Raw genomic sequence first — 176,473 nt, forward strand, 5'->3', positions numbered from 1 at the left:
ATCCGGGCGGTTGGTTTTTAATGGCGATTTAATTTACAGGGAACCCCCCCCGGGGGCGGTCGGGGGGCGGGGGGCGGCTAGCCACCCCCCCCCCCCCCCCGAGGCGAGGACTAACTCAGTCGCGAACCGGATACAGGCCCGACAGACAGATATTGGTCCTGAGCGCCAGGTAAGGCGGCAAGGTCTCGATCGGAACGTTACTTCCGGTGTTGCCGATCTGAACCGTCCCGCCAGTGATCCCGCCGCCGCCGCTCACACCGCCGAGATTGACGGGCGTGCCTGCCGTCCCGGCGGGTGCGTAGATCTTGGGCTGACCTCCTCCGGTCGGGCCGGTATTGGCCAGTAGCGATCCGGCAGCCGGGGAGCCCGACAGCGAACCAACGGTGACACCCGTCAGCGCCTGGACCGCCGCCGAACCACCGCCGCCGCCCGTCGGCGTGAACGTCGCCACGTGTGAATGCGCAGGCAGGTTTGCCTGGGTCAGCGTGACGCGCTCGACGCCGGCATGCGCACCCCACGCATAGTTACTGAGACCCGGCCCCTGCCCGGCACCGATGATCACCCGCGACTGAAGATTGGGGAGCTGAAACGTCGTCCGTCCGTCGCCACCGAAGGTCCCGCCGATCAAAGAGAACAGCGCCTGGTTCTGTGTGACGTTGAATGTCTGCCCGGCCGCGACTGCCCAATCCACCGGTGCGTAGTTGAAACTGACCTGCATGATCTGACCAATAAAAGAGTCTGCCATTTGACCAATTCCTTTCGTGGAGAACGATGGGGCGCGAGGCCAGCGGCGTCATGCCCCTCCAATGTCAAGACCGGTCCGCGCGAATCCGGACCGAGCTCATTCTCAGGATCCCCCCTTTCTTGTTGGAAGCCATGAAGCGAACCGCCGCAATGAATGACGATCAACCTACCGACGACCGAAAATTCGATCACTCGATAACTTAGCCCAACGACCTAATTTCACCTATGCACAGCCGACCAACTGAATTCGCTTTGCACGATACTCATCATCACTTCGACAACAATCCACCGTCGACGAACAAATCCCGCGCGTCACTCACACGATCAGATTTCTGCACCAGCAACCAAATCGCCAAAACATTCACTCGACGCAAATTCATCAAACCGTGCATTCAAGCGCGCAGGAAAGATAAACTCTAAGTAACACTACGTGGATTTCGCACCACCTCTACACGGCTACCACGCAGCAATGCGAACTTGTGACTTATCTACAACGATAAGCCGAATTAGCAATGCTAAATCGCGAGACGTCTTGATACCACAACCAGACAGATGCAACGCTCGATCGTTCACCTCGCGCATATTTCCTAAAAGCCGCGTGAACTATCAGTTATTTCGTCCTTCTCTCTGATTTCGACGAGACTCATGAGCCTGAATGATTCCGGCGGGTTCTCGCAGAAATCCCGCGCCGCGCCGGATGGCGCCGCGGCAGAGCGCCTATGGGCCGTTTCTCGCCCACCAAAGCCGCCCTCAGCGGAGAGCCGCGCGCGATTATTGCGGCTTGTTGGCAGCACCTGCGCGCCACCGGCCGGACTTAAGAACAGGCTTCTAATCCTCGCGTCCGCGGCACTGGTGGCCGCAGCAATCGCGCTGACTCCGACCGCAAGCTGGGCATCGGCAAGTTGTACGGCCGTGAACGGCGGCGCTTTGAACTACAACGTGACGTTCACGTCGCCAGGCGCTCCCGACGACGGCAAAGGCTTCAACGAGGCCTATTTGAAGGCATTCGCTGCTGGCGACACGCTCCATTATTCGGTGACCATCTCGACGACGGCGGGAACCATCGATGCCGGATTTACCGCGGACTATTCGTTCGGTATTCCTGCAACCTTCAGTAACAATGGCGGCGCTGGCTTCCATATCAGCACGTCCGGCAGCTACACGCTGTCCGCCGGCGACATAGTGAAGATCAACAACAATCCAGATGGAGCCACGACGCCGGGCCTATCTTCGGAGGCGATCGACCAGACTGGCAGCGGGTTTCGCGGCAGCGTGGCGTTCTCGGCCACCTGCACCGCGGCCGGCAGTCCGACGGTCACGTCGGTATCGCCGTCATCCGGCCCGACCGCCGGCGGCACCTCGGTGACGATCAACGGCACGAACTTCACCGGGGCGACGTCAGTGAGCTTCGGCTCGAACTCGGTACCGAGCAGCAGCTTCACCAGCAGTTCGTCAACCCAGATCGTCGTGCCGTCGCCGAGCGGCAGCGCCGGCACGGTGCATATCACGGTGACAAACGGAGTCGGGACCTCGGCGACGAGTTCGAGCGACCAATTTACCTATGTGGCGCCTCCGACGATCAGCTCGATCTCGCCGAGTTCAGGCTCGACCGCGGGCGGCACCGCGGTGACGATCGGCGGGACGAACTTGTCCGGCGTTACCTCGGTGACCGTCGGCGGCGCCTCGGCGACGCTCGGCACCAATACGTCGACCTCGATTAGTATCACGACCCCGGCCGGCACCGCGGGCGCACGCGACGTCGTCGTGACGACTGCGGGTGGCTCCGCCACGTCGACCGGCGGTTTCACCTATGTGTCCCCCCCTGCCGTTACCGGTGTCTCGCCGACGTCCGGTCCAGCCACAGGCGGCACCTCGGTCACCATCACAGGTACGAATTTCAGCGGCGCAACCTCGGTCAGCTTCGGCTCGAATTCGGTGGCGAGCGGCAGCTTCACCAGCAGTTCGTCGACCCAGATCGTCGTGCCCTCGCCGAGCGGCAGCGCCGGGACCGTGCACGTCACCGTGACCACGCCAATCGGGACATCGGCGACCGGCTCGAGCGACCAGTTCACCTACATCGCCGCCCCGACCATCACAGGCATTTCGCCGAGTTCCGGTTCGACCGGCGGCGCTACGTCGGTGACGATCAGTGGTACCAATCTGTCAGGCGTCACCAGCGTCACAGTCGGCGGTGCATCGGCAACGCTCGGAACCAACACATCGACGTCGATCGTCATCACGACGCCATCCGGGACAGCGGGCGCACGCGACGTCGTTGTTACCACCGCAGGCGGATCGGCGACCGCGACCGGCGGCTTCACCTATGTGGCGCCACCGAGCATCGGTTCGATTTCGCCGGGTTCGGGCCCGGCCACCGGCGGCACGTCGGTAACCATCAGCGGCACCAACCTGTCCGGCGTCACCAGCGTGACGGTGGGCGGGGCGTCGGCGACGCTCGGCACCAACACATCGACTTCGATCATCATTACCACGCCGTCCGGGACGGCTGGCGCGCGCGACGTGGTGGTGACAACGGCCGGCGGCTCAACCACCTCGACCGGCGGCTTCACCTACATCGCCGGCCCGACCATCGGTTCGATTTCACCCAGTGCGGGCCCGACCGCTGGCGGCACCAGCGTCACCATCTCGGGCAGCAATCTGTCCGGGGTCACGAGCGTGACGGTCGGCGGCGCTGCGGCGATCCTGGGCACCAATACGGCGACGTCGATCGTCATCACCACGCCGTCCGGAACGGCCGGGGCACGAGACGTCGTCGTCACCACGCCCGGTGGCGCGGCGACATCGACCGGCGGCTTCACCTACGCGGCGGCGCCGACGATCAGCACGATCTCCCCGAATTCCGGTTCCACCGGAGGCGGCAGCTCGGTGACGATCAGCGGCACCAACCTGTCCGGAGTGACCGCCGTCACCATCGGCGGCGCATCCGCGACCCTCGGCACCAATACATCGACGTCGATCGTTGTGACGACGCCGTCCGGGACGGCCGGAGCACGTGATGTTGTCCTGACCACCCCGGGCGGTTCGGTCACAGCGACCGGCGGGTTCACCTACATCCTGTCACCGTCGATCAGCTCAATCTCGCCGAACGCCGGCCCGACGGCGGGCGGCACGTCGGTGACGATCACCGGCACCAATCTGGCCGGGGTCACCGGGGTGACGATCGGCGGCTCACCCGCCACAGTCGGCACCAATACGTCCACCTCGGTCGTCGTGACCACGCCGGCCGGCACAGCCGGGGCGCGCGACGTCGTTGTCACGACCGGTGGCGGCTCGGCCACGGCCACCGGCGGCTTCACCTACGCGGGCCCGCCAACGATCAGCACGGTCTCTCCCAACTCCGGCTCGACCAGCGGCGGCACCTCCATCACCATCTCCGGCAGCAATCTCGCCAACGTCATTTCGGTCAGCATTGGCGGCACTGCGGCCTCGCTCGGCACGAACACATCCACATCGATCGTGGTGACGACACCGAGCGGAACGGCCGGCGCACGCGACGTCGTCGTGACGACCGCCGGGGGATCGGTGACATCTACCGGCGGCTTCACCTATGTGGCGCCCCCGACCATCAGCTCGATCTCGCCGAGCTCAGGCCCGGCTGCCGGCGGCACATCGGTGACCATCACCGGCACCAACCTGTCCGGCGTCACCTCGGTGACGGTCGGCGGAGCGGCCGCGACCCTTGGGACGAACACGGCGACCTCGATCGCGATCACGACACCTGCCGGTACCTCGGGCGCTCGGGATGTCGTCGTCACCACCGCCGGCGGCCCGGTCACGTCGACTGGCGGTTTCACCTATATCGCGGCCGCCACGGTGACGGCGATCGCTCCCGCCGCGGGCCCGATCGGCGGCGGCACGTCGGTCACCATCACCGGGACGAACCTCACCGGGGCGACGGCCGTAACGATCGGCGGGGTTGCGGCCACGAGCGTCACGATCGTGAATGCCACCACGATCACGGCGACCACGCCCGCTCACGCTGCGGGCAGCGTCGACATCGTGGTGACGACGCCCGGCGGCACCGCAACGGGCACCGGGCTCTACAGCTACGTCGCCGGTCCCAGCGTCACGTCGATCAATCCGGCGAGCGGCCCCGGCGCGGGCGGCACCTCGGTGACGATCACCGGCAGCAACCTCGCTGGCGCAACCGCCGTCAGCTTCGGCGGCACCGCGGCCACCGCCGTGAGCGTGACCAGCGCCACCACCATCACCGCAACGACGCCTGCTCATGCCGCGGGCGTGGTCGACGTCACCGTGACGACACCGGGCGGCAGCAGCACCGGGGCCGGCTTATTCAGCTATATCGTCACCACGACAACCACTACCCTCACCTCGTCGCGCAACCCCAGCGAAGCGGGACAGCCGGTGAGCTTCACCGCGACGGTGACGGCGAGCGGCTCCGTCCCGACCGGCACCGTGACCTTCACCGACAGCGGCGTCACGATCGGCTCGGTCGCTTTGTCCGGCGGCACCGCGACGCTCACCACCAGCAGCCTGACGGTCGGCTCACATACCATTCTGGCCGCGTTCATTGGCAACGCCAGCTACTCTGCCAGTAGCTCGTCGCCGCTGCTGCAAGCCGTCAACACACCCCAGGACAGTCTCAAGCTGCGCGCCATGCAGATCATCGCGAGCAAGACAATCGCGCAGACCTCCGGCGCCGTGATCTCTGGGGCGATCGACTCTGCGATTTCCGAGGGGTTCAACGACGGCGGCGAGTTGGTCGCACCATCCGGCACGGGCCTCCGCTTCAACTTCACCGACGATCTGTCGCAGAGCCGAACCGGGGCGGCCGACAGCGCCGTCGAGAGCAGCTGGCCTCGGTCATACGTCCGCGACAACGGGCCCGGCCGTGGCATCGGATTCGGCATCGGCGATCCGACCGGGCCGGGACGAAGCCGATCCCGCTTTGACGACACCTTCGCGGCGATTGATCGCAAGGCCGACATCACAAAGGCACCCGCGAAGGCACAGGTCGAGCCGAAGGATTGGCTGATGTGGGCTGAGGTGAAAGCGACCGGCATCGGGGAATGGAACGCCAGCAGCACCAGCTCGGTGCTCAGCGGAAACCATGTCAATGCATTGATCGGACTGACCCGGAAGCCGTCTCCGGACTTCCTGATCGGCCTCGTCGGTGGTTACGAGACCTTCGACTACAAGTCCGGTACGCTCGACGGCAGGCTCAAAGGCGATGGCTGGACGATCGGCTCCTACGCGGCGTGGCGGTCCGCCGCCGGGCTGCGCTTCGACATCGCCGGCGCCTATTCGGGGATCGGTTACGACGGCTCGGCCGGCAGCGCCTTCGGCAGCTTCGATGGCCGGCGGTGGCTGGTGTCTGGCGGCATTACCGGCACCACGGAGGCGTTGGGTTTTGCGATCGAGCCCTCGGCGAAGGTCTATGCGCTGTGGGAGCGCCAAAATGCCTACATCGATTCACTTGGCACTCCGCAGGCACAGCGCGAGTTCTTCACCGGGCGGGCATCGGCCGGCCTCAAGGTCAGTTACCCCTGGATCTACAGCGCGACGCTGACGCTCGCGCCCTACACCGGCGTGTTTGCCGACTACTACTTCCTCGGCGACAACGCGGAGACAATCACGCTCGCGAGCGGAGCGCCGCTGGCTTCGGTGCCGCTGATGGACGGCTGGTCGGCACGGTTGACCGGAGGCATCGCAGCGCGGTTCGGCAACGGCGCGGCGGTCGCGGTCGGCGGCGAACTCGGCGGCCTGGGCGGCACAGTCCAGATCTGGACGCTCCGCGGCCGGGCATCCGTGCCGTTCTGAGAGAGCCGGCCGCGCAGCAAACCGGCCTCAGCTAACTAACCGGCGGAAACCCGCTGCCGCGCATCACCGGCCGTCGCCGCGACCAGCACCGAGACGATCAGTAGCACGCCGGCGAGCAGGAACGGCGCGCCTGGCAATGCGAACGGTGCATTTGCCCCGATGAAATACGCAAAGATCAGCGTGAACAGGAAAGGCCCGATCAATTCCGCGATGCTCTTGACGCTGGTCATCGCGCCCTGCAGCTGGCCCTGCTGGTCGGCCGCCACCAGCCGGGTCATCATCCCCGAGGTTGCCGGCCCGGCAATGCCCCATAGCGTCATCACCGGAATGCCGATCCAGAACAGCGTCCCGCTCGGCGCCAGCGCGTAGATCAGAAAGCCGAGCGCCCCGCCGCCATAGCCGATAATCTGCGCGTTGCGTTCGCCGAGCCGCTTCAGCGCGGGACCAACCAGGCCGCCCTGCACGATTGCAGTGCAGACGCCGACGAAAGCGAGCGCCAGACCGATCTTGGTCTCGCTCCAGCCATATCGATAGCTCGTATACAACACGAAGGTCGCCGGAAGCGCGACATGGGCGACCTCGGCACAGAACTCCACCACTGCCATCGCGGCGAGCCGGCTGTTGGAGGCGAGCAGCCGCACCGCTCCGACCGGGTTGGCGGACTTCCAGCGGAACGGCGAGCGCCGCTCCGGCGGCAGCGACTCCGGCAGGACCAACAGACCATACAGCGCGTTGCACAGGCTCAGCCCAGCCGCGACCCAGAATGGTAGTCGCGGATCGACGCCCCCGAGCAGCCCGCCGATCGCCGGACCGATGATGAAGCCGAGCCCGAACGCGGCGCCGACCTTGCCGAACACCGCCGCGCGCTTTTCCGCCGGCGTGACGTCGGCGATGTAGGCGAAAGCCGTCGAAATACTCGCCGAGGTGATACCGGAAATCACCCGGCCGAGAAACAGCCAGCCGAGCGACGGCGCCAGCGCCATCAGGATGTAGTCGAGCCCGAGGCCGAGATTGGACAGCAGGATCACCGGCCGGCGGCCGAAGCGATCGGACAACCCGCCGAGCACCGGCGACGCGACGAACTGCATCAGTGCCCAGGCAGTACCGAAGAGTCCGTAGATCCGCGCCGCGTCCGCGGTGTTGTCGTTGGAGAAGCTCTCGATCAGCTTCGGCAGGATCGGCAGGATCATGCCGATGCTCAGCATATCGAGCAGGATGGTGACGAAGATGAAGCCGACGGCGGCGCGGCGCGGCCCGGTCATGCCGGGCACCGGCGGCTGCTGCGCTGTGGCTTCCTCGGTCATGACTTGCGTTTACGCTTGTGCGCGAACGGATTGGCCTTCTCGCGCAGCGTGATCCGCACCGGCGTGCCGGGCAGCTCGAACGCGCCGCGCAGGCTGTTCACGAGATAGCGCAAGTACGATTCCGGCACCGCATCGGCGCGCGAACAGAACACCACGAAGCTCGGCGGCCGCGCCTTGGTCTGGGTGACGTAGTTCAGCTTGAGGCGGCGGCCCGAGACCGCCGGCGGCGGGTTCTGCGAAGTCGCCTGCTCGAACCAGCGGTTCAGCGCCGCGGTCGGCACACGCCTATTCCACACCGCATAGGCATCCTGGATCGCCTGCATCAGGCGGTCGACGCCCTCGCCCAGCATGCCGGAGGTCGCGACGATCGGCACGCCCTTGATCTGCGGCAGCCAGTGGTCGGCATCGGCGCGAAGCTGCGCGATCTGGCCGCCCTGGCGCTCGATCAGGTCCCACTTGTTGACGGCGATCACCAGGGCCCGGCCCTCGCGCTCGACAAGGTCGGCGATCCGCAGATCCTGCTCCTCGAAGCGGTGCTGCGCATCCATCATCAGCACCACGACTTCGGCAAAGCGCACCGCACGCAGCGCATCCGCAACCGACAGCTTCTCCAGCTTCTCTTCGATCCGCGAACGGCGACGCAGCCCGGCAGTATCGAACACGCGGAAGTCGCGGCCCTTCCATTCGACCTCGACGGCGATGGAGTCGCGGGTGGTGCCGGCTTCGGGGCTGGTCAGCAGCCGCTCCTCGCCGAGCAGCCGGTTGATGAAGGTCGACTTGCCGGCGTTGGGACGGCCGACGATCGCCACCCGGATCGGCCGCGTCGCGATCGCTTCTTCGCTCTGGTCGGCGGGCTCGTCGTCTTCCTCGTCCTCGACCGGCTCCGGCAGCAGCGGACGCAGGGCGTCGTAGAGTTCGCCCATGCCCTCGCCGTGCTCGGCGGAGATCTGCACCGGGTCGCCAAGGCCGAGCGCGTAGGACTCCATCGCGCCGACCTCGCCGTGCTTGCCTTCGCTCTTGTTGGCCACCAGCACCACCGGCTTATTGGCGCGGCGGGCAAAGTCGGCAAAGGCGCGGTCGTTCGGGGTCAGGCCGGCGCGGGCGTCGATCACGAACAGCAGCGCATCGGCAAGCGCGATCGCGGTCTCGGTCTGCTCCTGCATCCGGGCGGTGAGCGAGCCCTTCGGCCCCTCGTCGAGGCCGGCGGTGTCGATCAGCGTAAAGCTGAGATCGCCGAGCCGGCCTTCGCCTTCACGGCGGTCACGGGTCACGCCGGGCGCGTCGTCGACCAGCGCCAGCTTTTGGCCGACGAGGCGATTGAACAGCGTCGATTTGCCGACGTTGGGCCGGCCGATAATTGCGAGGATGAAAGACATGGCTGATCCGTCGCCGAGAAGCGGCGGCCTGTCAATGTCGCTCGGGTCAGACCTTCGAGGCCGAAGCCTGAATTAGCGCTGGAAGCTGCCGCTCGGCAGCGGCGCCGGGAAGGAAGGAGCCGTTCCGGACGATTGCGACTGCGCCGGCGCCGGCGCGGAGGACTGATCGTCGGCCGGCGGGGTGGTGACGCGGCGGCGCGACTGCTTGGCCGGCTTCGGCGCCGGCGGCACGGCGGCGGCGCTGCCCTCTTCCTCGGCGGCCGGTTCGGCAGCGGGCTCAGCGGCCGGCGCAGCCGGGCGACGCGCCGCGGAATTGTGCCGGCTCTTGGAGCGCGCGGCGGGCTTCGGCTTCTCTTCAACCGGCGCAGGCGCGGCCTCGGCGGCGGCCTGCTGGCGCTGCTGCTGCTCGACCTCGTCTTTGTACAGGCTCTTCGGCACGCCCTGCTCGAGGCCCGGCACGCCTTCCGGAAACACCGGCTTCCGATCGCCGGCGAGTTTCTTCTTCTGATCCAGGAAGTCGAACATGTCGGTCGGATCGAAGCTGCTCATGCTGCCACAGCCGGCCAGAGCGCTGGACAGCGCGACCAGCACGGCGAGTGGAATCAGGCGGTGCGACAGGCGCATGGATTATCTCTCACAATCTTTGGTGTCGCGGTCGCTCGAACGACGTCAGCTCTTGGTCGCGGTGGGCGGCAGCAGCGCCTGCAGCACATCGGCCCGGCTGCGCAGGCTGCCGGGGGTTTCGGCGTCGGTGGTGATCTTGTCGATCCACTGCCGGGTCGCCGCCACGTTGTTGGCCCGCCACGCGGCCAGCGCCAGCAGTTCGCGCGCGGTATGACGGAAGGCGCCGTTGCCGGATGCCACCGGCTCGAGGCGCTGCACCAGATCGTTGTAGCTCGCGGTCTCCAGCACCAGGTTGGCGGCACGGATGCTGGCGAGTTCACGGAACGGCGCCGCGAGGCTGCGATCGGCCGCGATCTCGTCGTAGCGCTTTACCGCGGCTTGCGGATCGCGCGCGCCGATCTCGGCGGCGGCCCGCAGCCGCGCCAGCGTGCGATAGCCGGCAGGCGCCGACGCCGCGATCTTGTCGAACGCAGCCTCCGCCTCGGTGTGCTTGTTCTGCTCGGCAAGGTCGGCAGCGGCGACGAAGGCCGCGCCGGCTTCGGCCGCCTTCTTGGCCTCGTAATATTCATAGCCGCGCCAGGCGCCGACCCCGACCACGATCAGGAGCGCCCCGCCGACGATAACGATCGAGTACTTGTCCCACAGCCTCTTGAGCCGTTCGCGACGCAGCTCCTCGTCGACTTCGTTAAATAATTCAGACACTTGGAGATTCTTCCTGTCCCGACAGCGCAACAGCCCAACAGGGCCGCCGCTAGCCCATCCCTCGCCGCCGCGCGGGCGATACCCTAGCGTTATGGCGCTGGCAAGGCAAAGCGAGCCGGATCAAGGGGATACCTTGACCGGCACGCACGCCCTGGCGATCGCCTCACGCCTTCGACTTCATCCCATAAACATGCTCAGGCCCGGGGAACGCCCGCGAGCGGACCTCCTCGGCATAGCCCTTGATCGCCGCCTCGATGCCGGGGCCAAGGTCGCCATAGCGCTTGACGAATTTCGGCGGCTTCGGCGACAGGCCGAGCATGTCTTCGAGCACCAAGACTTGACCATCGCAGGCGGCGCTGGCGCCGATGCCGATGGTCGGGATCGAAATCATCTCGGTGATCTTGCGGCCGAGCGGCTCGGCGACGGCTTCCACCACCACCGAGAACGCGCCGGCCTCGGCGACCGCCTTTGCGTCGGCCTCGATCGGCGCCCAGCTGCCCTCCTCGCGGCCCTGCGCGCGGAACGAGCCCAGCGTGTTGATCGACTGCGGCGTCAGACCAATGTGGCCCATCACCGGAATGCCGCGTTCGGTGAGGAACCTGATCGTCTCCGCCATCCGCACGCCGCCTTCGAGCTTCACGGCGCCGCAGTGCGTCTCCTTGAGGATCCGCGCAGCAGAGTGGAAGGCCTGCTCCTTCGACGCTTCATACGAACCGAACGGCATGTCGACCACGACCAGCGCGTGCTGCGAACCGCGCATCACCGCATGGCCCTGCAGGATCATCATCTCGAGCGTCACCGGCACGGTGGTCTCGAAGCCGTGCATCACGTTGCCGAGCGAGTCGCCAACCAGAATGGCGTCGCAGTAACGATCGACCAGCGAGGCGGTGTGCGCGTGATACGAGGTCAGCATCACGATCGGATCACCGCCTTTGCGCGCGCGGATGTCGGGAGCGGTCTTCCGCCGGATCGTCGATTGAACAGACATGCTTAGGCTCCGAACACGGACACGCCGATAACGTAGGGATGGAAGACGAAGGCGAGCGCCAGATACAGCACCACGCCGGCCACGATGGCGATGACGTCGTTCTTGACGCCGCCGACCGGGATCGGCGGACCGCCGGCGTCGCTGCGCCGCTTCAGCGAAATACGGTCAAACACCGCCCAGGCCAGCAGCGAGCCGAACAGAATGATCGAGCCGAGATCGCCGTTCGCGATCAGGTGGCCGACCGCCCACAGCTTCACCGCAGTGAGCATCGGATGCTTGACCGCCGCGTAGATGCGGCCGCGCGAATACGCCGCAGCCAGCAGGATCGCCATCGGCAGCATCAAGAGCGCGGTGAGATGCTTGGTCCAATGCGGCGGATACCAGACGTCGATCCAGCCGTGCGCCCGATAGGATCCGAAACCGTAAGCGATCAGGGCGAGGCCGCTGAGCGCCACCACCGCATAGGCAAGCTTGTAGACCGCCTCGCCGCCGATCCCGATCAGGCGACTGCGCAGGTCGCGCTGGGTGGTGACGACATGAGTGCCGATGAACAGCACCAGGCCGACGATCATCAACGCAAGTCCCATCGCGTCACTCCTGTCTCGGCCCGCGCATGCGGCGGTTTGCGCACCGGCCAATTCCACCTATGGTCCGCGCCGTCGCACGGCCTGCCGCAGCGCGGCGCCATGCGGGCGAAATCCGGGTATCATTGTTTACGGGACCGATGCAAATGCTGGGACACCTCCTCCGCCGGACCCTGACGCCGACGCTCGCGATGCTTGGCATCGCGGCGTGCGCAGTCAGCAGCGCGGCCGCGGCGCAGCCGACCGCGTGGCCGCCGAAGACGGTGCGGATTGTGGTGCCGTTCGCCGCGGGATCGACGCCGGATCTGGTCGGCCGGGTGCTTGCCGACCAGCTTCATACGCAGCACCCAGGCTCCACCTTCGTGATCGAAAACAAGCCCGGCGCCTCGGGCAATATCGGCACCGATGCGGTGGCCAAGGCGTCCCCGGATGGCGCCACGCTCGGCATCTCGATCCCCGGCCCGCTCGCCATCAACACGCTGCTGTTTCCGAAGCTGCCCTACGATCCGGAGCGCGACCTTGCACCGGTGACGCTGCTGACACGGATGCCGAGCGTGCTCGCCGTGCCGGCAACCGCAGGCATCGGCAGCGTCGGCGAGTTTCTTGCCAAGGTGAAAAGCGACAAAGGCGGCTTCGCCTACGCGTCGATCGGCGCCGGCTCGCTGTCGCAGCTGTGCATGGAAGCGATCGCGCAGAAGGCCGGCGCCGCGATGGTGCACATCCCCTACGCCGGCTCGCCGAACGCAATGACTGCGCTGATGCGCGGTGACGTCCAGGCTGCATGCCTGCCGGCGATCTCGGTCGCGCCGCAGCAGGCGGCGGGGACGGTGAAGATCCTGGCGGTGACCACGCCGGAGCGCTCGCCGTTCCTGCCCGACGTGCCGACACTGAAGGAGAGCGGCATCGACGTGCAGTCAGACGCGTGGAACGCGCTGATCGCGCCGGCCGGCACCTCACCCGAACTGATCGCGGCGATCCACCGCGCGGTCGAGGTGGCGCTCGCCGATCCGGCTGTCATCACGAAGCTGAAAACGCAGATGATGATGCCCGAGGCCTCGACGCCCGAGGCGCTGCGCCAGAAGATCGCCGACGAGAAGCGGAGCTGGGCTGACGTGATCCGCGCCGCAGGCATCAAGGTGCAATAAGATCCGGCGGCGGCTGAGCACCGCCGCCGTCTCGCTGCCTAAGGGGTTACTTGTAGTAGCCGACCGCGCAAGTCTGGTCGCCGATCTTGGTGACGAAGCTGACCTTCTGCACCGGATCGGTCTGGCCCGGGCGCGGCCACATATAGGCGACTTCCTTGACCTCGCCTTCCTTGGCGGTGGCGTAGATCTCTTCGCCCAGCGGCTTGCCGGTCTTGTCCTTGAGATCCTTGAGGCTCTTGCCGGTCAGGGTCGGATGCGCGGTGAACAGACCGTCCGGCCCGCCGCAGAACGGATACAGGTCGCGATCCTTGAAACCGCCCTCGCCCTTGGCAAACTCGGCGAGCGCCTTGGCCTTATCGGCCTTCACCGCAGCAGCGGCCTTGGTGAGCATCGCCTTGGCTTCGTCGGCCGTGCCGAACTCGCCGGCGAAAGCGGCCGAGGCAGCAAACACGCTGGCGCCGGCGACGAGACATAATACTGATTTGAGTTTCATGGGCATCTCCTCCTTTGAAAGCTCCCTTTGTGGAGCATGAGGAGAAGATATCCGCGGTCAGTTGCGGCGGTCAGCGCGACTTAGGACGAACCATAAGGCGATACCAAGCGCCGCATTCCGTCAGCGGAAGCAAGCGATCCATCAGTGCGAGCAGATCCAGGCGCGGGCTTCGCGCTGGGCAACCGCGATCTCGTCGGCCGACATCAGCTCGGCCAGCTCGCGGCGATACGCGATCGCGTCGGCCCGGCCCTTCAGCGCGGCGAGGTTGAACCACTTGTGCGCGGCGATCAGGTCGACCGGCGCGCCGCGGCCCGAGGCGAACAGCAGGCCGAGGTCGAACAGCGCATCGGGGTTCTCCCCGGCTTCGATCGGCATCGCGGTTTCGATATTCAGATGTCCCTGCAGCATCTTTGATCTCCATCTTTCGCCGCCGAACCGAGGCGGCTCCTGTCCTCTGTTTGTCGTCCCCACCGCCGTGACCCGGCGTGTTATGGGGCAATCATGGCCGATCAAATTTGAAGAGCAGTTTAAGTGTTGCGCTGAACAATTTCTGAACGCGCCGCGGCGCTCTTCGCGAGACGATTTAAGAAACGCCTGTGCCGCAATGGTTTTTCGAACTCGGTGAGAGACGGTTTACCCTCCGGTTTGGCGAACCGATAACCATCGCCGCAACCGCCTGGGGAAACGACATGTCCGGCCGCGGGCGCAGATGGCTGCCGCGGGCTGATCGAACTCGGTGGATGTGGAGGGATGGAACTGGATAAGCCGGCCCCTGCCGGCGCGGGGCGATGGGCCCCACAAACAACGAGGGCGTCGGCGAACACGTCAGGTTCAGATCTCACACGCGGCTCGCCGCCCATGAAACTGCGGACCTTGCGTCCGCACCGTTCGAAGAAAAACCGTTTCTTCTACCGGGCTCTTCGGCGGCTGGTGATCCCTGCCGCTATCGGATCCGGTCGTCTGACCTGATGTCTCGCCGACACCCTCTCGTCGACTAGGACCTCGCTCGTGTCGCGGTGCGAAGAGCCTGTCCAGTGACGCGGCCGGCAGTGATGCTGCCGGCACCCGCTCGAAAGCGAGCTTACTTCTTCTTGGCGGCCTTCTTGGCGACCTTCTTGGTGGTCTTCTTCGCGGTCTTCTTCACCGCGCTCTTCGCGGTCTTCGCCTTCTTCGGCGCCGCTTTCTTGGTCGCCGCCTTCTTCGCTGCTTTCTTGGCCATGTTGCCCTCCGATAAGTGAGATGGCTTGATTGCTGCTGCGTGCACTCGGGAATCGAGATGCACTAATTCCCGAATACACCAACGCTTTGAAAAAAACAGTGTCCCGCTTAAGGAAGAGTTGATGGGAGTTGTCCCTCGCGCACAGGCGGTCTTAGCGAACGAGGCGTCGGAAGATCGATCGCGCGAACCGAGTTATGTGCGAAAAACCTGCATCGGCACTTGTCAAGATCGCAGGAAACGCCTGTGCCGCAGCGATTTCATCAACTCACAAATCGAGCCAACTAACTACTTTGCAAAACCGGACCGAGCGCCGAGTCGGTCGCGCGAGGCCGTCTTCGGACTCTGAGTCGCAATCTTTGGCAACGAAAAAATTTTCAGGCGCGATGCCGCACCGGAGCGTCCAAACGCTCCGGCACAGGGGTTTTCTGCACGAGAAGATGCGGCTGATTCGCGAGCGCCACCGCCGTCGCGGGCGCACGAAACGTCGTCGCGGCGGTTCGCGCGCGACGACGAAGGTCGTTCGTCAGAGGCCGAGCTTGCGCTTCAGCAGGTCGTTGACCGCCTGCGGATTGGCCTTGCCGCCGGAAGATTTCATCACCTGGCCGACGAACCAGCCGAGCATCGCGGGCTTGGCGACGACTTGTGCCACCTTATCTGGATTGGCGGCGACGATATCGTCGACCACCTTCTCGATCGCCGACAGATCGGTGACTTGCTTCATGCCGCGCTGTTCCACCAGCGTGCGCGGATCACCGCCTTCGGTCCAGACGATCTCGAACAGCTCCTTGGCAATCTTGCCCGAGATGGTGCCCTCGCCGATCAGCTCGACGATCGCAGCGAGCTGTGCCGCCGACACCGGCGATGCATCGATCGACTGGCCGTCCTTGTTGAGACGGCCGAACAGCTCGTTGATCACCCAGTTGGCGGCAAGCTTGCCGTCGCGGTCCTGATCCTTCAACTGCGCCAGCACCGCCTCGTAGAACTCGGCGCTCTCGCGCTCGCTGACCAGCACGCCTGCGTCTTCGACCGAAAGGCCGAAGTCGCGGACGAACCGCTCCTTCTTGGCGTCCGGCAATTCCGGCAGGCCGGCCTTCAGATCGTCGACATAGGCCTGGGTGAATTCCAGCGGCAGCAAATCCGGATCGGGGAAGTAGCGATAGTCGTGCGCCTCTTCCTTCGACCGCATCGACCGGGTCTCGCCCTTGTTGGCGTCGAACAGACGGGTCTCCTGGTCGATCGTTCCGCCGTCTTCCAGAATGCCGATCTGGCGGCGCGCTTCGTATTCGATCGCCTGACCGATGAAGCGGATCGAGTTGACGTTCTTGATCTCGCAGCGGGTGCCGTAAGGCTCGCCGGGACGGCGCACCGAAACATTGACGTCGGCGCGCAGGCTGCCCTTCTCCATGTCGCCGTCGCAGGTGCCGAGATAGCGCAGGATCGTGCGCAGCTTCGACACGTAAGCCTTGGCCTGCTCGGACGAGCGGATGTCCGGCTTGGAGACGATCTCCATCAGCGCGACGCCGGAGCGGTTGAGATCGACGAATGTCGAAGTCGGATGCTGGTCGTGCAGCAGCTTGCCGGCGTCCTGTTCGAGATGCAGCCGCTCGATGCCGACGGTGATGCTGTCGCCGTCCGGCAGGTCGACCACCACCTCCCCCTCACCGACGATCGGCGATTTGTATTGGCTGATCTGGTAGCCCTGCGGCAGGTCCGGATAGAAATAGTTCTTCCGGTCGAACACCGAGCGCAGATGGATCTTGGCGTTCAGCCCGAGCCCGGAGCGGATCGCCTGGCGCACGCACTCCTCGTTGATCACCGGCAGCATGCCGGGCATCGCGGCGTCGACCAGCGACACGTGGGTGTTCTGATCGCCGCCGAACGCGGTGGCCGCGCCGGAGAACAGCTTGGCGTTGGAAGAGACCTGGGCGTGGATCTCCAGCCCGATCACGACTTCCCAATCGCCGGTGGCGCCCTTGATGAGCTTCGAAGGTTTGACAGGTGCGTTCATAAGCCGGTTTCTACTCCGCTCCGAGCGCGGAGAAAACCCCTGCAACCGGCGCAAGGCGCGCGCCAGCGCAGCCGAACGCCCGGCCGGCGAGGGTCTTTACAGGCTGGCCGCGAAGGCGCGGAAGACCGGGCTCTGCCGCAGCACGTCGCGCCCGGCGGAGATCAGCTCGTCGACCTGCTGCGGCGGCAGCACGAAGCGCGTGGCGATCCGCTCCAGCGCCGCAGCCCGCTGTGTCTCGAGTTGATCGAACGCCAGACGGCCGACGAAGAACCGCAGGTCGCGGCAGTCCCAGCCGGGGCCGGCACCGTAGCGCGCGCGGTCCGCTGCCGACAGGCTGCAGCGCCAGCGCACCAGTTTGTCGCGCCAATCTGAAATCGTGCGATCGAACGCCGTGTAGCTGGCGCCGACGCTGGCATCCATCGTGGTGTCGACCGCGGCCTTGATCAGCTCGACGCCGCTCGGACCTTCGACGGTGTCGACCCAGTTACCCGAGATGCCGGTCTTGGCGTCGACCACCAGCATCATCAGCCGGCGCAGCTTGACCGCCTGCTGCGGGGTCAGCGGACCGTACGGCGTCTCAGAGGACTCCCGCGCGATCGTCAGCGCCGAGACGCCGTAATTGTCGACCAACCCGCCGTCGAGCAGCTTGATGAAGGGTACCGCGCCCTCGCGATAACGCTGCACCGCCTTGGCGTAGGAGCTCAGCATCGGCGAGGAGTTACCCTCGGTCGCGGCGCGCCGGACCCAGCGCGGCAGCGGCGTGTTGCAGGCGCCCGGGAACGCCTGGACCACCGCCGGGGCAAATGCGAGCGGCACCGCCGCCGAGGCCGCGACCGCGTTCGACAGCGGATAGGCGTCGAGGTCGCTGCAAATGGCAGAGAACGACGTGCTGTTGAACACGAACGGCACGCGATTATAGATGTCGGAGGCGTTGATCCACACTGTCGGCCGGTCGCCGCCGCGCAGCTGCGCGAAGGTCGCGCCCTCGAACAGATGCGCGTCGAGCCAACGGGTGAAGCCGACGGAGTCGTTGATGCCGCCCGTGAACGCCTTGCCGATGGTGTTGAGCGACAGCGTGGTCTGGAGCTCCTCCTCCGCATTGCGCAGCAGGAAACGCTCGCGGAAGTCGCTGAGCGCGGTGCGCCCCTTCAGTCCGAAATAGGCGGCAGTCACCGATCCGCCGGAAACTCCTGAGACGAAGCCGACACGGTCGAGCATCGCCGAACGCGCACCATGCAGCGGCAGGCGCTCCATCTCCGACAACACGCCGAACGAGAATGCCGCCGCCCGGGTGCCGCCGCCCGAGAACGAAAGGCCGATGATGGCGTCTTCGCTGCGCGTACCGACGTCCGACGCAACCTTGTCGGAGACCACTCCTTCGAGCGGCACGTTGACCGGCGTGTTGTAAACCGAGGCGCAGCCGGCGAGCACGAGGCAGGCGGCGGCTGCGGATAGGAGACGATCTCTCCACGGCTTCATCGAGAGGACACCGGTTGAAGGGGCGGCAATGTTGCTGCCGCGGACCATCGGCTGCAAAGGTTCAGGTCCACTTAACGCTGCGGAACCGGGGGAAGCTGGCAGTCGGCTTGTGGCATAAGCAAGGCGGCGCGCTGTGCGATCAATTCGCGGCGGGCGACGACGGCGCATCGAAGCCGATGGTGAAGAACGCGCCCTGACCGCGAATGCTGCGCGCTTCAAAGCTGACGTTGCGGGCGTTCTCCTTCAGCGTCTGTAGGATCAGCGCACCAAGCTTACGCGGCGATGGCCAGCTCTGCCCCTCGGGAAGGCCGACGCCATCGTCCGACACGATGATCCTGACGCGACCCTGGTCTGTCTCGCAGATCACCTTGATCCGTCCGCCGTCGCGACCGACGAAGGCGTACTTCAATGCGTTGGTCAGCATCTCGTTGACCAGCAACCCGGCCGGCATCGCGATGTTCACCGACAGCGGGCAATAGCCAGCATTGACCTCGCAGTTGACGTCCGAGCTGGCGTTTGCGCGGATCACCGCGTTGGCGATGTCCGACAGATACTGGCCGAGGTCGATCTGCCCGCCATCGGCATGCGGGCTTTCGTCCGACAGCACCCGGTAGAGCGCGGTCAGCGCTTCGATCCGGCTGGCGAGCCGCGCCAGCGCCACGGTCTCGCCTTCCGCAGCCGACCGCGCTTCGAGGCGGACCAGCGCGGTGATCAGTTGCAGATTGTTCTTCACCCGATGCTGCAGCTCGCGCATCAGGGTATCGCGTTCACGGATCTGGACTTCGAACCGCTCGATCTGCGCCCGCTCGCGGCTGCCGACGTCGACCAGCGCAACGATCCGATAGCTCTCGACGCCGTCGTCGCTCTCGATCACCGCCGCATAGGCCTGAACGATCAGCAGCCGATCGGACGGCGCAACTTTCCGGAACACGCCGAGGAAATCTTCGCCATCGCGGATCGCGGCACCGAGCAGGCGGCCGCTGTCATCCTGGTCGGCGAAGCCATCGAGGGACGACCAGCCCTGGCCACAGGCATCCGGCTTTGACAGCGAGGTCAGCGCCTCGAACGCCTGGTTGATATAGACCACCTGCTGGTCCGCGCCGCAGCCGCGCGACACGGCGATCGCCACCGGGACATTGTCCAGCAGATGCTTGTAGCGGTCGCTCTCGATCGCCGCGGCCAGCTTTGGCGATCCGAGGATCTGATCGACACCTTGCGGTGGACCTTGGACGTCGTCAGCGCTCATGCAACACCCTGCCCCGGCCAAGAATGGCCAACGGCGCCAGCAAACGCAACGTCAAACCCGCGCGGACGATCGGACTCAAGCCCACCACTTGGCCGGCGTGAACCGGCCGGCGGACTGCTCGATCACCTCGCCGAGCGAGAACAAGGTGTCCTCGTCGAACGGCCGGCCGATCAGCTGCAGCCCGAGCGGCAGACCTTGCGAGTCGCTGCCCGCCGGAACGGCAATGCCCGGCAGGCCGGCCATGTTCACCGTCACGGTGAAGATGTCGTTCAGATACATCTCGACCGGATCAGCGCCGCCCTTCTCGCCGATGCCGAAGGCAGCCGACGGCGTCGCCGGAGTCAGGATCGCTGAGACGCCCTGATCGAAGCACTGTTCGAAGTCGCGCTTGATCAGCGTGCGCACCTTCTGGGCGCGCAGATAGTACGCGTCGTAATAGCCGGCCGACAGCACGTAGGTGCCGATCATGATGCGGCGCTTGACCTCGGCGCCGAAGCCGGCAGCGCGGGTGTTCTCGTACATCTCGATGATGTTGCGGCCATTGACGCGCGCGCCGTAGCGGACGCCGTCATAGCGCGCGAGGTTCGACGAGGCCTCCGCCGGCGCCACGATATAATAGGCCGGTAGCGCGTATTTGGTGTGCGGCAGCGACACTTCGACCAGCTCGGCGCCCGCGGCCTTCAGCCACTCGGCACCCTGGCTCCACAGTTTCTCGATCTCGGCCGGCATGCCGTCGAGCCGATACTCCTTCGGGATGCCGATCTTCATGCCCTTCACCGAGCCGCCGACCGCGGCCTCGTAATTGGGCACCGGCCGATCGACCGAGGTGGTGTCCTTCGGATCATGGCCGGCCATCGAACGCAGCAGGATCGCGCTGTCGCGCACCGTGCGGGCGATCGGGCCGGCCTGGTCCAGCGAGGACGCGAACGCGACGATACCCCAGCGCGAGCAGCGGCCATAGGTCGGCTTGATGCCGACCGTGCCGGTGAACGCCGCCGGCTGCCGGATCGAGCCGCCGGTGTCGGTCGCGGTGGCGCCGAGGCACAGGCCCGCCGCAACAGCGGCCGCCGAGCCGCCGGACGAACCACCCGGCACCAGTTTGGCATCGGAGCCGGCACGGCGCCACGGATTGATCACGGGGCCGAAGCACGAGGTCTCGTTCGAGGAGCCCATCGCGAACTCGTCGTTGTTGAGCTTGCCGAGCAGCACCGCGCCGTCACGCCACAGCTGCGTCGTCACCGTCGACTCGTAGGTCGGCTTGAAGTCGTCGAGGATCTTGGAACACGCGGTGGTGCGTTCGCCCTTGGTGGCGAACAGATCCTTGATGCCAAGCGGGAGGCCCGCCAGCGGCCCGCCCTCGCCCTTGGCGATCTGCGCGTCCGCGGCCTTCGCCATCTGCCGCGCCTGGTCCGGCGTCTCCAGCACATAGGCATTGAGCACGCGCGCGGCTTCGATCGCCGCGAGGTGGGCATCGGTCAGCTCGACCGCGGTGAAGGACTTGTTTGCGAGGCCATCGCGGGCCTCGGCCAGCGTCAGCGAAGTCAGGTCGGTCATGGTTCAGGGCACGCCTGGATAAAAGCCGGCGACAGGCCGGTCACGGGCGCCGCGGATCGTGCGGCTCTGTTGCTGCGCTGGCTAGCACAGCGCCTCCGGGAAATGAAGCGATTGCACCGATTTGCCCGCCAGTTACAGTCGGACCATTGACGGCAAGATTATTGTAGTTACATAATTCAATGGCGATCACGTTTGATCCGGCAAAGCGGGATTGGACCCGGCGGCATCGCGGTCTCGATTTCGCCGCGGACGCTGCAACGGCTTTTGCCGGGCGTATCGTGACGAAGCTCGACGACCGATTTGACTATGGCGAGAGCCGTTACATCACGGCCGGATATGTCGGTTCGCGCATGGTCGTATTGTCTGGACGCCTCGCAACGGCGGTCGTCATGTGATTTCGATGAGGTACTGTCATGCCAAGGAAGAAGTCCGCTGGGCCGCGCTCTTTCGGCGAACCTCTGACTGACGATCCAGACGATGCCCCGAAACTGCTCGACGAGTTTTTCCGGACCGGTGAGATCCGCGTCGACGGCAAGGTCGTCCGCCGCGGACGTCCACCGCTCGGGACACAACCGAAAAGCTCTGTGACGCTGCGGCTGGACGCCGACGTCCTGGACGCTTATCGCGCCCTGGGCCGCGGCTGGCAGTCGCAGATCAACGCTGACCTGCGCCGGGTGCGGAAGCTGAAGAAGGCCTGAGGCCTACTTATTGACCGGGCTGCAGAAGAACGGCGACAGCGTCTTGTCGTTTTCGGGCGCGCCGCGGCGGGCCTTGTCGGCGGCCTGCAACTGGTCGAGCACCGCATCCATCGCCTTATCGGCGTCGACGACCTTGCCCTGCCGGCCCATCGCGTCGAGGTAGTCCAGATAGGCCTGGTAGGCCTTCTCGTCGTCGCACAGCAGGCACATCGGCGCGTCCTTTATTCGACCACCTTCGGCACCAGGAAGAAGTGATCCTCAGTCGACGGTGCATTCGCCACCACCTGATCGGCGATTTCGCCGTCGTTGACCACGTCGGCGCGCTTCTTCATCTGCATCGGCGTCACCGAGGTCATCGGCTCGACGCCATCGACGTCGACCTCGGAGAGCTGCTCGACAAAGGCCAGCATCGCATTGAGCTCGCCCTGCAGATGCGGCACCTCGTCGTCGGTCACGGCGATCCGCGCCAGATGCGCGATGCGGCGGACAGTGGAGGCGTCAACCGACATAATATAGGGCCTTTTTGCGAGATATCGACCTGCGCCGTATAGCAGAGCCGGGTTTCGCGTCGCAACCTCGGTGCGCCGACCGTCCTGCCTCAGCCGGCGAGCTGGCTGAGCCGCGCCAGCGCCGCGCCGGCCAGCGCGCGGGTGAGTTCGGCCGCCGGCATGTCGCGGCCGAGCCGAACCGCCTGCCCCGCCCACAGATTGGTGAAGTCGGTTTGCCCCTGCTTCTCCGCCGCCGCCTTCAGCGGGCCGAGGGCAGAGGCCGCGTGCGGGAACGCCGGCGCGTCCGGCGACACCGGCCCGACCTCGCGCATCAGGCGATTGGCGACGCCGCGGGCCGGCCGCCCGGTCATCACATTGGTGATCACGGTCGCTTCGTCGGTGCCCTGCGCGAGCTGGGCCCGCACCAGCGCGCTGGTCCGGGATTCCGGGCAGCGCAGATACGCGGTGCCGATCTGCACGCCGGCCGCGCCGAGCGCGAACGCCGCCGCGATGCCGCGACCGTCGGCGATACCGCCCGCCGCGATCACCGGCACCCGCACCGCATCGACCACCTGCGGCAGCAGCGCGAACAATCCCGGCTGCTGCGCAATGTCGTCGGTCATGAACATGCCGCGATGGCCGCCGGCCTCAGCGCCCTGCACGATGACCGCGTCGACGCCGTGCTCTTCCAGCCAGATCGCCTCGCGCACGATCGTCGCCGATGCGATCACCTTGGCACCGGTCGCCTTGACGCGGTCGAGTAGTGCAGCCTCAGGCAGACCGAAATGGAAGCTGACGACTTCGGGCTTCAGCTCCTCGACCAGCGCACACATCGCCGCATCGAACGGCGCCCGGCTCGCCGCCGGCGCCGGCATCGCCGGATCGAGCCCGAGCTCGTTGAAGTACGGCGTCAATCGCTTGCGCCAGACTTGCTCGCGCGCCGCATCCGGCGTCACCGCCTGATGGCAGAAGAAGTTCAGATTGATCGGCGCCGAAATCTGTTGCCGAAAAATCCCGACCTGCTCGCGCGCTTTATCCGGCGACAGCATCGCGCACGGCAGCGAGGCCAGCGCACCGCTGCGGGCCGCGGCGATAGCGAGTTCCGCATCCATCGCGCCCGCCATCGGGGCGAGCAGAATCGGACATTCGATAGCGAACAGGTCGAGGAGACGGCGATCCGGCCACATGATCAGGCTCTCGCGATTGTAGGGGGAAGCGGCGCAGCCTCGTTGCCCGCCGAGGCCCCTTTTACACGCCGCCTCGTGGCTCCGCTATGGCGCCTCAAGCCCCGCACGACGGACCAATGGATGTTTTGGCAAGTCGACCGCGCGTGCTATGCGGGCGTCATGCCTGCCCTGATCCTTCCTCTGATCGAAGCCGCCGCGCATTGGCCGGCCCGCGGTGGCCTGCTCGGCCTCGACCTCGGCACCAAGACAATCGGCGTCGCCGCGTCCGATCCGGACCGCAAGCTCGCCACCGGCGTCGAGACCATCGCCCGCAAGGCGTTCACCGCGGATGCCGCCCGGCTGCTGGCGCTGGCGGCCGAACGCACCGCCTGCGGCTTCGTGCTCGGCCTGCCGCTCAACATGGACGGCAGCGAGGGCCCGCGCGCCCAGTCGACCCGTGCCTTCGCCCGCAATCTCGCCCGGCTCACCGAACTGCCGATCGGGCTCTGGGACGAGCGGCTGTCGACCGCCGCGGTCGAGCGCGAGCTGATCGCCAACGATGTCAGCCGGGCGAAACGGGCCAAGGTCATTGACGAGCACGCGGCGATCTTCATCCTGCAGGGTGCGCTCGACCGGCTCGCGGCGCTGCGCCGTGCCGAGTGAGCCGGCAACAGGATCGATGCGATGAATTGCGTGTGCGGCTCGGGAAAGACCTACGGCGACTGCTGCGGCCCCCTGCTCGCCCGCACCCGGCCCGCGACCTCGCCGGAAGCGCTGATGCGGTCGCGCTACGCGGCCTACGCGCTGAAGGATTTCGACTACATCGTCGAGACCACCGATCCGGAACGACGCGATCTGTTCGATCACGACGTCAACCGCGCCTGGATGGAAGAGTCCGACTTTCTCGAACTGCGGGTGCTCGGCAGCAGCGAGAAAGGCAGCCGCGGCACCGTCGAGTTCGTCGCCCGCTTCCGCCGCGGCGGCGGCCCCGAGCAGAGCCATCACGAACGCTCGCAATTCCGTAAAGCCCGCGGCCGCTGGTACTTCTCGGAAGGCGAAGCGGTCGGCTGAATGAGCGTCTAACTCCCGTCATCGCGAGGAGCGAAGCGACGAAGCGATCCAGCAACTCAGTGTACGAAGCCTCTGGATTGCTTCGCTTCGCTCGCAATGACGGAGTTGATGTCCCCGCCTCACATCTCCGGCAGCACGCGTCCCAACAGTCCCTTGGCAATCTCGGTCGGAATGTCGGCGGCGCCGTACAGCGTTGCCGGCTCCGGCACCAAACGAGTCCGCGCGAACAGTTCAGCATGCGGCGGGTGGATTTCGTTGAGCGCGGCAGCCGCAGCAAGCTTCGCCAGCATCTCGACCGCGAGCCGCGCGGTGCGCTCGTTGTCGACCTGCAGCAGCGCGCGGGCGATCAGGCCGGCGGCGGCCGGTCCGCCGGTGAGCGCCGACGTATCTTGGATCAGCGCCTGCAACACCTCGGTGCCGGCATCGCTCTCACGCGACATCGCCCGCAGCACGTCGAGGCACATCACGTTGCCCGAGCCTTCCCAGATCGCATTGACCGGCGCCTCGCGATAGTGCCGCGCCAAGATGCCGTCCTCGACATAGCCATTGCCGCCCAGGCATTCCATCGCTTCATACACGAACGGCGGCGCCGACTTGCAGATCCAGTATTTCACCGCCGGTGTCAGCAGCCGCATATAGGCGGCTTCGAGCGGATCGTTCGGTGCCTCGTCGAACGCGCGGCACAGCCGCATCACCAGCGCCACCGAGGCCTCGACCTGCAGCGCCATGTCGGCGAGCACCGATACCATCAGCGAGTGGTCGGCAAGACGCTTCTGAAACACGGTGCGATGCCGGGTGTGATGCAGCGCATGAGCGAGCGACGACCGCATCAGGCCGGCGGACGCAATCGCGCAATCCTGCCGCGTCAGCTGCACCATCTGGATGATGGTGCGGATACCACGGCCGAGCTCGCCCACCGGCAGCGCGTAGGCGCCGGTGAACTCGACCTCGGACGATGCGTTGGAGCGGTTGCCGAGCTTGTCCTTCAGCCGCTGAAAACGGATCTCGTTGACCGACCCGTCGGGCTGAAACCGCGGCATGAAGAAGCAGCTCAGTCCCTCGTCGGCCTGCGCCAGCACCAGGAAAGCATCGCACATCGGCGCCGACATGAACCATTTGTGGCCGACGATGCGGTAGGCGTCGCCATCCCGGAACGCGCGCGTCGCATTGGTGCGCACATCCGTGCCGCCCTGCTTCTCGGTCATGCCCATGCCGATGCTCATGCCGCCTTTGGCAGTCCATGGTGCAAAGCTGGAATCGTACTGACGGGTGCCGAGCACCGGCATCACCTGAGCCAGCAGGTCCGGCTGCGAACCGAGCGCCGCGACCGACGCCCGTGTCATCGTCACAGGACAGAGGTGGCCGGTCTCGACCTGAGCGGCCATGTAGAACTTCGCGGCACGCACCACTTCCGACGCATTACCGGCGGGCTTGCCGTGTGCGTCCCAGGTCGAGTTGTGCAGGCCGGCTTTGAAGCTCTCCGCCATCAGCTCGTGATAGGACGGATGAAATTCGACCTGATCGCGGCGCACGCCCTTGGCGTCGAAGGTCTTCAGCTTCGGGGTGTATTCGTTGGCGAGACGGCCGCGTTCGGCCATCTCGGTGGTGCCCCAGGTCTTGCCGAAGGCTTCGAGCTCGATATGAGCGTTAGCCCCCTGATTGAAAGTGACCGCCTCGAGCAGCGGCCGGTCGGCGCCCAACAGGTCGAGGTCCGGAAGCGGCGGCGACTGGTTGAACACCTCGTGGGTGGCGAAGGAAGGCTGCGTCATGGCGGTCCTGGAACGATGCGGATTCGCGCGCATGTTACGCAGAAAACCGCCCCGAGGACACGGCGGATCGCCGTGCCCTCACTTCATTCGTTCACGCGCCGCCTTGAAGCCGGTGACGAACCGCGCCAGCGTATGGGAGGTCGCGCCGCGCGGCAGCATCACTTCGATCAGTGAGAACACCCCGCGCCGCTCGACCGCGCGCTGCAGCGCCGCGGCAAGTTCGGCGCGGGTCATGACCCGCTCGCCGAAGCCGCCGATCGAATGGGCGATATCGGCAAAGTGCCAGTCGTCGAGGTCGTTGAACTTCGATTCCGGTTGGAACACCCGCAGCATTTCCCAGCTGCAATTGTTGAACAGCACCACGATGGGATCGAGGCCGTAGCGCTTGCAATTGCCAAGCTCCCAGCCCGTCATCTGGAACGCACCGTCGCCGACCAGCACCAGCGGCCGCAGGCCGGTCGCGGCAACGCCGATACCAGCCGGCACGCCGAACCCCATGCCCGCGTAGTATCCCGGGGCCGCCAGCGCGGTGTTGTCGATCTCCATCGCGGTGAACAGGCAATCGCCGATATCGGCGGTCATCGGCATCTTGCCGTGGCGGTCGAACAGATCGTTGATCGCGGTGGCGATGTCCGACGGCGCGATCGGCGATGCGTCGAGGGTCAGCCCGCGCGGATAGGACATCCCCTTCCCGACATTGCGCGGCCGCGGCGGATGCTGCGAGGCGTGGGCGTCAAGACCGGCGATCAGGTCAGCTAGCGGCAGATCGCGATAGACGTGGTGGCCGATCTGCACCTCGCGTCCGGTCGCCAGCACGGTGCGGCGCGGATCGGTCATATTCGAGGACAACGCGAAATTGGTGTCCGACAGGATGACGCCGAACATCAGCACCAGGTCGGCGCTCTCGACCAGGGTCGACAAGTCCGGATCGCCGGCGGCGCCGAGATAGGTGCCGGCCACGACGTCGTCGGCCCCCTCCAGCAGGCCGCGGCCCATGAATGTCGTCACCACCGGGAGGCCGAGCTTGCGTGCCAGCGCGGCGACTTGCAGCTCGACGCCGTAGCGGCGGATTTCGACGTCCACCACCATCACCGGCGAGTTCGCCTTGGCGATCCGATCCAGGATTTCTTGCGCGCACTCGTCCCGCGCTCCGGCGTCAGCCTCGCGCCGCGGCAGCTTCGGCACCGGGTCGACCTTGGCGTCGACCATGTCGCGCGGAAATTCGATGTACACCGGCAGCGACAATTCGAGTGCGCTCCGCAGTACCCGCGCGATCTCGGCCGGTGCGGTCGCCGGATCGCTCAGTACGGCCTGATCGCAGGTGACTTCCTTGAATACCGCAAGTTGGGAATCGACGGTGCGGACCTGATGATGCAACAGATAGCCGCTGGTGCGTTCGCGCGCGCCGGGCGCACCGGCGATCACCACCACCGGCGAGCGCTCCGCATAGGCGCCCGCGATCGAATTGACGAGATTGAACGCGCCAGCCCCATAGGTCACCACCGCGACGCCGATGCTGCCGCGATAGCGCGACGCCGCATCGGCCGCGAAGCCGACCGCCGGCTCGTGGCTCATGGTGAAATACGGCAGCGTGCCGCTTTCCTCGATCACCTTGAAAAACGGCAGCACGAAATCGCCGGGGATGCCGAAGATGTCCCGGGCACCGTGATCCTTGAGGGCGTCGAGCAGCGCGGTCGCAAGCGTCGGCATGGGAGCTCCTGACTGGGCACGGAAAGCGCCGGACCGCTTTACCAGAGCTCCCGACTTTCGACCAACCGCACGCTCGTGTGACACGCTGCAAGGCCGAAATGCCGGCTGTTGCACAACGCCGGGGGATTATTCCGCGCCGCGCCCCGTTGGCGCTTGCCCGGCTTTCCAACTCTCCCTATAGCTCTTGCTTTAATGACCCCCGCCCCAAAATCGACTTTCGTCCTCGGTCACCGGCATCTGCTGGGAATCGAAGGGCTTTCCGCCGCCGACATTTCCGGCCTGCTCGACCTCTCCGAGGAATATGTCGAGCTCAACCGGCAGGTCGACAAAAAGCGCACCAGTTTGCGCGGCCGCACCCAGGTCAATCTGTTCTTCGAGGCCTCGACCCGGACGCAGTCGTCGTTCGAAATCGCCGGCAAGCGCCTCGGCGCCGACGTGATGAACATGAGCGTGTCATCATCGTCGATGCGCAAGGGCGAGACCCTGATGGACACCGCGGTGACGCTGAACGCGATGCACCCGGACATCCTGGTGGTCCGGCATCACGCCTCCGGCGCCGTGGAACTGCTGGCCCGCAAGGTCGACGGCTCGGTGATCAACGCCGGCGACGGCGCCCATGAGCATCCGACCCAGGCGCTGCTCGACGCGCTGACGATCCGCCGCAACAAGGGCAGGCTCGAAGGGCTGGTGGTGGCGATCTGCGGTGACGTGATGCATTCGCGCGTCGCGCGCTCCAACATTCTGCTGCTGAACACGATGGGCGCCCGCGTCCGCGTCGTTGCGCCTTCCACGCTGCTGCCGGCCGGCATCGAACGGATGGGCGTCGAGGTCGCGCGCGACATGCGCGAAGGGCTCGACGGCGCCGATATCGTGATGATGCTGCGGCTACAGCGCGAGCGCATGAACGGCTCGTTCGTGCCCTCCTCGGCCGAGTACTTCAACTATTTCGGGCTCGACCAGAAGAAGCTGTCCTACGCCAAGCCGGACGCGCTGGTGATGCACCCGGGCCCGATGAACCGCGGCGTCGAGATCGACTCGATCGTCGCCGACGGCGCCCAGTCGGTGATCCGCGAACAAGTTGAAATGGGCGTGGCGGTGCGTATGGCGGTGCTCGAAGCACTCGCCCGCAACCTGCCGAACGCCTGATGCCGGAACGGGAAACAACATGCTGACCGATCGCCGCCCGATCCTGCTCGCCAACGCACGCCTGATCGACCCCTCACGCGACTTCGACGGCATCGGCGACGTGCTGATCGCCGACGGCGTGATCCGCGATGCCCGCCGCGGCATCGGTGCTGCCGGCGTCCCTGAAGGCACCGACATCATCAATTGCGCCGGCATGGTGGTCGCGCCCGGTCTGGTCGACATGCGCGCCTTCGTCGGCGAACCCGGCGCCAGCCACCGCGAGACCTTCGCATCCGCCAGCCAGGCCGCGGCCGCCGGCGGCATCACCACCATCGTCTGCCAGCCGAACACCAACCCGGTGATCGACAATTCGGCGACGGTCGACTTCGTGATGCGCCGCGCCCGCGACACCGCGATCGTCAACATCCATCCGATGGCGGCGGTCACCAAGGGTCTCGCCGGCGCGGAGATGACCGAGATCGGTCTGTTGAAGGCCGCCGGCGCGGTGGCGTTCAGCGACGGCGATCTCAGCATCACCAACGCGCAGGTGATGCGCCGCGCGCTGACCTACGCGCGCGATTTCGATGCGCTGATCGTGCATCACACCGAGGACCCCGACCTGGTCGGCGAAGGCGTGATGAACGAGGGTGAGTTTGCCACCCGGCTCGGCCTCGCCGGCATCCCCAACGCCGCCGAGACGGTGATGCTCGAGCGCGACATTCGCCTGGTGATGCTGACCGGCGGCCGCTACCACGCTGCGTCGCTGAGCTGCATCGAGTCCCTGGAGATCCTGCAGCGCGCCCGCGACCTTGGCCTGCCGGTGTCGGCATCGGTTTCGATCAACCACGTCGCGCTGAACGAGAACGACATCGGGCCGTATCGCACCTTCCTCAAGCTGGCGCCGCCGCTGCGCACCGAAGCCGACCGCAAGGCGCTGATCGCGGCGATCGCCTCCGGGCTGATCGACGTGGTGATGTCGGACCACAATCCGCAGGACGTCGAGGTCAAGCGGCTGCCGTTCGCCGAGGCCGCCGCCGGCGCGATCGGGCTGGAGACGATGCTGCCGGCCGGGTTGCGGCTGGTGCATGCCGGCGAACTGGACTTCCTGAGCCTGATCCGCGCGATGTCGACCCGCCCGGCCGAACTGCTCGGCCTGCCCGGCGGCACGCTGCGCTCCGGTGCGCCCGCAGACCTGATCGTGATCGATCCCGACGTGCCGTGGCTGGTCGATCCGGACGAACTGAAATCGAAGTGCAAGAATACGCCGTTCGACGAAGCGCGGTTCTCCGGCCGGGTGACCCGCACCATCGTCGGCGGCCGCACCGTCTATGAGCATGTCGGCGCGCATTGATGTGCCGCGGATTGAATGAAATCATTTCTCTTCGTCATTGCGAGCGAAGCGAAGCAATCCAGAGTCACACATACGGACTGGATTGCTTCGTCGGCTTCGCCTCCTCGCAATGACGAACGCGACTGATTGAGGAGACGACCACGATGATGATCGGGATCTACATCGCCGCGCTGGTGATTGGTTATCTGTTCGGCTCGATCCCGTTCGGCCTGATCCTCACCAAGATCGCCGGTACCCAGGATCTGCGCTCGATCGGCTCCGGCAATATCGGCGCCACTAACGTGCTGAGAACCGGCCGCAAGGGCCTCGCCGCCGCGACCCTGCTGCTCGATGCGTTGAAGGGCACCGCCGCCGTCATCCTGGCCGCCTATCTCGCCTCCGGCACCGATGCGATCGCCGCCAACGCCGCGATGCTGGCGGCGCTCGGCGCCTTCCTCGGCCATCTGTTTCCGGTGTGGCTGAAGTTCAAAGGCGGCAAGGGCGTCGCCGTCTATATCGGCGTGCTGATCGGACTGTTCTGGCCTGCCGCGATCGTGTTCTGCCTGATGTGGCTGGCGACGGCCTTCACCTCGCGCTACTCATCGCTGTCCGCGCTGGTGGCGAGCTTCGTCACCCCGATCTTCCTGTGGTGGTTCGGCCACGACGCCCTCGCCTCGCTGTTCGCCGTGCTGACGCTGCTGCTGTTCTGGATGCACCGCGAAAACATCATGCGGCTGCAGGCCGGCACCGAGAGCAAGATCGGGCAGAAGAAGTAAGCGTCGCTGTTGTTCCGAAGGCGCCCGATCGCGCTGAGCGGGCGCGATCAGATAATACCTCCAGCCGCTCCGTCGTCGACCTTGCCCACACGCTAAAGTTGCGCAACACTTCCGCTCGCGGGGGCGAATGTGGGTGAGCGTAGCAGCGATCAGGGGACGACCGTCCTCAGCGAAGCGCAGCGGGTGGATTGGCTGCGGCTGATCCGGGCCGACAACGTGGGCCCTCGCACCTTCCGCTCGCTGATCAATCACTTCGGCTCCGCCCGCGCGGCGCTGGAGCGACTTCCTGAGCTCGCAAGGCGCGGTGGCGCCGCCCGCGCGGGCCGGATTCCATCCGAGGACGAGGCACGGCGCGAGATTGAGGCAGGAAGACGGATCGGCGTCGAGCTGGTCGCGCCGGGCGAGCCCGGCTATCCGCCCCGCCTCACCACGATCGACGACGCCCCGCCCCTGCTCGGCGTTCATGCCCTACCCGAAGCACACGCCGTGATGGTGCAGCCGATGATCGCGATCGTCGGCTCGCGCAATGCCTCCGGCGCCGGCCTGAAATTCGCGAGCCAGCTTGCCGCCGATCTCGGCGCGGCCGGCTTCGTGGTGATCTCCGGGCTGGCGCGCGGCATCGATCAGGCGGCACATCGGGCGAGCCTGGCCAGCGGCACTGTTGCGGTGCTGGCTGGCGGCCACGATAAGATCTATCCGGCCGAGCACGAGGATCTGCTCCTGGACATCATCCAGGCACGCGGCGCGGCGATCTCCGAGATGCCGCTCGGCCACGTCCCGCGCGGCAAGGATTTTCCCCGCCGCAACCGGCTGATTTCCGGCGCGGCCGTCGGCGTCGCGGTGATCGAAGCGGCCTATCGCTCCGGCTCGCTGATCACCGCGCGGCGCGCCGCCGATCAGGGCCGCGAGGTGTTTGCCGTGCCGGGCTCGCCGCTCGATCCGCGCGCCGCCGGCACCAACGACCTGATCAAGCAAGGCGCGACGCTGATCACCTCGGCCGCCGACATCGTCGCGGCCGTCGCATCGATCCTGGAGCGGCCGCTGGAGACGCCCGGCCGCGAGCCGGAGCACGCTCCGCCCACCGGCGAGCCCGACGCCGGCGACCGCGCCCGCATCCTGTCGCTGCTCGGCCCGAGCCCGGTCGGGATCGACGACCTGATCCGATTGAGCGGCATCCCGCCCGCGGTGGTGCGGACGGTGCTGCTCGAACTCGAACTCGCCGGAAGGCTCGAACGCCACGGCGGCTCACTGGTGTCGCTGAGCTGAGGGAAGCACCTTCCAAAAAAGCCAACGGCCCGAAGCGTGAGCCTCGAGCCATTGTCCAGGAGCGGACGTACATCCGGCCCGCCCCGACAGTTCGAATCGTGAACTGGTTCGGTTAATTAGACGTAAACTGCAACCGCCTCGTGACAGCGTCTGCGCTAGCCGATGCTGTGCTGCGAAACGGCTCCACAGAACCTCACCTAAGAAATGAACCAGACTGAAGACCCCCGCTTGATCAGTATGATCGGGGAACTTGTTCATTCGGCGCTGGAATTGCGCCGCCGGCGAACGATCTCCCGGGCCTCCATCCGCGCCATGTCGAGCAGGTAACAGAGAGTGTCGAGGCGATGCGCCTGGGCGACCTGAATCAGTTGACCTGTCGCTTCCGACAGGTATTGGGCTGCTTCCACGGGGCCGCCGTCGCCGGGACGGGTGTAACGGGAGCTCTTCTTGCTGTCGGACGGCGGTGACATCGGGGCACCATTCCTGGCGGAATCGATCCACCCCAAATTGGATGGATGAAGAGCGATATACACGTATAGGTTGTGCATCTCTAGGTTTATGTTTTGTGAATTTCAGGCCCAGGTAGCCGGAATATGTGGCCGCCTGCCCGAGCGGCGATTTGACAGCGCCCCTGTCACCACCCATGTTCCGGGCAATCCGGCCGGCGCGAGTCTCGCAGACCGGCCTTTTTCTCTTCATCTGATGCTTGGAATGCGATGAACCTCGTCATTGTCGAGTCGCCCGCGAAGGCCAAGACGATCAACAAATATCTCGGCTCGTCCTACGAGGTTCTGGCCTCGTTCGGGCACGTGCGCGACTTGCCGGCGAAGAACGGATCGGTCGATCCGGACGCCGACTTCCAGATGATCTGGGAAGTCGACCCGAAAGCTGCGAGCCGGCTCAACGACATCGCCAAAGCTCTGAAGAGTGCGGACAAGCTGATCCTCGCCACCGACCCTGATCGCGAGGGTGAGGCGATCTCCTGGCACGTGCTGGAGGTGATGAAGCAGAAGCGTGCGCTGAAGGACCAACAGGTCGAGCGCGTCGTGTTCAACGCCATCACCAAGCAGTCGGTCACCGACGCGATGAAGCATCCGCGCCAGATCGACGGTGCGCTGGTCGACGCCTATATGGCGCGCCGAGCGCTCGACTATCTGGTCGGCTTTACTCTTTCTCCGGTGCTGTGGCGCAAGCTGCCCGGCGCGCGGTCCGCCGGCCGCGTGCAGTCGGTGGCGCTGCGCCTGGTGTGCGACCGCGAGACGGAAATCGAGAAGTTCGTTCCCCGCGAGTACTGGTCGCTGATCGCCACCCTGGCGACGCCGCGTGGCGATACCTTCGAGGCTCGTCTGGTCGGAGCCGACGGCAAGAAGATCCAGCGGCTCGACATCGGCACCGGCGCCGAGGCCGAGGATTTCAAAAAGGCGATCGAGGCAGCGAATTTCCGCGTCGCCACCGTCGAAGCCAAGCCGGCGCGCCGCAACCCCTACGCGCCGTTCACCACCTCGACGCTGCAGCAGGAAGCCAGCCGCAAGCTCGGCTTCGCGCCGGCCCACACCATGCGGGTGGCGCAGCGGCTGTACGAAGGCGTCGATATCGGCGGCGAGACCGTCGGACTCATTACTTATATGCGTACCGACGGTGTGCAGATCGATCCGTCCGCCATCACCCAGGCGCGCAAGGTGATCGCCGAGGATTTCGGCAGCGCCTATGTGCCGGAAGCGCCCCGCCAATACACCGCCAAGGCCAAGAACGCACAGGAAGCCCACGAAGCGATCCGCCCGACCGACCTGTCGCGCCGACCGTCCGACGTCAGCCGCAACCTCGATTCCGACCAGGCCCGGCTGTACGAGCTGATCTGGATCCGCACCGTCGCCAGCCAGATGGAATCCGCCGAGCTGGAGCGCACCACCGTCGATATCGAGGCGAAAGCCGGGGCGCGCGTGCTGGAGCTGCGCGCCACCGGTCAGGTGGTGAAGTTCGACGGCTTCCTCGCCGCCTACCAGGAAGGCCGCGACGACGATTCCGAGGACGAGGATTCCCGCCGCCTCCCCGCGATGACCGAGAACGAGGCGCTGAAGCGCGAGGCCCTCGCCGTCACGCAGCATTTCACCGAGCCGCCGCCGCGGTTTTCCGAAGCCTCGCTGGTGAAGCGGATGGAAGAGCTCGGCATCGGCCGGCCTTCGACCTACGCCTCCATTCTGCAGGTGCTGAAGGATCGCGGCTACGTCCGGCTGGAAAAGAAGCGGCTGCACGGCGAGGACAAGGGCCGCGTCGTGGTCGCGTTCCTGGAGAGCTTCTTCACCCGCTACGTCGAATACGACTTCACCGCCGGGCTCGAAGAAGACCTCGATCGCATCTCCAATAACGAAGTGTCCTGGAAACAGGTGCTGAGCGACTTCTGGCGCGACTTCATCGGCGCGGTCGACGAGATCAAGGACCTGCGCGTCGCCCAGGTGCTCGACGTGCTCGACGAGATGCTCGGCCCGCACATCTATCCGGCGCGCGAGGACGGCGGAGACCCGCGGCAGTGCCCGAGCTGCGGTACCGGCAAGCTCAATCTGAAAGCCGGCAAGTTTGGCGCCTTCGTCGGCTGCTCGAACTATCCGGAATGCCGCTACACCCGGCCGCTGGCTTCCGACAGCGCGGGCGATGCCGATCGCGTGCTCGGCACCGATCCCGACAGCGGCCTCGAGGTCGCGGTGAAGTCCGGCCGGTTCGGCCCCTACATCCAGCTCGGCGAGGCCAAGGATTACGGCGAAGGCGAAAAGCCGAAGCGGGCCGGCATTCCGAAGGGCACCTCGCCGTCCGATGTCGATCTCGAAATGGCACTCAGGCTGCTGGCGCTGCCGCGCGAAGTCGGCAAGCATCCGGAGACCGGGCAGCCGATCAAGGCCGGCATCGGCCGGTTCGGCCCCTATGTCCAGCACGAGAAGACCTATGCCAGCCTCGAAGCCGGCGACGACGTGCACACCATCGGTCTCAACCGCGCGGTGACGCTGATTGCCGAGAAGGTCGCCAAGGGCCCGAGCAAGGGCCGCTTCGGTTCTGATCCCGGCAAGGCGCTGGGCGACCATCCGAGCCTCGGCGCGGTCGCGGTGAAGAAGGGCCGCTACGGTGCTTACGTCACCGCCGGCGGCGTCAACGCCACGATTCCGAACGACAAGACCGAAGACACCATCACCCTGCCCGAAGCGATCGCGCTGCTCGACGAGCGCGCCGCCAAGGGCGGCGGCAAGGCCAAGAAGGCGCCGGCCAAGAAAGCCGCTGCCAAGAAGGCGGATGCCGACGGTGAAGCCAAGCCGGCGAAAAAGGCGGCTGCCAAAAAGGCCAAGCCGAAAGCTGAAGGCGCCGCCGCCAGCAAGGCGCGCGCACCGGTCGCCGCAAAGACAGCAGCGAAGAAGGCCGCCAAGCCTAAAGACGCGGCGAAGAGCAGCGCCGCCAAGAACGGATAGATGTGAGCAAGCCGCGCGACGCGAAGTTTCCGGACAAGGCCACTCTCCTCGCCTTCATCCGTGCCCACCCCGGCAAGGTCGGGACCCGGGAGATCGCGCGCGAATACGGCCTGAAGAATGCCGATCGCGCCGAGCTGAAGCGGATGCTGCGCGAGCTTGCCGACGGCGGGAGCATCCGCAAGAGCGGCCGCCGCAAGGTGTCGGAGCCCGCCACGCTGCCGCCGACCCTGCTCGCCGATATCGTCTCGCGCGACGCCGACGGCGAACTGATCGCCACGCCGTCCGAATGGGACGAGCAGGACGGCGACGCGCCAAAGATCCGCATCCACACGCCGCGCCGGATCAAGCCCGGCACCGCAGCGGGCGTTGGTGATCGCGCTCTGTTGCATGTCGAGACCGCCGATCCGCGCGAGGCCGGCCCCGCTTATGTCGGCCGTGTCATCCGTGTCCTCGAGCGCGGCAAGGCCCGTATCCTCGGTATCTTCCGCGCGCTGCCGCAGGGCGGCGGCCGGATGGTGCCCGTCGACAAGAAGCAGGCCGGGCGCGAACTCAACATCGCGGCGCACGATGCCGGCGGCGCGCAGGATGGCGATCTCGTCAGCGTCGACCTGATCCGCACCCGCGGTTATGGCCTCGCCTCCGGCCGGGTCAAGGAACGGCTCGGCTCGCTCGCCAGCGAAAAGGCGATCAGCCTGATCGCGATCCACACCCACGATATCCCGCAGGAATTCTCAACCTCCGCGATCCGCGAGTCCGAAGCCGCAGAGCCGGCGACGCTAAAGGGCCGCGAAGACTGGCGCGACCTCCCTCTGGTGACGATTGATCCGCCGGACGCCAAGGATCACGACGACGCCGTCCACGCCGCGCCTGATCCGGATCCGAACAATAAAGGCGGCGTCATCCTGCATGTCGCGATCGCCGACGTCGCTTACTACGTGCGCCCCGGCTCGGCACTCGACCGCGACGCTCTGCGCCGCGGCAATTCGGTGTACTTTCCCGACCGCGTCGTGCCGATGCTGCCGGAGCGGATCTCCAACGACCTGTGTTCGCTCAAGCCGGGCGAAGCGCGCGGCGCCCTCGCCGTCCGCATGGTGATCGACGCGCAGGGGCGCAAGCGCTCGCATTCGTTCCACCGCGTGCTGATGCGCTCGGCGGCGAAGCTGAGCTACGCGCAGGCCCAGGCCGCGATCGACGGCAAGCCCGACGACATCACCGGCCCGCTGCTCGAGACCATCCTGAAGCCGTTGTACGAAGCCTATGCGGTGGTGAAGCGCGGTCGCGACGAGCGCGATCCGCTCGACCTCGATCTGCCCGAGCGCAAGATCATCCTGAAGCCGGACGGCACCGTCGACCGCGTCATCGTGCCGGAGCGGCTCGATGCGCACCGGCTGATCGAAGAGTTCATGATCCTCGCCAACGTCGCAGCCGCCGAGATGCTGGAGAAGAAGGCGCTGCCGCTGATCTACCGGGTTCACGATGAGCCCAGCGTCGAGAAGGTCCACAACCTCGTCGACTTCCTGAAGACGCTCGATCTGTCGTTCGCCAAAGGCGGCACGCTGCGGCCGGCGCAATTCAACCGCATCCTGGCGATGGTCAAAGGCGAGGACTCCGAGCCGCTGGTCAATGAAGTCGTGCTGCGATCCCAGGCGCAAGCCGAATACAGCTCCGAGAACTACGGCCATTTCGGCCTGAACCTGCGGCGCTACGCGCATTTCACCTCGCCGATCCGACGCTACGCCGACCTCGTGGTGCATCGCGCTCTGATCCGCGCGCTCGATCTCGGCGACGGCGCGCTGCCGCCGAGCGAGACGGTCGAGACGCTGGCGGAAGTCGCCGCGCAGATCTCGCTCACCGAGCGGCGCGCGATGAAGGCCGAGCGTGAGACCGTCGACCGCCTGATCGCGCATCATCTCGCTGACCGGATCGGGGCGACGTTCCAGGGCCGCGTCTCCGGCGTCACCAAGGCCGGCCTGTTCGTCAAGCTGAGCGACACCGGCGCTGACGGTCTGATCCCGATCCGCTCGCTCGGCGACGAGTATTACAACTACGACGAAACCCGCCACGCGCTCATCGGCTCGCGCAGCGGGGCCATGCACCGGCTGGGGGATGTGGTCGACGTCAAGCTGGTGGAAGCTGCACCGGTGGCCGGCGCGCTGCGGTTCGAACTGGTGAGCAACGCCAGCGTCGAATTCACGCACCGCAAGACTGCACGCAAGACCAAGGGGAAGAGCAAGGCCAAGCTGAAAACCGAGAGCGGCAAGACGGCGCGCGCCAAGCCCGGACGGGTGAAGCCCCGAAAAGCCGCCAAGCCGAAACAAAAAACCAAGTCCGGGAGAGGAAAACGCTGATGAGCACGCTGACCCGCGAGCCGATCGTCTGGCCTCCGCAATCCGCCCCGTCGCAGCAGCGCAACGTCTGGCAGGCGATGTGGCGTGGCTTCCGCGGCCGCTGCCCGAACTGCGGCGAAGGCCGGATGTTTCGAGCGTTCCTCAAGACCGCTGACAGCTGCACTCAGTGCGGCCAGGACTTCACCGGCCACCGCGCCGACGACCTTCCCGCCTATCTTGTAATCGTCATCGTCGGCCACATCGTGGTGCCGATCGCGCTATCGATCGAGACGCATTACGCACCGCCGGTGGAATTGCAGCTGGCGATCTACCTGCCTTTCACCCTGCTGGCTTCGCTGCTATTGCTGCAGCCGGTCAAAGGCGCCGTGGTCGGATTGCAATGGGCATTCCGGATGCACGGATTCGACGAGACCAACCCGGACCACTGACGACGCGTTTCCCACGCGGCGGCACAACGACGAACAACAACACCAACAAGAAACGACAACGGGAGCGATATGACCGAATCCGCGACACAGACCGAGCCGAAGGTCGAGCAGGATCATCAGGAAGCCAGCCACCACCCCTATTTTCGCCCCAAGGACGCCGCGACGCTGATCCTGGTGGACCGCAGCGGCTCGACGCCGAAGGTGCTGGTCGGCAAGCGCCATGACAACGTCGTGTTCATGCCCGGCAAGTTCGTGTTTCCCGGCGGCCGCGTCGACAAGAGCGACGTCCGCGTCCCGGTCGCGGCGCCGATCCCGCCGGAGCTGGAAGCCAATCTGCTGAAGGGCAGCCCGAAAACCACGCCGTCCCGCGCCCGCGCGCTGGCGATCGCGGCGATCCGCGAGGCCTGCGAAGAGACCGGGCTGTGCCTCGGCTGCAAGACCGACACCAAGGCGAAGCTCGACGGTCCGTGGCAGCCGTTCGCCGAAGCCGGCCTGCTGCCGGATCCGTCCGGCCTATTCCTGATCGCGCGCGCGATTACTCCGCCCGGCCGCATCAAGAGGTTCGACACCCGTTTCTTCACTGCGGATGCTTCGGCGATCGCGCACCGCGTCGAGGGCGTGGTGCACGCGGACGCCGAGCTGGTCGAGTTGGTGTGGGTCGAGCTCGGCTCCAAGCCACTCGCCGATCTGCATCCGATGACCAAGAACGTGCTCGGCGAACTCGATCGCCGGCTGGCCACCGGTCCGCTGCGCCACGACGCCGCGCTGCCGTTCTTCCACTTCTACGGCGGCAAGATGCAGAAGGACATGCTGCCGGGCGGTTGAGCGCCCGGCCTGCGTCTGCACCAGTAAACTCGAACTAACGGCGCGACCACCGTGCCGTTAGTTCCAGCAGCAAGGCGATCGCCGCCAGCGCGCCGCCATAGAGGCTCACTACCGTCCAGCCCCCGTGCGCCCAGGCGAAGGCGGCACCGGCCGAGCCGATCGATCCGCCGATGAACATCCCGGTCATGAACACAGTGTTGAGCCGGTTTCGCGCCTCCGGCACCAGCGCGTAGACAATGTGCTGGTTGGAAATCAGCGCGCCCTGCAGGCCGAAATCCAGCACCACCACGCCGATCAGCAGTCCGGCGATGCTGCCCCACAGCCCGAACAACATCCACGCCACCAAAACCAGCGCCGCCCCGATCGCAATCACCGGTCCCGGCCCGCTTCTGTCCGCGATCCGTCCGGCGATCGGCGCCGCAAGCACGCCGACCACGCCGACGAGGCCGAACAGGCCCGCCACCTCGGCCCCGAGCCCGAACTTCGGCTCCTGCAGATGCAGCGCCAGCACCGTCCAGAACACGCTGAAGGACGCGAACAGCGCCGCCTGCACGGCCGTCCCGCGCCGAAGATCCGGCTGCTGGCGCCACAGCGTGGCCAGCGACTTCAGCGCGGCACCGTAGCTGATATCGAGGTGGCCGTGATGGCGCGGCAGCAGCCACGCCATCAGCGCCGCGGCGGCGAGCGCCGCCGGCACCGCCAGCCAGAACATCTCCCGCCAGCCGAGGTGACCGGCGACGAACCCGGCCACCGTCCGGCTGAGCAGGATGCCGCACAACAGTCCGGCCATCACCAGGCCGATGGTCTTGCCGCGCCGCTCCGGCGCCGCCAGCGCGGCGGCAAACGGCACAACCTGCTGCGCCACCGACGCGCAGGCGCCGAGCGCCAGCGACGCGGCGATGATCAGCCAGGCTGACGGCGCGAGCGCCACCAACGCGGCCGCGACCGCCAGGAGCACGAACTGCCCGGTGATCAGCCGCCGCCGGTCGGTCAGATCGCCGAGCGGCACCAGCAGGAACAGCCCGACCGCATAGCCGAGCTGGGTGGCGGTCGGAATCATGCCGGTGAGCGCGGGGTTGCCGAGGTCGCGCTCGATCACCCCCAGCATCGGCTGGTTGTAATAGATGTTGGAAACACTGATGCCCGCGGCAGCGGCCATCGCCAGCGTCAGCCCCGCGCTCATCGCCGGACCCGGCACCGCTGTCCCGCCCGATCCCGGCTTCGGCGGAGGTTCGGGTTGAGAATTCTCCGCAATGCGCAGGGCCGGCTCACTGACGCTCATCTGGGGCCTTTCGTGACAGAATCGGGATCGAGGTTCCGAAGATGGGTCGCAGCGCTCCGAAATCGAGGGCGGCCGCAGGAAGATCTGCGATGCGCGGAACGCTGTCTTGTCGGATTTGCCCAGCTTTTGGCCGCTTTGGGTGCGAATTTCAGGTCTTAGAGGCGATTTCGTCGATCCTGCTCGCCTATCCCTGCAGAGAACCTTGACTTTCGGGCAGCCGTGGCTAGTTTGCCGGCCAAACGCGGGTCCTGACGTTCGACCTCGCCTGTTTATTCCCAAATTCGAGGTTTGAGATCATGGCCAAGGCGGTCACCATCAAGATCAAGCTCGTGTCGACGGCCGACACCGGGTTCTATTACGTGACGAAGAAGAACTCGCGCACCATGACCGACAAGATGGTCAAGAAGAAGTACGACCCGGTCGCGCGCAAGCACGTCGAGTTCAAGGAAGCCAAGATCAAGTAAGCCGCTTCGGCCTACTGACGGCATTCCTTCCGCGGGGCCTTCGGGCCCCGTTTCTATTTTCGACGATGATCGGCAGCCTTCGCGCAGCCAGCAGACGTCATCGCCCGCGCAGGCGGGCGATCAAGTATCCCAGAGCGCAAAGATCAACCGCTGAGCTGCGGCATACTGGATCCCCGCATCCGCGGGGATGACAGCTGTCCAGTAACGTGACGTCGTGCGGGTACTTTGGCTTACGCCGCCGCGGCGACCACGCGATTGCGGCCGTCGTGCTTGGCCCGGTACAGCGCGGTGTCGGCGCGTTTCAGCAGGTCGGGGATCGGCTCGCCCTTGCGCTCCAGCGTCGACAGCCCGATCGAAATCGTGACCTCGATCCGGCGCGCGCCCTTCTCGACTGCAAACGGCTCGCCGGCGATGGCGCGGCGCAGCCGCTCGGCCACCATCTGGGCGACGTGCAGATCGGTTTCCGGCATCACGATCACGAACTCCTCGCCGCCGTAGCGGCAAGCGAGATCGATGCCGCGGATCGACTTCTTGATCCGCAGCGCGAACTCGCGCAGCACGTCGTCGCCGGCATCGTGGCCATAGCTGTCGTTGATCGACTTGAAGAAGTCGATGTCGAGGATCATCAGCGCCAGCGGCTTGCCGCGCGCGCCCGCCTGCTCGGCGAGCGTCGCCAGATGGCTCTCCATGTAGCGCCGATTGTGCAGCCCGGTGAGACCGTCGGTGATCGCCATTTCAATCGAATGCTGCACATTGTCGCGCAGATGATCGGTGTAGCGGCGGCGGCGGATCTGGGTCCGCGCCCGCGCCATCAATTCGTTCTTGTCGACCGGCCGCAGCAGATAGTCGTTCACGCCGATCTCGAGCCCGCGCAGCAGCCGCGCATTGTTCTCGGCATCGGCGATCGCGAGGATCGGCACATGCCGGGTGCGCTCCAGCGAGCGCGCTTGGCTGCACAGCCGCAGCCCGTCGAAATTCTCCAGCCCCAGCGACACGATCAGCAGGTCGTAATTGCCGTCGGCGGCGTGGAACAGCGCTTCGGAAGGATTGGTCTCGACGTCGACGTCGTGCTCGGCGCTGAGCAGCGGCGCCAGCCGTTCGTAGGACGACGGCCGATCGTCGACCAGCAAAATGCGGCCGCCCTTGCCCTGATCGGCGACCGCTTCGCGCTCCGGTGCCTGCATGCCGATCTCGAGCGAGGTGATCGCCCGCATCCGCAGCTCATCGGTCATCATCTTCAGCCGGGTCAGCGACCGCACCCGTGCGATCAGCACGACATCCGACACCGGCTTGGTGAGGAAATCATCGGCGCCGGCCTCGAGGCCGCGCACGCGATCGGCCGGGCTGTCGAGCGCCGTCACCATCACCACCGGGATGAAATGCGTCTTCGGATTCGACTTCAGCCGGCGACAGACTTCGAAGCCGTCCATGTCCGGCATCATCACGTCGAGCAGCACGATGTCGCATTCGGCGCGCTGGCAGATCTCCAGCGCCTGAATGCCGTTCGATGCGGTGATGACGTCGAAATACTCGGCCGACAACCGGTCTTCGAGCAGCTTGACGTTCGCCGGGATGTCGTCGACCACCAAGATACGCGCTGACACGATACCACTCCTAGCCGATGAACCGCCGGACCGTCTCGATGAACTTGCCGACCGAGATCGGCTTGGACAAATAGGCTTCGCAGCCGCCTTCGCGGATTCGCTCCTCGTCGCCCTTCATCGCGAATGCGGTGACGGCTACCACCGGAATGTGACGGAGTTCGGCATCGTCCTTGATCCAGCGCGTGACTTCGAGCCCGGACACCTGCGGCAGCTGGATGTCCATCAGGATCAGATCGGGGCGCAGCTTGCGAACCAGGTCGAGCGCTTCGTAACCGTTGCTCGTTCCCGCCGTCTGGTAGCCATGGGCCTCCAGCAAGTCGCGAAAGAGCTTCATATTGAGCTCGTTGTCTTCGACGATCAGGACGGTTTTCGCCATCCCGCCCCTCCACTACTCGCACTAAAATGCCCGGGCCGGCGGCCCGCGATCGTTCGACAAGCCGCAAGACTCGGGCATGATTGAATAAAATAGAGACGAGAAGTTACGGAAAGGCAAACACAACCGATGCGAAAGCGGCTTCAAGATCCTCGCCAAGCGGCTGAAATCGTGGCGATTCAGGCGCTCTCCTTCATCGCGGGAGAACCCGAGCGGCTCGGCCTGTTTCTGGCTGAAACCGGGATCGGCCCGGAGACTCTGCGCAGTTCCGCCGCCGATCCGCAGTTCCTGATCAGCGTGCTGAACTTCGTGCTGCGCGACGACGCCACCGCCAAAGCCTTCGCCGACTCGGTCCAGCTCCACCCCACCAACGTCGCTGCGGCCCTGCAGGTGCTGGAGGACAAGCCATGGGAGCGTGACACGCCGTGAGCGGCGACGACCCAGGCGCACGGACTGCACCCGGCTTCTGCCGGGATTGCCTCGCCGACCAGCGCGCCGAGGCGCGGCGCTGCACGGCCTGCGGTTCGCCGCGCCTGCTGCGGCACCGGTCGCTCGGAACTCTGTCGCTCGCTCATATCGACTGCGACGCGTTCTATGCGACGGTGGAGAAGCGCGACAATCCGGAGCTTGCCGACAAGCCGGTGATCGTCGGTGGCGGCAAGCGCGGGGTGGTGTCGGCGGCCTGCTACATCGCTCGCACCTACGGGGTGCGCTCGGCGATGCCGATGTTCAAGGCGCTGGCGCTGTGCCCCTCGGCGTCGGTGGTGCGGCCCGACATGGCGAAGTATGTCCGGGTCGGCCGTGAGGTGCGGCAAGCGATGCGGGCGCTGACGCCGCTGGTCGAGCCGCTGTCGATCGATGAGGCGTTCCTCGACCTGGCCGGCACCGAACGGATGCACGGCATGATCCCCGCCAAGGTGCTGGCGAAGTTCGCCCGCGAGGTCGAGCGCGACATCGGCGTCACCGTCTCGGTCGGGCTGTCGTGCAACAAGTTCCTCGCCAAGATCGCGTCCGATCTCGACAAGCCGCGTGGCTTCGCCGCGCTGGATCAGGACGAAGCCCGCGAGATGTTGGCGCCGCGGCCGGTCGGCTTCATCTTCGGCGTCGGCCCGGCCACCGCGTCGCGGCTGGCGAGCCGCGGTTTCCGCACCATCGCGGATCTGCAGCGCGCCGATGAGATCGAGCTGATGCGGCAGTTCGGCGACGAAGGCCGGCGGCTGTGGCGGCTGGCGCGCGGCATCGACGACCGCAAGGTGGTGCCCGATCGCGGCGCCAAATCGATTTCCAACGAGACTACCTTCGAGGACGACATTCGCGACCTCGCGACGCTGGAGAAGATCCTATGGCGCCTGTCGGAGAAGGTGTCGTCGCGGCTGAAAAGCGCCGCTCTCTCCGGCTCGACAATTACTCTGAAACTGAAGACCGCCGACTTTCGCCAGCGCACCCGCGCCCAGACCATCCACGCGCCGACCCAGATGGCCAACCGGATCTTCTCGGTGTCACGCGAGATGCTGAGCAAGGAAGTCGACGGCACCGCGTTCCGGCTGATCGGTACCGGCGTCAGCGCGCTGACCGAGCAGACCGGCCCGGCGGAGGACGACATGCTCGACCGCCGCTCCGCCCACGCGGAACGCGCGATCGACGACCTGCGCAAGAAGTTCGGCGACGCCGCGGTGATCCGCGGCATCGCGTTCGATCGGGTGCAGAAGCCGCAGGGATGACGGCGATCAGCCCGAACGGACAAGTCATTATGAGCGCAGCGAAGCCATCCAGGAGCGTTACGCACTCACAGATCGACTGCTTCGTCGCGATACTCCTCGCAATAACGGATCGCGAGGGCCTTGTTACTTACACGGCTTGTCGGACTTGACCTCGAGCTTGCCCATCGCGCCGGCGAGGACGAAGTCGTTGTAGTCGAGCACCAGCGAACGCGACACGCCGTTCTCGTAGAGTTCGAACGACATCGCATAGACCGGCGTCTGTTCGCCGGTGGCGGACTTGGCGTCGCGATCGTAGTAGCTCACCGTCACCGGCCAGCGCGTCAGCGCCTTCATCGCATCGTCGTTGGTGGACGGATCGGGCGACGCCACCGCGCCGCTCCCCTTGATCGGCTGCCCGATCACCGTCAGCGTGTTGTACACCTTCTCGCCATTGTCCGAGCCGTCATATACCGACAGGTTCAGCAGCGACTTGCCGGCGCGCGCGGCTTCGATGATGCGTTCGATCTGCTCGGTCGGGAACACGGTCGAGCCGTCGAGTTCGAACGTCTTCTGCACCGGCTGTTTCAGCTTCACCGTGATATGATCGCCGGTGCGCTCGGCCATGCCGTCGACGTCGCTCTCCTTGGAGTCGTCCATCCGGGTGCCGATCTTGAACCGATAGCTCTTGCCTGCTGCGTCCTCCCAGCTCGACGAACGCAGATCGCTGAGCGTGTTCTTGCCCTCGCCGCTCTGGATCTCCGAGACCTGACGGAAATCGGAGGTGTAGCCTTCGCAGGCGTTGCCGGAGAAATTGTACAGGATGCGGCCGCGCACCGTGCTGATCGAGGCGTTGTTGCGGGTCTTCACCAGGCTGAGGTCGTACAGCGCCTGGTGCGGCAGGAAGTTGATCGCGGGGCCGGCGATGGCTGCCGATCCGCTCGACATGGCGAAGGCCGCCACGATTGCCAGCAGTCCCCGGCTCGGTCGCGTCGTCTGTCGTGACACGGGCATGTCGTCTCCCTGATAACGGTCGGATTAAAATAAGCAGCGGCCGGAGTCGCCGCAACGGCCGGGATTCGTGGACCACCGGATTGCGGTGAAATCACGGAGCAATTTGGTTCAAACCCAATTTGATCGGAACCTGCCGGCCGACACGGTTGCAAGCGGAGCAGGCTTTGCCAGTTGCAGCGGCTTGCTTGCCACAGCCTGCGCAATCGGCCAAACAAGACCGCCCGGCCGAACGGAGCGCCGGGAGACGCGACGAGCAATGGGGATCGGCATGACCGGGGTGATCGAGCAGAAACTGACCGCGCAGGGCATCGTGTTGCACGAGCCGGCAAGCCCGGTCGCCAACTATGTGGGCTTCGTCCGCACCGGCAATCTGCTGGTGGTATCCGGGCAGGTTTGTTTTGACGGCGAAGGCAAGCTGGTCGCCCAGGGCAAGCTCGGCGCCGACGTCTCGATCGAACAGGGCAACGCCGCAGCGCGCGCTTGCGCGATCAACCTGCTGGCGCAGCTCAAGGCGGCGCTGGGCGATCTCGACAAGGTGGTGCGTGTGGTGCGGCTGGGCGGTTTCATCAACTCAACGCCGGACTTCGCCGACGGGCCGAAGGTGATGAACGGCGCCTCCGACCTGATGGTCGCGGTGTTCGGCGACAAGGGCCGCCACGCCCGCACCACCGTCGGCGTCGCCTCGCTGCCGGCCAATGCCGCGGTCGAGGTCGAAGGCCTGTTTGAAGTCGCGTAACCTCGCGGGAGACAGAGCGATGCGCGCGCCCGACTGGCTGACCGCCCGACCGGTCGCGCATCGCGGCCTGCACGACCGTGCCCGCGGCATCGTCGAAAATATGCCCGGCGCGATCAACGCAGCGATCGCTGGCAATTTCAGCATCGAAGTGGACATCCAGCTCACCGCCGACGGTGAAGCGATGGTCCACCATGACGACAATCTCGGCCGACTGACCGACGGTGACGGGGCCTTGCTCGGCATGACGGCCGCGCAGCTCCGCCAGGTGCCGTTCAAGGATACGCCCGAGCGGATGATGTCGGTCGGCGAGCTGTGCGACCTCGTCGCCGGCCGCGCGGCGTTGGTGATCGAACTGAAGAGCCATTTCGACGGCGACCGCAAGCTCGCCCGCCGGCTGCTCCAGGTGCTGGACAGCTACAAGGGGCCGGTCGCGGCGATGTCGTTCGATCCCGACCAGGTGCTGGCGCTGCGCCAGCTCGCGCCGAAGCTGCCGCGTGGCATCACCGCGGAGCGTCGCTATGACGACGCCTATTGGGCGAAGCTCAACGAGGCGCAGCGCGACCCGATGGTGGCGCTGAAGCACGGTCTCAGAACCCAGCCGCATTTCGTCGCCTACCGGGTCGACGACCTCCCTGCCCCGGCGCCGTGGATCGCGCGCAATTTGTTCGGCTGCGCACTGCTGAGCTGGACGGTGCGTACCCCCGAACAGCGCGCCCGCGCCGCCCGCTATGCCGACCAGATGATCTTCGAGGGCTTTGTTCCGTAATCGTGACCGCAACCGGTCTTGAACGAAGCGCGGCAAATGCCCAATCTCTGCGAAATGACAGTCAGCAGCGCTCTTTCCCCCGGTTCGGCGGTTTGACGACAACATCCGACATCACGCTGGAAGCAGTGTCATCGGTGGATGCGATCTCCGCCGCCGATTGGGATGCCTGCGCGCACTCCGGAACGATCGTCCCTCATCCGGATGGGGCCGGCAGCGCCTGCACCGCCGCGACAACCGCCTACAATCCGTTTCTCAGCCACGCGTTCTTCGCCGCGCTCGAACAGTCGCGGTCGGCAAGTGCCCGCACCGGCTGGGGGCCGCGGCACCTGATCGCCCGCGAGGACGGCCGCATCGTCGGGCTCGTGCCGTGTTATCTGAAATCGCATTCGCAGGGCGAGTACGTGTTCGACCGCGGCTGGGCCGATGCGTATGAGCGCGCCGGCGGCAGCTACTATCCCAAGCTTCAGGTGTCGGTGCCGTTCACCCCTGCAACCGGGCCGCGCCTGCTGATCCGCGATGGCGTCGATCCGGCGCGTGTCGGCGGCGCGCTGGTGAACGGTTTGATGGCGCTGTGCGATCTCAGCAAGGCCTCGTCGGTGCACGTCACCTTCGCACGCGAGAGCGAGTGGCGGTTCCTCGCCGAGCGCGGTTTCCTGCAGCGCACCGACCAGCAGTTTCACTGGCACAATGCCGGCTATTCAAGCTTCGACGATTTTCTCGCGACGCTGAACTCGCGCCATCGCAAGGGCATCAAGCGCGAGCGGCGCGACGCGGTTGCGAACGGCATCACCATCCATCACCTCACCGGCGCAGATATCACTGAGGACGCGTGGGACGCGTTCTTCGAGTTCTACATCGAGACCGGCTCACGCAAATGGGGACGGCCCTACCTGAACAGGGAATTCTATTCCCTGATCGGCCAGAGCATGAGCGAGGACGTGCTGCTGGTGATGGCGAAGCGCAACGGCCGCTGGATCGCCGGCGCGATCAACTTCATCGGCGGCGACACGCTGTTCGGCCGACATTGGGGCGCGATCGAGCATCATCCATTTCTGCATTTCGAGGTGTGCTACTATCAGGCGATCGACTTTGCGATCACGCGCGGCCTCAAGGTCGTCGAAGCCGGCGCACAGGGCGAGCACAAGATCGCGCGTGGCTATCTGCCGCAGACCACCTACTCGGCGCACTTCATCGCAGACCCGGCGCTGCGCCGCGCGATCGCCGATTATCTCAAGCGCGAACGAATGTATGTTGACGAGATGGGCCGCGAGCTGACTGAAGCCGGTCCATTTAAAAAAGGTAACATCGCCGATCCGGCTTGACCCGCCTATGCACGGTGACGACAATCGCGCCGCCAAGCCCGGAGCAACCATGACCGCTTACGATCCCGAGAATATTTTCGCCAAGATCCTGCGCGGCGAAATCCCGTGTCACAAAATCTATGAAGACGATCACGTCTTCGCCTTCCTCGACATCATGCCGCGGTCGACCGGCCACACGCTGGTGATCCCGAAAGCACCGGCGCGCAACATCCTCGACATCACGCCCGAGGATTTCGCCCATGTGGCGCGCGGCGCGCATAAGATCGCACACGCGGCGATGAAGGCGTTCAAAGCCGACGGCATCGTGGTGCAGCAGTTCAGCGAACCGGCCGCCGGCCAGGTCGTCTATCATCTGCACATGCACGTGATGCCGCGCCACGAAGGCGTGCCGCTGCTGCCGCCGGCCTCGCGCAAGGAAGAGCCCGCGGTGCTTGAACAACACGCCGCACAACTGAAGGCGGCACTGTCACAGAGCTGAGACGGCTACTTCACCATCGAGTGCACGCAGCGATCCGGCTTCAAGTCGATCAGCGGCGTGCCGTCGAGGCAATCGAGGCCGCGCACCAACACGGTCGCGCCCTCGATCCCGACCACCGCCACCGACGAAATTCCGATTGGGTTCGGTCGCAGCGGCGAGCGCAGAGCGAAGGTGCCGCGCGGTCCGTCGATACCGTGGCCACGCTGGATCACCAGATCGCGCCGCGACAGATGCAGCCAGTACACCACCTGGGCATGGGCAAATTTGTCGAGTCCTTGGAGCGCCTGAATCCACGGCTCGAAGATCTCGAGCCGGCACACCGGCCCGTCGTGACTGCCCTGCCGCGGCGTCTCGCCGCGCGACGTCCAGGGCGTGTGAATGCGGCCGATGAACACCAGACCGGCATCGGTCGGCGGCGGCACCTCGACCACGACCTCGCCTTCGCGGATCTCACCTCTGTCCATCATCATGCGCCTTCTCAATGACAGCCCGGTGTAGCGTGAAACCGCATAGGTTTCACCGCCACCAAAGTTGGCCGATCAGCAGCACCGCCTCGCCCGCCACCACGCCGGCGAAGATCGAGCGGCGCGCGGCCAGAAACACCGCAAGGCCGGCTGCCACCGCACCATAGCGCAGCATCGGCGACACGCTCGCCAATGCGCCCGGCGGCAGGAACAGGATCTGCGCAATCACGCCCGCCAGGATCGCGGTGGCAACCGCGCGCACCCAGATCAAAAGCTCCGAGCCTTCGTCGATGCCACCACCGAGCCACAGTCCGAGCATCCGCCAGGCCTCGTTCGGCAGCACGCCGGCGAGCACCAGCACCATCAGCGCCTGCCAATTGCCGATGAAGTCGCTCACGCCCGCCTCCGTCGCCGCATCCAGTGCACGCCGTAGGCGATCGTCCCGGCCGAGACGCCGCTGATCAGCACGTCGACGCCGGTATGCAGCAGCGCGACCAGCGGAAACAACGCCAGCCCGAGCAGCAGCGCGACGACGTCGGCGAGTTCGCGGCAGTTGCGCGCCGTCGATAGCAGAAACGCCAGCGGCGTCAGCAGCAGGATCGCAGCGCCGAACGACTGCGGCAGGTTCGCCGCGAGCAGAAAGCCGATCACATTGGCAACGAGACACACCGAGACCAGGCCGGTGCCGAGACCATTGGCGAAGGCAACGCGCCGCTCGCGCGGCACCTGCGGCAGCAGACGGAAGCACTCCACCCACATCGTCACCGCGACGAAGTGCGCCGGCAGCACGAGATGCCGCAACTTTGTAGTCGGCGTTCTCAGCATCGGCAGCACCGACACCACCATGGGAAACAGCCGGATCGCCGACACGGTGACGGCGATCGCCGCCTGCACCGGCGTCGCACCGGAGCCGAGCGACGAGATCAGGATGATCTGTGCCGGGCCGGCCCACACCAGCACCGTGCTCAGCAGCACCCAGCCGAGGCTGAAATGGCTGTCATGGGCAAGCGCACCGATGCCGATGAAGGTCGCGAACAGCACCAGGGTCAGCACACTGCCGCTGGCGGCAATCAGGCCGCGGAGAAAGGCACGGCCGGGGCTGTGCCAGTGCGGCGAAGTCGAGGAGGAAACGGGCATGCGGTCTCTGCGAGTTACGCCCCATACGCGCTGCCCAGGGCGCTGCGGTCAAGGCGCTGCGTTTACCTTAACCATTGGTTTCTCTTCAGTCGAATTCGGGAATCGCCACCACCTGTGATAGCAAAACACAACCATTGCGACAGGAGACGGGGATGTTCGATCGACGGTGCACAGCTCGCCAGCGCGTTTACTATGGCGGCCGCCTGGTGTTTCAGGCTCGCGCATCCACGTTCGACTGCATCGTCCGCAACTTTTCGGGGAACGGCGCGCAGGTCGAGGTCGACAATCCTGCAGCCGTGCCGGACACCGTCGAGTTGATGATCCCCCGTCAGGGCATCTCCTATTTCGGCCGGATCGTCTGGCGCCGCGAGAACATGGCCGGCCTCGTCCTGGAGACGCCGCGGCGCCACGTGGATTCGCTGCCACTCGACATCGCGCTCCGGCTGCGCGCAACCGAGCGCGTCAACCAGCAGCTCCGCACGCAGCTCAGCGACCTGCGCTCCCAATTCTGATCCGCCTCAGGCCGTCAGCCTCGATTGCGCAGCACCAGGCACGCCTGCCCGGCTCGGCGGATCTGCTTGCACAGATCGTCCGCTTCGCCGCGCGTGTCGGCGCCAATCCGCACCTGATAGAACGGCCGGGTCCCGCGGCTGCGGAACAGGCCGCTCAGCAATGTCGGGTCACGCTCGCCGATCACACCGCTCAGCCGCGACATCGCTCGCGCGTAGCTCGCCAGCGCGCGGTTGCGATTGAACCCGGCGGCGAGTTGCACACCCCAGGGCCGATCGGCGCCGAGCTTCACACGTTGTTCGAGCTCGGCGACGAACGGATTCGGCGCCCGCTTCAACAGCGCCATCAGCGTGCGGCAATCGGTGTCTGCCTTGGTCTCCGGCAGCTTTGCGGCACGTCCCGCCTTGGCCCAGTCGTCGACCGAACTGCCGGTGATCGCGAACACGTAGTCCCGCGTCTGCAGCGGCATGCCGCCAGTCCCGGCGAGCCATTCCTGCACCCGGCGCGGCCCGGCGTTATAGGCGGCGGCTGCAAGCCCGAGATTGCCGAACTGATCGCGCAGCTCCTTGAGGAATTCGGCCGACTTCGGCAGCGCCTGCACGGGATCGAACGGATCGAGCAGCCGCCGCTCGCTGGCCGTGCCGGGCATGAACTGGGCGATGCCTTGCGCACGCTTGCCGCTGCGCGTGACCGGGCCAATGGCATCCGGCTGAAACCGGCTCTCCTGCCAGATCACCCGGGCGAAAAATTCCAGCGGCAAATCGTGCGCCTTGGCGGCGGATTCGATCATCAGGCAGATCGACTCCCGCGTACCGGAGTCTCCGCCCTTGTCGGTGGCATCGGCCGGCTTGTCGCCGGGTGTGGCTTGATTGGGCTCTGCAGCAGGCTTGGCATGGTCCGCGGCAGGTGCGGGCTTGCTCGGCTCGGCCGCAGCCGGCGGCGCGGCGGCGTCCGTCTTTGGCTGTGGGGTATCCTTAGCATGCACGGTCGCGCAGGCGAGCAAGGTCAGCGCGGCCGCAACGGGCGCAAGCCAAGGCGGCCGGATCATGCGCGGTTTCCCTTCAACGGCCGCATTCCTTGACTCACCCAGGCAACGGACTAGCAATTCACGACGCAGTTTCGGGAACGCATGATGGCCGAAACTGATCCGAATGCCAGCGCTGCGGCCGATGCCAAAAGCTGTGCGAGAGTCTGGGTCGAAACGGCGCAGCGATACCGCAAGCCTCGTTGTCGCCTCGTCTTTCCGGCAATTGCCTGGTCGACCCGTTGGACTAAAACGTCGATTCGAAACGCCACGCGCGAACCGCGGCATCGATACCGCAGGTTCGGACTCGCCAGGGGACGACGACCATCAAGCGCAAACAACCAAAACAGCGCCGGCCGAAGAAGAAGCATCACGGCGGTCAGCCGCGACCGGCCGCCGCTGCACGAGCGTTGCCGCCGGACGATGAAGCCGCGGCTGCGTCGAGCGACGACGCGCATCAGGTCACCGCTGAGCCTACGGCCGCGAAGCCGGCACCGGCCACCGCCGAGCCGCGCCTTGTGCCGCCGCCTGTCAAACCGCAGAGCGCGCCGAAACCAACCGCTGGTCCGAAGCCGAAGCAACCGCAGATCAAACCGGCCAAGCCCGCGCGCGGGACCGGACAGATTGCGCCAGCGCCCGCCGCGGCTCCTGCGGCGACCGCGCGGCCCGCCGCTGCGCGCGCCAGCTTCCTGCCGCTGACGCTGCTGCTCGGCGCCTGCGACAGTCTTTTCGACATGCTGCGCAACCGTCCGCAGCGGCTGCTGCTATGGGTGCTCGGCCTGTACGGCACGCTGTGGTTCATCAGCGCCATCAGCTTCCCCGGACTGCCCGCCGTCGGCTACGAAATGGCGCTGTTCGGCAGCGAGCTGCAGGGCGGCTATTGGAAGTATCCGCCGCTGGCGCCGTGGCTGACCGAACTCGCTTCACTCGCCACCGGACGCTGGAACGGCGCACAGCTTCTGCTCGCGCTGGGCTCCGCGCTGATGACGCTGGCGCTGCTGTGGCGCCTTGGCGCCTCGATCTTTGGCCCCAGCGGTGCGACGCTCGCTGTGGCGCTCACCATCCTGATCGGCTGCTTCGGCCCGCAGGTCACCGCCTACGATCCGGCGATCGCCAGCCTGCCCTTTGCGGTCGCTGTGGTGTTACTTTATCGCCGCGCCGTACTCGGCGGCGCGCGGTCGAGCTGGATCGGGCTCGGCATTGCCGCTGCGCTGCTGATCTCGACTAACCATGCCGGTGCTGCACTCGTCCTCGTGCTGATCGGACATCTGGTGCTGACCGCAGATGGTCGCCGCCGGCTGGCGACCAGTGGCGTGGCGGTCGCCGCGGGCGCCTGTTTCGTGGTGCTGCTGCCGCACCTGATGTGGCTGGCGCAGGCCCAGATCGCCTCGCCTGTCGCGGACGACGGAGCGACAGGGTTGTGGCCGCGGATCAGTGCGGCGTTCGCTTTCGTGTTCGGCCAGGTCGGGCTCAACCTCGGACTGATCGTCATCGCCGGCCTCGCTTTCGTCCCGCGGCTGCCGCTGCAGGGGGAGCCGGCGGACCTCAAACTCACTGCTCCGAGCGCGTTCGATCGCTCGCTGCTGGCCGCAGCGGCAGTGCTGCCGTCGATGCTGGTCGGGCTCGGCAGCGTGTTCGGCTGGTTCACGATCGGCGCCTACACCGGCAGCGCACTGGTGGCGTTCTCAGGTCTGGCTCTGGTGGCGTTGCTGCCGGCCCGGCTGACGATCCGCGCGCCGCGCCTCGCGATCGCCGCCTGGATGCTGGTGCTGTTCGGCGTCCCGATCGGCTATGCGACCTCGACCTACTCCCGCGCCTACGGCAGCGGGCCGGTGCCGACCGAGCTGTATCCGGCCAAGGCGCTGTCGAAAGCGATGCAGTCGGTGTGGAAGAGCCGGACCACCCACCCGCTTGAAATCGTCACCGGCAGCACGCGCGAGGCCGGCTTCGTCGCAGCCTATGCCTCGCCGCGGCCATCGGTGTTCATCGACGCCGATTTTGCCAAGAGCCCCTGGATCACCGCGGACAGGCTGAAGCGCTCCGGCACCCTGGTGGTGTGGAGCACGGACGAATTCAAACGCACCGACGAGCTGCCGGCGCCGTATCGGACGGCACTCGGCAATGCGCCCCCGGTATTCGGCACCATGGTGCTGCCGCTCGGCGGCGGCAAGCTGAAGGCCTACGGTTGGGCCATGATCCCGCCGGACGGCGTGGTGCTACCGCCTCCGGCCTCCGCTGCGCCGCCGGCGCCCAGCGTGGCACCTGCGCCGACACCGCCTTCGCCTGCACCAGCGCCAGCCCCACCTAGCCCGCCTGTTGCCGCTCCAGAGGCAACTCAGCCTGCTCCGCCCGAGGCCGCAGAGCCTGCCGCACCGGCCGCAACGGCGCCTGCGCAGCCATCTGCTCCGCCTGCTGTGGCCGAACCCGAGAAGCCGGAGGCGCCCGCCGCGCCGCCGCCGGACGAGCAGCCGTCGCCGGCCGGACCGTCACCGACGCGGTCACCGGAGTAGCGCCTGTTAGCTCCACAAACGACGAGGCCGGCGATCGCTCGCCGGCCTCGCTGATTGAGATCGTTGGTTTCAGATCAGGCCTTCTCGACCTGATCCTTCACCTTGGCCTTGCGGGCCGAGCCGCCACGCTTCTTGCCGGGCAGATTTTCCGGCTTCGGCGTCACGGGGCCGTCGAGGAATTCGAAGCCGATCTTCTCCAGCTCGACACCGGCGACGGCGTCGTCCTTGACCAGCACGACCTTGACGTGGCCGCCACCCTTCAGCCGGCCGAACAGCACTTCGTCGGCCAGCGGCTTCTTGATGTGCTCCTGGATCACCCGGGCCATCGGCCGGGCACCCATCTGCTCGTCGTAGCCATGCTGCACCAGCCACGCCTTGGCGGGCTCGGACAGCTCGATGGTGACGTCGCGGTCCGCAAGCTGAGCTTCGAGCTGCAGCACGAACTTCTCCACCACCATGCCGATGACGTCGGCATTGAGATGCGCGAACGACACGATCGCATCGAGACGGTTGCGGAATTCCGGCGCGAACTGCCGGTTGATCGCCTCGTGGTCGTCGCCTTCCCGCTTGTTGCGCGTGAAGCCGAACGCCTGCCGAGCCAGATCCGCCGCACCCGCGTTCGTGGTCATGATCAGGATGACGTTGCGGAAGTTGACCTGCTTGCCGTTGTGGTCGGTGAGCCGGCCGTGATCCATGATCTGCAGCAACACATTGTACAGATCCGGATGCGCCTTCTCGATTTCGTCGAGCAGCACCACGCAGTGCGGATGCTGATCGACGCCGTCGGTCAACAGGCCGCCCTGGTCGAAGCCGACATAGCCGGGAGGCGCGCCGATCAGACGCGACACGGTATGCCGCTCCATGTACTCCGACATATCGAAGCGCAGCAGTTCGACGCCGAGCGTCGACGCGAGCTGCTTGGCGACTTCGGTCTTGCCGACGCCGGTCGGGCCCGAGAACAGGTAGCAGCCAATCGGCTTCTCCGGTTCACGCAGGCCGGCACGCGCCAGCTTGATCGACGCCGACAGCGCCTCGATCGCCTTGTCCTGACCGAACACTACGCGCTTCAGAGTCTGCTCGAGATGCTTGAGCACCTCGGCGTCGTCCTTCGACACGCTCTTCGGCGGGATCCGCGCCATCGTCGCGACGGTGGCTTCGATTTCCTTGATACCAATCGTCTTCTTGCGCTTGTTCTCGGACAGCAGCATCTGCGCCGCGCCCGACTCGTCGATGACGTCGATCGCCTTGTCCGGCAGCTTCCGGTCATGGATGTAGCGCGACGACAGCTGCACCGCGGATTCGATCGCCTCGTTGGTGTACTTCAGCTTGTGGTAGTCCTCGAAGTAAGGCTTCAGCCCCTTCAGGATCGCGATCGCGTCTTCGACCGTCGGCTCGTTGACGTCGATCTTCTGGAAACGCCGCACCAGAGCGCGGTCCTTCTCGAAGTGCTGACGGTATTCCTTATAGGTGGTCGAGCCCATGCATCGAATGGTGCCCGAAGCCAAGGCAGGCTTGAGCAAATTCGAGGCATCCATCGCGCCACCGGACGTGGCACCGGCACCGATCACGGTGTGGATCTCGTCGATGAACAGGATCGCGTTCGGATGCGCTTCGAGCTCCTTCAACACCTGCTTGAGGCGTTCCTCGAAGTCACCGCGATAGCGCGTACCTGCCAGCAGCGTGCCCATGTCCAGCGAGAACACGGTGGCGGCGGACAGCACCTCCGGCACCTCGCCGTCGACGATGCGCTTGGCGAGACCTTCGGCGATGGCCGTTTTGCCGACGCCGGCTTCGCCGACGAACAGCGGGTTGTTCTTCTGCCGGCGGCACAGCACCTGGATCGCGCGGCTGATCTCGGCATTGCGCCCGATCACCGGATCGATCTTACCGTCGCGGGCCTTCTTGTTGAGGTTGACGCAATAGGTCTCGAGCGCGTCGCCCTTCTTCTTGGAGTCGTCGCCGCCCTTGGTCTCGGTCTCTTCGTCAACACCGCGCACCGGGCGAGCTTCGGACACGCCGGGACGCTTGGCGATGCCGTGGCTGATGTAGTTGACTGCATCGTAGCGCGTCATGTCCTGCTCCTGCAGGAAGTACGCGGCATGGCTTTCACGCTCGGCGAAGATCGCGACCAGCACGTTGGCGCCGGTCACTTCCTCACGACCCGAGGATTGCACATGGATCACGGCGCGCTGAATCACGCGCTGGAAGCCGGCGGTCGGCTTGGCGTCCTCAGATCCGTCGGTCACCAAATTCTCGAACTCGGTTTCGAGATAGTTGACCAAGCTGGTGCGCAGCTTGTCGAGATCGACGCTGCAGGCGCGCATCACCGCGGCCGCGTCGGAATCGTCGACCAGAGACAACAGCAGATGTTCGAGGGTTGCGTACTGGTGGTGACGCTCGTTGGCGATGGCGAGCGCACGATGGAGGGATTGCTCAAGGCTTTGGGAAAATGTCGGCATCTCGTCCTCTGTGTCCCCCGCTGATCATGATCGCCGCTGCACCGTGACGCAACAACAACCTTTCCAGATATAGTGTCCAAACCTGATCGCGAAAGACTGGTTCCGTATCAGTCCGTCCACCCAGCAAGTCCGGGAAAACCCGCCAGCTTGGACCAATGCAAAACCTGTTCCGAGTTTGGCGACACGCCCGCTGCTATTTTTTCTCCATGACGCACTGAAGAGGATGTTGATGCTTGCGGGCAAAATCCATCACCTGCGTCACTTTGGTCTCGGCGATCTCGTAGGTGAAAACGCCGCACTCCCCGATGCCGTGATGATGGACGTGCAGCATCACCTTGGTGGCGGCCTCGACGTCCATCTGGAAGAACTTCTCCAGCACGTGGACCACGAACTCCATCGGCGTGTAGTCGTCGTTCAGGATCAGCACGCGATAGAGATTGGGGCGCTTGGTGCGCGGCTTGGTCTTGGTGATGACCGAGGTCGACGGCGTGCTCGGGCCGGAACGGCCCCCGTCGCCTGCCATCGCGCGCGGCCGGTTCATTCGGTCGCCGGCAGGGCCGGCAGCGGGGTGGCTTAGAGAAGGTTGCAGCATGGCTTTCGGTATTTAAATCCCCAGGGAACTTCCCAGACGCCGGAACCGCGACCTGCGGTCAGCGCGCAAATGCCGACCACGCCCACAGCGCAGCGGCTCCCGGCACGACGCAGCGGCGGAATACGGTAAATATGGGTCGAGTGCGGTTTTGCTGCAAGCGCGGAAATCCCGGAGGCACACCTAGCCTGGGCGCAGGCCAAGCCTCGCCGTTGGAGGCCGCAGAGTTAACCGGGCGTTAGAAGAAACGGGCAAATCCGGCCCACCGCGGTGACGGACCAGCAAGCAAAACGCCCGGCTTCGCGGCATTTATGGCGCAGTTTAGCGAGTTTCTGAGATTCATTTTACGCGGCGTTTATCCATACCGCCCGATCTTGCCCCGCGAAGAGCCAGGATCGGTGCCGATATGTCTATGATCTCCCTTGCCGCCCAACTGACGCGCGCGGCGCGCCGCTTCCCGCAGGCGAACGGGGGCAATATCGCAGTGATCTTCGCCCTGGCGCTGGTGCCGTTGCTCGGCTTCATCGGCATGGCTGTGGACTATTCGCGCGCCAACAACGCCCGCACCTCCCTGCAAAACGCGCTCGATTCGGCCGCCCTGATGCTGTCGCGCGATCTCGGCGTCGGCGCCATCACCCCCGACCAGGTGTCGAGCAAGGCGCAGACTTACTTCAACAGCCTCTACACCAATAAAGAGTCCGGCGCAGTGACCGTGACCGCGACCTATACGGCGAAGGACAGCTCCGGCTCCTCCACCATTGCGATGAGCGGCCAAGGCTCGGTCCCAACTCAGTTCATGAAAATCCTCGGCTTCCAAACGATGGCGATCGGATCATCGACCACGACGACCTGGGGCGGGACCCGCCTCCGTGTCGCGATGGCGCTCGACGTCACCGGGTCGATGGCCGATGACGGCAAACTCGACGCCATGAAGACGGCCGCTAAGAGCCTCATCGACACACTCCGCGCCAGTACTCAGTCGGCAGACGACGTCTACGTTTCGATCGTGCCGTTCGCGCACATGGTCAACGTCGGCCTCAGCAACAAGAACGCCACCTGGCTGAAATGGGACGACTGGCCGGAATACGAGGGCAGCTGCAGCACCGTCTGGTGGTCGAACGTCACTTACTACAGCAAAACGGATTGCCGGAATAACGGCCGGACATGGACCCCCTATACCAGCACCAACATCTGGAAGGGCTGCGTGGCCGACCGCGATCAACCCGCGGACACCACTAAGGACGCGCCGACGACCGATCCGAAGCGCTTTCCCGCACGTTACCAGTTGCTCAATTCATCGGTCTGCCCTCCGGAGATCACGCCGATGACGTCGATCTACTCATCGGGAAATGCGACGACGCTGAAGAACAAGATCGACGCGTTCACTGCAGGCGGCGGCACCAATCAGCCGATCGGCATGCACTGGGCCTGGCTCTCGCTGCAGTCGGGAGTTCCGCTGAACACCCCGGCGAAGGACTCCAACTATAAGTACACCGATGCGATCATTCTGCTGTCGGATGGCCTGAACACGATGGACCGCTGGCCCAGCTACGGAAACGGGCAAGTCCAGTACAACGGCCAGATCGACGCGCGTCAGCGGATTCTGTGCGACAACATCCGGGCGTCGGCGACCAACACCAACCCGGTCCTAATTTACACGATCCAGGTGAACACCGATGGCGACCCGGAGTCGTCGGTACTGAAATACTGCGCAGACAGCGGCAGTTTCTTTTCGACCACGACGTCTAGCGGCATCGGGACGGCTTTCGCCCAGATCGGCTCCTCGCTGTCCAAGCTCCGCGTCGCCAAGTAGGCTGCGGCCGATCCGGCCCGCCTGCTCATCCCGAGTCCGGCGTCCAGCCACTACCCCGAGCTCAGCCCGGGGTAGCGGAACATGCTGCACTGCGATACCAATCCGGCGAATCCTCGGCATCAACGCAACAGATGCTTAACCTTTTCGAAACCGCCCGCTCCTAACCTGAATCCCTAAACATTTGCGCTCGCCACGAAAAGCCGCGTCAATTCAGCCGCTTACCCGATCGATCGGGAGCTGCCGCTGGTGCCGGGCAAGCGAGTGATTCCAACGCTGGATTCCAACGTCACCGGACCGCACGGGCTTAATTTTGCCTCACGGCCCGGTGAATGATGAAAGATCGGACGGGGACGTTCATGCACCGCAATATTTCCTTCAGCTCGCGCGCGCTGCGAGTTTGCGTGCTCGGCTTGGCGACGATCTCAGCCGCGGTGATCTTTACAACCGACACAGCCGACGCCCGGAAGCGGCATCGTCATCATCACGCCCGCCATCACGTCGAGCGCAACAGCTACAACCCCGCCTTCGCCTCGATCATCGTCGACGGCAACACCGGTGCGGTTCTCACCGCCACCAACCCCGACAGCCTCCGTCATCCGGCGTCGCTGACCAAGATCATGACGCTGTACCTGCTGTTCGAGAAGCTCGAACAGGGCAAACTCAGCCTCGACAGCGAGATGGAAGTTTCCGAGCACGCCTCCGAGCAGGCACCGACCAAGCTCGGCTTGCGCCCCGGCTCGACGCTGCGGGTCGAAGACGCCATCAAGGGCCTGGTGACGCGCTCGGCCAACGACGCCGCCGTGGTGATCGCCGAGACCGTCGGCGGCAGCGAGTCCGACTTCGCCAAGCTGATGACCCGCAAGGCGCGGGCGCTCGGCATGTCGCGCACCGTGTACCGTAACGCCTCCGGCCTGCCGAACGACGAGCAGGTCACCACCGCGCGGGACCAGTCGATCCTCGGCCGCGCGATCCAGGACCGCTTCCCGCGCTACTACCGCTACTTCGCGACCTCCGTATTCAATTATCGCGGCCACGCCATTCGCAACCACAATCGCCTGCTCGGCAATGTGGAAGGCGTCGACGGCATCAAGACCGGTTACACCCGCGCCTCCGGCTTCAACCTCGTCACCTCGATGCACCGCGGCAACCGCTTCCTGGTCGGCGTCGTGCTCGGCGGCCGCAGCGGCGGCTCGCGTGACGCCATCATGCGCAACCTGCTGGCCGAGAATCTGGAAAAGGGCGCGACGCGCCGCACCGTTGCCGCCATCAGCGAGCGCTCGCCCGGCTCGGACGAGACCGAGGTCGCCGAGGATACCCGTCCGGCGCCGGCGGTTCAGGTGCAGGGCGCCGTTCAGGTCGCCTCCGCCGCCCCGGAAGCCGCCGTTGTCCCGGTCCCCCGCCCCGCCGCGCCGATGACCCGCTCCGTCGCTGCGCCTGAGCCGAAAGCGGAAGCCAAGCCGGAGCCCGGCCCGTTCAACAGCGGCAGCCTGGAATCCAAGCCGCTGCAGATCATTCCCGGCTCGGCCGAGCCGATGAAGCCGGTCCGGGTCAAGACCGTCCAGGTCAAATCCGCCCCGATCAAGCTCGCTTCTGCCGTCGCCGCCCCTCCCGTCACCAACGCCATCCCGTCGCCCCGCCAGGATCCGGCCGAAACTTCCAACGCCGCGGTCGCCGGTGTCGAAGCCCGCCCCGAAGCGATCCAGCAGCCGGCCGGCCACGGCACCGGCCAGGGCATCCTCGGCGTGCTGCCCGGCAACATGGCGCCGAAGCACTCGCAGGCGATGGCCTATGCCGACCCCGCCCCGGCGGCTCCGCCCCCAGCGGCTCCGGCGGTTCAGCAGAACGGCGCGATCAAGACCGTCGCCCACAGCGGCTGGATCATTCAGGTCGGCGCGCTGGAAAGCGAACCGGAGGCCCGCAAGCGCCTCGATGCCGCCCGCGAACGCGCCAGCGGCTTGCTCGGCAAGGCTGATCCGTTCACCGAGACCGTGACCACCCGGGGCGACCGCAAGCTGTATCGCGCCCGCTTTGCCGGACTGGAACGTGATGAAGCCGAAGCGGTGTGCCGCAAGCTGAAGCGCTCCGACATCTCCTGCTTCACCATCAAGAACTGATCTTTCCAATATCGAAGAAGACGAACGCGGCCGGGCCCTCCCGGCCGCGTTTTTCGTTTGGCGTCACAGCGCCGCTGGGGACTTGGCGGAAGATGCGGAGCTCATGCTCTCCAACGCCGCGCCGGCATCGAACCGAACGATCTCGCACGACGGGAACACGGCGAAACCACTCGTCAAGGATTGATCGATAAAAGTTGAATCAACAGCCACGCCGAAGCGGCGGGCAACCCGGGCGTCAATTCGGGATCAGGGCACTCGCAGTCTGTAGCGTAAAGTTGCGTTGCTGGAGTTAGCTGCGATGCGTTCGAAGCAAGGTATCCTTGGCCGCGTTTACCCGGGCGGCAAGGTACGTCGACCCCCCTTGGTCGGGATGCAATTTCTTCATGAGGGTGCGGTGGGCGCGTCCGATCTCGTCCGGCCCCGCTCCCGGCTGCAGGCCAAGGATCTCATAGGCTTCCTCGGTCGTCATTTTGCTGCCCGACGCCTGGCTACGCTGCCCCCCTGCCGCATCTCCATGCGCGTTCTGACGCCAAGCGGGAAACCGGCGGTCCAGATAGCTTTCAAGTAGCGCACAGCTCTCGGCATCGAAGCCGGCCAGCATCGCCGCGAGCTGGCCGAGGTCGAATTCGTCGAGCGAGCGGCCGGCATTGGGGCCGGCCAGGATCCGCCCGGTCATCGCACCGCTGTCGTGGTCCAGCACCATTTCCAGATACTGCGACCGCACCGTCGAGGCTTGGCCTCGCGAGCGCCCGCCGAGGCCTCCGAACAAGCCGCCGAGATTGCCGAAGCCGGCATTCTGCAGCGGCGCCCAGCCGAGCAGCCCGGCGCCGAACAGGCCGAGCGGGATTGCGACCGCGAGTTCGCCTTTGACCCCGGTAAACAGCGCCGCCGCCAGGGTGACGATGCCGCCGGCGATCTTCAGCGCCCGCGCCAGCACCGCCGGGTTGGCCGACCGGAACATCTGCAGCAGCGTGTAGAGCACGAAAACGGCGATGGCGCCGGCAATCAACGTAGGCATGGCCGGAATATAAGTTGGTCGGGGAGAAAAAGCACCGGCGCCGGATCGCGCGCGGCTATCGCATCTGCCCGAGCAGCAGCGCAGCGCCGCCGCCGCTCGCGGCCAGCCGCTGCAGCGCCTCGCGCCCACCGGCCGCATACGCAGCAGCGGCGCGCAGCAGCTCGCGGAGCTGCGCCGCAGCGCCTGGATCGAAGCGACACCACGCCCCACCGCTCAGCCGCGCGATCTCGCGAAAGGTCTGCTCGGCGACCGGATCGACGCCCTCCTGAAATACGAACACCGGGACCTTGAGCATACCGAGCTCGCCCGCCTTGGCGCAGAGATCGTCGGCCTGCTCTTCCATGGCGTCGCCGACGAACACGATGGCACGGACCCCGGCAGCAATCGCCTCCTTGCGGGCGTCGGACAGCACGCGGCCGATCTGGGTATGCCCGCCGCGGCAATCGATCTTGCCCATCAGCCGCGCCAGTTCAGCGCTCGACGAGATCCAGGTCGAGGCCCGGCACTCGTTGAAGCCGCGATAGTACACCAGACGGATATCGAGACTGCCGATCGCCTCTGCCTCGCGGAACATGTCGGCCTGCAGCGCGCAGGCCATGTCCCAGGTCGGCTGCCGGCTCATCGTGGCATCGAGCGCGAACACCAGGCGACCGCGGGCGCCAGCGGCATTCGGTGCCATCGCGCGCGCTTTCGCGACGAAGGCGGCAATCTCCGCGGACGACGACGGCGCAGGCGTCGCCGTGCCGTTGTCGCGGACGGTCGTTTGGGATGGAGTTGTGGTCGGCTCGCGGGACATCAGGGCTCGCTCTGGAACAGCGAGACCTATGTGGAGACGGCGGGATCGAGCGTCAACGCCCGCCAGCGGCGGCTTCCCTATTTGGCCGAGGCCACCGCGCTCGGGCCGCGCGGCACCGGCTTCGGCTTGATCGATGCGGTGCCATCGTCGAGGAAGCGATCGAGCGAATCCGCGATCGCATTCTTGACACTCGTCGGCCCGCGATCGCTCATCTCGGTGTGCTGAAACTGGGTGTTGACCACCGTGATGCCGGCTTTGTCGCAGACCTCCTGCGCCGGTACCACGCCAGGGTCGGTCTTGAACACCGGGTCTTCGGACCGGAACGTCAGCGTCTTGAATTTGCCATCGATCATGAACGGCACCCGCAGATTATCCAGCGTCACCACCCGCCGGATCAGCTCGGGATGCAGATGGGCGTAGTACATCGAAATGTCGCCGCCATTGGAATGCCCGACCATGGTGAGGTGGCGATAATCGGCATTCGGCAGAATGGTCTTCAGCTGCGTAACGGCGAAATCGATATTGGCGACGCCTTTCTCATACACAGGCAGTCGGCCGACGTAAGGCTCGCCGACTTTTGTCACCAGCGGCCCGTCAATCGGCAGATCGTGCTGAATGCTGATCGCCAGATAACCGCGAGCGGCGAACAGATTGGCGAGGAACGAGTACTCGGTGAATTTCACGGTGTTACCGTGATTGAGCACCGCAACCGGGAGCTCTGCGAGGCCGCCTTCGGCCTGCATCTCCTTGTCACGGCGAACTGCGATGTCGATCTCGACCGGTCGCTGACGCGAAGCATCGTAGAACGTCAGCGTCTGATGCCGGATCGCCCATTTCGAGGCGGTGAAGTAAGCGACGGCCGAGACGAGGCACAGCGCCAGCAGAACTGTGATTCCGCGGGTCATCATCCATCCTGAGTCGATCAGCAGCCCCATGCCCAGGATGATCGACCATACGACTATAAATCACAGTCATATGACAGGAAGATCAAAGATTAGCGGATTTGCGCCCCCTCCTTGTGCAACTGCACAAAGCCGCGGCCGATCGGAATAGTTTTCGCCGTTCAACGGGTTGTACGAATTCGAAATTTCTCAGGAGGGTGCGGCAGCGACATCGGATGACTGCGGGCGCCGCTTTGATGTCCGACCAAAGAATGAAGAAAATTGGGTAAAATTTGAACTACACGCCGACGATGTCGTGAAGTTCGAGCGGCGTCCCGGCTTGAGCGAACCACTCGGCGCGGTTGGCGGCACGGCGGCGGCCGCGCTCGTCGAGCGGCAGCTTCAGCCGCCGCAGCAGATCCGTCACCTCCTCGCGCGCGGTGACGTGCCCCATGCTCGGACGCGTACCGAGCGTCGCGGCATCGAGGTTGTCGAGCGCCGTCAGGCCGCGCGGAAAGAACTCGCGATACACCACCCGTTCGGCAAAGCCATCGAGCGGCCGAAAGCCGATCCGCATCGCCAGCTCTTTCAGGCCGGCAGCGACCATCTGGTTATTTCGCGATCCGATCGTCGACAGACGATTCCGCACCACGATCCAGTCAGTGTCCGAGCCGTCGAGCTGGCGGCGCCGGCGCCGCGCATCGATCACCATCGCGGCGTAGTGACTTGCGCCGGTGACTTCGAAGGTCGTTGGATCGACACCGCCGAGCACATCGAAATCAAGGAAGCTGTCGTTGATCGGCGTGACCAGCGTATCGGCCATCGAATGCGCCAGCCGCATCAGATAACTATCCGAGCCCGGCGTATCGACTACGATGAAGTCGTGATCGTGCTCGACGGCCGCGACAGCGTCGGCGAATTGCTGAAACTCGTCGGCTTCATTGTCGGCGACCTGCATGGTCTCGCCGAGGGTCAGGCAGCAATGGTCCGGCAGTTCGAGATCGAGGTGCGCGTGCTGCGACCAAGCCTGGCGATTGGCGATGTAGCGGGTGAAGCTGCGCTGCCGGCAATCGAGATCGATCGTCGCGACCCGCTGACCAGCCTTCAGCAGCGCTACCGCGATGTGCAGCGCCAGCGTCGATTTTCCGGAGCCGCCCTTCTCGTTGCCGAGCACGATCACACGCGCCGGGCCGGACTGACTTTCGGGGGCCTCAATCAGCATCGATCTCCCTTTCGTCGCCGATCTTCAAATCGGCCATGTCGAGGGTCAAGCAAATTGCGTAAGACGGGCCGCGACGGAAGCGGCTTCGCGCTTCATCATGAATCTGCCGCGCGCCGAGTGGTCGCGATCAAGCTTAACGGGGCGCCTTGGCCGACCTCTGTGGCGGGCCGCCCTGGTGGCGGTCAGCGCCGGGGCTTGATAAGATCGGATTCCTTTCCGCCGCCGCCTGGAGCGGCTTGTCTCCGCTGACCGCGATCGAGCCTTCGATGTCCCGTCCTCCCGTTGTCGCCCGCACTCTCCCCGCCCTTCGCCGCGCGCTTGCCGAGCTGCGCAAGCGCAACGCCAGCGTGGCGTTGGTGCCGACCATGGGGGCGTTGCACGACGGGCACCTGTCGCTGGTTCGCCTGGCGAAACGACGCGCCGACAAGGTGGTGGTCTCGGTGTTCGTGAACCCGACGCAGTTCGCCCCGCACGAGGACTTCGGCTCGTATCCGCGGACCTTCAAGGCCGACGCCTCCAAGCTCGCGGGAGAGAACGTCGACCTGATCTGGAATCCCGACGTCAAGGTGATGTACCCGGACGGCTTCGCCTCCAAGATCTCGACCGAAGGCCCCGCCGTCGCCGGCCTTGAAGACCGCTTCCGCCCGCACTTCTTCGGCGGCGTCACCACCGTGGTCGGCAAGCTGTTCATCCAGTGCCGGCCGGACGTCGCGATCTTCGGCTCGAAGGACTTCCAGCAGCTCCGCGTGGTGACGCGGATGGCCGCCGATCTCGACCTCGGCGTCAAGGTGATCGGCGCACCGACGGTGCGCGAGCGCGACGGCCTCGCGATGTCGTCGCGCAACGTCTACCTGTCGGCTGAGGAGCGCGCGATCGCACCCACCCTGTATCGGGCGATGAAAGAGGTCGCGAAGCGGATCAAGGCGGGCAAGAGCATCGAGTCGTCGCTGACTGCGGGCGCCGAGTTGATCACCGAAGCCGGCTTCGTGCTCGACTACCTGGAGGCGCGCCACGCCGAGACGCTGGCGCCGATCAAATCCGCCAAGGAAGGTCCGATCCGGCTGCTGGTCGCTGCCAAGCTCGGCAAGACCCGGCTGATCGACAATATCGCGGTGTAAGACACACGGGCCCTACGCCTACAGCAGCCCGAGTTCGCGCAGCTCGCGGCGCATCGCTTCCGGCATCGCCGCGATCCCCTCGGCAGCCTTGCCGAGGTCCTGCGGCGCGTCCGCTGCGGTGAGATAACGCCAGCCCTGGAACGGCCGCATCGGCCGCGGGCTGACCGGGTGCACCTCCGGCTCCAGCACCAGGCGGCAGCGGCTGACACCTTCACCATCGCGAAACGGCTCGATCGCGATCAGCTTTTCGCGCGCCGCGATCTCACCGCGGATCACCCAATACAGCGAGCCGCCGTCGAGCAGCTCCGCATCGCGCTTCGGCACCATGCGGGTGATGTGGATATGCCGCCCACCCGATCTGGCGCGCTCCGCCACCCGCTCGGTCAGATCCTTCACCGACTCGCAGCCCACCGCGAGCTTGATCAAATGCAGAGCCATCGAGGTCGTCTGTCTCGCTTCCTAAAAAATGCCGCCGCTCAGTTTTCCGCGGGAGCCTCTTCCGGCGCAAGCTGGACCGGCGCAGGTGGCTTCGGTTTCGGTGGAGCGGGCGGCCTCTTGGCGGGCGGAGGATTGGCGGCAGCCGCCCCAGCCGCATTGTGGGTGGCCGACGCCTGGGCCGCAGCTGGCGGCGCCGGGGGCTTCTTCGCCGCCGGGGCGCTCTTGGCGTTGGTGGCGGCAGCCGCCGCCGGCTTGGCCGGCGCGGGCTCCGTCATGATACTGACGGGCGGAATTGAGGCCGAGGTTGGGAAGTCGATATCGGTCGGCTTACCGCTCGGCGCTTCGGTGACGCCAGCGAGCGCCGGCGTGGCGCCCGGCACCGGGAGCGCAGCCCCAGCAGGAGCCGCCGGGACCTGCCCTGCGCCGGCCGCGGTCATCGGCAGGCCGCCCCAGCTCGGGGCGTAACGGGTCAGGGTGGTCTCGTAGAGATGGTCGCCGATATTCGCCGCAATCCGGCTGGAATCGGTGAGCGACCGGAATGCCGCGCAGTCGGTCGGCTGGCAGCGGTCCTGCGACGACAGCACATAGGCAATCAGCCCATAGCGGTCGCGCTCGATCGCGCGGCGCAGCCGGGCCAGCTCCGGCGTCATCTGCTTGTCGGCGGCGGCGATGTCACCGAGGGCGGTGAGCCGCGCCAGCCGGGCCGACGCATAGGACACCGCGGCCGCGACAGTCTCGGGCGAACTGAATAGCGCCTTCTCGCAGGCTGCCAGAACCATATCGCCGGCAAGGTCGTCGACGCAGGCCAGTGCCGGCATCGCCTTGGCGATCGGATCGCGCGCCTCCCCCGCGGCCTGTCCGCCCCCCGAGCTGCCAAAGCCCCGAAATGCCGAATAGCCCGCCAGCCCGATCGCGCCGATGGTGATCGCCACCAGCGCGCCGTTAGCGACCGACTTGTCGGCCCGCAGCAACGTGACCAGCACCAACAGCGCCACGAATGCCGCAACCGCGACGGTGGCCCACATCGGAAAATTTGGTGAATGCAGAATCTGGTCGAGCCAAGTCGACCAAGCAGCCCAATCCATGCGCGTTGTCCCCTGAGCGCCGATCCGGCGAGTCAACACCGGCTTTACGACCAAAATGGGCGCAAGACTTGGCGAAACGCGGCCCCGAGATCGCTGTCCCCTGCCCCCGGAGGGACGTCAGGACAGCGATGATGATCTCAGAGGCTGTTATGTCTTTGGAAGAAAGACGATGCGGGGCTCAGCAGATGCTGAGCTGGCTCTCCTTGGCGACTCGTTCGAACGCCTCGGAGATATTCTTGATACGATACTGGCAATCAGACCCATCGGTCGGGAGCAGACGGACGATTTCGTACATGCCGCTGGCTGCCGGACGGGCAACGTTGCTGGCGGTAAAATAGACGGATTCACCTACCACGAACTTGTGCTTCAACGCTCAACTCCTGCGCCACTTGAATACCGATCCGATCCCTGTTGCCGGGTGTGATCGGCTCCCCCCAAACCCCGCGCGCTTATAGCACGCAAGACGCTCTCCTGGCCAGTGAATCACGCATGGCTGGCGCCCCGATTTTGCTTGTTTTTCAGCGATCTAGGCGCCCGAAGGCCGGGAACCGAGGGGGCTTGGGAATGAATCCCCTTCCGCAGCTCAATCGGTCTCGAATTTGTCGATGATCCAGGTCTCAGCAAGGGCTGCCTGAGTCCATTCCTGGAATGCCGGCAGCGCCATCATCACCTCCATGTAGCCCTGCGCGATCGGGTCGAGCTCGACCGCATAGGTGCGAAACCGGTGCACCACGGGCGCGAACATCGCATCGACGCCGCTGAAGTGGCCGAACAGATACGGCCCGAAACGGCCGTAGCGGTTGCGGCAGTCGGTCCAGATCTCCTGGACCCGGGCGATGTCGGCGCGCGCCGCATCCGACAGCGGCTTGGCACCGACCGGCCGATGGATGTTCATGCCGCACTCGTTGCGCAGCGCGGCGAAGCTGGAGTGCATCTCGGCCGCCACCGACCGTGCGTGAGCCCGCGCGGCGACATCGTCGGGCCAGAGCTGTGCCTTGGGAAAGCGCTCGGCGGCGTATTCGATGATCGCCAGCGAATCCCAGATCGTGACATCGCCGTCGACCAGCACCGGCACCTTGCCGGCCGGCGTGAAGGCGAGGATGCGGCGCTTGTCGGCGTCGCCGGTGTAGAGCGGGATCACCACCTCATCGAACGTGATCCCAGTCGCCTTCAGCGCGATCCACGGCCGCATCGACCATGATGAGTAGTTCTTGTTGCCGATCACCAGCGTCCGCGCCATGGCCGAAAACTCCCTTCATCCCCGCAGCGATGCGTCCCTCGGCAATCAATCCACGGCCGGAGCGACTGTCAATCGGTCGAGGTTGCGGCGCGCCGGCCATTGCGGCACTGCATTGCCATGACCCCTCACGATTCGGCGCCTGCCCCCGCCTCGCCTGTCTCCGCCCTCGAAGACGACATCCTCGCCGTACTGAACAAAGCCGGCCACGGCACGCTCAGCGCGCCGGAGATCGCGCACGCTCTTCGCCCCGAAGGTGACTGGCACGGCCTGCTGATGCCGATCCGGCGCGCCGCCGTGGGTTTGGCACTGGACGGCCGGCTGGTGATCTATCGCAAGGGCAAGCCGGCGGATCCGAACGACTTCCGCGGCGTGTACCGGCTCGGCCTGCCGCGCCACGACTGAGTGGCTTACGGCGACGGCAGCAGCGATGTCGTCTTCCCGCCGAGCCGATAGGCGAGCAGCCCCGCCCATTCATGCACGGCGACGTCGGTGCGGGCGAGCCCTGCTGCCAGCGTCGAGAACGTGCGTGCCGCGTCCTCGCTGCCGCGCGTTCGCCAATCGACCGGATACGGCACGACGTCGAAGCCGGCAGCACGGAATGCGATGATCGACCGCGGCATGTGAAACGCCGACGTCACCAGCAGCCACAGTTCGCCAGGCTTCGGCGACACCAGAGCACGCGTATAGGCAGCGTTTTCGGCGGTGGTCCGCGACTTGTCCTCCAGCACCACGCGATCCGACGCCAGACCGAACCGCTCCAGCAGTTCGCCGGCGAGCGGCGCTTCGGCGACCGAGCGCTGGATCAGATTGCCGCTGCCGCCGCTATAGACGATCCGCGCCTTCGGATAGCGCCGCGCCAGATCGAGCGTAGCGAGGACACGCTCGGCCGAGGCGTCGAGTTCGAGGGTGTTGCGAGCCGCGCTGAGTTCGGAATCGATCGCTCCGCCGAGCACGATGATGCCATCCGGCGCGCGCCCGGCCTCGTGCCAGGGCGGAAACCGCTCCGACAGCGATAGCAGCAGCACGTTGCCGAGCGGCGAGTAACCGGCGATCAGCAGCAGCACGACGCCGCCGATCAAGAGCGCCCGCCCGGCCCGCCACCAGCGCGTCAGCACGAGCACAAGGCCCGCCACACAGATCATCGCGATCGTGTTGGACGGATGGACGAAGAAGCCGAGGATCTTGGAGAGTAGGAAGAACATCGGTCACCGGCACGCTGAAGGTCGTCTCAGCGACGTGCGTTATTCCGGCGGCGAGGTCAACGGCGGGTAGCGCTCAGTCCCACACCGGGGCGGTCGCCATCGTGGTCAGCCGTCCCTTCGAACTGCCGAGGGTGAAGATCTCCTGCATTTCGGCTTCCGACAATTCGAAGTCGAACACGTCGATGTTCTGCGCCAGCCGCTCGAGCCGCGAACTGCGCGGAATTGCCGCGACGTTCTGCTGGATCAGCCAGCGCAGGCAGACCTGCGCCGCGGTCTTGCCGTGCCCGGTGCCGATCCTGGTGAGAACTTCGCTCTTCTTGGCGTTGCCGCGGGCGATCGGGCTGTAGGCAACCAGCGCCATGCCGTACAGCGCGCAGGCGGCGAGCACCTTCTGCTGATCGAGAAACGGGTGGTACTCGACCTGATTGCACACCAGCGGCGCCGGACAGACCGCGACCGCCTCCGCGAGCAGCGCGACCGTGAAGTTCGAAACACCGATGTGCCGCGTCAGGCCGAGCGCGCGGGCCTGCGACAGAGCGCCGAGGGTTTCCGCCAGCGGCACATGCGCGTTCGGCCAGTGCAGCAGCAAGAGATCGACCTCGGACAGCCGCAGTTTGACTAAGCTCTCCTTGGCCGAGCGAATGAGGTCATTGGGCGCGAAATGCGTGGTCCAGACCTTGGTGGTGACGAACAGCTGATCGCGGCGGATGTGGGAGTTGCGAATGCCTTCCCCGACCTCGCGCTCGTTCTCGTAGATCTGGGCGGTGTCGATATGGCGATAGCCGAGGCGGAGCGCCTGCTCGACGATCCGCGCGCAGCTATGGCCGCTCAGTTCCCAGGTCCCGAGCCCGATTGGGGGAATCTTCGCCCCATGGGCTTCGACGAAGTGCGCGTCGGCGGTCTGCATGACGATCGTCCCGCATTTTGGGTACGCAGACTGATCAGAAGTAGTATGAACCGATCAGCACTCGCTGCCAATCGCTGGCGCTGCGACGAGCTGACTAATTTCTTCCCGCCGACCGGCCAAAGCGGCAAACACCACATCGGGCGTATGGGCGATCACGGTCAGCAGCGCACGCGCAGGTCCCCGTGGGCTGCGCTTGCCCTGCTCCCAGTTCCGGATGGTCTCGACCGGAACGCCAAGACGCGCGGCGAATTCGGTCTGGGTCAGGCCCGCCCGCAGCCGCAGGTCGCGTACCTTCGGCTCAGGCTCCGAACCGCGCCCGGCGGATTCGGCACCACTGGGCACGAGCGGAAACTCGTGGCCGTCGCGTAGTTCGACGATCCGCCCGTCCGCTTTCAGTCGCAGCCGCTGTATCTGGGTCATGGACGGAATCGTCCGCCAACAGCGTTAACAGCCCGTGAAGAGGATTACTTCAGTCCGAACCACAGCGTTGCGATACCCAGGAAGGCGAAGAAGCCGACCACGTCGGTGACGGTGGTGACGAAGGTGCCTGAGGCCACGGCCGGGTCGGCCCGCATTTTCTCCAGCGCCATCGGGATCAAGATACCACCGAGCGCACCGGCGACCAGATTGCAGATCATCGCCAGCCCGATCACCACGCCGAGGCCCGGCACCCTGAACCAGGCGTAGGCCGCGATGCCGGTGATCAGCGCAAACGCGACGCCGTTGACCAGGCCGACCAGCGCCTCACGCATCACCACCCGTACCGCGTTCCAGGCGCCGAGTTCGCGGGTCGCCAGCGCCCGCACCGCCACCGTCATGGTCTGGGTCGCGGCGTTGCCGCCCTGGCTGGCGACGATCGGCGCCAGCACTGCCAGCGCCACCATCTGTTGCAGCTGATCTTCGAACAGGCCGAGCACCGAGGACGCCAGGAACGCGGTGGCGAGGTTGACCAGCAGCCAGTTGAACCGGCCGCGCGCGATCGTCCACATCCGGTCAGACAGTTCTTCGTCGCTGGTGACGCCGCCCAGCGCCTTGAGGTCTTCGTCGGCCTCTTCCTCGATCACATCGACGACGTCGTCGATGGTGATGACGCCGACCAGGCGGTTCTGGCCGTCGACCACGGGGGCAGCGACGAGGTTGTACTTGCCGAAGAGGCGGGCGACCTCCTCCTGATCATCGTCCACCGACACCTTGCGGCGGTCCTCGTCGACCAGTTCAGGCAACGGCACATTGCGATGCGACCGCAGCAGCCGATCCAGCGACACCGCGCCCTGCCAGTGATTGACGCCGTCGACGACGTAGATCTCGTAGAAACGATCCGGCAGCTCGGCGGTCTCGCGCATGAAGTCGATCGCCTCGCCGACGGTCCAGTCCCGCGGCACGGCGATGAAATCGGTCTGCATCCGCCGGCCGGCGGAGCTTTCCGGATAGTCGAGGCTGCGCTCGAGCGCATCGCGTTCGGAGGGTGGCAGCTTATCGAGGATCTCATCCTGATCCTCTTCGTCGAGCACCTGGAGTAGCTCGACGGCGTCGTCGGAATCCAGTTCGCGAACGCCCTCCGCGACGGTCGCCGGCTCGAGCTCTTCGAGGATCTCCTCGCGGACGGTTTCGTCGACTTCGTTGAGCGCGGAGAAGTCGAAATCGGCGCCCGTCAGTTCCACCAGCCGGACCCGCTCGTCGGAATCCAGCGCACGGATCAGGTCGCCGAGGTCGGCCTCGTGGAGTTCGGACACCACGGCCCGCAGCGAACCCGCGTCCTCGCCGGCGATGGCGTGAGACACCGCCTCGACGAACTCGGCCCGGAGGTCGCCATCGTCATCCCGCATTGCCGCAGGATCGAGGGCGGCCAGATCGGGCCGCACGACCGCATCCACGTCGTCGGTCATGGGGGCTCCCGCGGGTTTTACTGGTTGCAGAAATCGGGCGCCGTCGGGCAAGATGCACTGTCGAACGGCGGCGCGAATGCCCGTGGCAATAACCAATCGGTGAAGCAAAGCGCAATGATATTCGTGACACCCACCAACAATCCGCCAACCCGGAGGGTGTCGTGATCATCGCGCGCACCGCAGCTGCTTTTGTCGCCCTCGCCGCCCTCGGCGGGACTGCTCACGCCGCCGAGTGCCCCCGCCCCGGCACGCTCGGCACCTCGCGGGTGCTCACCGTCGATCCGGCGACCTATCCGCGCGTCGGCCTGAAGAGCTTTCCGCAAACCCTGCCGCTTGCTGATCGCGAAGTCGTGCTGACCTTCGACGACGGTCCGGCCGCCACGACTCCGACGGTGCTGAAGGCGCTCGCCGACGAATGCGTCCGCGCCACGTTCTTCCTGGTCGGCAAGCCAGCCTCCGAAATGGGCGAGATGGTGCGACGGATCGCGGCCGGCGGTCACACCATCGGCCACCACACCTACACCCATCAGCATCTGTCGGCGCTGAGCCATGCCGATGCGCTCACCGAGATCGACCGCGGCATCGCGGCCGACGAAGCGGTGATGCGCGCCAAGGGCATTCCGGTGGCGACCACCCGGTTCTTCCGCTTCCCGTATTTCGAATCCACCCCGGCGCTGCTGGATGATCTGCAGGCGCGCGGTATTCCGGTATTTGGTGCTGATCTGTGGGCGAGCGACTGGAATCTGATGACGCCCGACGAGCAGCTCAAGCTGATCACCGAGCGGCTGACGGCGACCGGCCGCGGCATCATCCTGTTTCACGATCCGCGCAAGCAGACCGCCGAGATGATGCCGGCGTTCCTGCGCTGGCTCCGCGAAAACAACTACCGCGTCGTGCACGTGGTGCCCTCTGACGAAGCCGGGCACGCGGTGGCGTCGGATACGCATGGCCGCACTGCGCGCTGAGCCGGCCCCGCGTCCCAGAATCGCCATGGAACTTTGAACGGTTAAGCAGCCGTTCATGACGCGGTTTTATTTTTCGGTCCGGGTTGGGATTCGGGCGTCGTGAACCGTGCTGTCGGTCGCGTGAAGGCGGTGCACTGTTGTTTGAACGTTCGTTGCGAATTTCTTCTTTCGTTGGTGCGGCCTGCGTCGCCGCCGCTCTCACCCTCCCGCCCCAACAGGCCCGCGCGGCCAGCTGCCCCGGCAACCCCGATGCGCTCGGCACATCGCGCACGCTGGTCGTCGATCCGCGCGAGCATCCGCGCATCGGCACGATGCAGTACGGCGAGACCCTGCCGCTGCGCGACCACGAGGTGGTGCTGACATTCGACGACGGCCCGCTGCCGCGCGAAAGCAATCAGGTTCTCGACATCCTGGCCAAGGACTGCGTCAAGGCGACGTTCTTCGTCGTCGGGCGGATGGCGACGACGTTTCCCGCCGGCGTGCGCAAACTGCGCGACGCCGGCCACACCATCGGCACCCACAGCCAGAACCATCCGCTGAGCTTCAACCGGATGTCGGTGGAGCAGGCCCAGCAGGAGGTCGACGAAGGCATCGCCTCGACGCTCGCCGCGCTCGGTGGCGACCGCGCTGCGCTGTCGCCGTTCTTCCGCATTCCCGGCCTGTTGCGGGCCGAAGCGGTCGAAGGATACCTCGCCTCCCGTGGCATTCAGGCGTGGAGCGCCGACTTCCCGGCCGACGACTGGCGTCACGTCTCGCCCGACACCGTTTTTCATCTGGCGATGAGCCGGCTGGCCGCAAAGGGCAAGGGTATCATGTTGCTGCATGACATCCAGCCGCGCACCGTGGCGGCGCTGCCGCGCATCCTTCAGGCGCTGAAGGCGGGCGGCTACAAGATCGTGCACGTCGTCGCGGCGACGCCGGAGCTGCCGAAGACGCCGACCGAGCCGCAGGAGTGGCGGCTGCATCCGGCTTCCGAGACGGTGGCGAAGGTGCGCTGGCCGAAGGTGCCGCGCTTCGTGTTCGCCAATGAGGAGATGCTGCCCGCCCCCGAACTCGCCGACATCGGCCTGGATCGCGACCATCTGATTCCAGGCAGCGCCCAGATCCGGTCGAATCGTTTGGCGCGTGGCCAGGTGCCGACGCCGCAGCGCTCGCCATGGCCGCGGCAGACCCTGGTCGAATCGGCCGACAGCCTGATTACCCTACCGGTGCCGTCACAGAGCCTGTTCGCGCTTCCCGAACGGAGCGTCCCAGCCATCCGGGCGATGGTCCCGGTGAAAGCGGAACGTGCCGCCCGCGAAGCGCCGCAGCTCGTCCGCGACGCCAGCGGCCTGCCGATGCCGATCGACGTCGGCGTTGCCGCACGCCCGATCGCCGGCAGCGTCGGCATCGCCTCGGAAGGCCTGCAGCGCGGCCCGCTCGACGCCGGCAGCCGCCCTCGCCCGCTCAATCACTGATCCCGGTTCCCCGCACCCACCCCTTGCCGTCCGGCAATTTGCCATTAGATTGACGGCACATTGCCGACGCTATGGGTGGGGCAGACGATGTCCATCATTGAAACGGTCGCGGATAAGCTCGGCGGCAAACCGGTGCTCGGCACAACGGTTCGGTCGCAGGCTGAGTTGGCCATGGTGGTCCGCAACCGCCTCCCCCTCGCCGCACTCCAGGGATTGAGCCGCGCCGGGCTGAGCGATCAGGAAATCGAGCAGTTCGTCATCCCGCAGCGGACCCGCCGACACCGCGCCGAGCGCAATCAGCCGCTCACGATCGACGAATCCGACCGGGCCGTCCGCCTGCTGCGCATTCAGAGCCTCGCCGAAGACACCTTCGGCGCGGACAAGGCCAGCCTCTGGCTTCGCCGCCCTCTGGCTGAGCTGAACGGCGAAACACCCCTGACCGTCGCACAAACCGAGGCTGGCGCCAGGCTGATCGAGGTGGTGCTCGGCAAGATCGCTTGGGGCGCTGCCGCCTGATGCGCCTGTGGCGACTGTCTCTCGCCCGTCACGCTCGGACGTTCGGCGGCGGTTATGGACTGCTGTTCGACGGCCGCTGGAATACTGTCGGCCGGCCCATCACCTACTGCGCGACATCGCCTGCTCTCTGTGTGCTGGAGAAGCTGGTGCACGTCGAAGACCCGCTGTTGCTGCCTGAGCTGATGATGGTGCGCTACGAAGCCCCGGACGACTTGTCGGTCGACGACGTGCCGGTTTCCGCCCTTCCGGCGGATTGGGGACGTCGAGAGAGCTGGACGCAGCAGCGCGGTGATGCGTGGCAGGCTTCGCTCTCAGCCCCGCTGCTGCGGGTGCCATCGGCGATCGTCCCGATCGACGGATCGCCGGATCTGAATGTTCTGATCAATCACAGGCATCCTGACGCCGAGCGGATCAGAATCGCAGCAATCGAGCCGTTCGCCCTCGATCCCCGCCTGTTCTGACGATCAGGCTTCGGCATCCGAATGCCCATGTCCTCACAGATCTTATGCGCGACACCGGTTCGTCAGGTTGTTTGGAAGGATTGCGCCGAGCAACGCGGGCCGGCACGGAAGTGGTGCGCTCGGAGGGACTCGAACCCCCACGATTTTACTCACTGCCACCTCAAGGCAGCGCGTCTACCAATTCCGCCACGAGCGCTTGGGTCCGGTTCGGGCATCGCCGACCGGATCGACGGCGCCCATTTAACAAAACAATGAAGAGGCCACAAGGCCAGATCACCGCCGATCTGGGGATCGCGGCAACATCTGTTTGACCTCGACCGCAATTCGGTTGCGATCCACCAAAACCATGCCGGAAGCGATCGGCATATTGTTGGCGAGGATCTTGACCTCGTCGGCTTCGGTGGCGTCCAGTTCGATGATGGCGCCGCGGCTGAGCCGCAGCACCTGGTGGATCGGCATCGAGGTGGTCCCGAGAACCACCATCAGATCGACGGAAACTTTATCGAGTGTCGGCACTGGAACCCGGACTGACTTGCCTGAGGAACGAAGACGTGGTCGACCACACCACGTTATGGTTATCCAATGATTAACGCCCCCGCTTTCCCCCGACAAACGCTGGATTGGACCGCTCTGAAGCCCGCCGACGGCTCCCCGGCGGTGGAATGGCGCATCTCCGATTCGCCCGTGCCGTATCCGGAGGCGGTGACGACCATGGAGGCGCGCGCGGCCGCGATCGCTGCGGGCGAAGCACCCGAGCTGGTCTGGCTGCTGGAGCACCCGCCGCTTTACACCGCCGGCACCAGCGGTCACGCCACCGACCTGCTGGAGGAGCGCTTCCCGCTGTTCACCACCGGCCGCGGCGGCCAGCTGACCTATCATGGCCCCGGCCAGCGCGTCGCCTATGTGATGCTCGACCTGAAGCGCCGCCGCCCGGACGTGCGCGCCTATGTGGCGGCGCTCGAACAATGGATCATCGCCACCCTCGACGCCTTCAACGTCCGCGGCGAGCGGCGTGAGGATCGGGTCGGCGTCTGGGTTCGCCGACCCGACAAGGGCGACGGCTACGAGGACAAGATCGCCGCGATCGGCGTCCGGCTGAAGCGCTGGGTGTCGCTGCACGGCATCGCCATCAACGTCGAACCCGACCTGTCGCACTTCAAGGCGATCGTGCCCTGCGGGATCAGCGATCCGCGCTATGGCGTCACCAGCCTCGTCGACCTCGGCCTGCCGGTGGTGATGACCGACGTCGACATCGCTTTACGCTCCGCCTTCGAAAACCTCTTCGGCGAAACCCGCACAGCCGCAACCACAAGCGCCTGATCGCCTCCTTCCCGGATCGATCCGCACGCGAAGTGATCACTCGCCGGAAGCGCGACTGTCACAATCGGCCGTGAGGCTCGATCAGCGCAGCGGCCCCGTGTCGAGTCACAGACTCCGGCAACGGAATTGTAAGGATGAAACCGCTCGGTTCCCGCCGCGCGGCACCGACAACCCTTTCGTCACGTTAGCAGGGATAGATCAGCGACGGCCTCAATAGCAGCGGCCTCGCCACCCTCGTAGTTGTCCTAGCATCTTGTTTGAAGAATGATCCAACGACCCACCAGCTCTCCCGATAGTCCGTCGCTATGGCGCGTCGCCCTCGACCACACGCGCGATGCTGCCATCGTGATCGACGATGCTGGCAATGTCTGTCTGTTCAACCGAGCCGCAGAACGGATCTGGGGGATCTGTCGCACGGACATCGTCGGACGTCACGCCGAGGTCATCGGCCTCGCCGGCACGATCTCAAAGCCAACTTCCGGTGTCTTCTTCCCGCACGCTACATCGAACGGCGTCGCCATTCTCGAAATCCCACGACCGGACGGCCAAGTCATCAGCGCCGAGCTCACGCAATCGACGATCAGCACGTACGGCCACAACTACACTCTCGTCACCGCGCGCGATATCACGCCCGAGATGGAGCGCCGCAAAGGTATCGAACTACTCTCCTCGATCGCTGACCGCACCACCCGTGCGGTGCTGGTCACCGATGCCGATCTGAGGCTGCTCTACACCAACGCCGCGTTCACCAGCCTGTTCGGCTACGGTGCCACGGATGTCAAAGGCCGCAATGTCATCGATCTCCTCGCCGGTAACCACACCAATCGCCGGACGATCGCCAGCCTGAAACGATGGATCGCCGATACCGAGGGTGGCGAAGAAGAGATCCTGGTCTATGACCGCAACGGCGACGAGATCTGGATCTCGGCCGACGTGAAAGCGCTGCGCAATCCGCAAGGCAGGATCACGCAAGTCTTCGCACTGCTGACCGACATCTCGGAAACCCGGCAATTGCGTATGCTGCAGCAGCTGACGCTGAGCGCACTCGCGGACGAGATTCCGATCACCGACGTCGCCGACCGGATGTGCCGTTTCGTCGAGAAGATCGCGCCGGATGTGGTCTCCACGATCCTGCACGTCGACGCCCAGGGGCTGTTGCACCCGCTCGGCGGCCCGAGCCTTCCCGATGATTACTCGCGCGCGCTCGACGGCGTGTCGATCGGCCCGCAGGTCGGCGCGTGTGGCACCGCGGCGTATTACGGCGAACCGGTGCTGGCGCTCGACATCGACACCGATCCGCGCTGGGAGCCGTTCAAGAAGAGGCTGTTGGAAATCGGGCTGCGCGCCTGCTGGTCGTCGCCGATCAAGGCCAAGGACGGCCGTGTGATCGGCACCTTCGCGTTCTATTTCCGCGGCTGCCGTCCGCCGAGCCATTGGCATCACCGCATCGTCGATGCCTGCCTGCATCTCGGGGCGCTTGCGATCGAGCGCATGGAGTCGCGCGCGCAGATCGCGCGTCTCGCCTATTTCGACATGCTGACCGGCCTGCCCAACCGCGCGCGGCTGCGCGATCTGATAGGCGAAGCGACCGCAGCCTGCCCGCCAGGCCGCACCGTTGCGCTGGCATTTCTCGACGTCGACAATTTCAAGGACATCAACGACACGCTCGGCCATGCCGCTGGCGACGAGTTCCTGGTCGAGTTCGCCCGAAGGCTCCGCGACCAAGTCCAGCCGGGCGACGTTGTGGGACGGCTCGGCGGTGACGAATTCGTCGTCGTGCTGCCGAACCGGGAGCTAGCCGAAATCGAACCGGTAGTCGCGCGGATCAGCGAAGCGCTGATGGTGCCGTTCGCGCTGTGCAACAGCCAAGTGCCGATGTCCGCCAGCATCGGCGTCAGCCTTTATCCCGACAACGCCACCGACCTCGACACGCTGATCAACCAGGCCGACACAGCGATGTATCGCGCCAAGCGCTCGGGCCGCTCGACCTACCGGCTGTTCAACTGCGACATGCATGGCGCAGCCGAGCAACGGATGGCCTATGCGGCGGCGCTACGCTCGGCGCTCGCGAACAGCCGTCTCGAATTGCATTACCAGCCGCAGATCCGCACCGGCGACGGCGCGCTGCACGGCGTCGAAGCGATGGCGCGCTGGAACGATCCGGCGCTCGGTCCGGTGCCGCCGACAAAATTCATTCCACTCGCCGAAGAGTGCGGCCTGATCGATCAGATCGCGTGCTGGTCGATCCGCGAGGCCTGCCGGCAGATGCGGGCATGGCGAGACCAGGGACTCGAGGTACCGAGCGTCGCCGTCAATCTGTCGCCGATCAACTTCGAGAATCCAGCGCTGCCGACACTGGTGGCCGACACGCTCGCGACCTATCACCTCCCACCCGAAGCTCTGATGCTCGAGGTCACCGAAGGCGTCGCCCAGGACAACCGCTCGACCGCGCACGAGACGATGATGGCGCTGCGCCGGATCGGGGTCGGACTGTCGCTCGACGATTTCGGCACCGGCTATTCCAATCTCAATCGGCTGGCGCAATTGCCGATCCGCGAGCTGAAGATCGATCGCGGCTTCATGAGCGAACTCGAGACCAGCCCCACCGCCCGCGCCGTCGTCACCACCGTGGTGCGGGTCGGCCAGAGCCTCGCCCTCAGCGTCGTCGCCGAAGGCGTCGAGACCACCGCTCAATTCCAGCTCTTGAGTGAGCTCGGCTGTGACGTCACCCAGGGCTTCCTGTATGCGCCGGCACTGGCGCCGGCTGCATTCGAGCAATGGCTGCTCGGCTACAGCGCCGCCCGCGGCGGCGCGATGATGGAGCGCATTAGCCCAACGAGCACGGATGACCGGACGGCGCCGTTCACCACCACGCGGCGGCGGAACTAACCGCCACCGCGTTTGCGCGCGCTTATACCACGACTGCCGATCGTGGTGCGGCGGCGAGCTTGCGCACGATATAGCGCTGCTCTTGGGTCAGACCACCGAAGCCATAGCCGTCGGCCCGCACGCCGTTGACGTGGACATAGCTTTCCGAGTGCAGCGGTCCGAGTAGTTCGCCCATGCGGGCGTAGGTTGCGGCGATGAACTCCGCTTTCTCGTCCTTGGTGTTGGTGCTATCGACGATCCGAATGTCGAGCCAGAAGCTGGCGAGGTTCTGATCTGCCAGCGAGGCGCCGGCCGCGAACCAGTCGGCCGGATCGACCTGCTCGACGATCACCGCCGTCACCTTGGGATCCTTGTGCAGGATGGTGGCGGCGAGATCGCTGGCCGCGGCGGCGATCCGCGGCTTCAGGTCCGAGGTCGGGCGCGGCGTCGAATAATGCACGGTGATCAGCGGCATCGGTAGCTCCTCTCAACAAGTGTTCGATGCCGCAGAAGCTAGACCTCGCCCATAGATCAAGCTACCGTATCAGTCTACGTTTCAATCATAACAAATTCTGATGATGAGATGATCGACCTCGACATCGCCGCGGTGCGCGCCTTCGTCCACGTCGCCGACCTGCGCAGCTTTACGCGGGCCGCCGAAGCGCTCGGCACTACCCAGGCGGCAATCAGCATGCGGCTGCAGCGCTTGGAGGCACTGCTCGAACGGCGCCTGCTGGAGCGCTCGCCGCGCTCGGTCGGGCTGACTGCAGAAGGCTCGGCGTTTCTAGATCGGGCCCGCGCGCTGATCGACAACAATGATCGCGCAGTTGCCAGCGAGCGCGTAATCGTTCAGTCACTCCGGCTTGGTATCAGCGACCACGTCGCCGGACCGGATTTGGTGCCGCTGCTGGCCCGGCTTGGCCGAGGGCGCTCCGACCTGCGGATCGAAGTCAGCATCGGGTTTTCGCGCGACTTAATCGATGCGTTCGATCGCGCGGAGCTGGATGCGATCTGCATCCGCGAGAGCGCGGGGCGACGCGGCGGGGAGACCTTGCTGCGCGATGAATTCGGCTGGTTCGCAGCGCCTGATTTCGATCTCGTCCACGGCGCGCCCGTTCCGCTGGCCTCGCTCGCTGCGCCGTGCGGCGTACGGGCAACCGCGGTTCGCGCGCTCGACAAGGCCAGGGTGCCATGGACCGAAGTGTTCGTCGGCGGCGGCGTCAGTGCAGTAGTTGCCGCTGCGCTCGCCGGCCTCGCCGTCGCACCGCTGGCCAAACGCATCGCGCCGCCGGGACTCGTCGATGTCGGCGCCAAACTGAAGCTGCCGCGCCTGCCTGCGTCGCCGGTCGTGCTGCACTCCCGCGTCAGCGATGCGGGCCGCCGCGCGGCGCTCAGGACCTTGGCGGCAACGTTCCGGCAGATCGCAGGCTAAGCCAGCGTCGCGCCAGTCTCACAGGGTCGACAGGATCGAAAAGCGCTCGCCCGGCTGACGCAGGTTCAGGACGTCAGGCTGTGCGGTCTCTGCCACCACCGCTTCGACCCGCGCCGCCGATGGGCCGTGCTGGCATCGCGCGATCATCTCGCTGACGACGTGGTCGCCACCGGCCAGAGTCGCTTCGACGCTGCCGTCGCGGCGATTGCGGACCCACCCTTGCAGACCCATCGCCTCGGCGGTGTGAGCCAGCCAGGCCCGATAGCCGACGCCCTGCACCCGGCCGCGGATCGTCACCTGCCGGATGATCTGGCTCATCAGCGCTTCACACCGAGGAAGTGTTCGTTCCGATCGGTGACGACGTCGGCGCGCGTGACCTTGTCCATCAGGTCGACGCCGGCGAGCCCGGTCAGTTGCTTCGGCGTCGCAGCGGCTTTGATCGCCGACAACGTTCTGAACACGGCCTCGGTCGCAGCCGCGATCGGCGCATGGCCTTGCACCGCAATGCGGACACGCCTGCCCGCAAGATGATCGAAGTCGCCGAGTTCAGCCGGCGGACTGCCGAGCGCGAGCGGCAGCGTGGTCGCGGCGCTGATCGCTTCCAGCTGCGCGCGGGTCTTCACGCCGGTGAAGAACAACGCATCGACGCCAGCGGCCTCATAGGCCAGCGCGCGTTCGATCGCATCATCGAGCGACGTGATCGAGCAGGCACCGGTGCGGCCGAAAATAACCAGGTTGGGATCGCGCCGCGCATCGAGCGCGGCCTTGATCTTGCCGAGCCCCTCCTCGCGCGACACCAGCTGCGGCTTGGCCTCGCCGTAAGCCTGCGGCAGTAGCGTGTCTTCGATGGTGAGACCGGCGGCCCCCGCCGCCTCCAATTCTTCGACGGTGCGGCGAACGTTGAGCGCATTGCCGTAGCCGTGGTCGGCATCGACCACCACCGGCAACGCGGCGGCACGGCTCATCCGCCGCACCTGCTCGGCAAGCTCGGTCAACGTAATCAGCGCGATGTCGGGATCGCCGAGGATCGCCAGCGAGGCCACCGAGCCGCCGAACATCCCGAACGGAAAGCCGAGGTCGTCGGCGATCCGGATCGAGATGGCATCGTACACCGACGCCGGGCGCACGCAGGCGGATCCGGTGAGGATTGCCCGCAATGCGGTGCGGCGGTCGCGCCAGGCCACGGCGGGCTTACGCGAACTCGAGGATCAGCGCATCGACCGCGAGCGTCGCTCCGGCCGCGGCGTGGATCTTCTTGACGGTGCCGTCACGTTCGGCGCGCAGCACGTTCTGCATCTTCATCGCCTCGACCACCGCGAGCGTCTCGCCGGCCTTGACCTCCTGGCCCTCGGTCACCGCGATCGACACGATCAGGCCCGGCATAGGGCACAGCACCTTCTTGCCGGTGTCGGCCTTGTCGGCTTCCTTCATCCAGCGCGCGGCCGCCGCTTCACGCTCGGTGAAGACGTTGACCGACACTTCGTAGCCATGATGCGCCAGCTTGAAGCCGTTCGGGATCGCGCGGACCTGCACCGCGACCGGATGGCCGTCGATGGTGCCTTCCCACACCGGATCGCCCGGCATCCAGGACGACAGCAGCTGGTGCGGCTGACCGAGCGAGCCGTCGGCATTGGCGAAGCGGACGACGAACGCTTCACCCTCGCGGATCACGTCGAGCGGCACCTCGCTGCGCTCCAGCCAGACGCAGCGGCGGCGCTCGCGGATCACCGCGCGACCGATCATCTGGCCCGAGATCTTGCGCTTACGTTCGCCGATCACCCGGTCGATCGCCGCGCCGACCGCGGCGATGCGGCGGGCGACTTCGCCCTCCGGCACCCGCGGATGGAAGCCCTGCGGGAACTCTTCAGCGATGAAGCCGGTCGACAGATTGCCCTCGCGCCAGCGAGGATGCGTCATCAGCGCCGACAGGAACGGAATGTTGTGGCGGATGCCGTCGACGTAAAACGCATCGAGCGCATGGGTCTGCGCCTCGATCGCCGCGGCGCGCGACGGCCCGTGCGTCACCAGCTTGGCGATCATCGGATCGTAGAACATCGAGATCTCGCCGCCCTCCTGCACGCCGGTGTCGTTGCGCACCGTGATGCCGGAGGCTGCGCTCTCGGCCGGCGGGCGATACTTCACCAGGCGGCCGATCGACGGCAGGAAGTTGCGGAACGGATCTTCCGCATAGACGCGGGACTCGATCGCCCAGCCCTTCAGCGTGACATCCTTCTGCGCCAGCGCCAGCTTCTCGCCGGCCGCCACGCGGATCATCTGCTCGACCAGATCGATGCCGGTGACCATTTCGGTGACCGGATGTTCGACCTGCAGGCGGGTGTTCATTTCGAGGAAGTAGAAGCTCTTGTCCTGGCCGGCGACGAATTCGACGGTGCCGGCGCTGTCGTAGTTCACGGCCTTAGCCAGCGCGACCGCCTGCTCGCCCATCTTGCGGCGGGTGACTTCGTCGAGCAGCGGCGACGGCGCCTCTTCGATCACCTTCTGATTGCGGCGCTGGATCGAGCACTCACGCTCGCCGAGATAGATGACGTTGCCGTGCTTGTCGCCGAGCACCTGGATTTCGATGTGGCGCGGATCGACGATGAACTTCTCGATGAAGACGCGGTCGTCGCCGAACGAGGCCTTGGCCTCGGCCTTGGCGAGGTTGAAGCCTTCGGCGACTTCCGCCCGCGAATGCGCGATGCGCATGCCCTTGCCGCCACCGCCGGCGGAGGCCTTGATCATCACCGGGTAGCCGATCTCGTCGGCGATCTTCACCGCGTGCTTGTCGTCCTCGATCACGCCGAGGAAGCCGGGCACGGTCGAAACCTTGGCCTGCGCGGCAGCCTTCTTGGACTCGATCTTGTCACCCATCGCGGCGATCGCGCCGGGGTTCGGACCGATGAATACGATGCCGGCCTCGGCCAGCGCCTTGGCGAACGCCTCGCGCTCGGACAGGAAGCCGTAGCCCGGATGCACCGCCTCAGCGCCGGTCTTCTTGCAGGCCTCGACGATCTTCTCGATCACCAGATAGCTCTCGGCCGCCGCCGGAGGGCCGATCAGCACCGCTTCATCGGCCATTTCGACGTGCAGAGCGTCGCGGTCCGCCTCGGAATACACGGCGACCGTCTCGATACCCATACGACGTGCGGTCTTGATGACCCGGCAGGCGATCTCGCCGCGGTTGGCGATCAGAATTCGTTTGAACATGCTCTTTTTCTTGCAACCTTGGATGGTTCTGCTGTCCCGGGCGGGGCAGCGACGGGGCATTGCGGGTGTGCTTGTAACAATTCTGTCGCCGGGGAAAACTAGATATTGCGAAGGGGTCCCCAGCGTGGCCCCCAATCAACCCAAGGCCCTGTCATGCGCCGCACACTCGCCCTACTGTCCGCGGGCCTCTGCCTGCTGTCCGTCTCCACCGCTTTCGCCCAGAACACTCCGCCCCGCAACCTGATTCTGTTCATTCCCGACGGTCTGCGGGCGAAGTCCGTCAGCCCGGAGACCGCACCGGCGATGGCCGCGCTGCGCGATCAGGGCGTCAATTTCAAGAATCCGCATTCGCTGTTTCCGACCTTCACCATGGCGAACGGCTCGGCGATGGCGACCGGACATTATCTCGGCGACACCGGCACCTTCAGCAACACCATCTATACCGGCTACAGCGTTCCGCCGGCCGGGAATACTGTGGTTCCGTTCATCGAGAACGACGACGTCCTCGGCGACATCGATAATCATTTCGACGGCAATTACCTCAACGAAGAAAGCCTGCTGAAGCTCGCCCGCGACAAGGGGCTGAGCACCGCGGCGATCGGCAAGCTCGGCCCCACGCTGCTGTTCGACCACACCGACCGGGCCGACAAGCCGGGGCCGCATTCGATCGTGATCGATGATGCGACCGGCTCGCCGAAGGGCGTGCCGCTGCCCGACGACTTCAAGGCCGAGCTCGACAAGCTCGGGCTGCCGCTCAAGCCGCCGGCCCGCGGCGAGAACGCCAAGGCCGGCGACGCCAAGACCCCCGGCACGCTGGTCGCCAACGTGGTGCAGCAGGCCTATTTCGTCGATGTCGCCGCCAAGGCGGTGCTGCCGCTGTTCAAGCAGCGCGGCAAGCCTTTCGTGCTGGTGTTTTGGTCCCGCGATCCGGATGGAAGCCAGCACAATCAAGGCGATAGCCTGAACGAATTGACACCGGGCATTAACGGGCCGACCTCGTTGGCCGGAATCCGCAATGCCGACAATAACCTCGCGCAATTGCGCAAAGCTCTGGATGAGCTCGGTCTGTCCGCCTCGACCAACATCATCGTCTCGGCCGACCACGGCTTCTCGACGATCTCGAAGCAGAGCAAGACCTCGCCGTCCGCCAAGGCTAGCTACGATGATACACCTGCCGGCTTCCTGCCGATGGGCTTCCTCGCCATCGATCTGGCGAAGGCTCTGAAGCTGCCGCTGTTCGATCCCAACAACGGCAACGCAGCGGTCGGCGACAACGCCCACCCCAAGGCCGGCAACGGCGTGCTCGGCAAGGATCCGGCCAAGCCGGATCTGGTTGTCGCCACCAATGGCGGCTCGGACCTGATCTACCTGCCGACCGGCGACAAGAAGCTCGCCGGCCGCACCATCCGGGCCCTGCTCGAGCAGGACTACGTCAGCGGACTGTTCGTCGATGACTCGCTCGGCAGCTTCCCCGGCGCGTTGCCGCTGTCGGCGCTCAACCTGAAAGGCAAGGCCGCGACGCCGACGCCGACGATCGTGGTCAACTTCCGGTCCTACGCGTCCGGCTGCGCCGAGCCGACACAGTGCTCGGTCCAGGTCGCCGACACCGTGCTGCGCCAGGGCCAGGGCATGCATGGCTCGTTCAGCCGCGGCGACACCATGAATTTCATGGCGGCGACCGGCCCGGACTTCAAAGCCCGCTTCGCCGATCCGCTGCCGGTGAGCAACGCCGACGTCGGGTTCACCGCGGCGAAGCTGATGGGTCTCGATCCGACCACCAAGGGCAAGCTGATCGGCCGGGTGATGACCGAGGCGATGCCGAACGGCGCCGTGCCGAAGGCCACCCAGGAGACGGTGCGCTCGAAATACGCCGCCAACGGGCTGCGCACCGTGCTGGTGATGCAGCGCGTCGGCGAGCAGCGTTACTTCGATGCCGCCGGTTTCCCAGGCCGCACCCTCGGCCTCGACGGCGAGACCTCCAAACAAAAAGCGGCGGGGAAATAACCCCCGCCGCTTGCTTGCAGAACTTGGCTTCGGCCGATCAGACGCCGAGATCGAAAATCTGCGGCACCTGGCTGATCAGCGGCAGCGTCGCGACGCCGACCAGCGTGGCGACCAAGCGCATCAGCGTGTGATTGCTGCGCCGGGTGCCGCGCATCTGCCGCGAGATCCACTCCAGGACCTCGGTGTTGACGCCGACCGCCTGGGTCGGAGCCCAGGACTCGATCGCAACGTCCGGCGACAGCGCGACGCTGCGCGCCGGCACCGGCAGGCCTGAGGCGGCCGCGGCGTGGTGGGCGACGGCCTTGGCGAACAGATCATCGAACCGGCCGCCATCGACACGCTCGGCAGCGGCATCGTTGATCTCGAACAGCGCCTCGGCCTCGGCCCGGCTGATCGGCTGATTGTCGACCGCGGAAGCGGTCAGGATACCCATGCACCACGCGGTGTCGGCGGCGTCGAGGGTGCGGGAGAAATGCACCCGACCGCGGGTGGTCGGGCCTTCGCCGGTGATGATCCCATCCCGCACGACCCCGAGCGCTTGCGCGGCGGTATAACGATCCGAAACGTTGAGAGGGTCGATGCCGAACAGTTCGGCGGTGGCGACGGCAGTCATTGCTTTCACTCGTTTTTCTGGCTCTGGGCCAGCATTTCCACGCTGGCGTAAACGCTTGGTTAAGACTTCGCTCCTGCGCTCGATTCGATCGGAATTACCCACGATGTTTCGAAACAGGGTTGCCGATTTGTCGCAGCAGCGGTCTCGCCGGCTCAATTCGCAAGCCGCTCCGGCGGCGGTTGGGCGCACTGGCGGCGCAATTGCGGCAAAGCGGCTTTGCCGGGCGGCCATTTGGCCGCACCGGTCATTCAGCAGTCCTTCAGCGTTTTAAGCGGCGAGCCGTCGGCGCGCGGTCAGCGCGGCGACCACCAGTCGGCGAGCAGCAGGCCGAGCGTTCCCGATACCGCGGTGATGAACGCCCCCCACGAGATGTCGACCGCGACCACCGGCCAGGTCCAGTGCTTCAGCAGCGCCAGCGACGTCAGCTCGAAGGTGGCGTAGCAGAACAGCCCGAACAGCGCCCCGTACAACAAAGAGGATTGCCAAGTCGCCTGCGCCGACCCGTTGACGAAGATGACGATGCCGACGACGTAGAGCAGGTAGAACAGCACAGCCGGCAACAGCCTCACCTCGCCGAGCATCTCGCCGACCTGCGACTGGAAGAAGCTCTTGGCGATCGTGCCGAGGAAGAGAAAGTCGAGCGGAATCAGGACAATGAATGTTGCCAGATAGAGCAGACCGTAGCGCTTCAAATCGTCCTCCTGAACAAAGCAGAATGCATCCTGTCAAATACGGAATGCCTCGTCGATGGTTGCAGACGCAGCCGGACAGCGGCGCAAAATCGCAGCCTCGTATCCAGGATGAGCCCACGTGCTGACAACCGCCAGCTCCCGTCCCGTCATCGTCTGGTTTCGCGACGATCTCCGTCTTGCCGATCATCCGGCGTTGCAGGCTGCTGCACAATCCGGTGCGGCTGTGCTGGGCGTCTATGTGCTCGATGAGGTGAGCGATGATGTGCGCCCCCTCGGCGGCGCAGCGCGGTGGTGGCTGGCGCAATCGCTGCGGTCGCTCGAGGCCGAGCTCGCTGCGGCCGGTGCGCCGCTGATCCTGCGGCGCGGGCCGGCGGCCGCGGTGCTGGCCGAATTGGCGCAGCAGAGCGATGCGGCGGCGGTGCATTGGAACGAGATCGAGATCGCTCCGCATCGCGCTGTCGCCGATGCGCTGGCCGATGCCCTCACGGTGGCCGGCATCGCGTATCACCGCCACCCTGGCGACACGCTGGTGGCGCCGAGTGCGATCCGCAGCAAGGATGGCCGCGGCATGCGGGTGTTCACGCCGTTCTGGCGGCGGGTGCTCAGCCTCGGCGATCCACCGCAGCCCCTGCCCCGCCCGAAGGCGCTGCGGCCGGCGCCGGCTCCACCGAGCGATCAGCTCAGCGACTGGCAGCTCGAGCCGACGGCGCCGGACTGGGCCGGCGGCCTGCGCCAAACCTGGACGCCTGGCGAAGCCGCCGCGCAGGCGCGGCTGTCCGGCTTCCTCGCGGGCCTGCCCGGCTATGCGGACGGGCGCGACTATCCGGATCGGCACGTCACCTCCGGCCTGTCGCCGCATCTGCGGTTCGGCGAAATCAGTCCGCGCCAGGTTTGGTACGCCGCGCGCTTTGCCGCCGCCGAGCGGCCGGCGATCGCGCCCGACATCGACAAATTCCTGAGCGAGCTCGGCTGGCGCGAGTTCTGCCGGCACCTGCTGTTCGACCATCCGGATCTGGCGACCCGCAATCTGCAGCCGGCGTTCGACGCCTTCCCGTGGCACAGCGACGAGGCGGCGCTGAGCGCCTGGCAGCGCGGCCGCACCGGCTACCCGATCGTCGACGCCGGAATGCGCGAGCTGTGGCACTCCGGGGTGATGCATAATCGCGTCCGCATGGTCGTCGGCTCGTTCCTGGTCAAGCACTTGCTGATCGACTGGCGGCTCGGCGAGCAGTGGTTCTGGGACACGCTGGTCGACGCCGATCCCGGCAGCAATCCCGGTAACTGGCAGTGGGTGGCGGGCTGCGGCGCCGACGCCGCGCCGTATTTCCGGGTGTTCAACCCGTTGCTGCAGAGCGAGAAGTTCGACGCGGGTGGCAGCTACATCCGGCGCTGGGTCCCCGAGCTGGCCGGCCTGCCCGACAACCTGATCCACCAGCCGTGGACCGCGGCGCCGCTCGAACTCGCCGCCGCCGGCATCGAGCTCGGCGGCAACTATCCGCGCCCGATCGTCGACCACAAAACCGGCCGGCAGCGGGCGCTTTCGGCCTATGCCGAGCTGCGTCAGCGTTGAACAACTTCGCTTAGCAGCGTTACTAATTGCGCGAATCGGCTATCGTCGCGGTTATCTGCAAACCCTTGGGGGATCAATATGGACGACGACAAGCCGATTATCGAGCAGGTGGGCGAGGTGATCACCGAGGCCACTGATGCAGCCAAGGCCGTGGTCAAGAAGGCGCGCAAGGCGGCCAAGAAAGTCGCCAAGAAGGTGAAGGCCGGCGCCAAGAAGGCCGCGAAGGCGACCAAGAAGGCAGGCAAGAAGGCCGCCAAAAAGGCAGCCAAGAAAGCTCCGAAGAAGGCCGCCAAGAAGGCCAAGAAAGCCGCCAAAAAGGCGCCCAAGAAGGCCAAAAAGGCAGCCAAGAAGACCGTGAAGAAGGCCAAGAAGGCGGCGCCGAAGAAGGCCAAGAAGGCCAAGAAATCCAAGCGCTGAGCGGTTCATCCGCGTCGGCCGGCGAAAGCCTCCGGAGCACCGTGCCCGGAGGCTTTTTGCTGCGCGCAAAGGGCAAGCGAGGACGGCCTGCCCTGCGCCTCTACGCCTTGGCGCGGTTGACCAGAAACACCGCCGCCGCGCAGATCACCATGCCGACGATCGACACCACGTCCAGCTTTTCACCGAACAGCACATAGGCCATCAGTGCGGTGGTGCCGGGCACCAGATAAAACAGGCTGGCGACCGAGGTCGCGGCAGAATGCCGGATCAGCCAGTACAATAGCCCGATCGATCCGATCGACAGCACCACCACCAGCCAGCCCACCGCCAGCACAAACTCGGTGGTCCAATTCACCACCCGGGTTTCGAACAGCAAGGCGCCGACCGCGAACAGCGCGAGCGCCGCCAGAAACTGGATGATGTTGCCGGCGCGCCAGTCGATGCCGCTGCAGAACCGCTTCTGGTATAGCGTGCCGATGGTGATGCCGATCAGCGAACAGGCCGAGGCGAGCCAGCCCCAGCCGATGTCGCCGGTCAGGCTGCGGCTGTGCAGGATCAACAGCGTGCCGCCGAGACCGAGCCCAAGCCCCAGCCATTGCAGCGGCGTCACGCGCTCGCCGAGCCAGCGATTGGCCAGCGTCGAGGTCAGGATCGGCTGCAGGCCGGGGATCAAGGCCGAGAGGCCCGCCGGCACCGAATGCGCGATCGCGATCGAGGTGCCGGCCAGATACACGCCGTGCACCAGCAGTCCGGCGACGATGCTGTGGCCGACGCCGGCAAGGTTCGGCCAGCGCGGCCGCGCGATCGCCGCGATCACCGCAATCAGCGTCACCACCGCGATCATCCGGATCGACAGGTAGGTCAGCGGCTCGGCACCGGCCAGCGCGTATTTGGTGCCAATGAAGCCGGTGCTCCACAGCACGACGAACACAGCGGGCGCGGCACGGCCGGCGAGATGCTCTGCGTTTCGGTTCATTGTTTCCCCGAGGGCCCGATCGTATGGTGACGGGCAAGCGCCCGATGGCGCCACGTCCATGCCACGCCGCAACCGCCGCGGCCAGCACGGATCGTCATCATCAACGCGCCGCCGCCCTTCCCGCACCGCGCGTTCGTCATCTTCCGGAGCCGCCATGCGCCTGCAGTTCGAAACCGTCGACGTGTTCACCGCCGAGCAGTTCAGCGGCAATCCCCTTGCCGTGGTGCTCAACGCGGAAGGGCTGTCGAGCGCGCAGATGCAGGCGATCACCGGCGAGTTCAATCTGTCGGAAACGACCTTCGTGCTGCCGCCGCAGGACCCTGCCCACACCGCGCAGGTTCGGATCTTCACGCCCAACGGCGAGCTGCCGTTCGCCGGCCATCCGAATGTCGGCACCGCCTTCGTGCTGGCCCGCATCGGGCAGAGCTACGGCCGCAGCATCGCCGGCGATCGCGTGGTGTTCGAAGAGAAGGCCGGGCTCGTCCCGATCCAACTGATCAAGGACGGCGGCGCAGTCACCGGCGCGCGCCTGACGTCGCCGCAGCCCCTCTCGGTGACCGACGAGATCGCCCCCGATGTGATTGCGGCGGCCTGCTCGCTCAGCGAGGACGACATCGAGATCGCCAACCACCGGCCGTGCATCGCGTCCTGCGGCACCGGCTTCATCATCGCGGAGCTGAAGAGCCGCACCGCCCTCGCCGCGGCCAGCCCACGCGCCGACCTCTTCGGCGACCACATCGCCGGCTACCCGACGTCAAAGGTCCTGCTCTATGTGCAGACCGCCGAGGACACCATCGACATCCGCGCCCGGATGTTCGCCCCGCTGAACAAGATCCCCGAGGACCCGGCCACCGGCAGCGCCAATGTCGCGCTGATCGGCCTGTTGGCGAAGCTGCGCCCGGAAACCGATCTGACGCTGTCGAAGACCATCCTGCAGGGCTTCGAGATGGGCCGGCCGAGCCTGCTGTTCGCCAGCGCCGAGAAGCGCGGTGGCGAGGTCATCACGACCGCGATCGGCGGACACTGCGTGGCGGTGATGGCGGGAACGATCGGCCTGAAATAGGCTCGGAAAGCAGGACCGGCGCTCGCTCTTTGGCCAGTCAGACGGCCGACGCGCTCAATACTCTTCCGGACAGGGATCGACGATCTTCCACAGATCGACGCCGTTCTTGATCTTCTTCATCTCGGTGGTCAGGCCGCCGTTGCGGGCGATCCAGTCCTTCACCGGCTGAGGATAATACGACATCAACTCCGAGGTGCCCTCGAGGCTGGTGACCTTGATGCCGAAGGTGAAAGCCTTGTCGTAATAGGCCTGATGGAAGCCGAGGCTGGCGCGCGGGGTGACGCAGATCTTGTTCAGCGGCACGATCCCGAACACCAGGGTGCAGGCCGAATTGCAGATGCCGTCGATGATGACCCGCTCGCGGCGATCCCGGATCCGCTGGTACTTGGCCTTGTACTCCTCGACATAGCCGCCGTGATCCCGGGTGATGTGGAGATCGGCGCGTGCCGGCGTGGCCAGCAGCAGCAGCGGCAATAGCAGCGACGAGAACAGCGTACGCATGGTTCGGTCGAAACCCGTGGCGACAAGGGGAGCGGGCCGGCCTCGGCCGGCACCGGCACTTTGGCCGAGTTTGGTTTGCGCGACGTTAATGCGCACATTCCGGCGAAATCATGGGAGTCCCCCTCCCCCTTGTAAGCGCCTGCAAAAGTGGGGTATTCGAAAGCCCTCGCCGGGCGGCAAGCCCCACCCGGCCCCCGCGCTCGTAGCTCAGCTGGATAGAGCATCGGATTTCGATTCCGAGGGTCGGAGGTTCGAATCCTTCCGAGCGCGCCATCGGGCTGTCGAGCCTAGCGAGATGGGCCACGGGCCTGTCCTCGGGACAAGGCGACCGAGAATAACTTCTCGACGCCTCTTTGCTTCAGCTCGGACGGCAAGCCGTGGTGAATCGGGTCAACCTGGGCCAACCGGGCCCGACGCGGCCGTTCAGCTGCGCCGCGGACGTCAGTTCCTAACGATCAAGGGATCGCGCGGGTCGCATCAGCGTAGGCGTCGAGAACCTCGTCGACCGGACCGAACGCCTGAAGCTCCCCGCCGCTCAGATAAAGCGCCTTGTTGCACCATGTGCGAATGACGTCGGTCGAGTGCGACGCCAAGACCATGATTTGCGCCTGGAGCACGAAGGCAGCGACGCGAGCCCGGGCCTTCTCCATGAAGTGCGCGTCGCCGGCGAGAATCCACTCATCCATGAGCAGAATGTCCGGCTTCACCGCCGTCGCCATTCCCAGCGCCAAGCGCATCTGCATTCCGGATGAATAAGTGCGCACCGGCATGTCCAGATAATCGCCGAGCTCGGTGAAATCTGCGATCTCCGGGGCAAGCGCCGCGATCTCCTTTGGACGCAGCCCCATATACATGCCACGCAACCGAAGATTCTCCCGGCCGCTGATATCGGCATTGAAACCGAGATTGACGTTGAGCAACGCAGCAACCTTGCCGTCTATCAGGACGCAACCTTCGTCAGGCTCGTAGATCCCGGCGAGCACCCGCAGCAACGTCGACTTGCCGGCGCCGTTCGGCCCGATCAACCCGATCCTATCGCCTTCCTCGAACCTTACCGAGAGGCCGGATAAGGCACGCACGATGGGCGCGGAACGCGACTCCCGCATGATCGCACCGCCAGTCGCCGTCGCGACGACAGCCTTCTTGAACGACCGGTGACCGGTATGTAGCACCGGAAAGCGGATATGAACGTCTTGCAGATCGATGCGCGTCATGACGATTAAACCCAGTAGACGATCCGACGGCGCGAGCGGATGAACATCAACGCCGCACAAATCGAGCCGACAACGAGCGTCCCAAGCGCCGCCGCGACGAAGATAAGATCCGGAGCCTTCTCCAGAAGCGGAGTGCGGATCAGTTCGATGTAGGAAGCGAACGGATTGATCGCCACATAGACCTCGCTGACGCGCTGACTGCGATGGTCCCACATGACCGGCGTCAAAAAGAACGCGATCTGCATCACCGACGTAATGATCGGCCCGATGTCGCGGAAGCGGGTGCAGAGAATGGCGACGACAAGCCCGATCCACACCAGATTCAGTACCACGAGCACGAATCCGGGGATTGCCAGCAGCATGACGGGCGAGAACGAGGGCCCGAGGAAGAGCAGAACCACGGCGAAGATCGGAAGGCTGTGCGCAAACACGATGATGTTGCGCCATATCACCTGAAACAGCAGCGCCAGCCGCGGCAACTTCATCTGCTTCAGCGAGTCGCCAGCAACAATGAACGCATTGCCGCAGTCAGCGATGGTCCCGTTGATGAACCCCCATGCGGTGAACCCGATGGCGAGATACGGGAGGTATTGCGCCATGTCGAGATTGAACAGTTTGGCGTACAGCGGGCCTAACCCCGCAATGAACGCCGCCGTCGTCAGCGTCAACCAGAACGGCCCAAGCATCGAGCCCCGATAGCGCTGCAGAATGTCGAGCCACCCCAACGCCAACCAGAACCAGGAGAGACGCAAAGCCTCCTTCAGATCCAGAAGGGCTAAGCGGCTCTGCTCAATGAATTTCTTGTCCACAGCTCGATACCGTCACACTAACGTTGCCAGGTGGTCCTCGATCATCTCTTCCGTGACCGAACTATCTGGACCAATGAAGTAACGCCAATCCGGCGCCGACGGCACCATACCCGGATTCTTTGTCACAAGATCGACCTTGATGAACGGGAATTTGAAGTAACGCAGCAACACCGAATTGAGCTGATGGCACGGATTGAGCGGCCGCATGAACAGCCGGGATCGCAACTGATAGCGATATCGAAAGGGGTCATCCGAGTCGAGGCCAATGGACAATCCGGGCTCCAGTACCGAAAGCTCTGCTAACAGCTCCGGATGCTCGAGCAAGGCATTCTCAATGGTTTCATGATCGAGGACGGCTGCCGTGTAATGGCCTTTCCTGCGCATAGCGCACGAGAATGCCACCTCGCCTCGCTGCACCATCAACCATTTGCTGTGCGACAGACGCAGCTCGGACAGAAAGCCAACAGTATCGGCAACGACCTGAGCACCGTTCGCAATCAAGAAATAGGATTGCAGATGACTACCCCCTCCGATGCTCTCGGTCAGACCGAACAGCCCCTCACGCGCGGTACATGCATCGATCCAGGGCTCAAGCGACACGAACGGACCGAGCATCGAGTCGTTGGTGAGCAACAGAGATTCGGCACCAGCCAATCTATGCCCCAGCAAGCGCACCGCGTGCGCCCAAGCACCAAAGTCCCGCCCAGAGCTCCGACGATGGACCAGGCCCGAACAGACGTCGGCAATCCGGCCGCGGTCGCCCTCGGAAATCGTAAGCGACATCGACACAAAGACGACCTCGAAGCCCGCATCGCGATAGGCTCGCAGCTGCGTCAGCACCATATCGCTGACGTGGGACGTCGGCGAATATGCAGCATAGATGCACCAGCGCTGGCGGCCTCGCTCATTCAGAAAGACGAGCGCGCCATTCTCCACCTGGGGTAACATGTCCTTTCGAAGGCCGCCGATCACATCAACGAGGTTAGTCAAGTAGAGTCCCAGCCGCCGAAACCGCCAGCGCAACAGGTGCCAACTCGTACGCCTACGCGGGCGATAATGTATGTCAGCAATTCGACGCATTGTGAGTCGGCTGTCCGGGCCATTCAGGTCGGCACGATTTACGCGTATCGTTCAACTGCAGGCGGGCATATACTGTCGAACAAGGCCACACCAGAAGTTCGCTCGGCGCTCACGCCAACTACTCCGCCTCACCCAATCTCATCATATGCGACCGTGGTCAAACAGTAGACGTCGAAGCCCCCTTATCGAAATAGGCAGTTCCTTGCTGCGAAGGTCAGCCGCGATCACGGCAGACTCCTGACTCGAATACCCCGCAATCAAACGCAGCACATCAGCAATCTGAAAACTCCCTCGCTGACAAAGGTCGCGTTTGATCGGGAATCCAAATAGCTGGCTGATTAAAAGCCCGGTCATATGCGTAGGATTACTACACTCCATCAACTTTGCAATCAGCGCCGCAAGCTTGTGAAGTTCAAGAAGACGTTGAGCCTTATCAGGCTTTACAAAATATCCATTCGCGTTCGGCGCAAGCCCCGAGTTCGCCTCAAACCGATTCAGCGCAAGACCGAACTCCCTCGCAACATGACGATTCGCGTCTAGCGACAATATAATGTCACTGCATCTTTCAACCCTCACTGAGAGAACCTTGTCTACGACTCTAGCGGAACTCAGAACACAGGCTGGCTTACCGAAGGCCGTCACAATTCGCTTACTCAACAGAACCTCACCGCTATCAATCGAGTGCCGCCGACTACTGTACGGCCTATACTTGTTCCAAAATTGATGGAATGCTTTACTATTCACGACGCAATTGTCGAACAACAATAAGAACGACTGCGCATGATAATGGTGTTCGAAATTTTCGAACAGACACGCCCACGGCTTCGGCGAGGTCGCCAGCAGCCCGACTACTTCTGACGTGCTGCCGTTCCAATAGATACTGTCGTTCACGAGAACCAACTTTTCGATCGTACCACACAGCGTCTTATTCTTGAGCAGCGCGACAAGCACCTCCTTCCACGCCCCAAAATCACGCCCCTGCTTCCGGCGCTCAGCGAGGTGGATCTGTGGAAATTCCTCTTTTAGCCAGGCCGCACTTCTTTGGTCGTACATCATCACGACTACAGAAAACCCATTATCGACCAAACCACGCACCAAATGTCGCATCGAAAACTCGAGCAACTGTGTTGGATGCGGCGCGACCAATGCCAGCCGCGTGGTGCCGCTCCGTTCGAGTATCCTGATCAAGCTCGAATAGTCGATCAGGCGTAGGAAGAGTATACGGGGCCACTCCGCGAGATGAACCCAAACATCAAAGCCTAAAACAATAAGGTGGCGAGCAGTCCGCCGAACGAACCCAAACATCATGCACTACCCGTTCAGTTTCTCACCAACACCGCACAAAATTCGTTGCTTCCATGCGGCGTCTCGTAGACGCGCAGCGGGCGAAGCCCGATCATGCCCAGCGCGTGGAGCGTCGCCGTGATCTGCCTGAAACTATCTGGCGTAAACTGCCACGCATGGACGTCGATATAGCCGCCGGCCGCAGCCGTCCATTCGGCGATAGCGTTGCGAATACGCTGGACATCACTGCGTCCGTCATGTCCGTGGTCGCCATGCCAGTGACGCAACGAATCGTTGTGGGTTGTCAGCGCGTGGTGCTCGATGACGCTGGCGAGGCGATGAACCCTCTGCCCTTCCAGATGAGCATCGATCACCGTGCCCACATTCGACGGTGACAGGAAGTGATCGAAGCAGTAGCGGCAATCGGGAACGAGCAGGGCGTAGCACCCACCCGCATCAAGCATGCGATTGACATGCTGGAGATGCCCCACGAGATCTGGTTGATGCTCGATAGCATGGCTGGAGACTACCAACCTAAAGCGATCGCCAACGATCGACAGGTCCCCGGTCGCGGACACATAGTCAATGTGCGGTACACCATCGGGATCGCGATCATCGAGCCGCTCCGCGCGCTTGCGGAGTTCCTGGCGCGACTGGACGTCGAAGAATTTCGTGGTCTCTCGCGGCAAGATCGGCCGGTCGAACGGCCCAATTTCCAACGCGGGCGCGATGGTGCGGATCAGGCGGATAAAGCCATCCCGCGAAGCCGCCGGAGAGACCAGTCGCCCTTCCCCCCGGCCGTACTGTTCATAATGTGCTTTGAGTTGTTCGTCCGAGAAGCTTCGTAGATCCTCGTGCCGCTCCCGATAAAAGCCAAGATCGATCTCGGGTGGGAAAATCTCCTCAGGCTCGCGTTGCGGCTCGGCTCCTACCACAGAGGCTGGAGCTGCCGGTTCAGCAGGGGACGTGCTCGGCCTTCGGCCAAATATCCGGGACACCGCACGCAGCGGCGCGGTCAGCCGCCAACTGTTGCTGGTATGCACCGCATCGAGCTGGGCCTGCAGATTGGCAACCTGCTCCGTCAGTCGATGGGTCTCAACCGTCTGAGCTGGTGCATCTGCGGCTGCCAGGTCTCTCATGCTTGAATCTCGGCGGCCTGCCGTCTGCCGCACTGGCTCGGACGCCTCAGCCACAGCCTGGGCATCTGCAACGGCGCCGTACTTTGTCATCGTAGCCTCATAAGAGCGGCGGATGTCGTCAATCGGGGCGAACGCCACGTCGAATGCGGCATCTCGGTTACCCGAGCGGTGCTGGGCGATCGCCAGCTCCAGTCTGTCGCAGAACAGATCAGTCTCGAACAGCAGGTCAAACGGCATGGTATAGCGCGTCAGGTGCCAAGCCAGAACGGCATCTTTCCACACTGGCCACTCCTGCCGGCACACTGCGTCGAGCTCCGCTAGATCGTGACAATCGGCGATAGCGTCGAGATGCGATGAGCCCAGCACAAATAACGGCTTGCGCCACAACAACGTCTCCAGCCCCACTTTCGAAGACACAGTTGCGACGGCGTCGACGCCCGCTATCAGCCACTGTGACGCAGCCCGCCAAGTCGTGGCGTTGAAATCAGCACTCCATAGGAAGTTCGGGCGAGATGCCGTGAGCCAATCAACCATCCGCTCGTTAAGAAATGGGTGGTTCGGATGCTCGGTAACAACTACGCCAACCGACGGACCTACCGCGTCCAAGGTGTGAAGTACGAGGTCCAGCGGGGTCTTCTTTGCCGCGTAACAGTCAAACGCATAGAAGTTCGAGAACTGCCCGGCGAGCAGGACGAGGCGAGAGAACTGCTTGCGCCAGGATGCAACGGTAGCCGTTAGCCTGTTGCCACTCTCGATATGGATGCGATAGCGCTCGCGAACCTCTTCCACGAACGCCGCCTCCGTCTCCGTCGGGCGAAAGGTGCGCACCTGATCCTTGAGATGCACCAACGCCGATCCCCGTACTATGTCGAACGGGTCGAGATAGCCGGTGAGCGGAAAGGGTGGCCGCGACACCATGCCATGTTCGAAGAACAGAGCTGGCGCCTCGGGAAAGGCTGTGCGCAGGAATGGCGCCGGCGAGAACGAAACGCAGACATCGGGCTGGAATCCACCGAGTCGCGCTCGCAGCAAAGTCCCCATCGCATTGTTGCTATCCTCGGTTCCGCCGGCATCCCAATGGCCTGCCACCATCAAGGCGGTTTCGCCGAATCGTGGAACCAACTCAGTGTGATCGAGCACGACAACGTCGAACGACGCCTGTGGCCTGGCATACGCCAGGGCTCGATTAGTGATACAGACAGCGCGCGCCTCCGGCCATCTCCGCCTTATTGACACCGCCATACGATCAGCGAAGTCAAGCCACGCCTCGTGCCAGAATGGATTGTCGAGTTCATGCAGAGGCTCAAGGTAGATCAGGAGATTCATTACTAGAATTCTCCTAGTTCATTGAATATCTCCATCGCCGGACGCCCCAAAGCAACGGACATTCCGACCCGCCATTCCTTCTCGATTCCGATCAACGTCGCAGCGCGAACCTCTGGCCACTTCGTACGAGGAATAGCAACCACTCCGTCTGCATCGGCAAAGATGTAATCACCATTGCTAATGGATACACCGCCAATTTCGATCGGGAAATTCATTGCGCGCAGCACGCCCTTGAATTTGATGTCAAGGCAATGCCTTCCTCTTGCGAAGACAGGAAAGCCAAGACGACGAACTTCATCCACGTCGCGGGTGACGCCATCGATCACCGCACCGACAGCGCCCGAGCGCATGGCGATCTGTGCATTGAGCTCACCAAAATAAGCGTGCTCGCGAACTCTGTTCTCAACAGTGATGACGTCGCCCGGCCTAACAAAATCGTAGGACTTGAGCGCGTCATAAATGCCGCGCCAAGTCTCTCCTTCGCCAACCACGTCCAGTTGTAGCGTCTTGGCCCGGCCGAAGAAACGGCTTCGCCCAGCGATCTCGCGCGGCAGCGCTTGGGCTAGCCCTAGTTCGCGAGTGACGTCCGAGAGGAGGGATGAGGTGAGATACGGCGCAAGCGCCGTTAGCGCAAGGTTTTCGCGCGCGCGTTCGCCAGCGGCGACGGTTTCCGCCAATACCAGATCTTCGGGCCAATTGACGTCAATCAGCTCGGTCGGATCAAGTTCAAAGAGCAAAGGGGTCAGTCCGAACCGCTTCCCAGCCCGGGCCGTCTCGCCTCGCACGATATAGAGAGACATCGCCTCTACGACCGTCTCGGGCAAGTCGACGCTATTCGGAATTCGGTCTCGCCCGTAGAGCGGCTTACCGTCTCCCCAGAGATACTGTTTGCCACGCGAAACCGCTACCAATGAGTCGTGCTCGGGGGATTGCTTCAGCAAAGCTAGCGCCCGTGACACCGTCGCCGCGGTGACGAACGGTGCCGTACAGAGCGATTGGACATAGAAATCTGCTTCGACTTGCGCGCACTCCCATGCAAACATCTCGTGGCCGTCTGTAGCATTAGTCGCCAGTGATGTGGGGCGCGCCAGTCGCTGGATCGGGAGATCACTCGCCAAAGCGGCAATTTCATCGCTCTCCGTGTCAAGGCAGACCAGATCGATGTCCGGACAGTCGAGAAGCTGGCGCAGCTTGCGCTTGAACAGCAGCTCACCGTCAAGAATGCGGAGATTCTTGTTCTCAATGCGAGCACTTGTTCCCTTGGCAGGCACGAAGGCGATTACAGTCATGCCCGGTACCCGTCAGCCAACTCATCCCACGCTTCTTGCTCGTTCCAGTTCGAGACAAACAGTGCTGCCGGATCGGTGTTGACCCGCATCACCGGCTCGGGAAACTCGCTCTGCCGTGCCAGGTCTAAGCCGCAGGCGAGACCCAAGCGATCGCGCATCTCGCTCGCGAAGCGCTCTGCGAACCTGCCTTGCGTCTCGACGTAGCCGGATGGATTGAACCGGGCGCTGGCGGAGCCCGCTGCCAGCTCCTCGGCGTATCGCACGTAAGCAAGCGCCAGCAGCCGGACGTGGATGTTGTCGCGGATATAGGCCGGGGTATTGACCTTGGCGACTTCGCCCGCTTTCCAGGTGCGCATCAGGTAGGCGCAGAACCGCGGTTCCTCCAGCGGCCCGAACGGATTTGGGATGACAAACTTGCCGTAACCGATGCCGGCTTCGCGGCAGCGAAACGCGACGACCTCGGCGGTGAGCGCCTTCGACACTCCATAGGGAGAGAAGGCCACCAGCGGGGCGTTGCCTGCCCCTTCGTCATTCTCGAACACACTCCCGGTGAGCGCCACGGCCTTGAACGTGCCGTTTGCCAGGACCTCCCTCAGGTTCAGCGTGTTCGCTCGTAGCGCGCCGGCGATATCGAAGTCCGGACTGCGATAGTCACCAACCTGCGCAGCGTGATGACACAGCAGATCGAAGCCGCGCCGCGCCAACTCGGCGAAGCGCAGCGAGCCGAACACGCAATCCTCGACGATCTCCGCAACATTAGCGAGCCGGCGCACGCGTTCACCCCGTACGCCGTCGGCATAGGCCGCCAACGGTTTGCGTAGCGGCGCGACCACCTCGTGCCCCGCCTCCGCCAGCAGGCGCGCGAACCAGTATCCGGTGAAGGAGCTTGCACCGGTGAGCAGAACCCGCATCACGCGCCCCGCATCAGCTCGAAGCCGTGGAATGAAGGATCCAGATCCGGCCACGTACGGTCCTTGTCGGACTGTTCGGTCGGATCGATCGGCCACTGGATGCCAATCGCCGGATCGTTCCAGCGTGCGCCGCGTTCGTTCTCAGGTGAGTAGAACGCGGAAACGAGATAGAACGCCTCGGTATCGTCCGTCAGCGTAATGAAACCATGGGCGAAACCTCGCGGTACGTACATCACGGTCCGATTCTCGGCGGTCAGCTCTGCACCGAACCATCTGCCGAAGGTCGGCGAGCCGGCACGGAGGTCGACGATCACGTCGAACAATCCGCCACGAACGCAACGCACCACCTTGACCTCCGCTGCCGGCGGTAGCTGGTAGTGCATGCCGCGCAGCGTGCCCTTCTTGCTCGACAGCGAATTGTTGATCTGCACAAACCGGGTTTCAAGCCCGGCGCCCGCGAACTCCTGCTCGCAGAAGAAGCGCGCAAAGAAGCCACGGTCGTCGCCGCGCTTCTCCAGCTCGATGGTGTATGCGCCAATTAACGGCGTTGGAATAAACTTCATCTCATTTCGCCTTCCAGCGCAGGTCGCTGCCGAGTCTGCCCGCAGCCATGTGCCTTCGCAGCGTATTGAGGCGCATGTAGGGTGAGTTTCGGAAGTCTTTGTCGGCAAATTTCATGCGCTCGAATCCCGCAAGCAGTCGTGTGATCGACTGATCGAGCGACACCTGCGGCAGACTGTCGGGCGCAAGCGATTTGAACAGCGAGAAATCGACCTGATAGGACCGCTTGTCCGGTGGCGCTGCGGTGTTGATGGACACCTTGGTGCCGGGCACATGGCGGGCTACTGACTCTGCGAGATCACGAACCTGATAATTGTTCTCGCTGCGGCCGGCATTGACCGCGAGCCATGCCCCTCCGTTGGACGCCGGCCGGCGGATCGCCCAGGAAACCGCTCGCGCCATATCCGCGACGTCGATCAGCGGTCGCCACGGCGTGCCATCACTCAGCACAGTGATCTCGCCTGACGTCACCGCGCAGGCCACGAAGTCATTGAGGACGAGGTCGAGACGCAGTCGATCCGACATCCCGCAGGCCGTGGCAAAGCGAAGACTGGTGAACACCATGTCTCCGAGATCGGCGTTCCGCAGATCATCCTCCGTCCCGATCTTGGAGCGGGCATAGGCGGTGAGCGGATTGGTCGGATCAGTCTCCTTGCGAGGCCCACCGTCTGCTGCCCCATACATGGAGCAGGAAGAGGCGAAGACAAAGTTCTTCACACCTGCAACCGCTGCGAGCTTGGCGATCCGCACGCTTGCGTCGCGGTTGATCGCCCCCGTGACCTCCTCGAATTCCTTGCCCATCGGGTCATTGGAGACCGCGGCCAAGTGAACCACGGCGTCGACCCCGGTCAGCAAATCCTCGGAGAATTCACGCACGTCGCCGAAATACTGGCGTGAAAGCACCGTCTCAGGTAACAGCTCCGCGCCCGTGAGCGAATGGCCGAAGAAGCCCGTATCGAACCCGACGATTTCGACGCCCACCTCGCTCTCGTGCAGCGACCGAGCGAGCACTGGACCGACATAGCCCATGTTTCCAGTAATTAGTACACGCATCGTTCGATACCCCTACCACTTCTTCCAAGGCGCTTCGCCGGCCGCCCACAGCGCTTCGAGATGGCTACGGTCGCGCAACGTATCCATCGGCTGCCAAAATCCATGATGAAACCACGCCGAAAGCTGACCTTCCGCCGCCAGACGCTCCATCGGCTCCCGCTCCCACACGGTGCTGTCGTCGTCGATGTAATCGGCAACCTTGGGTGAAAGAACGAAGAATCCGCCATTGACCCACCCGCCGTCGCCGAGCGGCTTCTCCTGAAAGCCATTAACCTGGGTCCCGTCGAGCTTGAGCGCTCCGAAACGCCCTGGCGGCTGCACGGCGGTCACGGTGGCAAGCCTCCCCTCCCGACGATGATGAGCGATGGATCCGGCAACATCGACGTCGCTTACGCCGTCGCCATAAGTCAGGCAAAACTCTTCATCCGCACCGATGAATGGAATCACCCGCTTGATCCGCCCGCCAATCTGGGTCGCCTCACCGGTGTCGACCAACGTCACGCGCCACGGCTCACATTTGGCGTGATGTATTTCCATCCGATTGGCATGGATGTCGAACGTAACATCGGACGTATGGAGAAAATAGTTCTGGAAGTACTCCTTGATTACGTAGCCCTTGTATCCCAGACACACGATGAATTCGGTTATCCCGTGAGCGGTGTAGATCTTCATGATATGCCACAAGATCGGCTTCCCACCGATCTCGACCATGGGCTTTGGCCTCGTACTCGTCTCTTCGGCGAGCCTCGTTCCCAAGCCGCCGGCCAACAACACTGCTTTCATGCTACTTTCCACGATCGTTACAAGCTTGCCATCACGCAAGCATTCAACTCAGTCATCCGTTGGCTGACCGCCCCGCTCTTCAGAAGCACTCATCAAAAACGCCGAACTGGACAATAATTGATGACGATCGCAAGTACCGCGACCGTCCACACTGCTCATCCTCGCCCCTCATCCATTCCCCTATCACCGCCCTTGTAACCACCCTCTGCTGACGGCTCACGAGCAACCAAGGTCGCGAACAATTCTTCGAATTGGCGCTCGACCATTTCTCGCGAGCTGCTCTCCGCTACGCGCTTGCGAGCAGCCAGCCCCATTGCAAGAAGCGATGGCTTGTTATCTAGCAGTGCGCGTATAGCGTTCTTTAGACTTTCTACTGACCCAGCCTCTGCAATAAATCCCTCGATGCCGTTTCGAACGAACTCGGCACATCCGGGGACATTCGTAATAATACATGGCCTACCGCAAGCAGCCGCTTCCAGTAGCGCGCGCGGAAGGCCCTCACCTCCGCGACTAGGGAATATGGCCGCATGATGCCGGGCCCAGACCCCGACGACGTCTTCCGTGAATCCCCGAAATTTGACGTAGTTACCATTCGCACAATCGCGCGGATCGCACGGCAGAGGATTGGCTGGATCGGGCTCACCATAAACGTTCAACTCGATCGAGTGGCCCTCTGCTCCCAACTCGGCGACAGCCTGAACCGCCAAATCCACCCCTTTCGACCACACCAACCGAGAGACGATGGCTAATTTGATCGTTTCATCGGCGGGAAGCGCTTGCCACGCGAACTCTGTAAGATCGACACCAGCTCCAGAGACCAACATTTGCCGAGTTCGATCGTAGCGATTGACTCCGATTGCGACCGAATCGGCGTAATTTTCAAATACAAAATAGCAATTTCGATGCCTTCCAGCAGCTCTGAGCAACGCAAATGTTAGACGACGAACTAGCCTTGTCCTAAGATCATCGACAATTCCTATCAATCCTAGACCGGTGACATAGACGACAATTTTTGTATTTTTTAACATTAGTAACGACGGCACAATTGTAAGAGCTACCCGCAATGAAAACGCAACGATTACATCGGGCCGATCCTTTGAAAGCAGAAGCCTGGCTGTCATCCAGATTGATTGGAGAATGTAATCGGACACCCCGAGATACCTGGACACCGGAGATGCCTGCAGATCAATATCTCGCCTAAGATCAAATCTCTCATATCTCTTCGGCACCAGAGCAACGACTCTCAGTCCGCGCTTTATGGCCGCATCGATTACTGGCCGGAAATGCCTAAAGAGAAGCCGCGAACTATTCGCGACAAGCATCGCACTGTGGGCCGAGCGAGATTGCCCACCATTATCCAACGACCCCGCCCCCGGACCTAACCATCGCCTATAAAAAGACCGCCAATCCGCCAAACGATACCGCATCAAAATACCAATGCGACCCAACGGACGTCGCTTAGTTAAGCCGTATATATACTTTTACTCAACTAGCACGCGCAATAGGTAGGCATATGGACAATACGTATTAGCTCGCGGGAGCTCCCGCGCAGATTGGCGGTAGCCATATACGGCCGCAATCCCTTCGGTTTCTATCGAAAGAAGCTGGAGTCAAACCTATGCAAGGACCGGACGATGAAGCGATCGAAGTTTGCGGAAGAGCAGATCGTCGCCGATCTGCGTGAGCAGGAGGTGTGTGGGGGAGCGACCGTCGACGTGTGCCGCAAACAAGGCGTTAGCAGCGCGACGTTCTATGCCTCGAAGGCGAAGTTCGGCGGGATGGAGGTGTCGCAGGCCCAGCGGCCGTGGTGCTTAGAGGATGAGAACGCTAAGCTGAAGCGGCTATTAGCCGACACTATGCTCGACAATGTCGCGCCGAAGGATTTCCCGGGAATGGTGCTACGGCCCAAACAGGAAGCCATCGCTCATCTGGGGATCAGCTAGAAATTGAGCGAGCGGCAGGCCTGCCGGGTAATCCGAGCCGATCGCAAGAAGATCCGCTATCGGTCCTGCAGGCCTTCGGACATCGAGCTTCGCGCTCGCCGGCGCGAACTCGCCGCGGAGAAGCGTCGGTTTAGATACCACCGCCTGCACGTCCTGTTGCGCTACGAGGGCAGGTGGTGAACCGGAAGAAGACGCTGCGCCTCTACCAGGATGAAGGGCTGTCAGTTCCGACGGCTTGGCGCAAGCGAGCGAGCGACACACTAGCGCCGCTCCTGGTCGAAGCCCGGCCGAATGCGCGCTGGTCGGTCAACTTCGTGTCGAACCAGTTTGCGTCCGGGCGGCACTTCCGCATCTTCAACGTGGTCAACGACGTCACCAAAAAGTGCCTGGTGGCGGTCCGAGACACCTCGATCTCCAAACGGAGGGTGACGCGCGAATTGGCCGACGTGACCGGCGGCGCGGCAAGCCCAACCTGATCATCTCCGACCATGGCGCCCGGTTCACCTCCAACGCGATGCTGGCCTGGATCCAGGAGGTCGGTGTCTCTTGGCATCGCCTTCGGCAAGTCAATGCAGAGCGGCACCTGCGAGGCCTGCAGCGATGGGGGACGTACTCCCTAACGAGAGGCTGTTCTACGTTCTCGATCACGTCTGCGGCGTCCTCGCCCGATGGGTGGGCGGCTACAGCCGGACGTGACCGCATTCCGCGCCCGGCTAGCTGACACCGGCCGCCGGTTGGTGCAGTCGTCTGGGGATGGTTCCGACGAGGTGACCAATGTGACCGCAGGCGGCGGCGATTGTTCGCGTTGGGCGATGCGCATCCAGTGTCTGATCTTGGCGAAGACCTGCTCCATCGGGTTGAGGTCGGCGAGTACGGCGGCAGATACCAAAGCTTGGCGCCGGCTTTCCGGATCATCTGGCGGACGGACGGGGACTTGTAGCTCCCGAGATTGTTCATTAGGGCGATGTCGCCCGGCGGCAGCACGCGAACGAGCTGCTGCTCGACATAGGCGCGGAGACTCTCGCTGTTGATCGGTCCATTGAACACGAAAGGCGCAGTGAGCCGGTCGCAGCTTAGCGCGTCCAGAAAGGTCAGCGTTCGCCAGCGGCCGTGCGGCGCAAAGCCCAGGCGGCTTGGATCGAGGCGGTCCTCCAGGCTGTGCTAGCGCTGCCGCTTCCACGCGACGTCGGCGCGGCCCTGTTCAAGGGCGAACAGCGTTCTTTTTGAAGCTCAGACCCTAGCGCCGCAGTAAGGTCCACACCGTTGTGCGAGACCTTCAAGCCGCGTGCAGCGGTTTCATCCTTCAGCCCGTGCAGCGTCAGACGTGGCGTGTGCTTGATCCGCTTAACGATGAACGCCCAACGCAGCTGCAAGATAGTCTTGCGGTGTCCGCCTATCTTGCCCGGCGCCACCGATCTCGTCTCCAGATAAAGCCGGTGCCACTTCACGATGGACGACGGCGCAACGCCGAACCGCTCCGCAACAGTCCGGCAACTCTCGCCGGCACGCATCGCCGCAACCGATCGTTCACGAAGATCGTTGGAAAGAGGTGGCACCATCGATGCTAGACTCTAATCCAGCCAGCATCTTGAATCACAGACCGCGACCCGACGGAATCCCCTTCGATTCAAACAAGCGTGCCTCCTCTAGGCAACTTCCCTCACTGCAACGGACGATCGCCGGTGCAATCCCGAGCAGCTCCTCCGATCGTCCGCTGCTCAACCGGCGCGCCTGCCCCAATCTCAGCCCGTGAATCTGACTTCATCTGCATGAATGAACGGCGGTACCGCATAGACATTCGGATTAACTGATCGGATTCGTGAGGTTTTATTTTAAGATATGTCCTAGCGCAAGATAGGCTTATTGGTATCGAGTCGTAGCTTCCTCATTCAACCTCGACACCTTACTGATTTATCCGATCTGCAGCCTTGGTGTATCAAAGCCTGCATCGCCTCAGCCTCACTTACAGCGCTCTAGATGCCTCCATCAGGAGAGAAGCTAGAAAACGTGGATACTGATCAAATTACAACATGATCTCAATCGCATATGAGTTCGCGGTTTTGTTGTGAATGGCGCGCCATCGACACCCGGCTGCCCCCCGGCTCCATGCAGCGGCCGCCCTGCCATCCCATCTATGAATTTCGATGAAATGCGACCGCCGGGATCGGTCGGGTCGCCGCAAGTTGCCGTTCGGCACATGCGATAAATCCGCGCGGGGACATCCCCGGCGCCTTCCCGCGACACGACCTTGGTATGAGCGAATACCGATGGGATCAGCCCGGTCGCGCCTCTCCCCCCCAAGTAACGCTATGCCCTTCATCCACAAGGCGTACGCGATGTTCGCGGAGCGAGCAGGAAACGGTGGCGATTCAACTCATCGCCGCATCGCGCGCCGCCGCACGGCATCATGCTCCAGATCGAGATTGGTAGTTCTACTGGAACCTATTTTCACCATTTGATAATCGCCCCGCGATCAGTTTGCGGACGCAACCACGAATTAGGTAGTCTCACGATGAAGTTCGATCGCATTGGTAACAAACTCGGTGCTGCAGGCCTGCTGGGCGTCATCCTCGCCGGCGGCATGCTCGCCAATCAGTTCGTCGCCGAGCGCAAGATCGAGGCAGCCAATGCGCTTGCCGACGGGCAGCAGTACATCAACGAGCACACCCTCGAGGCCAATATCGCGCTGCGCCGCATGCAGCTCGCCGTCCGCGATATCCGGCTGGCGAAGGCTCCGGGCGATCTCGACAAGCCGATCGCGTCGCTGACGGACATGACGGCACGGATGGCGAAGGAAATCGACAACGCCGCCCAGCGCACGGTGAAGCAGGAGAACAAGGATCGCCTGCTCCAGATCGCCGCGCTCAACAAGGACTACGAGAAGCAGGGAACGGAGCTGGTCAAGACGATCAGGCAAATCTTCGACATTACGGGCAAGCGCAACGCGCTGGGCGGCGAATGGCGTACCGCGCTCGATGCAATCCGGACCGCGCCGGCAACCGCTACCAATCGCCTCGAAACCGAACGGATCCTCTACGAAGCGGATTCGCACTTCAACGCGATCCGCGCAGCGACCTGGCGCTTCAGCGTCACCGGCGAGGACAGCCAGAAAAAGGCGATCGATACGCGGGGCAATGAGCTGAACGATACGCTGGCCCGGCTGCGCAGCGTTGTCACCGACAAATCGCTGAGCGACGAGATCGATCAGCTCGCCGACGCGGGCAAATCGTTCAACGAACTGACAGCGAGCGCTCTGAAGTTGGAATCCGGCAAGCTCGAGATCGCGGCCGCAGCGCTCGGGATCGCCAACCGGTCGGCTGAACTGATGCGGGCGGCGGTGGACGAATCCAGCAAGAATTATCGCACCGCCAAGGAAGAGGCCGATGCGGTGCTGGTGCAGGCGAACCGGGTCAGCTTCGCGGTCGCGATCATCGTGATGCTGGCGCTGATCGGCTCGGTGATCTTCACCTTCGTCGGCGTCGCCCGCCCGCTGACCCGGCTGAACGGCGCGCTCGGCCGCATTGCCGACGGCCAGCTCAATACCGAGATTCCCGGCGCGACCCGCGGCGACGAAGTCGGCGACATCGCCAAGACCGTGGTGGTGATCAGCAAGAATGCCGAACAGAAGGCGCGCGAGGAAGCCGAAGCTCAGGCCCGGCAGGAGCAGATCGCGGCGCAGCGGCGCAAGCAGGAGATGATCCAGCTCGCCGACGGCTTCGAATCCGCGGTCGGCGAAATCGTCGATACCGTGTCGTCGGCCTCGACCGAACTCGAAGCGTCCGCAACGACGCTGACGAGCACGGCCGAGCGCGCCCAGGAGCTGACCACGATGGTGGCCGCGGCCTCGGAAGAAGCCTCGACCAACGTCCAGTCGGTGGCCTCCGCCACCGAGGAGTTGTCGTCGTCGGTCAACGAGATCAGCCGCCAGGTGCAGGACTCGGCGCGGATCGCCAACGACGCCGTCAGCCAGGCGCGCCTCACCAACGACCGCGTCAGCGAACTGTCGAAGGCGGCCGCGCGGATCGGCGACGTGGTCGAACTGATCAACACCATCGCCGGCCAGACCAACCTGCTCGCGCTCAATGCCACGATCGAAGCGGCGCGTGCCGGCGAAGCCGGACGCGGCTTCGCCGTGGTGGCGTCGGAAGTCAAAGCCCTGGCCGAGCAGACCGCGAAGGCCACCGGCGATATCAGTCAGCAGATCTCCAGCATCCAGGGCGCCACCAACGAGTCGGTGAACGCGATCAGGGACATCAGCGCGACCATCGAGAAGCTGTCTGAAATCTCCTCCACCATCGCCTCGGCGGTGGAAGAGCAAGGCGCCGCCACCCTGGAGATCTCCCGCAACGTGCAGCAGGCGGCGCAAGGGACGCACCAGGTGTCCTCGAACATCACCGACGTGCAGCGCGGTGCGAGTGAGACCGGCTCGGCCTCGTCGCAGGTGCTGACCGCGGCCCAGTCGCTGTCCGCCGACAGCAACCGGCTGAAGACCGAAGTCTCCAAGTTCCTCAACACCGTCCGGGCGGCCTGATCACCGCCCTGCCCTCGGCGCCCCGAGCCGAGGGCTCCATCCGCGAGGAGGCTCGCCGGCTCGGCGGCGGGCACCGGATATCCTGTCACGTTGACGCCCGTTCACCCGCTTTGGCATAACGGGACGGTGCGTCCGATCAGTTGTGGGCGCAGCGGGGAACGTGATGAAAAACGGGCTGTATTCGCTCCACGTTGATCTGCTCGACGGCCGCTCCGGCAAGGGCAGCGGCGTGGCGCTGTTTCGCGACGGCAAGATCCTCGGCGGCGACGCTTATCTGTATTACGTCGGCAGCTACGTGGTCTCGGGCGACAGCTTCAAGGGCGAGGTCACCGTCACCCAGCACACCCCGAGCCCCGACGCCAATCCGCTGTTCGGCGGCCAGAAGGAGCCGGTCGGGGTTGGCGTCACCGGCACGTCGGATGGCAAATCCGCGGTGATGACCGGCACCGCGCTGGTCGGCAAATCCAGCCAGCTGTTTCGCGCCACGCTACGATGGCTCGCGCCCGCCGATTGACGCGCCGCAGCGGCAGTCGTCCGCGCCCTTCCCTATGAGGCCGAAGCCGCCGACAGCTCGGCGCGCTCTTGCGGCGCGGTCCGCGGCAGCGTCATCAGGATGCGGGTGCCGTTCCCCGGCTCGGAGTCGAGTTCGAGCCGGCCGCCGAGCCGGTTGGTGATGATGTTGTAGACGATATGCAGGCCGAGGCCGGTGCCGCCCTGGTCGCGCCGGGTGGTGAAGAACGGATCGAACGCGCGGCGGCGGACGTCGAGGCTCATGCCGCAGCCGTCGTCGGAATACGCCACCACGACGTGATCGTTGCCCGCCGCCCGCACCTGGATCTCGACCGTGCCGGCACGGCCGTTTGGAAACGCGTGTGCCACCGAATTCAGGAACAGGTTGGTCAGCACCTGGCCGTAAGGGCCCGGATAGGAATTCATCATCAGCCCGGGCTGGCACTCGACGTTCAGCGTCAGATTGTGTTTGCGCAGGCCCGGCCGCAGGCTCATCACAACCTGCTCGGTGAGATCGCCGAGATCGAACAGGCGCTGGTCCGAGTAGTTGCGGTCGGCTGCGACCTGCTTGAACGACTGGATCAGCTCGGCGGCGCGGTTGAGATTGGCGACCAGCTGTGACGAGGCATCGCGCGTCGTCTCCAAAAATTCGTTGAGGCGCGACCGCTTCAACTCGCCGCGCGCCACCTCGGTGGCGAACACCGCGGCCTTGCGCTCCAGCGCCGAGGCCACCGTCAGGCTGATGCCGACCGGATTGTTGACCTCGTGCGCGACGCCGGCGACCAACCGGCCGAGCGCGGCGAGCTTTTCGGCTTCGATCAGCGACTGCTGGGTCTCGCGCAGGTTTCGCAGCGCCGCCTCCGCCGCGTCCTTGGCCTGGCGCATCTCGAGTTCGCCGCGCTTGCGCTCGCCGATATCGAGCGCCACCGTGACGATCCGCTCGATCTGACCGTCAGCGTCCTTCAGCGGCATCTTGTTGACCAGCCACTGCCGCACCGCGCCGGTGGCGTCGCGATACTCCTCCTCGTAGAAGCCGAGGCCCTCGCCGGTCTCCAGCACGCGCTTGTCGTTGGCGTCGGTCTTGTGCGAGCCGAACCGCGACATCAGCTCCGCGGTGGTGTGGCCGATCGCGTCGCGTGGGTGAATGCCGAACACGCCCGCCATGTAGCGGTTCATCAGCACGTAGCGCAGCTCGGTATCCTTGACGTTGATCACCGCCGGAACGGTGTCGATAACCTGCTGCAGCAGCAGCCGGCTCTCGGCGACCGCCTGCTCGGCGCGCTTCTGATCGGTGATATCGCGTACCGCACCTTCGTAGCGGATGACGTTGCCCGCCTCGTCGCGGACCGCACCGGCGCTATCCGACAGCCACAGCTCGTCGCCATTGCGTTTGCGTGCCTGATACTCGAATTCGCGCACCATGCCGTCGCGCTGCATCAGTTCGCGATATTGCTCGCGCTTGGCCGGATCGATGTAGATCGTGGTGGTGACGTCGGCGGTGGCGCGGATCAGTTCGGCCGGGCTGTCATAGCCCATCATCCGCGCCAGCGCCGGATTGGCGTTGAGCAGCGCACCGTCGGGCGTCGTCACATAAATGCCGTCGATCGAGCCCTCGAACAGCTTGCGATAGCTCTCTTCAGCGAGCCGCTGCTCCGCGAGCGCCCGCACCGCAGCTTCGCGGGCGTTGTCGGCCTCGACCAGGGTGCGACGGAACACTTCGGCGGCGCGGGCGATATCGCCGATCTCGTTCTTCACGTCGGTCGCCGGGATCGCGGTGAATTGCTGCCCCGCCGCCAGCGAGCGGATCGCCCGGGTGATCGCGGTCAGCGGTCCGACGGTGCGGCGAACCACGAAGGCCGCCGCCATCCAGCCGACCAGCACGCCGGCGATGCCGAGCACGATGCTCTGCCATTTGTCTTCGGCCAGCGTGCGGGCGAGATCGCGCGACAGCACCCGTCCGCGACGCGCGGCGGCATCGCGCAGCAACTCTGTGACCTTGCCGATCAGCCGCCCCTCGGTGCCGAGCACGTCGCGGTCGAGATCGGCGATCTCCTGCTCCACCGCCGCGGTCGCGGCGATCAGCTCGGCGTAGTCGCGCACCGAACGGGCCGCAGCCGCATCGCCGATCGGCAGCGCCCGCATCCGCCGTGCCGCGTCGCTGGCACCCATCAGGTCGCGCGACAGCAGCGCGGCCCCGACCTTGATCTGGGCCGAATGCAGTTCGCCGGCAAGCTTGCGATCGGACAGGCCGGCGATCGTGGCCTCGAACGCCTCGCGCAGCGCCGGGATCTTCGCCACCAGCTCGCCGCGGCGCTGCATCAGCTCGGTGATGCGCTGCAGCCCGTCGCGATAATTGGTCAGCCGCTCGGTGACGCCGTCGAGCATCTCCTGCTGATCCGGCGCCAGCTCCAGGCGGGTCTTCTTCAGAAGTTCGGTGAGCGCGGATGCGGCGGTGAACACCTTGCTGGCCGGCTGCGCCCCGGGTTCGGTCACCGCCTGGCGCGCGGCGAAGCGCAGATCGCTCATCCGCCGCTCGATCTCTTCGGCGAGATCGCCGACGCTCTGCAGCCGCTGCAACTCGCCGAAGGTGCGGTCGATATGCCGGATCGCCACCACGCTGCCGATCGAGGTGGCGGCGATGATCGTCAGCAGCAACAGGAAGCTGCCGAACGTCATCTGTCCGATCGAGAGCGTGCGTGTCCTCACGCTCTGGATGAACGATGAAACAGCGTTTGGCATGCTGACGAGACCGACGCTCCCTGTGCGGGCGTCCTGCTCCCGCACTTGCGCCGCCGACAGTACAGCGTCGGTGCGCTGTCAACAATCGCCGAAGCAGACCCGGGCAGCGCCGGGCTGCCGGGGTCTTCAGGTTGTGATGGAAGCGATCGCCGCCCGGGATCAGCCGGGCGGCAGCAGAGTATCGACGGCTATTTTTTCGGCCGGATCGCGTCCGCGGTGCCTTGGATGAAGGCCTGGATCTTCACCACGTCGGCTTCGGTCAGCTTGCCGGTGAAGTCCGGCATGCCCTTGTCGCGGAACGGCCCCTTGAACACGATGTCCTTGAGGTGGGCGATCCGCTCGGTGGTCGAGTAGCCGAGGTTCTTGACGTTGCCGCCGCGGTCGACGCCGGGCACGCCGTGGCAGGTCGCGCAGGCGGCGACGTAGATCGCCGTCCCCTCGGCCACGTCCTTCGGATCGTACTCGATGCCGGTGAGCAGATTGCCCATCTGATACTTGGCGAACTCCGGCATCTTGGCCTTGCCGCCGACCGCGAAGGTGTACACCGTGCCCGGCGCCTCGGTCTCGGTGGCGCGGGCGCTGATGCCGAACACGCCGCCCCAGCCGACCGCGATCGAGACGTATTGCACGCCGTCGACCATGTAGGTCGCAGGCGCCGCCACCGCGCCGGTGCCGAGCGGGCTCTCCCACAGCTTCTCGCCGGTCTTGGCGTTGTAGGCCACGAAGCGGCCGTCGGCCGTGCCCTGGAATACGAGGTTGCCCGCGGTGGTCAGCGTGCCGCCATTCCACGGCGAGACGTATTCGGCGCGCCAGGCTTCCTTCTGCTGCACCGGGTCCCACGCCACCAGCCGGCCGAACGGCAGGTTCTTCGGCGGCACTGCATTCAGCGTGAAGCCGACATTCCAGCCCGTGGTCGAGCCGAACTTGAACGGCTCCATCTTGTTCTGGGTCAGCGCCTTCTCGCCGGTGAGATTGATCGGCACGCCCTGCGCCGGCAGGTACACTAGGCCGGTCTGCGGATTGAACGACATCGGGTGCCAGTTGTGCGCGCCATACGGCCCCGGAATCGCGTCGAACGATTTGTCCGCAGAGCGTGCTTCCGGCACTTCGATCGGACGGCCATTGGAGTCATAGCCGGTCGCCCAGGTCACATCGACGAAGTTCTTCGCCGAGATGAACTGTCCGTTGGTGCGGTCGATCACGAAGAAGAAGCCGTTCTTCGGCGCGTGCAGGATCACCTTGCGCGGCTTGCCGTCGATCGGAATGTCCGCGAGGATCATCGGCTGGGTCGAGGTGTAGTCCCAGTTGTCGCCGGGCGTCTCCTGATAGTGCCAGACGTATTTGCCGGTGTCGGCATTCAGCGCGACGATCGACGCCAGATACAGGTTGTCGCCGCCGGCCGGGCTGCGCAGATTCCGATTCCATGGCGAGCCGTTGCCGGTGCCGACATAGATCAGGTTGAGATCGGGATCGAACGTGATGGTGTCCCACGCCGTGCCGCCGCCGCCATTCTCCCACCATTTGCCGGCCGGGTCCCAGGTCTTGGCGGCCTTCTCCATCGACTCGTCTTCGAACGGCTTGCTCGGATCGCCCGGCACCGTGAACCAGCGCCACGCCTGCTTGCCGGTCTCGGCATCATAGGCAGTGACGTAACCGCGCGCGCCGTACTCGGCGCCGCCATTGCCGATCACCACCTTGCCGTTGAACACCCGCGGCGCGCCGGTGATGGTGTAGGAATGTTCGTGATCGATCAGCGTGTCGATCTCCCACGCCTTGTTGCCGGTCGCAGCATCGAGCGCGATCAGCCGGCCGTCATAGGCACCGACGAACACCTTGCCCTTGTACAGCGCGACACCGCGGTTCACGACATCGCAACAGCCGCGATAGCCCTTGGAGTGATCGACCTTGGGATCGAAGGTCCACAGCTTCTTGCCGGTGCGGGTGTCGATCGCATGCACGACGCTCCACGACGCCGTGACGTACATGATGCCGTCGACCACCACCGGCGTCGCTTCGACGCCGCGCTCGGAGCCGAGGCTGTAGCTCCATTGCAGGCCGAGCTGTTTGACGTTGTCGGCGTTGATTTGGTCGAGCTTGCTGAAGCGGGTCTCGGCGTAGTCGAGGCCGTAGCTCGGCCAATCCTTGGTGGTCTTGGCGTTGGCGACGATCGCCGCACTGTCGACCGCACCTGTCACCGCGCGGATATGCGCGGCGGAGCCTTTGGCGTCTTGCGCGATGGCGATCGCCGGCGCCAGCAGCGCGGCCATCAGCGCCGCGGCGCCGAGGCGCCTCGCAGCTAATCGTATCGCTGGATGTTGGACAGGTCGGTGCGCAGTCCGCACCGCGTCAGCAGGCTTCCTCATGCATTCGCTCCCTACACGGCCTCTTGCCGGGCCGAGCGGAAGTGTTGCGCGCAGTCGAGAGAGCGTCAACCAGAATGCGGACGAGATGCAGACGCAGTTATGATCTCGCAATGCAATGCGCCGCGCGCTGCATTGCGATGCCGCGGCTGCGAACTACGCGCCGGAGAATTCGAACAGGTCGCCGTCGTAACCGGCTTCCGCCGGAATCCGCAGCAAACGCTTGTCGCCGTCCTTGGTCATGATCGGCAGCACGGTCACAATGCTCTGTGCACGTGCGTGATCGAGCGCTGCGGCGACGCTCGGCTGCTGGCCGAGCCGGATCAGATTGCGGGTGGTCGGAAACGGCAGCGTGAAGCGACCGCTGTCGCCACCGTCGAGCGCCTCGCGCGGCGACAGCCAGATCGAATCGGTGGTCTCCCCGCCGTCGTGCATGCCGAGTTGTTCGGGCGGCGCCTCGGCCAGGAAGAACCAGGTGTCGAACCGCTTCGGCAGCTTCTCCGGCGTGATCCAGTGCGCGTAAGGCACCAGCAGATCGAGCGCCAGCACCAGTTCGTTGTCGGCCAGGATCTGCGCAAACGCGATGCTGCCGTCGCACAGTGCCTTGCGATGCGCCGCTTCGATCTCGCCGGCGCGGCTGGCGGCGACCAGCGCGTCGCTGCCACGCGGCCGCGCCAGCAGGATGCCGCTTTCCTCGAAGGTCTCGCGGATCGCTGCAATCCGGAATTCCAGCGCCGGACCGACCGATCCGTCGACGCCGGCATACAGCTCCGGCCGCCCGACGATGTCGCGGTCGCCGGCATCGACGCTGCCGCCGGGGAACACCAACGCCCCGGAGGCAAACTCGACCTGATAATTCCGGACCATCATGAACACGTCGAAGCCGGCCGCGGCCTGACGCAACAGCACGATGGTCGATGCGGGACGCGCGGCAGCTTCAACGGTCATGGTGTTACTCCGCAGCTTTGCTGCGCGGTTCGAGATCGGCGCGTTTGTCGACCCGCGCCAGCCGCGACAGCAGATAATCGACTTCTTCGCGTGCCGTGTCGGTGAGGCTCGCGCCCGGCTTGCGCTGCGCGCTCGACGACAACAACCCGCGCTTCTTCAGCACGTATTTGCGAACCGACAGGCCGACGCCCTGCTGATGCTCGTAGCGGATCAGCGGCAGATGCGCGTCGAACAGGTTGTGGGCGAGATCGCGCTGCCCGGCCTTCGACAGCTTGACGACATCCACCAGCATGTCCGGGAAGCAGTAGCCGGTCATGGCGCCGTCGGCGCCGCGCTCCATCTCGAAATCCAGGAACAGGCCGCCATTGCCGCACAGGATCGACAGTGGGCGCAACGATCCGTCCTTCTGGAAGCCGCGCAGCGTGGTGATCTTCTCGAGCCCCGGCCAGTCCTCATGCTTCAGCATCACGCAGGACGCGCTGTCCATGACGATCTGCCGGATCACCTTCGGGGTCATCACCACCGACAGCGTCAGCGGATAATCCTGCAGCACCCAGGGTACGTCATCGCCAATCGCCTCGGTGGCCTGGCGGAAATAGGTGGTGATCTGCTCGTCGGTGCGCAGCGCCGGCGGCGGCGCGATCATGACGCCGGCCGCGCCCGCATCCATCGACAGCCGCGCCAGCCGGCGCATCGCGGCGAAGCCCGGCGCCGAGACGCCGACGATCGTCTGCATCGACTTGGCGCGCTTGATGAAGCGGGTCGCCACCGCCTCGGCCTCGGCCGCATCGAGCTTCGGCGCCTCACCGAGAATGCCGAGCACGGTGACGCCCTCACAGCCGACCTCCGCGTAGAAATCGGTCAGACGATCGATCGAAACGTCGTCGATCTTTCCATCGTCGTGGAACGGGGTCGGCGCGATGGCGAAGGTGCCTGCGGCTTCCGGGGTGAGCTTCATGAAGTGGGCCTTTCGATGGGTTTCACCGATGCCGGCAGGTCGAGCTGCGCAGCACCGGCGTTCGCCGCCAGGTGGTCCCCGGGCGGCGCCGCACGGCGCCCGTTCAGCGCGGGCGCCCGGCCGCCTTGATAGCCTCTTCCGAAAAGAAAATCTCGCCGGCGTGGGTCACAATGTCCTCCGCCGACCAGGCGTCGTGCGGCGGCTTCCAGCCTTCCATCTCCATCAGCTTCATCTCGCGCACCCCGCGCGGGCCGGAGACGCCGAGCACCTTGCCGGTCTGATCGCCGGACAGGCCGGAGACCATGTAGAGCACCGCCGGGGCGATCCCCTCCGGCGTCAGCGCCGCGCCCGGGTTCTCGCGGTAGCGCGGCAGGTCCTCGGTCATCCGGGTCAGCGCGCCCGGCGCCAAAGTCCAGATCCGGATGTTGTATTTGCGGCCCTCGATCGCCAGCACGTTGGACAGGCCCCAGATGCCGCCCTTCGCGGCGCCATAGTTGCTCTGGCCGAAATTGCCGAGCAGGCCCGAGGTCGACGAGGTGTTGACGATTACGCCGCCGCCATTGTCCTTCATCCATTTGAACACCGGCTGGGTGACGCAGAACGTGCCCTTGAGGTGCACCTTCATCACCTTGTCCCAGTTCGACTCCGACACCTTGGCAAAGGTCTGGTCGAGCAGGATGCCGGCATTGTTGACCAGGATATCGGCGCGGCCAAAATGCTTGATGGCGTCGTCGAACACCGACTGTCCGCCGGCCATCGTCGAGATGTCGGCGGTGTTCACGACGGCGCGGCCGCCCGCGGCCTTGATGGCATCGACCACCTGCTGCGCCATGCCGGCGTCGGAGCCCGAACCGTCCCGCGGTCCGCCGAGATCATTGACCACCACCGCGGCGCCTTCGCGCGCGAACAACTTGGCGTAGGCCTCACCCAGCCCGCCGCCCGCTCCGGTGATCAACGCCACCTTGCCATCGAGCAATCCCATCGCGTCCTCCCGTTGTTGCCTGCGCGCTGACCGCGTCTGTTGTCGTCATTGCCGGGCTCGACCCGGCAATCCATCTTGTTCGAAGGGATGGATGCCCGGATCAAGTCCGGGCATGACGCATCACTCGAAATAAGCGTCGTTCTCCACTCAGCCCAGCACCGTCCGGCCGCTCTTGATCACCGTGACGTTGCGCGCCTTCACTCGCGCTTCGAACGAGATCACGTTGCCGTCCTTCCACATGTCCATGGTGACGGTCTCGCCCGGATACACCGGCGAAGAGAACCGCACCGCATGCTGCCGGAACGCCGACGCGTCGTAATCGGCGTAGGTCTGCAGCACGCCGCGGCAAGTCAGGCCGTAGGTGCACATGCCGTGCAGGATCGGGCGCGGGAAACCGGCCTTCTGGGCGAACTCGGGATCGGAATGCAGCGGATTGCGGTCGCCGCACAGCCGGTAGATCAACGCCTGGTCCGGCCGGGTCGAGATGTCGACGCTGCGATCGGGCGCGCGATCCGGCATCTTGTGCGGCTCGGGCTGCTCCAGCGCCGGGCCGCCGAAGCCGCCGTCGCCGCGGGCGAAGCGCGACGCCAGCAGCGTCGCCAGGGCCTCACCGGCTTCATCCCGCAGGATGGTCTGGTGACGGATCACCACGCCCTTGTCCTTGCCCTTGTCGTACACTTCGACGACGCTGGAATCGGCGGTGATGTTCGCCGCCACCGGCATCGGCCGGTGGAAGGTGATGTCGCGCTCGCCGTCGACCACCAGCAGCCGGTTGAGATTCATCTCGCCCGGCCCTGCGCCCCACGCCGCGACCGACGCGAAGGTCGGCACCACTTTCAAAGGACGCTCGGTGTAGGTCGCCTCGTTGACGAAGCCGAGCTCCTTCTCGTCCATCGGATCGGCGCCCATGCCGATGCCATAGGCGTAGAGCATCACATCGCGATCGGTGTAGGCGTATTTCTGGCCGACGCTCTTCAGCGCCATCAGTTCGTCATAGCGGGCCGACATCGGCTTCTCCTTTGTTTTATCTCTTTGACGAAAAACTCGGCCTCCCCGTCATTGCGAGGAGCGAAGCGACGAAGCAATCCACATGCGCCATACGCGGCGCTGGATTGCTTCGCTTCGCTCGCAATGACGCGGCTAGGCCACCGTAAAGAACGGCAGCGGTGCGCCGCCGTCGCTGGGCTTGAACACCACCTTGACCTTGGTGCCGATCTTCAGCGATGCGAAATCGCAGTCGACGAAGTTGGTCAGCACCGACGGGCCTTCCTTCAGCGTGACGTAGCCGATCGCGTAAGGACCGGTCGGCGATTTGCGCATCAGGCTGTAGCTGTAGATCTCGCCCTCACCCTTGCTCTCTTCCCACACCGTCTGGTCGGAGAAGCAGAACGGGCACAGCGCGCGCGGGAAGTAATGCGCTTCGCCGCAAGCGGTGCACCGCTTGATCAGCAGCTTGCCTTCGGTCGCCGCATCCCAGAACGGCTTGGTTTCGGCGTTGCCCTGAGGCGCGGGATATTTCACGGGGCTGTTCATCACACGCGCTCCAGAATGCAGGTCGAGGCGGCGTGGCGGATGCCGAGCATGCCGCCGGTGCCATGAGCGATCGCGAGGTCGCAGTTCGGCACTTGCACCTTGGGATGCGCCTCACCGCGGAGCTGCCGCACGGCTTCGAGCAGCTTGGTCATGCCGCCGCGATTGACCGGGTGGTTGCTGCACAGACCGCCGCCGTCGGTGTTGAACGGCAGCCTGCCAACGCCCGAGATCAGGTTGCCGTCGGCGACGAACTTGCCGCCCTGCCCCTTTTCGCAGAAGCCGAGATCTTCGAGCTGCATCAGCACCGTGATGGTGAAGCTGTCGTAGATCGAAGCGTACTTGATGTCCTTCGGCGTGACGCCGGCCATCTCGAACGCCGGCGGCGCGGACCACACGCCGGCCGAATAGGTCAGATCGAGGTTGTGGCCACCGCGCGGCCCCTTGATCGCCTCGCCGGCGCCGATCATCCGCACCAGCGGCTTCTTCAGGCTGCGTGCGATCTCCTCGGTGGTGACGATCAGCGCACCGCCGCCGTCGGTGACGACGCAGCAATCCATCCGGTGCAGCGGATCGGCGATCAGCGGCGAGTTCAGCACGTCCTCGACGGTGACGACGTCGCGCAGCATCGCGTGCTCGTTGTACTGCGCATGATGCGAGGCCGCGACTTTGATCCAGGCGAGCTGTTCGGACGTGGTGCCGTACTGGTGCATGTGGCGCGCGGCGCACATCGCATAGACGTTGTGCGTGGTGGCGCCATAAGCCAGTTCGAAGTCACCTTCGGCGCCGACCGGGCGCGGCGGCAGCGCGCCGGTCCGCGGCTTGCCGGCCAGCGTGATCAGCGCGACCGAGCAGCGGCCGGCGGCGATCGCTTCCGCGGCATGGCCGAGATGCACCAGATAGGAGCAGCCGCCGGTGTCGGTCGAATCGAAATGGCGAACCTTGAGGCCGAGATAATCGACCATCGCCATCACGCCGCCGGGCGCGTCGCCGGCGCAGAAGTAGCCGTCGATGTCGGCCTTGGTCAGGCCGGCGTCGTCGAGCGCACCTTTGGCGACTTCGGCGTGGAGCTGGGCGATGGATTTATCGGGCGCGTGGCGCGTGGGATGTTCGTAGATGCCGGCAATGTAAGCCTTGCCTCTTATTGTCAACGCAGTTCTCCGCTGGCGTTTGGTCGGACGGTTTTTGTGACCGCTCCAAGCGACCTTGGCAAGCGTGTTCGCGCGCGGCGACAATTACCACGTCGCGGAATGTCTTGAGGTCGCCTCGTCACAGTGAGCCAGAGGGAAAGAGCTCTCCGTCATTGCGAGCGAAGCGAAGCAATCCAAGGCCCAATGCACCGGGCTGCTGGATTGCTTCGTCGCTGCGCTCCTCGCAATGACGCGGATAAACTGCGAACGACCTACTCCGCCGCCATCTGCCGCGGCGGCGCGGGTTGCGGGGCGCGCAGATTGGCGCGGAGTTCGGCGAACCGCGGCGCGGTGTCGTCCACCGACTTCTGCTTGATCGGGCCGTAGCCGCGAATCCGGTCCGGCATCGCGAGCAGCTCCACCGCGGTGTCGATCGTCGCCGGCGACAGATGCTGCAGCACGCTGGCGACATCCGCCTCGTAGTCGGCGATCAGTTTTCGCTCCAGCTTGCGCTCGGGGTGATAGCCGAATGGATCGAGCGGCGTGCCGCGCAGGAAGCTGAACTTCGCCATCGTCCGGAACACCGGGCGCATCGCCTCGCCGAACTGCCGCTTCTTCGGCCGGCCGGTGAGATCGATGCCGGGCAGGATCGGCGGCGCGAGGTTGAAGCTGATCTTGTAGTCGCCTTCGAACTGATCGCGGATCTGCTGTTCGAAGCCCGGCTCGGTCAGCAGCCGTGCCACTTCGTACTCGTCCTTGTAGGCGAGCAGCTTGGCGTAGTTCAGCGCCACCGCACGCGGCAGCGCCTCGCCGTAGCCGCCGGCCTCCGCGGCGCTGCGCACCTTGGCGACCAGGTCGGCGTAGCGCTTGGCCAGCCGCTTGCCCTGATACGAGGTGAGCAGCGCGCTGCGATGCGCGATGATCTCGTCCAGCGACATCTCGCCCTGGGTCTTGCCGGCGGTGGCATGATCGGCGCCGTGCAGCAGCGAGGCCAGCCGTGCCGGATCGGCGGCGGCGAGCCGGCCGAGCCGGAACGCCTGGGTGTTCATCTTGATTGACACGCCGTTGAGTTCGATCGCCTGCTCGATCGCGGTCGCCGACAGCGGCAACAGACCCTGCTGATAGGCGAAGCCCATCATCATCATGTTGGTGGCGATCGAGTCGCCGAGCAGCGTCTCGGCCGCCTTGGTGAAATCGAGGAACGCCGAGTCCTTGCGCAGCGCCGCTTCGAGCACGCTGTTGACCTTGCGGGTCTGGAAATCGAAGTCGCGGTTGCGGATGAAGTCGGCGATCGGGATCAGATGGGTGTTGACGACGCCGTGGGTGCGGCCGGCTTCGCATAGCGACAGCGTCTCCTTGGAGATCGCCATCACCTCGTCGGCGACGATCAGCACGTCGGCGGTGCCGGTGACGATCCGCGAACAGGTGACGTCCTCCGGCTTGTCCGACAGCCGGACGTGGCTGAGCACCGCGCCGCCCTTCTGCGCCAGGCCCGACATGTCGAGGATCATCGACGCCTTGCCTTCGATATGCGCCGCCATGCCGAGCAGCGCGCCGATCGTCAGCACGCCGGTGCCGCCAACGCCGCCGACCGCGACGTTGTAGGGCTTATCCAGCCCGGGCCGCGTTGACGGCTCCGGCAACGAACCGAGATCGCCGAGATCGACCGCCGCGCGCTTGCGCAGCTTACCGCCGTCGATGGTGATGAAGGACGGGCAGAAGCCCTTGAGGCAGGAGTAATCCTTGTTGCAGGTCGACTGGTTGATGGCGCGCTTGCGGCCCAGCTCGGTCTCCAGCGGCTCGACCGAAATGCAGTTCGACTGCACCGAGCAATCGCCGCAGCCTTCGCATACCGCGGCGTTGATCATCACCCGGCGCGCCGGATCTTCCATCAGGCCGCGCTTGCGGCGCCGGCGCTTTTCCGCCGCGCAGGTCTGCACGAACACGATCGCCGAGGTGCCGTTGATCTCGCGGCATTCCTTCATCACCGCATCGAGCTCGTCGCGGTGGCGCAGATGCACGCCCGGCGCGATGGTGTCGGCCGGATAGGCCTCGGGATTTTCAGAGACCAGATAGATCTCGCGGATGCCTTCGGAATGCAGCTGGTAGGTGATCTGCTGCGGCGACAGATCGCCGTCGTGACGCTGACCGCCGGTCATCGCGACCGCGTCATTGTAAAGGATCTTGTAGGTGATGTTGGCCTTCGAGGCGATCGACTGCCGGATCGCGAGGCTGCCGGAATGAAAGTAGGTGCCGTCGCCGAGATTGGCGAAGATGTGCTTCTCGTCGGTGAACGGCGCGATGCCGGTCCACGGCACGCCCTCGCCGCCCATATGGGTGAAGGTCTCGGTCGAGCGATCCATCCATAGCGACATGAAGTGACAGCCGATGCCGCCGAGCGCGCGGCTGCCTTCGGGCACCTTGGTCGAGGTGTTGTGCGGACAGCCCGAGCAGAAATACGGCGTGCGCGCGATCGGCACCACCGCCTGCACCTGCGAGGCGTCGCGGCCATGGAACCAGTCGGCCTTGGCGCGCAGCATCTCGGCGATCGTCGGATCGATCTCCATCGCCAGCAGCCGGTCGACCATCGAGGTCGCGACCTTGGCGACGCTCAGTTCCTCCGCGAACGGCAGGAAGCGATGGTTGTGATCGTCCATCTTGCCGATCACGCGCGGCCGGTCGCGCATCCCGAACAACAGCTGCTTGACCTGGTTCTCGACGATCTCGCGGCGCTCTTCGACGACGAAGATCTCTTCGAGCCCACGCGCGAATTCCTGCACGCCTTCTGGCTCCAGCGGCCACGGCATGCCGATCTTGTACAGCCGCAGGCCGATCCGGGCGGCGACCTGCTCGTCGACACCGAGCTCGCGCAGCGCCTGGCGCACGTCCTCGTAGCTCTTGCCGGACGCCATGATGCCGAACCGCGCGTTCGGCGAATCCATGGTGATGCGGTTGACCTTGTTGGCGCGGGCGAATGCGATCGCGGCGAAGCCCTTGTAGTCCTGCAGCCGGCGGTCCTGGTCGTAGCGATCATCCGGCCAGCGCAGATTGAGCCCGCCCGGCGGCATCTCGAAGTCGGTCGGAATCACGAACGGCTTCATCTCGTCGGCGAGATTGATCTCCGCGGTGGTCTCCACCGTCTCGGTGATCACCTTCATGCCGACCCAGCAGCCGGAGTAACGCGACATCGCGATGCCGAGCAGCCCCATCTCGATCATCTCGTGGATCGACGACGGATACAGATACGGCATCAACGCGGCGATGAAGGCGTGGTCGGACTGATGCGGCACGGTCGACGACTTGGCGCCATGATCGTCGCCGGCGAGACACAGCACGCCGCCGTGTTTGGCCGAACCCGCGGCGTTGGCATGGCGGAACACGTCGCCGCAGCGATCGACGCCCGGACCCTTGCCGTACCAGATGCCGGTGATGCCGTCGTACTTGGCGCCGGGCGACAGATTGAGCTGCTGCGTGCCCCAGATCGCGGTGGCGGCTAGGTCTTCGTTCACGCCCGGCTGGAATTTGACGTTGTACTGTTCGAGATGATGGCGCGCGGCGACGAGCTGCTGATCGTAGCCGCCGAGCGGCGAGCCGCGATAGCCGGTGACGAAGCCGGCGGTGTTGAGGCCGGCCGCGCGGTCGCGCCGGACCTGCGCCATCGGCAGCCGCACCAGCGCCTGGATGCCGGTGAGGAAGACGTGTCCTGAGTGCTGCGTGTATTTCTGATCGAGACTGATCGGTCCCTGGTCGATTCCCATCCGGCCCTCGCGAAAGGCATTGGACCGCAAGGGCCATTCGGCCGCTGAAGCGGTCTCTGTTTCGAAACAGTCTAAGCTGGTTTTTCCGCCTCGCGCACCACAAAAAGCCGCGCGTTCAAGGCATTCCGCCTGTTCGCATTTTGATGTCTCAAAAGCCGCATCCCGCTTGCATGAAGTGCCGCCACGTCGCGGCTCGGCGAACGATCATGTCCGGTGCACCGCAACACGTTCCATCGGTGGTGATCGTGATTCGGCCGGGGAACCAAGGGCGGCGCGGGAACGGAAGGTTAGGCGATGGATTGGTGGAGGAAGCCGAAAGGAGGACTCCATGGCGCAACGCAATCCTGACGATCCCTACCGGCGCGACACGGCGCCCGACGATCCCCGCACGCCGTCGCAGCTCGATGCGCAGTTGCAGGCCGATCCGGAGATGCGCGAAGGCCCGGTGACGTCCGGGCGGCTCGCGCTGTTCGCCGTCGCGATCGTGCTGGTGTTCGCCGCCGTGTTCTATGGCATGAGCGGGCCGTCGACCGATCCAAACAATCCGTCCGTCGCGACCCAGACCTCACCGCCGCCCCCCGGCCAGACCGATGCGCACAACGCGCCGCCGGTGCCGCCCGGCGTTCGCGACGTAACGCCTCGCGGCGCCGATCCGAACGCGCAGAACGGCGTGACCACCGGCGCAGCCCCCGCTCCCCGCGCGGCCCCGAGCAGCGGCAACGCCAACTAACAGCTCGCTCGCAACTTCACTGTGAGCAGATGCGGCGACGGCGCAAGTCGTTCGCCGCATCGCTGTGTCCGGCAGCGTGCAGACGGGTGCGGCTGCATTCATGCCGTGTTCAGACCGAATCGGCTAAACGAAATCTGGGGACGAGTAACACGCGGGCTGCCTTCGGATCGAAGCGGCCGCGATGGTCACAGAGCCGCTGATCGGCCAGTGAAGGGAAGAACCGACAAATGAAGAAGATCTTTGCCGCCGCCTTGTTCGCCGCGACGCTGGTGGGAGCCGGTGCAGCCAATGCGATGCCGCTGGCGCCGCTGGGCTCGCCCGCGACCGGCGACGTGATCCAGGTCGCGCAAGGCTGCGGTCCGGGCTGGGCGCGTGGTCCGATGGGCCGCTGCCGTCCGATGTATGCCCGCCCCGGCTATGGCCGTCCGGTCGTGGTGCCGCCGCGCGTCGTCGCGCCCCGCGCCTGCCCTCCCGGCTACGCCTGGCGTCACGGCCGCTGCTTCCGCCGGTTCTGATCGGCCTCGCATCGCTCACGAAAAGCCCCGCTCGCGCGGGGCTTTTTTGTGAGTCCGGCCAAGTTCAGCGAAACCGGATCAGCAGCTTGCGCAAGGTGTAGAGCGGCACCCACGGAAACAGGATCGGCACGGTCCGAACGTACGCCTGATAGTCCGGCCGATCGCCGTAGCGTTCGTCCTGCTTGCGCTCGAGCCCCGCGGATGCGGCCGTCATCAGCGCCAGAATGTACAGCATCCCGAGCAGCGACAGCGCCCAGGCCGCGCCGGAGCCATAGGCCGACAGGCCCGAGAACCACACGCCGAACCAGAACACCATCTCGCCGAGATAGTTCGGACAACGCACCAGGCGATACAGCCCGGTGTCGCAATAATGCGTCGGGTGCTCGGCCTTGTAGCGATACTTCTGCCAGTCGGCGAGGCTCTCGACCCACAGCCCCACCGCCATGATCATCACGCCGAGCGGCGTCGACACCGGCCACACCCCCTGCGCCTGTAGCGACAGCGTCAGCAGCGCGGGCAGGAACAACAGCGTGAACAGCAGGCTGACGCCGAGCCAGATCGCGATTTGATGCCACAGCTTCAGCTCGGCAGTGCGGCGCTCGGCGCGGGCGAGCTCGGCCGCATAAGCGGGATTGCGCTCGCGCACCGCCAGGAACGCGCCGAGCCGCACGCCGTACACCAGCAGCAGCAGAAGCTGCAACGTCACCCAGCCGGAGATGGTGGTGGCGAATAGCAGTGCGAACACCAGGCTCTGCGCCGCGATCGCGCCCGCATAGCACAGGCTGACGAAGTAATAGACGCGCCGGAACCCGGGTGCCGCAACGAAGAGGCAGACGGCGAAAGCCAGCGCAACGAGATGCCACGGTACAGTCATGTCGATGCACGCGTCCTTGCCCCGGTGACGACGTTATAGGCCGCCGATGATGACCCCGCCATGTCCGGCATCAAAGCCGCACCCGATCGGCCGGCCGCCCGCCCGGTTATTTGGTCGTACAGCGCTGGCCGGGAACGCGGCTGTCGCAGACCCGCGTCACTTCGAAGAAACGAGTCCACAGCTTGCGCTGCTTGGCATCCGGCTCGGCGGCCGCGGTCATCCGCAGCGCATAGAAGTTCTCGCGGCCCTGCACCGCCTTCCACCAGGTCAGCGCCGGCTTGCCGGCCTCCTTGGCCTGCGGGCAACTCTCGCTCCACATCACCATCGGATACAGGTTTTCATTGCCGTGCCGCAGCTGCTCGAACCGCGCGCCGGGGCATTCCGCTGCGGCCTTCTTCTGGCTCGCCTCGCGAAACGCCTCGGGTGATTGGTCGGTCTGCTTGAACAGCGTCTGCGCCGTGATCCGCGTGCTGGCGCTGGCGATATTCTCGCTGCCCGGCACCAGCACCGTGGTGCTTTCCTTGGCGTTGCTGGCTTCGGCAGCCACCTTGAAGCCCTTGGGGGATGACAGCAGCAGCTTCTCGGTGTCGGCGGCGCGCGCGCCGCTGGCGGCGGCGACCATCGCGATCAGACACAGAACGGCAATGCGGAGCATGAACGGTGAGCCTGGATGATTGAAGGCGGCGAAGCTTGCCCGAGAACCGCAGCCTGTTCAATATCGCTCCAGACGCGGCGCGATCGCTCAGATGCCGCCGTGCAGCCGCGCCAGCAGCGCCACGACCATCAATCCGAGCAGCGCCGATAACAGTTGCCAGAACAATAGCGGATTGCGCGCGGCGAGCGGCTGCGGCCGGGCGTCGAGATAGTCGGCCCGCGGATGCCGCAGGTCGTGGAGGAATTCCGACAGCGCCGGATAGCGCCTGGCAGGCTCCAGGCTGACGGCGCGTTGCAGCGCGCGGTCGACCCAAACCGGCACCTTGGGATTGTGGTCGGCGGCCGGGCTGTAGCGCAGCTTGCGGGATTTCAGCGCCTGGTTGGCGCGCGCCAGTTCGGCGCCATAGGGCAGCCGGCCGGTCAGCATCTGATAGGCGATCACCCCGAGCGAGAACTGATCCGACAGCGCCGAACCGCTCTGCCCGACGAAATATTCCGGCGCCATGTATTGCACCGTGCCGAGCAGCTCGTCGCCCCCCGCCGGTCCCAGCTCGGCGACGCCGGCGACCCGCACCGAGCCGAAGTCGATGATCTTCACCGTGCCGCTGCGGTCGATCAGCACGTTGGCCGGGCGCAGATCCTGATGCACCATTTCCTTGCGGTGGAAAGCGTAGAGCCCCTTGGCAATCTGCTCGATCAGGCCTCGGACGGTTTCAAGCTCCGCGCGCGGATGGTCGATCATCCATTGCGCCAGCGTCTGGCCTTCGATGTACTCGAAGGCGACGTAAAGATAGCGGCGGGGCCGCTGCACCGCGCATGGCTTCAGCACGTGCGGACTGTCGATCCGCCGCGCCGCCCATTCCTCCAGCATGAAACGCTTGCGATAGTCCGGATCGTCGCGCAGATCGGCCGAGGGGATCTTCAGCGCCACCAGCTCTTCGGTGGCGAGATCGCTGGCGAGATAGATGTGGCTGCGGCTCGAGCCGTGCAGCTCGCGAAGGATCCGATATCCATCGAATTCAGCGCGCGGCTCGAGCGGCGGCGGCAGCGGCAACTCGGCCGCCCGGCCGAACAGATCGATCGTGTCCACATCCGGCACGGTCTCGATCCGCACCAGCTGCACGGTGAGATTGTCGTCGCTGCCGTTGTTGAACGCCTCGCCGATGATCGCCCGCGCCGCGGCGTCGAGATCGTCGGCATGTCCGCGCAAGATCTGCACGACGAAGCGCTGCGTGACATGCTCATACACGCCGTCGGTCGCCAGCACGAACAGGTCGCCGGGGACGACCGGCACCGCCAGATAGTCGATCTCGACCTGCGGATTGACGCCGAGCGCGCGGCCCAGATAGCTCTGCTCGGCAGACAGCCGAACGCGGTGATCCTCGGTGAGCTGCTCCAGCGACGCGCCCGCCAGCCGGTAGATCCGGCTGTCGCCGATGTGAAACAGATGCGCTGCCGCGCCTTTGAGCACCACCGCGCTCAAGGTGCAGACATAGCCCTTGTCGCGATCGTAGCGATAATCGCTGCGCCGGGTTTCGGCATGCAGCCATGAGTTGGTCGCCGCGATCACCCGCTGCGCCGACGACTTCACCGACCAGGCTTCCGACGTGCAGTAGTAATCCGTGAGAAAGCTCTTGACCGCAGACTCGCTCGCGACCTGGCTGACGTCGCTCGACGAGATGCCGTCGGCGAGCGCGAGCGCGATGCCCTTGGTGGTCAGCAGCGGCTCGGCCGGGATCAGCGCGCCATAGAAGTCCTGATTGACAGGTTTGCGCCCCGGCGACGACGCTTGCCCGATCGAGACTGTGAGCTGCTGCGCCATGCGCCCTGCTGCGACCCAAGAAAACGAGAGCTTCACCCGGACCGGGCGAAGCTCCCGGAGGCGATCAGCTTACGCCGCGACGCGCGGCGCCGGAACGGCTTCGATCCGGCGCTTCGCCGCGGTGCGGACGTGGGTGGTGTAGAGTGTCAGCCCGGTGAAGGCGAGCCCGCCGACCAGATTGCCGAGCACGGTCGGGATCTCGTTCCAAACCAGATAGTCGAGGATCGAGAACTTGGCGTGCAGCATCAGGCCCGACGGAAACAGGAACATGTTCACCACCGAGTGCTCGAATACCATGTAGAAGAACACCAGGATCGGCATCCACATCGCCAGCACCTTGCCCGGCACCGTGGTCGAGATCATCGCCATCACCACGCCGGTCGAGACCATCCAGTTGCACAGCATGCCGCGGAAGAACAGCGTCGCCATGCCGGCCGCGCCATGCGCCGCATAGCCGAGCGTCCGCCCCTCCCCGATATTGCCGATCACCGTGCCGACTTTGTCGGGATCTTGCGTAAAGCCGAAGGTGGTGACGAACGCCATCAGGAACGCCACCGTCAGCGCGCCGGCGAAGTTGCCGACGAACACCAGGCCCCAATTGCGCAGCACGCCGCCGATCGTGACGCCCGGACGTTTATCGAGCCACGCCAGCGGCGACAGCACGAATACGCCGGTGAGCAGATCGAACCCGAGCAGATACAGCATGGTGAAGCCGACCGGGAATAGCAGTGCGCCGATCAGCGGCTGGCCGGTGTTGACGTTGATCGTGACCGCGAACCACGCGGCGAGCGCCAGAATGGCGCCGGCCATATAGGCGCGGATCACCGTGTCGCGGGTCGACATGAAGATCTTGGACTCGCCAGCGTCGACCATCTTGGTGACGAATTCAGAAGGCGCGAGGTAGGACATCTGCTCCGTGCTCCGTTTGCTGCTGAAAAGGCCGCGTCGGAACGCACAAGCGGAGGAAGCAACAAGGGGCGGAGCCTCGACGACACCGCGGCTCTCCATCGGCGGGAGAGCTGTCCCATTGCTGTCTGCCGGACACCGGCTTGGCAATTCTCGGACGGCGGTCGTCGTTGACCGGAACTTACTAAGCAATCGCCGTGCCAGCGCCTGACGGCTCCGGCTAGGCGCATTTCCCCGAGAAATTCCTTAGATAACGCCCCTCCGGCTCAGCCGCCGCCGGCCCCGATGCCCAGACTCTGCGCAACAGGCCTGCGCTTAGCTCGCATTTGAGGCAACGTCCCCATCTGCCCTGGGGCCCCTCAACCGCTTCTTGATTGGTCGACGCGGATTTGGCCCTTCCCTGGGTAATTGGTCTTCCTCCTGAGCGGGTCGCACGAATACAAGGAGCCAAGGTCTCGAAGGATGCGGCCACGCATGGACCCGCGGCACATAGTTCAAGACGGCAATTCGCGCTTTCCTCATGATGAGGTCTGGCCGGTCGTGCAAATCTTGAAACGCGTAGTTTGAATCAGTAGCCCGCATGAGCGCAGCGACATGCGGGAGCGCCACACCTGGATGTCGCTTCGCTCATCCAGGCTGCACGTGCTAGCGTGGGTCCACGATGACGAAGAAACTATCCCCTGTTCACCCCGGCGAAATTCTCCGCGAGGAGTTTCTGCTGCCGATGAACCTGTCGCCCTACGCCGTCGCCGCAGCCTGCGGCGTACCGCGCACGCGCATCGAACGGCTGGCACGGCAGGAAACCCCAGTAACGGCGGACACCGCGCTGCGGCTGGCGAAATACTTCGGCACGACGCCGAATTTCTGGATGAACATCCAAGCGCAGTACGATCTGGAGGTCGCGGAAGACAACAGCGCCGACGAACTAAGGCGGATCAAGCCAATCAAGTCGAGAGCGGCCTAAATCGGTAGCCCGCATGAGCGCAGCGACATGCGGGAGCGCCACACCTGGATGTCGCTTCGCTCATCCAGGCTACGCTTGCTTGTCCACCTATAAGGCAGCACAGTCCCGAATTCGGCTCCAGGACGCGGCTCAACCAGCTTAGACGGGCCGCGGAGCCTCACTCTCAAAGCTCTCCCGACCACTAAGCTGGCCCCTCGCCGAGCGCTCGCAAAGCCGAGAGCCCTTCCCGATAGGATGGATAGGCCAACGTAACTCCCAACTCTGTGCGGATCAGATCGTTGCGGACCCGGCAATTCTCCAGATAGAAGCTGCGCGCCATCGGAGACAGCTCGGCGCGCTCGAAAGCAATTTCGGGAGGCGGTGTTCGTCCGCATAGGTCCGCGGCGAATTCGACGACCTGCTGCGGCGGTGCCGGCTCGTTGTCGGTCACATTGTAAATGGCGCCGGGTCGCGGCCGCGACAGTGACGCGGCGACCACCACCGCGATATCGGCAACGTGAATTCGATTGAAGACCTGGCCGGGCTTGATGATGCGCGTCGCCGTTCCGGCTGCGAGCTTCTCCAGTTGGTTTCGGCCCGGGCCGTAGATCCCGGATAAACGAAAGACCTGCGCGCCCAACGCCAGCCAGGCCTTCTCGGCGGCGATCCGGAGTTGCGAGCGGGGTTTTTCCGACGTCGCAGGCGTTGTTTCATCGACCCAATTGCCGAGGTGGTCACCGTACACGCCGATCGTCGAAAGATACCCGATCCACCGCGGCCTGGACTCACTGGTGATCGCGCCAGCGAAGGACGCGAGAACCGGATCGCCGGATTCATTCGGAGGGATCGACGACAGAATGGCGTCGCTCGACTTGATATCATCAGCGATCAGCGGATCGATAGAAGAGGATGAAAACACCCGCCCAGTGATCCCGCGCCGGCCCAACTCTTCGGCCTTGGCGGTTGTTCTGACGGTTGCAGTGACCTCGGTCCCGGCGCCCTGCAAATGCTGGGCGATGTAGCTGGCCGAATAGCCCAAGCCAAAAATCAGAATTCTCATCCGGACATCATTTCATCTAGGCCTGACGATGCGCACGGATACCAGACATCTGAGCCGATGGCTGCGACCTTATAAGTCGGCATCCTGGTTGGACCGTCAAATCAGCCGGGCGAGGAGCTTCGCGGCCCCTTCAAACACGAAGGGCGGTGATCGTGTCGCGATCACCGCCCTTTTGCAAACTCGAACGAGCCGATGCCGTTACAGCGGCATGTTGTCGTGCTTCTTCTGCGGAATTTCCATCTTCTTGTCGCGCAGCATCGCCAGCGCGCGGGCGATGCGGCGGCGGGTGGCGTGCGGCAGGATGACGTCGTCGATATAGCCGCGCTCGGCGGCGATGAACGGCGACAGGAAGCGGTCCTCGTATTCCTTGGTCCGCGCCGCGATCTTCTCTGGATCGTCCATGTCCTGACGGAAGATGATCTCGACCGCGCCCTTGGCGCCCATCACGGCGATCTGCGCCGACGGCCAGGCGTAGTTGATGTCGGCGCCGATTTCCTTCGACGCCATGACGTCGAACGCGCCGCCATAGGCCTTGCGGGTGATCACGGTGACCAGCGGCACGGTGCACTGCGAGAATGCGAACAGCAGCTTGGCGCCGTGCTTGATCAGGCCGCCATATTCCTGCGCGGTGCCCGGCAGGAAGCCCGGCACGTCGACGAAGGTGACGATCGGAATGTTGAAGCTGTCGCAGAACCGCACGAACCGCGCCGCTTTCCGCGAGGCGTCAGAGTCGAGCACGCCGGCCAGCACCATCGGCTGGTTGGCGACGAAGCCCACCGTGCGGCCGGCGATGCGGCCGAAGCCGGTGATGATGTTCTTGGCGAAGGTGTCCTGCAGCTCGAAGAAGTCGCCCTCGTCCACGACTTTGAGGATCAGCTCCTTCATGTCGTAGGGCTTGTTCGGATTGTCGGGGATCAGCGTATCGAGCGAGAAGTCCTCACGCTCGATATCGTCGAAGCTCGGCCATTCCGGCACGCCTTCGGAGGAGTTCGCCGGCAGGAAGTCGAGCAGCCGGCGCATCTGCAGCAGGGTCTCGACGTCGTTCTCGAATGCGCCGTCGGCGATCGACGACTTGGTAGCGTGCACCGACGCGCCGCCGAGTTCTTCCGGAGTGACGACTTCGTTGGTCACCGTCTTCACCACGTCGGGGCCGGTGACGAACATGTAGCTGGTGTTCTTCACCATGAAGATGAAGTCGGTCATCGCCGGCGCATAGACGTCGCCGCCGGCGCACGGGCCCATGATGACGCTGATCTGCGGGATCACGCCGGAGGCCTGCACCACGCGGCGGAACACGTAGGAGTAACCGGCGAGCGCCGCGACGCCCTCCTGGATGCGGGCACCGCCGGCGTCGTACAGGCCGATGATCGGAGCCCGCGCCTTCAGCGCCATGTCCTGGATCTTGGTGATCTTCGCCGCGTGGGTCTCGGACAGCGAGCCGCCGAACACGGTGAAGTCCTTGGCGAACACGAACACCTTGCGGCCGTTGACCGTACCCCAGCCGGTGACGACGCCGTCGCCGGGGATCTTGGTCTTCGCCATCCCGAATTCGGTCGAGCGGTGCTGGACGAACATGTCCATCTCCTCGAACGAATGCTTGTCGAGCAGCAGGTCGATCCGTTCGCGTGCGGTGAGCCGGCCGCGGGCGTGCTGCGCATTGATGCGCTTTTCGCCGCCGCCGAGCTTGGCTGCCGTGCGCCGTTCGTCCAATGCTTCCAGGATGTGCTTCATGATCAATAAGCCGGTTTTGTTTTCTTGGTTGGGCGTGCGGAGGTTTTGCCCTTTTCACCGCAACAATCAAGGCCTTCTAGCAGGGCGCCTCGCAGGAGGAAACCGCCTTGGACCGAACCGGCCTAGCCCTTTTGGCGTGTCCTGAGCCGGTTCGGCCGAGACCGGAGGACGGCACCCCGACACCGCCCCCAAATCTGCATCGGCCGGATGCGAAACCGCGATGGCGGCTTCGCCTGTCCGCCCTGTATATCGCGGGGCCGCCAGCTGGAGCCGACCGATGACCGCCGCCCTGCCCTCCGCCGATCCGTCCGTGGCCAGCGGCGGCATCCTGACCGTGCTGCGGGCCGAGGGGCTGGCGGTGTTTGCCGGCTGCACGCTGTTCTATGTGATCTCGGACGCACCCTGGGAGCTGTATGCGCTGCTGTTCTTCGCGCCCGACCTCGGCTTTCTCGGCTATCTGGCCGGGCCCAAAGTCGGCGCGGTGGTCTACAACGTGCTGCATTCGACCATCGGGCCGCTGCTGCTGGCGATCGCCGGGATCGTGCTGGTGGTGCCCTATGCCGGCACGGTGGCGATGATCTGGCTGGCCCATATCGGCTTCGACCGGGCGCTCGGCTACGGCCTGAAATACAAGACCGGCTTCCGCTTCACCCATCTCGGCCCGATCGGCAAGGCGCCGGCGCAGCCGCGCTGAGGCTCAGCGAACCGGGCCGCGCCCCGACAGCCGCAGCACGAAGGCCAGGACTTCGGCCACCGCCTTGTACAGCTCCTCGGGGATTTCGTCGCCGAGCTCGACGTGCGACAGCGCGCCGGCGAGCACTTCGTTCTCCTCAATGGGGATGTCGTGCTGTTTGGCGACTTCGATGATCTTGGCGCCGAGCACGCCCTTGCCCTTGGCGACCACGCGCGGGGCCCCAGCGTAGTCGTAGTGCAGTGCGATCGCGAGCGGGTTCTTGGTGTCTGTTGTGGTCACAGCGCGCGGTCCAGGAAATGGCCGGCGACCGCCGGGCGTGGCGCGGGCGGCGCGCCGTCGCGCACCACGATATCGCCGGGCGCCAGATCGGCGCGGGCGAGCGCGCGGCCGAGGTCGGCGGCGCCGGCGCGCAATTGGGCGGTTGTGGCGGGGCGCTCGGCCCATAGCCGCACCGAGGTCTTCTCGCCGCGCAGCGAGATCAGGGCGTGCACCGGCCCGGCCGGCTCGACGTCGAGCGAAAACCGCGCCTGCCACACCGTCCCGGACGACGTCCCGGGCTGCGCGGCCTCGTCGCGGTCGCGCGAAATCTCGAACTGCGCCACGGCCGTTCCCTGCGGGGTGGCAAGCGGAATCTCGAACGCCCAGCGCGGCTGGGCGGCATCGACCCGCGCCGGCGCCGCATCGGTGCGATCCGGCAACGAGGCGACCTGCAGCAGCGTCTGCCGCGCCAGCGCGCCTTCGGTCTCGGTCAGAATCCGGCGCAAATTGGCGTCGACCGGCGCGTGCGGCGTCAGATTGGCCGGCATCACCGGCTGGGCGGCCGGCAGTGCGCCGGGAAACGGCGGCGGCGGCGTGTTGGTGCGGGCGATGCCGCTGTCGTCCTTGCCGATCCGGTTACCGGTCAGCGCCGGCAGCAGCGACAGCAGCACCGGATTGCTCAGCCCGGCCTTGGCCAGCACCGCCGCGGTTTGCGGATCGGCCTGCAGCGCCTGCTGCAACGCGCTCAGCGTCGCCGCGGTGCTGGTCGCCGCGGTCTGGGCCTCCGCCGTGGACGCCGTCGCCGAGGTCGCGGTGCCGGTGAGCTGGGCGATCACGTTCTGCACCAGCGATTGCTCGGAGGTGGATGCGCTGGCAGTTGCGGCCGCGCCCGCAGCGGTGGCCGACGCCGCCAGCGTCGGCGACGCGGTCAGCGGCAGCGCGGTGGTGGTGCCATTCGCGGTCGTCGCGGCGGCGGTCGAAGTGGTGGCGCCGAGCAGATTGGCCTCGGCCTCGAGCTTGGCGGTGAGCGCCAGCAGCGAGGTACCCTGCCCGTCCTGCAGCACCGGCGTCGTCGTGGTACCGCCGGCCTGCGCGGTCGCCGCCCCGAGCGCGGTGTTGAGCACCTGGCGCAGCACCAGCAGCGCCGCCTTCAGGTCGGTACTGGCGCCGGCGCTGGCGGTCCCGCTCGCCAGCGCGGCTTCCAGGAAGATTCCGGAATTCTGAAACGCTTTCTGAAAGTCCGCGCCGGTCAGGCTCGCCGTCGGCAGCTGCTGTGCCAGCACCTGCGCCGCGGCGTCGCGCACCGCCGCCGGCAGCCCGGCCGAATTCGCCACCGCGCCGAGATTGGCGAACAGCGCCGACAGCCCGGTCTGCTGCGTCACGGCGGCTTCGGCTGCGGTCGCCACCGCGGCCGCCTGCTGCGGCGTCAGCGCCTGGGTCGTGGTCGGCACAATGCTCGGCGCCGCCTGCGCCGAGGTCAGCACGATCGCCTGCGGCCCGAGCGTGACACTGTCGATCGCGGCGCCGGACGCCGCCATCGCCGCCTGCGCGGTGGTGGTGGTGACCGGCTGATTGACGATCGCGAGCCGCACCCCGGCATCGGTCTGCGACACCGAAACCTGCAGCGTCTGCCCGGCCTGCAGCGGCACCTGCGTGGTGGCTTCGACGGTCTGGCCGCCGATCGCGATTCGAACCTGGTTGTTATCGCCGACCGACAGCACCTTGGCCTGCAGCACCGACCCGGGCTGCAGCAGCACGTCTGCGGTCACGCCTTGCAGCGCAACGAGGGAAAGGTTCGGATTGACCGAAATCGCCATCGCTGTCCTTTGCGGGCGGCTGCGCTGAGTGCGATCCGCCCAGACTAAGCGAGGGACGTAAACCCGTCGTTAACTTCTCCGGGAACCCAGCGCCGCGATCACCTGGGCGGCGGCGGCGAACTCCGCCTGCTTGGCGGCGCGGCGCGCGGCGGCCTCCTCATCGAGGCCCCACTGCTCGATGTTCCAATCCTCGTCGACATGCGCCGCCGCCCACACCTGGTCGGCCTCGAGCCGGCCATGCGCCAGCGCCAGCGCCAGCAGCGCCGAGCCGGTGATGGTGGTGACGACATGCAGCGCGCCGAGCAGCCAGGGATCGGCCGGCAGCGCCGCGCGCGCCGCGGCGAGCGCGGTCTCCGGCTGGCCGACATGGACGATGCCCTGCGCCAGGATGAAATGCGCCCCGAGCGCGTCCTTGGCCCAAAACAGCACCGGGTCCCAATGCGCGCCTTCGCGCGCGATCAGTTCTTCCGGGTGCTCGGCGCGATAGAATAGCAGGTCGGAGCCGAAGTACTTGGCGATGTCGTCGGTCACCGCATCGATCCGGCCGGCAACGCCGTCGATCACGCTGTTGGCGAGCCGGGTCAGCGGCATCGTCGACGGATCGATGGTCTCGCCCTGCGCCTGCCATTCGGCGGCGATCGCTTCGGCGAGTGCGCGATCCGGCGCCGCCAGCGCGTTGCGCGACGGTGTCTTCACCGAGCGGCCGTCGAGCCGCACCGCGAAGCCGCCGTTCTCCTCGGCAACGCCGGCCTCGGTGTAGAACCGCTTCGGCAGTTGCGCCCGGCTGGTGCGCCGCACCGCTTCGTTGGGATCGAGCGGCGACTTGCCGGCCACCTCGTCGAACAGATCAAGCATCTTGGTTTCTCGAACTACTACTGTTGAGCACAGGCGCGCGAATACGCGGCGCGGTCGGCCGAATTGAGCTGGGCCGCGGTGGAGTCGTTCAGGCAGTCCTGAATCCGGTCGCCGAAGGAACGGCCACGTCGCAGCTGCGCCTTCGGCAGATCCGGCGCCGGCTGGATCCGCTCGTGCGTCAGCGGCGGCGGATCGGCGAGCTTCGGCACCACCGGCACGGTAATCACCGGCGGCGGCGCAGACGGAGGTGGCGGCGGCGGCGTGATGCTCGACGGCGCGGTGCCCGGAATGATGAGCTGCGCGGCGGCGGGACCGGCGCATGCGCCGACGACCAGAACCGCGGCCAATAGGATGTGGGGTCGCTTCATCTTAGCCATGTCGGCATCGCAGCGCGCGGCCGCAAGCGGCGCCGGGGCGTCATTCTTCCGGCGCATGTTCGATCGGATCGAACCGGTCGTGCTCCAGGCCGAGCAGGTTCCAGCTCTGCAGCATATGCGGCGGCAGCGGCGCCGAGACATCGATCACGCCGCCGCGCGGATGCGGGATCACGATCCGGCGCGCCAAGAGATGCAGCCGGTTCTGCAGGCCGCCGGGAAGCTGCCAGTTCTCGATGTTGAAGTACTTCGGATCGCCGACGATGGCGTGACCGATATGCGCCATGTGGGCGCGGAGCTGATGGGTGCGTCCGGTCACCGGCTTCAGCGACACCCAGGCCAGCTTCTGCCCCGAGGTCTCGACCACCGCGTAGTACGTCACCGCGTGGCTGGCGCCGTCGTCGCCGTGCTTGGCGACGCGCATGATCGAATCCTCTTCGCTCTCGTCCTTGGCCAGATAGGTCGAGATCCGGCCCTGCTTCGGCTTCGGCACGCCGGCGACCAGCGCCCAATAGATCTTGCGCGCCGAGCGGTGGCGGAACGAGCCGGTCAGCGCGGTCGCAGCGAACCGGGTCTTGGCGACCAAGAGACAGCCGGCGGTCTCCTTGTCGATCCGGTGCACCAGCCGCGGCTTCTGGCCCTTAGCGTCGCGCAGCACTTCCAGCATCTGGTCGATGTGCCGCGTGGTGCCCGAGCCGCCCTGCACCGCGAGGCCGGCCGGCTTGTTCAGCACCAGCACGTCGGCGTCTTCGAACAGCGTCATCGCCTTCAGCGTCTGCAGAGTCTTCTGCTCGGCTTCGGACAGATGCCCGGGCAGCTTCGGGGTGTCGAGCTTGAGCGGCGGAATCCGCACGCTCTGGCCTTCTTCCAGCCGGTCCTTCGAATCAGCGCGCTTGCCGTTCACCCGCAGCTCGCCTTTGCGGACAATGCGCTGGATGTGGCTGAACGACAGGCCGGGAAACCGCGCTTCGAGGAAGCGATCGACCCGCATGCCGTTTTCGTCGGCGGTGACGGTGACGGTCTCGACCTTGGTCGGCAGCGGCGCGTCGGGCTTGGCCGGCTCGGGCCGCTCGCGGGTCTCGACCGGCGCCGGCTGCGCCACGCGCGGCCTGCCCTCGCCCGCCGCTCGCGACGAGCGCGCCGGCCCCGCGCCGAACCGAATTGGCTTGTCGCCGGACCGCGGCGGCCGCCCCGCGCCCTCGCCGCGCGAGCTCTTCGATGGCCCACCGGCACGCAACGGCTTGGCATCGCGCGGCGGCTTGGCGCCACCGGGCTTGCCGGTGCCAGGCTTGCCCGCGACAGCTTTGCCGGCCCCCGGCTTCCCGGTCTTGGCGCCCAGCCCGGCGCGCGCCGGCTTGCCGCGCGCGCCGTCGGGGCCACGCTTGGCGAGAGGTTTCTTGACGCGGCGGCTCATGGGATGCTCCGGGGGAAATTCGTGCCGTGCCTAGCGCAAAAAGGGCGGATGGTCACGGTGGATTTGCCGCGCCGCGGGCCCGATCGCCACTTCTTCTGACCGACAGCATGTCAAAGACCACGCTTCGGCTAACTTATCTCCAGGCTAGGCATCAGGAAGCGTAGCCCGCGCCGCATGTCGCTGCGCTCATGCGGGCTACCGAGGGCTATTGACGGCGACTGAACCACCGCCCACCCTTCGCCATCACCCCGGCGAATACAAACAGCCCGAAGGCCACCACAAGGGCGGCGGCGATGAGGGCGCGCGTGAACTGGATTGGGTCGCTGTCGAAGCTGATCAGCCGGGCGTAGCCGGTGTCGAGGCCGCTGATGCGGGTGGAGATCTGTCCGATCGCCAGGCCTTGATACAGGCGGGATGCGGCCAGCGCCGTCGTCAGCGCAACCAGCGGCAGGCCGACGGCCAGCGTCGAGATGGTCTTCAGCACCTGCCCCCCTGTCCTCACGGCTGGCAATCTTGCACGCACCGGCAAAGGCTGCAATCGTGCGGCGACGCCCGCTTACTTTCGCGCCCAGCTTCGCTCCAGAAACGCGAACAGCCGCCGCTCCGAATCCGCGACCACGTCCGGCTGATAGCGGTAGGCAACGTGGTTGCCGCGGACATCGGTCTTGCTCCGCCCGTCGAGCTGCTGGCAGTCCCAGCAATGCGTCGTGCCGGCATAGACGTGCCACGCGACCGGGGCGCCGGCGGCCTTGAGCGGCGTCAGCTTGTCGACGCATTCGGCGGCGGGCGTCTCGGTGTCGGCGCCGCCCATCAGCACCAGCAGCGGCTGGGCGATGTCGGGGCCGACCAGCTCGTAGTCGCGGCCGCCGGTCGGCTTGATGCGGAAGCAGCCAGGATAGAAGCTAGCGACGGCCGCAAAGCCCGGTCCCGTTCCGAAGGCGTCTATATAGTGCCGGCGCGCGGCCAACAGGCCAACCATCCCGCCCCAGGAAAACCCGATCAGCGCAACTCGTTTGGGATCAACAAAGGGCTTTTGGCGCAAATGCTGCGCCGCCTGCAACGCGTCCTTGGCGCCGCGCACGAGATTGACCCCGGCCTTCGGGCCATAGCACACGCTGGTGACGCCGCGCGCGCTGAACGCATCGAGCAATAGAACCGCGTAGTTTCGCGCGACCGCCCGCCGCGCCCAAGCCGCAACCGCACTATTTAGTCCAGCGCATTGATGCAGCAGCACTAGCGCGGGAAATGGCCCGTCGCCGGACGGCTTCAGCAGCGCCATGCGCGGCGCGGTAAGCGCATCGATCGCCTCGGCGCGATCAGGCAGGACTAGGTCATCGGCGAAGGATGCCGCTCGCTGCACGATGTCGTGCGGCAGCACGAGCGTATCGGCGTCCACTCCCGCTGCCGCCGGCTGCGCCAGCGCGAGGCTGATCCAAGCGACACCTAACAGCATCGGCAGGAGCATCTTCCTGTCCTCCAGCGGGCCGGTTCCCCACTCCGAACCATGTTCGTCGCGCACAGGGCCCCCGACGATCACCAAGACTGTTCCGGATTTCCGGAATTACCGGGTCGCTATTTTGCTTGTGATCGAAAGCAGGGTGTCGCTAGGATACTGGTATTTTAGAGAATGCATTTGTCGAAAGCAGCGCCATGCAACAGCAGGCCCTCCTCCTCCGCAAGTGCCATGTTGGCTCCAGGCTCCGCCGCCGTCTCCTCGCGGCCGGCTTAATTAGTGTCGCGACCTCGCCGGCATTCGCCCTGACCAAGGAAGCCGCTGTGGAACAATGCCGCATGTCGGTCGGCCGTCCGATCGTGATGGAGTGCATGCGCGGCGGCGGCGGCAATCTCGAAGCCTGCCGCGCCCGGGCGACGCCGCGGGTGCGCGCCTGCGTGATGGCGAAAATGCAATCCGCGAACGGCCGCGCCAATGTCCCGGTGGCGATCCCGACCGAAGCTGCGACCAAGCTTCCGTCCGGCGCCGCGGCCAGCGCCGGCTTCGTCGCGCCCCCCCGCACCATCGCCGACATCACCGCCATTCTCGATAGCGAGAAGCCGAACGCCGCCAAAATCGCCGAGGTCAAGGCTGCCGCCGACGCGATTCCAACAGGGAAGGAATCGAAGGCGGAGTTGGCCCAGTTCTATTTCGACCGCGCGAATGCCCGCGCCCAGCTTGGCCGTCTGGCCGACACGCTGGCCGACGCCGACAAGGCGATAGAGGCCGGCCGCGGCGCGGTGAGCCCTAACCTCATGGGTCGCTTGATCCAGCTCGCCGCCCTCCAATACGCCGGCGCCGGCGATCCGAAGAAGGCACTCGACCTCTATCTACGTCAGAACAAGGAGATCGGCACTCAGGCTGGCTCCAAAGGGTATCAATTCGGGGCCAACCGCAGCATCGCGCAATTTCTGATCCAGATGGGCGACATCCCGCAGGCGGAGGCTTATCTCCGCCGCAACGATGCGCTGATCAAGGAAGCGCGCACCAGCTTCCTGCCCGGGTGGCGCAAGTCCTACGCCGTGTTTGGCCAGAGCTGGGAAGCCGAAATCGAGACCGGCCGCGCCCTGCTGTTCGAGGCTCGCGGCCAGGTCCGCGAGGCAGAGTCCGCCTATCGGCTCGGCGAGCAACGACGGAGGGCCGCTATCAAGCCGCTCCTCGGCTCGGAAAACCCGCCATCTGAATCGCAATTACTGCAGGCGGTTGATCTCACCATCATTAGTCAGGCGCGGACCAAGGCGCGGCAGGGCCGGCTCGCCGAGGCCGAGACCGATGCCCGCCGCGCGCTGCTGTCGCGCTTGAAGGACACTGGCAAGTACAACCCGTCCACGCCGCGCTACATCATGGCGCTGACCGACATCCTGATCGAACAGGGCCGCTACGCCGAGGCCGAGAAGCTGGCGCGCGCCTGCCTCGAGATCAACGCCACCGTCGGCGTCGCCGACGACGCCGTCACCAACGTCCAGCTGCTGACGCAGCTAGGCGGCGTGCTCAACCTGCAGCGCAAGGGCCGCGAGGCGAATGCAGTGTTTGCGCAGATTGACAAGGCTATCGCTAATTGGGACCCGCAGCGGCGCCGCTCCTTCGAGCTCAATCCGGCGCGCATCATCTCGCTCTATGCATCAGGCCAGACCGACAAGGGCATCGCCGCTGCCGAACAGCTGGTGCAACGGCAGATTGCCCGCGTCGGAGAGACACATTTCGACACGGCGTCGGCGCGCGGCACGCTAGCAGTGGGCCTGATGCGCGCTGGTCGCGATGCCGAGGCGACGCGCGAGTTCCAGGCGGCAATCCCGGTGATGATGACGGCGGCGCGCGAAGCCGCGGACGACGACGACACCACCGGCGGCGCAGCGCGAAGCCAGCGGCTGCAGGGTGTGGTTGAATCCTATTTCCTGATGCTAGCGCGCAATGCATCATCGCGTAGTGAGGTCGGCGAGGAAACGTTCGGCCTAGCCGATGCGGTGCGCGGCCGCTCGGTGCAGCAAGCGCTGGCCGCTTCCAGCGCGCGCGCGGCGGCAAAGGACCCGGCGCTGGCCGCACTAGTGCGAAAGGAGCAGGACCTTTCCAAGCAGGTCAACGCTCAGCTCGGCACATTGAACAACGTGCTGTCGCTGCCCTCTTCCGAACGCGACGACAAGAGCGTGCAGGCGATCAACGCATCGATTAACGCACTCCGCACGGAGCGCAACAAGGCGCGCCAGGACATCAATCAGAAATTCCCGGCCTATGCGGACTTGGTGTCACCGAAGCCGCCCACGGTGGCGGAGATTCGCGCGACACTGTCCGATGACGAGGCAATGCTGTCGTTCTATTTCGGCCAGAGCGGCTGCTTCGTCTGGGCCGTGCCGAAATCCGGGCCGGTGGCGTTCGCGGCGATCAAGGCGAGTAGCGGCGACATCGAGAGCAAGGTACGCAAGCTGCGCGAGGCACTCGAGCCCCAGGCGGCGATGATCTCGGATATCCCCGAGTTCGACCTCAAGCTCGGCTACGAACTCTACGCGCTCCTTCTGCAGCCGGTCGAAAGCGGCTGGAAGCCAGCGAAGAAGCTGATCGTGGTCACTAATGGCGCGCTGGGCCTGTTGCCCCTGTCACTGTTGCCGGTCGCACCGGCGGAAGCCGCTCCCGATGCCGATCCTCTGTTCGCCTCCTACCGCGACGTACCATGGCTGGCGCGTAGCCATGCGGTGACCACTGTGCCGTCTGCCGCGGCGCTGCGAACGCTGCGGCAATTGCCGGCCAGCAAACCGGATCGCGGCGACCTAGTGGCTTTTGGCGATCCCTACTTCAACACGGAACAGGCGGCGGAAGCCGCCACGGTCAAGATTGCCGATGTCGGCGGCAACACGGCGCCCGAAACGCTAACGCGCGGGGGCCCGCTGAGGCGGCGCAACAGCCCAAAGCTCGACGGTGTCGACAGCGCCGAAATCGGCCTGCTGCCGCGGCTCCCCGATACGTCCGACGAGCTCAAATCGATCGCGCTGGCACTGCAGGCCGATCCGTCCAAAGTGCTATTCCTCGGCAAGGACGCCTCAGAGAAGACCGTGAAGTCGATGAACCTGTCTGGCTTCAAGGTCCTGGCCTTCGCTACCCACGGCCTCGTCCCGGGCGAGCTCAACGGGCTGCAGCAGCCGGCGCTGGCGCTGTCGTCGCCTTCCGTCACTGGCGACAGCGGCGACGGCCTGCTGACCATGGAGGAAATCCTCGGCCTCAAGCTAGATGCGGACTGGGTGGTTCTGTCGGCCTGCAACACCGGCGCGGCCGCCGGCGCCGGTGCCGAGGCCGCCTCAGGTCTCGGCCGAGCGTTCTTCTACGCCGGCACGCGAGCCCTGCTCGTTACGAACTGGTCAGTACATTCGCAGTCGGCGCGTGAACTCGTCTCCGATTTGTTCAAGCGCCAGGCTGGTGACGCCAAGCTGGCGCGCAGCGAAGCCCTGCGGCAGGCGATGATGGCGCTGGTCGACGGCCCCGGCCATGTCGGCAGCGACGGCAAAACCGATTTCACCTACGCCCATCCGCTGTTCTGGGCGCCATACACCATCATCGGAGACGGCGGTGTTCGCTGACGATCGGTATTCGACGGGAGATACTGCCTTGAAGACATTGCTACGCGGCCTCGTCGCCTGCATCGCTCTTGCTCCGATGGCCGGCCCGGGGATGGCCGGTCAGGTCCTGATCACCGAGGACGAAGCCAAGCTGCCGCCTCCCAAGGGCGCAGTCGCGGCCGACCGCCGCGGCATCCTGCGCGGACCCAAGATCCAGTTCGTCGCGGATGGCGATACCGTCCACTCGCCGACGAGGCTCCGTTTGAAATTTGAGTCCTTCGGTGGGACCAAGATCGATCCGGATTCGGTGAAGGTGACTTATCTGCGTACACCGAACGTCGATCTGACGCCGCGGTTAAAGCCGTTCATCCAGGCCAACGGCATCGACATACCGGATGCCGAGCTACCGCAGGGCGAACACATGCTGCGAGTCGACCTAAAGGATTCCGACGGGCGCCCAGGTACGACCAGCTTTGTGCTCAAGGTCTCACCCTGATCGCCAGCAATGATCACTTGCTTCTACTGCCAGAGCCAGAACCCGCCGGATGCGCTGGTGTGCAGCGTGTGTTCGCGCGACATCGCGATCCCCGCCTCTCTGATTACGGAGCGTGATCAGCTCGCGAGCAAGCGAGACGCGCTACGCGGGGAGCTGCGTAGCGTCTGCGCGCAGATCGACGCCCTGCGTCTTTCAAAGCCCCGACGAGACATCTGATGGAATGCCCGTTCTGCGTAGAGACCATCAAGGACGAGGCGATTGCCTGCAAGAACTGTTCGCGCGACCTCCGCTACGTCCGACCGACATTGCTGGAGATCGAGGAGCTGGTCTCCGAACTTGACGATCTGCAGCGCCAGCTCGATCGCGCCCGCGTAACGCTCGAACGATTGGCACATCCGCTGCGCTACTACGGCCTCCACACGTTCATCTACATGCTGCTGCCGGTCCTGCTGTTGGTCGGCGCGCATTGGATGGTGACCATCGTCCTCGACGTGTCTCCGGTGTGGCTGCGTATCGCCTCGGTGGCGATCCCCTTGCTGTTCGGACTTGCCACCTATCCGATCCATAAGGTCGGACTGCTTGGCGCCGCGCTGCTCGGCTTCTGCACCTCACTGGTCAGCGTGCTATCGATGCTGCTGGTGACCGGACTGCACGACAACGTGCCGATCCTACCGACGGTGTGGGTGGAGTGGCGCGAAGTGATCGAATACGGCGCCAGCATCTTGCTCGCCTTCTTATCAGGACACATCCTCGGCCTCACGGTGTTCCGCATACTGCCGACGACCCTGGCGCAGACTGGCAAACCTAACGCCGCTGCGTTCCGCGTGGCCCGGCTCCTCGGCCCACATGTCGGCGAAGATCAGCTGCGCCGCCGGGCGCGGATGATTCAGGATCTGCTGCAGACCGCCGGCCCCCTCGCTGGTGTGGTAGCCACCGGCGTCGGATCGCTCTACACCGGCCTGAAGGGCGTCATCGGCGGGTAGCATCGCTTGGTCTTCGGAATGGGCTGAGGCGAAGCTCGCGCGATGAGCTGCATTCGCATTTGGCAATTCGCAGCATCGTCTTGCGCAAGCCTCGCAAACCACACAAGATCACCGCCAATCAGAAGCTTTGGGGGAAACCAGACGCATGCAATACGACGACGTGGTCCGCGGCCGCCGCTCGATCCGCGGCTACAAGCCTGATCCCGTGCCGCGGGAATTGATCGAGGAAATCCTCGAACTGGCGATGCGGGCGCCCTCCTCGATGAACAGCCAGCCGTGGAATTTCACCGTGCTCACCGGTGAGCCGCTCGACCGCATTCGCGCCGGCAACACCGAGCGCAATCTCGCCGGCGTGCCGCACAGCCGCGAATTCCGGATCGGGCAGCCGTTCGCCGGCCCTCATCGCGAGCGGCAGGTCACGGTCGCCAAGCAATTATTCTCGGCGATGGGGATCGCGCGCGACGATCAGGCCAAGCGGCAGGACTGGGTGCTGCGCGGCTTCCGCCAGTTCGACGCGCCAGTGTGCATCATCATCACTTACGACCGCGTGCTGAGCGATAGCGACGACACCGCGTTCGATTGCGGCGCAGTGACGAACGCGCTGGTCAACGCCGCGTGGTCACGCGGCCTCGGGGCGGTGATCAACAGCCAGGGCATCATGCAATCGCCGGTGGTGCGCGAACATGCCGGCATCGCCGACGATCAGGTGATCATGAAGGCAATCGCGCTCGGCTGGCCGGACGACGAGTTCCCCGCCAACGCGGTAGTGTCGGAGCGCAAGCCGGTGCGCGACGCCGCGCGGTTCGTCGGCTTCGAAGGCTGACAGGCTTTCGATGTGACATCGCTCCGCGGCCCGGCGCCGCGGGGTGCCGCGCGTGTCAAGCAGCTTTGACAAACCCTCGCAATTCGGAGAGTAATGCAAGCAGCCGCGCCCGAGCGGTCACCGCACGGGCCGGCCGCAACAACGCGGCCGCCCTTCCCGTCCTGTTTCGCACAGTTCGTGTCACGCTCGCCGGTTGTCGATCCCGATGCAGTCCCCTTCCAGTCCCGCGGTCAGCCAGAGCGAGGCGCGCTATCGTGCGCTGTTCGAAGCGATCGACGACGGCTTCTGCATCATCGAGTTCTTCGACGGCCCGCACGGTCCGCTCAGCGACTATCGCCATATCGAAGCCAATGCGGGCTACGAGAAGCAGACCGGAATTCCCAACATCATCGGCCGCACCTTGCGCGAACTTGTGCCGGACGAGGCCGACGGCTGGGCGGAACTGTATCGCAGCGTGCTGGTGACCGGCCGGCCGATCCATTTCGAACGCGAATTCATCGCGGTGAACCGCATCATCGAAGTGTCGGCGACGCGGATCGAGCCGCCGGAGCTGCGCCAGGTCGCGGTGCTGTTCCGCGACATCACCGCGCGCAAACGCGCCGAAGCGGCACTGCGCGACAGCGAGCAACTGGCGCGCGACAACGTGCAACGGGTGCAGCTGGCGCTCGCCGCCGGCGCGATCATCGGCACCTGGCTGTGGGACCTGCCGACCGATCGCTTCACCGTCGACGAAGCGTTCGCGCGCGCGTTCGGACTCGATCCGGCGCTCGGCCGCGACGGCCTCAGCCTGGCGCAGGTGGTCGCCACCGTACATCCCGACGATCAGGCCGGCCTCGCGGCCGCGATCGAGGAAGCGGTCAAGCGCGGCGGGCCCTACGCGCATCAGTACCGGGTGCGCCGCGCCGACGGCAAGTACTACTGGCTCGAAGCCAACGGCCGCGTCGAGCATGGCCCGGACGGCACGCCGCTGAGCTTTCCCGGCGTGCTGATCGACGTCGACGACCGCCGCGCGCTGGCCGCCGAGCGCGACCGCGCCATCGCCGAGCTGCGCGCGCTGAACGAGACGCTGGAACAGCGCGTCGCCGAAGCGCGCGCCGAGCTGTTGCGCTCCGCCGAGCAGCTGCGCCAGTCGCAGAAGATGGAAGCCGTCGGCCAGCTCACCGGCGGGCTGGCGCACGACTTCAACAATCTGCTCGCCGGCATCTCCGGCAGTCTCGAACTGATGAGTTCGCGGATCCGCCAGGGCCGCATCGGCGAGATCGACAAATACGTGGTGGCGGCGCAAGGCGCGGTGAAGCGCGCCGCGTCGCTGACCCACCGCCTGCTCGCCTTCGCGCGCCGCCAGACGCTGACGCCGACCGCCGCCAACGTCAACCGGCTGGTCAGCGGCATGATCGACCTGATCCAGCGCACCGTCGGCCCCGGCATCGACGTGCAGCATGTCGGCGCCGCCGGGCTGTGGAGCGTGCTGGTCGACGTGCCGCAGCTCGAAAGCGCGCTGCTCAATCTGTGTATCAACGCCCGCGACGCGATGCCGAGCGGCGGCAAGATCACGATCGAGACCGGCAACCGCTGGATCGACCGGGCGCAGTCGCGGCTGTACGACATCCCGCCCGGGCAATACGTCTCGCTGTGCGTCTCCGACACCGGCACCGGCATGACGCCGGACGTGATCGCCAAGGCGTTCGATCCGTTCTTCACCACCAAGCCGATCGGCCAGGGCACCGGGCTCGGGCTGTCGATGATCTACGGCTTCGCGCAGCAGTCCGGCGGCCAGGTGCGGATCTATTCCGAGGTCCGCCAGGGCACCATGGTGTGCATCTATCTGCCCCGGCACCGCGGCGAGGCCGCCGAGGACGAGCGCTTCCCCGATTCCACCGAGATCCCGTTCGCCCAGACCGGCGAGACCGTGATGGTGGTCGACGACGAGCCCACGGTGCGGATGCTGGTCGCCGACGTGCTCGAAGACCTCGGCTACACCGCGCTGGAGGCCTCCGACAGCGTCGGCGGCCTGAAGCTGCTGCAATCCGACGCGCGGATCGACCTCTTAGTCACCGACGTCGGCCTGCCCGGCGGCATGAACGGCCGCCAGCTCGCCGACGCCGCGCGCCAGATCCGCCCCGGGCTCAACGTGCTGTTCATCACCGGCTTCGCCGAGAACGCGCTGCTCAACAACGGCCAGCTCGAACCCGGCATGGCGGTGCTGACCAAGCCGTTCGCGGTCGACACGCTGGCGGCGCGGATCCGCGAGCTGATCGGGAAGTAGCAAGGCGTTCGAACGCGCCGCGTAGCCCGGATGCAGCGACGCGAAATCCGGGCTACGGCGCGGCCCTCAAGTGCCGCGCAGCGTTTCGCTGACCACCACCCAGTCGTTGCCGTTGAATTCGAGCAGGTAGCCGTCCTTGATCGGGCGGAAATCGGTCGGCGACGTGTTCAGGGTGATGCCGGGCAGCAGCAGCGACAGCGGCACGTTCTTCATGTTTGCCGCCTGCCGCATGATGTTGTCGCGGGACAGATCGTTGCCGCACTGCTTCAGCAGCGCCACCAGCGCCTCGCCCACCGTGTAGCCGTACACGGTGCCGATGTTGTTCGGGTCGAGGCCCGGCAGCCGCGCCTTCATGAACGCGATATAGGCGCTCATCGCCTTGTCGTCCTTCGGCTCGGCCACATAGGGCTTCAGCGAGCCGAGCGACAGCACGCCCTTGCCGGCGTCGACGCCGGCCGGGTCCATCACGGTCGCCTTGTTGGCGCAGCCGCTGGCGAGGAAGCGGATCGGCCGCCAGCCGATCTCGTGCGCCTTGCGCAGCGCCTGGGCGCAGGCCCGCGGCGTGACGCTGTAGACCATGAACACGTCCGCCTTGGTGTTGGCGAGCGTCATCACCTGGGAGTCGACGGTGGGATCGGAGACCTCGAAGCTTGACGCCAGCGCGATCGCCTTGTCGGCGTCGGGGCCGAGCGCCTCCTTGACGCCGCGCATGAAGTCTTTGCCCGCGTCGTCGTTCTGATACAGCACCGCGAACCGCGCGTTCGGGTTCTTGGCGCGCGCATAGGCGACCTCGATCTTGGCCTCGCTCATGTAGTTCGGCGCCCACGGCAGCGCCATCGACCACGGCATGTTGGCGGGATCGTTCCACTTCGACGCCGAGCTGATCAGGAAGATCTGCGGCACCTTGTTGGTGTTGAGATATTTGGCGATCGCCGAGCTCGGCGCGGTGCCCATGGTGGCGGCGATGAACGCGACGCCGTCGCCTTCGACCAGCCGCCGCGTCGCCTCCATGGTCTTCGGCGGCGAGAAGCCGTCGTCGAGCGAGATCATCGTGATCTTGCGGCCGTTCACCCCGCCCTGCTCGTTGACCTGGTCGAGATAGGCGGCGATCGCCTTGCCGGTCGAGCTCAGCGCCGAGGCCGGGCCGCTATACGGCATGGTGTTGCCGATCTTGATCTCGGTGGCGGTGACGCCGGGCGCGTTCTGCTGCGCCTGCGCCGTGGTGGCGAGCGCCGCCGCGACGGCAGCGCCGAGCCAGAGCCGAAGACTCCTCATCCGTTCTCTCCCTGTTGTTTGTTGCGATGCGGTGATCGCTTTTGTTTTTCAGGGAGGATGGGAAACCGGAACTAACCGGGTCTTGCGCGCAGCCGCTGTATCATCTTAGTCGCCGATGATCTTGATCAGCACCCGCTTCCTGCGGCCGCCGTCGAATTCGCCGTAGAAGATCTGCTCCCAGGGGCCGAAGTCGAGCCGGCCTTCGGTGATCGCCACCACCACTTCGCGGCCCATCACCTGGCGCTTCATGTGCGCGTCGGCGTTGTCTTCGCCGGTGCGGTTATGGCGATACGACGACACCGGCTCGTGCGGGGCGAGCTGCTCGAGCCATTTCTCATAATCGGCGTGCAGCCCGCTCTCGTCGTCGTTGATGAACACCGAGGCGGTGATGTGCATGGCGTTGACCAGCACCAGGCCCTCGCGCATGCCACTGTCGCGCAGCGCCTGCTCGACCTCGCCAGTGATGTTGATGAACGCCCGCCGCCCCCGGGTCTGAAACCACAGCTCCTTGCGATACGACTTCATCGCGCGGTTCTCCTTCTGCGTGTGATCGGTTGCAGCGAACCATGCGGCGGCCGCGGCGCGGCATCAAGCCTAGGCGAGCTGCCGCTCGCTGCGCCGCTCTTCATCGAGCCCGGCGAGCCACGCCACCGCGTCGGCGGCGCGCATCGGGCGGCCGTACAGCCAGCCCTGGCCGTAGGAGCAGCCGAGCATCCGCAGCGTCTCGGCTTCGCCCTGGCTTTCGACGCCCTCGGCGATGATGCGGTGGCCGAGCGGCCGCGCCACCGCGGTGATCGCGGCGATCAGCTGCTGGTTCTGGCGGTTGGCGCTGACGCCGTGCACGAACGAGCGGTCGATCTTGATGGTGTCGAGCGCCACGCTCATTAAATTCGAGATCGACGAATGACCGACGCCGAAATCGTCGATCGCCAGCCCAAAGCCGTAATGCTCGATGCGCTGCAATTCGCGGGCGCACTGCTTGGGATCGAACAGCGCTTCCTCGGTGATCTCGATCTCGATCCGGTGCGGATCGATGCCGTGGCGCTGCGTCAGGTCCATCAGGATCTTGGCCGGCGAATGCAACGTCAGCTCGCGCGGCGAGACGTTGACCGCGACATTGACCGGCGGCGCGCCGCTGGCGTCGAGCGCGCGCAGGAAGTCGCACGCCGCATCGCCGATAAACGACAGCAGCCGCGCCGAAAGCTGCAGCCGGATCGCGGCATGGATGATGTCCGGCGGCGGGATCAGCCCGGCGGTCGGATGGCGCCAACGCAGCAGCGCCTCGAACCCGACCACCTGTCCGGTGGCGAGCACCACCTGCGGCTGGAATTCGAGATGCAGCTCGCCGCGGGCCAGCGCGCCCGGCAGATCGCCGTCGATACAGCGCTGCAGCAGAAATTCCTCCTGCATCCGCGCGTCGAACAGCCGGATGCAGGCGCGGCCGTCGTCCTTGGCGCGGTACAGCGCCGCGTCGGCGCGGGAGAACACGTCCTCGACATCGATCGGGCCGCCCGGATGCGCCGCGATGCCGATCGAGCAACTGATCGCCAGCGGCTGGCCCGCGACCCGCAGCGGCCGCGTCAGCGCGCCGCTCAGCCGCCGCGCCAACGCCAGCGCCCGCGCGGCGACGTCGTCGCCCTGCAGCACCACGATGAACTCGTCGCCGCCGAGCCGCACCGGCAGATCGTGCGGCCCACAGGATGAGCGCAGCAGTTCGGCCACCGCGGCGATCACGCGGTCGCCGGCGTCGTGGCCGCGGGTGTCGTTGATGGTCTTGAAGTTGTCGACGTCGAACAGCACGAAGGCGACGCCCTGCCCCGAGCGGCACGCCGCCGCCGCGGCGTCGCGGAAGTGACTGCGGTTGGCCAGCCCGGTGAGCGGATCGGCGCGCGCGATCTGCTCCAGCGCACGGTTCGAATTCAGCACTTCGTTGTTGGCGCTCGCCAGTGAATTGGCGAGATCGGTCGCCTCCAGCGCGGTCATCTGGCTGGCGGTGAACTCACGCTCGCCGCCGATCGCGGCACGGAACAGCATGAAGGTGAGGAACACGCCGTCGAACAGGATGATGTAGTCGGAGCTGTTACCGGACATCATCATCCGGAACAGCGTCGCCGCCATCACCGGCGTCGCAAAGGCGAGCGCGACGGGCGAATAGGCGGCGCCCTGAATGATCGCGCCGGTGGTGGCGCCGATCATGATGAAGGTGACGTAGTCGAGGCCCTGCTGGGCCGAGAACACGCCGACGGCGGCCGGCACGAAGCCCCACAACAAACCGCTGGCGAGCGCCAGCAGCGTCAAATGGCGCAGCACCTGATACGGCGCGGTGTCGACCGCCCCGCTCGTTGCCAATCGCGACACCCACCAGGCGCGGAACAGCGCCAGCGCGATCGCGACACCGAGCCACCACAGGATCGGCGTCTCGCCGTTCTCGCGATACAGCAGCGCCGCCAGCGACAGCGCGATCGCGATGTTGGAGATCAAGGTGAGCCGGACATTGCGCAGCGCCGTGCGGGCCTGGGCCTTGGCGAGAGCGATCGCCTTGAAGCTGCTGTCGGCGCGGGTCATGCGGCAAACGATCGGTGATGGGAAATGCGGCTGATCTTCACGTCAGCTAATCAACCAGCGGCTTTTTAACATTGGCTTTGCACGCAGCGGTAAAATGACTGCGCCATGACAATCCAAACCGATTGGTTTCCGGTTTGGAAAGATCAGCCAGCCAAAGCGGCCGCGGACGACGGCATTCGGCCTTCGCGTGCGCTGAGCGGCCAGCACCCCGCCTCTCGACGCTCGAATGCAACTAATACGCAGATATCAATGTGATTTGAGTACGGGGAACTCGCCGCAACTGCGAACAAGTTGCGGACTAACTGCCCTTGGCGCCGCGCAGCTTGGCCCAATAGTCCAACCGCTTGCGGATCTCGCGCTCGAAGCCGCGGTCGGGCGGATCGTAGAAAGTCTGGCGGCCGAGCGTTTCCGGGAAGTAGTCCTGGCCGGAGAAACCCTCCGGGGTGTCGTGGTCGTACTGATAGCCCGAGCCGTAGCCTTCGTTCTTCATTAGTCCGGTCGGAGCATTGAGGATGTGCTTGGGCGGCAGCAGCGAGCCGGCCTGCTTGGCGAGCCGCATCGCCGATTTGTAGGCGGTGTAGGCGGCGTTGGATTTCGGCGCGGTGGCGACGTAGATCACCGCCTGTGCGATCGCCAGCTCGCCTTCCGGGCTGCCGAGGAAATCGTAAGCGTCCTTGGCGGCGTTGGCGATCACCAGCGCCTGCGGATCGGCCATGCCGACGTCCTCGACCGCCATCCGCACCACCCGCCGCGCCAGGAACAGCGGGTCCTCGCCGGCGTCGAGCATCCGGCACAGATAGTACAGCGCCGCATCCGGATCGGAGCCGCGCACCGACTTGTGCAGCGCCGAGATCAGATTGTAGTGGCCGTCGGCGCTCTTGTCGTAGATCGGCGCGCGGCGCTGCAGGATCTCCTGAAGCTGCGCGGCATTGAACACTTCGCCCTCGCGGGCCGAGCGCCAGACTTCCTCAGCGAGCGTCAGCGAGGCGCGGCCATCGCCGTCGGCCATCCGCGCCAGCACCGCCCGCGCCTCGTCGTCGAGCGGCAGCTTGCGGCCTTCGACGGCTTCCGCCTTGGCGAAGAGTTGCTCGATCGCGGCCGCATCGAGCGGCTTGAAAATCAGCACGCGCGCCCGGGACAGAAGCGCCGCGTTGAGTTCGAACGACGGGTTCTCGGTGGTGGCGCCGACCATCACCACGGTGCCGTCTTCCATCACCGGCAGAAACGAGTCCTGCTGCGCCTTGTTGAAGCGGTGCACCTCGTCGACGAACAGCAACGTGCCGCGGCCCATCTCGCGGCGGGCGCGCGCAGCGTCGAACACCTTCTTCAGATCGGCGACGCCGGAGAACACCGCCGAGATCTGTTCGAACTGCAGCTCGGTGGCGTCGGCGAGCAGCCGCGCGACGGTGGTCTTGCCGGTGCCGGGCGGGCCCCAGAACACCAGCGAGCCAAGCGTGCGGGTCTGTAGCATCCGCGTCAGCGCGCCGTCCGGGCCGAGGATGTGATCCTGGCCGACCACGTCGGCGAGCGAGCGCGGCCGCAACCGATCCGGCAACGGACGCGGCGCCTCCCGCTCCAGCCCGGCGGCGGCGAACAGGTTCTCGGATTGCTGCGGGCGCTTCGGGCTCATGCGGCCCTCTGCTCCTTCTCCCCGCGCGCGGGGAGAAGGTCGGGATGAGGGGGCGTATCCCCGGGGCCGAGCGGCTCGGCTGTTACTACTCGCTGAGACTCTGCCGTGTGGAGACGCCCCCTCACCCGCTCATCGAACTGCGTTCGATGAGCGACCTCTCCCCGCACGCGGGGAGAGGTTTGGACACGCCTCGCTGCGTGACGGCTCATCCGCCCAGGGTGACTTGGATCTGCTGGCCGCCGCGGACCAGCATGATGCGCCACAGCCGCGCCGTCTGGCCGGCGACGCGTTCGAGGTCGCTGGTCTTGGCGATCCGGGTGTTGTTGACCGCGACGATGATATCGCCCTTCTGGAAGCCGACATTCGCCGCGGTGCTGTCTTCTGGAAGCTCGGTGACCACGACGCCTTCGACGCTGGGATCGAGCCGCATCTCATCGGCGATCGCCGGCGAGATGTTGGCGATCTTGGCGCCCTGGAACGGCGAGCGCGAGGTGATCACCAGCTCGTCGCGGCCGGAATCCGGCGCGGTCTCGAGCGGGATCGACAGCTTCACCGCCTTGCCGCTGCGCTGCACGTCGAGCTGCGCGGCACCGCCGAGCGGACGGGTGGCAAAGCGATAATCGAACGCGTTCGGATCATCGATCGCAAAGCCGTCGATCGACACGATCAGGTCGGACAGCTTCAGCCCTGCCCGCTCCGCCGGGCTGCCCTTGGTGACGCTGGCGACCAGCGCACCGCCCGGCCGCTTCAGCCCGAGGGTTTCGGCGATCTCCGGCGTCACCGCCTGCAGTCGCGCGCCGAGCCACGGCCGCTTCACGGCCTTGCCGCCGCTCTTGGCCGAGGCGACCACGACGCGCACCATGTTGGCGGGGATCGCGAAGCCGATGCCCTGCGAGCCGCCCGAGCGCGAGAAGATCGCGGTGTTGATCCCAACCAGCTTGCCCGAGACATCGACCAGCGCGCCGCCGGAATTGCCGGGATTGATCGCCGCGTCGGTCTGGATGAAGAACTGATAGTCGGTGATACCGACCTGGGTCCGCGCCAGCGCCGAGACGATGCCGTGCGTCACGGTCTGACCGACGCCGAACGGGTTGCCGATCGCCAGCACCACGTCGCCGACCATCAGGTCGTCGGAGTTGGCGAAGTCGAGCGTGGCAAACTTCTCCTTGGTGTCCTTGAGCCGTAGCACCGCCAGATCGGTGCGGCTGTCCTTTAGCACGATCTCGGCTTCGAACTCGCGCTTGTCGGCGAGCGCGACCTTGACCTGATCGGCGCCCTCGATGACGTGGTTGTTGGTGACGACCAGGCCCGAGGCGTCGACCATCACGCCCGAGCCGAGCGAGCGCTGGATCTGCTCCGGCTGGCCGGGCACGCCGAAGAACCGGCGGAAGATCGGATCTTCCAGCAGCGGATTGCGGTTCTGCACCACCTTGGCGGCATAGACGTTCACGACCGCCGGCTGCACGTGTTGCACGATCGGCGCGTAGGACAGCTTCAGCTCCGCCGGCGACGACGGCACCCGCCGATCCTGCGCCGCGAGCGGCGTGGTGAGGGCGAGTGACACACAGAGGACGGCGAAGGTGCGGATCGGGTTCATGCGGGAATCCGTTACAGGGGCATCGATGGCGCAGCAGATATAGTCCGCCGGCCCAGCCAGGAGAAGGAAAAGCGGCCGGCGCTCACGCCGGCTGAGCCTCGGCGGTTTCGGACGGCGGCTCGGCGGCGCGCGGCGCGAGCTGCTGCTGGCGGGCACGGTGTTCCTCGCCCCAGCGCTTGAGCGCGTCGATCACCGGGCGCAGCCGCTCGCCGGTTTCCGACAGCGCGTATTCCACCCGCGGCGGCACCTCGGCGAACACCTCGCGGGTGATCAGGTCGTCGTCTTCCAGAGCGCGCAGCTGCTTGGTCAGCATCCGCTGGGTGATGCCCGGCATCCGCCGGCGCAGCTCCCCGAACCGCAGCCGGCCGTCCTGCAGATGGTACAGGATGACGCCCTTCCACTTGCCGTCGATCAGGTCGAGCGTCACCTCGACCGAGCAGCCCGGCGCACAGGCAAAGTTGCGACGTTTCATGCGGAGTGGCCCAATAGTATCCGATCGGTGACTATATCCCCGAAACGACAGTACTTGCAATAAACGCCAGTGAAGGCGACCTTGCACAGCGACAAACGTCCCTGCACGGAGCCCACCATGAAAGCTGTCGGCTACACCAAGAGCCTCCCGATCGAAGATCCGGACGCGCTGCTCGATCTTGAGCTGCCCACGCCCGAGCCGGGTCCACGCGACCTGCGGGTGGCGGTGAAGGCGATCTCGGTCAATCCGGTCGACTTCAAGGTGCGCAAGCGCGCCGCCCCGCCCGCCGGCGAACACAAGATCCTCGGCTACGACGCAGCCGGCGTGGTCGAAGCGGTCGGCGCCGAGGTGACGCTGTTCCGGCCGGGCGACGAGGTGTTTTACGCCGGCTCGATCCAGCGGCCGGGCACCAATGCCGAACTGCATCTGGTCGACGAGCGCATCGTCGGCCGCAAGCCGAAGACGCTGGGCTTTGCCGAGGCCGCGGCGCTGCCGCTGACCTCGATCACCGCTTGGGAATTGCTGTTCGACCGGCTCGGCGTGGTGCCGAGCAAGGCGTTCGATCCGCGCACGCTGCTGATCGTCGGCGGCGCCGGCGGCGTCGGCTCGATCCTGATCCAGCTCGCGCGCCGCCTCACCGGACTGACCATCATCGCCACGGCATCGCGGCCCGAAACGCAGGCATGGTGCCTCGACCTTGGCGCCCACGCGGTGATCGATCACTCCAAGCCGATGAAGCCGCAGGTCGACGCGCTGAAGCTGCCGCCGGTCGCGCTGATCGCCAGCCTCACCGGCACCGAAGGGCACTTCGCAAGCCTGATCGATATCCTGGCGCCGCAGGGCAAGATCGGCCTGATCGACGATCCGGCGGCACTGAACCCGATGCTGCTGAAGCCGAAATCGGCGTCGCTGCATTGGGAAGCGATGTTCGCCCGCTCCTCGTACCAGACCGCCGACATGATCGCGCAGCACGATTTGCTCGACGAGGTCGCCGGCCTGATCGACACCGGCGTGCTGCGGACGACTCATCAGCAAACCTTCGGCACCATCACCGCCGCCAACCTGAAACGCGCGCATGCCCTGCTGGAGAGCGGCACGTCGATCGGGAAGATCGTGCTGGAGGGGTGGGGTTAGGCGCTCTTCAACGAGCGCCGTGCCCGCGTCGCCCTCACCCCACCCCTCTCCCGCAAGCGGGAGAGGGAGCACGCTGCCGACGTGGCGGGGCTGCGGATGAACGCGGCGTAGGATTGCTGTTAGTTCGGAAATTGTGACGGGATCATTTCATCCGCTCCGAATGCGGCGAGCTCCCTCTCCCGCTTGCGGGAGAGGGTTGGGGTGAGGGCTGCCGCGGGCAGTGACTCGAGAACCAACTACGCGATCGTCTGCAGCAGGCCGCCTTCGGCCCGCAGTGCGGCGCCGTTGGTGGCGGCGGCTTCCTTCGAGCTGACATAGACCACCATGTTGGCGATCTCTTCGACGGTAGCGAAGCGCTGGATCAGTGAGCCGGGGCGATGCTGCTTGATGAAGTTTGCGGCGGCTTCGCTCTCCGACTGGCCATTCTGCTTGGCAAGATCGGCCACGAAGGTCTGCACGCCTTCGCTCATCGTCGGCCCAGGCATCACCGCATTCACCGTCACCGCGGTGCCGCGGGTGAGTTCGGCGAGGCCGCGCGAGACCGAAAGCTGCGCGGTCTTGGTCATGCCGTAGTGGATCATCTCCTTTGGAATCATCAGTGCAGACTCCGAGGCGATGAAGACGATGCGGCCCCAGTTGCGTTTCAGCATCGCGGGCATATAGGCGCGCGACAGCCGCACGCCGCTCATCACGTTGACGTCGAAGAAGCGCTGCCAGTCTTCGTCCGGGATATCGAAGAACGGCTTCGGCTCGAAGATGCCGGTGTTGTTGATCAGGATATCGACGTCGGGCTGGGCGGCGACCAGTTTGGCGCAGCCGTCCGCGGTCGAGACATCGGCCGCAACGCCGGTGATCTTGCCGCCCTTGGCGACCTTGGAAACCGCGGCGACCGCCGCATCGACCTTGGCCTGGCCGCGGCCGTTGATCACCACGTTAGCGCCGGTCGCCGCGAGGCCCTTGGCGATGGCGTGGCCGATACCGGCGGTCGAGCCGGTGACGAGCGCGGTCTTGCCGGAAAGATCGATGTGCATGGAGTGCTCCTGTTGCGTTGCTATGCACGCAGCTAAGTAACGATCACGCCGTTGCAATCGTCATGCAAGACCGAGCTGATCAACCTTCCGTTTGTCATTCCGGGGCGCGCGGCGCGCGAGCCCGGAATCCATAACCACTGAGCATCCGTATCTCTCAGCGTTGCCGCATCGAGCGCGAACGCAAGGCTGGGAGTATGGATTCCGGGCTCGCGAGCTGCGCTCGCGCCCCGGAATGACGAACGAGAGGACGTCGCTTATGCCGCAACGAAAAAGGCGGCGCCTTGCGGCACCGCCTTTTGAAAACTCAGACTGGAAGGAAGCCGCTTACGCCGCTTCGGCTTCGCCGCTGTCCTGCGTCGGGCCCGAATCCTTGCCCTTGGCGTCTTCGTCGCGGTCGACGAATTCGATCACCGCCATCGCGGCATTGTCGCCGTAGCGGAAGCCGGCCTTGATGATGCGGGTGTAGCCGCCGTTGCGGTCCGCGTAGCGCGGCGCCAGCACGTCGAACAGCTTCTTGACCTGCTCGATGTCGCGCATTTCGGCGATCGCCTGGCGGCGCTTGTCGAGGCCGCCCTTCTTGCCGAGGGTGACCAGCTTCTCGACGATCGGCCGCAGCTCCTTGGCCTTCGGCAGCGTGGTGACGATCTGCTCGTGCTTGATCAGAGCGGCGCACATGTTGGCGAACATCGCCTTGCGGTGTTCGGCCGTGCGGTTGAGCTTCCGATGAACCTTGCCGTGCTTCATGTTGTCAGTCCTTCACTCGATGATACCCGACGGTTCGTCGGAGTTGCAGGCGGGCTACCTGCGTTCGCCCTGGTGGAGCCTCACCCTTCGAGAGCGGCAGCGCCGCTCCTGCAGGCCGAGGAAGAGGCCTCATGGCGAACCATGAGGCCGAGTTGCTTAGTAGTGATCTTCGAAGCGCTTGGCGAGCTCGTCGATGTTCTCCGGCGGCCAGCCCGGCACTTCCATGCCGAGATGCAGGCCCATCTGCGCCAGCACTTCCTTGATCTCGTTCAGCGACTTGCGGCCGAAGTTCGGGGTGCGGAGCATTTCCGCTTCCGACTTCTGCACCAGGTCGCCGATGTAGACGATGTTGTCGTTCTTCAGGCAGTTCGCCGAACGCACCGACAGCTCGAGCTCGTCCACCTTCTTGAGGAAGGCCGGGTTGAAGGCGAGATCCGGAATGATCTCCTGAGTGACTTCCTTGCGCGGCTCTTCGAAGTTGACGAAGACGTTGAGCTGATCCTGCAGGATGCGGGCGGCGAACGCCACCGCGTCTTCCGGCGAGATCGCGCCGTTGGTCTCGACCGTCATGGTGAGCTTGTCGTAGTCGAGGATCTGGCCCTCGCGGGTGTTCTCGACCTTGTACGACACCTTGCGGACCGGCGAGTACAGGCTGTCGACCGGGATCAGGCCGATCGGCGCGTCCTCGGGACGGTTGCGCTCGGCGGCGACGTAGCCCTTGCCGGTGTTGACGGTGAACTCCATGCGGATCTCGGCGCCGTCGTCCAGCGTGCAGAGCTGCAGGTCGGGGTTCAGCACGACGATGTCGCCGACGGTCTGGATGTCACCAGCGGTGACGACGCCCGGACCCTGCTTCTTCACGACCATCCGCTTCGGGCCTTCGCCCTGCATCTTCAGCGAGATGTCCTTGATGTTCAGCACGATGTCGGTGACGTCTTCGCGCACGCCGGCGATCGAGGAGAACTCGTGCAGCACGCCGTCGATGTGGACCGACTGCACCGCCGCGCCCTGCAGCGACGACAGCAGCACGCGACGCAGCGCGTTGCCGAGCGTCTGGCCGAAGCCGCGCTCGAGCGGTTCGGCGACCAGCGTCGCGAACCGGGTGGCATCGCTCCCGGGGGTGACCTGGAGCTTGTTCGGCCGAATCAATTCCTGCCAATTTTTCTGGATCGTCACTGTGTCACCTTCCTGGCCAGGCGATCGAGCCGGGGCCCCGGCGCATCGCTGCTAGCATTGGAAACTGCGGATCAATCCGCGGGAAACAACGAATGGAATCGCCGGCGGGGTGAACACCGCCGGCGAACAAAACTCAGACGCGACGACGCTTACGCGGACGGCAACCGTTGTGCGGGATGGTGGTGACGTCGCGGATCGAGGTCACCGTAAAACCCGCCGCCTGCAGCGCGCGCAGCGCCGACTCACGGCCCGAACCGGGGCCCGCCACCTCGACTTCGAGGGTGCGCATGCCGTGCTCCTGCGCCTTCTTGGCGACGTCCTCGGCCGCGACCTGCGCAGCGTACGGGGTCGACTTGCGCGAGCCCTTGAAACCCATCGTGCCGGCCGAGGACCAGGCAATCGCATTGCCCTGCGCGTCGGTGATGGTGATGGTCGTGTTGTTGAACGACGAATTCACATGCGCGATGCCGGAGGCGATGTTCTTGCGCTCGCGACGGCGAATGCGGGTGGCGTCCTTGGCCATAGTCTACCTTTCTACGTGATCTCAACGCCGCCGTAACGCCAGCGGCTCCACCGAAACGGCGAATGGCGAACAACGAGTGGCGAATAGGGGAAGTCCCCTACTCGCCATTCGCCATTCGCAACTCGCAAACTTACTTCTTCTTGCCCGCGATCGCCTTCGCCGGACCCTTGCGGGTGCGGGCGTTGGTGTGGGTGCGCTGACCGCGCACCGGCAGGCCGCGACGATGACGCAGGCCGCGATAGCAGCCGAGGTCCATCAGACGCTTGATGTTCATGCCGGTCTCACGGCGAAGGTCACCCTCGACCAGATAGTCGCGGTCGATCACTTCGCGGATCTGCAGCACCTCGGCGTCGCTGAGCTGATTGACGCGACGATCGAGCGGGATCTTCACCTTCTCCAGGATGTCGGCCGCGTTCTTCTGACCGATGCCATGGATGTACTGAAGCGCGATCAGGACGCGCTTGTTGGTCGGGATATTCACGCCGGCTATACGGGCCACAGACTTCTCTCCTGTCACCGGCCTAAGCCGGTCAATTCCTTGCTCTCTCGGGCGGCGTTCACAAACGCGAACACGACGCCGACCCCTCGCTCAGTTTTGGGGCCCGGCATCGTCTGAAACCTATCCGACGGGATATCGGGCCTTATTAAAGGATTCAGTTTCGCTTCGTCAACCGAATCCCAATTCAAGCTCGCTTCTTCGTGACCTTTTTGGCCTTCTTGTTGCCGCGCGCCGGGGCCTTGGCAACCGCCTTGGCCTTCGAGGTCGCGGCGGCCTTTTGGGTCGCCTTCTTGCCAGCCGCCTTCTTACCGGCTGCCGATTTGGCCGCACCCTTGGCGGCCTTCACGACTGCTTTGGCGGCCTTTTTGCCAGCCTTTGCAACAGCTTTGGCCGCCTTCTTCAGACCGGCCTTCGCGGTCTTGCCGACCGCAGCCTTGCCTGCCTTGGAAGCGGCCGGCTTGCCGGCGGCCTTCTTGGCAACGGCGGACTTGCCTGAAGCCTTCTTGCCAACCGTCTGTTTGGCCGCAGACTTCTTGGCTGAAGCCTTCTTGGCCGAATCGGCCTTCGCGCCCGACTTGGCGGCGGGCTTCGCCACGGCCTTCTTCGGGGCCTTGGCCTTGGTTGCAGCCTTGGCCCCCTTGGCCTTGGTCGCAGCCTTTTTGGCGCCGGTCTTGACCGTGCGCTTGGCGCGGGAGGCCTTGATCCCCTTCTTGGCATCCGCAGCACGGACAGCCTCGAGCACTCGGCCGATCTCGCGGGTGACTTCGTCGATCGTCATCATGCCGTCGACGGTCAGCAGCTTGCGCTTCTCGGAGTAGTAGTCGACCAGCGGCTCGGTCTGCGCCCGGTAGGCGGACAGACGCTTGGCCAGCGCTTCGGCGTTGTCGTCGGGGCGCGGCTCCTCGCCGCGGGCGCGCATCTCGGCGACGCGGGTCTCGACCCGGTCGAGCAGCGCGCCCTCATTGACCCTGAGCTCGACCACGGCGTCGAGATCGAAGCCCTTGTCCTTGAGCAGACGGTCGAGCGCCTCGGCCTGCGGCACGGTGCGCGGGAAGCCGTCGAGGATGAAACCCTGCGCGGCGTCGTCCTGATCGATTCGGTCGGAGATGATCCCGATCACCACCTCGTCCGGCACCAGACCGCCGGCCGCCATGATGTCCTTGGCCTTGAGGCCGATCGGCGTGCCGGCCGCGACCGCGGCGCGCAGCATGTCGCCGGTGGAGAGCTGCACGATGCCGTGCCGCTCGACCAGTCGGCCCGCCTGCGTGCCCTTGCCCGCGCCTGGCGGTCCGAGGAGGATCAGTCTCATTTCTTGCGCCCCCGCAACTTCGACTTCTTGATCAGGCCTTCATACTGGTGAGCCAGCAGATAGCCTTGCACCTGCGCCACCGTATCCATCGTCACGCTGACGACGATCAGAAGCGAAGTTCCGCCGAAATAGAACGGGACCGAGGCGTAGGAAATCATGATCTCCGGGATCAAGCAGACGATCGCCAGGTAGATCGCACCGACCACGGTGATGCGCGACAGCACGTAGTCGATGTACTCGGCGGTGCGCTCGCCCGGCCGGATGCCCGGGATGAAGCCGCCGTGCTTCTTCAGATTGTCCGCGGTCTCGGTCGGGTTGAACACGATCGCGGTGTAGAAGAACGCGAAGAACACGATCATGCCGATGTAGAACAGCAGGAACAGCGGCCGGCCGTGACCGAACTGGGTCACGATCCACTGGAACCACTCCGGCCCGCTGCCGGCGTTGAAGTTCGCGATCGTGGTCGGCAGCAGCAGCAGCGACGACGCGAAGATCGGCGGAATCACGCCCGAGGTGTTGAGCTTCAGCGGCAGATGCGAGGACTGGCCCTCGAACATCTTATTGCCGACCTGGCGCTTCGGATACTGGATCAGCAGCCGTCGCTGCGCCCGCTCCATGAACACGATGAAGGCGATCACGACGACGGCCATCACCAGCACGACCAGGATCAGGCCGGTCGACAGCGCGCCCTGACGGCCGAGCTCGAGCATATTGGCGAGCGCCGAAGGCAGCTCGGCGACGATACCGGCAAGAATGATCAGCGAAATGCCGTTGCCGATGCCGCGCGAGGTGATCTGCTCACCCAGCCACATCAGGAACATGGTGCCGCCGGTCAGCGTGATCGTGGTCGACAGCCGGAAGAACATGCCCGGGTCAGACACCACATTACCCGCGCCTTCGAGGCCGACGGCGATGCCGTAGGACTGAAACAGCGCCAGGATCACGGTGAGGTAGCGGGTATATTGATTGAGCGTCTTACGGCCGCTCTCGCCTTCCTTCTTCAGCGCTTCGAGCTGCGGCGACACGGTGGTCAGCAGCTGCACGATGATCGATGCCGAGATGTACGGCATGATGTTGAGCGCGAAGATCGCCATGCGGTGGATGCCGCCGCCGGCGAACATGTTGAACATGCCGAGGATGCCGCCAGCCTGCTGGCGGAACACCTGCTCCCACACGTTCGGATCGATTCCCGGCAGCGGGATGTAGGTGCCGAAGCGGTACACCAGCAGCGCGCCGAGCGTGAACCAGATCCGCTTCTTCAGCTCTTCGGCTTTACCAAGCGCCGAAAAGTTGAGGTTTGCCGCTAGTTGTTCAGCTGCTGAGACCATATCCGGCTTTCTCCCGCGCTGCTCGTCCCGATCCGCCGCCGGATGCGGCGGTCGGGTCGGCGCCGGGCCTCAATTTGGTGCGCGCGTGTCGAAAAATCCACCGTACCGGCGAAGCCGGGCGCCCGCTTTAACAGCGGGCGCTGACAGGGATATTACGCCGCCTCGCCTTCTTCCGCCTTCGGGGCGAGGATCTTCACCGAACCGCCGGCCTTTTCGACCGCGGCGATCGCCGACTTGGTCGCACCGTGCACTTCGATGTTCAGCTTCGCGGTGAGCTCACCGCGGCCGAGCAGACGAACGCCGTCCTTGGCGCGGCGCAGAACGCCCGCCTCGACCAGCGCCGCGGCATCGACCACCTTGCCGGCGTCGATCGCCTTGGCATCGACGGCCTCCTGGAGGCGGTCGAGATTCACTTCGGCGAACTCGAGCGCGAAGATGTTGTTGAAGCCACGCTTCGGCAGGCGACGATGCAGCGGCATCTGACCGCCTTCGAAGCCCTTGATGCGCACGCCCGAACGCGCGGTCTGGCCCTTGCCGCCACGGCCGCCGGTCTTGCCCTTGCCCGAACCGATGCCGCGGCCGATCCGCATGCGCTTCTTGCGCGAACCGACGTTGTCGGCGATCTCGCTGAGCTTCATCGCCCTGTCTCCTTACTTCTCGTCGACGACGCGGACGAGGTGTTGCACCTTGCCGATCATGCCGCGAACTTCAGGGGTGTCCTGCAGTTCGGCGACGCGGCCGATCTTGTTCAGCTTCAGGCCGATCAGCGTCTCGCGCTGCGAGTGATGGCGCCGAATCGGGCTGCCGATCTGCTCGACCTTGATCATGTTTGCGGCCTTGGCCATCTCGTTCACTCCGATCGCGTCTTGTCAGAAGACCGCGTGATCGCCCTCGATCACGCTGTTATTCGGCCACCACTTCGGCATCGCCGCCGACGCGGCGGGCCTGCAGAGTGGAAACCTTGATGTTGCGGCGCGCGGCAACCGAACGCGGCGAGTCGAGGTGCTTCAGCGCGTCGAAGGTGGCGCGAACCATGTTGTAGGGGTTCGACGAACCGACCGACTTCGCGACCACGTCGGCGATGCCGAGGGTCTCGAACACCGCACGCATCGGACCGCCGGCGATGATGCCGGTACCGGCCGGGGCGGCGCGGAGATAGACGCGGCCAGCGCCGTGACGGCCCGCGATGTCGTGATGCAGGGTGCGGCCCTCGCGCAGCGCGACGCGGGTCAGGTTGCGCTTCGCCGACTCGGTGGCCTTGCGGATCGCTTCCGGCACTTCGCGCGCCTTGCCGTGGCCAAAGCCGACCCGGCCCTTCTGATCGCCGACCACGACCAGCGCAGCGAAGCCGAAGCGCTTGCCGCCCTTCACCACCTTCGCCACACGGTTGATGTGGACGAGCTTGTCGACGAACTCGCTGTCGCGCTCCTCGCGCTCCCTGCTCCGTTCGCGTCCGCCGCGTTCGCGTTCAGCTGCCATGGTGTGTTCCAATCCTTGCGAGGCTCGCGCCCCGATCCTGGTATCCGTTCAAACCGAAATTTAGAAGCTCAGGCCGCTCTCGCGGGCCGCATCTGCCAGGGCCTTGACGCGCCCGTGATACAGATAGCCGCCGCGGTCGAACACGACTTCCTTGACGCCCTTCTCCACCGCACGCTCGGCAACCAGCTTGCCGACGGCCTTGGCGGCGTCGATGTTCGCGCCGGTGTTGCCGGCCTCGCGCATCGTCTTCTCCAGCGACGAGGCCGAAGCGAGCGTCTCGCCCTTGGCGTCGTCGATCACCTGGGCATAGATGTGCTTGGACGAGCGGAACACCGACAGCCGCGGACGGCCGTTGGCGGTGCGCCGCAGCGCAGTCCGGACCCGGTTGGTGCGCCGGGCATTCGTAACCTTCATCTTCGACATGACCGGCTCCGTTACTTCTTCTTGCCTTCCTTGCGGAAGATGAATTCGTCGGCGTAACGCACGCCCTTACCCTTATACGGCTCCGGCGGACGGTAGTCGCGGATCTCGGCGGCGACCTGACCGACCTTCTGAGAGTCGATGCCGGCGACGTTGATCTCGGTCGGCTTCGGCACCGTGATGGTGATGCCTTCCGGGATGTCGTACAGCACGTCGTGGCTGTAGCCGAGCGCGAGCTGCAGCTTCTTGCCCTGCATCGCCGCGCGATAGCCGACGCCGGTGATCTCGAGCTTCTTCTCGAAGCCCTTGGTGACGCCTTCCACCAGATTCGCGATCTGAGCGCGAGCCGTCCCGTACAGCGCACGGGCACGATTGGTCTCGTGCCGCGGCGCCACCCTGACCGCACCGTCCTCGAACTTCACGTCGACGTCGTCGTGCACGACGAACTGAAGCTGGCCCTTCGGCCCCTTCATCTTGACGGTCTGTCCCTCGACGGTCGCCGTCACCCCAGACGGGACCGTGACGGGCTTCTTGCCAACGCGTGACATGGTCGATCCTTCTTAACCCTGCATCATCCGGCGAATTCCCGCCCGGGACGATGCGCCAATTTCCGCTCTTTCGCGCGCCCGGGCCGGACCGTCCGGCCGTTCGCGCTTTCGATTAGAACACCGTGAACAGAACCTCGCCGCCGACATTGGCGTCGCGGGCGTCGTGATCGGCCATGATCCCCTTCGGGGTCGACAGCACCGAGATGCCGAGGCCGTTGTTGACGCGCGGCAAGTTCTTCACCGAGGCGTAGACCCGACGGCCCGGGCGCGACACGCGCTCGATTTCGCGGATCACCGGCTCGCCGTCGAAATACTTCAGCTCGATCTCGAGCTCGCTGCGGCCCGACGGATGCTCGACGGTGGCGTAGCCGCGGATGTAGCCCTCGGACTTCAGCACATCGAGAACGTTGGCGCGCATCTTGGAGCCCGGGGTCGAAACCTTGGACTTGGACCGCATCTGCGCGTTGCGGATGCGGGTGATGAGATCGCTGATCGGATCGTGCGTAGACATCTGACGACCCTCCCCTTACCAGCTCGACTTCACGAGGCCCGGAACCAGGCCGCGCGAACCGAGATCGCGGATCGCGATACGGCTGAGCTTGTTGAGACGATAGACCGAACGCGGACGGCCGGTGAGGTCGCAGCGGTTACGGATGCGAGTCGCCGACGAGTTGCGCGGCATCTCGGCGAGCTTCAGCGTGGCCGCGAAGCGCTCTTCCATCGGCTTCGACTTGTCGGCGATGATGGCCTTCAGACGCGCGCGCTTCGGCGCAGCGTTCTTGGTCATCTTCTTCCGGCGGTTGTTCTTCTCGATCGCACTCTTCTTTGCCATATCAGGCTCCTGGGTTTCCGCGTTTGAGAGGCTTTTCAGCGTCTCACTGCCGGAACGGGAAATTGAAAGCGGTGAGTAGCGCACGCGCCTCGTCGTCGGTCCGCGCGGTGGTGCACACCGTGATGTCCATGCCCCACGACTCGCCGGTCTTGTCGAAGTCGATTTCGGGGAAAATGATGTGCTCCTTGATGCCGAGCGAATAGTTGCCGCGGCCGTCGAAGCTCTTCGGGTTCAGCCCGCGGAAGTCGCGGACGCGCGGCAGCGCGACCGTGATCAGGCGGTCGATGAACTCGTACATCCGCGCCTGGCGCAGCGTCACCTTGCAGCCGATCGGCTGGTTTTCGCGCAGCTTGAAGGTCGAAATCGCGACGCGCGAATAGGTGATGACGGCCTTCTGACCGGCGATCAGCGACAGATCCGCTGCCGCCTGCTCGGCCTTCTTGCGGTCGTTCACCGCCTCGCCCACGCCCATGTTCAGCACGACCTTGTCGAGCTTCGGAACCTGCATGACGTTGGCGTAGCCGAACTTCTCAGTCAGCTGGGTGCGGATGTGGCGGTCGTATTCCGTGCGCAGCCGCGGAACGTAAGCGGTCTCAGCCATCGATCTCTGCTCCCGAACGCTTGGCAACGCGGACCTTCTTGCCGTCCGCGAGAATCTTGAATCCGACGCGGGTCGGCTTGCCGTCCTTGCCGACGATCGCGATGTTCGACAGGTCGATCGGCGCCTCTTTCGAGATGATGCCGCCTTCCTGGGTCTGGGTCTGCTTCTGGTGACGCTTGACCACGTTGATGCCGCGAACCAGCGCCTTGCCGGCGTCCGGACGGACTTCAAACACCTCGCCGGTGCGGCCCTTGTCGCGACCGCTCAGCACGATCACCTTGTCACCCTTACGGATCTTGGCGGCCATCACAGCACCTCCGGCGCCAGCGAAATGATCTTCATGTGGTTCTTCGCACGCAGCTCGCGCGGCACCGGCCCAAAGATACGGGTGCCGATCGGCTCGGACTGATTGTTGATCAGAACGGCGGCGTTGCGGTCGAAACGGATGACGGAGCCGTCGGCGCGGCGGATGTCCTTGCGGACACGGACCACCACGGCCTTCATCACGTCGCCCTTCTTCACCTTGCCCCGCGGAATCGCTTCCTTGATCGAGACCACAATGACGTCACCCACGGTCGCATACCGGCGCTTGGATCCCCCAATCACCTTGATGCACATGACACGGCGTGCGCCTGAATTGTCGGCCACGTCGAGGTTGGTCTGCATCTGAATCATTGATGCACCTCGTCCTCTCTCTGCTGCGCTATTCGCGCGCTAAACTGATGCGCAAATGCGCGCTTAGGCGGTCTTCTTCGGTTCGCCCCGGACGACGGTCCAGCGCTTCAACTTGGAGATCGGCTTGCTCTCTTCGATCCACACCATGTCGCCCGGCTTGAACTGGTTGTTCTCGTCGTGCGCGTGGTAGTTCTTCGAGCGCCGGATGGTCTTCTTGTAGATCGGGTGAGTGAAGCGGCGGTCGACGCGCACCACGATCGTCTTTTCTTGCTTGTCGCTGACGACCACGCCCTGCAGGGTCCTCTTCGGCATGTCTAAAGGTCCTTACTTCGTCTTGCCGGCGCGCTTCTGCGCGGCGATGGTCTTGATGCGAGCGATGTCGCGGCGAGCCTCGCGCAGCCGAGAGGTGTTCTCGAGCTGACCGGTGGCGCGCTGGAAGCGCAGGTTGAAGCGTTCCTTCTTGAGCGACAGAATCGCGTCGTCCATCTGGTCTTCGCTCATCGCACGGATGTCGGCAGTCTTCATCTCAGCCATGAGGATTACTCCGCGATACGCGCGACGAAGCGCGTCTTGATCGGCAGCTTGGCGGCGGCCAGGGTCAGCGCCTCCCGAGCGATCTGCTGGTTGACGCCGTCGATCTCGAACATCACCCGGCCCGGCTTGACGCGCGCGACCCACAATTCCGGCGAACCCTTGCCGGAGCCCATGCGGACTTCGGCCGGCTTCTTCGACACCGGAAGATCGGGGAACACGCGGATCCAGACGCGGCCGGCACGCTTCATGTGACGGGTCAGCGCACGACGGGCGGCTTCGATCTGACGCGCGGTGATCCGCTCCGGCTCCATCGCCTTCAGGCCGAACTGGCCGAAAGCCAGGGTCGCGCCCGAGGACGCAACGCCGTGAATGCGGCCCTTGTGCGCCTTACGGAACTTGGTTCTCTTTGGTTGCATCATGGCTTTACGCCCTCAATTCGAATTCTGCGCGATCAGGCGGCGTCGCGGCGCGGACGGGACGAACCGCCACCATCGCCTTCGGCCATGCGCTTGTCCTGGGCCATCGGATCGTGCTCGAGGATCTCACCCTTGAAGATCCAGACCTTGACGCCGCAGGTGCCGAAGGTCGTGAACGCGGTCGCAACGCCGTAGTCGATGTCGGCGCGCAGGGTGTGCAGCGGCACGCGGCCTTCGCGGTACCACTCCATACGGGCGATTTCGGCGCCGCCGAGGCGGCCCGAGCAGTTGATCCGGATGCCTTCGGCGCCGAGACGCATCGCCGACTGCACCGCCCGCTTCATCGCGCGGCGGAACGCAACGCGGCGCTCGAGCTGCTGCGCGATCGACTCGGCGACCAGGGTCGCGTCGAGCTCGGGCTTGCGGATTTCGACGATGTTGATCACCACGTCCGAAGAGGTGATGTCGGCAACCTTCTTACGCAGCTTGTCGATGTCGGCGCCCTTCTTGCCGATCACCACGCCGGGACGCGCCGAGTGGATCGTCACGCGGCACTTCTTGTGCGGGCGCTCGATCACGATACGCGCGACCGCCGCCTGCTTCAGTTCCTTGTGCAGGATCTCGCGGATCTTGACGTCCTCGTGCAGCAGCTTGCCGTACTCGTTCTTGCCGGCGAACCAACGGGAATCCCACGTCCGGTTGATACCCAGCCGCAGCCCGATCGGATTGATCTTTTGACCCATCGAAAGTCTCCCGCGCCTTCGCTTAAGCGCTTGCTTCTTCGACCTGACGAACGACGATCGTCAGCTGCGCGAAGGGTTTGAAAATACGGCCCGAGCGACCACGGCCGCGCGGGGTGAAACGCTTCATCACGATGCCCTTGCCGACGTGGGCCTCGGAGACGACCAGCGCATCGACGTCGAGGTCGTGATTGTTCTCGGCGTTGGCGATAGCCGATTCGAGGCACTTCTTAACATCGACTGCGATCCGCTTGCGCGAAAACGCGAGTTCGGCGAGAGCCGCCGACGCCTTGCGGCCGCGGATCAGTTGGGCGACCAGGTTGAGCTTCTGCGGAGAGACGCGAAGCATCCTGGCGACAGCCTTCGCCTCGTTATCAGGCAGGCTACGTTCGCGCTTGGGTTTGCTCATCGTCTCGTCCTCAACCCTTCTTCGACTTCTTGTCGCCGGCGTGGCCGTGGAAAGTGCGGGTCGGCGAGAACTCGCCGAACTTGTGACCCACCATTTCCTCGTTCACCGACACCGGGACGTGCTTCTGGCCGTTGTAGACGCCGAAGGTCAGGCCGACGAACTGCGGCAGGATGGTCGAGCGACGGCTCCAGATCTTGATTACGTCGTGACGGCCCGACGCACGCGCGGCATCGGCCTTCTTCAGCAGCGAGGCCTCGACGAACGGGCCCTTCCAGACTGAGCGAACCATGTCCGGCTTCCTTACTTCTTCTTCCGCTTGTGGCGGCTGATGAGGATGAACTTGTCGGTCGACTTGTTCGAACGGGTCTTCTTACCCTTGGTCGGCTTGCCCCACGGGGTGACCGGGTGACGGCCGCCCGAGGTGCGGCCTTCACCGCCGCCGTGCGGGTGGTCGATCGGGTTCATGACGACGCCGCGGTTATGCGGGCGACGGCCGAGCCAGCGCTTACGACCGGCCTTGCCGATCGAGATGTTCATGTGGTCCGGGTTGGACACCGCACCGATCGCCGCGATGCAGCGGCCGTGAACCAGGCGCTGTTCGCCCGAGTTCATGCGCAGGATCACGTAGTCGTGGTCGCGACCGACGATCTGAGCATAGGTACCGGCCGAACGCGCCAGCTGGCCGCCCTTGCCGATCTTCAGCTCGACGTTGTGCACGATGGTGCCGATCGGCATGTTGCCCAGCGGCATGACGTTGCCCGGCTTCACGTCGACATAGGCGCCCGCAATCACGGTGTCACCGACCGCCAGACGCTGCGGCGCCAGGATGTAGGCCTGCTCACCGTCTTCGTACTTGATCAGCGCGATGAAGGCGGTGCGGTTCGGATCGTATTCCAGACGCTCGACCTTGGCCGGAACGTCGACCTTGGTGCGCTTGAAATCGACGATGCGGTAGGTCTGCTTGTGACCGCCACCGCGGAACCGAACGGTGATGCGGCCGGTGTTGTTACGACCGCCGTTCGAGTTCTTGCCTTCGGTCAGCCGCTTGACCGGCTTGCCCTTGTACAGCGCCGAACGATCAACCATCACCAGCTGGCGCTGGCCCGGCGTCGTGGGATTAAAGGTCTTCAATGCCATGGTCGGTCCCGCCTCACAGTCCGGTGGTGACGTCGATGCGGTGGCCCTCTTCCAAGGTCACGACCGCACGCTTGACGTCCGACTGCGTGCCGAAGGTGCCGCGGAAGGCCTTGGTCTTGCCCTTGCGCACCAGCGTGTTCACGCTCTTCACCTTGACGTCGAACAGCTTTTCGACGGCTTCTTTGATTTGCGGCTTGGTCGCGCCGCCCTGCACCTTGAACACGACCTTGTTGTGTTCGGACGCCATCGTGGACTTTTCAGTCACGACCGGCGCAACGATCACGTCGTAATGGCGCGGATCGATGGATTTCATTTGAAGCGCGCCTCCAACGCATCGACCGCCGCCTTGGTCAGCACCAGCTTCTTGCGGCGCAGAATGTCATAGACGTTGATGCCCTGAACCGGCAGCACGTCGATGTTCGGGATGTTGCGGGCCGCCGCGGCGAAACCGTTGTTCACCTCGGCACCGTCGATGATCAGCGCGCTCTCGAGGCCGAGGCCCGAGAAGTGACCGACCAGCGTCTTGGTCTTGGCGGCTTCGAGCTCGGCCTTGTCGAGCACGATCAGACCGCCGCCCTTGGCCTTCGCCGACAGAGCATGACGCAGCGCCAGGATACGCACCTTCTTCGGCAGGTCGATGGCGTGCGAACGCACCACCGGGCCGAAGGCGCGACCGCCGCCACGGAACTGCGGAACCCGCTGCGAACCGTGACGAGCACCGCCGGTGCCCTTCTGCTTGTACATCTTCTTGCCGGTGCGCCAGACTTCGGCGCGGCCCTTCGCCTTGTGGGTGCCGGCCTGCCGCTTCGCGAGCTGCCAGATCACACAACGCTGAATGATGTCGGTGCGCGGCTCCAGACCGAAGATCTCGTCGGAGAGCTGGACCGAACCGGCTTCCTTACCCTCGAGGGTGGTGACTTTCAGTTCCATCTCACGCACCTTCCTGCTCGGCGGCCGGCGCTTCCGCGGCCGCATCGCCATTGGCGAGCCGGAACTTGCCCGGCTTCGGCGCATCCGCCGGCAGCGCCTTCTTCACCGCGTCACGCACGCGGATCCAGCCACCCTTGGTGCCGGGCACAGCGCCCTCGACCAGGATCAGCCCGCGCTCGACATCGGTCTGCACCACCCGCAGGTTGAGCGTGGTGACGCGATCGACGCCCATATGGCCCGGCATCTTCTTGTTCTTGAAGGTCTTGCCGGGGTCCTGACGACCACCGGTCGAACCGATCGAGCGGTGCGACACCGACACGCCGTGGGTGGCGCGCAGACCGCCGAAGTTCCAGCGCTTCATACCGCCGGCGAAGCCCTTACCGGTCGAAGTGCCGGTGACGTCGACGAACTGGCCGACGACGAAGTGATCGGCCTGGATCTCGGCGCCGACCGGGAGCAGCGAATCCTCGGAAACGCGGAACTCCTCGACCTTACGCTTCGGCTCGACCTTGGCGGCGGCGAACTGGCCGCGCTCGGCCTTCGGCATATACACGGTCTTGCGCGAGCCGGAACCGACTTGCAGCGCCACGTAGCCATTCTTCTCAGTGGTGCGGTGGCCCAACACCTGGCAATTGCCAAGCTTCAGCACGGTCACAGGGATATGCTCGCCGGCCTCTGTAAAGACCCGCGTCATCCCGACCTTCTGTGCGATCACTCCGGAGCGCATCGGCGTGCTTCCTGTTCTTTCTGTCCGTTCGATAACCGGACGTTACAATCTCAGAGCTTGATTTCGACGTCGACGCCGGCGGCCAGGTCGAGCTTCATCAGAGCATCGACGGTCTGCGGGGTCGGGTCGACGATGTCGAGCAGGCGCTTGTGAGTGCGCATCTCGAACTGCTCGCGGCTCTTCTTGTCGACGTGCGGCGAACGGTTGACGGTGAACTTCTCGATCCGGGTCGGCAGCGGGATCGGCCCACGCACCTGCGCACCGGTTCGCTTCGCGGTGTTGACGATCTCACGGGTCGACGTATCGAGAATCCGATGGTCGAACGCCTTGAGGCGAATGCGAATATTCTGGCCGTTCATTGCCGTATTCTTTCTTTCGTGTCGCGAATGGTGAGTAGTGAGCAGCGGACGGACATCCGTCCGCCGCCCTCTATTCGCTATTCCCCGCTTACTCGATGATCGCGGCGACGACGCCGGCGCCCACCGTGCGGCCGCCTTCGCGGATGGCGAAGCGCAGCTTTTCTTCCATCGCGATCGGCACGATCAGGTGCACTTCCATCGCGATGTTGTCGCCCGGCATCACCATCTCGGTGCCTTCCGGCAGGTGCACCACACCGGTCACGTCGGTGGTGCGGAAGTAGAACTGCGGACGGTAGTTGGTGAAGAACGGGGTGTGGCGGCCGCCCTCTTCCTTGGTCAGGATGTAGGCTTCGGCCTTGAAC

The 176,473-nt window shown here is 65.3% G+C and carries 168 protein-coding genes, 2 tRNA genes and 3 pseudogenes; 52 read left to right on the top strand and 121 right to left on the bottom strand.

Translation table 11 applies throughout. From position 1 onward, the window contains the following. Positions 1 to 115: 115 nt before the first annotated feature. A complete protein-coding gene (locus tag VRZ08_RS11975) occupies positions 116 to 745 on the bottom strand; it encodes a phage tail protein (RefSeq protein WP_264052576.1) in 630 nt (209 codons plus the stop codon). Between the two features lie 1,367 nt (positions 746 to 2,112). On the opposite strand from VRZ08_RS11975, the gene VRZ08_RS11980 reads away from it, so the two are divergent. Then, positions 2,113 to 6,546 (top strand): beta strand repeat-containing protein, encoded by a 4,434-nt coding sequence (locus VRZ08_RS11980; protein WP_414532761.1) that lies wholly within the window; start codon positions 2,113 to 2,115, stop codon positions 6,544 to 6,546. Positions 6,547 to 6,581: 35 nt separating this feature from the next. Here VRZ08_RS11980 and VRZ08_RS11985 read toward each other — a convergent pair whose 3' ends face one another. From VRZ08_RS11985 to VRZ08_RS12010, 6 genes are all read right to left on the bottom strand, one after another. Next, complete coding sequence (locus tag VRZ08_RS11985) at positions 6,582 to 7,850, bottom strand: TCR/Tet family MFS transporter (RefSeq protein ID WP_414532668.1); 1,269 nt, start codon at positions 7,848 to 7,850, stop codon at positions 6,582 to 6,584. Beyond that, positions 7,847 to 9,226, bottom strand: a complete 1,380-nt coding sequence (gene der / locus VRZ08_RS11990) for a ribosome biogenesis GTPase Der (RefSeq protein ID WP_414532669.1) — start codon at positions 9,224 to 9,226, stop codon at positions 7,847 to 7,849. Before der ends, VRZ08_RS11985 begins: the two co-directional genes overlap by 4 nt. Positions 9,227 to 9,298: 72 nt before the next feature. Next, the gene (locus tag VRZ08_RS11995) at positions 9,299 to 9,850 is read right to left on the bottom strand and encodes a hypothetical protein (RefSeq protein WP_414532670.1); all 552 of its coding nucleotides are present in this window, start codon (positions 9,848 to 9,850) and stop codon (positions 9,299 to 9,301) included. Positions 9,851 to 9,895: 45 nt separating this feature from the next. Next, positions 9,896 to 10,552, bottom strand: coding sequence for a tetratricopeptide repeat protein (locus tag VRZ08_RS12000; RefSeq protein ID WP_107356034.1), 657 nt, complete (start codon positions 10,550 to 10,552; stop codon positions 9,896 to 9,898). A 163-nt stretch (positions 10,553 to 10,715) separates the two neighbouring features. Continuing rightward, entirely contained in the window at positions 10,716 to 11,540 is an 825-nt protein-coding gene (gene panB / locus VRZ08_RS12005; protein WP_107344960.1) for a 3-methyl-2-oxobutanoate hydroxymethyltransferase, read from the bottom strand. A 2-nt stretch (positions 11,541 to 11,542) separates the two neighbouring features. Continuing rightward, the gene (locus tag VRZ08_RS12010; protein WP_107344961.1) at positions 11,543 to 12,127 is read right to left on the bottom strand and encodes an NnrU family protein; all 585 of its coding nucleotides are present in this window, start codon (positions 12,125 to 12,127) and stop codon (positions 11,543 to 11,545) included. A 143-nt stretch (positions 12,128 to 12,270) separates the two neighbouring features. Here VRZ08_RS12010 and VRZ08_RS12015 point away from each other — a divergent pair, with 143 nt between their 5' ends. Then, positions 12,271 to 13,269, top strand: coding sequence for a Bug family tripartite tricarboxylate transporter substrate binding protein (locus tag VRZ08_RS12015; RefSeq protein WP_414532671.1), 999 nt, complete (start codon positions 12,271 to 12,273; stop codon positions 13,267 to 13,269). A gap of 46 nt (positions 13,270 to 13,315) precedes the next feature. On the opposite strand, the gene VRZ08_RS12020 is transcribed toward VRZ08_RS12015, so the two are convergent. The 7 genes from VRZ08_RS12020 to gatA form a co-directional block, all read right to left on the bottom strand. Beyond that, entirely contained in the window at positions 13,316 to 13,762 is a 447-nt protein-coding gene (locus tag VRZ08_RS12020; protein WP_107344963.1) for a cache domain-containing protein, read from the bottom strand. A 141-nt stretch (positions 13,763 to 13,903) separates the two neighbouring features. Then, positions 13,904 to 14,170: a hypothetical protein gene (locus tag VRZ08_RS12025; RefSeq protein ID WP_414532672.1), complete on the bottom strand. Its 267-nt coding sequence runs from the start codon at positions 14,168 to 14,170 to the stop codon at positions 13,904 to 13,906. Positions 14,171 to 14,843: 673 nt separating this feature from the next. Further along, positions 14,844 to 14,981 (bottom strand): hypothetical protein, encoded by a 138-nt coding sequence (locus VRZ08_RS12030; protein ID WP_012496544.1) that lies wholly within the window; start codon positions 14,979 to 14,981, stop codon positions 14,844 to 14,846. Positions 14,982 to 15,504: 523 nt separating this feature from the next. Then, complete coding sequence (gatB, locus tag VRZ08_RS12035) at positions 15,505 to 16,989, bottom strand: Asp-tRNA(Asn)/Glu-tRNA(Gln) amidotransferase subunit GatB (protein ID WP_107344965.1); 1,485 nt, start codon at positions 16,987 to 16,989, stop codon at positions 15,505 to 15,507. A gap of 96 nt (positions 16,990 to 17,085) precedes the next feature. Beyond that, the gene (locus VRZ08_RS12040) at positions 17,086 to 18,468 is read right to left on the bottom strand and encodes a patatin-like phospholipase family protein (RefSeq protein WP_414532673.1); all 1,383 of its coding nucleotides are present in this window, start codon (positions 18,466 to 18,468) and stop codon (positions 17,086 to 17,088) included. Between the two features lie 139 nt (positions 18,469 to 18,607). Beyond that, positions 18,608 to 19,714 (bottom strand): sensor histidine kinase, encoded by a 1,107-nt coding sequence (locus tag VRZ08_RS12045; RefSeq protein WP_164638361.1) that lies wholly within the window; start codon positions 19,712 to 19,714, stop codon positions 18,608 to 18,610. A gap of 75 nt (positions 19,715 to 19,789) precedes the next feature. Continuing rightward, positions 19,790 to 21,268 (bottom strand): Asp-tRNA(Asn)/Glu-tRNA(Gln) amidotransferase subunit GatA, encoded by a 1,479-nt coding sequence (gatA, locus tag VRZ08_RS12050; RefSeq protein ID WP_414532674.1) that lies wholly within the window; start codon positions 21,266 to 21,268, stop codon positions 19,790 to 19,792. Positions 21,269 to 21,447: 179 nt separating this feature from the next. On the opposite strand from gatA, the gene VRZ08_RS12055 reads away from it, so the two are divergent. After that, entirely contained in the window at positions 21,448 to 21,663 is a 216-nt protein-coding gene (locus VRZ08_RS12055; RefSeq protein WP_414532675.1) for a BrnT family toxin, read from the top strand. 18 nt (positions 21,664 to 21,681) lie between these two features. After that, on the top strand, positions 21,682 to 21,966 hold the full coding sequence (locus VRZ08_RS12060) for a BrnA antitoxin family protein (protein WP_414532676.1): 285 nt from the start codon (positions 21,682 to 21,684) through the stop codon (positions 21,964 to 21,966). A gap of 3 nt (positions 21,967 to 21,969) precedes the next feature. Here the strand turns inward: VRZ08_RS12060 and VRZ08_RS12065 are convergent, their stop codons facing one another. From VRZ08_RS12065 to VRZ08_RS12075, 3 genes are all read right to left on the bottom strand, one after another. Beyond that, complete coding sequence (locus VRZ08_RS12065; RefSeq protein WP_414532677.1) at positions 21,970 to 22,176, bottom strand: hypothetical protein; 207 nt, start codon at positions 22,174 to 22,176, stop codon at positions 21,970 to 21,972. An 11-nt stretch (positions 22,177 to 22,187) separates the two neighbouring features. Continuing rightward, the gene (gene gatC, locus VRZ08_RS12070; RefSeq protein WP_119018185.1) at positions 22,188 to 22,475 is read right to left on the bottom strand and encodes an Asp-tRNA(Asn)/Glu-tRNA(Gln) amidotransferase subunit GatC; all 288 of its coding nucleotides are present in this window, start codon (positions 22,473 to 22,475) and stop codon (positions 22,188 to 22,190) included. Positions 22,476 to 22,564: 89 nt separating this feature from the next. Then, complete coding sequence (locus tag VRZ08_RS12075; protein WP_414532678.1) at positions 22,565 to 23,641, bottom strand: NAD(P)H-dependent flavin oxidoreductase; 1,077 nt, start codon at positions 23,639 to 23,641, stop codon at positions 22,565 to 22,567. A 159-nt stretch (positions 23,642 to 23,800) separates the two neighbouring features. Between VRZ08_RS12075 and ruvX the strand changes: the two genes are divergently transcribed. Beyond that, a complete protein-coding gene (gene ruvX, locus VRZ08_RS12080) occupies positions 23,801 to 24,283 on the top strand; it encodes a Holliday junction resolvase RuvX (RefSeq protein WP_414532679.1) in 483 nt (160 codons plus the stop codon). Positions 24,284 to 24,304: 21 nt separating this feature from the next. Continuing rightward, positions 24,305 to 24,691 carry a YchJ family protein gene (locus tag VRZ08_RS12085; RefSeq protein WP_414532680.1) on the top strand — a complete coding sequence of 129 codons (387 nt, stop codon included), beginning with the start codon at positions 24,305 to 24,307 and terminating at the stop codon, positions 24,689 to 24,691. A 119-nt stretch (positions 24,692 to 24,810) separates the two neighbouring features. On the opposite strand, the gene VRZ08_RS12090 is transcribed toward VRZ08_RS12085, so the two are convergent. Further along, on the bottom strand, positions 24,811 to 26,460 hold the full coding sequence (locus VRZ08_RS12090; protein ID WP_414532681.1) for an acyl-CoA dehydrogenase family protein: 1,650 nt from the start codon (positions 26,458 to 26,460) through the stop codon (positions 24,811 to 24,813). A 78-nt stretch (positions 26,461 to 26,538) separates the two neighbouring features. Beyond that, entirely contained in the window at positions 26,539 to 28,170 is a 1,632-nt protein-coding gene (gene ipdC / locus VRZ08_RS12095; protein ID WP_414532682.1) for an indolepyruvate/phenylpyruvate decarboxylase, read from the bottom strand. A gap of 192 nt (positions 28,171 to 28,362) precedes the next feature. On the opposite strand from ipdC, the gene VRZ08_RS12100 reads away from it, so the two are divergent. The 4 genes from VRZ08_RS12100 to dprA all read left to right on the top strand — a co-directional run bounded on the left by VRZ08_RS12100 (position 28,363) and on the right by dprA (position 32,667). Continuing rightward, positions 28,363 to 29,316 (top strand): aspartate carbamoyltransferase catalytic subunit, encoded by a 954-nt coding sequence (locus VRZ08_RS12100; RefSeq protein WP_011158662.1) that lies wholly within the window; start codon positions 28,363 to 28,365, stop codon positions 29,314 to 29,316. A gap of 19 nt (positions 29,317 to 29,335) precedes the next feature. Further along, on the top strand, positions 29,336 to 30,646 hold the full coding sequence (locus VRZ08_RS12105) for a dihydroorotase (protein WP_264073774.1): 1,311 nt from the start codon (positions 29,336 to 29,338) through the stop codon (positions 30,644 to 30,646). Positions 30,647 to 30,789: 143 nt separating this feature from the next. Continuing rightward, on the top strand, positions 30,790 to 31,401 hold the full coding sequence (plsY, locus tag VRZ08_RS12110) for a glycerol-3-phosphate 1-O-acyltransferase PlsY (protein WP_408018396.1): 612 nt from the start codon (positions 30,790 to 30,792) through the stop codon (positions 31,399 to 31,401). A gap of 129 nt (positions 31,402 to 31,530) precedes the next feature. Then, positions 31,531 to 32,667, top strand: coding sequence for a DNA-processing protein DprA (gene dprA / locus VRZ08_RS12115; protein WP_414532683.1), 1,137 nt, complete (start codon positions 31,531 to 31,533; stop codon positions 32,665 to 32,667). 254 nt (positions 32,668 to 32,921) lie between these two features. On the opposite strand, the gene VRZ08_RS12120 is transcribed toward dprA, so the two are convergent. After that, a complete protein-coding gene (locus VRZ08_RS12120; protein ID WP_107356051.1) occupies positions 32,922 to 33,137 on the bottom strand; it encodes a hypothetical protein in 216 nt (71 codons plus the stop codon). 246 nt (positions 33,138 to 33,383) lie between these two features. Between VRZ08_RS12120 and topA the strand changes: the two genes are divergently transcribed. The 4 genes from topA to VRZ08_RS12140 all read left to right on the top strand — a co-directional run bounded on the left by topA (position 33,384) and on the right by VRZ08_RS12140 (position 39,720). Further along, positions 33,384 to 36,119, top strand: a complete 2,736-nt coding sequence (topA, locus tag VRZ08_RS12125; protein ID WP_414532684.1) for a type I DNA topoisomerase — start codon at positions 33,384 to 33,386, stop codon at positions 36,117 to 36,119. Between the two features lie 2 nt (positions 36,120 to 36,121). After that, positions 36,122 to 38,467 (top strand): ribonuclease R, encoded by a 2,346-nt coding sequence (gene rnr, locus VRZ08_RS12130; RefSeq protein ID WP_414532685.1) that lies wholly within the window; start codon positions 36,122 to 36,124, stop codon positions 38,465 to 38,467. Continuing rightward, entirely contained in the window at positions 38,467 to 38,895 is a 429-nt protein-coding gene (locus VRZ08_RS12135) for a DUF983 domain-containing protein (RefSeq protein ID WP_107344983.1), read from the top strand. Before rnr ends, VRZ08_RS12135 begins: the two co-directional genes overlap by 1 nt. Before the next feature lie 69 nt (positions 38,896 to 38,964). Continuing rightward, positions 38,965 to 39,720, top strand: a complete 756-nt coding sequence (locus tag VRZ08_RS12140) for an NUDIX hydrolase (RefSeq protein ID WP_264052595.1) — start codon at positions 38,965 to 38,967, stop codon at positions 39,718 to 39,720. Positions 39,721 to 39,754: 34 nt separating this feature from the next. Here the strand turns inward: VRZ08_RS12140 and VRZ08_RS12145 are convergent, their stop codons facing one another. Beyond that, positions 39,755 to 40,903 carry an MFS transporter gene (locus VRZ08_RS12145; protein ID WP_408018402.1) on the bottom strand — a complete coding sequence of 383 codons (1,149 nt, stop codon included), beginning with the start codon at positions 40,901 to 40,903 and terminating at the stop codon, positions 39,755 to 39,757. Between the two features lie 395 nt (positions 40,904 to 41,298). On the opposite strand from VRZ08_RS12145, the gene rpmG reads away from it, so the two are divergent. Beyond that, positions 41,299 to 41,466 (top strand): 50S ribosomal protein L33, encoded by a 168-nt coding sequence (gene rpmG / locus VRZ08_RS12150; protein ID WP_011158674.1) that lies wholly within the window; start codon positions 41,299 to 41,301, stop codon positions 41,464 to 41,466. Between the two features lie 230 nt (positions 41,467 to 41,696). Here the strand turns inward: rpmG and VRZ08_RS12155 are convergent, their stop codons facing one another. Further along, on the bottom strand, positions 41,697 to 43,070 hold the full coding sequence (locus VRZ08_RS12155; RefSeq protein WP_107344988.1) for a PleD family two-component system response regulator: 1,374 nt from the start codon (positions 43,068 to 43,070) through the stop codon (positions 41,697 to 41,699). Between the two features lie 10 nt (positions 43,071 to 43,080). Next, positions 43,081 to 43,446 (bottom strand): response regulator, encoded by a 366-nt coding sequence (locus tag VRZ08_RS12160; protein WP_011158678.1) that lies wholly within the window; start codon positions 43,444 to 43,446, stop codon positions 43,081 to 43,083. A gap of 126 nt (positions 43,447 to 43,572) precedes the next feature. On the opposite strand from VRZ08_RS12160, the gene VRZ08_RS12165 reads away from it, so the two are divergent. Continuing rightward, positions 43,573 to 43,872 carry a DUF3572 domain-containing protein gene (locus VRZ08_RS12165; protein ID WP_107344989.1) on the top strand — a complete coding sequence of 100 codons (300 nt, stop codon included), beginning with the start codon at positions 43,573 to 43,575 and terminating at the stop codon, positions 43,870 to 43,872. After that, positions 43,869 to 45,164 (top strand): DNA polymerase IV, encoded by a 1,296-nt coding sequence (locus VRZ08_RS12170; RefSeq protein ID WP_414532686.1) that lies wholly within the window; start codon positions 43,869 to 43,871, stop codon positions 45,162 to 45,164. The genes VRZ08_RS12165 and VRZ08_RS12170 overlap by 4 nt, the downstream gene beginning before the upstream one ends. Positions 45,165 to 45,287: 123 nt before the next feature. Here the strand turns inward: VRZ08_RS12170 and VRZ08_RS12175 are convergent, their stop codons facing one another. Then, positions 45,288 to 46,154 (bottom strand): cell envelope integrity EipB family protein, encoded by an 867-nt coding sequence (locus tag VRZ08_RS12175; protein ID WP_107344991.1) that lies wholly within the window; start codon positions 46,152 to 46,154, stop codon positions 45,288 to 45,290. Between the two features lie 268 nt (positions 46,155 to 46,422). Between VRZ08_RS12175 and VRZ08_RS12180 the strand changes: the two genes are divergently transcribed. The 4 genes from VRZ08_RS12180 (at position 46,423) to VRZ08_RS12195 (ending at position 49,456) form a co-directional block, all read left to right on the top strand. Then, entirely contained in the window at positions 46,423 to 46,890 is a 468-nt protein-coding gene (locus VRZ08_RS12180) for a RidA family protein (RefSeq protein WP_414532687.1), read from the top strand. Between the two features lie 19 nt (positions 46,891 to 46,909). Further along, positions 46,910 to 47,656: a glycerophosphodiester phosphodiesterase gene (locus tag VRZ08_RS12185; RefSeq protein WP_414532688.1), complete on the top strand. Its 747-nt coding sequence runs from the start codon at positions 46,910 to 46,912 to the stop codon at positions 47,654 to 47,656. Between the two features lie 92 nt (positions 47,657 to 47,748). Continuing rightward, entirely contained in the window at positions 47,749 to 48,978 is a 1,230-nt protein-coding gene (locus VRZ08_RS12190; RefSeq protein WP_414532689.1) for a GNAT family N-acetyltransferase, read from the top strand. Positions 48,979 to 49,027: 49 nt separating this feature from the next. Further along, positions 49,028 to 49,456 carry an HIT family protein gene (locus VRZ08_RS12195; RefSeq protein ID WP_107357544.1) on the top strand — a complete coding sequence of 143 codons (429 nt, stop codon included), beginning with the start codon at positions 49,028 to 49,030 and terminating at the stop codon, positions 49,454 to 49,456. A 5-nt stretch (positions 49,457 to 49,461) separates the two neighbouring features. Here VRZ08_RS12195 and tsaA read toward each other — a convergent pair whose 3' ends face one another. The 3 genes from tsaA to VRZ08_RS12210 are packed head-to-tail and all read right to left on the bottom strand — an operon-like array spanning position 49,462 to position 51,057. Continuing rightward, positions 49,462 to 49,923 carry a tRNA (N6-threonylcarbamoyladenosine(37)-N6)-methyltransferase TrmO gene (tsaA, locus tag VRZ08_RS12200; RefSeq protein WP_414532762.1) on the bottom strand — a complete coding sequence of 154 codons (462 nt, stop codon included), beginning with the start codon at positions 49,921 to 49,923 and terminating at the stop codon, positions 49,462 to 49,464. Positions 49,924 to 49,972: 49 nt separating this feature from the next. Then, positions 49,973 to 50,317, bottom strand: coding sequence for an AzlD domain-containing protein (locus VRZ08_RS12205; RefSeq protein ID WP_107344995.1), 345 nt, complete (start codon positions 50,315 to 50,317; stop codon positions 49,973 to 49,975). Continuing rightward, positions 50,314 to 51,057 carry an AzlC family ABC transporter permease gene (locus VRZ08_RS12210; protein ID WP_107344996.1) on the bottom strand — a complete coding sequence of 248 codons (744 nt, stop codon included), beginning with the start codon at positions 51,055 to 51,057 and terminating at the stop codon, positions 50,314 to 50,316. The genes VRZ08_RS12205 and VRZ08_RS12210 overlap by 4 nt, the downstream gene beginning before the upstream one ends. 152 nt (positions 51,058 to 51,209) lie before the next feature. Between VRZ08_RS12210 and VRZ08_RS12215 the strand changes: the two genes are divergently transcribed. Beyond that, the gene (locus VRZ08_RS12215; RefSeq protein ID WP_414532690.1) at positions 51,210 to 51,569 is read left to right on the top strand and encodes a PilZ domain-containing protein; all 360 of its coding nucleotides are present in this window, start codon (positions 51,210 to 51,212) and stop codon (positions 51,567 to 51,569) included. A 14-nt stretch (positions 51,570 to 51,583) separates the two neighbouring features. On the opposite strand, the gene VRZ08_RS12220 is transcribed toward VRZ08_RS12215, so the two are convergent. Further along, positions 51,584 to 52,615 (bottom strand): transglycosylase SLT domain-containing protein, encoded by a 1,032-nt coding sequence (locus VRZ08_RS12220; RefSeq protein ID WP_414532763.1) that lies wholly within the window; start codon positions 52,613 to 52,615, stop codon positions 51,584 to 51,586. 386 nt (positions 52,616 to 53,001) lie between these two features. On the opposite strand from VRZ08_RS12220, the gene VRZ08_RS12225 reads away from it, so the two are divergent. Continuing rightward, positions 53,002 to 55,101, top strand: a complete 2,100-nt coding sequence (locus tag VRZ08_RS12225; RefSeq protein WP_414532691.1) for an ArnT family glycosyltransferase — start codon at positions 53,002 to 53,004, stop codon at positions 55,099 to 55,101. A gap of 74 nt (positions 55,102 to 55,175) precedes the next feature. Here the strand turns inward: VRZ08_RS12225 and clpA are convergent, their stop codons facing one another. Together clpA and clpS are read right to left on the bottom strand one after the other, a co-directional pair. Next, a complete protein-coding gene (gene clpA / locus VRZ08_RS12230) occupies positions 55,176 to 57,560 on the bottom strand; it encodes an ATP-dependent Clp protease ATP-binding subunit ClpA (protein ID WP_107344999.1) in 2,385 nt (794 codons plus the stop codon). Positions 57,561 to 57,753: 193 nt separating this feature from the next. Then, positions 57,754 to 58,083 (bottom strand): ATP-dependent Clp protease adapter ClpS, encoded by a 330-nt coding sequence (clpS, locus tag VRZ08_RS12235; RefSeq protein WP_041810535.1) that lies wholly within the window; start codon positions 58,081 to 58,083, stop codon positions 57,754 to 57,756. Positions 58,084 to 58,555: 472 nt separating this feature from the next. On the opposite strand from clpS, the gene VRZ08_RS12240 reads away from it, so the two are divergent. Further along, positions 58,556 to 59,962 (top strand): pilus assembly protein TadG-related protein, encoded by a 1,407-nt coding sequence (locus VRZ08_RS12240; RefSeq protein ID WP_414532692.1) that lies wholly within the window; start codon positions 58,556 to 58,558, stop codon positions 59,960 to 59,962. A gap of 356 nt (positions 59,963 to 60,318) precedes the next feature. Continuing rightward, positions 60,319 to 62,076 (top strand): serine hydrolase, encoded by a 1,758-nt coding sequence (locus VRZ08_RS12245; RefSeq protein ID WP_414532693.1) that lies wholly within the window; start codon positions 60,319 to 60,321, stop codon positions 62,074 to 62,076. Positions 62,077 to 62,365: 289 nt separating this feature from the next. Here VRZ08_RS12245 and VRZ08_RS12250 read toward each other — a convergent pair whose 3' ends face one another. The 4 genes from VRZ08_RS12250 to VRZ08_RS12265 form a co-directional block, all read right to left on the bottom strand. Beyond that, a complete protein-coding gene (locus tag VRZ08_RS12250; protein ID WP_414532694.1) occupies positions 62,366 to 63,094 on the bottom strand; it encodes a DnaJ domain-containing protein in 729 nt (242 codons plus the stop codon). 55 nt (positions 63,095 to 63,149) lie between these two features. Then, a complete protein-coding gene (locus tag VRZ08_RS12255; RefSeq protein ID WP_414532695.1) occupies positions 63,150 to 63,890 on the bottom strand; it encodes a VWA domain-containing protein in 741 nt (246 codons plus the stop codon). 77 nt (positions 63,891 to 63,967) lie between these two features. Beyond that, positions 63,968 to 64,795, bottom strand: coding sequence for an alpha/beta fold hydrolase (locus VRZ08_RS12260; protein WP_263988838.1), 828 nt, complete (start codon positions 64,793 to 64,795; stop codon positions 63,968 to 63,970). A gap of 274 nt (positions 64,796 to 65,069) precedes the next feature. After that, positions 65,070 to 65,993 (bottom strand): division plane positioning ATPase MipZ, encoded by a 924-nt coding sequence (locus VRZ08_RS12265; protein ID WP_414532696.1) that lies wholly within the window; start codon positions 65,991 to 65,993, stop codon positions 65,070 to 65,072. A 266-nt stretch (positions 65,994 to 66,259) separates the two neighbouring features. Here VRZ08_RS12265 and panC point away from each other — a divergent pair, with 266 nt between their 5' ends. Continuing rightward, positions 66,260 to 67,111 carry a pantoate--beta-alanine ligase gene (gene panC, locus VRZ08_RS12270; RefSeq protein ID WP_414532697.1) on the top strand — a complete coding sequence of 284 codons (852 nt, stop codon included), beginning with the start codon at positions 66,260 to 66,262 and terminating at the stop codon, positions 67,109 to 67,111. Positions 67,112 to 67,129: 18 nt separating this feature from the next. Here panC and VRZ08_RS12275 read toward each other — a convergent pair whose 3' ends face one another. The 4 genes from VRZ08_RS12275 to VRZ08_RS12290 all read right to left on the bottom strand — a co-directional run bounded on the left by VRZ08_RS12275 (position 67,130) and on the right by VRZ08_RS12290 (position 69,874). After that, positions 67,130 to 67,549, bottom strand: a complete 420-nt coding sequence (locus VRZ08_RS12275; RefSeq protein ID WP_414532698.1) for a DUF1489 family protein — start codon at positions 67,547 to 67,549, stop codon at positions 67,130 to 67,132. Positions 67,550 to 67,587: 38 nt separating this feature from the next. Continuing rightward, positions 67,588 to 68,634 carry a hypothetical protein gene (locus tag VRZ08_RS12280; protein ID WP_414532699.1) on the bottom strand — a complete coding sequence of 349 codons (1,047 nt, stop codon included), beginning with the start codon at positions 68,632 to 68,634 and terminating at the stop codon, positions 67,588 to 67,590. A 178-nt stretch (positions 68,635 to 68,812) separates the two neighbouring features. Then, entirely contained in the window at positions 68,813 to 69,004 is a 192-nt protein-coding gene (locus VRZ08_RS12285; RefSeq protein ID WP_107345008.1) for a hypothetical protein, read from the bottom strand. A 213-nt stretch (positions 69,005 to 69,217) separates the two neighbouring features. Then, positions 69,218 to 69,874: a glutathione S-transferase family protein gene (locus tag VRZ08_RS12290; protein ID WP_414532700.1), complete on the bottom strand. Its 657-nt coding sequence runs from the start codon at positions 69,872 to 69,874 to the stop codon at positions 69,218 to 69,220. 117 nt (positions 69,875 to 69,991) lie between these two features. Between VRZ08_RS12290 and VRZ08_RS12295 the strand changes: the two genes are divergently transcribed. Next, entirely contained in the window at positions 69,992 to 70,276 is a 285-nt protein-coding gene (locus tag VRZ08_RS12295; protein ID WP_414532701.1) for a DUF3253 domain-containing protein, read from the top strand. 5 nt (positions 70,277 to 70,281) lie between these two features. Here VRZ08_RS12295 and VRZ08_RS12300 read toward each other — a convergent pair whose 3' ends face one another. The 4 genes from VRZ08_RS12300 to mgtE form a co-directional block, all read right to left on the bottom strand. Further along, entirely contained in the window at positions 70,282 to 71,076 is a 795-nt protein-coding gene (locus tag VRZ08_RS12300) for a YdcF family protein (protein ID WP_414532702.1), read from the bottom strand. Between the two features lie 73 nt (positions 71,077 to 71,149). Continuing rightward, complete coding sequence (locus VRZ08_RS12305; protein ID WP_414532703.1) at positions 71,150 to 71,983, bottom strand: aldo/keto reductase; 834 nt, start codon at positions 71,981 to 71,983, stop codon at positions 71,150 to 71,152. A gap of 54 nt (positions 71,984 to 72,037) precedes the next feature. After that, complete coding sequence (locus tag VRZ08_RS12310) at positions 72,038 to 72,394, bottom strand: helix-turn-helix domain-containing protein (RefSeq protein ID WP_414532764.1); 357 nt, start codon at positions 72,392 to 72,394, stop codon at positions 72,038 to 72,040. A gap of 53 nt (positions 72,395 to 72,447) precedes the next feature. Beyond that, complete coding sequence (mgtE, locus tag VRZ08_RS12315; RefSeq protein WP_414532704.1) at positions 72,448 to 73,869, bottom strand: magnesium transporter; 1,422 nt, start codon at positions 73,867 to 73,869, stop codon at positions 72,448 to 72,450. A gap of 161 nt (positions 73,870 to 74,030) precedes the next feature. On the opposite strand from mgtE, the gene VRZ08_RS12320 reads away from it, so the two are divergent. From VRZ08_RS12320 to VRZ08_RS12335, 4 genes are all read left to right on the top strand, one after another. Next, a complete protein-coding gene (locus tag VRZ08_RS12320) occupies positions 74,031 to 74,834 on the top strand; it encodes a polysaccharide deacetylase family protein (RefSeq protein WP_414532705.1) in 804 nt (267 codons plus the stop codon). Positions 74,835 to 74,971: 137 nt separating this feature from the next. Continuing rightward, a complete protein-coding gene (locus VRZ08_RS12325) occupies positions 74,972 to 76,291 on the top strand; it encodes a polysaccharide deacetylase family protein (protein ID WP_414532706.1) in 1,320 nt (439 codons plus the stop codon). An 87-nt stretch (positions 76,292 to 76,378) separates the two neighbouring features. Then, positions 76,379 to 76,807 (top strand): antitoxin Xre/MbcA/ParS toxin-binding domain-containing protein, encoded by a 429-nt coding sequence (locus VRZ08_RS12330; RefSeq protein ID WP_414532707.1) that lies wholly within the window; start codon positions 76,379 to 76,381, stop codon positions 76,805 to 76,807. Beyond that, positions 76,807 to 77,268, top strand: coding sequence for an RES family NAD+ phosphorylase (locus VRZ08_RS12335; protein WP_414532708.1), 462 nt, complete (start codon positions 76,807 to 76,809; stop codon positions 77,266 to 77,268). Before VRZ08_RS12330 ends, VRZ08_RS12335 begins: the two co-directional genes overlap by 1 nt. A gap of 111 nt (positions 77,269 to 77,379) precedes the next feature. On the opposite strand, the gene VRZ08_RS12340 is transcribed toward VRZ08_RS12335, so the two are convergent. Further along, positions 77,380 to 77,464: transfer RNA gene (locus VRZ08_RS12340), tRNA-Leu, on the bottom strand. A gap of 77 nt (positions 77,465 to 77,541) precedes the next feature. Beyond that, complete coding sequence (locus VRZ08_RS12345; RefSeq protein WP_011158713.1) at positions 77,542 to 77,784, bottom strand: FliM/FliN family flagellar motor switch protein; 243 nt, start codon at positions 77,782 to 77,784, stop codon at positions 77,542 to 77,544. 66 nt (positions 77,785 to 77,850) lie between these two features. On the opposite strand from VRZ08_RS12345, the gene lipB reads away from it, so the two are divergent. Both lipB and VRZ08_RS12355 read left to right on the top strand, forming a co-directional pair. Beyond that, a complete protein-coding gene (gene lipB / locus VRZ08_RS12350; RefSeq protein ID WP_414532709.1) occupies positions 77,851 to 78,588 on the top strand; it encodes a lipoyl(octanoyl) transferase LipB in 738 nt (245 codons plus the stop codon). Between the two features lie 264 nt (positions 78,589 to 78,852). Then, positions 78,853 to 81,477, top strand: a complete 2,625-nt coding sequence (locus tag VRZ08_RS12355) for an EAL domain-containing protein (RefSeq protein WP_414532710.1) — start codon at positions 78,853 to 78,855, stop codon at positions 81,475 to 81,477. A 22-nt stretch (positions 81,478 to 81,499) separates the two neighbouring features. Here VRZ08_RS12355 and VRZ08_RS12360 read toward each other — a convergent pair whose 3' ends face one another. Then, positions 81,500 to 81,931 (bottom strand): tautomerase family protein, encoded by a 432-nt coding sequence (locus VRZ08_RS12360; RefSeq protein ID WP_107356081.1) that lies wholly within the window; start codon positions 81,929 to 81,931, stop codon positions 81,500 to 81,502. A gap of 108 nt (positions 81,932 to 82,039) precedes the next feature. Between VRZ08_RS12360 and VRZ08_RS12365 the strand changes: the two genes are divergently transcribed. Next, positions 82,040 to 82,888: a LysR family transcriptional regulator gene (locus tag VRZ08_RS12365; RefSeq protein WP_414532711.1), complete on the top strand. Its 849-nt coding sequence runs from the start codon at positions 82,040 to 82,042 to the stop codon at positions 82,886 to 82,888. A gap of 18 nt (positions 82,889 to 82,906) precedes the next feature. Here VRZ08_RS12365 and VRZ08_RS12370 read toward each other — a convergent pair whose 3' ends face one another. From VRZ08_RS12370 to VRZ08_RS12380, 3 genes are read right to left on the bottom strand one after another with little or no spacing between them, the layout of a single operon-like run. Further along, a complete protein-coding gene (locus VRZ08_RS12370) occupies positions 82,907 to 83,206 on the bottom strand; it encodes an acylphosphatase (protein WP_414532712.1) in 300 nt (99 codons plus the stop codon). Continuing rightward, positions 83,206 to 84,072 (bottom strand): isocitrate lyase/PEP mutase family protein, encoded by an 867-nt coding sequence (locus tag VRZ08_RS12375; RefSeq protein WP_414532714.1) that lies wholly within the window; start codon positions 84,070 to 84,072, stop codon positions 83,206 to 83,208. The genes VRZ08_RS12370 and VRZ08_RS12375 overlap by 1 nt, the downstream gene beginning before the upstream one ends. Positions 84,073 to 84,079: 7 nt before the next feature. Next, positions 84,080 to 86,095: an acetyl/propionyl/methylcrotonyl-CoA carboxylase subunit alpha gene (locus VRZ08_RS12380; protein ID WP_107345023.1), complete on the bottom strand. Its 2,016-nt coding sequence runs from the start codon at positions 86,093 to 86,095 to the stop codon at positions 84,080 to 84,082. A 153-nt stretch (positions 86,096 to 86,248) separates the two neighbouring features. On the opposite strand from VRZ08_RS12380, the gene VRZ08_RS12385 reads away from it, so the two are divergent. Beyond that, the gene (locus tag VRZ08_RS12385) at positions 86,249 to 88,099 is read left to right on the top strand and encodes an alkaline phosphatase family protein (RefSeq protein ID WP_414532715.1); all 1,851 of its coding nucleotides are present in this window, start codon (positions 86,249 to 86,251) and stop codon (positions 88,097 to 88,099) included. A 37-nt stretch (positions 88,100 to 88,136) separates the two neighbouring features. Here the strand turns inward: VRZ08_RS12385 and VRZ08_RS12390 are convergent, their stop codons facing one another. Further along, positions 88,137 to 88,712: a hypothetical protein gene (locus tag VRZ08_RS12390; RefSeq protein ID WP_107345025.1), complete on the bottom strand. Its 576-nt coding sequence runs from the start codon at positions 88,710 to 88,712 to the stop codon at positions 88,137 to 88,139. A 293-nt stretch (positions 88,713 to 89,005) separates the two neighbouring features. Further along, the gene (locus VRZ08_RS12395) at positions 89,006 to 89,404 is read right to left on the bottom strand and encodes a DUF2177 family protein (protein ID WP_164574460.1); all 399 of its coding nucleotides are present in this window, start codon (positions 89,402 to 89,404) and stop codon (positions 89,006 to 89,008) included. A gap of 118 nt (positions 89,405 to 89,522) precedes the next feature. Between VRZ08_RS12395 and VRZ08_RS12400 the strand changes: the two genes are divergently transcribed. Together VRZ08_RS12400 and VRZ08_RS12405 are read left to right on the top strand one after the other, a co-directional pair. Continuing rightward, positions 89,523 to 90,974 carry a cryptochrome/photolyase family protein gene (locus VRZ08_RS12400; protein ID WP_414532716.1) on the top strand — a complete coding sequence of 484 codons (1,452 nt, stop codon included), beginning with the start codon at positions 89,523 to 89,525 and terminating at the stop codon, positions 90,972 to 90,974. A 78-nt stretch (positions 90,975 to 91,052) separates the two neighbouring features. Next, on the top strand, positions 91,053 to 91,391 hold the full coding sequence (locus VRZ08_RS12405; RefSeq protein WP_107356088.1) for a histone: 339 nt from the start codon (positions 91,053 to 91,055) through the stop codon (positions 91,389 to 91,391). A 100-nt stretch (positions 91,392 to 91,491) separates the two neighbouring features. Here VRZ08_RS12405 and VRZ08_RS12410 read toward each other — a convergent pair whose 3' ends face one another. Then, complete coding sequence (locus tag VRZ08_RS12410) at positions 91,492 to 92,367, bottom strand: DMT family transporter (protein WP_264073829.1); 876 nt, start codon at positions 92,365 to 92,367, stop codon at positions 91,492 to 91,494. Positions 92,368 to 92,521: 154 nt separating this feature from the next. On the opposite strand from VRZ08_RS12410, the gene VRZ08_RS12415 reads away from it, so the two are divergent. Then, entirely contained in the window at positions 92,522 to 93,430 is a 909-nt protein-coding gene (locus tag VRZ08_RS12415) for a PhzF family phenazine biosynthesis protein (protein WP_414532717.1), read from the top strand. Between the two features lie 54 nt (positions 93,431 to 93,484). On the opposite strand, the gene VRZ08_RS12420 is transcribed toward VRZ08_RS12415, so the two are convergent. Next, positions 93,485 to 93,931 carry a hypothetical protein gene (locus VRZ08_RS12420; protein WP_414532718.1) on the bottom strand — a complete coding sequence of 149 codons (447 nt, stop codon included), beginning with the start codon at positions 93,929 to 93,931 and terminating at the stop codon, positions 93,485 to 93,487. Between the two features lie 196 nt (positions 93,932 to 94,127). On the opposite strand from VRZ08_RS12420, the gene VRZ08_RS12425 reads away from it, so the two are divergent. Then, positions 94,128 to 94,204, top strand: a tRNA-Arg gene (locus VRZ08_RS12425). Positions 94,205 to 94,386: 182 nt separating this feature from the next. On the opposite strand, the gene VRZ08_RS12430 is transcribed toward VRZ08_RS12425, so the two are convergent. The 11 genes from VRZ08_RS12430 to VRZ08_RS12480 all read right to left on the bottom strand — a co-directional run bounded on the left by VRZ08_RS12430 (position 94,387) and on the right by VRZ08_RS12480 (position 106,531). Continuing rightward, positions 94,387 to 95,145, bottom strand: coding sequence for an ABC transporter ATP-binding protein (locus VRZ08_RS12430; protein ID WP_414532719.1), 759 nt, complete (start codon positions 95,143 to 95,145; stop codon positions 94,387 to 94,389). 5 nt (positions 95,146 to 95,150) lie between these two features. Next, a complete protein-coding gene (locus VRZ08_RS12435) occupies positions 95,151 to 95,954 on the bottom strand; it encodes an ABC transporter permease (RefSeq protein WP_414532720.1) in 804 nt (267 codons plus the stop codon). A 12-nt stretch (positions 95,955 to 95,966) separates the two neighbouring features. Then, the gene (locus VRZ08_RS12440; protein WP_414532721.1) at positions 95,967 to 96,944 is read right to left on the bottom strand and encodes a rhamnan synthesis F family protein; all 978 of its coding nucleotides are present in this window, start codon (positions 96,942 to 96,944) and stop codon (positions 95,967 to 95,969) included. Positions 96,945 to 97,175: 231 nt separating this feature from the next. Further along, positions 97,176 to 98,339, bottom strand: a complete 1,164-nt coding sequence (locus VRZ08_RS12445) for a hypothetical protein (protein WP_414532722.1) — start codon at positions 98,337 to 98,339, stop codon at positions 97,176 to 97,178. A 14-nt stretch (positions 98,340 to 98,353) separates the two neighbouring features. Continuing rightward, positions 98,354 to 100,783, bottom strand: coding sequence for a hypothetical protein (locus VRZ08_RS12450; RefSeq protein ID WP_414532723.1), 2,430 nt, complete (start codon positions 100,781 to 100,783; stop codon positions 98,354 to 98,356). Between the two features lie 2 nt (positions 100,784 to 100,785). Next, entirely contained in the window at positions 100,786 to 102,072 is a 1,287-nt protein-coding gene (locus VRZ08_RS12455) for a cytidylyltransferase domain-containing protein (protein WP_414532724.1), read from the bottom strand. After that, positions 102,069 to 102,983 (bottom strand): NAD-dependent epimerase/dehydratase family protein, encoded by a 915-nt coding sequence (locus VRZ08_RS12460; RefSeq protein WP_414532725.1) that lies wholly within the window; start codon positions 102,981 to 102,983, stop codon positions 102,069 to 102,071. Before VRZ08_RS12460 ends, VRZ08_RS12455 begins: the two co-directional genes overlap by 4 nt. After that, positions 102,983 to 103,546: a dTDP-4-dehydrorhamnose 3,5-epimerase gene (gene rfbC / locus VRZ08_RS12465; RefSeq protein WP_414532726.1), complete on the bottom strand. Its 564-nt coding sequence runs from the start codon at positions 103,544 to 103,546 to the stop codon at positions 102,983 to 102,985. Before rfbC ends, VRZ08_RS12460 begins: the two co-directional genes overlap by 1 nt. 1 nt (position 103,547) lies before the next feature. Beyond that, on the bottom strand, positions 103,548 to 104,597 hold the full coding sequence (locus tag VRZ08_RS12470) for an NAD-dependent epimerase/dehydratase family protein (protein WP_414532727.1): 1,050 nt from the start codon (positions 104,595 to 104,597) through the stop codon (positions 103,548 to 103,550). 12 nt (positions 104,598 to 104,609) lie between these two features. Next, positions 104,610 to 105,380: a glucose-1-phosphate cytidylyltransferase gene (gene rfbF, locus VRZ08_RS12475; RefSeq protein WP_414532728.1), complete on the bottom strand. Its 771-nt coding sequence runs from the start codon at positions 105,378 to 105,380 to the stop codon at positions 104,610 to 104,612. 155 nt (positions 105,381 to 105,535) lie between these two features. Continuing rightward, a complete protein-coding gene (locus VRZ08_RS12480; protein ID WP_414532729.1) occupies positions 105,536 to 106,531 on the bottom strand; it encodes a glycosyltransferase in 996 nt (331 codons plus the stop codon). A gap of 483 nt (positions 106,532 to 107,014) precedes the next feature. Here VRZ08_RS12480 and VRZ08_RS12485 point away from each other — a divergent pair. Then, positions 107,015 to 108,010 (top strand): annotated as a pseudogene (locus VRZ08_RS12485) (transposase); the annotation flags it as partial. A 46-nt stretch (positions 108,011 to 108,056) separates the two neighbouring features. On the opposite strand, the pseudogene VRZ08_RS12490 reads toward VRZ08_RS12485, so the two are convergent. Next, positions 108,057 to 108,882: pseudogene (locus VRZ08_RS12490) on the bottom strand (transposase); the annotation flags it as partial. Positions 108,883 to 109,835: 953 nt separating this feature from the next. Here VRZ08_RS12490 and VRZ08_RS12495 point away from each other — a divergent pair. Together VRZ08_RS12495 and VRZ08_RS12500 are read left to right on the top strand one after the other, a co-directional pair. Next, complete coding sequence (locus VRZ08_RS12495) at positions 109,836 to 111,854, top strand: methyl-accepting chemotaxis protein (protein WP_414532730.1); 2,019 nt, start codon at positions 109,836 to 109,838, stop codon at positions 111,852 to 111,854. A gap of 163 nt (positions 111,855 to 112,017) precedes the next feature. Continuing rightward, the gene (locus VRZ08_RS12500; RefSeq protein ID WP_107345033.1) at positions 112,018 to 112,368 is read left to right on the top strand and encodes a GrlR family regulatory protein; all 351 of its coding nucleotides are present in this window, start codon (positions 112,018 to 112,020) and stop codon (positions 112,366 to 112,368) included. Between the two features lie 32 nt (positions 112,369 to 112,400). On the opposite strand, the gene VRZ08_RS12505 is transcribed toward VRZ08_RS12500, so the two are convergent. The 9 genes from VRZ08_RS12505 to VRZ08_RS12545 all read right to left on the bottom strand — a co-directional run bounded on the left by VRZ08_RS12505 (position 112,401) and on the right by VRZ08_RS12545 (position 126,769). Continuing rightward, entirely contained in the window at positions 112,401 to 115,103 is a 2,703-nt protein-coding gene (locus VRZ08_RS12505; RefSeq protein WP_414532731.1) for a PAS domain S-box protein, read from the bottom strand. A gap of 188 nt (positions 115,104 to 115,291) precedes the next feature. Beyond that, positions 115,292 to 117,466, bottom strand: a complete 2,175-nt coding sequence (locus VRZ08_RS12510; RefSeq protein ID WP_414532733.1) for a PQQ-dependent dehydrogenase, methanol/ethanol family — start codon at positions 117,464 to 117,466, stop codon at positions 115,292 to 115,294. A 153-nt stretch (positions 117,467 to 117,619) separates the two neighbouring features. Beyond that, a complete protein-coding gene (locus VRZ08_RS12515) occupies positions 117,620 to 118,411 on the bottom strand; it encodes an NUDIX hydrolase (protein WP_414532734.1) in 792 nt (263 codons plus the stop codon). A 4-nt stretch (positions 118,412 to 118,415) separates the two neighbouring features. Further along, positions 118,416 to 119,369: a dihydrodipicolinate synthase family protein gene (locus tag VRZ08_RS12520; protein WP_414532735.1), complete on the bottom strand. Its 954-nt coding sequence runs from the start codon at positions 119,367 to 119,369 to the stop codon at positions 118,416 to 118,418. A 103-nt stretch (positions 119,370 to 119,472) separates the two neighbouring features. Next, positions 119,473 to 120,351 carry an SDR family oxidoreductase gene (locus VRZ08_RS12525; protein ID WP_414532736.1) on the bottom strand — a complete coding sequence of 293 codons (879 nt, stop codon included), beginning with the start codon at positions 120,349 to 120,351 and terminating at the stop codon, positions 119,473 to 119,475. A gap of 147 nt (positions 120,352 to 120,498) precedes the next feature. Then, complete coding sequence (locus tag VRZ08_RS12530) at positions 120,499 to 121,359, bottom strand: MaoC family dehydratase (RefSeq protein WP_346294973.1); 861 nt, start codon at positions 121,357 to 121,359, stop codon at positions 120,499 to 120,501. Positions 121,360 to 121,491: 132 nt separating this feature from the next. Then, positions 121,492 to 121,884, bottom strand: a complete 393-nt coding sequence (locus VRZ08_RS12535) for a Zn-ribbon domain-containing OB-fold protein (protein WP_107356098.1) — start codon at positions 121,882 to 121,884, stop codon at positions 121,492 to 121,494. Further along, positions 121,884 to 123,032 (bottom strand): thiolase domain-containing protein, encoded by a 1,149-nt coding sequence (locus VRZ08_RS12540; RefSeq protein WP_414532737.1) that lies wholly within the window; start codon positions 123,030 to 123,032, stop codon positions 121,884 to 121,886. Before VRZ08_RS12540 ends, VRZ08_RS12535 begins: the two co-directional genes overlap by 1 nt. A gap of 251 nt (positions 123,033 to 123,283) precedes the next feature. Further along, positions 123,284 to 126,769: an indolepyruvate ferredoxin oxidoreductase family protein gene (locus VRZ08_RS12545; RefSeq protein ID WP_414532738.1), complete on the bottom strand. Its 3,486-nt coding sequence runs from the start codon at positions 126,767 to 126,769 to the stop codon at positions 123,284 to 123,286. Positions 126,770 to 127,097: 328 nt separating this feature from the next. Here VRZ08_RS12545 and VRZ08_RS12550 point away from each other — a divergent pair, with 328 nt between their 5' ends. Next, entirely contained in the window at positions 127,098 to 127,499 is a 402-nt protein-coding gene (locus VRZ08_RS12550; RefSeq protein WP_119019173.1) for a hypothetical protein, read from the top strand. 227 nt (positions 127,500 to 127,726) lie between these two features. Next, positions 127,727 to 128,014: a GCG_CRPN prefix-to-repeats domain-containing protein gene (locus VRZ08_RS12555; RefSeq protein WP_107356101.1), complete on the top strand. Its 288-nt coding sequence runs from the start codon at positions 127,727 to 127,729 to the stop codon at positions 128,012 to 128,014. Positions 128,015 to 128,078: 64 nt separating this feature from the next. On the opposite strand, the gene VRZ08_RS12560 is transcribed toward VRZ08_RS12555, so the two are convergent. The 4 genes from VRZ08_RS12560 to VRZ08_RS12575 all read right to left on the bottom strand — a co-directional run bounded on the left by VRZ08_RS12560 (position 128,079) and on the right by VRZ08_RS12575 (position 132,273). Beyond that, a complete protein-coding gene (locus tag VRZ08_RS12560; RefSeq protein WP_414532739.1) occupies positions 128,079 to 128,888 on the bottom strand; it encodes a DUF1295 domain-containing protein in 810 nt (269 codons plus the stop codon). 106 nt (positions 128,889 to 128,994) lie between these two features. Next, the gene (locus VRZ08_RS12565) at positions 128,995 to 129,543 is read right to left on the bottom strand and encodes a hypothetical protein (protein WP_414532740.1); all 549 of its coding nucleotides are present in this window, start codon (positions 129,541 to 129,543) and stop codon (positions 128,995 to 128,997) included. 87 nt (positions 129,544 to 129,630) lie between these two features. Continuing rightward, positions 129,631 to 131,364 carry a protein kinase domain-containing protein gene (locus VRZ08_RS12570; protein WP_414532741.1) on the bottom strand — a complete coding sequence of 578 codons (1,734 nt, stop codon included), beginning with the start codon at positions 131,362 to 131,364 and terminating at the stop codon, positions 129,631 to 129,633. Between the two features lie 69 nt (positions 131,365 to 131,433). After that, positions 131,434 to 132,273 (bottom strand): formate/nitrite transporter family protein, encoded by an 840-nt coding sequence (locus tag VRZ08_RS12575; protein ID WP_107356105.1) that lies wholly within the window; start codon positions 132,271 to 132,273, stop codon positions 131,434 to 131,436. Positions 132,274 to 132,931: 658 nt separating this feature from the next. Between VRZ08_RS12575 and VRZ08_RS12580 the strand changes: the two genes are divergently transcribed. After that, positions 132,932 to 133,234 (top strand): HigA family addiction module antitoxin, encoded by a 303-nt coding sequence (locus VRZ08_RS12580; RefSeq protein ID WP_263988876.1) that lies wholly within the window; start codon positions 132,932 to 132,934, stop codon positions 133,232 to 133,234. Between the two features lie 181 nt (positions 133,235 to 133,415). Here the strand turns inward: VRZ08_RS12580 and VRZ08_RS12585 are convergent, their stop codons facing one another. Together VRZ08_RS12585 and VRZ08_RS12590 are read right to left on the bottom strand one after the other, a co-directional pair. Continuing rightward, positions 133,416 to 134,273 carry an SDR family oxidoreductase gene (locus tag VRZ08_RS12585; protein ID WP_414532742.1) on the bottom strand — a complete coding sequence of 286 codons (858 nt, stop codon included), beginning with the start codon at positions 134,271 to 134,273 and terminating at the stop codon, positions 133,416 to 133,418. Between the two features lie 198 nt (positions 134,274 to 134,471). Beyond that, positions 134,472 to 136,004, bottom strand: a complete 1,533-nt coding sequence (locus VRZ08_RS12590) for an acyl-CoA carboxylase subunit beta (protein ID WP_107345049.1) — start codon at positions 136,002 to 136,004, stop codon at positions 134,472 to 134,474. A gap of 277 nt (positions 136,005 to 136,281) precedes the next feature. Here VRZ08_RS12590 and VRZ08_RS12595 point away from each other — a divergent pair, with 277 nt between their 5' ends. Then, positions 136,282 to 136,698 carry a DUF4260 domain-containing protein gene (locus VRZ08_RS12595; RefSeq protein ID WP_107356108.1) on the top strand — a complete coding sequence of 139 codons (417 nt, stop codon included), beginning with the start codon at positions 136,282 to 136,284 and terminating at the stop codon, positions 136,696 to 136,698. Between the two features lie 3 nt (positions 136,699 to 136,701). Here VRZ08_RS12595 and VRZ08_RS12600 read toward each other — a convergent pair whose 3' ends face one another. The 7 genes from VRZ08_RS12600 to VRZ08_RS12630 form a co-directional block, all read right to left on the bottom strand. Continuing rightward, on the bottom strand, positions 136,702 to 136,977 hold the full coding sequence (locus VRZ08_RS12600) for an EscU/YscU/HrcU family type III secretion system export apparatus switch protein (RefSeq protein ID WP_107356109.1): 276 nt from the start codon (positions 136,975 to 136,977) through the stop codon (positions 136,702 to 136,704). Beyond that, positions 136,974 to 138,773 (bottom strand): flagellar hook-length control protein FliK, encoded by a 1,800-nt coding sequence (locus VRZ08_RS12605; RefSeq protein WP_414532743.1) that lies wholly within the window; start codon positions 138,771 to 138,773, stop codon positions 136,974 to 136,976. Before VRZ08_RS12605 ends, VRZ08_RS12600 begins: the two co-directional genes overlap by 4 nt. Before the next feature lie 69 nt (positions 138,774 to 138,842). Further along, positions 138,843 to 139,628 carry an ATP12 family chaperone protein gene (locus tag VRZ08_RS12610; RefSeq protein WP_414532744.1) on the bottom strand — a complete coding sequence of 262 codons (786 nt, stop codon included), beginning with the start codon at positions 139,626 to 139,628 and terminating at the stop codon, positions 138,843 to 138,845. A 17-nt stretch (positions 139,629 to 139,645) separates the two neighbouring features. Beyond that, complete coding sequence (locus tag VRZ08_RS12615; protein WP_414532745.1) at positions 139,646 to 140,005, bottom strand: hypothetical protein; 360 nt, start codon at positions 140,003 to 140,005, stop codon at positions 139,646 to 139,648. Between the two features lie 40 nt (positions 140,006 to 140,045). Then, entirely contained in the window at positions 140,046 to 141,416 is a 1,371-nt protein-coding gene (locus tag VRZ08_RS12620) for an RluA family pseudouridine synthase (RefSeq protein ID WP_414532746.1), read from the bottom strand. 205 nt (positions 141,417 to 141,621) lie between these two features. Further along, entirely contained in the window at positions 141,622 to 141,900 is a 279-nt protein-coding gene (locus VRZ08_RS12625) for a hypothetical protein (protein ID WP_414532747.1), read from the bottom strand. Positions 141,901 to 141,972: 72 nt separating this feature from the next. Next, positions 141,973 to 142,881 carry a dienelactone hydrolase family protein gene (locus tag VRZ08_RS12630; protein WP_414532749.1) on the bottom strand — a complete coding sequence of 303 codons (909 nt, stop codon included), beginning with the start codon at positions 142,879 to 142,881 and terminating at the stop codon, positions 141,973 to 141,975. A gap of 326 nt (positions 142,882 to 143,207) precedes the next feature. Here VRZ08_RS12630 and VRZ08_RS12635 point away from each other — a divergent pair, with 326 nt between their 5' ends. From VRZ08_RS12635 to VRZ08_RS12655, 5 genes are all read left to right on the top strand, one after another. Next, positions 143,208 to 146,474 carry a CHAT domain-containing protein gene (locus tag VRZ08_RS12635; RefSeq protein ID WP_414532750.1) on the top strand — a complete coding sequence of 1,089 codons (3,267 nt, stop codon included), beginning with the start codon at positions 143,208 to 143,210 and terminating at the stop codon, positions 146,472 to 146,474. Between the two features lie 28 nt (positions 146,475 to 146,502). Further along, a complete protein-coding gene (locus tag VRZ08_RS12640; protein ID WP_414532765.1) occupies positions 146,503 to 146,949 on the top strand; it encodes a hypothetical protein in 447 nt (148 codons plus the stop codon). Positions 146,950 to 147,164: 215 nt separating this feature from the next. Further along, on the top strand, positions 147,165 to 147,932 hold the full coding sequence (locus VRZ08_RS12645) for a hypothetical protein (RefSeq protein WP_414532751.1): 768 nt from the start codon (positions 147,165 to 147,167) through the stop codon (positions 147,930 to 147,932). A gap of 145 nt (positions 147,933 to 148,077) precedes the next feature. Beyond that, positions 148,078 to 148,755: a nitroreductase gene (locus tag VRZ08_RS12650; protein ID WP_013501945.1), complete on the top strand. Its 678-nt coding sequence runs from the start codon at positions 148,078 to 148,080 to the stop codon at positions 148,753 to 148,755. Positions 148,756 to 148,960: 205 nt separating this feature from the next. Then, the gene (locus VRZ08_RS12655) at positions 148,961 to 151,021 is read left to right on the top strand and encodes an ATP-binding protein (RefSeq protein WP_414532752.1); all 2,061 of its coding nucleotides are present in this window, start codon (positions 148,961 to 148,963) and stop codon (positions 151,019 to 151,021) included. Positions 151,022 to 151,087: 66 nt separating this feature from the next. Here the strand turns inward: VRZ08_RS12655 and VRZ08_RS12660 are convergent, their stop codons facing one another. From VRZ08_RS12660 to VRZ08_RS12685, 6 genes are all read right to left on the bottom strand, one after another. After that, positions 151,088 to 152,296 carry an ABC transporter substrate-binding protein gene (locus tag VRZ08_RS12660; RefSeq protein WP_414532753.1) on the bottom strand — a complete coding sequence of 403 codons (1,209 nt, stop codon included), beginning with the start codon at positions 152,294 to 152,296 and terminating at the stop codon, positions 151,088 to 151,090. Positions 152,297 to 152,401: 105 nt separating this feature from the next. Beyond that, positions 152,402 to 152,821: a secondary thiamine-phosphate synthase enzyme YjbQ gene (locus VRZ08_RS12665; RefSeq protein WP_414532754.1), complete on the bottom strand. Its 420-nt coding sequence runs from the start codon at positions 152,819 to 152,821 to the stop codon at positions 152,402 to 152,404. Positions 152,822 to 152,890: 69 nt separating this feature from the next. Continuing rightward, the gene (locus VRZ08_RS12670; protein ID WP_414532755.1) at positions 152,891 to 154,861 is read right to left on the bottom strand and encodes a putative bifunctional diguanylate cyclase/phosphodiesterase; all 1,971 of its coding nucleotides are present in this window, start codon (positions 154,859 to 154,861) and stop codon (positions 152,891 to 152,893) included. Between the two features lie 298 nt (positions 154,862 to 155,159). Further along, on the bottom strand, positions 155,160 to 156,491 hold the full coding sequence (locus tag VRZ08_RS12675; RefSeq protein ID WP_107356121.1) for a replication-associated recombination protein A: 1,332 nt from the start codon (positions 156,489 to 156,491) through the stop codon (positions 155,160 to 155,162). A gap of 205 nt (positions 156,492 to 156,696) precedes the next feature. After that, entirely contained in the window at positions 156,697 to 158,088 is a 1,392-nt protein-coding gene (locus VRZ08_RS12680) for a DegQ family serine endoprotease (RefSeq protein ID WP_107345066.1), read from the bottom strand. 82 nt (positions 158,089 to 158,170) lie between these two features. Then, positions 158,171 to 158,560, bottom strand: a complete 390-nt coding sequence (locus VRZ08_RS12685; RefSeq protein WP_012496643.1) for a winged helix-turn-helix transcriptional regulator — start codon at positions 158,558 to 158,560, stop codon at positions 158,171 to 158,173. A 117-nt stretch (positions 158,561 to 158,677) separates the two neighbouring features. Here VRZ08_RS12685 and VRZ08_RS12690 point away from each other — a divergent pair, with 117 nt between their 5' ends. After that, positions 158,678 to 159,694 carry a zinc-binding alcohol dehydrogenase family protein gene (locus tag VRZ08_RS12690; RefSeq protein WP_414532756.1) on the top strand — a complete coding sequence of 339 codons (1,017 nt, stop codon included), beginning with the start codon at positions 158,678 to 158,680 and terminating at the stop codon, positions 159,692 to 159,694. Positions 159,695 to 159,930: 236 nt separating this feature from the next. On the opposite strand, the gene VRZ08_RS12695 is transcribed toward VRZ08_RS12690, so the two are convergent. The 29 genes and pseudogenes from VRZ08_RS12695 to tuf all read right to left on the bottom strand — a co-directional run. After that, positions 159,931 to 160,725, bottom strand: a complete 795-nt coding sequence (locus VRZ08_RS12695; protein ID WP_414532757.1) for an SDR family NAD(P)-dependent oxidoreductase — start codon at positions 160,723 to 160,725, stop codon at positions 159,931 to 159,933. Between the two features lie 324 nt (positions 160,726 to 161,049). Beyond that, positions 161,050 to 161,469 carry a 50S ribosomal protein L17 gene (gene rplQ, locus VRZ08_RS12700; RefSeq protein WP_264052660.1) on the bottom strand — a complete coding sequence of 140 codons (420 nt, stop codon included), beginning with the start codon at positions 161,467 to 161,469 and terminating at the stop codon, positions 161,050 to 161,052. Positions 161,470 to 161,625: 156 nt separating this feature from the next. Next, positions 161,626 to 162,645, bottom strand: coding sequence for a DNA-directed RNA polymerase subunit alpha (locus VRZ08_RS12705; RefSeq protein ID WP_107345070.1), 1,020 nt, complete (start codon positions 162,643 to 162,645; stop codon positions 161,626 to 161,628). A gap of 133 nt (positions 162,646 to 162,778) precedes the next feature. Continuing rightward, positions 162,779 to 163,168, bottom strand: a complete 390-nt coding sequence (rpsK, locus tag VRZ08_RS12710) for a 30S ribosomal protein S11 (RefSeq protein WP_011158772.1) — start codon at positions 163,166 to 163,168, stop codon at positions 162,779 to 162,781. Positions 163,169 to 163,298: 130 nt separating this feature from the next. Continuing rightward, a complete protein-coding gene (gene rpsM / locus VRZ08_RS12715) occupies positions 163,299 to 163,667 on the bottom strand; it encodes a 30S ribosomal protein S13 (RefSeq protein ID WP_011158773.1) in 369 nt (122 codons plus the stop codon). 184 nt (positions 163,668 to 163,851) lie between these two features. Continuing rightward, positions 163,852 to 164,976 (bottom strand): adenylate kinase, encoded by a 1,125-nt coding sequence (locus VRZ08_RS12720; RefSeq protein ID WP_414532758.1) that lies wholly within the window; start codon positions 164,974 to 164,976, stop codon positions 163,852 to 163,854. Next, complete coding sequence (secY, locus tag VRZ08_RS12725) at positions 164,973 to 166,304, bottom strand: preprotein translocase subunit SecY (RefSeq protein WP_107345072.1); 1,332 nt, start codon at positions 166,302 to 166,304, stop codon at positions 164,973 to 164,975. The genes VRZ08_RS12720 and secY overlap by 4 nt, the downstream gene beginning before the upstream one ends. Positions 166,305 to 166,456: 152 nt before the next feature. Next, positions 166,457 to 166,942 carry a 50S ribosomal protein L15 gene (gene rplO, locus VRZ08_RS12730; RefSeq protein ID WP_107345073.1) on the bottom strand — a complete coding sequence of 162 codons (486 nt, stop codon included), beginning with the start codon at positions 166,940 to 166,942 and terminating at the stop codon, positions 166,457 to 166,459. Between the two features lie 12 nt (positions 166,943 to 166,954). Next, entirely contained in the window at positions 166,955 to 167,149 is a 195-nt protein-coding gene (gene rpmD / locus VRZ08_RS12735; protein WP_011158777.1) for a 50S ribosomal protein L30, read from the bottom strand. Between the two features lie 58 nt (positions 167,150 to 167,207). Continuing rightward, entirely contained in the window at positions 167,208 to 167,783 is a 576-nt protein-coding gene (gene rpsE, locus VRZ08_RS12740) for a 30S ribosomal protein S5 (protein ID WP_011158778.1), read from the bottom strand. A gap of 60 nt (positions 167,784 to 167,843) precedes the next feature. Further along, the gene (rplR, locus tag VRZ08_RS12745) at positions 167,844 to 168,206 is read right to left on the bottom strand and encodes a 50S ribosomal protein L18 (RefSeq protein ID WP_107345074.1); all 363 of its coding nucleotides are present in this window, start codon (positions 168,204 to 168,206) and stop codon (positions 167,844 to 167,846) included. A gap of 11 nt (positions 168,207 to 168,217) precedes the next feature. Continuing rightward, positions 168,218 to 168,751 carry a 50S ribosomal protein L6 gene (gene rplF, locus VRZ08_RS12750; RefSeq protein ID WP_414532759.1) on the bottom strand — a complete coding sequence of 178 codons (534 nt, stop codon included), beginning with the start codon at positions 168,749 to 168,751 and terminating at the stop codon, positions 168,218 to 168,220. Between the two features lie 112 nt (positions 168,752 to 168,863). Then, positions 168,864 to 169,262 (bottom strand): 30S ribosomal protein S8, encoded by a 399-nt coding sequence (rpsH, locus tag VRZ08_RS12755; RefSeq protein ID WP_107345076.1) that lies wholly within the window; start codon positions 169,260 to 169,262, stop codon positions 168,864 to 168,866. A gap of 15 nt (positions 169,263 to 169,277) precedes the next feature. Beyond that, positions 169,278 to 169,583 (bottom strand): 30S ribosomal protein S14, encoded by a 306-nt coding sequence (gene rpsN, locus VRZ08_RS12760; RefSeq protein ID WP_012496648.1) that lies wholly within the window; start codon positions 169,581 to 169,583, stop codon positions 169,278 to 169,280. A gap of 43 nt (positions 169,584 to 169,626) precedes the next feature. Then, positions 169,627 to 170,184, bottom strand: coding sequence for a 50S ribosomal protein L5 (gene rplE / locus VRZ08_RS12765; protein ID WP_011158783.1), 558 nt, complete (start codon positions 170,182 to 170,184; stop codon positions 169,627 to 169,629). Further along, positions 170,177 to 170,491: a 50S ribosomal protein L24 gene (rplX, locus tag VRZ08_RS12770; protein WP_011158784.1), complete on the bottom strand. Its 315-nt coding sequence runs from the start codon at positions 170,489 to 170,491 to the stop codon at positions 170,177 to 170,179. Before rplX ends, rplE begins: the two co-directional genes overlap by 8 nt. Beyond that, a complete protein-coding gene (gene rplN / locus VRZ08_RS12775; RefSeq protein ID WP_011158785.1) occupies positions 170,491 to 170,859 on the bottom strand; it encodes a 50S ribosomal protein L14 in 369 nt (122 codons plus the stop codon). The genes rplX and rplN overlap by 1 nt, the downstream gene beginning before the upstream one ends. Positions 170,860 to 170,922: 63 nt before the next feature. Beyond that, positions 170,923 to 171,171 (bottom strand): 30S ribosomal protein S17, encoded by a 249-nt coding sequence (gene rpsQ, locus VRZ08_RS12780; RefSeq protein ID WP_013501923.1) that lies wholly within the window; start codon positions 171,169 to 171,171, stop codon positions 170,923 to 170,925. A 12-nt stretch (positions 171,172 to 171,183) separates the two neighbouring features. Continuing rightward, positions 171,184 to 171,393, bottom strand: a complete 210-nt coding sequence (rpmC, locus tag VRZ08_RS12785; protein ID WP_011158787.1) for a 50S ribosomal protein L29 — start codon at positions 171,391 to 171,393, stop codon at positions 171,184 to 171,186. A 5-nt stretch (positions 171,394 to 171,398) separates the two neighbouring features. Next, the gene (gene rplP, locus VRZ08_RS12790) at positions 171,399 to 171,812 is read right to left on the bottom strand and encodes a 50S ribosomal protein L16 (RefSeq protein ID WP_011158788.1); all 414 of its coding nucleotides are present in this window, start codon (positions 171,810 to 171,812) and stop codon (positions 171,399 to 171,401) included. A gap of 32 nt (positions 171,813 to 171,844) precedes the next feature. Continuing rightward, positions 171,845 to 172,552, bottom strand: a complete 708-nt coding sequence (rpsC, locus tag VRZ08_RS12795; protein WP_011158789.1) for a 30S ribosomal protein S3 — start codon at positions 172,550 to 172,552, stop codon at positions 171,845 to 171,847. Positions 172,553 to 172,574: 22 nt separating this feature from the next. Then, the gene (gene rplV, locus VRZ08_RS12800; protein WP_414532760.1) at positions 172,575 to 172,958 is read right to left on the bottom strand and encodes a 50S ribosomal protein L22; all 384 of its coding nucleotides are present in this window, start codon (positions 172,956 to 172,958) and stop codon (positions 172,575 to 172,577) included. A 10-nt stretch (positions 172,959 to 172,968) separates the two neighbouring features. Further along, positions 172,969 to 173,247 carry a 30S ribosomal protein S19 gene (gene rpsS, locus VRZ08_RS12805; RefSeq protein WP_011158791.1) on the bottom strand — a complete coding sequence of 93 codons (279 nt, stop codon included), beginning with the start codon at positions 173,245 to 173,247 and terminating at the stop codon, positions 172,969 to 172,971. 11 nt (positions 173,248 to 173,258) lie between these two features. Then, positions 173,259 to 174,095 carry a 50S ribosomal protein L2 gene (gene rplB, locus VRZ08_RS12810; RefSeq protein WP_107345077.1) on the bottom strand — a complete coding sequence of 279 codons (837 nt, stop codon included), beginning with the start codon at positions 174,093 to 174,095 and terminating at the stop codon, positions 173,259 to 173,261. Between the two features lie 13 nt (positions 174,096 to 174,108). Next, positions 174,109 to 174,408, bottom strand: coding sequence for a 50S ribosomal protein L23 (locus tag VRZ08_RS12815; protein ID WP_011158793.1), 300 nt, complete (start codon positions 174,406 to 174,408; stop codon positions 174,109 to 174,111). Next, on the bottom strand, positions 174,405 to 175,025 hold the full coding sequence (gene rplD / locus VRZ08_RS12820; protein WP_107346648.1) for a 50S ribosomal protein L4: 621 nt from the start codon (positions 175,023 to 175,025) through the stop codon (positions 174,405 to 174,407). The genes VRZ08_RS12815 and rplD overlap by 4 nt, the downstream gene beginning before the upstream one ends. Position 175,026: 1 nt before the next feature. Continuing rightward, positions 175,027 to 175,752: a 50S ribosomal protein L3 gene (gene rplC / locus VRZ08_RS12825; RefSeq protein WP_107345078.1), complete on the bottom strand. Its 726-nt coding sequence runs from the start codon at positions 175,750 to 175,752 to the stop codon at positions 175,027 to 175,029. Positions 175,753 to 175,802: 50 nt separating this feature from the next. Then, entirely contained in the window at positions 175,803 to 176,111 is a 309-nt protein-coding gene (rpsJ, locus tag VRZ08_RS12830; RefSeq protein WP_002712302.1) for a 30S ribosomal protein S10, read from the bottom strand. Between the two features lie 88 nt (positions 176,112 to 176,199). After that, positions 176,200 to 176,473, bottom strand: a pseudogene (tuf, locus tag VRZ08_RS12835) (elongation factor Tu); the annotation flags it as partial.

The sequence above is a fragment of the Rhodopseudomonas sp. G2_2311 genome, assembly GCF_047501505.1.
Taxonomy (GTDB): Bacteria; Pseudomonadota; Alphaproteobacteria; order Rhizobiales; family Xanthobacteraceae; genus Rhodopseudomonas; species Rhodopseudomonas palustris_H.

What these genes read in the sequence shown, in the direction of transcription:
- VRZ08_RS11975 (WP_264052576.1), bottom strand. Translation starts at nt 745, where the DNA reads ATGGCAGACTCTTTTATTGGTCAGATCATGCAGGTCAGTTTCAACTAC.
- VRZ08_RS11985 (WP_414532668.1), bottom strand. Translation starts at nt 7,850, where the DNA reads ATGACCGAGGAAGCCACAGCGCAGCAGCCGCCGGTGCCCGGCATGACC.
- der (WP_414532669.1), bottom strand. Translation starts at nt 9,226, where the DNA reads ATGTCTTTCATCCTCGCAATTATCGGCCGGCCCAACGTCGGCAAATCG.
- VRZ08_RS11995 (WP_414532670.1), bottom strand. Translation starts at nt 9,850, where the DNA reads ATGCGCCTGTCGCACCGCCTGATTCCACTCGCCGTGCTGGTCGCGCTG.
- panB (WP_107344960.1), bottom strand. Translation starts at nt 11,540, where the DNA reads ATGTCTGTTCAATCGACGATCCGGCGGAAGACCGCTCCCGACATCCGC.
- VRZ08_RS12010 (WP_107344961.1), bottom strand. Translation starts at nt 12,127, where the DNA reads ATGGGACTTGCGTTGATGATCGTCGGCCTGGTGCTGTTCATCGGCACT.
- VRZ08_RS12015 (WP_414532671.1), top strand. Translation starts at nt 12,271, where the DNA reads ATGCTGGGACACCTCCTCCGCCGGACCCTGACGCCGACGCTCGCGATG.
- VRZ08_RS12020 (WP_107344963.1), bottom strand. Translation starts at nt 13,762, where the DNA reads ATGAAACTCAAATCAGTATTATGTCTCGTCGCCGGCGCCAGCGTGTTT.
- VRZ08_RS12025 (WP_414532672.1), bottom strand. Translation starts at nt 14,170, where the DNA reads ATGCTGCAGGGACATCTGAATATCGAAACCGCGATGCCGATCGAAGCC.
- VRZ08_RS12030 (WP_012496544.1), bottom strand. Translation starts at nt 14,981, where the DNA reads ATGGCCAAGAAAGCAGCGAAGAAGGCGGCGACCAAGAAAGCGGCGCCG.
- gatB (WP_107344965.1), bottom strand. Translation starts at nt 16,989, where the DNA reads ATGAACGCACCTGTCAAACCTTCGAAGCTCATCAAGGGCGCCACCGGC.
- VRZ08_RS12040 (WP_414532673.1), bottom strand. Translation starts at nt 18,468, where the DNA reads ATGAAGCCGTGGAGAGATCGTCTCCTATCCGCAGCCGCCGCCTGCCTC.
- VRZ08_RS12045 (WP_164638361.1), bottom strand. Translation starts at nt 19,714, where the DNA reads ATGAGCGCTGACGACGTCCAAGGTCCACCGCAAGGTGTCGATCAGATC.
- gatA (WP_414532674.1), bottom strand. Translation starts at nt 21,268, where the DNA reads ATGACCGACCTGACTTCGCTGACGCTGGCCGAGGCCCGCGATGGCCTC.
- VRZ08_RS12055 (WP_414532675.1), top strand. Translation starts at nt 21,448, where the DNA reads ATGGCGATCACGTTTGATCCGGCAAAGCGGGATTGGACCCGGCGGCAT.
- VRZ08_RS12060 (WP_414532676.1), top strand. Translation starts at nt 21,682, where the DNA reads ATGCCAAGGAAGAAGTCCGCTGGGCCGCGCTCTTTCGGCGAACCTCTG.
- VRZ08_RS12065 (WP_414532677.1), bottom strand. Translation starts at nt 22,176, where the DNA reads ATGTGCCTGCTGTGCGACGACGAGAAGGCCTACCAGGCCTATCTGGAC.
- gatC (WP_119018185.1), bottom strand. Translation starts at nt 22,475, where the DNA reads ATGTCGGTTGACGCCTCCACTGTCCGCCGCATCGCGCATCTGGCGCGG.
- VRZ08_RS12075 (WP_414532678.1), bottom strand. Translation starts at nt 23,641, where the DNA reads ATGTGGCCGGATCGCCGTCTCCTCGACCTGTTCGCTATCGAATGTCCG.
- ruvX (WP_414532679.1), top strand. Translation starts at nt 23,801, where the DNA reads ATGCCTGCCCTGATCCTTCCTCTGATCGAAGCCGCCGCGCATTGGCCG.
- VRZ08_RS12085 (WP_414532680.1), top strand. Translation starts at nt 24,305, where the DNA reads ATGAATTGCGTGTGCGGCTCGGGAAAGACCTACGGCGACTGCTGCGGC.
- VRZ08_RS12090 (WP_414532681.1), bottom strand. Translation starts at nt 26,460, where the DNA reads ATGACGCAGCCTTCCTTCGCCACCCACGAGGTGTTCAACCAGTCGCCG.
- ipdC (WP_414532682.1), bottom strand. Translation starts at nt 28,170, where the DNA reads ATGCCGACGCTTGCGACCGCGCTGCTCGACGCCCTCAAGGATCACGGT.
- VRZ08_RS12100 (WP_011158662.1), top strand. Translation starts at nt 28,363, where the DNA reads ATGACCCCCGCCCCAAAATCGACTTTCGTCCTCGGTCACCGGCATCTG.
- VRZ08_RS12105 (WP_264073774.1), top strand. Translation starts at nt 29,336, where the DNA reads ATGCTGACCGATCGCCGCCCGATCCTGCTCGCCAACGCACGCCTGATC.
- plsY (WP_408018396.1), top strand. Translation starts at nt 30,790, where the DNA reads ATGATGATCGGGATCTACATCGCCGCGCTGGTGATTGGTTATCTGTTC.
- VRZ08_RS12120 (WP_107356051.1), bottom strand. Translation starts at nt 33,137, where the DNA reads ATGTCACCGCCGTCCGACAGCAAGAAGAGCTCCCGTTACACCCGTCCC.
- topA (WP_414532684.1), top strand. Translation starts at nt 33,384, where the DNA reads ATGAACCTCGTCATTGTCGAGTCGCCCGCGAAGGCCAAGACGATCAAC.
- VRZ08_RS12135 (WP_107344983.1), top strand. Translation starts at nt 38,467, where the DNA reads ATGAGCACGCTGACCCGCGAGCCGATCGTCTGGCCTCCGCAATCCGCC.
- VRZ08_RS12140 (WP_264052595.1), top strand. Translation starts at nt 38,965, where the DNA reads ATGACCGAATCCGCGACACAGACCGAGCCGAAGGTCGAGCAGGATCAT.
- VRZ08_RS12145 (WP_408018402.1), bottom strand. Translation starts at nt 40,903, where the DNA reads ATGAGCGCGGGGCTGACGCTGGCGATGGCCGCTGCCGCGGGCATCAGT.
- rpmG (WP_011158674.1), top strand. Translation starts at nt 41,299, where the DNA reads ATGGCCAAGGCGGTCACCATCAAGATCAAGCTCGTGTCGACGGCCGAC.
- VRZ08_RS12160 (WP_011158678.1), bottom strand. Translation starts at nt 43,446, where the DNA reads ATGGCGAAAACCGTCCTGATCGTCGAAGACAACGAGCTCAATATGAAG.
- VRZ08_RS12165 (WP_107344989.1), top strand. Translation starts at nt 43,573, where the DNA reads ATGCGAAAGCGGCTTCAAGATCCTCGCCAAGCGGCTGAAATCGTGGCG.
- VRZ08_RS12175 (WP_107344991.1), bottom strand. Translation starts at nt 46,154, where the DNA reads ATGCCCGTGTCACGACAGACGACGCGACCGAGCCGGGGACTGCTGGCA.
- VRZ08_RS12180 (WP_414532687.1), top strand. Translation starts at nt 46,423, where the DNA reads ATGACCGGGGTGATCGAGCAGAAACTGACCGCGCAGGGCATCGTGTTG.
- VRZ08_RS12185 (WP_414532688.1), top strand. Translation starts at nt 46,910, where the DNA reads ATGCGCGCGCCCGACTGGCTGACCGCCCGACCGGTCGCGCATCGCGGC.
- VRZ08_RS12195 (WP_107357544.1), top strand. Translation starts at nt 49,028, where the DNA reads ATGACCGCTTACGATCCCGAGAATATTTTCGCCAAGATCCTGCGCGGC.
- tsaA (WP_414532762.1), bottom strand. Translation starts at nt 49,923, where the DNA reads ATGATGGACAGAGGTGAGATCCGCGAAGGCGAGGTCGTGGTCGAGGTG.
- VRZ08_RS12210 (WP_107344996.1), bottom strand. Translation starts at nt 51,057, where the DNA reads ATGCCCGTTTCCTCCTCGACTTCGCCGCACTGGCACAGCCCCGGCCGT.
- VRZ08_RS12215 (WP_414532690.1), top strand. Translation starts at nt 51,210, where the DNA reads ATGTTCGATCGACGGTGCACAGCTCGCCAGCGCGTTTACTATGGCGGC.
- VRZ08_RS12220 (WP_414532763.1), bottom strand. Translation starts at nt 52,615, where the DNA reads ATGATCCGGCCGCCTTGGCTTGCGCCCGTTGCGGCCGCGCTGACCTTG.
- clpA (WP_107344999.1), bottom strand. Translation starts at nt 57,560, where the DNA reads ATGCCGACATTTTCCCAAAGCCTTGAGCAATCCCTCCATCGTGCGCTC.
- clpS (WP_041810535.1), bottom strand. Translation starts at nt 58,083, where the DNA reads ATGGCAGGCGACGGGGGCCGTTCCGGCCCGAGCACGCCGTCGACCTCG.
- VRZ08_RS12240 (WP_414532692.1), top strand. Translation starts at nt 58,556, where the DNA reads ATGTCTATGATCTCCCTTGCCGCCCAACTGACGCGCGCGGCGCGCCGC.
- VRZ08_RS12245 (WP_414532693.1), top strand. Translation starts at nt 60,319, where the DNA reads ATGCACCGCAATATTTCCTTCAGCTCGCGCGCGCTGCGAGTTTGCGTG.
- VRZ08_RS12250 (WP_414532694.1), bottom strand. Translation starts at nt 63,094, where the DNA reads ATGCCTACGTTGATTGCCGGCGCCATCGCCGTTTTCGTGCTCTACACG.
- VRZ08_RS12255 (WP_414532695.1), bottom strand. Translation starts at nt 63,890, where the DNA reads ATGTCCCGCGAGCCGACCACAACTCCATCCCAAACGACCGTCCGCGAC.
- VRZ08_RS12260 (WP_263988838.1), bottom strand. Translation starts at nt 64,795, where the DNA reads ATGACCCGCGGAATCACAGTTCTGCTGGCGCTGTGCCTCGTCTCGGCC.
- VRZ08_RS12265 (WP_414532696.1), bottom strand. Translation starts at nt 65,993, where the DNA reads ATGCTGATTGAGGCCCCCGAAAGTCAGTCCGGCCCGGCGCGTGTGATC.
- panC (WP_414532697.1), top strand. Translation starts at nt 66,260, where the DNA reads ATGTCCCGTCCTCCCGTTGTCGCCCGCACTCTCCCCGCCCTTCGCCGC.
- VRZ08_RS12275 (WP_414532698.1), bottom strand. Translation starts at nt 67,549, where the DNA reads ATGGCTCTGCATTTGATCAAGCTCGCGGTGGGCTGCGAGTCGGTGAAG.
- VRZ08_RS12280 (WP_414532699.1), bottom strand. Translation starts at nt 68,634, where the DNA reads ATGGATTGGGCTGCTTGGTCGACTTGGCTCGACCAGATTCTGCATTCA.
- VRZ08_RS12290 (WP_414532700.1), bottom strand. Translation starts at nt 69,874, where the DNA reads ATGGCGCGGACGCTGGTGATCGGCAACAAGAACTACTCATCATGGTCG.
- VRZ08_RS12295 (WP_414532701.1), top strand. Translation starts at nt 69,992, where the DNA reads ATGACCCCTCACGATTCGGCGCCTGCCCCCGCCTCGCCTGTCTCCGCC.
- VRZ08_RS12300 (WP_414532702.1), bottom strand. Translation starts at nt 71,076, where the DNA reads ATGTTCTTCCTACTCTCCAAGATCCTCGGCTTCTTCGTCCATCCGTCC.
- VRZ08_RS12305 (WP_414532703.1), bottom strand. Translation starts at nt 71,983, where the DNA reads ATGCAGACCGCCGACGCGCACTTCGTCGAAGCCCATGGGGCGAAGATT.
- mgtE (WP_414532704.1), bottom strand. Translation starts at nt 73,869, where the DNA reads ATGACCGACGACGTGGATGCGGTCGTGCGGCCCGATCTGGCCGCCCTC.
- VRZ08_RS12330 (WP_414532707.1), top strand. Translation starts at nt 76,379, where the DNA reads ATGTCCATCATTGAAACGGTCGCGGATAAGCTCGGCGGCAAACCGGTG.
- VRZ08_RS12335 (WP_414532708.1), top strand. Translation starts at nt 76,807, where the DNA reads ATGCGCCTGTGGCGACTGTCTCTCGCCCGTCACGCTCGGACGTTCGGC.
- lipB (WP_414532709.1), top strand. Translation starts at nt 77,851, where the DNA reads ATGATTAACGCCCCCGCTTTCCCCCGACAAACGCTGGATTGGACCGCT.
- VRZ08_RS12355 (WP_414532710.1), top strand. Translation starts at nt 78,853, where the DNA reads ATGATCCAACGACCCACCAGCTCTCCCGATAGTCCGTCGCTATGGCGC.
- VRZ08_RS12360 (WP_107356081.1), bottom strand. Translation starts at nt 81,931, where the DNA reads ATGCCGCTGATCACCGTGCATTATTCGACGCCGCGCCCGACCTCGGAC.
- VRZ08_RS12365 (WP_414532711.1), top strand. Translation starts at nt 82,040, where the DNA reads ATGATCGACCTCGACATCGCCGCGGTGCGCGCCTTCGTCCACGTCGCC.
- VRZ08_RS12370 (WP_414532712.1), bottom strand. Translation starts at nt 83,206, where the DNA reads ATGAGCCAGATCATCCGGCAGGTGACGATCCGCGGCCGGGTGCAGGGC.
- VRZ08_RS12380 (WP_107345023.1), bottom strand. Translation starts at nt 86,095, where the DNA reads ATGTTCAAACGAATTCTGATCGCCAACCGCGGCGAGATCGCCTGCCGG.
- VRZ08_RS12385 (WP_414532715.1), top strand. Translation starts at nt 86,249, where the DNA reads ATGCGCCGCACACTCGCCCTACTGTCCGCGGGCCTCTGCCTGCTGTCC.
- VRZ08_RS12390 (WP_107345025.1), bottom strand. Translation starts at nt 88,712, where the DNA reads ATGACTGCCGTCGCCACCGCCGAACTGTTCGGCATCGACCCTCTCAAC.
- VRZ08_RS12405 (WP_107356088.1), top strand. Translation starts at nt 91,053, where the DNA reads ATGGACGACGACAAGCCGATTATCGAGCAGGTGGGCGAGGTGATCACC.
- VRZ08_RS12410 (WP_264073829.1), bottom strand. Translation starts at nt 92,367, where the DNA reads ATGAACCGAAACGCAGAGCATCTCGCCGGCCGTGCCGCGCCCGCTGTG.
- VRZ08_RS12415 (WP_414532717.1), top strand. Translation starts at nt 92,522, where the DNA reads ATGCGCCTGCAGTTCGAAACCGTCGACGTGTTCACCGCCGAGCAGTTC.
- VRZ08_RS12420 (WP_414532718.1), bottom strand. Translation starts at nt 93,931, where the DNA reads ATGCGTACGCTGTTCTCGTCGCTGCTATTGCCGCTGCTGCTGCTGGCC.
- VRZ08_RS12430 (WP_414532719.1), bottom strand. Translation starts at nt 95,145, where the DNA reads ATGACGCGCATCGATCTGCAAGACGTTCATATCCGCTTTCCGGTGCTA.
- VRZ08_RS12445 (WP_414532722.1), bottom strand. Translation starts at nt 98,339, where the DNA reads ATGTTTGGGTTCGTTCGGCGGACTGCTCGCCACCTTATTGTTTTAGGC.
- VRZ08_RS12450 (WP_414532723.1), bottom strand. Translation starts at nt 100,783, where the DNA reads ATGAATCTCCTGATCTACCTTGAGCCTCTGCATGAACTCGACAATCCA.
- VRZ08_RS12455 (WP_414532724.1), bottom strand. Translation starts at nt 102,072, where the DNA reads ATGACTGTAATCGCCTTCGTGCCTGCCAAGGGAACAAGTGCTCGCATT.
- VRZ08_RS12460 (WP_414532725.1), bottom strand. Translation starts at nt 102,983, where the DNA reads ATGCGGGTTCTGCTCACCGGTGCAAGCTCCTTCACCGGATACTGGTTC.
- rfbC (WP_414532726.1), bottom strand. Translation starts at nt 103,546, where the DNA reads ATGAAGTTTATTCCAACGCCGTTAATTGGCGCATACACCATCGAGCTG.
- VRZ08_RS12470 (WP_414532727.1), bottom strand. Translation starts at nt 104,597, where the DNA reads ATGCGTGTACTAATTACTGGAAACATGGGCTATGTCGGTCCAGTGCTC.
- rfbF (WP_414532728.1), bottom strand. Translation starts at nt 105,380, where the DNA reads ATGAAAGCAGTGTTGTTGGCCGGCGGCTTGGGAACGAGGCTCGCCGAA.
- VRZ08_RS12495 (WP_414532730.1), top strand. Translation starts at nt 109,836, where the DNA reads ATGAAGTTCGATCGCATTGGTAACAAACTCGGTGCTGCAGGCCTGCTG.
- VRZ08_RS12500 (WP_107345033.1), top strand. Translation starts at nt 112,018, where the DNA reads ATGAAAAACGGGCTGTATTCGCTCCACGTTGATCTGCTCGACGGCCGC.
- VRZ08_RS12505 (WP_414532731.1), bottom strand. Translation starts at nt 115,103, where the DNA reads ATGCCAAACGCTGTTTCATCGTTCATCCAGAGCGTGAGGACACGCACG.
- VRZ08_RS12510 (WP_414532733.1), bottom strand. Translation starts at nt 117,466, where the DNA reads ATGAGGAAGCCTGCTGACGCGGTGCGGACTGCGCACCGACCTGTCCAA.
- VRZ08_RS12515 (WP_414532734.1), bottom strand. Translation starts at nt 118,411, where the DNA reads ATGACCGTTGAAGCTGCCGCGCGTCCCGCATCGACCATCGTGCTGTTG.
- VRZ08_RS12520 (WP_414532735.1), bottom strand. Translation starts at nt 119,369, where the DNA reads ATGAAGCTCACCCCGGAAGCCGCAGGCACCTTCGCCATCGCGCCGACC.
- VRZ08_RS12525 (WP_414532736.1), bottom strand. Translation starts at nt 120,351, where the DNA reads ATGGGATTGCTCGATGGCAAGGTGGCGTTGATCACCGGAGCGGGCGGC.
- VRZ08_RS12530 (WP_346294973.1), bottom strand. Translation starts at nt 121,359, where the DNA reads ATGTCGGCCCGCTATGACGAACTGATGGCGCTGAAGAGCGTCGGCCAG.
- VRZ08_RS12535 (WP_107356098.1), bottom strand. Translation starts at nt 121,884, where the DNA reads ATGAACAGCCCCGTGAAATATCCCGCGCCTCAGGGCAACGCCGAAACC.
- VRZ08_RS12545 (WP_414532738.1), bottom strand. Translation starts at nt 126,769, where the DNA reads ATGGGAATCGACCAGGGACCGATCAGTCTCGATCAGAAATACACGCAG.
- VRZ08_RS12550 (WP_119019173.1), top strand. Translation starts at nt 127,098, where the DNA reads ATGGCGCAACGCAATCCTGACGATCCCTACCGGCGCGACACGGCGCCC.
- VRZ08_RS12555 (WP_107356101.1), top strand. Translation starts at nt 127,727, where the DNA reads ATGAAGAAGATCTTTGCCGCCGCCTTGTTCGCCGCGACGCTGGTGGGA.
- VRZ08_RS12560 (WP_414532739.1), bottom strand. Translation starts at nt 128,888, where the DNA reads ATGACTGTACCGTGGCATCTCGTTGCGCTGGCTTTCGCCGTCTGCCTC.
- VRZ08_RS12565 (WP_414532740.1), bottom strand. Translation starts at nt 129,543, where the DNA reads ATGCTCCGCATTGCCGTTCTGTGTCTGATCGCGATGGTCGCCGCCGCC.
- VRZ08_RS12570 (WP_414532741.1), bottom strand. Translation starts at nt 131,364, where the DNA reads ATGGCGCAGCAGCTCACAGTCTCGATCGGGCAAGCGTCGTCGCCGGGG.
- VRZ08_RS12575 (WP_107356105.1), bottom strand. Translation starts at nt 132,273, where the DNA reads ATGTCCTACCTCGCGCCTTCTGAATTCGTCACCAAGATGGTCGACGCT.
- VRZ08_RS12580 (WP_263988876.1), top strand. Translation starts at nt 132,932, where the DNA reads ATGACGAAGAAACTATCCCCTGTTCACCCCGGCGAAATTCTCCGCGAG.
- VRZ08_RS12585 (WP_414532742.1), bottom strand. Translation starts at nt 134,273, where the DNA reads ATGAGAATTCTGATTTTTGGCTTGGGCTATTCGGCCAGCTACATCGCC.
- VRZ08_RS12590 (WP_107345049.1), bottom strand. Translation starts at nt 136,004, where the DNA reads ATGAAGCACATCCTGGAAGCATTGGACGAACGGCGCACGGCAGCCAAG.
- VRZ08_RS12595 (WP_107356108.1), top strand. Translation starts at nt 136,282, where the DNA reads ATGACCGCCGCCCTGCCCTCCGCCGATCCGTCCGTGGCCAGCGGCGGC.
- VRZ08_RS12605 (WP_414532743.1), bottom strand. Translation starts at nt 138,773, where the DNA reads ATGGCGATTTCGGTCAATCCGAACCTTTCCCTCGTTGCGCTGCAAGGC.
- VRZ08_RS12610 (WP_414532744.1), bottom strand. Translation starts at nt 139,628, where the DNA reads ATGCTTGATCTGTTCGACGAGGTGGCCGGCAAGTCGCCGCTCGATCCC.
- VRZ08_RS12615 (WP_414532745.1), bottom strand. Translation starts at nt 140,005, where the DNA reads ATGGCTAAGATGAAGCGACCCCACATCCTATTGGCCGCGGTTCTGGTC.
- VRZ08_RS12620 (WP_414532746.1), bottom strand. Translation starts at nt 141,416, where the DNA reads ATGAGCCGCCGCGTCAAGAAACCTCTCGCCAAGCGTGGCCCCGACGGC.
- VRZ08_RS12630 (WP_414532749.1), bottom strand. Translation starts at nt 142,881, where the DNA reads ATGCTCCTGCCGATGCTGTTAGGTGTCGCTTGGATCAGCCTCGCGCTG.
- VRZ08_RS12635 (WP_414532750.1), top strand. Translation starts at nt 143,208, where the DNA reads ATGTCGGTCGGCCGTCCGATCGTGATGGAGTGCATGCGCGGCGGCGGC.
- VRZ08_RS12645 (WP_414532751.1), top strand. Translation starts at nt 147,165, where the DNA reads ATGGAATGCCCGTTCTGCGTAGAGACCATCAAGGACGAGGCGATTGCC.
- VRZ08_RS12650 (WP_013501945.1), top strand. Translation starts at nt 148,078, where the DNA reads ATGCAATACGACGACGTGGTCCGCGGCCGCCGCTCGATCCGCGGCTAC.
- VRZ08_RS12655 (WP_414532752.1), top strand. Translation starts at nt 148,961, where the DNA reads ATGCAGTCCCCTTCCAGTCCCGCGGTCAGCCAGAGCGAGGCGCGCTAT.
- VRZ08_RS12660 (WP_414532753.1), bottom strand. Translation starts at nt 152,296, where the DNA reads ATGAGGAGTCTTCGGCTCTGGCTCGGCGCTGCCGTCGCGGCGGCGCTC.
- VRZ08_RS12665 (WP_414532754.1), bottom strand. Translation starts at nt 152,821, where the DNA reads ATGAAGTCGTATCGCAAGGAGCTGTGGTTTCAGACCCGGGGGCGGCGG.
- VRZ08_RS12670 (WP_414532755.1), bottom strand. Translation starts at nt 154,861, where the DNA reads ATGACCCGCGCCGACAGCAGCTTCAAGGCGATCGCTCTCGCCAAGGCC.
- VRZ08_RS12675 (WP_107356121.1), bottom strand. Translation starts at nt 156,491, where the DNA reads ATGAGCCCGAAGCGCCCGCAGCAATCCGAGAACCTGTTCGCCGCCGCC.
- VRZ08_RS12680 (WP_107345066.1), bottom strand. Translation starts at nt 158,088, where the DNA reads ATGAACCCGATCCGCACCTTCGCCGTCCTCTGTGTGTCACTCGCCCTC.
- VRZ08_RS12685 (WP_012496643.1), bottom strand. Translation starts at nt 158,560, where the DNA reads ATGAAACGTCGCAACTTTGCCTGTGCGCCGGGCTGCTCGGTCGAGGTG.
- VRZ08_RS12690 (WP_414532756.1), top strand. Translation starts at nt 158,678, where the DNA reads ATGAAAGCTGTCGGCTACACCAAGAGCCTCCCGATCGAAGATCCGGAC.
- VRZ08_RS12695 (WP_414532757.1), bottom strand. Translation starts at nt 160,725, where the DNA reads ATGCACATCGATCTTTCCGGCAAGACCGCGCTCGTCACCGGCTCGACC.
- rplQ (WP_264052660.1), bottom strand. Translation starts at nt 161,469, where the DNA reads ATGAAGCACGGCAAGGTTCATCGGAAGCTCAACCGCACGGCCGAACAC.
- rpsK (WP_011158772.1), bottom strand. Translation starts at nt 163,168, where the DNA reads ATGGCCAAGGACGCCACCCGCATTCGCCGTCGCGAGCGCAAGAACATC.
- VRZ08_RS12720 (WP_414532758.1), bottom strand. Translation starts at nt 164,976, where the DNA reads ATGAGACTGATCCTCCTCGGACCGCCAGGCGCGGGCAAGGGCACGCAG.
- secY (WP_107345072.1), bottom strand. Translation starts at nt 166,304, where the DNA reads ATGGTCTCAGCAGCTGAACAACTAGCGGCAAACCTCAACTTTTCGGCG.
- rplO (WP_107345073.1), bottom strand. Translation starts at nt 166,942, where the DNA reads ATGAAGCTCAGCGAGATCGCCGACAACGTCGGTTCGCGCAAGAAGCGC.
- rpmD (WP_011158777.1), bottom strand. Translation starts at nt 167,149, where the DNA reads ATGGCCAAGGCCGCAAACATGATCAAGGTCGAGCAGATCGGCAGCCCG.
- rpsE (WP_011158778.1), bottom strand. Translation starts at nt 167,783, where the DNA reads ATGGCAGCTGAACGCGAACGCGGCGGACGCGAACGGAGCAGGGAGCGC.
- rplR (WP_107345074.1), bottom strand. Translation starts at nt 168,206, where the DNA reads ATGTCGAAGATGAAGGTTACGAATGCCCGGCGCACCAACCGGGTCCGG.
- rplF (WP_414532759.1), bottom strand. Translation starts at nt 168,751, where the DNA reads ATGTCACGCGTTGGCAAGAAGCCCGTCACGGTCCCGTCTGGGGTGACG.
- rpsH (WP_107345076.1), bottom strand. Translation starts at nt 169,262, where the DNA reads ATGTCTACGCACGATCCGATCAGCGATCTCATCACCCGCATCCGCAAC.
- rpsN (WP_012496648.1), bottom strand. Translation starts at nt 169,583, where the DNA reads ATGGCAAAGAAGAGTGCGATCGAGAAGAACAACCGCCGGAAGAAGATG.
- rplE (WP_011158783.1), bottom strand. Translation starts at nt 170,184, where the DNA reads ATGGCTGAGACCGCTTACGTTCCGCGGCTGCGCACGGAATACGACCGC.
- rplX (WP_011158784.1), bottom strand. Translation starts at nt 170,491, where the DNA reads ATGGCCGCCAAGATCCGTAAGGGTGACAAGGTGATCGTGCTGAGCGGT.
- rplN (WP_011158785.1), bottom strand. Translation starts at nt 170,859, where the DNA reads ATGATTCAGATGCAGACCAACCTCGACGTGGCCGACAATTCAGGCGCA.
- rpsQ (WP_013501923.1), bottom strand. Translation starts at nt 171,171, where the DNA reads ATGCCGAAGAGGACCCTGCAGGGCGTGGTCGTCAGCGACAAGCAAGAA.
- rpmC (WP_011158787.1), bottom strand. Translation starts at nt 171,393, where the DNA reads ATGGCTGAGATGAAGACTGCCGACATCCGTGCGATGAGCGAAGACCAG.
- rplP (WP_011158788.1), bottom strand. Translation starts at nt 171,812, where the DNA reads ATGATGCAACCAAAGAGAACCAAGTTCCGTAAGGCGCACAAGGGCCGC.
- rpsC (WP_011158789.1), bottom strand. Translation starts at nt 172,552, where the DNA reads ATGGGTCAAAAGATCAATCCGATCGGGCTGCGGCTGGGTATCAACCGG.
- rplV (WP_414532760.1), bottom strand. Translation starts at nt 172,958, where the DNA reads ATGAGCAAACCCAAGCGCGAACGTAGCCTGCCTGATAACGAGGCGAAG.
- rpsS (WP_011158791.1), bottom strand. Translation starts at nt 173,247, where the DNA reads ATGGTTCGCTCAGTCTGGAAGGGCCCGTTCGTCGAGGCCTCGCTGCTG.
- rplB (WP_107345077.1), bottom strand. Translation starts at nt 174,095, where the DNA reads ATGGCATTGAAGACCTTTAATCCCACGACGCCGGGCCAGCGCCAGCTG.
- VRZ08_RS12815 (WP_011158793.1), bottom strand. Translation starts at nt 174,408, where the DNA reads ATGAAATCCATCGATCCGCGCCATTACGACGTGATCGTTGCGCCGGTC.
- rplD (WP_107346648.1), bottom strand. Translation starts at nt 175,025, where the DNA reads ATGGAACTGAAAGTCACCACCCTCGAGGGTAAGGAAGCCGGTTCGGTC.
- rplC (WP_107345078.1), bottom strand. Translation starts at nt 175,752, where the DNA reads ATGCGCTCCGGAGTGATCGCACAGAAGGTCGGGATGACGCGGGTCTTT.
- rpsJ (WP_002712302.1), bottom strand. Translation starts at nt 176,111, where the DNA reads ATGAACGGCCAGAATATTCGCATTCGCCTCAAGGCGTTCGACCATCGG.